Here is a 230,686-nt window from a genome sequence, read left to right as displayed (position 1 = left end):
CCGCATAAATGTCTTGTTCTTTTCATTATTTCGCAAAATCTCTCTTCCAACCCTCGCCAGCGCGGGTCCATTCAGCCCTTAATTTACCCGCCCATTCCGGTTCCATCGAGCGAATGGGCCGCTGCAGCAGAACGAGATTCTCGACGTCCCAGTCCCTCGCCCGCGTATCCGCGGACAGCAGCATGGTTTTCTTGCCTTGCGAATCCTCGAACACTCGAATCAATAGCTGCCGAACATTATGTACTTTGACGAAGCAGAGATCGACGAGGGATGCCGCGTCTTCCCAGATTGCGAGACGGGCGCCGCGCCCTTCCCCCGCCGTCAAATCGACCGTCAGAATGCCGTTCTCCCAAGTCAGCCTGCTCAGCTTCGATTCCAGCCTCAGTCCCGCGAACGCGTCAACCATGCTCTCCTTGGTCATCGTCTGCACCGACATCGGCGCGAAGACGGCCGGCGCCGGACGATGCGCTTCCATCTGCCCTCCGAGCTTGGACAGCTGCGCGAGCAGGAGCACGGCCAGCATGCTGACAGACGCGAGCAGCAAGCCCGCTTTCGCTCTTCCCATCGCTATCCCGCCTTATCTTCTTTGCCCTCTCTATATCAGTGTACAAAGAAAAAAGGCAGGCTATGCCATCGCCTGTCCTCCTTGGGAACTCCGCTTGTCAATTGCCTGTCAGTCGTCGGTCTCGACCGTGCCGTACTTCGTCAGGATCGTCGCCTTGCCTCTCACCTTGATCGCCGAAGTCTTCTCGGTGAACTGGGCGATCATCACCTCTCCGCGGTCCAACTTCTCCGTATGGTGGAAGCGGGTGTCGCTGCCGCGCGTGAGCCCGATCACGTTCACTCCGTTGTCTTTCGCTTTAATGACGATATACTCTCCGTTATAAGGCAAATCTTCCATCTTGTCGTCCACCTCCCTGCTATCTCCACTATGAATGAAGCGGCGCCTGACTGTCAATGGAAAGGGCTGCTCCACTTAGGTTCATCGACCTTAATGGAACAGCCCCTTCTGTCGGGAACGGCCTGCTAAGAGGTCCGTTATGCTTATGTAATGGTCGGAGTAGCGGGATTCGAACCCACGGCCTCATCCACCCCAAGGATGCGCGCTACCAGGCTGCGCTATACCCCGAAACAAAGTTCGAAAGTGATTATAGCATAGGCTGGAAGAACTTCGCAATCCTTGTTTCCTCACATTACAAAGCAAATGTCAGGCTTTATTTAATGCCTTCCTTCAGCGCCTTGCCCGGCTTGAAAGCCGGAATCTTGCCGGCCGGGATCTCGATCTCAACCCCTGTTTGAGGATTGCGGCCTTTGCGCGCGGAGCGCTCTCTCACTTCAAAGTTGCCGAAGCCGACGAGTTGAACCTTGTCCCCGTTCTGCAGAGCTTCGGAAATAACGTCAAAGACGGCATCAACCGCTTGGGTCGCATCCTTCTTGGACAGATCCGTCAATTCGGATACTTTGGCGATCAATTCAGTCTTGTTCATGACATTCACCTCCCTGGGTGGAAACTGGCGTGTTAACTGTTTAACCGTTTCAACAGAAATTATACACAGAGAGGGCTTGCCGTTTCAAGCGGGGCCGGGGATTCCGCCCCTCGCGAACCGGAATCAAGACGTTTTTTTGCGATGGCTGTTCATGAAAGTAACGGCAAGCGCGAGAACGAGCACTCCTCCCTTGACGATATCGTTCACGTAATACTGGGCGTGAAGCATCGTCAAGCCGTTGACAAGAACCCCGATCAGCACGGCGCCGAAGAAGGTTCCGATCACGTTGGGCCGTCCCGCGCCGAGCACGGAATAACCGACGAACACCGAGGCAACAGCCTCCATCAACAGCGGCGAACCGGCATCCACCTGGCCGGAGCCGACGCGCGCCGCGAAGATAATGCCGCCGATCGCCGCCATGACTCCGGAAGCGATGTAGGCGTAGGTGCGAACGCGTTTGACTTTAAGGCCCGACAGACGAGCCGCTTCTTCGTTCCCGCCGGTCATGATCATCTGGCGGCCCCAACGAGTGTTCTTGAAGAACAAATGAGTCGCAATGACGGCGATCAGCATCAGAATGACGGGGAACGGCACGCCGAGCAGCTTGCCTTGCCCGATCCAGAGGAATTTCTCGTAGAAGGCGCCCGGCGCCGTCGATCCGTCCGACATCGGCATGTTGTTATAGACCGCGTAGCCCTTCGTGTAAGTCTTGTGCACGCCGCTGATGATGTACATGACGGCCAGCGTGGCCAGCATGTCGGGAATCCGGATCTTGACGATCAAGAACGAGTTGATCAGACCGACGAGAGCTCCCACGACCAGCGGAACGATGATCACGACGATCAGAGGCATCTCGAACCAGACCATCATCGTAGCCGTCACCACCGTTGACAGCGACACGGTAGAGCCGACGGAGAGATCGAAGCCGTCGACCGTCAGCGAGATCGTCACGCCAAGAGCGACGAACGTCACGATGGAGATGGAACGAAGAATATCGGTCAGGTTGTTGTACGTGAAGAAATACTGGCTGTACAGGGAGAAGAACAAAATAACGGCCCCGATAAAAATGAGAGCTCCATACTTATATGTGAACTGCATCAACTTATTCAAGCTAATTCCTCCTGTCCGGCGCTAGCGTAGTATAACAGATTCTCCTGCGTGGCATCGCCGCGAAGGAATTGTTTGACGATTCGGCCGTCGCACATGACGAGAATGCGGTCGGCAAGGCCGAGAGCTTCGGTGAATTCGCAGGTCAAATACAGAATGCCCTTCCCCTGCTCCGCAAGCTCCCCGATGATGGAGAAAATGTCGCGTTTGGCCCCGATATCGACGCCTTTGGTCGGCTCGTCGAGCACGAATACGTCTGCGTTCGTGTTGAGCCACTTGCCGATGGCGACCTTCTGCTGGTTGCCGCCGCTAAGGAAGCCGGTCAGCTGATTGGAGGAAGACGTCTTGATCCCCAGCTTCCCGATGACGCCCGCGGCATTGTCCTTCTCCCTCGTCCCGGAGAGAAAGCCCCAGCTGCTGAGCTTGCCCAGAATCGGTACGCTCAGGTTATGAAGAACCGACTCCCCGACGAGAATGCCTTCCTTGCGCCGTTCTTCCGGAACGAGAACGATGCCGGAATCGACGGCGCTTGCGGGAGCTTTCAAGTTCGCTCTCCTGCCGGCGATCGTCACCGTTCCGCGATCGGCTTTGTCCGCTCCGAAGAGCAAGCGGGACAGCTCGGTCTTTCCGGCCCCGACAAGGCCGACGACCGCAACGATCTCCCCCCGCCGCACCTCGAGATCGACGCCTCTTACGCGAGAGCCGAGCGCCAGGTCCTTGGCGGACAGCACGACCTCTCCGATCGGAACTTCCCGCTTCGGGTATTCGTCGTCCAGGCTTCTTCCGAGCATCGCCTGAATGATGTCGGAGGTATCGATGGCAGAGGTCGGCTCGGTCAGTATCATCCGGCCGTCGCGCATGACGGTTGCCCGGTCGCAGATCTGGAACACTTCATGCAGCCGGTGCGAGATGAACACGAGGCCGATTCCGGAGCTCTTCAGCTTGTCCATAATCCGGAACAGCTGCTCGGTTTCTTCAATGCTAAGGGGCGCGGTCGGTTCGTCGAAAACAACGACCTTCGCTTCGTTGGCCATCACGCGAGCGATCAGCACCATCTGCTTCTCCGCAAGCGTCAAGTCCGCCGCTTTCTTGCGAACGGGAACGCTAAGCCCAAGATCCGCGATCAGCTTCTCCGCTTCTTCGTAGAGATGGCCCCACTTCACCCATGCCCGATGCTTCGCCGTCGCAAGACGATCCAGGAAGATATTCTCCGCAACCGACAGCTGCGCGACAAGCGAGGTGTCCACTTCCTGATAGACGCAATGGATGCCGGCTTCTTTCGCATCGGCGGGAGATCGCAGCGCCAGCTCCCGGCCTTCGATGCGAACCGATCCTTCGTCGGCTTCGTAAGCTCCGGACAATATCTTCATCAACGTGCTTTTGCCCGCGCCGTTGGCGCCGAGCAGCGCATGAATCTCTCCTGCGCGAACCGTGAATTCCGCATCGTGCAGCGCTTTGACGCCGGAGAACGATTTATTGATTCCCGACATCTCGAGCAATGCCTTCTTTTCCATTCGCAAGATCACGTCCTTTGTTGGCAGATTGCTATAGACAGCAGGAAACGGCGCGGTTATAAGCCCGCGCCGTAACCCAACCGCCGAATCGAATTTCCTGCTTACTTCGCTCCGACAGCCGCTTCAAGTGCTTTCAGGTAATCCGTGTTGCCTTGGTCGCTCTCGCCCCAGCCGGGAACGTATTGAGACAGGTCGGCCGTCGTTACTTTCTTGTCCGTCGGCAGAGCGTCGCGGCTTACGTAGACGGAGTCGATCTGTACGGCAGGCTCGACCGCGTCGCCGTGCAGCGCTTGATACAAGTAACGGACATGAACCGTACCGATCGTCGTCGGGTCAACCGCCGCGGAGGCGATCCATGGGCTCGTCGCGTCTTGGATCATCGTCAGATCCTCGTCGCTCATGTCGATGCCGTATACCTTGATCTCGTCGCGGCCCGCTTGCTTGATCGCGTTGGCAGCGCCCTTCGCGAATTCGTCCCAAGCCGCCCATACCGCCGTGATGCTGCCTTTCTCCGGGTATTGCTTCAGGATGGCTTCCATCTTCGTCTGAGCGTCCAATTGCGGGTTGCTCGCGTCGCCGAAGGAAGTGATCTCCTTGATGTCCGGGTACTTCGCTTGGAAGGCGGCGTAGGATTCTTGGCGGCGTTCCATCGGCGCGAAGCCGGCTACCCATACCTTAACGATATTGCCCTTGCCGCCGGCATCCTTAGCGAGCTGCTCGAGCGTCTGCTCCGCCATTTTCTGGTCGTTCTGCGACAGGTCCGTTACGCCGTCGATGCCGAGCGCGGCGTCGAAAGCGACAACCGGGATGCCGGCTTGCTTCGCTCTGTTGACGCCCGCCGTCAACGCAGCGGCGTTGCCGTGGTCGATCAGGATGCCGTCGAACTTCTGATTAATAGCCGCATCCAGGTTGGAGGACATCTTGCTCAGATCGTTCTCGGAAGCGAACACCGTTACCTTGCCGCCGTACTTCTCGACTTGCTTCTTGACGCCGTCGATGTATTGAGCGGAGAACGTGCCCGTGTTGAATTGCATAACCAAAGCGATCTTCTTGCCCTTCAGGGCTTCCACGGAAGGATCCGCGGATGCGGCCGGCGAAGCCGATTCGGTCGAAGTAGCGGACGCCGACGGCGAAGCGGATTCGCTCGCCGATCCGTTATTGTTGTTCTTGTTGCCGCAAGCGCTCAGTACCAGCACCAATGCCATCGCCAGCGTAAACAAGACTCCCCATTTTCTCTGTCTAATCATTTCTGTTGCCTCCTAATCTTAAATGCTTGCCTATTAAGCTTAAAGTTAATATAAACCTACATAACCAACTATGTCAATTGGATTTATATAATTTAATCGATTTACCGCGCCAAAGTACATTGTAGGATAAAAGTGTCGAAATCACAATTGTTTTGTCGAATTGACTTTTGCGTTTAGCTTCCTCTATCATTTCGGTTGGTTTGCCAGTACACGAAATTCTCGCTTAGTCTTGAATTTATCGCTCCCCGTGCATGCTAGATTTCATCGCCTTTATTGAACTGAACCCTAGAACGAATAGCGATCCCCAGATCAGGTATGGACCAATACTGAATAGCCCAAGGACAGAAAATCCCGTGCTAAGAATGCCAATGAAGACACAGGTTTTCCAAAGTCCTTTCTTCATAAGGCCCCAGGTAATCAGGAAGAACGCCGCGAAGAGGAGACCATGCCTTAGCTCGATCGCGCCATTATGGTACTCGCTAGTTCCCGCTCCGTGCCCATTGGCTTGAAGCCCTCCTTCAATCGCAAGCCAAACCGCGCCGGCCAGTCCAAACAGGTTTCCGATCGTTTCCGCCCGCTTCATTATACCGCCCCCTGAACGTTCGATTTCGCTCTCCTCCAACATTCCCCTGCCTGTTTGTGAACTCAAACATCAAAAAAATAGGAATGCCCCTGAGCAAGCATTCGCTTGCCCAGGAAACATTCCTATCATGACTTAGAGCTCATGACTTAGAGGATGATAGCGATCAAGCCGCCGGAGCCTTCGTTGATGATGCGTCCGAGCGTTTCCTGCAGCTTGTAGCGGGCATTGTCCGGCATCATCGCGATCTTGCCCTGGATGCCCTCCCGCACGATCGAATGGAGCGACCGGCCGAAAATATCGGACTCCCAAATCTTGATCGGATCCTTCTCGAAGTCCTGCATGAGGTAGCGGACGAGCTCCTCGCTCTGCTTCTCCGTTCCGATGATCGGAGCGAACTCGGACTCCACGTCTACACGGATCATATGGATCGACGGAGCCGTCGCCTTGAGCCGGACGCCGAACCGGGAGCCTTGGCGGATCAGCTCCGGTTCGTCGAGCACCATCTCCGTCAGGGATGGCGCCGCGACGCCGTAGCCGGTCGTCTTGACCATCTCGAGAGCTTCCGCGAAGCGATCGTACTCCCGTTTCGCATGAGCGAACTCCTGCATCATCTGCAGCAGATGATCCTTGCCGCGAATCTCCGTCCCGACGACCTCCTGCAGAATCCGGTCGTACAGCTCATCCGGAGCGTACAGGTCGATCTCGGCGACGCCTTGCCCCATATTCATGCCGCTAAGCCCGGCTCTCGCGATGAATTCGTATTCGAGGAAGTTCGAGACCACGCGATCGACGTCTCTCAGGCGGCGAATATCCTTCACCGTATCCCTAACCGAGTTCTCGTAGCTGGAACGCAGCCAGTGGCGTTCGTTCAGCACCATGACCCAGCTCGGGAGATTGACGTTGACTTCGTGAACAGGGAACTCGTAGAGCACCTCGCGCAGCACGCTCATGACTTCTTCTTCGCCCATTGTCGCCACGCTGAGCGCGATGACCGGGATGTCGTATTTCGCGGCGAGATCGTTGCGCAGCGCCAGCGTCTCTTCGGCGCGCGGGCGAGTCGAGTTGACGATCAGCACGAACGGCTTGCCGACTTCCTTCAGCTCCTGAATGACTCTCTCCTCGGCGACGACGTAAGCGCTGCGCGGAATCTCCGCGATCGTGCCGTCCGTCGTCACGACGACCCCGAGCGTCGAATGCTCTTGAATGACTTTGCGGGTGCCGATCTCGGCCGCTTCCTGGAACGGAATCGCGTCCTCGAACCAAGGAGTCGAAATCATTCGGGGACCGTTCTCGTCCTCGTAGCCCTTGGCGCCTTCCACGGCGTAGCCGACGCAGTCGACCAGCCGCACGTTGACTTCCAGGCCTTCCGACACCTTGATCTGCACGGCATTATTGGGCACGAACTTCGGTTCCGTCGTCATGATCGTACGACCTGCCGCGCTCTGCGGCAGCTCATCGATTGCACGAATCCGGTCGGACTCATGAGCAATATTTGGCAGTACAACGGTTTCGACGAACCGCTTGATGAAGGTCGATTTGCCCGTCCGGACGGCGCCGACGACCCCGAGGTAGATATCACCGCCCGTGCGTTCGGCGATATCCTTGAAAATGTCCACTTTTTCCAATGAGATTCCCTCCCCTTCGTAATCGCGAAGCCTGCGTGGTCCGTCAGCGCGACGGAACTCGTACACGAACTTGGACTGCTATCATTCTATGACCGATTGAACGGATTATGACGCAGCCTAATAAATATGTTAGAGATTGTCCCTAACCCTCCGCGCGCCTCCATACCCCAAGAGCATATGAGAGATCTTTCTCCCATATGTCGCATAAAACAAATAACCGCCCATCTCCCTAGGAGATGAGCGGTTCGTTTGCTCAGGATACGACGGCGAGCGGCTGCTCGTCCTTCCAACGATATTCGGGCGCCTTCACCGGCACGTAATAGGATTCGTCTACGAGATAGCTTCGCAGATCCGCGTCTGCCGCCGGAGCCGCGCCGGCCTTGCCGATGGCGGTTGCGATATCGAGCGCATAATCCAGGTAGACCTCTCCTTTCTCGTCGACCATGTAATCCAAGCTTTGTCCCGAGTACATGCTCTTCACCGCGTCGAGCTTGGAGCCCAGCTCATCCGCATCGAGCGCCCAGAAGCCGGGATAACGCTCCTCTCCGGCCGGAATTTCTCCGCCGTGCGAATCCATGTAAGCGTCGACCTTTCGCTGCACGTCGACCGCCTTCTGGTAGACGACAATGTCGAGCAGCTTGACCTCCGGATCCGTCTCTTCGTTCAGCAGCAGGAATTGATCCTTCCCGCCGTTCTCGAAGGCTGCCTTCGGAATGCTGCCCAGATAATCCATCCGCTTCAGCTTGGCGAGATCGATCTTGAACTTCTCGTACCTCGGAACGCTCTCATCCGCGCTGACGATAGGAAGCAGGCCCGTTCCCTGCTGGAATTGATCCACGGCGTCCTGAACCGTCAAGACCGCCTGCCGGGCGGACGAGCTGTTGCCGGGAGTTTGCTCCTCCGGATACATGCAGCCCGATAATGTCAGCGCGGCCGACGCCATTACCGCGATGGCGGCGGATATTCTTTTCGCTTTTGCTCCTGCGATCGTCTTCAACCCCATCTTCCCTCCGCGTTCACCACAAATCTTCTTCCGCTTGCTCCGCGAGCCTGCGCCTTATGGCCGCCTTAAGCGGATCCTCGGGCACCGTCACGACGACGTCTCCGCGAACCTTCGCCTGGCAAGAGAGCCTCGTTCCGTTCTCCAGAAGCGTCCCCAGCTTGCGCTGCTCCTGAACCGTCGGAACGCTTAGCCGCGTCGCGCAGTCTTCATCGACGTGAACCTTGCACATCAAGCATCCCGCAACTCCGCCGCAGCGGGTTCGAACCGCCACGTTCGCTTTGCGCGAAGCTTCCAGCAGCGATATGCCGGGCCTAACCGTTATGGTTCGATTATCGGGAAGGAAAGTCACTTTGCACGAACCTGCCGTTGCCATGGCCGCCTTCCCTCCGTTCTTCTCGCCGATCAGAAATACGTTTTATTTCTTGCTTCCAGCGTGCCTTCTCGCTCGATCACCGCTTGGCAGCCGAGCCGATAACCTTGCTCCAATTCTTCTTCCCCGAGACGATCCCATTCCGCGTCCGTGACCTCCGCGAGCAGATCCGCTCCAACCGCGACGATGCAACGGCATCTGGCGCACGTTCCCCTGGAGCAATTGAACTGCCAATCGACGCCCGCTTCCTTCGCCAGGTTAAGCAGACTTATGCCGGTTCGCGGCTCCACGACTGCGGTGCGGGTTCTTCCGATTAAAGTAATCATAGCTGCTTCCCCCGAAGTATGTATGGCTTATACGATAGCAACAAGCCCGCAGATCATGCCGGATAGCAGGAGAACGAAGGCGATCAACGACAGGGACATCCGAATGAAGCCCCTCGTCTTCGCTCTAGCGAACATTACGAGCACCGCCGCCAGCACCATCAAGCCGATCCCGACAAACGAGACCCACATTTTCATCATCGGATCCATATTGTTGGCTTCTATCCCTTCTACGTCCACCCATTTAAAAAATCCTGAATATTATACCATTTTCGCCAAGCGAATAAAAGAAAACCCCGTCGACGTTTGACGCCAACGAGGTTTAACGAGCAGGCCGGAAGCAGCAGCTCGGACTACTTCTTCAACATCATCTTCATGAGGCCTTCCAAGCTATCCATGTTCATGCCGCTCTTCTTCACGGCCCCGACGATCTCCTTCACCGTATCCTCCGAGACAGGAACTCCTGCCATCGTCGATACCTGCTTGATCAATTGGCGGATTTGCGTCTCGCTCTGCAGCGTGCTGGGCGTTACGCCTCCCGCGATTTTTTTGATCGAGTTCTCGGTGATGTTCTTGCCTGTTTTTTTGTTGACCGCGCCGAGTATATCCTTGGATACTTTCTTGTCCATGTTCGCCCTCCTCCGCAATCCTGCCATGTATCCTATGAAGGGAAGGGGTAAACGGTGTAGGCTGTCAGCCTAGGATCAAGACGTCTCCTATAAGGATAAATTCTCGTACTCGTGCGTGCGGACGCGCCCCATAAGGGCTCCTACCGCTTTGGAAGGTTCTTTGCCTTCGAACAGAACCTTGTAGAGCTGCTGGGTAATCGGCATCTCGACGGAGTGAATCTCGGACAGGCGCTTTGCCGCTTTGGTGGTGCGCACTCCCTCGACGACCATCCCCATCTTCTCGAGCACTTCATCCAGAGCCAGCCCTTGCGCCAGCATGGAACCGGCGCGCCAGTTGCGGCTGTGCTGGCTCGTGCAGGTGGCGATCAAATCGCCGATCCCCGCGAGTCCCGAGAAGGTCATCGGGTTCGCGCCCATCGCCTTGCCCAGCCTTGCGATCTCGGCTAATCCGCGGGTAATGAGAGCGGCCCTGGCGTTATCCCCGAAGCCGAGCCCATCGGACAGCCCCGCTCCGAGCGCGATGATGTTCTTGATCGCGCCGGCGGTCTCCACCCCGATAATATCGGAATTCGTATAGACGCGGAAGTAGGAATCGTTCATGAACAGATCCTGAGCCGCTTCCGCGCACTCCAGACGGCTTGACGAGACGACGACGGTAGTCGGCAGACGATAGATGACTTCCTCCGCGTGGCTGGGACCGGAGAGATCGACGATCTCTTCCTCCGGGCGACCTAGTTCTTCCGACAGGACGATCGACATTCTTTTAAGGGTTTCGGTCTCGAAGCCTTTGGTGGCATGAATCACGAGAGAATCCTGGCGCAGGTGCGGCTTGGCGGCTCGCGCCACATCTCTTATAGCCGATGAAGGCGAAACGAAGACGACGGCTTCCGCCGAAGATACAGCAGCTTCGATGTCGGTAACGGCAGTAATGCCCTCGGGCAATTCGGCATCCTTCAGGAACCTCGAGTTGCGGCGCTCCTCGTTGATCTCCTTCGCTTGGGCTTCATTGCGCGTCCACAGGGTAACGGCATGTCCGTTATCCGCCAGCACTCTGGCCAGTGCCGTCCCCCAGCTCCCCGCGACGAGAACGGTAACGGATTTACGCTCCATGCGGCTCACCTTTCTTGCGGCTGCCGAGCTTATTCTCCGTGCCGTTCAGCAGCTTGACGATATTCTTCCGGTGTCTGGCGATTGCCAGCGCCGCGATGATGACCGCTCCCCAGATAAACGGGGCGCTCCAGCTTCCGATCGCGAGAATAATCGGCACGAGAACGACGAGGATGATCGAACCGAGAGACACGTAGCGGGTAAGCGCGATAATAACGATAGCGATAATGCCGGCAATCAGCACGGGAACGAAGCACAAGGTCGCCATGACGCCGACCGTCGTCGCGATGCCCTTGCCGCCTTTGAAGCGGAAGTAGATCGGCCAATTATGGCCGGCGATGGCGGCCAGACCGCACAGAACGGGTACCCAGTCGGAATCGCCGCCGAGCCACATGCCGAGCAGCACGGCGACAATTCCTTTGGCGATATCGAGCAGGAATACCGCAATCGCGGGCTTCTTGCCCAGCACGCGGAGCGTATTCGTCGCGCCCGCGTTGCCGCTGCCATGGTGCCGGATATCGATCTTCATCAGCCAGCGGGCGATGAGAATGCTGAACGATACCGAACCGAGCAGATAACTGATTACAATCGCTATGATTGAAGCGGTCACTTATGGGTCTCTCCTATTCCTGATCGGATTTGCGCCGAGTAAACAGCCTCAGCGGCGTCCCTTCGAAGTCGAACGCGGCCCTGATCTTGTTCTCAAGGAACCTCTCGTAAGAGAAGTGCATCAATTCCGGATCGTTCACGAAGATCAGCAAGGTCGGCGGCTTGACCGCTACTTGGGTCACGTAGTTGATCCGAAGGCGTCTTCCCTTGTCGGAAGGCGGAGGTGTCACGGCGACGGCATCCGATACGATATCGTTGAGCACGTGAGTCGGAATCCGCATCGCATGCTGCTCCGCGACATGGTTAATGACCGGGAACAGCTTATGCAGGCGCTGCTTCGTCTTCGCCGACAAGAAGACGATCGGAGCATAAGACATGAACAGGAAATGGTCGCGGATCGAATTGGTGAAGTGCTGCATCGTCTTGTCGCCCTTCTCGACCGCATCCCATTTGTTCACGACGAAGATGGACGCCTTGCCGAGCTCGTGCGCGTAACCGGCAATGTGCTTATCCTGTTCGATAATGCCTTCTTCGCCGTTGATCACGATAAGAGCCACGTCAGCCCGTTCGATCGCCTTCATCGAACGCATGACGCTGTATTTCTCCGTCGTCTCGTATACTTTCCCGCGCTTCCGCATGCCCGCCGTGTCGATCAGAACGTACTTCTGCCCGTCCTTCTCGAACGGAGTATCGATGGCGTCCCGCGTCGTTCCGGCGACTTCGCTCACGATCACCCGCTCTTCGCCGAGAATCGCGTTGACGAGAGAAGACTTGCCGACGTTCGGACGGCCGATCAGCGCAACCTTGATAACATCGTCGTCGTACACTTGGTCTTCCTTGACCGGAAGCAGCTTGACCGTCGCGTCGAGCAAATCTCCGATCCCGATCCCGTGAGAGCCCGAGAGAGCGACCGGGTCTCCGAAGCCCAAACTGTAAAATTCGTAAATATCGTCCATTCGTTGAAGGTTATCCACTTTGTTAACCGCAACGACGACCGGTTTGCCGGAACGGAACAGAATCTGCGCCACTTCCTCGTCCGAGTTCGTCACTCCGGTTTTGGCATCTACCATGAATACAATGACATCCGCTTCCTCGATCGCGAGCTCCGCCTGCATGCGGATAAGCCGCAGCATGCCGTCGTCTCCGTCGATCTCGATGCCTCCTGTATCAATGACGCTGAATGCTACGCCATTCCATTCTCCGGTTCCGTAGATGCGGTCCCGAGTTACCCCAGGTTTGTCCTCCACGATGGCTAGCCGGTCGCCGATAATCCGGTTGAAAATCGTGGATTTGCCAACGTTCGGCCTCCCCACGATGGCGATTACGGGTCTTGCCATGCCTTCACTCCTCAATTAACATCGTCATAGTAACATTATAGTAACATCCCTCATCATAACAAAAAAAACCGGGAATGTATAACGGTTCTTCAATGGCGGTCCACAAGGATATACAAGTGGTCCTCCAAGCGGTGCGCGGCGGCGTCTAGAATTTTCTCCATCAGATGGGCCAGCCCCTCCGCTTCCTTCTGATCTTCCGCATGGAAGACCGGCAGCCCGCCTCCCACCTTCTCCGGCTTGCTCGTGACGACGGCGACGATCTTAGCCATTCGGAAGCATTCCTCCCTTGTGGCGGTTAGCCTGCGTCGGCATGCGGACTGCCGCTTCCAGAAGCGGCACGTCGCTTACCGCCTGAAGCGCAACCGCTCTCTCATGCTCCCTCGGCAGGATCAGAACGCCAAGCTTGCCCGTATGCAAATCCAGCTTCGCCATCGGCAGCAGCCCCGGCTCGCCGTCGTCCCGGTAGACGCCCAGCCGCACGGACACATCGTGTAGGATCGCTTGGCGCTGGCCGAGATTCGCGATCGTCACCTTGGCATCGTCGCTTCTCGGCGTAAGAACAAAGCCGATCCCGACATCCCGAATGATCTGCTGGCTCTCCTCCAGACCTACGTTCATCATATAAATATCGCCTACCGACACATTCGGCCCTTCCACTCGTACCGGAGCGAATTCAATCTGCGCGACGTCCTTGATCGTCTTGCCCTTGCGGAACCGGATCACAATTCCCAGACAGATCAGGCCGACGATCAACCCGACGAACCAGCTGGAGAGCGCGACCGCCATGCTGGTCAAGAATGCGGTCAGTATCGATAAGTAGTTGCGGCCTTCGAACACGACGGCCGTTCCCTCTATGTACGTCGTCCCGCGCGGCACGAGCTCCTGCTTGTCGATCGCGCTCAGCGTATTGCGCTCCATGTTCCGCACGTCGCGGAATTGCTGCGCTGCCATACCCAGGAACGTAATCGCCGTGAAGTCCTTCTTGAGGAGCGCCGGAACCGCAACCGAACCTAGCGCCGCCGCAATCGTTCCTAGAGCTAGATGAATCAGCTTGCCGTGCGGATAAGCCGGATACTGGCGATAATCGCTCTGCAGCATAAGAAACCGGGAAGCGACGCCGAAGATCGTACCCATCACCACCCCGGTTAGATCCGAATGATCCAACAGCTTCAACGCGTTCATGAACGCTGCCCCCCTTTTCTCAATCCCAGCTTGCCCCATGCTTTCGCCATTCTCGCCGCGAGAGACGACAGGCATCTAGAGCTGCCGATCGCAAGCCACCAGACCGCCATCCATTCCGAATCCCCCAGTACGATCCATCCTCGCGGCTCAGCTCTCAACCACGCTTCCGCTACTGCGGAAAGAGTAAACCCGAACGTGAGCGCGATCCATTGCTCCACAGGGTTGCGCAGCAGCATGACGGTAAGGGCTCCGATCATAACGGCCAGGATCCAATGCGGGTTGGAGACAAGCAAGGCAGGAATCATCAGCGTCAGTTTATTCGTGAAAAGAGCAACGGAGGCGATGAGCAGCCCGGCTGCAAGCGCCGTCCATCGGCGAATCGTCTGCATTCCCGACAATACCGTTAAAGCGGAAGCGAGAATCAGAGCCGCTCCCAGGTTGATTTCACCTATTCCCGCAAGCGCAACCGTTCTGCTGTAGGCAAAGGGCCATAGCACAAGAAAAAGAGTCAGCCCCCATTCCGGCAAACCTGCCGACAGCTCCTTCCGCCAACCGCTCCACCAGAGAATGACGACAGCCATCCAGATGACGATCGCAATCAAACCGGGCTCCACATCCATCCCCCTTCCTTCCAATTCTGCCTTAGTATTCGCTTATTGCCTCCTATTCCATGCCCTTCCTTCATCTACGGCAACAAAAAAGCCCCCGGAAGCGTAGGCTTCCAGGGGCTCTGTTAAACGATACTTATTTGAACTTGCTCAGCTTGTCGCCGAACTTCTCGCCAAGCGTGAAGCTCATCGACTCAGCCGGCGGCAGGTTCACTTCTTCGCGAGGAGCGCGCGGTCCGCGTGGAGCGCGTTCTGCGCGAGGTTCGCGTTCTTCGCGAGGAGGAGCTTCTTCCGTCTCCTTGATGGAGAGGGAGACGCGCTTCTCGGCCGGGTTGAAGTCCAGAACCTTGGCCTTGACTTCTTGGCCTTCCTTCAGAACTTCGAACGGAGTCGCGATGTGGCGATGCGCGATCTGGGAGATATGGACAAGGCCTTCGACTCCTGGAGCGATCTCAACGAACGCGCCGAAGCTTACGAGACGCTTAACGACGCCCGTAACGATCTCGCCGATCTGGAATTGGCCGGCAGCCGATTCCCAAGGTCCCGGTTGAGCGGCCTTGATGCTAAGGCTGATCTTGCCGATCGAAGGATCGACCTTCAGAACCTTAACCTTGACGTTTTGGCCTTCGGAGACAACGTCAGCCGGATGAGCCACATGCGTCCATGCGATCTCGGATACGTGAACGAGGCCGTCGATGCCGCCGATGTCAACGAATGCTCCGAACGGAGTCAGGCGTTGAACCGTACCTTCGATCACTTGGCCTGGTTGCAGGTTAGCCATGATTTGTTGCTTCTGGGTTTCGTATTCCGCCTCAAGAACTTCCTTCTGAGACAGGATAACCTTGTTGTTCTCGCGGTCGATTTCCTTGACTTTGACACGCAGCGTGCGTCCCTTGTAGCCGGAGAAATCTTCAACGAAGTGACGCTCGACCATGGAAGCAGGGATGAAGCCGCGAACGCCAACGTCAGCGACAAGGCCGCCCTTGACGACGTCTGCAACGGTGACTTCGAATACTTCGCCGTTATCGAACTTCGCTTGAAGATCGTCCCATGCGCGAGTGCTGTCGATTTGGCGCTTGGAGAGTACGAGGCTCTCCTTCGCATCGTTGATGCTGACAACCTTCGCTTCGACTTCTTGGCCGATTTGCACGGCTTCCGAAGCGTTCTCCAGGTTGACGGAAGAAAGCTCGCGAAGCGGAATGACGCCGTCGTATTTATATCCAAGGCTAACGAACGCTTGGTTATCATCGATTTTGACGATCGTACCCTTCACGGTGTCGCCTTTCTTAATGGATACGACATTCTCAAGCGCATCCTGGCTTACCGTTTCGGAAGCCGATTCCTGAACATTGATTTCTTCAGACATGAAAATACCTCCTCAGATCTACCCCAACTTTATTTAAACCCGCATCATAAGCGGCGTTTAAATCGCACAATGACGACTTACGACATACGATCCAAATAATACCTGTAGTATGTTGGAAATCCCGACAAATCATTCATGACGACAGAAGAGTTTGTTCGGATCAGCCTGTCGGCTGTCCCGTGCGGAGCATCTCGCGAATTCGAGACATCAGCACCTCGGTGGCGGCGTCCAGATCCTCCTCGCCCTTCACCAAATACGGCGAGAGGTCGATCGGGGCTCCGTAAACGGTGACCATCTTGCGAAACCAGCGGTACTCTCCGACAAGAGCGACCGGAACGACGGCTGCGCCTGCTCTGGCTGCCATGCTGACGGCGCCACGCTTGCCCATCCCCACGCCCTCGATTCGCTCTCCCTTGCGGGTGCCTTCGGGGAAGATCCCCATGACTTTGCCTTCGCGCAGCAGATTGATCGCGGTTCGAATGGCTTCCTTGCTAACGCCGCCGCGCTTCACCGGGAATGCGCCTAGCCCTCGGATCAAGGACCCGAAACCGGGAATGCGGAACAGCTCTTCCTTTGCCATGTAATGCACCTTGCGCGGGACTGCGAGACCTAGCGTAATGGGATCGAATAAGCTCATATGATTGCTGCAGAGCACCACGGCGCCTTCGGTCGGGATGTTGGATACGCCTCTCGCCTCGAAGCGGAACACCGCTTGGAAGATGACGCGAAGCAAAGACCTAGCAAACCCATATAGCATAATTTACTTCTCCCCCGCCGAAATGGTTCTTGCCGCCGCGCGTCCCCATTCAACAATCTGTTCCGCGACTTGGTCGATGGACCAGCCTGTCGAATCGACGAACCTGGCATCCGGCGCCTGAACGAGCGGGGCAAACTCCCTCTCCTGATCCTTACGGTCGCGCTCGGCGATATCGAGCTCCAGCTGGTCAAGGGTAATTCCCGGGTTGTCCCCCAGCTCTCTGAACCTTCGTTCCGCCCGCTCTCTGGGAGATGCGGTGAGGAACACTTTAAGCTCGGCGTCCGGAAGAACGTGAGTACCGATATCCCTTCCATCCATCACGACGCCTTTGGCGGCAGCCATCTTCCTCTGGAGATCCGCCATTCTCTTGCGCACCGCTTCGATAGCCGCTATTGCGGATACGTTGCGGTTCACATCAAGCGTACGGAGGCGTCCGGTTACGTCCGCTCCGTCCACAAGGACGCGTTGACCGCCTTCTCCGGGAAGAAGCTCGATCTCAAGCTCGTTCGCAAGTCGTCCAATCTCTCGTTCATTGTCCGAAGACAATCCGCGTTCCAAGGCAATCATGGTGACAGCCCGGTACATCGCTCCCGTATCGACATAAATATACTGAAGCGCGTTAGCGACGAGACGGGCTACGGTGCTCTTGCCTGCTCCGGCAGGCCCGTCGATCGCAATATTGATTCGGTGACTCGACTGTACATCCATCTGTATGAAAAGAGCCTCCTAATCAACTACCGTTAAGAAAAAAGCAGGCAGGCGCTGCCTGCTGCGGATGAGAAAATTATACCACAGCCCGCCCCGGGAATGCAAAAACAAGCCGAATCAGCGGGCCGTAAAACTCGAATCATACGGGATTCCTTCCCATTCATCCGTGTTCGTCAGAAGATGTCTAACGGTTGGGATATGCAGCGCGATCTGAGCGACAACGAGCAGAATCGCCAGCAGGGCCGCGGCTTTGACGAGCCAGCGCTCCGCTTGCCGAAGCCGTCTGTCCGTCCAATCCGCGGAGTCGGTACGGTTCTTCACATTTATCAATCCCTACGCATATCAAGTTGACGCTCGAAGCAGTATCGGATGATTTTCTGCTGTTCGGCGTCCTGGATCTCATTGAATTTCATCATGACGATATAATGCTTGGGCTCGGCTTCCGCGACCCTGACGACCTCCCCGACGAACTGGGCGTGCGTCACGTTGTTGGTCCGGTAAGGAACAAGCAGCCAGCAGTTCAGCTTCATTCCCCGGGTGACCGGCCATTTGCGCTCGCACCGGAACGAGACTCCGCCGCCTCCGACATCTTCCGTTAACGCGACGAAACGCACTTTCTCTCCGATCCGAACCGCCAGCTCCAACTGAGTCTCCACGCGAAGAAAGCTGCGACGTTGTTCCTTTGAGATCTCTTCCGGAAGCGGCATTCGGATCTCGACTAGCGTAACGGCATCTTTGACGTGGCCCTTGACCACCGTGGAGAACTGATGCTTGACCCCGTCCGCCGTGTAATAATAAGCGATCAGCTTCTCGCCCGTCTGGGTTCGATAGTAACGCTTGGTTTGTTCGTCCATGGGAATCTCAATAAAGATCGACTCCGCGTTCTGATCCGCGATCCGGGACCGGTAGGTGGGCGCCTGCTCCTGGCCAACTTCGCTGTCTAATTGTAAGAACATGGTCTGATTTACTTTAGGAAGCAACCTGAACCCTCCAACTCGCGCGGCATATTCAGTGCGAAACCGCACTGTTTTTGTCCAATTATACCATGCGAAGAAGAAGTTAGGCATAACCTGTTGAAGAAAAAGCCGCCTCCTGCCGTACCCGGCGCTGGAGGCAGCTATACTGATCTTACGCACTTACTGCAGCAGAGCCTTGGACGTCTCGGGAATCTTCTCGATCGTCTCCTCGATGCCGTTATCGGCATTAATATACATCCGATAGCGGGAGTCGTTGATCTTGCCGAGAAACTCGTGGCAAAGCACCGTTTTCCTCTGTTCGTTCTCGATGAGAGAGAGGCTATAGCCTTGAACCTTGAAATTCGGATTTAGCACTTTCTCGGCCTCTTGCTTGCTGATTTTCGGTTTCTCTACCTTGACCGTCTTGTCCGCGAAGACATGGTCCTTCGCCTGAAGCCCGACCGCTTCGCCGTTGTCCATGGCGATTCGTACGGTTACTTTGTCCGGGTAGATCTTGACGTTATCCTGCTGCTTGACGAACGTAAATACCGACACGTGATCGTATTGATCGTAGGTCACCGGGGTCATGTCTCTGTAGCCGTGCCGAATCAGGAACTGAGATGCTTTGTCCTTCGTGGCGGCCACGTCCAGCTTGCGGTCCTTGACGACTCGCGTATTCATGAACCAGAGCAGCTCCCCGCCCTTGCGGGTGTAATCCATCTGGATCCGATCTCCGTTCTTGCTATTGACCGTGACCGTGTAGACCGGCATCTCCGTCTTCGCTCCGTTCTCGGTAACGTTCACCTCCGAACCGCCGGAGAACGAACGCGTTCCGAGGAAGGCCAGCGCCTTCTGCTTCACTTCGCTCTCGGACACGTTGGCGCCGGACAGCATCCGAACGGATTTTGCGCTCTTCGTCGACATGGAGGACGGACCCCAATCGTTCTCCGGATAGGAGCCGATCTTCTTGTCGACCGCCTTGAAGCCGTCGATAATCGTGTTGCCTCCCGGCTCGTTCTTGCTTGCCATCGCCACTTCCACGTCCATCCAGCGGAGATGGTCGGAGAGTACCGCGTCTTCCACCTTGCCGAGATCCTTGTTGATGTCCGCCGCCTTCGTATAAAGCGACTTCATCGTCTTCACTTCGTCGTCGCTAAGCGGCTGCTTCGTCAGATCCCGAACCGACGTCGCGTAAGCGAAGTCCGAGATCCGGGAGAGAAAATCGCTCGCTTGGTTAAACGGGAGAAGCGCAAGCGGAAGCTGGTTAACCTCGTTCTGGGCCTCGCTGGTCAGTCTCCAGACCTTGACCAGCCCTTTACGCTGGGCGGCTTGGGAGACGGAATTGACCGCAAGCGTCTGACCGAGCTCGTCCTGAAGCCTGGTCATATGGTTCGTCAGGTCGTGGAACGCTCGTTGATATTGATTCTCCGCCTTGATCAGAATCGAATTTTTCTCCTGATGTTCCTGATAGCCCCAGATCAAGGATCCGATCAGGAAGATCGCTGCGATTGGAAAAAGAATTGAGCTTAGACGCGCATACATGAAAAGCCGACCCCTTTCATTCCCATACTGCCGTTCGGCGTTAGTGTGGGAAGAGGAAGCCGACTTTATTCAAGCAATTGCCTATGCCATCTCTTCGATTGCGAAATCTTCCACGTTGCTGCAGATGCACATCTTGAAGCCGGTATCGATACGGCCGCGATCCCTTCGTCCTCTCAGGACAAACTTCTCGCCGCACGAGTTGCAGCGTATCGTGACTTTTACCCTTGTCGCCGTCATGTCCTTCCCTCCAGCCTTTGTCCGCTTCGCGCTCGGCGAGAGGCGGCTCTACTTGGAAGTATAGGCGCGATTGTCAGAATTTAACCTCTTCCTCGCGTTTGACCCAGCGGAACGGGGAACGGGCATTCGCGCGGTTAACGCTGCGAATTCCCCGGAGCCAGAGCAAAACCATGAACGGCACGAAGATCCAAAGCCAATTGGACGGAATCGTCTGCATCAAGTAATCGAAGACGCCGTGCGCGAACAGCGGCGTCAGCAGCGAGAGCGCCAGATGAAGCTTCACCGCTCGTCCAGTCGAGAATTTGGCTCGTCCTAAGGAATAGCCCATGTACACTCCGAACAGCGCATGGCCGGATACCGGAAGCAGCGCTCTGGCGAGCAGCATGCCGAAGGTAACCTGATCGGTGAAAGCGTACATGACGTTCTCGATCGTCGCGAAGCCTAGCGATATCGCGGTCGCGTAGACGATACCGTCGTACGGCTCGTCGAATTCCGTATGGTTGTATATGATGTGGAACAGCACGAACCACTTAAAGAACTCCTCGACACCCGCGGACGTAATGAAGGAGAACGCAACGGGCGAATCCCCCAGCCACAGAAGCAGGCCGTGCTGAATGACCATGACGGGAAGCACGATCAATACGCCGGCCAGGAACAGCTTTATGACGACATGAAGCGGTTCGGCATCGTATCGGTCTTTCCAATAGAAATAGGCAAGCAACGCGATCCCAGGAGCGATAGCCGCTGCGAGCACTGAAAAGAGTAGCACCCTGCGCCTCTCCTCCTTTCTCATTCCCCATTATACATCGGCTCGGCTCTCGCGGCACCCCTTGGAATCAAGTTCCTTCGAACATTAAATGAACAAAAAACGAACATATCGCATTCAGCGAGACCTCTCGCTTGCGATCTGTTCGTTCTCTGTTGACTTTATTCGGCGTCCTTCGCTTGGTCCATTCGATTAGGAGAAGCTCTCCGAGAGCACCTTGACCGCGTTCGACGCGATGATCAGCTTGCCGTACTCTTCGAGAACGGCCGGCGTGACCGAAGTCGCTTCCCCGTACTCCGCAAGCACGGCGATCAACGCATGATAGCTGCTGTTCTCAAGCCCGGCAGGATCGAAGCAGAGAATCCATTGATTCTGGTAGCGGTACATTCTTCCCTCTTCGGTCAGATGGCTGCTGAGCATCTTGGCTGCGCCGATGGCGTCTTCGATATCTCGAAAACGATATATGATGGCTTCGCTCTGTTCGAGCGTAACTTCCATTTCGTACACTTCTTCATCCAGCTCGTCCTCGGAGGACGATTCGGGGTCTTTATCCAGCTTGCCTCTAGTGACAATGACGACCATTCCTTGCGCAGGCATCGCGAACACTTCTACGGCCAGCGGTCCCGAAGCGTCAAATCCAAGCTCGCTGTATGCTTGATCCATCATCTCGCTAAACAGCTCGTGAACCTTCGGAATCTCCCGCCACATGTCTTCCTTCTGTATTCCGCGTTCCGTCAAATCGTCAAAGGTAAGGAAAATCCTAATCTTGTCTTGGCTAAGCCGCTCCATCCTCATGACAGGATCCTCCCTTCTGCACACGATGGGTGATAACAGCGTATGACGTGGCATATAATTTGTGAGTGATTTTTGCTTTTACAGCATTTTATCATTTCTCCATATGAAATGCACTAGGGAAAACCAACGAAATGAAAAAATCGGCACCCGTCTTCCCAAGCGGAAGCTGCAGGTGCCGATTTTCCCCTTCGTTAGGCCCATCCATCAAATTCGGTGCTCGCCGCTCTGCTCGAGAATCTCATTGATGGCATGCTTCACGCTCGGGTCATCCGATGCCAGACGTACGACGTCGGACATCCCGTTCGCCGTATGGTCCGAGGATTGAACGGAGGCGCCGGACGTTCGGTTCTCGCTGCGGCGGCTGCCGGAATGGGCATCCCCGCGGATCGAACCGCCGTGGTCTTTGCCTTGGTCTCTGTTGTGGTCTCTTCCGCCGAACCTCATGTTCACCATTTTGCCGACGGCGTCTTCCTTCATTCCGCTCCACCGGTTTCGCATCTGCTGGCCGACCATGCCGGCCGCAGCGCTAACCATTCGGTTGCGCCGGGCAAACAAGACGAGCGCGGCACCCGCCATCGCGCCCATCAGGAAAGTCGTTGTCTTCATCCCATCGCCTCCTGCCCCTTCGGCTCTGATCAATATCCTTTGTTCCTTCACGGAATAGTTTGGCCTCCTGCCCGCCGATCATCCCCCAACAAATTAAGGAAGACGCCCCAGTGTTCCGAAGAATTGGATATGCTATGATCAAATAGCGTGAGCCTACTTACTAATCGCCTAAGGAGCCAGATGCCATGAACCGCTTTGCCGCAGCAGCCGCCGTTCCCCTTTTCCTATTGTCTCTCTCCGCTTGCGGCTCGTCCGACAACCAAGCCGCTCCGGAGCCGACCGCAACCAGCGCCGCGCTTGAAACGCGCGCTTCGTCGCCCGCCGCCTCCGCGGAGGCTTCGACGCAGCCAATCTCGACTCCCGAGCCTTCCGCATCCGCGGAATTCGTTCACGCGGCGACGGATCCGACCGTTCCCCTGTATCAGATGAACAAGAATTACGACATCGTTCCGATCGACAAGGAGAAGACGGACCGCAAGGTGGTCTTGCTTACCTTCGATGACGGACCGAAGGACGAAGCGACGCTTACTCCCATTCTCGACACGTTGGACAAGCACAACGCGAAGGCCATCTTTTTCGTTAACGGCTACAGGGTCAAGGAGCATCCGGAGCTGTTGAAAGCACTCGTCGAGCGCGGGCAAACGATTGGCAATCATTCCTGGGATCATATCAAGCTGGGCAAGGAATCCGCGGAGACGATCGAGAAGCAGATCGGGGACGTTCAGAATCTGGTCAAGGAGCTGACGGGCTCCGAGCCGGTCTTCTTCCGTCCTCCCCACGCCTCGGGCAACGACGATACCCATCGAATCGCGAAGGAACACGGCCTCCTCTATATGACCTGGTCGGACGGCTCCTTGGATTGGGAGATGACGGGCGACAAAATAAAAGACAAGACGTCGGCCATCATCAAGAACGTAACCGATCAGCTTCATTCGGGCAGCAACATCCTGATGCACGAGCTGCCTTGGACGGGCGAAGCCCTCGACAGCCTGCTTAGTACTCTCGAGAGCAAAGGCTATTCCTTCGTCGACCCGGCCTTGATCGATACTTCGGTCCAACCTTGAATGACAAAGTGAAAAACAGCCATGCCCAAAGCGCGGATGCTTCGCTGCATCCCCGCCGGGCATGGCTGTTCGTTTTGTTAAGAATTGCCGAGATTGGCGCTGTGGTTCTGATTGCCCCACCAGATTAGGCCGGCTACCAGGCAGAAGAAAATAAAGACGAGAACGCGATAGAACCATCGGCTCCAGGCCCCCTTGCTCGTCGGATGAACCGTCGAACGAGGCGGCATGCCGGTCTCCGGAATTCCCGAGGATTCCGCCGCCTTGGCGATGGCCTCCTCCAGTTCCTCAATCGTCTGCGGCTCGCTGGCGGCCGTTTCTTCAGCGAATGCTAGCTGTTTGGCTTCGACGTAACGTTCCCATGCATTCGATCGATCCGATTGACTCATCGCTCTGACTCCTTCCGGTAGCGGATGATCAATCCCATGATGAGGTCAAAGATGAAGTGCGCGACGATAGGCGCCCATATCGTTCCGGTGTGATCCTGGATCCATCCGAGCGAATAGCTGATGCCGAATACCATCCCGGTCGGGATCCAGTGCCGCAGGTACCGGACATGAATCGCGGCGAACAGGATGCTTGTCCAATAGGCTCCGATCGAATGCTGGATCGCGCCGCGGAACAACAGCTCCTCGCAGATACTCACCACCAGGCAGATCAGCGCGATGTGCCATAGGGGACGGTTCCGGAACATCTTTTCGTTGACGCCGCCGTCATCCATCGCCTCCTCGGGAACCCATCTGGAGATCGAGAGGTCCACCAGCACGATTAAAGCGGCCAAACCCGCGCCCCAATAAAGAAAATCCGCAGAAATGTCCAAACGAAACAAATTTATCACGTTTCTGCCCTGAAAAATAACCCATAACAAGCCGATAATGAAAGTAATCAGTTGCGTCAAATACAAATTGATCAGCAGAAGCCGATCATCCAGCTGCCCGATTTCCATCTGGCGCGCCTTGACGTTGCGGATGTTGAATTTTTTCATGTTCCCTCAGTTCGTTCAAGAATTTGTTTGTTGCAATGCCTGTTGATCTCAGCCTAAACCTACTAAACGACAGTTAAGAGGAGTTACCGATGGACAAACGCCTAGCTCGCACCGATATTTTATTCGTATTAGGATTTCTTTTTATGCTCGTCGTAGCGGTCGGAGCATTCTTCTACGGCGTCAAGGTCGGCACCGACCGAGCTGAATCGAGCCAAGCTCAGGATGCGAAGACAGCCTCCGCGGAGAAGGTTGCTTCTCCTAACGCTTACTCCCTTCAAGATCTGGTGTCCTTCTATCATACCGTATTTTTGCCTTATCGGGAATTCATGAACGAATGGCAGAACGCGGAAAACAAGTGGCTGTCGGTCGAATCGACAGACCGCTCGGCTTCGATAAAGGAGCTCGTGAAGCTGGCGTCCGATCAATACGATTCCGCCAAAGTCGCCTATATCCCTCCCGTCTCCCCGCTGCTGCAGGAGGCGCAGGATAACTACCTGAAGAGCTTGAAGCTCTATATGACGAGCTTGTCGTCTTACGCTTCCAGCGCGAACGAAGGCACCGGCTCCATTCTTCTCGGCCAAATCAAGAAAGACGCCTTCTACAAAGAAGCCGTGAAGATGGCGCTTGACGGACAAACCGATTATTACCATTCCATGGCGATGTGGGCCTCGATGGTGGATATGACCGTCCCTTATGATACTCAATACGAGACGCAGATCGAGCTGTCCAAGTGGAAGACGCTTCCTCTCATCTCGAGGAATCTGATCTCCGCGCAGTATTTGCAGGAGCAATCGCTCACCGGCAGCTTCCTGCCGCAGGATCTGACCGCGCGGATCGACGGCTTCCTGGCATCCGGACAGGCGGCAACGATGAAGCTGAAGACGGCGGGCGCCGTCGCCGATCTTCTGACCCGAACCGACGCGGTTCGCGAAGGAGATTTCCTGCAGCAGAAGAGCCGTTTCTACGCCACCCAGCTTCTGCCTCAGCTGCCTTTCTTCTCGCCCGACAAATAAATGGACGTTTCCGACAAAGCAATGTGCTATTTTAGCCATTGCTTTTGTCTGTCTTATTGCTATAAAATGAGTAAGGTTATGGAAGACAAACTGCCTTGTTTTTAGGCACGTTTGCTAAAATCCCCAATTATCAATCGTTCACGGCATCACTCTCGGCGTATCGTTCTCTCGCTTGGATGCGAAGGACGGCCGCCAAGAGTGATTTCTATATTTATTAATGCTTAGGGGGCTTTCAAATGTTTAAAGTGTTGGTATCGGACCCGATCAGCGATCTGGGCATTTCGCTTCTCGTCGAGGCGTCCGACATCTCCATCGACAAGAAGACCGGACTCTCCGAAGACGAGCTCGTTCAAATTATCGGCGAGTACGACGCTCTTCTCGTCCGCAGCCAGACACGCGTGACCGAACGCATCATGACGGCAGCCAAGCAATTGAAAGTCATCGGACGCGCGGGCGTCGGCGTAGACAACATCGACCTCGAAGCCGCAACCAAACGCGGCATTGTCGTCATTAACGCGCCGGACGGCAACACGATCACCACCTGCGAGCATACTTTCGCCATGATGATGGCGCTCGCACGCCATATCCCTCAAGCTTACCTGAAGACCGTCGGCGGCGAGTGGGACCGCAAGTCCTTCGTCGGCGTGGAACTTCGCAACAAGGTTCTGGGCGTTCTCGGCATGGGCCGGATCGGCAGCGAAGTCGCCGCCCGCGCCAAGGCGTTCGGCATGACCGTCCTCGGTTACGACCCGTTCCTCACGGAAGAGCGCGCCGAGAAGCTGGGCGTGAAGCTCGCTTCCGTCGAAGACGTTATCCGCGAAGCCGACTTCATTACCGTGCATACGCCGCTCACGCCTGAGACCCGCCACATGATCGGCAAGGAACAATTCTCCCGCATCAAGAAGGGCGTTCGAATCGTAAACTGCGCGCGCGGCGGCATTATCGACGAGCAAGCGCTGGTTGAAGCGATCGATGCCGGCATCGTAGCCGGAGCAGCCTTCGACGTCTTCGAGGAAGAACCGCCGGCAGCGGACCATCCGTTCCTTAAGCATCCGAAGATCATCGTCACGCCTCACCTTGGCGCTTCCACCGTCGAAGCCCAAGAGAACGTCGCGATCGACGTCTCGGAGCAATTGCTACACATCCTGCGCAACGAGCCGTACAAGAACGCGGTCAACATGCCTCACGTTCCGGCCGACGTGCTGTCCAAGCTGGAGCCTTACTTCTCGCTCGGCGTGAAGCTCGGCAGCTTCGCCGCTCAAGTCGCTGATGGTCCGGTTAAGGAGATCGTCGTCGGTTACTCCGGCGAGCTGGCAGACGTGGACACTCAACCGCTAACCCGCTACGTGGTACAAGGCGTTCTTGCCCATCACCTGGGCTCCGACCAAGTCAACGCTGTCAACGCCATGCACCTGGTCAAGACGCGCGGCGTCAACGTGGTCACCAATAAATCGCATGCCAGCAAGGGCTTCACGAATCTCGTATCCGTCACTCTGCGCACGGGCAAGGAAGAGCGCACCGTTGCCGGCGCCCTGCTGAACGGCTTCGGCGCTCGCATTACGCAGATCGATCAATATCCGGTTGACGTTGCTCCGGAAGGCCATCTGCTCCTGATCTCGCACAACGACAAGCCGGGCATCATCGGCCGCGTCGGCACGCTGCTCGGCAGCAACGACGTGAACATCGCGACGATGCAAGTAGGACGCAAGCTCGTCGGCGGCGCAGCCATCATGGTACTGGGCGTCGACAAGGCGGTTCCGAAGGACGTTATCGGCCAAGTCGCCGACCTGCCGGACCTGGTTAGCGCGAAGGAAATACAGCTCTACTAAGCGGAAACGCCAAAAGGGATGTCCGAAGTCGTCATGACTTCGCGACATCCCTTTTTTCCCTTTCTAAGCACTTTCTGAAGCTCTTAAGGAACAGTCCCTACGCCTTCTTCCTCACCAAAGGTACGATCAGCGTGTGCAGAAGGGCTGCCGTTACCAGCACAAGCGGCATCGCTTGCGAATCGGGATCCTCCGCGAACAGGATGAGGAACAGAATCGACAGCACTCGGCCTACATTCAGGAACAGCTCCTTGATCACGACCGACTCGATGCGGAACTCCCCGCGAAGCGGCAGATCGTCCATTAGTCGATAGTTATAGGAGGTCAGCGTATTTACCGTGAGAGGGTTGAAGAACGAGAAGATCGCCATGAACAGAAGCACGCTCCACCAGCGGATGTCGATCAGCAGCAAGCTCGCCGACAACGTCACGAGAGCCGTGCTTAAGGCCAAGCTGCCTCGCACCGATTCTCTATTATTCATATGAGAGATATAGAGGCCCATGGAGATCGTGAGCAGGGAGAAGAATACGGTGAGCAGGCCGACCCATTGTTCGCTGCCGACTGTCTGATAGAGCAGAATATTGGGCAGAAACAGCATGATTCCTTGGAACGCGCCCAGCAGCAGAAAGCCGAACAGGCCTCTCAGCCAGACGCGCTCTCTCTTCAGCACGGAAAAGGTATATTTTAAATAATAGGTACGGTGGTGCGAGGTTCGGCGGGCGATCTTCGTGCTGGCGATAGCGGCGATGACGAACATCAGGCAGGCGACGGAGAACATGACGACGTACCCCTGCAAGCCCTCGAACCAGCCGATCAGGAATCCCGCAAGCGCCGGTCCGATCAAGCCTGCGGCATTGAACACGACCATATTGATTCCGAGGTATCTTCCCCGCTTGCTCGAATCGACCACATCGTACATGAGAACAAGATAACCGTTCCAATAGAGGCCAAGGGCGAATCCGTTAAATAACGCGAAGAGCAGATAGTAATCAACGACGCTTTCCCTCGCCATGACAACGACGAGGTAGAAAATCGCGATCATGACGATTCCGATCCGGTACGTGACCATCCGATCCTTGCGTTTCGCGATATAACCGCCGACGGCGAACGCGACGGGCGTTACTCCATAGACGACGACATTGAACATGCCGTTGATCCACAGATCCTCCGTCAGCCTCCAGAGATACAAGTTCAAGAACAAGCCCGACATCGATGCCCCGAATTGAAAACATCCGTGGATGAACAGAGAGACAATGGCTTCCCCGTTGAGTCCCAATCCTCTCTGCAGTCTATCGAAGCCGTTCTGTAATCGTTTCCAACGAAACATAGGGGAACCTCCGCCGCTATCGAAAAGGGCGATGATCCTCTCATCGCCGCTTTCGAATTCAGATGATGTTAGGCCTTGCCGTCTACCGGAAGGTCAATGGTGAACGTCGTTCCTTTCCCTGCCTCGCTTGCCGCTTGAATGCGGCCTCCGTGAGCTTCGACCAGGTTGCTGACGATCGCCAGCCCGAGCCCGGTCCCTCCGCTTCCCCCATTCGAATCCCGCTTGCGCGCCTTATCTGCCTTATAGAATCTCTCGAAAATATACGGCAGATCCTCGGCCGGTATTCCTTGGCCTTCGTCGGCGACGATAATTCGCACCTCGTTTCCGCGTTTGCCGCGAACCAGATCGGCTTTCATGCGGATCGACGCATTCGCGGGCGTGTGGCGAATCGCGTTGTCCATCAGGTTCGTCAGCACTTGCTCCAGCCGGTCTCCGTCCGCAGCTTGGAGGATCAGCTTGTCCTTGCTTTCTTCATAGACGAGGTTTAGCCCCTTGTCCTTCGTCAGCGCCGCGAACTTGCGATAGACTCGGCTCATCAGCTGATGGACGTCGAGCGCCTGCGCGTTCAGCTCGATATGCCCGGCTTCCATGCGCGCCAGATCAAGCAAGTCCTTGACCAAGCGGCCCATGCGGAGCGACTCGTCATGAATGACCTGTACCAGCTCCTTGCGCTCCTCCGGCGAAGCGACGATGTCGTCCAGAAGCGCTTCGCTGTAGCCTTGCACCATCGAGAGAGGAGTGCGAATCTCGTGCGAGATGTTCGCCACGAAGTCCGTGCGAAGCTTCTCCACCTTGAACTCCTCGGTTACGTTGCGGAAAACCGCGACGGCGCCGCGGACTCCTTCCGCGGACGCGAGCGGGGTCATGACGACGGAGAACACCTCGTTCTTCACGTGCACCTTGCTGGTCATATCCATCCCCTGCCGGATGACCTCGTGGAAGGTCTCTTGAATGGGCCGGGGGACTTCGCCTTCCCTGTACTCTTCCTCCTCGGTCCACTCGGACGCCGTCCATTCGTTCAAGAGCAGCTTGCCCTGTGGATTCGTCAGAATGACTTTGCCTTCGGCGTTAAACGAGATGACGGCGTCCGTCATGCTGCGAAGCACGCTGCTGAGATGGTCGCGCTCGTGCTGAAGGATATGGATAAGGGAATCGATCTCGGAGGACATCGCGTTGAACGTGTTCGCCAGCTCCCCGATCTCGTCGGAGGATCGAATGGGAACCCGCGTCGTGAAGTCTCCTTTGACGATCAGGTCCGCCGCTTCCTTGATCTCTTTTATCGGTTGGGTGATCTTCTTCAGCAGGAAGAACGCGAAAAAGGTTGTCAGTAAGAAACCGACAGCCCCTGCGTAAATAAATAGATGCTTGACCTTGCTAGAATCCACGAAGTTAAGATCGATGTAATTAAGCAGAAACAATCCGATCACGATAATGACGACAGCCACCAGCGCAATGATCGTCAGCCACAGCTTGCCGACGACGGTTCTCCAGATTGCCATCGGTTACTTCGCGACCTCGAGCTTATAGCCGACGCCCCATACGGTCGTGATCATCGAAGCCGCTTCGACCGACACGCGGTTAAGCTTCTCGCGAAGACGCTTGACGTGCGTGTCGACCGTGCGTAGATCGCCGAAGAAGTCATAGTTCCAGACATCCTTGAGCAGCTCTTCCCGGGAATAGACTTTATCGGGCGAGCTCGCGAGGAAGTGAAGCAGCTCGTATTCCTTCGGCGTCAGGTTGACTTCCTGCCCGTCCGCCGTCACCCGGTGCGCGTCATGCTCGATCACGAGATGCGGAAAAACGATATTGTTGCTCGTAGCGAGTTCCTTTGAGAGGAAAGCGGTAGCCGAAGATCTTCTCAGGATCGCTTTGATCCGGAAGATCACCTCGCGCGGGCTGAACGGCTTGACGACGTAGTCGTCCGCCCCGACCTCGAAGCCTTGGACGCGATTCACTTCTTCTCCCTTGGCCGTCAGCATGATGACGGGAGTCGCTTTGCTCTGTCTTAGCCGCGTGCACACTTCCATCCCGTCGATGCCGGGCAGCATCAAATCGAGCACGATCAGGTCGTAATCCGTCTGCAGCGCCTTGCGCAGCGCGGACTCTCCATCCTCGGCTTCCTCGATGACGTAGCCTTCCTTCTCCAGATACATCCGGAGCAGACGTCGGATTCTCTCTTCATCGTCTACGACCAGAATGCGATTGCCTGCTTCGTTCAAACCAATCGACTCCCTTGCTTGATAGTTTGATCTTATCTTTACACTCCTGCGTAGGAATGCAGCCCTGCAATAACCAAGTTAACTCCAATCAACGTGAACAATACGACGATAAAGCCGATGACGGCAAGCCATGCCGACTTCGTGCCTTGCCAGCCGCGGGATAGGCGAAGGTGAAGATAAGCGCTGTAGAACAGCCAGGTAATAAGCGCCCAGACCTCCTTGGGATCCCAACCCCAGAAGCGGGACCAGGCGATCTGAGCCCAGATCATGGCGAAGATCAGCGCTCCGAGCGTAAACACCGGGAACCCGATCGCAATGGCGCGATAGCTGATCTCGTCGAGATCCTCCGGATCGATTCCGTCGAGATACGGGTGAATGAAGGCGGCCATCGGCTTGCGCAGGATGAGTCTGATAATGCCGTACAGAACGAGGCCGGAGATCACGGACCAGATCACCGTGTTAAGCTTGCGCCCCGCATTGACTCCGTTCATCCAGGACGGCGCCTCGAACAGCGGCTTGTCCATTCCGAGGAAGGAAGTCATGTGCTGCTTCTCGCTGTTATACGGGCTTACGATCGGCGGCAAGTCGTACTTGACCGTCTGAACGACGGAGTGCTCCGTCCCCTTCTGGTCGATCGTGAACTTCTCTTGCTTGAACTCGGCGCTGTAGCCCCCTGCCCGGAATCCGAATACGGATACGAGGAATCCGACGATAACGACGATGAAGAAGAGGACCCATTCCACGCCGCGCTGCTGCTTGACCGCCGACTTCTCCTTGCTGGAGAAGTCGACCACCCGCAAGAGCTGAACGAGCGCCGCCGCGAAGCCGACCGCGAAGAAGGCCTCCCCCGTCGCTGCCGTTGTCACGTGTATTTTAAGCCAGTACGAATTAAGCGCAGGGATCAAAGGCTGCACTTCCGAAGGGAACACCGACGCATACGCGATGATGATAACGACCAGCGGCGTTGCGAAGGCGCCCAGAAGCGCAGTCCGATAGATTAAGTATACTACAATAAAGGCAAACATAATGGCCATGCCGAGGAATGTCATAAATTCATACATATTGCTGGTCGGAATGTGTCCGCCGCCCTTCCAGCGGGTGAAGAAGAAGACAAGATGGCTTGCCCAGCCCAGCACGGCCAGGGAGAATCCGATGCGCGACCATCTCTTCTTGTGTGCCTCTACGTCTCTATTGCTCCATCGGCTTCCTCCGATGGCGATGGCGAACCCGATAAAAGCGAAACAATATAGAAAGAAAGCTGCAATAAAGGCGTTGCTGCTGATCGATAGCCAATTCAACGTGTATTCCTCCTGTTATCAAGAGCCTTAGGATCGACTTCTATTCCGGTCTTCTTTAGCGCCGAAGCGACTTCGGAGCGAATTCCGTACGTATTCTTGTTCGTATGGGCGCCCAAGGAGAGGACTCCATCGTCAATTCGGACCCAGATGCGCCGATGCTGCCAGTAGAAGCCCATCACGAGACCGATCATCGAGATCGCCGCTCCTACCCAGATATACGGCATGGCGCGATCGACCCGAACGTTCAGGAAAGTCGTATATTCCGAGAAGCGGACATTCTCCATCTTGCCTACCTGGAAGGAGAAACGCCCCGTATTGTTGCCGCTCTTCTCGAAGCTTGCGTTGATCAGCTGCTGCAGTTGCTTGTCCTCGGCGGTCGGCAGCGGGAAGTAGATGTACATCTCTCCTGCTTCGGGCAAGCCCGGCCCCGTCACGACGAAGACGAACGCCGGATTGTTCGGATCGCGGGATTTCGTCATTGGGCGATTCTGCTCGTCCATGCCAAAATCGGGGAATACGTTGCTTAACTTCAAAGTATAGGGGCCTGCCGTATAAGTCAATGGCGGATTGTTCATCGGAAGCTCGAACGGCCCGTATTCCTCTCCCGTCCGGGTGTCGATCAGCATCGGCTTGACGGAGATCAGCCTTACCTGCTGCTCGTAGTTGTATTGATAGAGCTTCAGGCCTTTGTAGGACAACGGACTGTTCACATGGATATCGTGCTGTTCCACTTCCGTCAGAACCGGGTCCTTGATCGGATCGTCGCAATCGGCCGTGCAAGTGTAGAGAACGGCTTTGGTCTCGTACAGCTTCGCCCGGTTCGTTCCCTTGAGGTTGTCCGGCAGTTCTTCGTCTTTATAGAACTCTACCGTGAACTTCTCGTTCTTCACGTAATAATTCGTATTCGGAATCTGCTTGGTCTGCCCTTCGTCCATCGATATGTACTGGTCCATGTGCCAAGCCGGCACTCCCCGTCCAAGTACCGCGAGCAAGAAAATAATAAGGCCGATATGATTGATATAAGGGCCCCAGCGGCTGAAACGATTCTTCTCTGCCAGCAGCGCCGTGCCGTCCACTTTAACCTTGTAATGCTTGCGCTTCAGCTGCTTGGCGAATTGCTCGGTCCACTCTTCCGGATTCTGCCCGAGCGCCTCGCTGTAAACGGTTTGCTGCCGGCTGATGAATGTGAGATGCTTGCGGACCTGTTGCTTGGACAGAGCCTTGTAGAGCGGCAGCACGCGGTCCAGGCTGCAGATGACGAGAGACGTTCCGATCATGACCAGAAGGCCGACAAACCACCAGGATTCGTACGTTCTAGACAAGCCTAGGAACTGATAGACCGCTCCCCAAGTTCCATACGTATCGCGATAATACTGGGCAGGGTCGTCCAGATTGATGAAGGTGCTCTCCTGCGGGTAGATCGTTCCGAGCGCGGCGCCGAGCAGCGTGACGATGATCAGCCAGACCGCGATTTTGACCGACGAGAAGAAGTTCCATACCCGGTCGATCAGAGCGGGATTTTCTTTCTGGGAACGGCGCGCGACGCCGTCGTAACGCATCTCCAGCGGGCTGTCGAGCGGCAAGTCTTCTAGGAGCGGCTTGCCGCAATATTCGCAGAGAACGGTGCCTGTCGGATTCTGGTGCCCGCATTCGCATTTGGTGTTCTGAAACAACCTAGACATCCTCCTCGGTTCCTCTTATTTCTCGAATAATCGCTTGATCCGAGCATCGATGTCTTCCTCGGTCATCGGCCCTCCGATTACGATATCTTGAATCTGCCCGTCGGGCGCGATGAAGAAGGTCGTCGGATATTCCTTCAAGCCGTAACGCTTCTCGGTCTTCTTGTTGCGGTCCAGCAGGATCGGGAAGCGCGCCCCGACGCTTGCCGCGAATTGGCGAACCGAGATGCGGTCCTCGCTCAGATTGATGCCGACAAGCTCTAAGCCCTGGTCCTTCCACTTCTCGTATTCATGCTGAAGCGCGGGCATCTCGTTGCGGCAAGGCGGGCAGAACGTGCCCCAGAAATTCAGCACGAGCGGCTTGCCCTTGTAGGAGTCCAGATCATGGACGGTTCCGTCGAGATCGGCAAGCGTAAAGGCCGGAGCCTCTTGTCCAGGCTTCAGTACGGTAGAAGTCGTAAAGAAGGAACGGCCGATGGCATAGCCTCCGATCAGGATGACGATGGCCAGGATGACATATTGAATGGGCTTGCGATATCGCTTCACTTTCTCACCACCGGTATGTATTGGCTTTCGAAGCCCTTAACGGTCATTATCGGCAACACGAAACGCCCCATACAGGGGCGGCCCGCTTTTTGTAACCGATTTATTTCCATTATAACGAAAACACCGGAGCCAAGGATATTTCCTTAACCTCCGGTTATGAACATTGTGTGACGTCACTTCTCCGAAGATGGCATTTCTGCGTCTTCCAAGAGCGCCTGAAGCTCCGCTTTGGATAGCTTCCGGTGCTTGCCGCGTTGAAGGTTGTCCAATTGAAGGCTGCCGAAGGAGATTCTCTTCAGTCGGGTAACGGGGTGATGGATAGCGTCGAACATGCGCCTTACCTGGCGATTGCGTCCCTCGCGGATCGTTATGCGAATGGTCGCGAACTTGTTCTCCGGATCCACGTCGTGGTATTCGACCTCGGCGGGAGCGGTCATCCCGTCCTCCAGCTTGATTCCCTTGGCCAGCTTCTCCAGAGACGCTCCGTGAGGCACCCGCTCCACCGTCGCCAGATACGTCTTCGGGACGTGATGCTTCGGATGGGTCAGCTTGTTGGCCAGTTCCCCGTCATTGGTAAGCAGCAGCAGTCCTTCCGAATCGTAATCCAAGCGACCGACCGGGTAAACCCGCTGTTTGACGTCCTTCAGGTAGTCCGTGACCACGGAACGGCCCTTCGGATCGCTTACGGCCGTAATAACCCCTTTGGGCTTGTTGAATACGATATAAACTTTCTGTTCCTTAAGAATCTTCTTCCCGTTGACCGCGATCTCATCGGCGGACGGGTCGGCTTTGACTCCGAGCTCCGTAACGGTTTCTCCGTTAACGGTAACCTTGCCGCTCGTAATCAGTTCCTCGCACTTGCGCCGGGACGCGATGCCGGCATTGGCGAGAATTTTCTGCAAACGTTCCAAGTAAGTTCACCTCATCACCCATCATACCTTCAAGACAGGCTTAAAACAACAGCCAACATGCTCCCGCCGCCGCGAAAAACCCGACCGCATCCGAGAACAAGCCGACTTTGAGCGCGTAACGGGATTTGCGAATGCCGATGGCCCCGAAATATACCGTCAGCACGTAGAGAGTCGTGTCCGTGCTTCCTTGGATGGTTGCGGCAATTCGAGCAACCATGGAATCGGGGCCGTGCGTCTTGATCAAGTCGGTCGCATAAGCAAGCGATCCGGCTCCGGTAATGGGACGAAGAAACCCCAGCGGAAGAACGTCGCCGGGGATACCGATCTTCGCGAACAAGGGACTAACCGCATGGACGAGGGCATCCATCGCTCCCGACGCCCGGAACATGCTGATGGCCGTCATCATGCCGACCAAATGGGGAATGATGCCGACGGCGGTGCCGAACCCTTCCTTGGCCCCGTCGACGAAGGATTCATAGACCGGCACTTTGCGGAAGGCGGCATAAAGGGGTATGAGGACGATCATCATCGGCACCGCCCAAGCGGATACCTGATGAAGGAAGGCGATCATTCGTTACCCTCCTTTCGATTGGCCGCTAGGCTGCAGAGGGATCGGCGGCAAGCGGTCTCGCTTGCGGTACCAGCGATCGGCAAGGATGGCCGCGCCCGTGGAGACGATTGTGGCCAGAAGAGTCGAAGCGACGATATCGGTCGGATGCGCCGAACCGAAATTCATTCGGACCGCGATCATCGTCGTTGGAATCAGCGTTATGCTGGCCGTGTTCAGCGCCAGCAGGGTACACATGGCCGGCGTGGCGGTATCGGAGGTCGGATTCAGCTTCTGCAGCTCTTGCATGGCTTTAATGCCCATCGGGGTTGCCGCATTCCCGAGACCTAGCAGATTCGCGCTCATGTTCGAGAGAATGTAGCCGAAAGCCGCATGATCCGGCGGCACGTCGGGGAACAGCTTGCGCACGAGCGGAGCGACCAGCCTGGCGAGCTTCTGCACGAGCCCCGCCTGCTCAGCGATCCGCATCAGGCCGAGCCAGAAGACGAGGATGCTGATCAAGCCGATACATACCGTGACTCCGGTCTGGGCTCCGCCGAACGCCGCTTCCGTCACTTCCTGAACGCGTCCGTTCACCGCGGCGAACCCGACGCTGATGACCATCATGCCTAGCCAGATCCAATTGACCATATCGGCCTCACCCTCCTTTGCTAGTCCGAACCGGCTCCGGACGCTTCCGGCTTCAAGGCGACGAGCCCGATCGAACCGATCGGTTGATCGTTCAACCGGAAGTTCAGCTTGCCGCGATCGCCGAACGCGTAATCTATCGTATTCGAGGCGGCCGGAACGATCCGAATCCTCAGCTTCTCCCGTTCGCCTGCCGCAAAGGGATAGCGAAAATCGGACACGGTTACGAACGGGTAGCCGGCGACGACCTCGCCTTTCTTGATAACCGTCTGCAATGGATAGGCAGAGAATCCGTAGTCCAGCATGCGGCGATGGTCCATCCAGTCGTTGCGGTCGTTCAGCGTCACCGCAACAAGCTGCTGCCCGTTGCGCGTAGCCGAGCTGACCAAGCACCTTAACGCTTTTTTCGTGTACCCCGTCTTTACTCCGTCGGCTCCGTCGTATTGAAACAGCATCTTGTTCTTGTTCACCCACTTGTACTCCCACTTGTCATGCGGGTTCGGAGCCGTCTTCACCTTCGTGCTCACGATGGAGCTGAAGGTCTTGTCGTGCAGCGCGTACGCCGTCAGGCGCGCCAAGTCGTTTGCCGAAGAATAATGCCCCTCCTGGTCAAGACCGGACGGATTCGCGAAATGGCTGTGGGCGAGCCCAAGCTCTTCGGCTTTCCGGTTCATCAGATAAACGAAACCGTCCAGCGAGCCTCCGACATGCTCCGCGATAGCCGTCGCGGCATCGTTGCCGGACCGAAGCATAAGCCCGTATAGCAAGTTGCCGAGTTTGATTTTCTCTCCCGCTTTGAGATAAAGGGAAGAACCTTCTTTGCCCGCGGCTCCGGGACTTACCGTTACCACGTCTTCCAGCCTGCCGTTCTCGATCGCGACGATCGCCGTCATAATCTTGGTCAAGCTCGCGATTCGCATCTCGCGGTCCCCGTTCTCCTCCGAAAGCCGCCTGCCGGAGGTCACGTCCACTAAGGATGACGCGACGGCTTGCGTACGGAGCGCGGAGGCCGCCGTCGCCGTTGGTATTGCTGCGCGGCTTACGATCGAAAGGCTCGCTTCCACAGCAGGGGAAGCGATAGCCATGGATCCTATCGCCGTCAGAAGAACGGTTGCGCGAAGCAGCCGGTTGGCCTTGTCCATCATATGCTGTCAAGTTCCTCCTCGAAGTTGTAGGACCGCCCGTGGCGATAGTTCTTTTACCACTTTATGTAGGCATGTCCGGTTTGATTCTTCTTGGCATGGGGACGAATAGCAAAAATTCCGGCCTTGCGGCCGGAATGGCGAATATCGACTGCAATAGCTTAGGCCCGCCGCCGGGGCGCTCCTTACATCACGTTGTCGGATGACGACGAATGGATGGAGAGCCGCTCGTTGCTCGAGTTCTCGCTCTGCCGGCGGAAGATGTTCTGGATCTTGTCGACCCACTGCGGCGCTTCGTCGATAATTCTCTCGAACAGATGAGTCTGATTGTCGAGCGGCACGACCTTCACGCCTTGGGAACCGACGACCAGGAAAGCGATCGGGGTAATCGACACCCCTCCGCCGCTGCCGCCGCCGAACGGGAGCGACACCGAGGCATTGTGGCCCTTGGTCTCCCCGGAATTCGCTCCCGAGGAATCGGAAGCCGACCTCGAGCCGGAAGCTTCGTCCGTCTGGAATTCGCTTCCGCCGGCCGCGAAGCCGAATCCTACTTTCGAGATCGGCATGATCACGCTCCCGTCCGGCGTTTGAACGGGTTCGCCGACGATGGTGTTAACATCCACCATCTCCTTGATGTTCTCCATTGCCGTTTGCATAAGGCCTTGAATCGGATGTTCGGACATTATGGGCATCCTCCTTTCTTCCGTTAGCTTGCCCTGCGCGAGACCACGTTTATTCGCGCCGGGAGAAGCGGGCCCAAGGAGGCATCAGGCGTGTTCGGGCCCTGCTTTCCACGCTCTCCAGGCCCGAAGCGCCGGTCCGATCCGCATGGTCTTTACCCCGAGCTTCATGATGGAGTATGCGAGCTTGGATACGCGAATGCGAAAATCGGCCTCCCACACCAATGCGAATTCCTTCCCGGAGAATACCGATTCCACCCGTCCGTGCGGAGACGTGCGAAGACGGATGAATTGGCTTGCCGCCGCATTCACGCATCCCATCAGCGTCCAGCACAGTCCGGCCAACACGGCCGTATGAGCGGCGTCCCCCGTTCCGAGCCGTACATCAAGCCTCCATCTCGTGCACTCCACTTGCCCTAACGTCTGGAACAGCCATTCTCGGAAGTGCTTGACGGATATCTTCAAGTTGCGGAAGGCTTCCCGGAACCTTCGGATCGTCCGTTTGCCGATAAACCGTTTGTCTTGCCCGCCGCCGGTCGCGCCCGCCATGTTCGTCTTACCTTTCTCCTCGTACAGCAAACCCCAGCTGCGCAGCGTAATGGTAGGAATCGTTCGCCTCGTCTGCAGGACTCCATAGAAGGCGCGGACGACGATAACGAGCTGATCCATCTTCCCGCTGCGGGAATAGCGGATTCGAATCCGGATGGAAGACAGCGCGACGGCAGCCGCCAGGAGAACGATAACGGCCGCGGCTCCCGCCCATAACCAAAAAGCCATACTCCCCCCGCCTTTCGCATAAGGGTAGTATGGCCTTTATCCTTCTTCCTTCATTCGGGATGGCAATGCTTCATTTCGTTTCCATCTCAAGCGCCTTCAGATCGTCCAGGGAAAGCTGGCGGCCTTCTATTCTCTCGAACAGCATGCGCGACTGCTCCTCCAGCTCATCGTCCATCTCGCTCACAAGCGGATCCGGCAATTGGTCGATTCCCGCCAAGCCGAAGTAATCGAGGAACGATTTGGTCGTCCCGTACAGAATCGGCCTTCCCAGGGCTTCCGCGCGACCGACCTCCTCGATGAGATCCTTCGCGACCAGCGTATGTATCGCCCTGTCCGCTTTGACGCCGCGAATCTCCTCGATCTCGACCCGCGTGATCGGCTGACGATAAGCGACGATGGAGAGCGTCTCCAATGCCGCTTGGGAGAGAACGGTACGGGAAGGATTGTAGGCGAGCTTCTCGAAGTAGGCCGCATGCTCCGGCGCCGTCGTCAGGCGGAAGTTGCCGGCCACTTCTGCGATTCGTATGCCGCGTTTCTTGCGCTTCAGATCGGTCTGCAAGTCTTTCAACACGTCGCGCACGACATCGATGTTCATCTCGACGACTTCGGCGATCGTCTTGGCGTTGATCCCTTCGTCTCCCGATACGAACAAGAGTCCCTCAATAATTGATTTCAGGCTCGAATAGTCCATCTCCTGCCTCCTCTCTTCCCGTCCAGGTCAGCACGATCTCGTCGAACAATTGATTCTGGAAGCACGAGATCCAGCGGCGCTTCATCAGCTCGAGGATAGCCAGGAACGTCACGACAACCTCCTGGCGGTCTACCTGATCGCCGATTAGCTGGGAGAACAGAACCTTGTCCTCTCCGCCCTCCGCTCTCCCTCTCAGCATTCCGATGATATCCCGAATCCGATCGGTGATCGAGATCTCGTCTCTCTGGATCGCCGATATTCGCTTCCTCCCCGCTACGCGGCGAAGAGCCTTGCGGAACGCCCGAACGAGATCGTCCACGTGCAGGCCTTCGACCGGGTTCTGCGGGATGTCCGGAACGAACGGCTCCAGATCCGCGGGTTCTCGGGTATACGTCTGGCTTCGCTCGAATTCGTGCTCGCGCAGCTCGTTGGCAATCGCTTTGAACTTCCGGTACTCGATCAGCTTGCGTATGAGCTCCTCGCGAGGATCGATCCCGTCGTCTTCCTCGACCGTCAGCCAAGGCTCGTCGGTAACCGGAGGCTTCGGCAGTAGCTGGCGGCTCTTCATGGCCAGCAGCGTAGCGGCCATTACGAGGAATTCGCTCGTCACGTCGAGCTCCAGCTCCTGCATCGCCTCCAGATAAGCGATGTATTGATCCGTGATCTCGCTGATGGAGATATCCTGGATATCGATCTCCGCTTTATCGATCAAGTGGAGCAGCAGATCGAGCGGCCCCTCGAACGTTTCCAGCTTATAGAGCACCGTCGCAGTCACGCGGATCCTTCACCCTTCCTCTGGCTATGCGGCCGTTTCTTTCTGATTTACCCTTTAAGAGCGCTCGTCAGGTTCGCCATCTCGATAGCCGAGGCAGCCGCTTCCCAGCCCTTGTTGCCGGCCTTGGTGCCTGCGCGCTCGATCGCTTGCTCGATGCTGTCGACGGTCAGAACGCCGAAGATCGTCGGTACGCCCGTCTTCATTCCGGTAGCCGCGACTCCCTTGGCGACCTCGTTGCACACGTAGTCGAAGTGCGGAGTCGATCCGCGGATGACGGCGCCCAGCGTAATGACCGCGTCGTACTTGCCGCTCTCCGCCATCTTCTGCGCGATCAGCGGGATCTCGAAAGCTCCCGGCACCCAAGCGACTTCGACTTCGTGATCTTCCGCTCCGTGGCGCTTGAAAGCGTCCAGGGCGCCGCTCAGAAGGCGCGTCGAGATGAACTCGTTGAATCTTCCGACGACTACCCCGTATTTCAAACCTTGCGAGACCAAATTGCCTTCATAAAAAATAGCCATTGATGTTCATCCTCTCTTGTGAGTTCAAACGCTGCTGCCAGCCGAATGAAACTCCTGCATGATCTTTTTTATTTAGAGTTATTTGATTGGTTTTGCTGCCTTAATAGCTCATTGCGACGCTTATTTATCTTCTCCGGCCAAGCTGAACGCCGAGCCCGGCTTCGCGCGGTTCCTCTCGAATTGGATAGGGACGCGTTCGACCACGTCCAGGCCGTAGCCTTCCAGCCCGCGAATCTTGCGAGGGTTGTTCGTCAGCAGCCTTAGGTGACGGATGCCGAGATCCTTAAGGATCTGCGCGCCGATGCCGTAATCCCTGAGCTCGGGCTTGATATTCTTCTCGGCGGAGTCCAGGCCCTCATCGCGAATCTTATAGGAGCGAAGCTTGTCGATCAAGCCTCTTCCTTCCCCGCCTTGTCTCATATACAATAACACGCCGCTTCCCTCTTCGTCGATCTGTCTGAGGGAAGCTTCGATCTGAGCGCCGCAATTGCAGCGTTGGGAGTGGAACACGTCGCCGGTCAAGCATTCGGAGTGCACGCGAACGAGCACCGGCTTCGAGCTGTCGATCGTTCCTTTGACCAAGGCGACATGCTCCTTGGAATCCACTACGTTCGAATACGCGATCGCTCTGAAAGCTCCGTAGTCGGTCGGAACCTCGACCTCCACTTCCCGTTTGACGAGCTTCTCCTTCTCGTTGCGATAACGGATCAGCTCTTCGATCGTGATCAGCTTAAGGCCATGCTGCCGAGCGAATTCGATCAGATCCGGCAGCCGCGCCATCGTGCCGTCTTCCTTCACGATCTCGCAGATGACCGCGGCCGGAGTGGAATGGCACATTCTCGCCAGGTCCACGGCGGCTTCGGTATGGCCGGAGCGCCGAAGGACGCCTCCGTCCTTCGCGATCAGCGGGAAGATATGCCCCGGACGGCGGAAGTCGGAAGGCTTCGCGGTCGGGTCGATAAGGCCCTTGACCGTATCGGCGCGCTCGAATGCCGAGATGCCCGTCGAGGTGGACACATGGTCGACGGATACCGTGAAGGCCGTGCCGTGATAATCGGTGTTATGATTGACCATCGGCGGCAGGTCAAGCTGTTCCGCTCTCTCCTGCGTAATCGGGACGCACACCAGTCCTCTGCCTTCCGTGATCATGAAGTTGATATTCTCGGCGGTCGCTTTCTCGGCGAGAACGATTAAATCCCCTTCGTTCTCGCGATCCTCGTCGTCCACCACCACGATCGGCTTGCCCGCCATCAGGTCCTGCAGCGCGTCTTCGATCCGGTCGAACTCGAAGTCCGCCGGAAGGGACCGCGTTCCTGCCAATCCTTCGCTCGTGCTCATCGCGTATTCCTCCTCTGCCCTTTTTAGGCTTCCTATCCTGTACTATCTCGATATCGATGCCGTTCGATTCGCTCTTCTCGATCCCGAATCGGACGGGCTTAGAACCCGAGTTCCCTCAGCTTCGCTTCCGTCAAGCCTCCGGCGGATGCCCGGGATCCGGCCTCCTTGCCGTCGAATCGCTGGGAAAGCAGGTGATCCACGTACTTGCCCAGAATATCGCATTCGATGTTGACCGTATCTCCCGTCTTCTTGTATTGCAGCGCCGTTTCCTGAAGCGTGTGCGGAATGATCGACACCTTCAGGGAACCCGCCTCCCGGTCCACGTCCACGACCGTCAAGCTGATTCCGTCCAGCGTGACGGAGCCTTGCGGAACGACATGCCGCAAGGTGCCCGGATCGCCCGGCTTGATGGTAAAAACGACGGCATTGGCGTCTTCGCGGCGTTCGGCGATCGTTCCGGTGCCGTCCGCATGTCCCTGCACGATATGGCCGCCGAATCGTCCGCCCGCCTGCATCGCCCGCTCCAGGTTGACGGGGTTGCCCGGCTTCAGCTCGCAAAGATTGGAATGCCGGAACGTCTGAGGCATGACATCGGCATTGAAGCTGCCTCCGTCGAACGAAACGACCGTCAGGCACACCCCGTTGACCGAGATGCTGTCGCCCAGCTTCACGCCTTCCAGCACCTTGGATGCCGCGACGGTCATGATCATCGCTTCGCCGCGCCTTTGCACTCGCCGAAGCACGCCGATCTCTTCGATAAGTCCCGTAAACATGGCGTCTCCCACCTCTCTACTCCGGTTTCGCCCGGTTGCCAGGGTAGCCGGTTACGCACCAATCGCCGCCGACCTGCTCAACCGTAACGTTGTCCAGTTCCAGCGCGTCCCCCATCGCCTCCGGTCCATGGAAAGCGAAGGCGGAAGGCGCTTCGGAGCCGACCAGCTTCGGCGCGTAGAACAGCATGATCTTGTCGACGAGGCCGGCCTCGAGCAGCGAGCCGTTGAGCGATCCGCCGCCTTCCACGAGGATCGAGCTGATCTCCCTCTCCCCGAGCTGCCGAAGCGCAAGCGCCAGATCGACGCGAGGGCCCGGACCGCAGACGATGACTTCCGCCCCCCGCTCCTCCATCGCCCGAATCCGGTCTTCCGGCGCGCTCTCGGTCGCGAGCAGGATCGTCGGCGCTTCGCCGTTCAGCACTCTCGCGTTAAGCGGCGTGCGGAGAGTCGAATCGACGACGAGGCGGATCGGGTGGATGCCCGGTACCGTCAATCGGGTCGTCAGCTCGGAGTCGTCCGCGAGAATGGTGCCGACTCCGACCATAATCGCTTGGTTGCGATGGCGGAGAGTATGAACCGCTTCGCGGGCTTCGGGTCCCGTAATCCACCGGCTATGGCCGGTGCGCGTCGCGACTCTTCCATCCAGCGTGACCGCCGTCTTGATCGTCACGAACGGAAGCTTCGTCATGATGTACTTGTTGAACGTCTCGTTCAGCTTGCGGGATTGCTCCTCCAGCAGCCCGACGGTCACTTCCACGCCCGCTTCCTGCAGTCGCTTGATCCCTCTGCCGGCGACAAGCGGGTTCGGATCCGTTGCCGCCACGACCACCCGCTTGACTCCTTCTTGAATGAGCCGCTCGCAGCATGGCGGCGTTCTGCCATGATGGCTGCAAGGCTCCAGCGTGACGTAGGCCGTCGCTCCCCTGGCGTATCCTCCCGCCATGTTCAGCGCATGAACCTCCGCATGCCCTTCTCCGCGCTTCAGGTGCGCTCCAATGCCGACAATGCGCCCATCGTTCACGACAACGCAGCCGACGACGGGATTGATGCTCGTCTGGCCCGAAGCGCCGGCAGCCGCTTGAAGCGCAAGCTTCATGTAGTACTCGTCGTTGAGAACTTCCATTCCTCTCACTCCTTGGTGCGCAGCAATGATAACAAATAAACCCCCAGGGATACGTCCCCGGGGGTTGATGGCAGTTACACAGCGTAAAACAGACCAGTCGCATTCGCATCCATCCAGAGGGAATTCGACCCGGCATGGAACCATTCGCGCTTCAAAGAACGTTAGGAACCGTCCCGTTGAATAGGCGAAAGACGACGTCCGGTTCCGTGAGCGGTGTCCGAAGACAACGCCTATAGAAACCTGACACCTGATTCCTTCTCGGCAGGTAAACGGCATTCATTGTGAAAAAAAGGACAAGTAATAACCGAATCCATCCTGCTCCGAATACCCGATCGATTTGCATCTGTCGGACGCGGCTTGGCCGCGCTGCGCTTCCTTCTCCCATCCAGACTTTAACTGTCGGTCCCGGATTCGCACCGGGTCAACCGCTCTGCGGCTCCGGTTATCCGGAAGCAGCATCCGCGGGTCACGGACTGACGACAGATCCTCCGATCTGCCGATCACCGTCGGTGGGGAATTGCACCCCGCCCCGAAGGTAAGACGCTTGATTCAATGACTTTTAAAATCACCGTTAACGATAAGAACGTTCCCTAAAGCTAACGTTGATTGGAATACTACCACTCCAAAAGCAAAAATGCAACCACCTATTTCCCTTTTTCGCTAAGTAAACGATTTCATTCATCGGTTTAGTCGGAATTGTATTTTTTTTCGAAGGAGAACGCCAAAGAAGCCCTCCCCGTTATCCAATAACAGGGAGGGCCGTCCTTGCTAATCTTACTCTTCCCAAACCTTGACTTCGTTCATCTTGCTGCCGCCGCGGAGCTCATCGACATGCTCCATGCCGGAAGTCACCTTGCCGAACACCGTATGCACGCCGTCCAGATGCGGTTGCGGAGCATACGTGATGTAGAACTGGCTGCCGCCCGTGTTCGGGCCTCTGTGAGCCATGGCGAGAACGCCGCGCTCGTGCTTGTTCGGGTTGATCTCGCAGTCGATCTCATAGCCCGGACCGCCGGAGCCTGTTCCGTTCGGGCAGCCGCCTTGAGCGACGAAGCCCGGAATGACGCGGTGGAAAGTCAGGCCGTTATAGAAGCCGCTGTTCGCCAGCTTCTCGAAGTTCGCAACCGTGTTCGGAGCGTCCTTATCGAAAAAATCGATTGCAATGACATTGCCGTTCTCTAGCGTGATCGTGCCTTTCTTCATTCCTGTCACCTCATGAGCATAATGGGATTTACGGCCGACGGAGCCCGATCTTACTTCGCTACCGCTTGCTTGCGCAGGCGCTCCGGAATCAGATCGTTGCCCACGATATTATCATAGGACTCACGAGCAACCACGAGATCGGCCTGTCCGTCTCGCACGAATACGACAGCCGGACGGCGGATGCGGTTGTAGTTGCTGGCCATGGCATAATTGTACGCTCCCGTGCAGAAGACCGCAAGCAAGTCGCCCGATTGCACCTTCGGGAGGTTCAGATCCCAGATCAGCATGTCGCCGCTCTCGCAGCACTTGCCGGCGATAGAGACGACCTCTTCGGCCGCTTCGTTCGCGCGGTTGGCGAGAACCGCTTCGTACTTGGACTCGTACAGGGCCGGACGAGGGTTGTCGGTCATGCCGCCGTCAACGGCCACGTACTTGCGCACGCCCGGAATGTCCTTGCTTGTGCCCACCGTGTACAGCGTCGTTCCCGCATCGCCGACGATGCTGCGGCCCGGCTCGACCCAGATCTCCGGAAGCGGGTAGCTGGCTGCCGTGAATTCGCCGATAATGGCGTCCGTGATCGCCTTGACGTACGTGCTGACCGGCAGCGGGGTGTCTCCCTCGACATAACGAATGCCGAAGCCGCCTCCCAGGTTGATGACGGAGAACGTCGTGTCCAGCTTGTTGCGCACCTCGATGGAGAATGCCGCCACCTTCTCGACCGCCATGCGGAAGCCTTCTACCTCGAAGATCTGGGAGCCGATATGGGAATGAACGCCGAGCAGCTTCAGCTGCGGAAGCTCAAGCGCGGTCTTGACGGCTTGGAAGGCCGTGCCGTTGCCGATATCGAAGCCGAACTTCGAATCCTGCTGGCCGGTCGAGATATAGTCGTGCGTATGCGCTTCGACGCCGGGCGTCACGCGCAGGAGTATGTTGACCTGCTTGCCGTGGTCGGCAGCGATCGCGTTCAGCAGCTGCAGCTCGACGAAGTTGTCCACGACGAAGCAGCCGATGTTGGCCTTGAGCGCCATTTCGATCTCGTCCGGCGTCTTGTTGTTGCCGTGGAAGTGAATGCGTTCTGCCGGGAAGCCGGCTTGGAGCGCGGTATAAAGTTCGCCGTCGGACACGACGTCCAGGCTCATTCCTTCTTCTTCCGCGAGGCGGCACATCGCCATCACGCAGAACGCCTTGGAAGCATAAGCAACCTGGAAGCGCAGTCCCGTCTCGCGGAACGCTTCCACATATTCGCGTGCGCGCTGACGGACAAGCGCTTCGTCCACGATGTAGAGCGGAGTGCCGAATTCTCTTGCGAGGTCGGCAACGTCGCAGCCCCCGATCTCCAGATGTCCCTTATCATTGATACGGCTGGTTCCATGAAGGTACATACAACATTATCCCCTTTAACGAATATTCTCGGATTCGGGCGACTGTTCGCCTAACGCCTTCCGGGTATTTGCACGATTTACCCTAGTATATCCGATCTATCTTAAGCGGGAAATGGAGGAATTGCAAGAACATTTGCATTCGTTCCTTCATGGCCGTCCTATCCGGCCTCTCGGTTACTAAGCTTACGATCCGGCCGGCTGCTTCCGGTTCATCTTCGTCCGGTTCAGGGACGGCCGAACTTTGTTCTTCGGCAGCGGCCTGCGGAGCAGAACCTGCAGCATGCCGCCCGCGTTGAACGGGATAAACGGCCACAGATAAGGAGAGTTGAACGAGCGCGTCATGGCCAGCCAGATCGTAATGATCGCCGTAGCCGCGATAAACCCCGGCGCTTTGAACACGAAGGCGGACAGCAGCAGCGCCAGCCGCACGATCCGATTCGCAAGCCCGAGCTCATAGCTCGGCGTGGCGAACATCCCGATCGCCGCGACCGCCATATACAGGATGACTTCGTTGATGAACAAGCCGGTCTTCACCGCGATATCGCCGATGAGGATAGCCGATACGAGCGACATGGCGGTTACGAGCGGGGACGGCGTATGGACGGAGGCGAGCCGCATGAGATCGACGCCGATCTCGACCATGATGAATTGGAGGATCAGCGGAAGGTCTCCCGTCTTGTCCGCGCCCAGGAACCAGAGCCAGTGCGGACGAAGCCACGCGTTCTCCGCATACAAGAACCAGAGCGGAAGCAGAAAGATCGAGGACAGCACGCCAAAGAAACGCACCCATCTCAGATAGGTTCCGATAAAAGGATTCTGACGGTCTTCTTCCGCGTGCTGGATCAGGTCGAAGAAGGTCGTCGGCAGCAGCATGACGCTTGGCGAGGTATCGACGATCACGGCGACGCTGCCGTTCATCAGATGCGAGGAGACGACGTCCGGCCGCTCCGAATACCGAACGAGCGGGAACGGGTTCCAATCCGTCTTGACGGTCATCTCCTCGAGCTGCTTGTCCGCAAGCGGAATGCCGTCGATATTGACGGCTTGGATCTTGTCTCTTACGGCCTCCACCAGCTTGTTGTCCGCCACGTCCTCGACGTACCCGATCGCCACTTCGGTCTGGGTTCGGGTCCCGACCTTCGCGATCTCGAAGCGAAGATGAGGATCGCGAAGCCGGCGGCGAACGAGCGCCACGTTCATCAGCAGCGTCTCGGTGAAGCCGTCCTTGCTTCCCCGCACGACTTTCTCAAGAACGGGCTCGTCCGGCGTGCGGGAAGGGTACTGCTTCGCGTCGATGATCAGAACGGTCGGCTCCCCGTCGACATAGAGGGCGGCGTTGCCGACCATCACGTCTTCGATCATCTTGGTCATCGACGAGGTGACGGTCACTTGAATGGCGGGGAGATAGAATTCGAAGAAGCTCTTGAGCGCGCTTTGCCCCAAGCGAAGCGATTCGGGATCCAGCTGGCTGAGCCGTTTCAGGATCTCCGTCATGGCGGTGTCTTTGATCATGCAGCTCAGGAAGAAGAACCCCGTGCGTTTGTCCCCGAAGGTCATCTGGCGAACCTGCACGTCGAAGCTCGCTTCCAGCCCGCTCTCCTTCTTGAGAGCCTCGAGCCAATCTTCGATGCGGGGAGGAATCCTGTCTTCCGGCTTCAGATCCTCCGGGTTGCCGACATTGAAGCCTCCCGGCTCCTCTTGGCTGGCGGTTTCGGAAGCTTCGCCGCCGTCCGAACGGTTCCGTTCGGCCAGCGAGCGGCTCTCCCGGTCCGAACGCTCCTTGCCTTCGCGCCTGCGATTCGCCCCGATCGGCCTCGGCACGATCATTCCCGGGGACGTTCTTCCCTCCTCCTCTATTTCCCGCATCTCTCCGGAGCCCGGATTGCGCTCGGATGACGACAGATCCATGCTGCCATGCTCGTTCGTTTCCATCTTCCATCCACTCCTGTTCCTTATCTCGGCTGCAGTATAAGCCAATCGATCAGCGAGCCGGCCATTTTGCCAAGCGCCAACGCGATCAATAACGCGAATAAATAGCGATGCAGACGAAGCTGCTTCGTCAGAATCGGGATGACGTTCAGCACTTCCGTCAAGGCGGCCGACATCATTCCGACGAACACTCCCTGCAGGATCGCGGGAACGAGCAGTACGGCCTTCGGGAGAAGTACGACCCAGCCGAAAAAATCCGCGCAGCACCAGTACACCGTCCCCGCCAGCAGCGCGGACTCGAACACCTCCGAACGCCGATGGGCGCGAGTGAGCTGGACAAGCCGCGGGATGAGGTCCAAGACGATGAGCAGCGCGACAAACGCGCTTCCTACGGCGAAGCCGCCGGCTAGAGCGACGACAGGGACAAACAAGAGCCGGACTCCCTCAATCATGGCCAGTCTCCGTAGAGCGCTCCTGCTTCTTGCGGAACTCTTCCGTTATCACGTAATGGTTGACGTTCTCCTGGTACATGAACATCTCGACTTCAAGGGGATTCGGTTCGTCGCTTCTGCGCTTGCGGAACAGCCGATTGAAGAATAGCATCATGCCCAGGCCGAGGCCGATCGAATAGGGAATTTGGAACAGCCAGGGATGGCGATCCCCGTGGCCCGTCAGCAGCTCGATAACGCGCCTCTGGACGACCGGCATATTGACGTCGGCATGGAAGTTGATGATGGTCATCCCGGAGCCGAAGAACAGAAGCAGCCAGGCGAGCGTCAACGCCGCGCGCCTGGGCTTTACCTCGCCGTCCTTCGCGATCTCGATCAGGACATGCGGCTCCCCGTAGGACTCGATCGTCAAACCCGGGGCTTCCTGCCGAATGAGGCGGACGATATGCAGCATGTCGACGATCAGCCTGTCCCCATCCTCCGGCTTGACCCGGTGCAGCACCACTTCTTTTAAATTCCGTTCGATCTCCGGCTCCGACACGATTCGGGCGATGTCGCCCAATCGAATCTCCGCGGCTTGCTTCACGACAATTCTGCGCCTAAGACGCAGGTAGACGGTCGTCTCCACCGGCTCCTACTCCTCTCGCAGCGTGTATGAATCCCTTGCTCCAATCACGCCTGTTCGCTCCAACCTTGCCAGTAGTATGAAACAAAGCCCGTCTCCATAGTCCAAAAAACAATAAAAACCGCCTGCGCCGGGAAGCCGAAAGGCTTGGCGCAGACGGTCGTTACGCGATGGAGCGGAATTTCCTATGTCGCGAAATCTCTTCTCTTGCATGGTCCCCTGCGTTGCGAAGCTTCCTATTGCGCGATCTGCTCCTTGATGCTCTGCAGGATTTTCTTCTCCAAGCGGCTGACCTGCACCTGCGAGATGCCTAGCCGGCTGGCAACCTCCGACTGCGTCTGATCCCGGAAGTAACGCAGGAAGACGATCAGCCTTTCCCGGTCGCTTAACCCCTGAATCGCTTGGGTCAGAGCCATCTTGTCGAACCACTTCTCCTGGGAATCGTCCGCGATCTGGTCCATCAGCGTGATCGGGTCGCCGTCGTTCTCGAATACCGTCTCGTGTATGGACGTCGGCGGCTTGTTCGCTTCCTGGGCGAAGACGATCTCTTCCGGAGTCACTCCGAGCTCCTCGGCGACCTCTCCGATCGTCGGCTGCCTGCCGAATCGCTTGGACAATTCATCCTTCACTTTGCGCACCCGGTTCGCCATCTCCTTCAAGGAGCGGCTGACCTTGAGCGTTCCGTCGTCCCGGAGGAACCGTTGAATCTCCCCGATGATCATGGGGACGGCATATGTCGAGAACTTCACGTCGTAGCTGAGATCAAATTTGTCTACCGCTTTGAGGAGACCGATGCAGCCGATCTGGAACAGATCCTCCGAGTCGTACCCTCTTCCCGAGAAGCGCTGAACGACAGACCAGACGAGCCGAATATTGCTGGAGACAAGCGTCTCGCGCGCCGTTCCGTCGCCGGATTGGCTGAGCGCGATAAGCCGCTTGACTTCGGAATCATCCAGATACCCTTGCGGCGACGATCGCTTCCATTCGATTTCCATTCCTCCAACCCCTGCCGCGCGGTATTTAGTTGAACAGCGCCTTCTTGGATTCGATTCTTTTCTTCATGCGAAGACGGGTTCCCTTGCCTGGTGCGCTGGCCACGTCCAGCTCATCCATGAAATTCTCGATAATCGTAAAGCCCATGCCGGATCTCTCCAGCTCCGGACGCGAGGTGTACAGCGGCTGTCTGGCGAGGTCGATATCCTCGATGCCCCTGCCTTCGTCCGACACGGTGATGGTGACGGTATCTCCTTCGATCTCCGCCTCCAGCAGCACGACGCCATCCGGCTTGTTCTCGTAGCCGTGAATGATAGAATTCGTCACCGCTTCCGAGACGACCGTCTTGATGTCGTTAAGCAGCTCCAGCGTCGGGTCCAATTGAGAGACGAACGCCGCAACCGAGACGCGGGCGAACGCCTCGTTCTCGGAACGGCTCGCGAATGACAGCTTCATGAAATTTCCTGCGCTCATGATACGACCTCCAATCCGGCGAGAGCCGAACGCTCCGTCTCGTAGAAAGACATGATCTTGAACAAGCCGGACAGCTCGAACAACCGTTTCACGTTCGAATGAACGTCGCATACGACCATTTTGCCGCCGCGGCTCTTGATCAGCTTGTATCTTCCGAGGATGACCCCAAGACCCGAGCTGTCCATGAACTGCAAGTCTTTCAAACTGAGGACGACATGCTCCGCGCGGCCTCGAAGAATCGCATCCTCCATCTTGAAGCGGACGATGTCCGCCGTGTGATGGTCTAGCTCCCCTCGCAACCGGACAACCAAGACATTGCGATGCTGCTCCAACTCTACTTGCAAACTCACGCCGATCCCTCCCCATCATGTAGCAAACGACTGAACCTCCCATGCGCGGCCCAGCAGCCAAGGCGAACCATTAAACCGGCCTTCGGCAAGCTCGCGGCGAATCCCCATCGCCGTTCCGCCGGTTTACTGTCTTACTCCATTCTACAACTCTGAAATCCATTCCTGCCCCCCGACAAAACTAGAAGCTAGCTTCTCCTTCGCGACAAAATACAGCAAAGAGGCGCAAGACCGACCTCTTGACGCCTTCTTCGCTTGATTCTCGTTAGTCGTTCAGGAACAGCTTGCCCGCCGAGCGTTTGAAGAGAGTCCACCAGCCTGCGCGAGCCACGGAAGCCGGCGCTTCGATCGGGAATTCGTTCATAACCTCGTTGCCCCGGTACACGATCAGCTTGCCCACCTGCTTGCCCGCTTCGACCGGAGCCGTTACCTTTTTGTCAAGCACCAGCTCATGGCGAATGTCTCCCTTGGAGTCGCCCTTGCGGACGAGGACGCTGTACGAATGCTTCGCGACGATCGGGAGCTTGGCCACGGAGCCCTTCTGCACCTGAAGCGTGCCGATGGTGTCCCCCTTCTTGTAGATCGGGACGTTCGTGAACTGCGCGAACGCATAATCGAACAGCTTCGACACTTCCGCGTTGCGGGTCTTCGTGTTCGGTTCTCCCATCACGACGGCGATCAGACGCAGATTGTCGCGTTTGGCTGTCGCCGACAGGCAGAACTTCGCTTCCCCCGTGTAGCCGGTCTTCAGCCCGTCCGCGCCGCTGTAGAACCGCACCAGCTTGTTCGTGTTGACGAGCCAGAACGGCTTCGGCTTATCCTTGCGCAGATGGTCCTGATAAAGCCCGGTGTACTTCGTAATCTCCTCATGCTTAAGCAGCTCGCGCGACATGAGGGCGATGTCCCGTGCCGACGACACATGGCCTTGGGCCGGAAGCCCGTTGCAGTTGACGAAGTGCGTGCTGGTCATGCCCAGCTCCTTCGCCTTCTCGTTCATCTGCTTGACGAATTCCTCTTCGCTGCCCGCAAGCTTCTCCGCGAGGGCGACCGAAGCGTCGTTGCCCGAAGCGAGAGCCACTCCTTTGAGCATGTCTTCGACCGTCATCTCTTCCCCGGGCTCCAGAAAGATCTGAGAACCACCCATGGATGCGGCGTGCTCGCTCGTTTGGACTTTGTCCGTAAGCTTGATCTTGCCTTCGTCGAGAGCCTCCATCACCAGCAGCATCGTCATGATCTTCGTAATGCTCGCGGGAGGCAGGGCCAGGGTGCTGTTCTTCTCGAAAATAACGGTCCCGCTGTCCGCATCCATCAGAATGGCGGAACGAGCCGAGCCCGTCAGATCGGTTTGCGGAGCATTCGGCTTGGCCCGGCCGGCAGACGATTCTTCCGCCAGGGCGGAAGGAGCGGCAGCCGATGCCAATAGTGCTGCGGTCAAGGCCAGAGTTGTCAGAGGACGAACCCAGCGGCGGTATCGCGTCGTATGCATGTGAGTTTGGTTTTCCCCTCCAGATGCCGGTGTGGCAGGCTATGGTGTCTTCTTCCAACCAGTGTGCCCCGCGCAAAAGCAAAATATTCCACACTATCATCGACGCCCGAATCTGCATCCTGCCGTCCGGCTGCCGTTGCTGCCCCGATCTATTGCGAAAAATGGAAAAATTCTCAATCTTATTTAACAATTCTCCTAAACTTATTTAACAGGGTTAAGGTATGCTTGTAAAAAAACGGTTACGGAGAGGAACTGCGAATGAAAAACTTGGCGAGGTACGAGGAATCCATGACAGCGATGGATTGGAGGAGCGAATTCGATCTGGAATGGCTTCGCGACTCGATCGAATCGAAGACGGTTGCGGGCAGCGCGGCCGAGAGGATGGCATCGAACGGATACTCGCAGCTGAAGACGCTGCAGGCGGAACTCTCGGAGCTGGTTGCCGAGCTTGAGCGATTCGTTCGCCGGAACAACGCCGCGTCCGCTTCCCTGGCGGCTTGAAGCAGAAGGGCAACGCGCCGTACGGCAGCAAAGGATAGGCCCAATTGGGCATCCGGTACCCAAATGCCGCGACAACTTGCGGATGGTGGGCCCAATTGGGTATCTTTTACCGAAATGCTGAGTGCGGGTGGACGGGGAGTTCTTGCCGTCCTCAAGAAAGCCAAGAGGCTGTCCCGAAGTCCATGACTTCCGGGACAGCCTCTTGGCTTTCTTAGCTCTGAACGCCTTCCTTGCTGACGATCGCGTAGATAAGCGGATTGGCGGCGGGGGCTTCGCCGCCGAGCTCGTAGGCGGCGACGATCTGCTCCGCCGAGGAGCGGGCGGCTTCGTCGTCGCGGCGCGCATGCAGGATGGCAAGGGTATCGCCCTTGCGCACCCGGTCTCCGCGCTTCGCGACCAGCTCGACGCCGACGGCGTAGTCGATCCGGTCTTCCTTCGCCGCGCGGCCAGCGCCGATCCGCATGGCGGCGAGCCCGATCTCTTCGGCGTCGATGCCGTGCACGAAGCCGTCGGACGCCGAGAGCACCGGAATGCGCTCGTCGGCCTGCGGCAGCAGCTCCGGCTGGCGGGCGATCGCCGGGTCGCCGCCCTGCGAGGCGATCATCTGCGCCAGCTTGTCCAGCGCGGCGCCGGACGCGATAGCGGCCTCCAGCTTGCCGCGCGCTTCCTCTTCGTTCGCCGCTCGCCCGCCGAGCACCAGCATGTGGCTTCCGAGCTTCAGGCACAGCTCGCGAAGGTCCGCCGGTCCTTCTCCGCGCAGGATCTCGATCGCTTCGCGCACCTCGAGGGCATTGCCGATGAGGCGGCCAAGCGGCTGATCCATGTCCGTGATGGCCGCGACCGTCGTACGTCCGACCTCCGTGCCGATCGCCACCATCGCCTTCGCGAGGATGATCGCGTCCTCGGCGGTCTTCATGAACGCGCCGCTGCCGAACTTGACGTCGAGCAGAATCGCGTCCGCGCCCGCCGCGATCTTCTTGCTCATGACCGAGCTTGCGATGAGCGGAATCGACTCCACCGTGCCGGTGACGTCGCGCAGCGCGTACAGCTTCTTGTCGGCGGGAGCGATATTGCCGCTCTGCCCGATGACGGAGGCCCCGATCTCGTTCACCTGGGAGAAGAATTCCTCCCGGGCGAGCTCGGTGCGGAAGCCCGGAATCGACTCGAGCTTGTCGATCGTCCCGCCCGTGTGGCCGAGCCCTCTTCCGCTCATCTTGGCGACCGGCACGCCGCAAGCGGCGACCATCGGCGCCAGGATGAGCGTCGTCTTATCGCCGACCCCGCCCGTGCTGTGCTTGTCGACCTTGACGCCGCGGATGGCCGACAGGTCGACGACGTCGCCGGAGTGCGCCATCGCCAGCGTCAGATCCGCCGTCTCCGAGTCGGTCATTCCGTTGAAGCAGACGGCCATGGCCCATGCCGCCGTCTGATAATCGGGAATGGCTCCCGATACGACTCCCTCGATGACGAATCGGATCTCCTCCGCCGTCATCTCTTCTCCCGCTCTCTTCTTGCGGATGATATCCACCATGCGCATCTTCGTCATCTCCTTTATTCTCGAATCGATCTACAGCTTAGGCAGCAAGGCAAGCACGAGAGAAACGAATTGCGACTTGACCCGCTCCGTCGTCTCCATGACTTCTTCGTGCGACAGAGGCTGATCGAGGATGCCTGCCGCCATATTGGTGATGCAGGAGATTCCGATGACTTCGATGCCCGCGTGGCGGGCAACGATGACTTCCGGCACGGTAGACATTCCGACGGCGTCGGCGCCGATGACGCGCAGGTAGCGGATCTCGGCCGGCGTCTCGTAATTCGGCCCGAGCAATCCGGCATATACGCCTTCCTTGACCGGCACGCCGAGCTCGGACGCCGTCTCCTTCGCGACCTGGCGAAGCCTCTTGGAATACGCATCCGACATGTCCGGGAAACGGACGCCGAGCGCGTTGTCGTTCGGACCGACGAGCGGGTTGCGTCCCGTCAGGTTCAGATGGTCGGAGATGATCATGAGATTGCCCGACGAGAAATCCAGGTTGACTCCGCCCGCCGCGTTCGTGACGAGCAGCGTCTTCACGCCGAGCTGCTTCATGACGCGGACCGGCAGCGCCGTTCTCTCCGGCTCGTAGCCTTCGTACATATGGAAGCGCCCGCGCATAAGCGCGACTGTTCTTCCTTGGAGGCGGCCGATGACCAATTCGCCGGCGTGTCCTTCCACCGTGGATACCGGAAAATGAGGGATTTCGCCGTAAGGAATCGTAACGGCATCCTCTACTTCGTCTCCGATTACGCCGAGTCCGGAGCCCAGAATCAGGCCGATCTCCGGCACATGCGGGGTGAGCGACCGGATATAGGCGGCCGCCTCTTCGATAATTTGCTTGGTCTGCTGCGCCATGCGAATCTCTCCTTCGTTTCTCTATTTAAGCTCGGGCAGGAAGCTGCGTCCGCGCCCGGTCGGCTTCACCTGGAAATTGTCCGCGATCGTCGCGGCCAGATCGGAATACGTCTCCCGGATTCCCAACTCTCCTCCGGACAGCGAAGGCGAGTAAGCGAGAATCGGCACGTATTCTCTCGTGTGGTCGGTTCCGTAATGAACCGGATCGTTGCCGTGGTCGGCGGTAATGACGAGCAGATCGTCCGGGCCAAGCTTCTCCAGCAGAGCCGGCACCGCCCGGTCGAATTCCTCCAGCGCTCCGGCGTACCCTTGCGGATCCCGCCGATGCCCGTAAAGCGAATCGAAGTCGACGAGATTCGTGAACAGAAGCCCCTCGAATTGCCGATCGAGCTCCTGCAGCGTAAGCTCGATTCCGTGCGCGTTGCTCTTCGTCGGAAGCGCCCGGGTCACTCCCTCGCCGTCGAAAATATCGTTGATCTTGCCGACCGCGGACACTTCGAAGCCCGCGTTCTTCAGCGAGTCCAGCACCGTCGGCTCCGGCGGTTTGAGCGCGTAATCGTGGCGGTTCGGGGTCCGCTGGAACGCTCCCGGCTTGCCGACGTACGGCCTCGCGATAACGCGCCCGACCGAATATTCGTCCGCGAGCGTCAAGCGCCTGGCGATTCGGCACGCTTCATACAGTTCTTCGAGCGGGATGATCTCTTCATGCGCCGCCAGCTGGAACACGCTGTCCGCGGACGTATAGACGATCCAGGCCCCGCTCTTCATCTGCGCTTCGCCCAGCTCGTCCAGAATCTCCGTTCCGGATGCCGGCTTGTTGCCGAGGACGGCGCGTCCCGTCTCTCGCTCGAACTCTTCGATCAGAGACGAAGGGAACCCCTCCGGGAACGTCCGGAAAGGGGTCTCGATCTTGAGGCCCATGAGCTCCCAATGGCCGGTCATCGTATCCTTGCCGGCCGATACCTCCGCCATCTTGCCATAGAAGGCGCCTGGCGCGGCCTCAGGCTTCCAGTCTCCTAGCGGAGCGATGTTCGCAAGCCCGAGCTTGCGCAGATTCGGCAGCTTCATGGAAGGCACCGATTCAAGGATATGGCCCAAGGTGTGAGCTCCCAGATCCCGATAATTCTCCGCGTCCGGCAGCTCTCCGATGCCTACGCTGTCCAGAACAATAACGGCAATGCGACGAAACTTCATCCGATACTCCTCCTATTTATTCATGCGGGCTCTTGGATGAGCTTGCTCATAGACTTCTTTGAGCCGGCCTTTGACCGCCGGCTGGTAGATCTGCGTCGTTGCGGGCGCTTTATGGCCCATCATCTCCTGAACGGAACGAAGATCCGCCCCTCTTCCCAACAGATGGGCGGCGAAGGAGTGACGCAGGGTGTGCGGCGTGATGTCCTCGTTCAGTCCCGACTCTGCCGCGTATTTCTTGATCAGCTTCCAGCAGCCCTGCCTTGTCATCCGGGTGCCGAGATGATTCAGGAACAGCGCCGGTTCGTTCTTGCCTTCGCGAAGCAGGGCCGGCCTTGCTTCCCGCGTATATTTTACCATCCATTCCACGCAGAAGGAACCGAGCGGAACCATTCTTTCCTTGCCGCCCGGCCCTACGCACCGAAGCAGCCCAAGCTCCGGATAAAGATGATCCTCATCGAGCGCGAGCAGCTCCGACACCCGCAATCCCGTTGCATAGAGCAGCTCCAGCATCGCTTTATCCCGCAGCCCGGACGGCGAATCCAGCTCCGGCGTTTCGAGCAGCCGTTCGACCTCCTCCTCCGTCATCGCCGAATAAGGCTTTCTCTCGGCTCGCGGCGCTTGCAGGGTTAACGCCGGATTGTCCGGCACGATTCGCTTCGTCTGCAGATAATGAAAAAAGGATCGAATGGAAACAAGGCGCCTGGACACCGTCGAATTCGATCTCGCCAGTCCGCGCAGCTTCATCAGGTAAGCGGACAAGTGGCGGTTATGAATATCCTGAACCCGGCCGATCCCGAGCTCCTCCAAGTAGAGAAGCAGATCGGCCAAGTCGCTGCGATAGCCTTCGAGAGAATTGCGCGCCAGCCCTTTCTCTTGCTCGGCTTCCTTCAAGTATGCGTCCATGTGATCTCTCATGGGCTTCCCAAGCTCCTTTGTTGCGTACAGCTCCCGCAGCCTCTAGGCTGTCTGCCGCTTCGGGCTAGCGAGCGTACCCGGTTGTCGATTCATGTCTCGCCTATAATTGAATTCCCCGCCCCGTGGAAAATATCCTGCTCATTCGCTGCTCTCACAGCTAATCTCCCCGTTACTCTCCCAGCCACCAGTAGAGCTTTAGCCGCTCCTTCGCTTCGGAGACGCTCTCGGACGAATCGCCCGCTTGGAACACCTTGGCGGATCGTCCTTCCGGTACCTTGTAGGGATCGACCGGAACCAGCCATCCTTGCATCCAGCCGAATACATGATGGACCATAACCGTCAAGACAAGGAACAGCAAGGTAAATTGCAAGCGTTCCAGCCATTTTCCCGATCCGCTTCGCATGACGCTCTCGCCCTCTCTCGAATGAGTTGAGAGCATTGTATTCGGACAAGGATCGTTTCATGACCGCCGAGCCGGGCGAACCTTCCGGCTCATTCGTCCATACATTGCAGGAGGGATGGCCAAGACCGCCCAATCCGTCTGATCCAGGGAGAGTTGCGCGCATGAGACCGGTAGAACAGATTCTGTCCCTCTCCGTCAGGGCGAAGCCCTCGCCGTCGACCGAACGCCGAATCGTCGCCTTGAAGGGAAGCGGCGATTATCGCAAATGCCTGCAAGAGCTTACGTCCGCGGGAATCAAGCCGGTGAAGAGCTCAAGGGCGCTCCGCCTGATCTGCTGCCATGCGGATAAGCGGCACCGTTGGTCCCGCTTGCGCAAGCACCCGCGGATTGCCTACGTCGAGAAGGATGCGAAGGTATCCGCCCACGCTCGCTTCCCGGCATCCAAGAAGCGTCTGTCTCTGAGGACTCGTCAGGCCTGTCCGGTCAAAGCGCCGTGGAACGTATGCCGGGTCCAGTCTCCCCCTCTCTGGAAGCGAACGCAAGGCTCGGGCGTCAAGGTCGCGATTCTCGACACCGGCATTGCCCCGCACCGCGATCTTCGCATCGCGGGCGGAACGAACGCCATCGTCCCGGGAGGCTCATTCGCCGATGACAACGGGCACGGCACCCATGTGGCCGGGATCGCCGCCGCGACGGGCCGCGGCCGTCTATACGGCAATGCGCCCCGAGCCGGCCTTTATGCCGTCAAGGCGCTCGATCGCAAAGGCGAAGGCTACATCTCGGATATCGTTCAAGGAATCGATTGGTGCATCGCGAACGGAGTGCGGGTCATCAATATGAGCTTCGGCATGGCCGGAGACAGCCTTGCGCTCCGCAACGCTCTGAAGAGAGCGAGGCGCCGGGGAATCGTCCTCGTCGCGTCGGCGGGGAACTCCGGACGCTTCAGCGGCGGCCTCGACGCACCGGCGCGTTATCCGGAGACGATCGCCGTGGCGGCGTCGACGCGCGGCAACCTTCCCGCTTTCTTCTCCAGCCGCGGGAGAGGCATCGCCGTCGCGGCCCCGGGAGTGAACATTCTCTCGACGGCGAAGAGCGGCCATTATGTAAGAATGTCCGGCACGTCCATGTCAGCCCCGCATGTCACCGGCGGCGCGGCGCTTCTTCGCGGCTATGCTCCAAGACTGTCGGCCGCCGGAGTCGCCAGGCGGCTCCGCCGTTACGCTCTGAGAATTCCCGGCGGCGGCAATGCGGTCGGATCCGGCCTCCTTCAGGTCGCCCCCGCAGCCTATAATCGATCCCGGCGAGCGGGAACCGCCAAGAACAAAGGCCGATGCTAAGCCCAATCGCCCGCTGACCTGCTAACCTTTACCCCGAAGTCGGACCGACGCCAAAACCGCCCTAACCCGGCTTCGCCCGAAGCGGGGTCGGGGCGGCTTCAGATGCCCGCGTCAATTCGATTCCTGCGATTGCCCGTGGTCGTGAATCTTCTTCAGAACGTCGGTCATCGTGTTTCGAAGACCGGTCAGCTCCTCGATCCCCATCCCATATTGCCGATAAAGCTGTTCGGGAATCGTACAAGCCCTCTCCTTCAGAGATCTGCCCTGCTCCGTCAGCACGATCCGGACGCTTCGCTCATCCGATTGATCGCGCGTCCTCGTCAAATGGCCGGACGCTTCCAGCTTCTTCAGGAGCGGCGTCAAGGTTCCCGAGTCCAGGTAGAGCCTCTCGCCCAGCTCCTTCACGCTGACATCGTCTTTCTCCCAGAGCGCGAGCATCGTAATGTACTGCGTATAGGTAAGGTTTAACTCCTTCAACAGCGGATGGTAGAGCTTCGTGATCTCGCGGGCGCATGCATACACGGCAAAACAAAATTGATTCTCCAGCTTCATCAAGTCGTCGCTCACGATACTATCCCCTTGACTGGCGATTTATATTGTATAAAATTGAATTGTACCATAGATTATAGAGGAGGGAAAACCGGATGAACGTTTATGATTACCCAGTCCATACGAATCATGGCAAAGAGGAGAACTTGTCCAAGTATAAGGGGCAGGTGCTGCTCATCGTGAACACCGCGACCAAATGCGGCCTCGCCCCGCAGTTTGGCGGCCTGCAGCAGCTCCATGAGAAGTATGCGGAGCGCGGCCTTGCCGTCGTCGGATTCCCGTGCAACCAATTCCTGAATCAGGAGCCGGGCACCGATTCGGAGATCTCCAGTACCTGCCAGCTTAACTTCGGCGTGACCTTCCCGCTCTACGCCAAGATCGACGTCAAGGGCAAGAGCGCTCATCCTCTCTATCGATACTTGACGAAGGAATCTCCCGGTTTGTTCGGCTCGAAGGCCATCAAGTGGAATTTCACCAAATTCCTGATCGACCGCGAGGGCCGGATCGTCAAGCGCTTCGCCCCGACCGTGCCCCCCGAGAAAATCGAGAGCTATATTCAGAAATTGCTATAAAGGCGGTTTCCTCGTCTTCATCCTACATGGTAAAAAGGATGCCATCAACCCGTTGAAGGCTGCTCTGGCATCCTGATTGGAAAGATTTCTTTATGCTCTCGCTGGCGACGCGCTGCCTTCGGTTCCCTTGTCCGCCTCTTCCGCCTTGGAGCGGCAATTCGCGCAGATCCCCGTGAAGTCGAGCCGGTGGTCCAGCACCGTGAAGCCGTATTCGGCTTCCAGTTTCTCTTCTAGAGGAGTCAGCCAATCTTCCATAATCTCCGACATCGTCCCGCATTGCACGCAGATGAGATGATGGTGATGATGCTTGTTGCTCTCGGTTCGAAGATCGTATCTGGCGACCCCGTCGCCGAAGTTCATCTTCTCTACGATATGCATCTCGCTAAGCAGCTCGAGGGTACGATAGACGGTAGCGAGTCCGATCTCCGGCGCGATGTCCTTGACCAGCATGAAGACGTCTTCCGCGCTGAGATGGTCGGCTTCGTTCTCCAGGAGAACGCGTACCGTCGCTTCCCTCTGCGGGGTTAACTTGTAGCCCTGGGATTGCAATTGCTGCTTCACTTTCTCGATTCGGGCTTCCATTGTTCTCCCCCTTAGACCGTTCAACGCATTTTGCTTCCATTATAGGGGGAGGTACTTTAGGAAGTCAAACCCTAGCGGCGAACGAATCGAGGAATCTTGTATTTATTCGCTATTTTCCGACCCTTGAATGGAGAAGGCCAGTCCGGGATCCGGGGCGATTCTCTCGATGACGAGGGGCGAAACGTACGCTTCGTAGAGAGAGGCGGCGGCCAGCATAAGCAGCATCGCTCCGGCAACCGCGGTATGGGCGAGCAGCGGAGGCAGCATGTTACCCTTGCGCCGGAACAGCCTCTCTCTCACGACATAATACGCGAATCTGGAAGCGGAGACGCTGGCGATGATCAGGGCGGGAATGACGATGAGGTTCTGCGGGGCGACCGCGGCAAGCGACAGCAGCGCGCCGTGCCAGCTCAGCTCCCGGACGATCAGGCCGACCGAGAAGCCGAGCAGCACTCCTTTGAGAAAATCGAGAACCATGACGAAGGGCAAGCCGATGACGGAGAGCCCGAGCATCCAGATCAGCAGCAGCCACTTGGCATAGAGGAAAAAACGGTCCCAGAACGCTGCCCCCGCATCGAGAGCGGACGGATCGGAGAACGTCTGCCAATAGACCTTCAGCCTGTCCGCCAAATCCTGCTGCTGGTCCAGCGTCAGCGCGTTGACGAGCACGGCTCCGAAGACGGCCCCGGACAGCAGCAGCACTCCTATGAATATATACATGTTCTGATTGTCTCGGGCAGACAGGTTCCACAGCCGCAAGTTCACGGGCATCGCCCTCCTCGTCCACTTCAGCATCCTTCGGTGCCTATGTGTATGACGGACAGGCGTTGAATATGCTTCGTCCCCTTATGGGCGCCGTTCGATGCGGCCGTAGGTTCCTCCGCTTCCGGCCGTCAATTCCAGCCTGTCCTCTCTGGCTTCCACGATGAGCCGGGCCAGTTTATCCCCCGCCACCTCGGCGATCCGCTCCGGCGGACAACGATGCAGAATGTCCATCTCCGTTCCGACCTCGTCCAGAAGCCGCTGCCTCATGCGAGGTCCAATTCCGGGGAAGAAGGAGAGAGGAACCTGCCGTATATAGGGGGGGCGCTTCTCCATCCCCGTGCCTTCCTCGCGATCGGCGAGCTCTTCGATCCGTCCGGCCACTCCCCGTACCAGCTTGCGGCTGCCGCAGCTCGGACAGGCTTCCGCGACGCCTTGCTTGTCGCTTAACGCCTTCTTGCATGAGGCGCAGAACGTCGTATGATACTTGCCGAGCCTCGGATGAAGCCCCAGGTTGGAGACGATGCTCCGTCCTCCCTCGCCGCGCAGCGCCATGACCCATTCCTCGAAGGTGGGCTCCTTCACCGACAGCTCATTGCATTCCCTGCCGATCATCCCGGTCGAATGGGCGTCCGAATTGGTGACGTAAGGGAATCGGTCCAGCTCCGTCAGCCGGGATGCCATGCGGGTATCCGCGCTTAAGCCCAGCTCGATCGCCGCGACGCCTTCCGGATCGAGGCGGTCGGAGATTCGATCGGCCGAGCAGCCGAGCAGTCCCCGATGCGGAGTGAAGACATGGGCGGGAATCACGATGCCGCCTCTGGCGATCGCTTCGGCTTGAAGCTCCCGCGCGGTCGAACGGATGCGCTGCGAGCTGAGGCGAACGTTCTTCATCCGGGGTTCCATCCAGCTCGTCCAGCCCATCATCGATTCTAGCGTCGGAAAATAAACCAGCAGATGAAACGGTCCTCCTCCCGGCTCCCGGACTTCCACTTCGCAGCCGGGCAGGATGACGGTTCGACGATACCGAATCCCTCCGCCTTGCACCTCCTCCATCTCTCCGGACTCCAGGCAATCCAGAATATCCCGCTGCACGGACGGCGAATGGCAGTCGATCACCCCGACGAGATGGACTCCTTTGCGCTCGGACGCCTCCTCCGCGATCGAGCGGAACGTCAGGGCGTTGCTTGCGCTGATCTTGACGGGCTCCCCCCGTCTCGTTCGGCCGATATGGACGTGCAGGTCCGCGAAGAGAGTTTCTTCCCTTGCCTTGCCGTTCATTTATCGATTCCCTTCCAGCTTCTGCAGGCGCCAATAGGCCACGGCGAGCAGCGTCTTGGCGTCGAAGATCCGCCCCTCCCGGATGTAGGCGTCCGCTTGCTCAAGCGTGATCGCCTCGCAGGTCAGGAATTCCTCGTCGTCCAGATGGACTTCGCCTTTCTCCAACTCGTCCGTGTAATACAAATGAATGATTTCCTCCGCGAAGCCCGGAGAGGTCGAGAACGACTGCAGATGCTTGATCGTCTTCGCCCGGTAGCCCGTCTCCTCCTCCAGCTCCCGGAGCGCCGCTTCCAGCGGATCCTCTCCCGGCTCCAGCTTGCCTGCCGGAATCTCGACCTGCACGCGCTCAAGCGGCTTGCGGAACTGCTCGACGACGAGCATCTTGCCTTCCAGAAGAGCGAGTACCGCTACGGCTCCCGGGTGAAGAACGAGCTCCCGGGTTGCCGTCTCGCCGTTCGGAAGCTGCACGGTATCGACCTGAACCTTGATCATCCTTCCTTCGAAGATCGGCTTGGTCTCCAAGGTTTTCTCGTAGAAGGGGTGGTTCCGCGCATCCATGTGGCTCATATTCTGCATCCTCCAGTCATCAATTCGCCCGCGGGCTCATAGGTTCAAGATATAGGCTTGTCCGGGAGAATGCAAGCTAACGGAAGACGGACAAGCGATCGAGAAGGGGGAAGGCCTTCATGCTGAAGCGTTATTCCGATGACAGAAAGATCCAATGGGTCGGTAAAGCCTGGGAGATTCGCGCCGCTCTGCGCCGCTTGAAACAAGAAAAAGGCGGGAGCACCCGCCTTGAAGCCGTTTTGACTCCGCCGGCTCGCGGAAGAGCTTCCGTATAAACGGTTCCAGGCATCCTCATTCTCCGCCATCCAGCCTCACGGAAGCCGTCTGCGGAGCCGTCGGAGACAGGCTGCCGCCTTTCGGTTCGATCGTGAGCGCGAGAGACTCCCAATCCTCCGGCGAGACGTTGCTGGAGTAAAGATGCGCCAGGTCGTCGTTGAATTCGAGCAGCCCCAGGTTCCTTGCCGCGCCGCCGGCATAAGCCCACGCTTGAACGTCCATCTCGTTCGAAGGAAGCATGCCCTCCAGCAGGAGGAACAGCTCGTGCGTCCTCTTGTTGATCCAGACGGTCTCTCGGGTCGGCGGCGGCAGCGCTTCGCTCGGGAGGACGGAGTCCGCGTCAAGCTTATAGACGACCGTATCCGGACGGCTCAGCACCTGGGAGGCGACCGGAACATGATGCTCCGCATAATCCTGGGGATCTACCGTCTTCCCGGGACCGCCCATTCGTCCGTAGGCAAGCACGGCCATCAAGATCGCGAACGCGGAGAGCGAGACCGCCGCGGCTCCGCGGCGCCGAGAGGCCGAGGACAGCGCCCGCTTCGCGCGATTGGCCGCTCCTCTCAGGCGGACGCGCGCTCTTAGCATTGCCGGCGCGCGGAACGACGTCTCCATCTCCGTCTCTGCCGACGCCAAGGGCGAGAGCATCGCTTCCCACTCCTCGCTGGCCGCCGCGCAAGAAGCGCAAGCCTGCCGATGCCTCAGCATGGCGGCCGCTTCCTCCGGATGAAGCTTCCCGAGGTGGAAGTCGATCCAGCGTTCTTCCGTTATATAGCACTCGCGGTCAAGCACGCTCATCCGCCTCCTCCCCGTTCGCCCAGCCCATTTTCTCCAGCGTTCTCCTCAGATGGCTCAGCCCGTATCGCATTCTAGACTTGATGGTGCCGAGCGGCAGCTGCCATTCCTCCGCGATCTCGCGCTGGCTGCGAGACGAGTAGAAGGATGCGGCCAATGCCTCCCTCTGAAGTCCCGGAAGCTCTTCGAGAGCTCTCCTGACCGCCTCTCCCTGTAGCTTGGCCATCACCGTCTCCTCCGGCTGCGCCAACGTGCCCGGCCGCTCTTCCGGTTCCGCGTCCCGCAGCACCAGCTTCTTGCGCTTGCGAAGACCGTCCAGGCAGCGGCTCTTCGTCTGGACGGCCAGCCACGCTTCCACGGATCCCCTCGCCTCGTCGTAGCGATCGGGATGCGCGATGACGGACAATAGCACGTCGTGGCAAGCATCCTCCGCTTCCATTCGATCCCCCAATAAATGAATCGCGATCGGCATCATCAGCGGCATGGCCCGCTCGTAGAACCGGTCGAACGCCGGCCCCGATCCGTCGGCAACGTCCCGCAGCAGCTCCGCCATGTTCTCGTTCCGGCCGATTGCCATCGTGCGCATGCTCATTCCCCCCGTGCTTTCTCCTCATGAATAGGCCCGCTTCTTCGTCTCTATTTAACCCATTCATAGCAGAATCGGCCCCGTCTGAGAATGTCCCCGCGCTCATTTTTATCTCCTTTTAAGCTTGCTTTAAGCGAATTTTTATCCGCGGATTCGGCCGTCCTATAAATCCGATCGTCTTCCCCGGACGTAGCCCTGATGATTACCAATTCATCGCCTCGGGAGGGGTTCTACGTCATGTTCAAATCGATTCGCAACAAAATCTCGGCACTCGCGCTTGCGCTCTGCGTCGGCGCGCTGGCGATCTCCGCTTCGGCGTTCGCCGCCGGCGGCGTCAAGCTGTACACGCCTTACACGAGCCTGTCTGCGGCTCCCGGCGAGACGCTGTCTTATGACATTAATCTGATCAATGACAGCGACTCGATCCAGACGGCCGACCTCAGCTACGATTCGATCGGCCAGGCCTGGAAGACCGAGCTGACCGCCGGAGGCCACCCGATCAGCCAGATCGCCGTCAAGCCGAACGACTCGCAGAGCGTCAGCCTGAACATTCAGGTGCCGTTCGAGGTCAACAAAGGCGACTATACGTTCCGGTTGAACGCCGGCACGTTCGGAACGCTGAACCTCAAGATCAACGTCTCCGAGCAGGGCACGTACAAGACGGAGCTGACCGCCGAGCAGCCGAACATGCAAGGGCATTCCGACTCCACCTTCACGTACAACCTGACGCTCAGCAACCGAACCGCAAGCAAGCAGCAATACGCGCTTACCGCAGATACGCCGGAGGGCTGGGACGCCCACTTCTCCGTCAGCGGCAACAACGTCACCGCCGTCGACGTCGATCCCAACGGCTCTCAGGCGATTACGCTGACGCTTACTCCAGCCGATAAGGCGACGGCTCAGACGTACGAGATTCCGATCCAAGCTTCCAACAGCAGCACGAACGCGAAAGCGACCATGCAAGCCGTCATCACCGGTACCTACGGATTGACTCTGACGACGAAGGACCAACGCCTCAGCGCGAACGTGACGGCCGGCGGCAAGCGGAACCTGGAGATGGTCGTCCAGAACACGGGGAGCGCGGAGCTGACGAACGTCAGCCTAACCAGCACGGCTCCGACCGACTGGGAGGTTACCTTCGAGCCGAAGACGATCGCTTCGATTAAACCCGGAGAATCCGTTCCGGTAACGGCGACGATCAAGTCGAGCGGCAAGGCGCTCTCCGGCGATTATGTCGTGGGAATGACGGCGCAATCCTCCGAGAAATCCAGCGATGCCGCCATCCGCGTAACGGTCAAGAGCTCGGTGCTCTGGGGCTGGATCGGCGTCGTCATCATCGCGATCGTGCTCGCGGGCATCTACGGCCTCTTCCGTAAGTACGGGAGGCGTTGAGCATGGAAGCGGGAGTCATCGAACTGAAGCAGCTCACCAAGAAATACGGCGAATTCATCGCCGTCGACCGGCTGAACCTGACGATCCGGCAGGGGGAGATCTTCGGCTTGCTCGGACCGAACGGAGCCGGCAAAACCACGACGATCCTCATGATGCTCGGCTTGACCGAGCCGACATCGGGCAGAGCCGTCGTCTGCGGCCTAGACGCCACCCGTCAGCCGATGCAGGTCAAGCGCAGGGTCGGCTATATGCCGGACGATATCGGCTTCTACGACGACCGTTCCGGTCTTGACAATTTGATCTTCACCGCGAGATTGAACGGCGTTTCGCCGCAGGAGGCCCGCGAGCGAGCGCAGCTGCTGCTGGAGAAGGTCGGCCTCGCGGACGCGGCGAGCAAGAAGGCGGGAACCTATTCGCGCGGGATGAGACAGCGGCTCGGCCTCGCCGACGTGCTGATCAAGCAGCCGGAGGTCATCATCCTCGACGAGCCTACCCTCGGCATCGACCCCGAAGGCGTGCGCGAGCTGCTCATGCTCATCCGGGAGCTGAGCCGGACCGAAGGGCTGACCGTCCTGCTGTCGTCTCACCACCTGCATCAGGTCCAGCAGATCTGCGACCGGGTCGGCCTGTTCGTCAACGGGCGGCTGATCGCCTCCGGCGATCTCGACACGCTGTCCCGGGAGCTCGACAGGGGGCCGACTCACCTCGTCGAGCTGGACGTGGCGGACTGGAGCTCCGCCTTGGAAACGTCGCTGCTCTCGATCCAAGGAGTGCGTTCGGTGACGAGAAGCGAATCGGACGCCTTGGCCAATCGGTCCGGGGACAAGGAAGGCTCCGAGTTCGTCACGATCCGGGTGGCGAGCAGCGTCGAGGTCACTCCTCTGCTCGCCTCGGCCGTCGTCGCCTCCGGCGCTTCCCTTCTCGGCTTAAGGCCGACCAAGTACGGTCTCGACGACATCTATCATCGCTACTTCGAAGGAGGCGATTCCCATGAGCGGATTCATTGAACGGCTTCGCCTTCCCGGGCGTTCCGGAGACGCGCCGGCGGCGAAGGAGAACGGGGCCGCCGCCCGGGAACGCGGACGGCAAGCTTCGCCGTTCTGGGTGATGGTCCAGAAGGAGTTCGGCGACCATATCCGCAGCTGGCGGTTCATCATTCTGCTCGCGATCGTAACGCTGGCCTGCATCGGCTCGATCTACGCGGCGGTCACCGCGCTCAAAGACGCGCAGGAGGCGGCGACCGGCAGCGGAACCGAGATGGATTCGTCCTTCCTGTTCCTGAAGATGTTCACGGTATCGGACGGCTCGCTCCCGAACTTCCTGACGTTCCTGTCGTTCCTCGCGCCGCTCATCGGGATCGCGATCGGCTTCGACTCGATCAACTCGGAGCGCAACAAAGGAACGCTCAGCCGCATTCTGTCGCAGCCGGTGTACCGGGACGACTTCCTTAACGCGAAGTTCGTGGCGGGACTTCTGCTCATCGCGGTCGTCGTGTTCTCCCTTGGCTTCCTCGTCATGGGAACGGGGCTGCTCACGATCGGTTATCCGCCTACGCCGGAGGAATTCTGGCGCGTCATCGTCGCTCTCGTCATCACGACGATCTATGTCGGCCTGTGGCTGAACCTGTCCCTCCTGTTCTCGGTTCGGTTCCGCCAAGCGGCGACCTCCGCGCTGAGCGGGATCGCCTTGTGGATTTTCTTCCTGGTCTTCTACGGGATGATCGTGAACCTGATCTCGAACGCGACCGCGCCCGGCGATACCGCCGCCGCTTCGTCGATCATCAGCCAGCAGAACTGGATGATGCTGCTGCAGCGGCTCTCTCCCGCTTATCTGTTCCAGGAAGCCGCCTCCACGCTGCTTCTGCCGGACGTGCGGACGCTGAACCCGTTCGTCACGCAGGACCAGGCGTATCTCGCGATCAACGCTCCGCTCTCGTTCGGGCAGAGCCTGCTGCTCGTGTGGCCGCAGGTCGTCGCGATCGTCGCGGAGACCGCCCTCTCGTTCGCCGCGATGTACGTCGCGTTCATGCGGCAGGAGATTCGGTCGAGGTCGTAAGACGGTGTCAGCGAATTGAATTTCACGTCGGCAAAAGCAAACGCTTCGGTCCTCCAGGAGACACATGCCCTCTTATCTGAATCGCCGCTTCAAAAAAAAGCCAATCATTCAAAAGACGCAAAACGGCGGCACAGGGATAACCCTATGCCGCCGTTTCTCAAAATAGCTGCGGCCGAAGCAATGAACTTGCTATTCGGCCGTTCTTGTTTATTTGTTCAGCGATTCGCGAACGATCGCCAGCACGAGCTCCGCCACCTTGACGAGATCGTCCGCCTTGATGCGTTCCTTCGTCGTGTGAATGTCCTTGTAGCCGACGGCCAGGTTCACGGTCGGCACTCCTTTGCCGTTGAAGACGTTCGCGTCGCTGCCGCCGCCGGTGACGAACGGACGCGGCGTCAGGCCGACGCTTGCGATCGCGGCTTTGGCGATCTGGACGACTTCATCGTCCTCCTGGAAGCCGAAGGATGGATAAGCGATGCGGCTGTGGAACTCCGCTTCGGCGCCGAGCTCGCTTGCGGCCGACTCCAGCGCTTCCTTCATGGCCGCGAGCTGGCGGTCCAGCTTCTCCTGCGAGATGCTTCTCGCTTCCGCGTCGAGCGTCACGAGATCGCAGACGACGTTGGTCGGGCCGCCGCCTTCGATGCGGCCGATGTTCGCCGTCGTCTCCTTGTCGATGCGCCCGAGCGGCATGCGGGCGACGGCGCGGGAAGCGACCTCGATCGCGCTGATGCCGTCCTCCGGATTGACGCCCGCATGGGCGGAACGGCCGCGAACGGTCATCTTGATCTTCGCCTGCGTCGGCGCCGCGATCGCGATGTCGCCGATGACGCCGCTGGAATCGAGCGCGAAGCCGTACTGGCCGCGCAGCTTCGAGGCGTCGATCGCCAATGCGCCGATCAAGCCGGATTCTTCCCCTACGGTTATGACGAATTGAACCGGTCCGTGCTCGATCCCTTGTTCGTCGATCAGCCGAAGCGCCTCCAGCATCGCCGCAATGCCGGCCTTGTCGTCGCTGCCGAGAATCGTCGTGCCGTCGCTTCTTATGTAGCCGTCCTCGTCCAGCCTAGGCTTGATGCCTTTGCCCGGAACTACCGTATCCATGTGCGACGTAAACAGCAGCGTCGGCGCGTTCTCGCGTCCCGGCGTCGCCGGCAGCCAGGCGAACAGGTTCCCCGCTCCATGCCCCGTCCGCTGCGCCGCGTCGTCCTCGGTTACCTCCAATCCCAGCTCCGAGAACTTTTTAAACAACACCTTGCTGATCTCCTGCTCGAATCTCGTCTCGCTGTCGACTTGGACGAGCTCCATGAACTCGGCGATCAATCTCTCTCTTTGAACCATGGCTTTTCCTCCTCCGTTCGGATACGTTACAATAGGGTAGCAATACTCTCTCAACCATTAAGAGAAAGGATCGAATTCATGAATAACAAGCGTTGGTTTAAAGTCGTCGTCTACTTGATGCTGTTCGCCATCATTGCTTCTGCGTTGCTGGGCGTGATCGGATCTCTGCTGTAACGGCCGAATCGTAGCCGAATACGCGGACGAAATGCGGCAGCAATCGCTGCCCGATCCGTTCCACTTCCAGCGTCTGTCCCGTCAGCGATTCCAGCGAAGTGACGCCGTATTCGGAGATTCCGCATGGAATGATGCCCTGGAAGCCTTCCTTCTCGACTTCCTTCTTCACGTTGAAGGCGAACCCATGGCTCGTGACGAATCCCCGGCGGGTTCTCGCCCGATTGAATTTGACTCCGATGGCGGCGATCTTCTCATCCCCGACCCAAACCCCCGTATATTCGGGCTTGCGCCCGCCTTCGATTCCGTATTCGGCCAGAAGCCCGATGATCGCTTCCTCCAAGGTACGAAGATAAGCGTGAAGGTCCAACCCTTCCGCATCCAGGTAAATCATCGGATAGCCGACCAGCTGACCCGGGCCGTGATAGGTGATATCGCCTCCGCGATCGATCTGGAACACCTGGATTCCTCTTCGCTTCAGCTCGTCTTCGCCATACAGCAGATGCTCCGGGTGCTTATCCGTGCCGATCGTATACGTCGGCGGATGCTCCAGCATGATCAGCGTATCGCCTCGATGCCCCTGGTCGATCTCCTTCACTATGCTCTTCTGAAGATCCCAAGCCTCGCTATAATCGATTCGGGATAAATAGTCCGTCGCCAATGGTCCGCGCATATGCCTGCCTCCTCTGTCGCCCCAGCTCCGCCTTGTTCCAGACGCCAGCTGCGACAATTCTATTCTAGCGCATCCTGTTCGCCGTCTCAACGCAACATGCGCCGGAGATGTCCGATTTGCAGCCGATTCGCAGAGCGAACATTGATCAGCTATCGGCTGTCCCGCTTAAGACTGATGGCTTACGGAAATGACAGCCCCTTAAAGCTTATAAAAATGCAGTTTTAAGCTCTAACGGAAATTTGCGACGCTATAATGGTGATTTGCCTCTTGATGAGTGGTTATGATTAACTTAAGGGTTCGCTATTTCCGTTAAAATCCTAAAGGCATGAAAATATGCCTGTAAGGGTCTTAGAATGCCGTTACGATATTTTGCAATGCTTGCAATAACCAATGAAGACTACCGCAAGCCGTAAGCTTTCACATGCTGCTGAATACCCGAGCCTTCCGAATTCCAATTCGCAGACGACAAAGACCGTCCCCGCCGGCTCTTGCCGCGGGACGGTCTCGCTTAACGCGCCTTAATACAGCTTCGTGTCCATGTTGTAGCTCTCCAGATTCTCCTTCACGCGCTGCAGGAAGCGTCCGCAGATGACGCCGTCGAGAATGCGGTGGTCGAGCGACAGACAGATGTTGACCATGGAGCGAACGCCGATCATGTCGTTGATGACGACCGGCTTCTTGACGATCGATTCGAACGTCATGATCGCCGCTTGCGGGTAATTGATGATCGGTTGGGACAGGATGGAGCCGAACGCGCCGGTATTGTTCACCGTGAACGTACCGCCTTGCAGGTCGTTCAGCTTGATCTTGCCTTCGCGCGTTCTTCTCGCCAGATCGTGGATCTCGTGCGCCAGTCCCGCGATGTTCTTCTGGTCCGCGTTGCGGATAACCGGGGTGATGACGGAATCCTCCGTGCCGACGGCCAGCGACAGGTTGATATCGCGCTTCACGATGATCTTGTCCGTCGCCCAGACCGAATTCATGATCGGGTAATCCTTGATCGCGTTGACGGTCGCCTTGCAGAGGAACGGCATATAAGTCAGGTTGATTCCTTCGCGCTTCTGGAACTCGTCCTTAAGCGTGTTGCGCAGCAGAACGAGGTTGGTCACGTCCACCTCGATCATCATCCAGCCGTGCGGAATCTCGCTGACGCTCTGCCGCATCTTGGTCGCGATGCTGTTGCGGACCGGCGTCACGTCGATGAAGTATTCCCCGCGTCCCGGAAGCTCGTGGCCTTCCACCTCGATCGTCGGAATCCGCGGCTCTTCGGTCAGGTGCAGTCCCGTCGAGCGGACCGGCACTCTCGGGTCCATCGGAGCCTTCGCCGGCTCCTTCCGCGAAGCTTCGGGAACGGGAGCCGAGACGGCCGCGGCGAAGCCCGCCGTTCCGTTCTGCGCCGCGTCGAGCACGTCCTTGCGGGTGATGCGGCCGCCGAGCCCGGTGCCCGCGACCCGGCTGAGGTCGATGCTGTGCTCGGCCGCCAGCTTCTGAACGGCCGGGGAGAAACGATGGCGCATCGGCGCGTTCGGATCGAAGGCAGCCGGAAGCAGCGGCGCGGATGCTGGCTTCTGAGCGCCGGCGCCTCCGCTCTCATAAGCTCCCGAAGCGGACTCGGTAGCCGCCGAAGAGCGGACTTGAGGGGCAGCGTCTCCAGCCGCCTCCGTCTCGATCAGGCACACCGGAGTTCCGACATCGACGGTCTCGCCGGGGCCGACCAGAATCTTCGTCAGGACGCCTCTTGCCGTCGAAGGCAGCTCGGCGTTGACTTTATCCGTTATAAGATCGCATAAAGGCTCGTACATATCCACTTCTTCGCCGACTTGCTTCAGCCACCGGTCTATCGTGGCGGAGACAAGAGACTCCGCCAACTGCGGCATGACAATCTCAACAACTTGCTTGGGCATCGAACACAATCTCCTTCCGGAAGGACGGACCGCTTGTCCGATCCTCCTGCTCGCTCTCGGTTCTGCTCTATTCGGCTGGCTCGTTCCCCTGAAGGGTTAGAATCGGGCGAGATCCAGCATAGCGGCTTTTAATTTGTCTTTGTTCAGCAGGAAGTGCTTCTCGCCCGGGGGATTGATCGGCATCGCCGGAACGTCCGGTCCGCACAAGCGGCGGATCGGGGCATCCAGGTCGTACAGCAGCTCCTCGGAGATGATCGCCGCCACTTCCGCTCCCACTCCGCCCGTCTTGTTGTCCTCATGCACGATCAGAACCTTGCCGGTGCGCGACACCGCTTCGAGAATGCCTTCCCGGTCCAGCGGCTGAATCGTTCTCAAGTCGAGAATGTGAGCTTCGACGCCTTCCTCGCGGGAGAGCTCTTCGGCGGCTTGCATCGCGAAGTGAAGCGGCATGCTGTAGCCGATCACGGTGATGTCGTCCCCTTCGCGCATCACCTTGGACTTGCCGATCGGCACCGTATAGTCGCCTTCCGGAACTTCATCGCTGATCAGGCGATAGCACTTCTTGTTCTCGAAGAACAGCACGGGATCCGGATCGCGGATCGCCGCCAGCAGAAGTCCCTTGGCGTCATAGGCCGTGGACGGAGCGACGATCTTCAATCCCGGAGTTCCGAAGAACACCGATTCCGGGCATTGGGAGTGATACAAGCCGCCGAACACGCCGCCGCCGATCGGCGCGCGAATGACGAGCGGGCAGTCCCAATCGTTGTTCGAACGGTAGCGGATCTTCGCCGCTTCGCTGATGATCTGGTTCGTGGCCGGGAACATGAAGTCCGAATACTGCATCTCCGCGATCGGGCGCATGCCCGCCATCGCCGCCCCGATCGCGACGCCCGCGATCGCGGACTCCGCGAGCGGCGTATCCAGCGAACGCATCTCGCCGAACTGCTGTTGCAAGCCTTTGGTCGTGCCGAATACGCCGCCTTTGAGGCCGACGTCCTCGCCGAGCACGAATACGCGGCTGTCCCGCTCCATCTCGTCCTTCATCGCCGTGCGAATCGCTTCGATATATTCCATTACCGGCATGTCATTGTCCCTTCCCTTCGTCCGCGTTCTCCGCATACACGTGGCGGAAGGCGTCTTCTATCGCTTGGAACGGCGCGTTCTCGCCGTACTGGGTCGCTTCGTCGATCTCTCGGCGCATCCTCGCCAGCAGCTCGTTCTCCTGCTCATCCGACCACAAGCCCAGATCGGTCAAGTACTGGCGGAACACCGGAAGCGAGTCGAGCGCTTTGTGCTCATCGACCTCGTCCTTGGTCCGGTAAGCCAGATCGTTGTCGGACGTGGAATGAGGGGTGACGCGATAAGTCATGATCTCGATCAGCGTCGGTCCTTCGCCGGCCAGCGCGCGCTCATGGGCTTCCCGGAACACGCGGTAAACTTCGAGCGGATCGTTGCCGTCGACGCGAATTCCGGGGAACCCGTAGCCGATCGCGCGGTCCGCGATCCGTCCGGCCGACTGCTTCCGGAACGGCACGGAGATCGCATAACCGTTGTTCTGGCAGACGAATATAACGGGCAGCTTCATGACTCCCGCGAAGTTGCAGCCTTCATGGAAGTCGCCTTGATTGCTCGAGCCTTCGCCGAACGAGACGAGCGAGACGGACGATTCCCCGCGCATCTTGGCGGCCAGCGCGAAGCCGACGGCATGGGGAACCTGAGTCGTGACCGGGCTCGAACCGGTCACGATGCGCAGCCGCTTGCTGCCGAAGTGTCCCGGCATCTGGCGTCCGGCGCTATTCGGGTCTTCTTCCTTGGCGAACAGGGAGAGCATGAGCTCCTTAACGGTCATTCCCAGAGACAGAACCAAGCCGTAGTCGCGGTAATAAGGAAGGAACCAGTCTTTCTCTAGGTCCATGGCGAACGTCATCGCGACCTGGGAAGGCTCTTGCGTAATTCCGGAGATATGGAAATTAACCTTGCCCGCTCTCTGCAACAGCTGCGCCCGTTCATCGAACTTGCGGGCCAGCAGCATTTTCTCATACATTTGGACGGCTCTCTCATCCGACAAGCCCAGAGCGGCATGTCGGGATACGTTCTTGACGGAACCTGTTTGAGTCAAGGCGCGTACCTCCTGCTTTGGGGTAGTATTATAACCTGGTCTTAATACTTGAACTTAATGCTTATTATACATCGGTTGCCGGCAAAAAGAAACGTCCAAACCAAGGCGATCCTGATCTGCTCGGTTTGGACGTAACTAAGGCTTCTATGAGAGGAGAAAATCAGCCGTGCGACGCTCCGCCGTCAAGCGCGGCCATAACCTCCTGCAGCGCTTCCGATAACGTCGGATGGGGATGAATCGTCTGGGCGATCTCCCACGGCACCGCGTCGAGCAGCTTGGCGAGGGATGCTTCCGCGATCAGATCGGTTGCGTGCGCCCCGACCAGATGCACGCCGAGAAGATCTCCCGTCTTCTTGTCGGCCACGACCTTGGCGAAGCCTTCGGACTCCCCGTATACCAGAGCCTTGCCGAGAATTCGGAGGGGGATCTTCGCCGTCTTCGTCTCGAATCCCTGTTTGGCCGCCTCAGCCTCCGACCACCCGATCGCCGCCGCTTCCGGCCGCGAATAGATGCAGCGCGGAATGTCGCGATCCGCCGCTCTCGACGTCGCTTGCGCGCGTCCGAGCAGGTGATCGACGGCGACCGCCGCCTCGTGCATGGCCGCATGGGCAAGCTGGACGCCGCCGATGCAATCGCCGATGGCGTAGATGTGCGGCTCTCCGGTCTGGAGGGTCAGCGGGTTAACCTTCACGTACCCGTTCTCCGCCTTCACGTCCGTATTCTCGAAGCCCAGATTCTCCACGTTGCCTTGGCGTCCGACGGAGACGAGCATTCTCTCGGCGCTTAACGGAACTTCTTTGCCGTCCTTCTCGATAACCGCCTGAACCGTTCCGTCTTCCACCTTGCAGGAAGAGCCGATCAGCTTCGCTCCGGTGTGAATCTCGACTCCCCGCTTCTTCAACGACCTGGCCAGCTCGGCCGAGATATCCTTGTCTTCCAGGGGAACGATCCGGTCTGCGGTCTCGACGATAACGACTTTCGATCCGAAGTCGCTCAGCAGGGACGCCCATTCCGCCCCGATGACGCCGCCGCCGACGATCAGGACGGAGCCGGGCAGCGTCGGCCAATCGAGCGCTTCGTCGCTGGTAACGACATGTACTCCATCATACGGCAAATCCGCGAGCTTGCGTGGACGAGAACCCGTTGCCAGAATGACATTGCGCGGCACGATCGTCTCCGACTCTCCGTCTGCCAACTCCACCGCGATCGCTCCGCTTCTCGGGGAGAAGATCGACGGCCCGATGATCCGTCCTTTTCCGCTGACGACCTCGATCCGATGCTGCTTCATCAGGGCCTGCAAGCCCTTGTGCAGCTGCTCGACGATCGCTCCCTTGCGCTTCATGACGCCATCCCATTCGACGGACACCCCGTCCGACGGAACCGTTACGCCGTACGCGGAAGCGTTCTTCACCGTTGCGTAAACCTCCGCGCTGCGCAACAGCGCCTTCGACGGAATACAGCCGCGATGAAGGCAGGTTCCTCCCAGCTTGTCCTTCTCTATAATGACGACGCTGCGTCCTGCCTGAGCGGCGCGGATCGCTGCGGTATATCCTCCAGGTCCGCCGCCAAGCACGGCAACATCAACCTCAATTGGCATGTTCGAATCCCCCGATCGTCTTATCCGTGAGGCCTCAAGCCTCGCACTCTCCTATTCTACCTTCTTTTCGGCCTGGTAACAAAGGCTAACTGCACAATTGTTTGGAAGACCGGCCTTGCGTTAGCTATTTCCGTCTGACTAGGAATTCGTTCGCAATATGGACAAAATTTAAGAAAATCGTTATGATAAAAGGTATGGAAGGAGGGCCGTTACGTGAAGCTCGTCATATCCCGCCTGATCGCCATTCTTATGCTAGTCATTCCTGGGCTTGCGGCAGCATATGGCTTCCTTCTCATGAAAGACGCCCTATTCGACTATTTCGCGCAGATCGGCAACGTCGAACTGCAAACGCCCGATTTCGCATGGCTGAGATTTATTTTCGGATTCATTCTGTTTCTTGTTGGCGTTGGTTTTATCGGAGGATGGATCTTCTTCCGCGACCGCAAGCACAATTATGTCGCTTCCCGGTTCAGACCCAAGCGCCCGCGTCCGCCCGCTTCGAGAGAAAGCGACGGCGGAGCTGCCGACTGACGGCAATCAGGTTCGCACGTTCGGAAAGCCTCTTCCCGGCATTGACGCCGGGGAGGGGCTTTTTAATGTTGCGACCCGCTGCCGCCGCGGCTTCTGCGATAGTCCGACGGACTGCATCGGTATAAGGACTTGAACATTTTGCTAAAATAACTGAAGTTGTCGAAGCCCGCCTCGAGGGCGACCTCGCCGACGCTCAGGGCGGAATCGCCCAACAGAAGCGCAGCTTGCCTCAGCCGATAATGGTTCATGTACTCCACCGGGGTTTTGCGCATGAATTCCTTGAATACCCGGCTGAAATGCCCATCGCTCATCCCGGCGATCTTCGCCAGCTCCCCGACCGGAAGCCGGCGGTTGAAATTCCGCTCGATATGGGCCATCGCTCCCTTCAGCCTCTCGATCGTTCTCGCATCCTGGCCGTCCGCTCGACTCCCGGCCGTCCATTCGCCCGCCGACCAGTATTCGGCTAGGATCAAATAAAGCATCCCTTTGACTTTGATTTCTTTGGCGGGGTCGGAGGACGTCTCCATCTCCGCGATCGCGCGGAGCAGCCGGAGGATACGCCCTCCCCATTCGGCCGACGAGGTCGCGGGGGAAATCAAAGCAAGGCGCCCTCGATTCAATGGCTGCAGGAAGTTCGCCGAGATGCCATCCTTCGGATCGATCAACCAATTCAAATCGAACACGACCGCGCTGTAAGAGCAGCCGGAGCCGTTCAAAGGGAAAGCTCCGTGCAGCTCTCCGCCGCCGATGAACACCGTATCGCCCGCGTGCAGCTCGAATTCGTCGTATCCGACTCGGAAGACGGCCTGTCCGGCTTCGACGAACAGGAATTCGACCTCGTCGTGCCAATGGCTCTCCAGGATAGGCTGGCCCGCTTCCTGCTGCATATGGTAGATGCCGACCGGGAATCCGGGAGTTCCGTGGCTTCGATTCTCGCGCAGATGCCTCAGATCCAACGTCATCACCCTCCAAATCGCAGAATAGTGTTAAATTATCACGATTTATTGCAAGAAAATCAATACGGATATCATTATAATGTTAACAAGAACGTTATACAACGCTTACATGGGAAAGGACGATCAGCCCGGATGAAATTCAGCAACGGCTATTGGATGACCCGCGAAGGGTATGAAGTATTAAGCCCGTACGAGATTCACGACGTGCGCGTCAACGATAACGCAATTACGGTATTCGCCACTCACCGTCACCTGGAGCATCGCGGCAACACGCTTAACGAACCGCTGATGACCATGGAATTCTCTTCCCCGAAGGCCGACATCATCAAGGCCAAATTCTATCACCACAAGGGCCGCAAGCGTCAAAGCCCGGACTCCTTCGAGCTGTACACGGAAGGCCTTGCTCCCGTCTCCATCGACAACAATGACGAGTTCGTCAGCCTGACCAGCGGCGACACGACCGTCAAGATCACCAAGGCGAATCCGGTGACGATCACCTACACGCACAAAGGACGCGTGCTGACCGGCAGCGGTACCCGCCAGACGGCGTTCGTCAAAGCCCAGGACGGCAAGCATCACTTCCGCGAACAGCTGAACCTCGCGGTCGGCGAGACGGTTTACGGCCTTGGCGAGCGATTCTCCGCCTTCGTCAAGAACGGACAGGTCGTCGATATCTGGAACGAGGACGGCGGAACGGCTTCCGAGCAAGCGTACAAGAACATCCCGTTCTACGTCACGAACCGCGGCTACGGCGTCTTCGTCAACCATCCGGAGCTCGTCTCCTTCGAGGTTGCGTCCGAGAAAGTGTCGAAGACCCAATTCAGCGTCGCCGGAGAGCAGCTGGAGTATTACCTGATCGGCGGCGACACCCTGAAGGACGTCCTCGGCGGCTATACGAGCCTTACGGGCAAGCCTGCCCTTCCTCCGGCATGGACGTTCGGCCTCTGGCTGACGACGTCGTTCACGACGAATTACGACGAAGAGACGGTCAACAGCTTCATCGACGGCATGGCCGATCGCGACCTGCCGCTCGCCGTCTTCCACTTCGACTGCTTCTGGATGAAGGAATACCAATGGTGCGACTTCGAATGGGACGAACGCGTCTTCCCGGATCCGAAAGGCATGCTGGAGCGACTCAAGGCCAAGGGTCTGAAAATCTGCGTCTGGATCAATCCGTACATCGCTCAGCGTTCTCCGCTGTTCGACGAAGGCATGGAGCGCGGCTACCTGCTCAAGCGTCCGGACGGCAGCGTCTGGCAGTGGGATCTATGGCAGTACGGCATGGGTATCGTCGACTTCACGAACCCGGACGCATGCAAGTGGTTCGGCGATAAGCTGCGCGCTCTGGTCGACATGGGCGTGGATTCGTTCAAGACGGACTTCGGCGAGAGAATTCCGACCGACGTCGTATATTACGACGGTTCCGATCCGCAGCAGATGCACAATTACTACACCCAGCTCTATAACAAGGTTGTCTTCGAAGTGCTCGAAGAGAAGCTTGGCGCTGGCGAAGCGGCGCTGTTCGCGCGTTCCGCTACGGCAGGCGGCCAGCAGTTCCCGGTTCACTGGGGCGGCGACTGCGAAGCGACATACGAATCGATGGCCGAGAGCCTTCGCGGCGGCTTGTCCCTCGGCCTGTCCGGCTTCGGCTTCTGGAGCCACGACATCGGCGGCTTCGAGCAGAGCGCGACTCCGGACCTCTACAAGCGTTGGGTAGCGTTCGGCCTTCTGTCCAGCCATAGCCGCTTGCATGGCAGCACCTCTTACCGCGTGCCTTGGCTGTTCGACGAAGAAGCGGTCGACGTTCTGCGCCGCTTCACGAAGCTCAAGCTGAGCCTCATGCCGTATCTGTACGGCCAAGCGGTTCAATCGTCCCGCCTCGGCTTGCCGATGATGCGCGCCATGGTGCTTGAGTACCCGAACGATCGCACGGCCGATTATCTTGACCGCCAGTATATGCTCGGAGACAGCCTGCTCGTCGCTCCGATCTTCAACGATCAAGGGCAATCCGCCTATTATCTTCCTCAAGGACAATGGACGCACTTCCTTACCGGGGAGAAGGTTCAAGGCGGAGTATGGCGCGACGAGAACTACGACTACTTCGGGCTTCCTCTGTTCGTCAAGGAGAATTCGATCATTCCTGTCGGCTCCGCGAACGATCGTCCGGACTACGATTATGCGAAAGGCGTCTCGTTCCACGTGTTCGAGCTGGCGGACGGCGAGGCGGCTTCCGTCTCGGTTCCGGATATCCATGGCGAGACCTCGCTGACGGCGAACGCTTCCCGCAGCGGCGGCACGATCTCCTTCGAAGCAAGCGGCTCTACCGGCTGGAGCGTTGTCCTGCGCGGCGCATCGACGGTCTCCGCCGTGGACGGCGGTACGTTCGAGCCTTCCGAACAAGGAGTCGTCATCGTTCCGGAGAAGGGCGCGACCAAGCTTAGCATCCGACTGTAACGATCTTATAGAAAATGACTTCCTCCGGTCGCCGGTAAACCCGGGATCGAGGAAGTCATTTTTTTGTTCGCTTATCGCGAATTTTATCTTTTCATTCTCGCCATCAAATACAAGAAGTAAGGCGCCCCGATGATTGCCACGACAATGCCGGCCGGAATCGCGGTCGGCTGGAGCGCAGCGCGGCCGATGGTGTCGGCCGTGATCAAGAGCAGCGCCCCGGTCAAAGCCGAAGCCGGGATCAGCACCTGGTGCTTCGACCCTACCAGCTGACGAGCGACATGAGGCCCGATCAGGCCGACGAAGCTGATCCCTCCGCCAATCGCGACGCATACGCCGGCGAGCGCGACGGCTGCGCCGACCGTGAGAAGGCGTTCCCGATTCGTCCGCGCCCCCAGTCCCGTAGCGAGCTGATCGCCAAGGTTAAGCACGTTCAGGGTATTGGATTTGAATAGCACATAGGGAATAAGCACGACGAGCCAAGGCAGAACCGATTGGACATCCTTCCAGGTGGAGCCGGTAATCGAGCCGACCAGCCACGTTTGGACGAACTGATACTGTTCGGGACTAATGCGAACCGTAATGGCGAGCATGCACGCCGAGATGCCGGAACTGACGGCGATGCCTACGAGCACCAAGCGCGAGGGCGATAGACCCTCTCCTTTCTTATATGAGAGAACAAGCAGCAGCGCGGCCGTCGCGATTGCCCCCGCGAACGCCATCGCCGGCAGAAGAAAGGCCGGAGCGGCCGACTGGTTCGGGAAGAAGGCCACGAACAGCACGACCATCAAGCCCGCTCCGGAGTTGATGCCGAGAATGCCCGGATCGGAGAGCGGATTCCGGGTAATCCCTTGAAGAAGGCAGCCGGACAACGCTAGTCCCGCTCCGACCAGAACCGAGATAACGATGCGGGGAAGCCGGAAGTCGAACAGGATTAAATTCTGCCGGGCGGTTCCGTAGCCGAATAGACTCTTGACGACATCCTTCGGAGAGAGATGGACGACGCCGGTATTCATGCTGATAAGAAAGACAACGACGACAAGAGCGGCAAGCGTCGCGATTATGGACCACGCTTTGATATCGCGTCTCCTGTTCGAATGCGAGGTTGAAGCCGGCATCAGGCGACCTCCTTCTTCGAACGTCTGATCAGGTAAATGAAGAACGGGACGCCGATGATCGCGATAACGACCGCTACCGAGGTCTCGTAGGGACGATTGATGATTCTGGCGATCGTATCCGATACGACAAGCAGGAGACTTCCGATGATGGCCGAACAAGGAATGATCCAGCGATAATGAACGCCGACGAGAGACCGGGCGATATGGGGGACGACCAGCCCGATGAAGGTGATCGATCCTGCGGCCGCAACCGAAGTGCCGGCCAGCAGAAGGACCAGAGCCATGCCGATGATCTTGAACAGCCCCGTCCGAATGCCGAGTCCGGCCGCCACTTCATCGCCAAGGCTAAGCATGGTGATCGGGGTCGAGATGAGAATCGCTCCTACTAAGCCGACCGCGACGAAAGGCCATATGTACTGCAATTGTTCCCAAGTAGCGCCGGCAACCCCGCCATTGTACCAGGAGGCGATATTTTGCCCGACCTTGTAGCGCAAGGATATCCATTCGCTGAGCGAGCTTAGGAACGCGGTTACCGCCGCTCCGGCAAGCACCAAGCGAACGGGCGATAGTCCGCCGCGCGAAGAAGCGCCGATTCCGAATACGAGAACGGCCCCGACGGCCGCTCCGAGCAAGGAGAACGGAACGATTCGGTAGAACGGCATTCCGGATTGAAAAGCATAAACGGCCGTCAACGCGAACCCGGCCCCCGCATTGATTCCGAGGAGACCCGGATCGGCCAGCGGATTGCGGGTAATCCCCTGCATGATGGCGCCGGAAGCCGCGAACGCGGCTCCTGCCAATCCGCCGAGAATGACCCGGGGAAGCCGAATCTCGCGAATGATCAGGTGCGAGGCATTGTCCGCGTCGAATCGGAACAACCCTTCCCATACCGTTTGGAACTTGATCGTTTGAGCGCCCAATGAGATCGCAACGATAAAGGATAACGCAAGCGCAATCAAGCCGCCTGCTATTAGGAATCCGGCAGCCTTCGGCCGGGTTCGCAGCCGAGGCGCCCCTTGCGCGCGTGCGTTTATAGATTCACCCATGTCTGACGTTACCTTCTTCTCTCTATGATTCTCATTAATTGAGAATGATTATCACAACACACTAAAGTAGGATACCGTATCCTTGCGGATCCTGTCAAACCCTATTTGGGCAAGGTTTATGATTTGCTCGTTATTCCATCCTCATGCGCAGATAGGCCGAGCCAAAGGAAGTCCTTTGCTCGGCCTGCTTGTTAAGACGCGCTGAATTGGGCTTGATGAAGCCTACTGTATACCCCGCCTGTGCCAACGAGCTCATCGTGACGGCCTTGTTCGGTGATGCCGTCTTCCGTCACGACGACGATGCGATCGGCGTTCTTGATCGTCGCCAGCCGATGCGCGATGACGAGCGTCGTTCTGCCTTCGGACAGTTCGGCGAGCGATTGCTGGATCGCCGCTTCCGTCTCGGTATCGAGCGCGGAGGTCGCTTCGTCCAGAATGAGGATCGGCGGATTCTTCAGGAACATCCGGGCGATAGCGAGACGCTGCTTCTGGCCGCCGGACAGCTTCACGCCGCGTTCGCCGATGACCGTGTCCATCCCCTCCGGCTGGGATCGGATGAACTCTTCCAGCCGGGCTCTGCGGGCCGCTTCCCAGATCGAATCTTCGGCGGCGTCCAGCTTGCCGTAAGCGATATTCTCCCGGATCGTCCCCGAGAAAAGGAATACGTCCTGCTGGACGATGCCGATCTGGCGGCGAAGCGACTCCAGCTTGATGCCGCGGATATCCATTCCGTCGATCAGGATGCTGCCCCCGCTGACTTCATAGAAACGGGGCAGCAGGCTGCATAGCGTCGTCTTGCCGGCGCCGGACGGCCCGACGAAGGCGATTGTCTCTCCAGCCGAGATGCTAAGATTGATATCCTCCAGCGCCATCGCATCGGCGTCATAGCCAAAGGAAACGTTACGGTAACGGATGTCTCCTCTCAGGCCGTTCAACTCCGCGGCGTTCTCCGAATCTTGAATATCCGGCGCCGTATCCAGCAACGAGACGTACCTCTTGAATCCGGCGATTCCCTTCGGATAGCTCTCGACGATCGCATTGATCTTCTCGATCGGCCGGAACAGCACGTTGACCAGAAGCAGGTAGGCCACGAATTCCCCGTATTTGAGCTGTCCCTCGATCACGTACCAGGCTCCGAAGATCATCACGAGAAGCGACACGAGCCTCATGAGCAGGTAGCTGATCGACAGGCTTTTCCCCATGATTTTATAGGCTGCCAGCTTCGCGAACCGATAGCGTTGGTTGTTCTCCGCGAACAGCTTCTTCTCGTGCTCTTCGTTGGCGAAGGCTTGAACGACGCGAATGCCGCCGACATTGTCCTCGACTCTTGCGTTGAAGTCCGCCATGTCCGCGAACATGCGATGAATGGCCTTGGTCATCTTGCCGTTGAAGAAGACCGCAAGCAGGATCATGATCGGAACGGCAATAAAGGTGATGACGGCGAGATCCATGTGTATCTCCGCCATCAGGAGGAAAGCTCCGATAAGCGTCATCACGGCGATGAACAGGTCTTCGGGACCGTGGTGAGCCACTTCGCCGATCTCGTTCAGGTCGTTCGTCATCCGCGAGATCAGATGCCCGGTCTTGTTGTTGTCGAAGAACCGGAAGCTCAGCTTCTGAACATGATCGAACAGCTTTCGGCGCATGTCCGTCTCGATGTTGATCCCAAGCATGTGCCCCCAATAGTTCACGACGAACTGCATGAACGTATTGATCAAGTAAACGGCAAGCAGCCCGAGGCAAGCCCAGACGATCAAGGACCAGTCCTTCTCCGGAAGAAGATCGTCGACGACCTTGTTCACCGCGACCGGGAAGCCGAGCTCGAGAAGCGCCACGAATACCGCGCAGGCAAAATCGAGCGCAAATAGACCTTTATAAGGACGATAATAAGCAAAAAACCGCCGTACCAACTGCAACTCCACACCTCCGACGCTTTCGAATAATCGCCAGCAGCAGCTTGTACCGCTTGGTCGTTAAACATGAGAACGGTTATCAATATAGAAACCAACTGTCATTGTAGCTAATTATCGAACAGCCATCAATAACGATTTGCCATTCATCAAGAAAAAACGGAAGCCACCCCTGCCCTTAAAGGGACATGGATGGCTTCCATTCTGATGCCTGGGATAGGCGTATCCCGATGGTTCCGGAATTATTGCGCAGCGGATGCGGAAGCCGAAGGAGCCGCCGATGCCGATGCCGATGCGGAAGGCTCTGGGCTAGGAGATGCCTTCGTAGCGTCCTCTTCCGTCAGGAAGTTCTTGTATCCGTTCGCCTTCTTCGCTTCCGCGATCCAGTCGCTAGCGCCTTCGTTGACCTTATTGTCCAGGTATTGGTTCTTCACTTCCGCCTTCACTTCATCGTAAGCCGGGGTCACCGCTTGCTTGTGGTCCACGACCTTGATGATATGGAAGCCGTTCGGAGATTCGACGACATCGCTGATCTCCCCGACCTTCAGGGCGAATGCGGCCGTCTCGAACTGTTCGTTCATTTTGCCCTTGCCGAAGTAGCCAAGGTCGCCTCCGTTAGCCGCCGAGCCGGTGTCGATCGACTTCTCCTTCGCGAGGGCGGCGAAGTCGGCGCCTTCCTTCAGTTGCTTGAGAACGGCTTCGGCCTCTTCCTTCGTGCTTAGAAGAATGTGGGAGGCTTGCACCTGCTCCGGCGTTCCGAAGCTTTCTTTGTTCTCGTCGTAATATTTCTTCAGGTCATCTTCCGTCGGCTTCAGCTTGTTCTCGAAGATGAGGCGAAGCTTGAGCTGCGGGAGAACCTGCTCTCGGAACTTCTCGACCGTCAGGCCGCTCGACGCGAGCGCGGACTGGAATTGCTCGTCCGAAGTGATGCCGTTCTGTTCCTTCAGCTTCTCGATGTAAGCGTCGATATCTTCTTCGCTCACCTTCTTGCCCGTCTTATCGGCTTCGATATCGATCAGCTTAAACAGCATGACTTGATCAAGCGTCGAACCGATCTGTTCCTTCCCGGATTGCTCCACCATCTCGTCAAGCAGCTCGGCCTTGGAAATTTTCTTGCCGTTGAGCTCCCCGACCGCTTCGCCCGAGGATCCGCCGGAATTGCGCACCAGAACGACAATAAGAGCAATGACCGCGATAACAGCTATAGCAATCCAAGGCCATGGAGCCTTGGCGACCGGCGCAGCCGCAGGCTTCGTCTCCGCTTCCCTCTCGATCACTTCGGATTCGTCGTAGGAAGCTTCGGATTCCTTATCGGAATCGTTCGCTGTTTCGGCAGTCGTCTGTTCTTCTGCCGATTTGTCCGCTTCTAGCTTCTCCTCGGACGGGTTGAACTCTTCTGAATCTTTGCGAATATCGCTCATTCTTGTAAGGCCCTCCTCTAGTATAAAAAGCACTATTGTTCCACTATATCAAACTTTCCTCATAATACCTTAAGTTAAACTTAAAAAATACAAAAAAACGGGGAATCCCCCGTTTTTTTAATGTTTAATTAAGCTTGTCTCTCTCAATCACCGAATTGCTCAAAGGAGCGAGACCGCTGATCCGGCACTCCGCCCGATCTCCTAATCGGACGGGTACCGACCCCGGCGTGCCCGTCATGATAATGTCTCCCGGGAGAAGCTTCATTACCTGGGAGACAAAAGAAACGATAAACCAAGGATTGTAGCGCATCATCGAGACGGCGTTGCGGTGAGCGGTCCATCCGTTATGCACGGTCTCCACCGTCAGGCGCTCCCAATCCGGAAGCTCCTCTATCGTAGCCAGCTCCGAACCGAGGCTGAAGAAAGTGTCGAACGATTTGGCACGGAACATATATTTCGGATTCTGCGCCAGGATGTCGGCGGCCGTCGTATCCAGCGCGGCCGCATAGCCCGCAACGTAACGGCTCGCTTCTTCTTCCCCGATATCCTTGCATTCCCGGCCGATCACGATCGCAAGCTCCGCTTCTACGGTAACCCGTTCCGACTGGGCGGGAAGAACGATCGATTCCCCGTCTCCGATAAGGCTCGTATCCGGCTTGGAGAACAGCACGGGTGCGTCGTCCGCGCTGCCCTTCAGCTCGATTAGCTTCTCCATGTAGTTCATGCCGAGTCCCAAGATCTTGCGCGGCTGCCTCGCTATCGGAACGAGCTTTGCTTCCCCAAGCGGAATCGCGGGCAACTCGGCCAGCTTCGCGGAATCCGCTTCGCGATGCCAGCGATGCAGCTCCTCCCAATGTCCGCCTTCCAGAATCTCCGTCAGCGTCCGGGGCCAGCTCGTTCCGTACGCTTGATTGATGACGCTTATCGGAACGTATCCTCGGGCGGCGACAATCGCTGCCGACTCGCGGCCTTCCAGCTCCAGCATGACGGCCTTCATACGGCCCCCTCCTCGCCTGCGCCCTTCCCGTTCAACCATTCGAGCAGGGCCAGATCCAAACCGCGGCGGGCGATGAACGACAGCCCGATCGGATGGCCGCTTCCCGAGTCGATCGGAACCGTTACTTGGGCGATGCCCGTCAGCCCGGCAATGCAGGTCAGCCGCATGGTGGCCGTTCTCTGCCGCTCCGCTTGCTCTCCGGTCATATTCACCGGAGGAGCTTCCCCCATAACGGTCGGAATCGCGATCAGGTCGCATTCTCCTAGAAGGGAGTCGATCTCGTTCTCCAGCTTGCGCTTCTTCTCCAGCAGGCCGGTCTTGTCATCCGGACGCAGCGTGCTCGCCCATTCGAAGCGTTCCGCAACTCCTGGGCCGAAGCTAGGCTTCTCCGCGCGAATCCATTCTCCGTGCTGCTCCCAGATTTCGGTTCCCTGGATAAAGCGGAACGTATCCGCCCAATCCGGCAGCCCATCGCCCGGAAGAATGATCCGCTCAAGCTCCATTCCTCCGACAAAGGATCGAAGCGCGCTTGACAGCACTTCGCGCTCGTTCTCCTGCGCTTGTTCCCACGCTTCCTCCGGCAGCAAGATCTTGTTGAAGCCCCGGTGAGCTTCGCTGCTCGCGGGAAGCAGAACCTTGCCTACCTCCAGGAGCGTCTTCGGGCTCTTGCTCATCCATCCGACCGTGTCAAAGCTTCTCGCGAGAGGAATGACGCCATCCATCGACACGGAACCGATAGATGGCCGGAAGCCGTATATGCCGCAATAGGAAGCGGGAACGCGAACCGAGCCTCCCGTGTCGGTGCCGAGCGCGAAGTCGACGTGTCCGGCCGCGACAGCCACCGCCGAACCGCTGGAGGAACCCCCGGGAACCCTGCCCCTCGCCTTCGGGTTGATCGGCGTTCCGTAGTGATGGTTTTCCCCCAGGAGGCTGTACATCAATTCATCCGTGATGGTCGTTCCCTGCAGCCTCGCCCCATGGCTAAGCAGAAGGTTAATCGTCCGAGCATGCCGGTCGGCGGGACCATGCGTACGATGCCAATCGGGATTGCCGGCGCTGCTTGCGTAATTCTCAATGGCGAACACATCTTTGACCGCGAAGCTCAATCCATTGAGATTCCCTTCGCTCAATGGCTCCAGAACCAGGTCCGATCGGATATAGGCATTCAGCTCGTCCATGGCCGCCTCTCCCTTCTATCTCTCTATCGTCTATTTTTTTCTCGCGCCTTGCCGCCTATAGCCGGCCTCTTACCAGCCGATCGCGGCCCCGTCGCAGCGGGGATCGGTTCCCCCTGTGCGAATTCCGTTCTCCTCGATACGGATCGCATGGGCATGGCCGACGATGCCGTCGAATTCTCCGACGACCCGTACGGAGTGACCGGCTTCAGCCAATGCTTGCGCCACCCGAGGATCCACCCTCGCTTCGAGCTTCAAGTCCTGCGTCTGCTCTCCCCAGGTCCGGCCCCATACCCAGCGCGGAGCCGACACCGCGGATTGAGGATCCATTCCGTAGTCCACCATTCTCGTCAGCACAGCCGTCTGCGTCTGGGGCTGCCCTTCTCCTCCTTGCGTGCCGTAGAGCAGATGGGGCTTGCCGTCTCTCATGGCCATCGCAGGCATCAGAGTATGGAACGTCCGTTTGCCCGGTTCAAGCCGATTCACATGCAGAGGATCCAGCGAGAAGAAGGATCCTCTATTCTGCAGCAGGATGCCGGTCTCTCCGGCCGTTACCGCCGAGCCGAATTCGAAGTACAGGCTCTGGATGAAGGACACGGCATTGCCGTCCTCATCGACGACTGCCGCATAAGCGGTGTCGCTTCCTACGGGCCGCGTGGAGACCGGAATCGTCCTGCCGCGGTCGATAAGGCTTGCCAATTCCGCCGCATAGGCCTTCGAGAGAAGCTTCTCTAACGGAATCTCGGAGAAGTCGGGGTCCGTCAGGTAACGGTCGCGATCCCGGAAGCTCAGCTTCAGCGACTCGATAAGCAAGTGGTAATAATCAAAGGATCCGTGAGGGATTCCCGCGATGTCGAAGTTCTCTAGAATCTGAAGAGCCATGATTCCGGTAAAGCCTTGCGAGTTCGGAGGCACCTGATACAGATCGAGGCCGCGATAGGAGCCGGATACCGGCTTCACCCATTGCCCGGAATGCGACTCGAAGTCCTCAAGGGTCAGCAGCCCATTCCGCTCCCCCAGATGCTGGACGATCGTTCGGGCGATCTCTCCCCGGTAGAAGGCATCCCTTCCTCCTTGAGCCAGCTTCACCAGCGATTCGCCAAGATTTCTCTGGTAGAAACGGCTGCCGACCTGCGGCACCTCGCCGCCCGGGAGATAAATACGGGAGGTATACGGCTGGTCCCGCAGGACGTCCAGCCGTGCCAACGTATTCTCATGCTGGTCCGGGGAGAGCGGGAATCCGTTCTTCGCGTAGTCGATGGCAGGCTCCAGAACGTCCCCCAAGGTCAGTCGGCCGTACCGCTCAAGAACGGCTGCCCATCCGTCGACCATTCCCGGCACGGTAATCGCGCTCCGGGGTCCGCGCTTCGGAATCTCGGGTGCGTCGAATTGCTCCCTTGTTGCCAGCCGTCCGGCTCGGCCGCTCGCATTATAGGCCGTTACGCCGCCTTCGCCCGCGTGGTGCATAAGCCAGAAGGAGTCTCCTCCCATGCTCGTCATATGAGGGTAGACAACCGCCAAGCAAGCGCTGACCGCGACGGCCGCATCGAAGGCATTGCCGCCTCGCTGAAGAATGCGCGTGCCTGCCGCGGTAGCCAGATGGTGCGGGCTGACTACCATCGTTCTCGTTCCTGTCGCCGGCTTCAACATGCCGATGTCATCTCCCTTCCCTATTAGAATCGCTTGAGCCGCGTTAATGGAATAGCTGGTCGGTATGCGTGAAAAGGTATCCCCAATTTAATCAAGTTTCCATGCAGGGTCAATTCAATTAAGAGCTATTTGACACCATCACAACTGGAAGCGCTTTCATATATCTCTATGAACAAAACCCACGCAATTTCTTTTCCCATGCCTGCGTCTTCCTGTCTCCCATCCATTCTCTTGCTTCATTAGGCAAAAGAAAAACCGCTTGTTTATCAGGCTCGCTCGGGGCCCGTAAACAAGCAGTTTGCGTCTGCCTTCTTCTAGGAAACCTTGTGCTCGATCCGCAGCTTGTCCGCGACCATCGCGATGAATTCGGAGTTCGTCGGCTTCGACTTCGCGATGTTGATCGTGTAACCGAACAGGTGAGAGATCGAATCGATATTACCTCGCGTCCAAGCGACTTCGATCGCATGGCGGATTGCGCGTTCGACGCGGGACGGCGTCGTCTTGAACTTCTCGGCGATCGCCGGATACAGCGTCTTCGTGATAGCGCCAAGAATCTCGATGTTGTTGTACACCATCGTAATCGCTTCGCGAAGGTATTGATAGCCCTTGATATGCGCGGGAACGCCGATCTCGTGAATGATGCTCGTGATGTTCGCGTCCAGGTTCTTCGGTTTGCCGATCGGCACGATATTCGTCTGACGAGTGATCGTCGAAGAAGTCGAACTGATGGCAGGCGTGCTGGTTGCCGCGCCCGCGAGCTGGCGAATGCGATTCGCAAGAACATCCATATCGAACGGCTTGAGTATGTAGTAAGAAGCTCCGAGTTGTACCGCTCTTTGCGTAATATTCTCTTGACCGAATGCTGTCAGCATGATGATCTTGGGCATGGGGGACAGATTCAGCTCCCGCAGCTTCTCCAATACACCAAGGCCGTCCAGATGAGGCATGATGATATCCACGATCATCACATCCGGGACGATCCGATTCTCTTCCAACTGGCGGATGACTTCTTCTCCGTTGTAAGCGACTCCAATGACCGTCATATCATCCTGCTCTTCAATGTACTCAGACAACAAGTTAGTGAATTCTCGGTTGTCATCAGCAAGAAACACTTCTATCCGCTGCAAGGTCTGGTCCTCCCTTTCTGTACAGATAAAATTAGGTCAAGAAACGTCTCTCTCGTTTCCTCTGGTACGAAATTCGACACATCCTCTTCAAATCCTTCTCAAGTTAAATTCTTTTCTTTATTTTTTTGTAAAGATGGACTATAATTATTAATTTTGCCAATTGGCGAGATTTTCCGCATTAATTCGACAAACATCTAAGGCTTAAATCGCCTTAGATGTTTGTTGGACCGGTTGAAGCATAATTCCGGCATCCTGCAGCATCCATTCGATGAAGCAGCCGTAGCCTGACGTTGGATCGTTCACGAACACGTGGGTCACGGCTCCGATCAGCTTGCCGTTCTGGATGATCGGGCTGCCGCTCATTCCCTGGACAATTCCTCCGGTGCGCTCCAACAGCTTCGGATCGGTAATGCGGATAACCATTCCCTTCGTCGCGGGCGACGTTTGTTTGGAGACGTGGACGATCTGAATATTGAACTTCTCCACCTTCTGGCCGTTTACGACCGTCAAGATCTCCGCCGGACCTTCCTTCACTTCCTCCGCGAAAGCGACCGGAATCGGCTTGGAATGCATCGCATGGTCGGGAAGCTGATCCATCTTGCCGAAGATGCCGAACGGCGTATTGCGTTCCACGTTGCCGAGCGTCTTGCCTTCCTTAACGATAGTCGCCCGCTTCTCGCCCGGCTCGCCGCTCTGGCTCTTCGAGATCGACAGCACGTTAGACTGCAGGATCTGCCCGCTTCCCACGACGATCGGCGTCTGCGTATCCATGTCGGTAATCACATGCCCCAGCGCCCCGTAGACGCCTTGATCGGGAGCGTAGAATGTCAGCGTTCCGACCCCGGCCGCGGAATCCCGAATGTACAAGCCCAATCTCCACGCGCGGTCCTCTTGGTCGAACGCTGGCGTCAGGGATGTCGTGAACTGCTGCTTCCCGCGCCGAACATCCAGCTGCAACGGGGTGCCGCTGCGTCCCGATTCCTCGGCCAGCGACGCCACTTTGGTCACGTCATTCAGCGGTTTGCCGTTGATGGCCACGATCAAATCGCCAAGCTTCAGCTTCGCCTCTTCCCCCGGAGATAAACGCCGATTCGGCCCGGTCTGAACGAGATGATGCCCGACCACCATAATGCCGGCCGCCTTCACCTTGACCCCGATCGTTTGCCCGCCGGGAACGACGCGCAGATCGGGAACGACTTGCAGCTTCACCGTCTTGAACGGAATACGGCCGAACAGCTTAAGACGAAGCTCGGCAACCCCGCTATGCTTAGGATCGATCGACAACGGCTTGTTTAGATTGACCGGGAAGGACGCGGCTTCCTTGCCGTTCACGACCGCAACGTCCGAATTCAGCGTCCCCTGTGCATGTACGGGCATGACGTAATCAAGGTGCTTGGCTTGTCCCTGGAATAAACGAAGCTCATTGGGAAAAGCGGCATAATGGCGAATCGGGGCAGAGGTGACGGTCAACCCTAGAATGAAGACGAGAACAATTCCTAAGCTCCGGCGCAAAGAGGGCCAACGGTTCAAGATCTCACGCTCCCTTACAGTCTATCCAGTCCGTGAATTACCGTCCCGGCATCGTAACTATAAGGTAACCGTGCCCCCCTTGTTTTATGTTCCCAAAAAGCTTCCTTGAAACGCGATTTCAGGCGTCATCACGCGTTTTTTTGGCGATTCGCCAGCACCAGCATTTCCTGTGCGTGATGACGGGTTTTTTCCGTTACTTCCACGCCGCCAAGCATTCGGGCGAGCTCTTCCACCCGATCCATCTCCGACAGCTCGCGTACGGAGGTGGAAGTGCGCCCGTCCGCCGTAACCTGCTTGCGGATCTCGTATTGCCGGTCAGCCATGCAGGCCACCTGAGGGAGGTGAGTGATCGCGAACACCTGGCATTGGCCCGACAGGCGAGACATCTTCTCCGCGATGGCTTGCGCCGCCCGGCCGCTGACCCCGGTATCGACTTCGTCGAAGACGAGCACGGGAATCTGGTCGATTCGGGCGAATATGGCTTTAAGGGCCAGCATGACCCGCGACATCTCGCCTCCGGAAGCGATCTTGGAGAGCGCCTTCGGAGGCTCGCCGGGGTTCGGGGAGAGAAGGAATTCCGCCGAGTCCATCCCTTGGGACGTAAGGTCGCCGCCGACGAGCTTGACCTCGAACACCGTTCGCTCCATCTGAAGCTCCTTCAGCTCCGTTTCGATCGCGACGGAGAGAACCTTGGCGGCTTCCTTACGGATAGCGGACAGCTCTTCCGCTTGCCTTAGCAGCTCGGAATGCAGCTTACGCTCTAATCCTTCCAGCTCCTTAAGCCGCTCTTCGCGGTTGTCCAGCTTCTCGGTCTCTGCCTGAATTTTGTTCTTGTAGGCAATAATATCTCCAACCGTCTCCCCGTACTTGCGTTTTAAGCCGTGCAGCAGATCGAGACGGTTCTCGATGCGAGCCAAGCGTTCCGGGTTGAATTCGATGCTGTCGCGATAATCGCGCAGCTGGAAAGCGGCGTCCTCGGCCGTATAATACGCCGATTGAAGCTGCTCCACGATAGGTTGAAGCGTCGTCGGATCGTATTTGACGATATCCTGGAGACGGGTAATGGCGCGGGAGATCACGTCCAGCCCCTTGCCGCCGTACAGCAAATCGTATGCTTCCGAAGCCGATTCGGACAGCCTCTCGGCATAGGCGAGCTTGCCTCGCTCCTCCTGCAGCGTCTCGTCTTCGCCCGGCTTCAGCTTGGCCGCGGCGATCTCCTCCAGCTGGTAACGATACATGTCCAGCATCTGCATCTGCTGTCTGGACGTATCCTCCAGCTCTCGGCGTTCCCGCACGATCTGCTGGTAGCGCTCGTATTGATCCCGGTATCCTTCTTTGACGGCAGCCAGGGAATCGCCCGCGTATTGGTCGAGCCATTCCAGATGCTTCTCGGTCCGCAGCAGCGATTGCGGTTCGTGCTGCCCGTGAAGATTGACGAGATGCTCGCCTACCTCCCGAAGCATCGTCAGGGTGACGCTTTGGCCGTTGATTCTTGCGTTCGACTTGCCGTGAAGCAGCAGCTCCCGGCGTATGAGCAAAGCTTCGTCCCGGCTTGCTTGAATCCCAAGCTCGGCCAGCGCCGCCCAGACCGGATGGTCATAGGACAGATCGAATACCGCTTCGATCTCCGCGCGGTCGCAGCCGTGCCGCACCATGTCCGTGGAGCCGCGGCTTCCGACGATAAGCCCGAGCGCGTCGATAATGATCGACTTGCCTGCTCCCGTCTCCCCCGTCAGCACATGAAACCCATTGTAGAAACGTACCGTTATTCCCTCGATAACGGCCAAATTACGAATAGAAAGCTCCTGCAGCATGCGGTTCTCCCTCCTGACTCGGCACCCGATGTAAGAACGATCGTTAACGAACCATCTGCTGTATCCGATCGACAAGCAGAGGGCCTTGCTCCTTCGAGCGGCAGATCAGCAGCGTCGTATCGTCTCCGCTGATCGTCCCCATGATCTCCGGCCAATCCATCCCGTCCAGCAGGGAAGCGATCGTATTCGCGGTTCCCGGCATGCACTTCACGACGACCAGGTTCTCGGCCGCTTCGGCTTGAACGAAATGATCGGCGAGCGCCCGCTTCAGCTTTAGCGCCGGATTGAAGCGCTGATCGAGAGGCATGGAGTATTTATACCGGCCGTCGTCGAGAGGCACTTTGATCAACTGCATCTCCTTGATATCGCGCGACACGGTCGCTTGAGTCACGTTGACCCCTTCGTTGCGCAGGGCTTCGACAAGCTCCTCCTGCGTCTCAATCTCCTTCATCCCGATCATCTCGCGAATTTTCCTCTGCCTCTGACCCTTCATCCTTGTTCATCCTCCACTTTGAATCGCACCGTATGTAACGCTTGTCCCTTCGGATCGGCGATAATGACGCCTTCGCACTCCGGGAACAGCAATGTGTAAGCAAGCAGCCTCTCCCTCAGCCCGGCCGCCGTCCATTCGATCGGCTTGCGGGCTCGGTCGAGCTTAACCAGATAATAAAGCTCGTCTTTCTGGACCAGATAATCGAAATAAAGGCGCGTCGCCTGCATCGGGCCGCCGTCTATGGATACCGCAAGCGGAATCCGATGCTTCCCGGAGAGAACCTCGTACCCGTTCGACTCCAACAGCGCGACCGAGTCGTCGGGCTCGACCGGCCCTTCCCGCATAAGGCGGCGCAGCCGCAGGCTCGGCGGTTCGTGCAGCCAACGGTTAAACCGGTGCGCTGCCCACCATAACAACAGCGCGACAACAACCAGAAAAATGAACCAATCGCCGATTCGGCTCATCGGACGATCCCCTCTCCCTGACCAGCAGGCCTTACGGCCTTTCCTAACCTAGTTCGAGGAAGCAAATCCAATCTCCTGTCGCGGAAGAACAAAAAAACCGGAGCTGGACGTGGAGAAGCGGTAGCCGTTAGGGCCGGGCCGTTCTTCGGCAGCTCCGGGAATCAATGCCCGAATGAATTGCTTGAGGTTCTAGCTGCCGCCCTTGCGGAAGACAGCCGCCGCCTCTTGTGCGGTACGCTTGGCCAACTGGCTAAGCTCCTCTTCTTTGGGAAGACCCGCTTGTCCGTCGGCTTCGGCCGATCGCCGCCAATAAGCCAGGAATTCGATGTTGCCCTCTCCCCCCGTTATCGGCGAGAAGGTCAACCCTTGAAGCTCGAAGCCCAAGCCTCCCGCGAAGGTCAGAATTTCCCTGATCACCGCTTCGTGGACGGAGGAATCCCGCACGACGCCGGATTTGCCGACCTGCTCCCGACCGGCCTCGAATTGCGGCTTAATGAGAGCGACGGTTCCGCTTCCTTCCTTAAGGAGCGGCGCCAGCGCCGGCAGAATGATCTTAAGGGAAATAAAGGAGACATCGATCGTTGCAAAAGTAGGGGCGGGGCCCTCCAATTGCTCGGCGGTGACGTTGCGGAAGTTCGTTCTTTCCATCACGCGCACTTTGTCGTTCTGTCTCAGAGACCAGTCGAGTTGATTGTAGCCGACATCGATCGCATAGACAAGAGAAGCTCCATTCTGGAGCGCGCAATCGGTAAATCCCCCCGTCGATGCTCCGATATCGAGCATGACGGCGTCCTTAAGATCGATCGAGAAGTGCTTGATCGCCTTCTCCAGCTTCAGGCCGCCGCGGCTTACGTAAGGATGGGGAGCGCCCTTCACCGTAAGGGCCGAATCGCGCGGAATTTTGGTTCCGGCTTTGTCTATCTTCTCGGAGCCGACGAGTACAAGCCCTGCCATGATGGCCGCTTTGGCTTTCTCCCGGCTCTCGAAATAACCTAATTCCACCAGCAGGACGTCCAGACGTTCCTTCGCAATCGCCGTCATGCTAGGTCGCCTTCTGGCGGACGCGCAGAGCCTTGGAACGCAGCTCGGCAGCCACATGCTCGGCCGTAAGGCCCGAATCGACTCTTTGCTCTTTGATGCTGGCATGCTCGATGAACCGGTCCGGGATGCCGACAAGCGATACGGACACGTTCGGGATATGATTCTCCGCGTAGAATTCCAGAATCGCGCTTCCGAGTCCGCCGGCAACCGCCGCTTCTTCCAGGACGACCAGCGGCAGATGCTCCGATGCCAATTCCCTCAGCATCTCCTCGTCGAGAGGCTTGATGAATCGGGCGTTGATCACGCGAACGTTCAAGCCGTCGCGCTTCAGAAGCTCCGCGGCTTCCTCGGCCACTTGAAGCATGGGTCCGACCGCCAGCACGGCGGCGAAGTCTCCGTCGCGGAGCTTCTCCCACTTGCCGATCGGGAGCGGCTGGGGATCTTCGTCCATCTCCACCCCTAATCCGTTCACGCGCGGATAGCGAACCGCGATCGGCCCTTCGTCGTATTCCACCGCCGTCTTCATCATGCGGCGTAGCTCGTTCTCGTCCTTCGGCATCATCAGGACCATGTTCGGGATATGGCGCAGGAAGGCGATGTCGTAGATGCCCTGATGCGTCTCCCCGTCGGCCCCGACGAGTCCGGCGCGGTCGATCGCGAAGATGACGTTGGCGTTATGGCGGCAGATGTCATGAACGACCTGGTCGTATGCGCGCTGCAGGAAAGTGGAATAAACGGCGAATACCGGCTTCATCCCTTCCATCGCCATTGCCGCCGCCATCGTCGCGGCATGCTGCTCCGCGATGCCGACGTCGAACATGCGGTTCGGGAAGCGCTTCTCGAAGCCGAGCAAGCCCGAGCCTCCCGGCATGGCCGGCGTGATGGCGACGATGCGGTCGTCCTTCTCGGCGAGCTCGATCAACGTATTGCCGAACACTTCCGTATACATCGGCGGGCCGACCGGCTTGACGACCTGTCCCGATTCGATCTTGTATGGGGTGATTCCATGCCACTTGTGGGAATCCGCTTCCGCCGGAGAGTAGCCTTTGCCCTTCACCGTCAAAACGTGAAGCAGCACGGGACCGTCCACCTTATCCGCCTGGCGCAGCGCCTCGACCAGCTTCTCGGTGTCGTGACCGTCTACGGGCCCCAGATACTTTAAGCCGAATTCCTCGAAGAGCATGCCCGGAACGACCAGGTATTTGATGCCGTCCTTGAACCGTTCCGCCGTCTTGGCAAGCTTCCCGCCGACAGCCGGAATCTTGCGGAGAAACGCTTCGAATTCTTCCTTCGCCTTGCGGTAGGTCTTATCCGAACGCACCTTGCCGAGGTAGTTATGAAGCGCACCGACGTTCGGCGCGATCGACATCTCGTTATCGTTAAGGATCACGGTGAGCTTGCGCTTCTCATGTCCGATATGGTTAAGAGCTTCCAACGCCATGCCGCCCGTCAAGGCGCCGTCGCCGATAACGGCGATGACCCGGTTGCTCTCGCCTTTGAGGTCTCTGGCGAGCGCCATTCCCGCGGCCGCCGACAGCGAGGTGCTGCTGTGACCGGCTTCCCAGACGTCGTGCTCGCTCTCCGTCCGTTTAACGAAGCCGCACAAGCCGTCCTTCTGGCGCAGCGTATCGAACCGTCCCATCCGCCCTGTCAAGATCTTATGGACATACGCTTGATGGCCGACGTCGAAGATAAACTTATCCTTCGGACTGTCGAACAGGTAGTGCATGGCCAACGTCAGCTCGACGACGCCGAGATTAGGGGCCAGATGGCCTCCCGTTGCCGAAAGCTTCTCAATGAGAAAATGTCTGATTTCTTGAGCCAACTGCGGAAGCTCCGATAACGGAAGCTTCTTCAGATCAGTTGGACTGTCGATATGATCGAGCAGCAAGTAAGTTCCCCGCTTTCCCCCGAATTTGACGAAAGCACACCGTATCCAATATCCCTATGCAAGCAAAAACGCCTTCGGCATCCTCGGACGCCGGAGATGCTTTGCGTAGACGGCAAGGAATCGATCAGCGCGAAGCTTATTAATTCCTTGCCGTTGAATAAGCTCAGCGGCTCAAGCCAATTTCTTGTGTGCATATATCCAGTGCTGTTTTTAAATAATACGCCTATTATACCATAACCCCAAATCAAACCCCAAGCTTAACCAGAAGGTTTGTCTCTCGAATTCGACGAATTGCGAGAAGCGGTTGCATGCGCAAAAGCGCCTTCCCGAGGAAAGAGCTCATCGGAAAAGGCGCTTGTCGCTTCAATCTGGCCACTTATCGGATGCATTCGGTGGAATCAATGGTCTCTCTTCATCATGACGTTCGCGATATCCGTCAAGAGGTCGGAACGAGCGAGGCCCGCCGTGCGGATCGCTTCGACTGCTTCCTCTGTAAGGGAACGGACGCGCTCGCGGCTCGCATCGAGACCGATCAGGTACGGATACGTCACTTTGCCTTGCTTCTCGTCGCTCTTAAGCGGCTTGCCGAGCTTCGTCTCGTCTCCGACGACATCCAGAATGTCGTCCTGGATCTGGAAAGCGAGTCCGATGTTGCGTCCGAACAGCTCCAGTGCCGCCAACTGCCCTGGCGTCGCTTGCGCCGCGTGGCCTCCGGCTCTAAGCGAGCAGGCGATCAGGTCGCTCGTCTTGTGCAGATGGATGTTCTCGAGCTCCTCCATCGAGGTGATTCCTTGCTCTCCCAGCATGTCATCCGTTTGTCCGCCGACCATTCCCGGCAAGCCCGCGTAGCGAGCCAGCTCGGAGACGACCGAGAGAACCCGATCGGCCGGGACGCCCTGCGCCGCGGCCTGCGATGCCACGTAGAAGGCATGCGTCAGCAAGCCGTCGCCCGCTAGGATCGCCATCGCTTCCCCGTATACTTTATGATTGGTAAGCCGGCCTCTGCGATAATCGTCATTATCCATTGCCGGCAGATCGTCGTGAATCAGGGAATAGGTATGGATCATTTCGATCGCCGTTGCGAACGGCACCGCCTTCTGCCGGACGACCTCCTCGCCGGTCACGCTCTCGGCGGCGGCCAGCGCCAGGATCGGCCGAAGCCTCTTGCCCCCGGCATCCAAGGAGTAGCGCACCGCTTCGTTAAGCCGGGCAGGAACTCGCCAATCGGCAGGAACAATCTCCTTAAGCGAGGCTTCGACCAGATCCCTTAAGCCGTTCATGTAAGTATGAATATCGATCGTCTGAGCCAATTCGGTTACTCTCCTTTTATTCCGCTCCCGGTTCCTCGCGCAAGGCCCCGAACGGCTTCCGCTGAAGGCCGTTCTCGTCTTCGACGAGCATCTCGATCCGGCGCTCGACCTGCTCCAGCTTCTGCCCGCAGAGACGGGAGAGCGCGATGCCCTCTTGATAGAGCTCGATGGCCGTTTCGAGCGGCACGTCCGTGCTCTCCAGCTGGGACACGATTCTCTCGAGGCGGTCCATCGCTTCCTCGAACGACAGAGCAAGCTCTCCGTCGACGGCAGCCAGGTTGTCGGAAGCCACCTGCTGCTCGTTAGCTTTAGCCATTCCCGATCTCCTCCTCATGAAGAGCCCATACCTGGCATTCCAATCGCCCGTCCGCCAGACGGACTCTAACGACATCGCCAGGCTGAACCTCGTTTATCGTGCGAATGAGTGATTTTTCTTGTTCGTCGTACACCAGGCTGTAGCCTCTGGCCATGATCTTCAGCGGACTTAGCGCATCCAATTGCCGAAGTCCATGCCCGAATCGGCTGCGCTTCTCGCGCAACGCGGCCCGCATCGCCAGCGAGAGCCCCTTCGCCGCGTTATCCGCCCGCTTCCTGGCGAAGGCTGCCTGCTCTGCCGGGCTGACCGCCGCCAAGCGGCCTTCCAGCCGGGATAGCTGCTGCTTCGCGCGAGCCAGATGCCCTTCCGCCCGATACTTCAATCGGTCTCGGAGGCGATCCAACTGTTCGGCTCTTGCCAGAAGCGCTCTTCTCGGCTGCGTGAAGTACGGCGAACGAGCCGCATGGCGCCAGCGTTCACGAGACTTCGCGACGGTCAGCCGGAGAGACTTCGCCATGCGTACCTCCATCGAACTCAGCTGCTGGCGCAATTCGGCCGCATGCGGCACGGCTAGCTCCGCTGCCGCGGTCGGGGTTGCGGCTCGAAGGTCTGCGGCGAAATCGGCGATCGTGAAGTCCGTCTCGTGCCCGACGGCCGAGATGATCGGAATGGCCGATTGTCGTATGGCACGTGCGACTTCCTCTTCATTGAATGCCCAGAGCTCTTCAAGAGAGCCGCCTCCGCGGCCGACGATCAATACGTCGGCTTCCCCAAGGCGGTTCATGGCCGCGATGGCCTTGACGATCGAAGGAGCTGCCGTCGTCCCCTGCACGGATACCGGATAGAGCAGAACGGGTACGGAGGGATGCCTGCGCTGGAGCGTAATCAGGATATCCCGAACCGCCGCTCCCGTCGGGGAAGTGATCACTCCGATCGCGCGAGGATAACGGGGAAGCGGCCTCTTGAGCTGCTCCGAGAACAGCCCTTCTGTCTCTAGCTTCCGTTTAAGCTGCTCGAACGCGAGATACAGGCTCCCGATCCCGTCCGGCTGCATTGCCGTCACGTAGAATTGATACTGTCCATCGCGTTCATAGACAGAAACGCCTCCTCGCGCAAGCACCTTCATTCCGTCTTTCGGAACGAAGGGAAGCTTCTGGTTGTGCGAGGAGAACATGATGCTCTTTAACCTCCCGCTCTCATCCTTGAGCGTGAAGTACATATGTCCGCTGGAATGCCGGGTGAAATTCGAGATTTCCCCGCGCAGCCATACGTCTTGAAGCTGGCGGTCTCCCTCCAGCTTCATCTTGATGTAGCGATTGACGTCGCGGATGCTCAGCACGCGCGATGGTTCCATCTGTTCGCCTCCGCTCCGCAAATAACCGTTCTATTGGATGCCGTTCGTTCTTTTGGCGGCTTTGAGCGTATTGGCCATCAGCATCGTGATCGTCATCGGACCGACGCCCCGCGGAACGGGAGTGATCCAGCCCGCCACTTCGGCCACGTCATCATAATCGACGTCGCCGCACAGCTTGCCGTCCGGAAGACGGTTGATGCCGACATCGATGACGACGGCGCCCGGCTTTACCCAATCGCGTTTGACCATCTTCGGAACTCCGACGGCTGCAACGACGATGTCCGCTTCTCTAGCAACTTCCGGAAGATTAGGCGTCCGAGAATGGCAGATGGTTACCGTCGCATTCTCTCGGAGCAGCAGAAGCGATACCGGCTTGCCGACGATATTGCTTCGGCCGATCACGACGGCGTGCTTGCCCGCGGGCGAATTGCCCGTGCGTTTGAGCAGCTCGATGCAGCCCGCCGGGGTGCACGGCAGCAAAGAATCGTCCCCGATCATCAGATTGCCGACGTTGATGGGATGGAAGCCGTCGACGTCCTTCACCACCGAGATGGCGTCGATGACCGGCTTCTCTTCCAGATGCTTGGGCAGCGGGAGCTGAACCAGAATGCCATGAATGGAAGCTTGTCCGTTCAACTTGTCGATCAGCTGCAGAAGCTCGTCTTGGGTCGTTTCGGCGGACAGGCGATGAACCTCCGAATAGAACCCCAGATCCTCGCAGGCTTTGGCTTTGTTGCGAACGTATACCTGGGAGGCCGGGTCTTCCCCGACGAGAACGACGGCCAATCCCGGTCGAATTCCCTTCTCCAGCAGCGAAGCGACATCCGCTTTGATCTCTTCGCGTATCGTGTCCGATATCAGCTTGCCGTCGATTACTTGCGCGCTCATGCCTGATCCCCTTCCTCCGCTTGGCTTGAGGCCGAAGTGGCCTGCGATTCCTTGCCCGCCTGCTTCTCGCGAATCATGCGGCCCAGAACGCCATTGACGAACTTGCCGGACTCTTCGGTTCCGAAGTGCTTAGCCAGCTCGATCGCTTCATTGACGACGACCTTGGCCGGCACCTCCGTCCGGTATTCCAACTCATAAGCGGCGAGCCGCAGGATCTGGCGGTCGACGCGGGACAGACGATCGACTTGCCAGCCCGTCAGGTAGGCGGCGAGCTTGCCGTCCAATTCCTCGCGCTTATCGGATACGCCCTGCACGAGTTCGCGCGTGAAAGCGTCGACGGCGATAACGCCCTCGACATCCGCTTCGATCTCGTTATCCTGGCGGACCTCATCCATTACGGTATCGACAGCCGTTCCGGCTTCTACTCCGTTCATTTCCATCTGGTACAGACATTGCACCGTTACTTCTCTAGCCAATCTACGCTTCATGAATCCTCCGATCGAGTTCCGAGAACTTTGCATCCATCCATTATTTCCTATCCCCGTTTGGGGCTAGATCCATACCCAAGCCAATGCCCAATCGATGCCGTTGCGGCGCAGAAGAAGCATGGTCATACCCGAGACGCCCGTGAAGCTCGCGGTCGAAAGCCTTTAACGGCTTACCCGCCCATACATGCGTCGATCCCTAATCGACGATCGCTCGACGTTTAGGGATGCCTCTGAATGGCCGTGCCGCATGCAGCTGCCGGCGGGCTGCGTTCGAATTATCTTGTCCAGGGCCAACGGTCGTTCATCCATTCGGTCAATCGTCCCCAAGGCAGCAGCGGGCCGCGCTTGAGATCCTTGTTCTTGCCGATCGCATAACCTACGCCCATAAGGAGCGCGAAGAACAGCATATCCCAAAATCCGCTGATCAGATAAATGATTCCGAGCAGAAATCCTGCCGCTATTCCGACTGAGCGTCCGCCGTAGGTCTCCCACCATTCCTTCCACATGGGTGGCGTCCCCTCCCTTTATTCCACGCGGCTCTTGTACGTGGTCGGTGCCTGCGTCACATTCGCTATGTAGACGGATACCTCCGCGACAGGAATCCCCGTCGTCTCCTGGACGAGCTCGGAAACCGTCTTCTGCATCTCCTCCGACAGCGCCGGAATCGGCGTGTCTCCGTCGACGAACGCCCGAATCATGATTTGCAAGCCGGAGTCGGCCGCTCGGACGCGGGCTTTCAGGTCCTTGACCCCGCGCGTGCGGGAAGCCGCCTTAAGAGCCAAATTCTCGACCGTGTCGACCGAGATGCGGATATCGCCATGCTCCGTGCGCTGATTGATGGAAGGAGCATGTCCCCCGGAACGCTTGAAGGACAAGATAAAGAATCTAAGGCTAAAGAGAAGAACCAGGATGGCCGCCACGATAACCGTCACTTGAATAGCGCCGTTCTCGCCGACGATATCATCCACGACGTCTTTAAGCCAGCCGGCGTCGAAGCCTCCGGCAGCCATGATGATCGCGAATACGGATGCGATTCCGATCGCCAGGCTGTACACGAATAAGAGCAGCCTATCCACTACTTTGATCAACTTGAGTCTCCTCCAGTCCTGACCTGCCTTGAGCTCCTGTCTCTAGCATAGGCGTTAAGCCTATTAACCCCGAATGATGGAGAAAAAGCGCCTAACAGCCGACCCTCGCGAGGAATCGGCCGTCACGCGCCGGCATTCGCAAGCCGAATGGTACGTCCGCCTTGGCCATGCCTTTAAGCGGATGCGTTATCGGACACGCGCATGCGTCTCATCTTCTTCTATCTTCTCGGCGGCTTTGAACTGAACGTCATGGATATGTACGTTCACTTCGACGACGTTTAGGCCGGTCATGACTTCGATCGAGCGCTTCACGCTGCGTTGAATCTCCGAAGCGACCTCTGGGATTCGTCTGCCGTATTCCACGACGATGTTAACGTCGACAGCGGCTTCGCGCTGGCCGACCTCTACCTTTACGCCTTTGGACAGATTCTTGCGTCCGAGCAGCTCGGCGATCCCGGAGGAGATGCCCCCGCTCATTCCCGCTACTCCATCAACCTCGACGGTCGCCAAGCCCGCAATAACCTCAATGACTTCCGGAGCGATCTGAATGGTTCCCATCTCGGTCCTTTCGTAATCCGGCACCAATGTTTCCATTCTTCAATCCACCTCCTTGATTCCATCATGCCGCTCCAATGCGGCATCGTGATTCTAATTCATACTATAGCATTGCCGAAGATTTATGACAAACTCCTTCGGACTTGCTTATTCTTCTTCTGCGATAGGAGCATGAATATCGTACTCTTCCAGGAACTTGATATCGAACGTCCCTTTATGGAAAATCGGATGCTCCAGCAGCTTCAGGTGGAACGGGATCGTCGTCTTGACTCCTTCGATCACGAATTCGCTCAGGGCGCGTCGTCCGCGGGCGATCGCTTCCTCGCGGGTTGGCGCCCACACGATCAGCTTCGCCACCATGGAATCGTAGTGCGGCGAGATCATGTACTGCGGATAAGCGCCGCTGTCCACGCGCACTCCCGGCCCGCCCGGAGGCAGATAGAAGCCGATCCTGCCCGGAGAAGGCATGAAGTTGCGGTCCGGATCCTCCGCGTTGATGCGGAACTCGATCGCGGCGCCTTGGAACTTCACCTGCTCCTGCGTGAAGGACAACGGGTTGCCTTCGGCGACGGAGATCATCTCTTTGATCAGATCGACGTTCGTGATCATCTCGGTGACCGGATGCTCGACCTGGATCCGAGTGTTCATCTCCATGAAGTAGAATTGACCGTCCGGTCCGAGCAGGAATTCGATCGTTCCCGCGCCGGAATAATCGACCGCCTTGGCCGCGCGCACCGCCGCTTGGCCCATGCGCTCGCGAAGCGCCGGGGTCATGACCGGGCAAGGCGCTTCTTCGACCAGCTTCTGGCGGCGGCGCTGCACCGAGCAGTCGCGCTCGCCGAGGTGGCAGACGTTGCCGTGCTTGTCGGCGATGATCTGGATCTCGACGTGCTTCATGCCCGTCAGATACTTCTCAAGATAGACGCCGGCGTTGCCGAACGCCTTCTCCGCTTCCTGCTGCGCCGTCGAGATCTCGCGAACGAGCATCTCCTCGTCGTCGGCTAGCCGGATCCCCCGGCCGCCGCCGCCCGCCGTCGCCTTGATGATGACGGGATAACCGATCTCGCGGGCGATGCGGACCGCCTCGTCGATGTCTTCGATCAAGCCGTCCGAGCCCGGAATGACCGGAACGTCGGCTTCCTTCATCGTCTGCTTGGCGACGGACTTGTCGCCCATGCGGGAGATCGCGTCCGCGGACGGTCCGATGAAGGTGATGTTGCAGCTCTCGCAGATGTCCGCGAAGTCGGCGTTCTCGGACAAGAAGCCGTATCCGGGGTGAATGGCGTCGCACTCCGTCAGAGTGGCAACGCTCATGATATTCGTCAGATTGAGATAGCTGTCTTTGGAGGCGGTTGGACCGATGCAGTACGATTCATCGGCCATGCGGACATGCAAGGATTCGCGGTCGGCTTCGGAATAAACCGCAACCGTCGTAATTCCCAGTTCGCGGCAGGCGCGAATGATGCGAACCGCGATCTCCCCGCGATTAGCCACCAAGATTTTTTGAATTTTCAAGACCAGAAATCCTCCTTTGTTGGAACCGGCGCGTTCAAAGGCCTTCTACGAATGGCTATTATTCCGGTTTAACGAGGAACAACGGCTGGCCGAATTCAACCAATTGGCCGTTCTCGGCTAGAATCTCGACGATCTCGCCTTTGACTTCCGCTTCGAGAGGATTCATCAGCTTCATGGCTTCCAGAATGCAGACGACGGTCTTCTCGTTCACGCGGTCGCCCGTGTTGACGAACGCAGGCGCATCCGGCGAAGGAGAACGGTAGAACGTGCCTACCATCGGGGATACGATCGAATGCAAGCCGGCGCGGCTGTTCGATTCGCTCTTCGCTTCCGTCTCGGCGGCCGGAGCGGCCGGCGCGGCTGGAACCGCTTGAGCAGGCGCTTGCACATATGTATGCGCGACTGGCGATGTTTGGACGTTTAGGACTTCCGTCTTGCCCGGCTTGCGAATCGCAAGGCGCGCTCCTTCGTTCTCGATCTCGAGTTCGTGAACGGAAGTTTGATCCACTAATTTAATCAATTCTTTAATCTCGCTTAACTTAAACATTGTTCGGACACTCCTTGGTTTCGGGGGTTCCCCGTCTTCGGCATCTATTAACGTTCCGATAACGGAACTATTATATCATAATCGAATGAAATGGAAAGAGCCCGGCCAATAGCCGAGCTCATCGAGGTTCCATCTTAGGGATTAGGAATGTATTGCACCGTCAGCTGGCTCGGCGTCACGCCAAGCTCCTTGGCCGCCAGATCGAGGATCGAGACGGCTTGCGCTTTGTCCAGCTTGTCGGCTTGGACGACGACCTTGTAATTGCTGTTCTCTTCTTCGACGACCGCATTCTCGTAGCTGGCGGTCAACTTGTCTTCCAGGCTCGAAATCTTCTCTTCGATCGCGTCCAGGCGAGTCAATTGCTCGGCTGCGGACGAAGCTTCTTCAGCGGTGCTGTTCGACGTATCCGCGAGAATCGCGTTAAGGCGCTCTTCTTCCTTGGAGTAGGCTTCCATTCTCTTAAGCTGAAGGTCGTCGAAGTATTCGCGGCCCGTAAGGGAGGAAGACATGCTGTTCATCACTTCCTCGTCGGACTTCCCGGACTTCCCGCTGCCGTCGGCCGGATTAGCGGTCGCGGACGTATCCTTCCCGTCCGTTCCGACGATCGTGTCTTCCTCGTCCGTCGCTGCCTGGTTGGTCGCGGCCGGATCCTTCGCAGCCGGGTCCGTCGTCCCTTTGCCGTTCGTTCCTTTATCCGTCGCGCCGGAACCGGAAGCGGCGTCGATCTGGGTGATCTGCACGCCGGTCTGGTTATCCGTGCCCAGCCCGTCCGTCTGCGCCTCTTGATGGACCGGCTGCCCGGCCGGGTTCGGATCTTCGGTAAACAAGTAGTACGCCGACAGAATCACCATCAAGCTCAGCATGGACACCAGCCAGATCGTTTGTCTTCTGTTATTCATCCTTCATAGCCTCCCATTTCGTTATCGGTCGTTCTCTATTGCTTGCGGGGGACGACCGAGATCCGGTGGATCGGAACGTCCAGCCCTCTGGCTACGGCTTCGGCGACGATTCGGTGGACGGTCGCATTCTCCGCGCCCTTCGCGACGATCAGCACGCCTCTTATTTTCGGATTCACTTTCTTGACCACGATTGGCGCTTGACCGCCGGATACCTCATACAGGACGACCTGTCCCTTCTTGTTGATCTGCGTGATATGACGCGTAGCCCCGTTCTTGTCTTCCTCGTTGGTGATCTGCTGCTGATACTCCTCGTTAAGCTGCACGATCGTCTCCTCGGTCGAATCGATGGTGATGAGAACGTCGACCGTGCCCACTCCGACGATATTCTCAAGCATTCCTTTGATGCGGTTCTCCAGCGACTGCTCGATATCGAGAAAAGGATCCTTGGCGTTATCCTCGCTGTTCAGGAACGTCTCCTGCTGCATGGGTTGGCCTTCTCCGTCGTTCGGCGGCGACAGTCCGGGGTCCTTCGCCGGATCGATCGTCTTCACGTTGAGGAAGGAGGCGACGAGCAGCAAGGCTGCGCCCAGCAGGCCGATAAGGACGAGCCAGCGGAATGCCTTGATTCGCTTCGGCCCGCCCGGGCCTCCCCCGATGAACGATTCCAACTGCTGCAGCCACTTCGCCATTCCTCTCGCCTCCCTGCTTCAGGATTTGGTCGCGGCACCGTCGACCATGATGCTTATCCGATCCGTCCCCATGCCGTACCTGGCGGACACGAGCGCGGCTACCTGCTCTTTGAACCGCTTGGCCTCCTCGGTCTCCTCGGTCTCCGCCTCCGCTTGAACCGGCCGGTCTTCGTCCGTCCCTTCGCCCCTGCCGATCTCTCCCAGATCGATGATAACGGGGGCAACCTCCCGGATCGGATTCGCCGCGCCGGCCGAGCCGTCTTGTTCGGAGCCGGCGGCGGACGGCTCGGCCAGAACGATGGCGACGGACTCCACCTGCAGCCCGCCTTTCCCGTCGGGCGTCGCCTTCACCCGAACGTCCCTAACGTCCGCTTTCCCTTCCGTCTCGACCGTCTGGCGAATCTGCGCCGCCAATTGGGCGGAGGCGAGACTGGCCGCCTGCTCCTCCCGCGACATCCGCAGCTTCGAAGCGTTCTCCTCGATCTGGGCAAGCTCCAGGTCGGAGGCGCCCGGGCGCAAATCGATCGATTCGATGCTGTCCGCGAGCTTCGTGCCGAAGTCGGACTTGACCCAAGACAGCATGGGACCTATCAGCGTTAGAAGGATGAACAGGCCTGCGATCAATCGGACATATCGCTGCATCGTCTTGTTCGGGAGCAGCAGATCGACCAGCGAGGCCAGCAGCACGACGGCGATTACCTGCTTCAACCATTCGGATAAGGCGGTCATCATCCCGTTCGCTTCCTCCCTTCGCTAACGCATCATGATGGAAGCGTTGCCTGCGGTCAGTATGATCGTGACGGCCAGGAAGAACATGAGGCTTACCGCGGCCAGGGCGGCGAACACGAAGACGAGGGTCTTCCCGATGATCTGCAGGCTCTGCACGATCGGCGTATCTCCAAGAGGCTGAAGCACGGCGGCGGACAGGTTGTAGATGAGCGCGAGCGTAAGGATCTTGATGGCCGGGAAGGCGCATAGGAAGAGCAGGATGACGACGCCCGCCAATCCGACGGCGTTCTTGACGAGCATGCTCGCCGAGAGCACCGTGTCCGCGGCGTCCGAGAACATCTTGCCGACGACCGGCACGAAGTTGGAGGTCACGAACTTCGTCGTCTTGATCGCGATCCCGTCGGCGACGGCTCCCGTCGCCCCTTGTATGGACAGTACTCCCAGGAACAAGGTGAGCAGCACCCCGAGGAACCCGACGCCGGCCGTTCGAAGCAAATTCGCCAGCTGCGTGACTTTGTACCGATCGCTGATCGTGCTGACCAGATGCAGGACCGCCGAGAAGAAGAGCAGCGGGAACACGAACAGGTGAATCAAGGTGCCGACCGTATGGATCATGAACACGATGAGCGGGTGAAGCACCGCGACCGTCGTGTAGCTGCCCGTGCTTGCCAGAAGCGTAAGCAGCAGAGGCACGGTGGCCAGCATGAATTGAACCATGTTGCCGATCGCGTCCGCGGCGTATTGCGTCGCCGTCCGGAAGCTGTTCACCGCGATGATGAGAAGCACCAGATAAGCGATCGCATAAGCGACCTTGCTGACCGCGTTGCGTTCGAACGCGTTCTGCATCGTCTCCAGGATCATCGTGAAGACGGCCAACATGACGATCGTCACGATCAGCTTGCCGCTGTAGAGAAGCTCGTGAAGGAAGAACTTAACCAGGCCCATCAGGATCTGCTCGGTACTGAAGCCTTTGCCGTCCGGGAACATCAGATCCTTCAAATCCGGCACTTTCCCGTCCGGGAAATAGCCGCCGTAGTCGTTGCTCAGCTGCTTCCAATATTGCTCGATCTGGCTGAAGTCCACCTCTCCCGCCTGCTGCTTGGCCAGCTCCGATGCCAGTCCGCCCGCCTCTCCCGCTTGTCCCGCGTCCGCGTCTTGCTGCGAAGAGGGAGCCGCTGCCGGCGAACCCGCGGCGCTCGCAGGAGCGGACGGAGCCAGCCAGACCAGAATCAGCACGGATAGGAAAAATACCAGGGACAGAAAGCCCGGCCGGCGGTTCGCGGCGAGGATAGGCGGCACGAGACTTCTCTCCCTTCGGGGCGTTGCGTTTAGGCGGGCAGCAGATTGAGCACCGTTTCGATAATGACGCTGATGATCGGCACCGCCATGACGAGAATGAGCATCTTGCCCGCGAATTCAACCCTGGAAGCCACGCTCTCCATTCCCGCGTCGCGAATGATCTGGGCTCCGAACTCCGCGATGTAGGCGATTCCGATGATCTTGAGCATCGTCTTCAGGTAGACGGACGGAATGCCGGAGCGGTCCGCAAGCTGCTCCAATACGGTTACGACGCTGCTGATCTTGCCGATCATCGCCAGGAAGATCCCGATCCCGACGAAAGCGGACAGAAGCAGGGCGAACATCGGCTTCTGTTCCCGTATGACGAGAATAAGGATGGTCGCGAGCAGCCCGATGCCAACGATCTGCAGAATCTCCACTGCGTTCACCCGCCCTGTTCGTCGCTACTGGAACAGGAAGATCGACTTGATCTCCTGGAACAATTCATTGAGCAGCCGCACGACCATGAACAGCACCACGACGAAGCCGATGACGGTGACCCAATGCGCCATATCTTCCTTGCCCATCTGTTTGAGGACGGTATGAATCATGGCGATGATGATGCCGATTCCGGCGATTTGGAATATCGTGCTGACGTCAATACCCATTGAATCGGCCCCCTACTTACATCATCAGGATGACGACCAGGGCCGCTCCCAGAACTCCCAGGCTTCGGCTCAGCCTCTCGTACTTCGCTTGATCTTCCCTCGCCGCCGCTTCCTCGTCTTGAAGCTGAAGCACAGCCAGCCGAACGTGCTTGAGCTGGTCGTCTCTCCCGCTTCCGCCAAGCGAAGAACCGAGGCGCAGAATCGCTTCCTTCTCGCCCGCTTTCATGGCCGTCGCCGGCCATCCCTCGTTCATGATCCGTTCCCAAGCGTCCTTCACGGTCTCGCCGGAGACGGATCTCAGCTCCTTCGAGATACGCTCGAACAGCACGGCCAGAACCGGCGGCAGCACCCGAGCCACTCGAGACAAAGCTTCCGGCAGAGGGGTCTGTCCGTAGCCGATCTCCGTCTCCAGCCGCTGCAGGGCATGCAGCAGATGGCGGATCTGCTTGGGACGCTCGGCGAACCTGGCGGCTTGAAGGAAGCCGATCATCGTGCCGGCGAAGAGCACCAAGGCGGCGCCGATTAGCTTGATCATAAGCCATGCCCTCCCTCCCCGTCGGCCGGGGATCGAATGAGCGGCAGAGGGCGGGCTTTGAGAGCCAGCTCCAGCGCTTCCCCGGGAGGACCGGCCGGCTCGTTCCGATCGCTCGCGAACGCGTTCGCGGGAGGCTTGGCCTCCGATGCCGGAGCGTCCCGGGGCGCGATGCTCCAAGCTCCTCTCCGGCGCCGGAGCCCTTCTTCCTCCGCCTCCCTCGCTCCGAAGACCCGATGGCGGACCTCATTCCCCGAACGGGAGAGGAGGATATAGGCCCCGAACATCCCCTCTCGGGCCAAGGACGACAGAACCGGGCGCTCGAAGACATCCGCTAGATCGGACGCGTGCGCGGTGGCCAGCACCCTAACACCGGCATGCAGCGCCTCCCGGAGCGCGTCCGCGTCCTCCGGCCGGCCGATCTCGTCCACCACGACGACCTCCGGGGACATCGAGCGAACGAGCATCATCATCCCCTCCGCCTTCGGACACGCGTCCAGCACGTCTGTTCGAGGGCCGAGATCGAAGGTGGGAACTCCGCTCTCGCAAGCGGCGATCTCCGACCTCTCGTCGACGATGCCGACCTTCCTCCCCCTCCAGCTTCGCGCCGAGGGATGATTCCATTCCCCCGAGCTGATCGCTCGGGCCAGATCCCGAAGCAGAGTCGTCTTGCCTTGCTGGGGGGCGGATACCAGAAGCGTGTGCCGGATCGAGCGGGCGAGCGGATCGAGCAGAGCCGGAAGCACCGGAGCGGCGCAGCCGATCCTTGCCCTGGCAATGCGGACATTGAAGGCGGCCACGTCCCGCAGGTGGCGCACCCGGCCGCCGTCGAGCACCGTTCGCCCGGCCAGTCCGACGCGATGACCGCCGGCCACCGTCACATAGCCTCGCTTCAATTCTTCCTCTACGGCATACAGAGAGTAGTCGGTCACTCTCTCCAGGAAAGCCCGGCAATCTTCTCGTCCGGGCCGGTAGCCTGCCTTATCGTCGTCGGTTATCGCGCCTTCCGGCGTCACGAATGCGAAGCGTCCGCCGTATGCGATCTCGAGAGGCCTCGCCTCTCGGACTCGCACTTCTTCGAGCGACTCGATCGCGCTGTCCGGCAGCCTGCCAAGGATCGTTCGCAGCGATGATGGAAAAAGCTCCATCCATGCGGGAGACATAGGGAGACCTCCTTTCCCGAATCGAAGTCTATTACTGATTCATGTGTATGCTTGGACGACTCGTTTATTCCTGCTTGGCCCATTCGTCCCCGGATCCGTCACTTCTTCAGAATGCCGATAAGCAGGCAGGCTACGCCGACCGTCACCCAGATAAAGCGCATAGGAGAAAGCTTGTCCGCCATGCCGACGAGCCCGATTGTCGTTGTGGTCAGCAAGACAAGCGGCCCTACCATCGCCAGCATGGAATTCACGGCAAGCGCCTTATGCACTTCGTTCATCTTCAGCATGACGATCGCGGCCGTCAGCTCGATGCTCCCCGAGAAAATGCGAAGCAATGCCATGCTAAACACAGTCTTGTCCACCCGGTCCCCCCCTTTCTACCAACTGAAGCCGTATCCTACTCTATGCCGCCGCCCGCTCCAACTTGCTAGTTTTCCAACGGGAACCCTAATTCTCCCGCTCCGCCGCACGGGCACCTGCCTAACTCTCGCTGCATATATTGATCGAGCATGAACGAACCGCACTCAACCTTCACATGAGGAGAGCTGTCTATGGATATTACGACCGGCCGCGTCTGGCCGTGCGCGTTGGAGGATCCGACCGAGAAGAGAAACGGCAAGCCTCGGCAAACGGGCCTCACGATGGTCATCGACAAAGGCCTGGGGCCTTCGGCGTTTAACGACCTGCTCCTGACCGCCGGAGATTATATCGATCTTCTGAAGTTCGGCTTCGGAACTTCCCCGCTCTATAAGACCGGCGTTCTGCGAGATAAGATCGCCTTGGCCAAACAGCACAACGTGGCGACTTTCCCCGGCGGCACGCTGCTCGAAGCCGCGTTTCGGCTGGAGGTGATCGGAGAGTTCTTCGACATGGTGCAGGAGCTCGGCTTTGACGGAGTCGAGGTGTCGGACGGCACGATCGAGCTGACCCGCCGCCAGAGGGACGGCTTGATCACGGAAGCGACTCAGCGGGGGCTGCGGGTATTTACGGAATACGGCAAAAAACAAGCGGGCTCGAGGATCGTCCTGGACGATTTGAAGCGGACGTTCGAGCTGGACCGGGGAAGAGGCGCGGAGCTGATCACCGTCGAAGCCCGGGAATCGGGGGTCGGCGTCGGCTTGTTCGATGACAGCGGCAAATGCCGCGAGGAGGAGCTGCTCCGGCTTCGCCGGGCGCTCCCGGATATGAGCTGCCTGCTCTGGGAGGCTCCGAGAAAAGAACAGCAGGTCGCGCTGCTCGGCATTCTGGGCACGGACGCCAATCTGGGCAACATCTCGCCGAACGACGTCTTGTCGCTCGAGACGCTGCGAAGAGGACTGCGTTCGGATACTTTCGCGCACCATCGGCTGATCTCGGATTATATGATCTGAGACTCGGGACAGGAAAAGGGTCCTCTCGCTCGTCGTTCTAAGCGAAAGGACCCTTCCATAAGCATAAATGAGCGGCAAGCCCGTCCCGCCGAGTTCCCCCGGAAGGCGTGAGTGGTTCATGAACGGCGAAATCGTATTAGTCGGTTTAATCGTGATCGGCCTCGTGGGCCGTTCTCCCATTATCACGACCGCTGCCTGCCTTCTGCTGGTCGTCAAGCTGATTCACCTTCAGAGATACCTTCCCGCCATCGAACGGAGAGGGCTGGAGATCGGCCTGCTGTTTCTGACGCTCGCGGTGCTGGTTCCGTTCGCCGCCGGCAAGGTTCAGCTCAAGGACGTCGCGCATGCCTTCACAAGCTGGACAGGCTGGGTCGCCCTCATCGGAGGAGCCGCCGCCACTTATATGAACGGCAAAGGCCTCGAGCTGCTCAAGGTAGACCCGCAGCTGATCGTCGGCCTGGTCATCGGCTCGATCATCGGAATCGTGTTCCTGCGCGGCATTCCGGTCGGCCCTCTGATGGCGGCGGGAATCACGGCGTTCATCCTGAAGGTGCTTCAGATGTTCGCCGACAAGTAGGCATGCCTTAGTTATGCCATCGTAATCGCTATCTTGCCCTGCTTCGCCTGCCAATCGACCTTCGCCCCAAGAGATTCGCTGATAAACCGGAGCGGGAGGTAGGTGCTGCCTTCGGCGCTGAACAGCCCGTTCTGCAGTTGGACAGGCGATCCGTTCAATGTCATCGTTCCGGTCTTGAAGTTGAGCTGCACCTTCACGGAATCCGCTGGGTCGGCTGCGGCGCGTTCCACCGTCGCGATCTTGCTCTCGTTATCCCAGGATACTTTCGCTCCAAGCTTCTCGAAGACGGATCGCAGCGGGATAAAGGCCTGCCCGGAGCGAACGATGACTCCGTTGGACAGCGCGACGGATTCCCCGTTCAGGACGACTTCAATGGGGGCAGGCAGCTGAACGGGCGAGTCGTAGTCGTCTCCCCCTTCAACCCTCAGGAAGTTAATATCGCCCCAGCCCCATAAAGTGCCATCCGTCTTCTGCAGCATCATGTATCCCCGGCCGTCTCTCACCTCGCTAATGCCGCCGGCAATCGGTTTGAATTCCGCATTAGACGGCATCGTTTCCCGTTCGATCGAGGCTTGGTAGACCTTCCCCTCCTTCGTGAACGCGACGATGGCGCGTCCCACGATAGAAGCGGACTGCACGTTCTTCACGTTGGCCAGCAGAACCGGCACGGCTTGCCGGTGATAGGTCGTGCCGTCCGAGGCCCCGGTGACGGTCATGCCCCAGAACCACAAGCGATTCTCGTTGTCGATTGCGAGATTCGTTCTCCCATTCGACCAGATAGCCCGAACGGCCGGCAATCCGGCAACGGCTTGCGCCGGAATATGCGGCCAATCTCCGCTCTGGTAGCTTTCCGGCCAATCATATACCGTTCCGTCCTGCTGCAGCACGATGCCTTGCTGAAGGTCTACCGCGCCCCCCAGCTCCGTTGATTGCCAGAGATAATCGAATTTAGCATCGGAGCGCCAGACGGACCCGTCTCTCTTCAGGAAAGAGAAGATTCCGCCATCGTCTTCCATCTTCACCACATCCGCGATTCCGTCGACCAAGGCGTAAGCGGCCGAGTCCGGCCCCGCCGACTCCTCGGCCATCTTGTAAACGCGGCCCTCTACGTCGAGAACGAGCACTTTCCCGCTGCTTGCAAGCACGTCGACCGGATGCATGATCCCCTTGATCTCTTGGATCTCGTAACCGGTAGGCGAGCCTGGCTTCCCCTCCCAGTGCCACAAGGAGCCATCCTTCTTCTCGACATAGCCATCGGAGAAGGCTTGGGTTACGTTCGTTAGCCCGTGCAGTTGGGTCGGCACCGACTTGCCGTTCTCTCCCCAGATCCAATAGGTTCCGTCGGACTTGATCAGCGAACCGAGCGTATACGAGGCAATCAGGCCATCTTGCGCTCCCTCGGCCGAAGCCGCAGGCGCAAGAGAGCCAAACAGAAGAGCGGATAGGACTGCGTAAACAAGCGGTTTTCTCAAAAAGGTTCCCTCCCGAAAGTTAGTCCATAGTCAGCTCTACTCCATCTCGATGTATATCCGTCCCTCTTGCTTTACCCATTCCACGTTGGCTCCAAGCGACTCGCTGACTACTCTCAGAGGAAGGTAAGTGATGCCGCCTTCGCTGAGCATCGGGCGCGGGAATGCCAGCTTCTCTTCGTTTAACGTGACCGAATCGTTCTTGAAGTTGAACCTCATGCGAACGGCAGGTTTATCCCCGCTGGCCGCGCGCTCGATGGAAGCGATCTTGCCTTGCTCGTCCCAGGTAACGGCCGCTCCAAGCCGCTCGAAGATCGATCGCATCGGAACGTACGACTGGCCGTACCGGGTCAAGACCCCGTTCGTCAAGGGAATGGATTCTCCGTTCAGGACAAGCTCGACCGGGAACTGAACGGGGAGCGGAATGAGGCGATCATAGGCGTCTCCGAAGCCCAGCTCGTTATGGACGTTGCTTCCCCAGCCCCACAGCGTTCCGTCCATTCGATGCAGGATCAAGTGCTTAGCGCCCGGTACGGCGCCGTCGAAGCTCGACGCCCAGCGCTTAAACGGCATGCCCGCCCAGATCGTTCCAAGGCCGGCTTGCTCGAAGTGCCCTTCTTGCGTGAGATAGACGATGGAACGATTGACGATGTAAGCCTCCTTCACGTTCAGAGCCATCTTCAAGAGGACGGGGGAGGCAACGGACGGAGCCTCGAAGGAATATCCCTTAGCTCCCCAGTACCATAATCGATTCTCTTTGTCGACCGCCACGCTCGATAGTCCGTCGGAATGGTACCAACGAATATTCGCCACTCCTCGCACTATAGCGGAAGAAACGCCGCTCCAGCTTTCGGCCGCTCGCTTGCCTCCCGACAGATATCCGTTCGGCCACTCCCGCACGGTGCCGTCCTTCAGAAGAACGCCGTTTTGCAGCACTTTCGCGGCTCCTTGGATCTCCTTGGCCTGCACGAAAGACGCCAAGCCGGAATCGGAACGCCATACGCTTCCGTCATCCTTAAGAAAGACGAAGAGGATCTTGCGATTCTGCAAATCTTCATATTTCGTCATCTCTCGAACCTTGTCGATTCCGCTCAACTGCCGTTCGGTTCCTTCCTGCGTGCTCGAATTCCATCGATCCAATCGATAAACCCTGCCGTCCCGATCCAGAACGAGCGTCGATGCACCGGCCGAATCGATCGAAATCGCCGCGACAGGGTCGAGAATCTCGGGGATCTTCTGTACGTCATACTCCGCAGAGCCGCCCGTCTTCTTCCGCCAATGCCACAAAGTGCCGTCCGTACGGCGAACCAGATGTTCGCCTAGAGACTCCTCCGCTTCCGTTAAGCCATGGACCTGGGTCGGCACGGTAGGCATTCCCTCTCCTCCCCATACCCAGTAGGTGCCGTCGGGTTTGACGAGAGACGAAACGTCATAGGACACGGACATTTGGGCTTGTTCCACGTTCGCAGTTTCGGCTGCGTCCGCTCCGATCGCGGAGAACGGGAGCGATCCCGCCAGCAGCGAGCCGGTCATCAAAACGTACAACAGTCTTCTTCTCATCGCGAATGCTCCCATTTTTTAGTCGTTATGTACTTGTTTAGTAGACGCGTGGTATGGGGGAATAGTTTCGCGTTAGAGTCGGACTCTTTTTCCTATTAAGGATAGTTGATCGATGGTATGAGGTAGAGCAACCAGCTCCTGAGAGGCTCGGAGGACGGAGTTCCTTCGATAATCGAAAAAAACAAGCCTGGCCGAATAGCCAAGCTTGTCGAGTTCGGGTTGATATAGCGTGAACGAAGCTCCGATTAACGGCGATCCTGCGGCCCGCCGACGAATGCGGCGTCCGCCGTGTCGAGGCCGTAAGCGGTGTGCAGGGCGCGCACGACGTCGTGAAGAGGCTCCGCGGCGATGACGCAGGAGCACTTGATCTCCGACGTGCTCACCATCTTGATGCTGACGCCTTGCTTCGAGATGACTTCGAACATCTTGGCGGCGACTCCCGGATTGGACACCATGCCCGCTCCGACGATAGACACCTTCACAAGGCCTTCTTCGTAAGTAGCCTCGTCGTAAGGAACGACATTGCGAATGTTCTCGATGACGCCGAGCGCCTTCGCGCGATCCGACAGGGATACCGTGAAGGAGAAGTCCGCCTTCCCGTCTTGAACGCCGCTCTGTACGATAATGTCGACATCGATGCCATCCGCTGCAAGCGCTCCGAATACGTTCGCCAGAACGCCCGGAACATCCTGTACTCCTAGAATGCTGATGCGCGCGACGTTCTTGTCGAACGCGATTCCGCTAACGACGACTCCTTGTTCCATTGCTGCTTCCTCCCTCACGAGCGTGCCTTCATTCTGGGTGAAACTAGACCGAACCACAAGATGAACCTTATTATGCTTAGCGTATTCAACGGCACGCGGGTGAAGGACGGCCGCTCCGAGATGAGCCAACTCCAGCATCTCGTCATACGAGATGACATCCAGCTTGCGCGCGTTCTTCACGACGCGAGGGTCGGTCGAATAGATCCCGTCGACGTCCGTATAGATCTCGCATACGTCCGCTTGGACAGCGGCGGCAAGCGCGACTGCGGTCGTGTCCGATCCGCCGCGGCCGAGCGTCGTGATCTCGCCGTCCTCCGTCATGCCTTGGAAGCCGGCGACAATGACGATGTTGCCTTCGTCGATCGCCTTGAACAGGCGGGTCGGAGCGATGTTGCTGATCCGAGCCTTGCCATGAACCGCTTCCGTCGTAATGCCGGCCTGCCAGCCCGTGAACGACTTGGCGTCATGCCCGAGCTTATGGATCGTCATTGCCAGAAGCGCGACGGAGATCTGCTCGCCGGTCGTCAGAAGCATATCCATCTCCCTGGCAGGAGGGTTATCGTTGAGCTCCTGGGATTTATCAATCAAATCATCCGTCGTGTCGCCCATTGCGGAGACGACTGCCACGACGCGGTGGCCTTGCAGCTTTTTGTCGATAATTCGCTGTGCCACGCGCTGCATGCGTTCCGTCGTTCCAACGGAACTGCCGCCGAATTTCATTACGATTAAGGACAACGCAATTTCACTCCTTGATCATCCATCTGCATACAGCAGTATATTATAGCACAACATTTTAGGCCCAGAAATACAAAAAATCCTTGCCCGCGCATGTCTATGCGCACGGGCAAGGATAATTCGCTGCGGATTACGCGCGGGAGACGTACTTGCCTTCGCGGGTATCGATCGTCAGAACGTCGCCTTCGTTGATGAAGAGCGGAACTTGAACGTTCAGGCCGGTCTCCAGCTTGGCGTTCTTGGTTGCGCCGGTAGCGGTGTTGCCCTTGATGCCCGGCTCGGTCTCGACGACCTTCAAGTCGACGCTGTTCGGAATGTTGATCCCGATGATCTCGCCTTGGTAGCTCGAGATGTTAACGTTCATGTTCTCGAGGAGGAAGTTGATCTCCCATTCGAGCTGCTTCTTGTCCAGCGTAAACTGGTCGTACGTCTCGTTATCCATGAAGGTGTACTCGCTGCCGGAGTTGTACAGGTATTGCACCTGACGGTTCTCGACATGAGCGCGCACAACGTTCTCGCCGGCGCGGAACGTCTTCTCGATGGCATTGCCGTTGCGCAGGTTCTTCAGCTTCGTGCGGACGAAAGCTGCGCCCTTGCCTGGCTTAACGTGCTGGAAGTCGACAACGGAGCAAAGGTCTCCGTCCACTTCAATGGTAAGGCCTGTCTTCAAATCGTTAACGGAAATCACTGTAAAAATTCCCTCCTGTGGAAACGTGGCTCTCCAAGGCCGAAGCTTAATCGAGAACGATCAGCTCTTTCGGAGAACGAGTAAGTATTTTAATCCCGTCATTCGTCACAACGACGTCGTCTTCGATCCGTACGCCCCCGAAGCCGGGGAGATAGATGCCGGGTTCGACCGTAACGATCATGCCGGGGGTTAAAATCGAATTCGAATTTCTGGCCAGGCGAGGCCATTCGTGAACCTCCATGCCGACCCCATGTCCGGTGCTGTGACCGAAATAGTCACCATAACCATACCTTGTAATGATATCTCTCGTCAAGGCATCCCCGTCGTGACCCGTCATTCCGGGACGCAGATGCTCCAGCGCGTTCAACTGGGCTTCCAGCACGATTCCATAAATCTCGCGGTGGCGATCGGACGCCGGTCCGACGACGACCGTACGGGTAATGTCGGAGCAATAGCCTTTGTAGTATGCGCCGAAATCCAACGTCACGAATTCTCCGCTTCCGATCAATTTATCGCTGGCGACTCCATGAGGAAGCGAGGACCGTTCGCCGGAGGCGACAATCGTATCGAAGGAGGGACCCGCCGCTCCTTGCTTTCTCATGAAGGTCTCCAGTTCCAGAGCGACGGAAGCCTCCGTTACGCCAGGCTTGATGAAGCCCAGGATATGATCGAAGGCCCGGTCGGCCACATCCGCCGCTTCCTGAATTATGGCGATCTCCTGCTCGTCCTTGATCTCGCGAAGCTTCTCGACGATCCCCTGCGACACGACAAGCTCGATCGGATTCAGCTTCTCTTGAACGGAAAGGTAAGTCGCGTAAGTCATGTCCTGTTCTTCGATATGAAGGCGGCTGACGCCCCATTTGTTCAGAAGAGCGGCCACATCTCCATAGATGCCGGGGCCGTGTTCGAGCACTTCGAATCCTTTCGCCTGCTGGGGCGCTTGCTCGCGATAGCGGAAGTCGGTTAGCAGCACGGCGCGCTCTCTCGTAATCAGGACAACCCCGGAGCTGCCGGTAAAGCCCGACAGATAACGCCGATTATACGCATTCGTGATCAGGATGGCTTCTCCGCCAAGCTCCTGTAGCGCTGCTCTTAATTTGCTGACTCTCTCGTTAGCCACTCGTCTTCATCCCCTTCTAATCAGTTCGTCTCCACGCCGAGGTGTTTGCACAGCGCAAGCAGCCCCATCTCGTAGCCGTATGCTCCGAAGCCCGAGATCTGGCCTACGCAGACCGGCGCCGTCATGGACACATGTCGGAACGACTCCCGCTTATGTATGTTGGACAAATGCACCTCGACGACGGGAAGCCCTACCGAGGCGATTCCGTCGCGGAGGGCGATGCTCGTGTGAGTATACGCTCCGGGATTGATAAGGATTCCATCCGTATGGCCGTAAGCGGCATGAATCCGATCAAGCAGGCCGCCCTCGTGATTGGATTGGTAAAATTCCAGCTCCACTCCGAGGCGTTCCGCCGCCTGGAGCAGGTTGTTCTCAATCTGCTTAAGGGATTCCGAGCCGTAAATCCCCGGCTCCCGAATGCCGAGCATGTTCAGATTCGGTCCATTCAACACCAATATTCGAGTCATGGTTCGCGCTCCCCAATCGTTCCGGTTCTGCTGCCGGGGCTTCCCTTGGGCTATGCCGCCGCAGCGTTAGACTAACTCGGAAATATTGTATCATAGCGCGAAGCTTGCCGACCAGACCGACGCACGGCCGGCCGCTCAAGACGAAGGCTGCGCTTTCCTTCCGCCGCTGTCCGCCTTGCCTGCCGGCTCTCTCGAAGCTTCGTCGTGGAATTCGAATGCGATGCTGTAACCGATAAACAGCCCCCAGACCAAATACAGGCCCAGCTCGGACACGATGCTGTTCCAGCCGATCACCCTCACCGATTCCGTCATCCCGGTCGGAGGGCCGATGACGAGAAACAAAAGACACCACCATGCCCCGCCGAAGACGACGCCGGGCCATGGGCCGCGAAGCGCCCCTAGAAGAAGCCAGTACAGGACGGCAGCGGCGATTGACATCGCAATGAAAAGAACGAATCCCGCGCAATGCCAGTACGCGGTGTTCAGCTTGGCCCTGGGCATCCAAGAGTCGGCGAGGAACGCTTGCGGAACCTCCGTTAGATTGAGCGCCACGACGAGCCATCGCACCAGCCCCCAGATCACTCCGGCGAAGAAGCCGATCTGCAGGGCATAGCGGAACGCGGACACCGTCCCTCTCCCCTCGGGCTCCCGACTCCTGTCCCCGCGATTCCGGCGTTCTCCGTTTTCCATGGGCATCTTATCTCCTCCTGCGCCTCAAGATTCGAGAATAGTAAGGATAGTATGGACTTCGGCCTGCTTGCGTAATCCTTGCCCTTCCCGCCTGGAATACCGAGCAGCCGTTCCCTGTGGCATTGTGAGTTGGATTCCTGTAAAATAAACGTATATTGGGAGCGTTGCTTCCTTAGTTCTAGACAGAGAAGGTGATCACTTGGCTCAGCAACCAAACGCAGCATATGGAGGACAGGCCGTAATCGAAGGCGTCATGTTCCAAGGGCGGCACGTCAACGTCACGGCAGTAAGACGAAAGAACCAAGAAATCGCTTATTACGAGGTACCTAGAGGCTCGACCCCGAATATCGTGAAGGGGCTGAAGAAGATCCCGTTCATTCGCGGAATCGTCGGCATCATCGAATCTTCCGCCAAAGGCTCGCAGCATCTCAACTTCTCCGCGGAAGCATACGCGGAGGACGAGTCGACTCCCGAAGAGGCAGCCAAAGCCAAAGAGAAGGAAAAATGGAGCTTGTCCATGATTCTCGGCGTCGCGGTGGTCGGGGTGCTGTCCTTCGTCTTCGGCAAAATCATTTTCGCGGCCGTTCCGGCTTTCCTGGAGAGCGAAATTTTCGGCAGCATGTTCGATAATAAAGTGCTTCACAACATTCTGGAAGGCGTTATCAAGATCGCGCTCTTGCTCTTCTATCTCTGGTTCATCTCCAAGACGCCGATCATCAAGCGGCTGTTCCAATACCACGGAGCCGAGCATAAGGTCATCAGCGCCTATGAGGCCGGAGACGAGCTGACCGTCGAGAACGTGCAGCGCGCGACTCGCCTGCACTATCGCTGCGGAAGCAGCTTCATCATCTTCACCGTCATCGTCGGCGTCATCATCTATTCGTTCCCGATCTTCCACTGGGATACCGTCTGGGAACGTATCTGGATCCGGATCGCCCTTCTGCCTGCCGTCATCGGCATCGCTTACGAGGTGCTCAAGGCAACGAATGCCGTGCGGGACATTCCGGTCCTTCGATGGCTGGGCTACCCGGGATTGTGGCTGCAGCTTCTGACGACCAAAGAGCCGAACAACGAGCAGGTTGCCGTCTCGATCGCTTCCTTTAACCGGATGATGGAGCTCGATCGCGAATACAGCCAGAGAACGCCTGCGGCCGCTACGGTCTCGGCCTGATTTTACAAAGTTCCAAGCGCGGTTTGCCGCCAACTACCTTGCAGACTTGAGGGGGAGTACGACATGAACAGACGTTTCGGCCCGCTAGGGATCGTCCTGATCGCCTTGATCGCGATCGGCATCTTCAACAGAATCATTCATGGCGCATCCTCGCTGATCATCCCCGTCGTGCTGGTAGCCATCGTGTACTTGCTGTATAAGTTCCCTCCGACATCCTGGAGGAGAAGAGGCTCGGCCTCTTCCGATAGAGCGAAGTACAGGCAAGCGGCGGTCAAGAGCCAGCGGAGGACTCTTGCCAAAGAACGGGAAGACAAGAACGCCAAACGCCGCAATGCTGCCTTCCGGGTCATCGAGGGCAACAAGAACCGCGACGAAGAACCTCCGCGTTACCATTGACCGCCATAACGACAAGACCCCGAGAGCCAACCGGCTTATCGGGGTCTTTCTTTGCAAAGAGATTGATACGTTACTCTTTACGGTTCGATTGAATCGTGACGGAAGGGCCGTCCGATCCGTTCATCAGCCGGCCCGTCTTGCGGTCCCAATTCCGAAAAAACTTCTCTCCCGCCTCCATCCCCGATTGGTATAAGCTCTCGCTCTTCTCGTTCGTCAGATTGAAGTCGGTCGTCCGCACGCCGAGCGTCGGAATCTTGATCGTGCGAACCCGGTTGTTCTGTTCGATATAGCGTTCGTCGTGAGCGCTGAGCATCGTCTCGAACATCGCCTGGAACATCGTGATCGGGCCGACGATCCGATGCGCCTTCATGTCGTTGCGGCCGACCATCTGGAAGCCGATCACGGGGACGGGCTCCTCCTGCCCCTCCTGGTCACTGTCGAAAATCCATAACGGAAAGTTGCTCAGCACTCCCCCGTCCACGATATAGGAGGAGCGAATCGCCTCCGCCAGCTTACGGTGCCTGCGGCCCCTGCTGGTCGGGAACGGCATGGGAATCAGCACCGGATCGAAGAAATACGGAATGCTGACGCTCATCCGGACCGCCTTGGCGACTTCCAAGCTGAGAGGATCGATCCCGTAGTCGACGATATCGTCGGGCAGCACGAGAAGTCTTCCGTTCGTTATATCCGATGCGGTTATTCTAAGCTTGCCTAGCGGAAGATCCGCGAAGGTTCGCACTCCCTTGGCCGCCAGCAGGTTCCGTACCCAAGTCTCCAGCGCTTCTCCCGAATACAAGCCTTTCTTCAAGAACAGACGAATCGCCGGGCCGATGAACTTTAGGTTAAAGAGAGGCGCTCTTCTCATAAAACGGGCAAACGGAGTCGATTCGATGATGAATTTCATCTCGGATGCGGTGTAGCCGGTCGCGAGCAAGGCCGCCACGATGCTGCCCGAGGAGGTGCCGGCAACCTTGTTGAACTGCACGTCGTTCCTCTCCGCCGCTCGAACGGCGCCAACCAAGGAGATCCCCTTCACGCCTCCGCCTTCAAACACGCCGTTCACCTTCATCGGACTCCCCCGTTCCGGGATTCGGAGAATCTTCCGATGCCAGCTTATGCGCCTCCCCTTCCTTGCAGTACATAAGGAAAAGGCCGTTCCCCAGGTTCGTTAGAACCCGACGGGACGGCCTTCGGTCGTTTAATCCTTGTCCAATTCAGCTCGTACGCTCTGAAGCTCTTCCAGCCTCGCAGGGTCCTTACGGAAGTATTCGACGAGCGTCTCGATGCACGTGATCGAATCCCAGCTAAGATGATGCTCGATTCCTTCGACATCCCGATAGATGTTCTCTTCCTGGACGCCGATCGTCGTCAAGAAAGTCTCCAGCAGATGATGCCGGTCGACGAGTCTCTTGCCCACCTTCTTGCCCTTAGGCGTCAATACGAGTCCGCGATACTTCTCATAGATGAGGTAATTGTCCTTGTCCAACTTCTGTATCATCTTGGTTACGGAAGAAGGATGCACCTCCAGCCCTTCGGCGATATCCGAAACGCGAGCATAGCCCTTCTCATCGATCAGGCGATAGATCCGTTCCAGATAATCTTCCATACTTGGGGTCGGCAATGCGGCTCCCCCTTTCCCGACAGTCACTAGCTCTTAGTATCATACACCAGCGGAAAGAGCAGGAGCAAGTGTTCCATCGCAAAACCGGAAGCGTCATCATACCAGAATCGGACAGGCATTCGCCAAGGATTGGCGGATGTTGACACCGTTCGAGCCTGCATTCCATGCCCGCCTATGCGCACACTAATAGCCAACCGAAAGGAGATAGCGACGATGACCCTAATGACCCCCGACCGTCCTCGCCAAGCGAGGGAGACGCCCCTGTTCGTTCCGGAGCTCGTCTATTTCGAGCCGGCTTCGCTCGATTACCCCAAGGGGCAGCGTATCCTGGAATGGGTGAAGGAGCGGAACATTCCTTACCGGACGACGACCTCCCATAATCGAATTACCGGACTGCCCGGAGACACCGAGCTGGAGCAGTATAAAGTAGCGAAGCGCACGCTTGTCGTCGGCCTGCGCAAGACGCTGACCTTCGATACGTCCAAGCCGTCCGCGGAATACGCGCTGCCTCTCTCGACCGGCTGCATGGGGCATTGCCATTATTGCTATCTGCAGACGACTCTCGGCGCCAAGCCTTATGTCCGGGTGTACGTCAATATCGAAGGCTTCGAGGCCGCCTGCACATCCGACCCCGTCGGATTGGAGCACTTGACGGGATCGCTTGCGGACACCATCACCTTCATGGCGAACGAGCCGCTCGGACGCCTTCGCTTCGTGACCAAATACCATCACGTCGAACCGCTCCTCTCGCTTAAGCACAATGGGAATACCCGCATCCGCTTCAGCGTGAATGCCGATTACGTGATCAAGAACTTCGAACCCGCCACCTCCCGCTTCGCGGAACGGATCGAAGCCGCCGGCAAGATCGCCAAGGCCGGCTATCCGCTGGGCTTCATCATCGCTCCGATCATCTGGTATGACGGCTGGCAGGAAGGATACGGAGAGCTGCTGCGCAAGCTGGGGGCCGCATTGCCCGAGGAGGCCTCCGCCGATCTGACCTTCGAGCTGATCCAGCATCGCTTCACGAAGACGGCGAAAAGCACGATCGAGAAGCGTTACCCCAAGACGAGGCTGGAGATGGATGAGGCGAAGCGCAAAAAGAAATGGGGACGCTGGGTCCAACACAAATACGTCTACCCGGACGAGCAGGCAGACGCATTGCGCGAATATATCACAGAGCAGATCTTCGCTCATTTCCCGAAAGCGAAGATCGAATACTTCACCTGAAGGCGGCGGCTTCGCCGCCTTTGGCCTTCTTAGAACTTAAGCCAGTCCGGAGTGATTCCGTTCAGCCAGATCGTAATCGATGTCATGCGATCCGTGAACAGCAGAATGCCCATCACGATCATCAGGACGCCGCCGATCTTCATCAGCAGGTTGGAATATTTCAGAATCCAGCGAGTCGATCCGATGAAGAAGGCCAGCACGAAGAACGGAACGCCGAAGCCGAGCGAATAAGCGGCCGTCATGCTCGCCCAGGTACCGGGCTGGCTGGCGGCGAGCGCAAGGATCGAAGACAGGATGGGCCCCACGCAAGGAGACCAGCCCGCGGAGAAGCCGACTCCGAAGATGAACGACCCCACGTAGCCCGCAGGCCTCCAACTCATGTTCATTTTCCGCTCCTTCATCAGAAGCTGCGGCTGGAACACGCCCAAGAGGAACAAGCCCATCAAGATGATCAGCAGCGCCGAGATCTGGCGAATCGGGTCCTGATACTCCCGGAACGTCGAGGCGAACGCATTCGCCGTATAGCTGAGCGTGAAGAAGACGAAGGAGAATCCAAGGATAAAGAAGAACGTATGCGCCATGGTCTTCGTCCGTACGCTGCGGCTGGTATCGGACTTCAGCTGGGTGACGGAAATTCCGGTTATGTAGGACAAATAAGACGGATATAAGGGCAAACAGCACGGGGAGATGAAGGAAGCCAGTCCCCCCGCGAAAGCTATGCCGATATTGACTTCATTCAACGTTAGCCACGCTCCTGCTTTATACTCTTATTTTGCGAGACATCGCCAGTGATGCTAGCAGAATGGCAATCAGAAGCAAAACGATCGTGCCCCCCGGAGCCAGGTTCCAGACGCCTGCCATCCACAAGCCGAACACGACGGCCGCCTCGCCGATGACGACGACGAGAACGATGGATTGGCGGAAGCTCTTCGAGAGGACCAGGCTGCAGGCCGCCGGAATGGTCAGCAGCGCGGAGACGAGCAAGGCTCCGACGATCTTGATCGAGGCGCTGATCACTAGAGCGGTCAGAATGCTGACCAGGATATTGAAGTAACGGACCGGCAATCCGCTGACCGACGCGGCATCCTCGTCAAACGTAAGAAGGAACAGCTCCTTCTTCAGCGCAAGCACGATTCCAAGGACGATAACGGTAACGATGGCGATGATCAGAATATCCGTATTGTCCAGCGTGTAGATGCTGCCGAACAAATAGGAGTTCACATCTAGGTTATACCCTTTTCCCACGGTGAACAAGAGGGAAGCGAGAGCGATTCCTCCCGACATGATGATGGCGATGGATAATTCCGCGAAAGAACGGTATCTACGCCGCAGCGCCTCGATTCCGAAAGAGGCGATAATCGCGAAGACTAGTCCGACCGCTACCGGATAGACGTTAATGAGGAAACCCAGCGCTACGCCTGCGATGCTGACATGAGACAACGTGTCTCCGATCATCGCTAGCCTTCTTAAGACAAGGAACAGCCCTAGCAGCGGGGAGGTAATGGCGATCAGGGCGCCGCCGATAAGCGCGCGTTGAAAAAACTCGGCCGTTAACAGTTCCAAAGCCCTCTACCCTTCTTTCCGCAAGGAATGCAGGAGATCCGTCTCGACGCAATCCTCTAGATCATGCGAGTGCCTGACATGGAAAGACAGCTTGCCGCTCGTGCTCTTCGGGGTCTCCCCCAGGTAGGAGCGTACCATCTCCATGTCGTGCGATACCATCAGGAAGGTGATGTTGTGCCGGTTGTGCATATGCAGCAGCAGGTTAAAGAAGTTGTTCTGGGTCTCGGTATCGATTCCCGACATCGGCTCGTCCAGAATGAGCAGCTTCGGATTGTTGATCAGAGCCCGCGCCAGAAACACCCTCTGCTGCTGCCCGCCCGACAGCTCCCCGATCCTTTTCTCCGCCAGATCGCGGATCTTCATCGTATTGAGCGCATCCTCGGCGCGAATATGGTCTTCCTTCGTCATCCGCTTGAACAGCTTGCGCCGTCCGTAAAGCCCGGAGAGAACCACTTCTCTGACCGTAGCGGGAAACAGCGGATTGAAGTGATTGCGCTGCGGCACATAGCCGATCAGCTGCCAATCCTTGAACCGGGACATCGGGGTGCCGAACAAACGGATCTCTCCGGACACCGGCTTGATCAAGCCGACGATCATGCGGAGCAGCGTTGTTTTGCCGGCGCCGTTCGAACCGATGAGTCCGATAAAATCGCGTTCGCGGGCAACGAAGTCGACTCCGCTAAGCACCTGCTGCGACCCGTAGGAATAGCTGACGTTGTCTAGCGTGACGATCTCCTGATGGCAGGAAGGGACATTCGATAGATGGTCATTCCTCATAGCTTCAACTCCTTCCAGTCTTTCATTGTAATGCCTTGACCAGGTTTTGCAAATTTTTCTCCATCAGCGAGATATAATTCTCGCCTGCCTTCTTCTGTTTCGGGGTCAAGCCTTCGATCGGATTCAGCACGTCGATTTCCACTTTCGCTTCGCTCGAGATCGTCTTCGCCAGTTGGCTCGATACGAGCTCCTCGAAGAATATCGTTCGAATCTTGTTCTCTTTGACGAACTTGGCGACATTCAGCAGATCCTGCGAGCGCGGCTCCGCTTCCGGGGACAAGCCCATGATCGCCACTTGGTTCAAGCCGTAATCCCGCGCCAGATAGCCGAACGCCTGATGGGTGACGACGATATTCCGATTCGGCACCGCGCCAAGCTCCCGCGTGAACTTCTCGTCGAGCGCGGCCAGGCGGTTCTTCAGGTCCTCGTACCGCGACTCGTATGCGGCTTCATGCGCCGGATCCGAATCGATCAACGCCTTGCGAATATTATCCGCCATCACGAGAGAAGATTTCGGGCTGACCCACGTATGCGGATCGACGTTCGAAGCGTGATCGTGTCCTTCTTCGTTGGAATGCCCATGTTCTTCTTCCTCCGGGTTGCCGGAGATCAGAGAGATGCCCGCGCTCGCTTCTACGATCTTCAGGCTGCCGTTGGACTTCGTTCCATGAAGGAAATCCTCGGCCCACCCTTCCAGCCCCGCTCCGTTATAGATGAACAATTGGGCCTTGGAAGCGACCTGCAGGTCCTTGCTCTTCGGAGTCCAATCGTGCGGCTCCACCCCAGTGGGAATCAGATTGACCACATTGGCGTCTTCTCCGCCTATCTCGGTCGCTAGATAATAGAGAGGGTAAAAGGTCGTTACGACGTTCACTTTGCCTTCTACGAAGGTCGTCTTCTGCTCCCCGCAGCCGGCGAGCATGGCGATTGCCAACAGCAGCGCGATCGGCAAACCTGCCCTTCTTAACCGCATTTCCTGTCCCAACTTTCTCTTAATCGTATTAATTACGCTTTAAGGAGTATACTCCGAGTGATTTGCCGCTGTCAACCGATTTACCCTTTGGAAAATAGGCGAGGCGATTGGCGGGATAGAGCGATTGGGATGTATCAGCGAGATAATTGAAGCGGTAGCTGCTGCGTACTGGCGCTTGACTAGTCTCGTTGAGCCGTTGGTGCTTGAAGTTAGCTTAGAAGAGATAGAGAAGAGATCCCTTGCTATGCAGCTAGTATTCATTTTCGCCTTAACTCCTCTAAACAAAACTAGGTTGCGCAGGCGTCAGCCGAAGCGTTGCGCTTGGTACTTAAATCAAAAAAACCGCCCCGCAGGATCAAACGACCTGCGGGGCGGCCTTCTATACGTTCCTCTTTACTTCACGATCGCGCCGTTCGGCATGCCTTCCGGCACGGTTGCCAGCGTAAGCTGGTCGCCGTGGGAAGCGGCGAGGATCATGCCGTGCGACCATTCTCCGCGCAGCTTGACGGGCTTCAGGTTCGCCACGCAGATGACTTTGCGGCCGACGAGCTCTTCCGGCTTGTAGAACTTCGCGATGCCGGATACGACTTGTCTCGTCTCGAAGCCTAGATCCAGCTGCAGCTTCAGAAGCTTATCCGCCTTCGGAATCGGTTCGCAGGCAACGACCTGGCCGACGCGCAGCTCGACCTTGGAGAAATCCTCGATCCCGATCTCTTCCTTCCGATCGACCGCCTCCGCTTCCGGCTTCGCTTCCGCCGCGGCAGGCTTCTCTTCCGCGGCTGCGGGCGCCGCCGCCTTGTTTCCGCCCATCATGTCGACGATCCAGGCGATCTCTTCGGCCATCTCGAGTCTCGGGAAGATCGGATCTCCCTTGGCGACCTTCGTTCCTTCCGGAATGCCGCGGAATGCGCGGATGCTCTCCCACTCGGTCGAGCTGCCGGAGGCCAGGCCAAGCTGCTCCCAGATCTTGCGCGGCGTATGGGTCAGGAACGGCTGGAGCATGATGGACACGATGCGCAGCGCGTCGGCAAGGTGACCCATGACCGAAGCAAGCTGCCCCTTGTTCGCCTCGTCCTTCGCCAGCGCCCATGGCTTCGTCTCGTCGATGTACTTGTTCGTGCGGCTGACGAGCTGCCAGATCGCCGTTAGCGCAACCGAGAATTCCATCGTCTCGAGCGCGGCTTCAACCTTCTCGATGACGGAAGCCGCAACGCTCTCCAGATCCGCGTCGAACTCCGTCGGTACGTCGCCATATGCAGGGATAACGCCGTCGAAGTACTTCTCGATCATCGCCACTGTGCGGTTCAGCAGGTTGCCGAGGTCGTTGGCGAGATCGTAGTTGATTCTCTCGACGAAGTTATCCGGCGTGAACGTGCCGTCCGCGCCGAACGGAACCTCGCGAAGCAGATAGTAGCGAAGCGCGTCCAGACCGTAACGGTCGATCAGCTTGACCGGGTCGACGACGTTGCCCTTCGACTTGGACATCTTGCCGTCCTTCATAAGCAGCCAGCCGTGCGCGAACACCTTCTTCGGCAGCGGAAGATCGAGCGCCATCAGCATGATCGGCCAGTAAATCGTATGGAAGCGAACGATTTCTTTGCCGACGAGATGCACGTCGGCCGGCCAGAACTTCTCGTACAGCGTCGGATCTTCGGAATCGTAGCCGAGCGCCGTGATGTAGTTGGACAGCGCGTCGATCCATACGTAGATAACGTGCTTCGAATCGCCCGGCACCGGAACGCCCCAATCGAACGTCGTACGGGAGACGGCCAGATCCTCAAGCCCCGGCTTGATGAAGTTGTTGATCATCTCGTTGCGGCGGGATTCGGGGAGAATAAAGTCCGGATTCTCCTCATAGTAGGCGAGCAGGCGATCCGCGTATTTGCTCATGCGGAAGAAGTAGCTCTCCTCCTTGACCAATTCGACGGGATGGCCGCTGTCCGGGCTTTTGCCGCCGATGATCTCGCCCTTCTCGTTCTTGATCGGATCGGCAAGCTGGGTCTCGGTATAATAGGTCTCGTCCGGAATGCTGTACCAGCCTTCGTACTCGCCCTTATAGATATCGCCGGTTGCGAGCAGCTTGTCGAAGATCTTCTGAACAACCTTCTTATGGCGTTCCTCCGTCGTGCGGATGAAGTCGTCGTTCGAGATCTCCAGCTTGCGCCACAGGTCTTGGATGCCGACGACGATATCGTCTACGAATTGCTGCGGAGTCTTGCCCGCCTCTTCCGCCTTGCGCTGAATCTTCTGCCCATGCTCGTCGGTGCCGGTCAGATAACGCACCTCATAGCCTCTGAGTCTCTTGTAACGGGCCATCGCGTCTCCCGCGACCGTCGTGTAAGCATGCCCGATGTGCAGCTTATCGCTCGGGTAGTAGATCGGTGTTGTCAGATAGAAGGTTTTGTTGTCTGCCATCAATATAGCCGCCTTTCTCCTTGGATTACAAGCTCGGAATAACGCAAAAAAGCTCCCGTCCGTATGGGACGAGAGCGTCGCTCACGTGGTACCACCCAAATTCCCTTCTTCCCGACATCGGAAGAAGGCTCCTTGTGACCGACAACCGGTCGGCCGTTCCGTTATCGCCGGAAGCGCGTTGTCCCTTACCCGGCAAGCCTTTCGCCGCAGCTCGAGAGCAAATCCTCCAAGACCATCTTCCGAGGTCGCCTATGCCGGTTCGCAGCGTCCACCGGCTCTCTGGGACAGGCTTACCTTCGTACTTATCTCTTCATCGGATTCAATATTCGACTATTGCAACCATCTTACGGAAGTTCGACACCGCTGTCAAGCCCGGCCCTTCGGCTTCTTGCGTTCGGGAACGGGATCGAAACCGCCCGGGTGAAAAGGATGGCATTTGCAGATGCGAACGACGGCCAGGCCGCTCCCCTTCAGGACTCCATGGACTTCGATCGCTTCCAGCGCATACGCGGAGCAGGTGGGAGCGAATCGGCAAGTCGGAGGCTTCAGCGGAGAAATAAACGTTCGATAGAAACGGATCGGCGCTTGGGCGACTTTCCGCAGCATTTCTCTTCATCTCCCCGATTTCTTCTCGTCTCTATTCTGAACCCTTGATGCGCTTGAGTCAAATTGAACGAATAAGGAAGCGGGGTTTGGCGAAAACTCCCAAGAGCATCCCAAGCATCCGCCGGAGAAGGAGACCCAAATGTCCAGAACGCATCGTAAGAAAACCGTCAAAGACTATCTGATCAGCCTCTTGTTCATCACGATCGGCGCCGTCGTCATGGCCGCCGCTCTCGAGCTGTTCCTCGTTCCCAACGAGATCATCGACGGCGGCATTACCGGTATCTCCATCATCCTGTCGAAGCTGACCTCTTGGCCTCTTGGCATTTTCCTCTTCTTCATCAACCTGCCGTTCCTTCTTCTCGGCTTCAAGCAGATCGGCAAGTCGTTCACTTTCTATACCCTGTACGGGATTACCATCATGTCCGTCATGACCCAATTGCTCCATCACGTTAACCCGGTCACGAGCGAGAAGCTTCTCGCCGTCGGCTTCGGGGGCGTCATCCTGGGGGCAGGCATCGGACTCGTGCTCCGCTTCGGAGGGTCGCTCGACGGCACCGAGATCGTTGCGATCATTCTATCCAAGAAGCTTCGAATGTCGGTCGGGCAGATCGTCATGATCATCAACCTGTTCATCTTCACCGCCGCCGGATTCGTCTATGGCTGGGACTCCGCGATGTACTCCATCTTTACCTACTACCTGGCCGCCAAGGTGATGGATATAGTCGTCGAAGGGATCGACGAATCCAAGTCCGTCACCATAATCTCCATGGAGCACGCGGATATCTCCGAAGCGATCAGCCAGCGCCTTGGGCGAAGCACGACGTTGATCCACGCTCAGGGAGGCTACAGCAAAGAGGAAACGCAGATGATCTACTGCATCGTCACCCGGCTGGAGGTCGCCAAGCTGCGCGATATCGTTCAGGAGATCGACTCCAAGGCGCTGATCGCCATCCAAGCGGTGTCCGAGGTCATGGGCGGGGATCTGCAGAAAAAAAACATTCACTAAAAATCAAGAAGCGGCTTGCCGGTCCGACAGTCGGATCGAGCAAGCCGCTTCTTAATTAGGTTTATTTCATGGGGATAAACAGAATGTTCATCGGAAGGTTGGAGCCTAGAGCCGTCATGAAGTATAGTTCAACAAATTCTTCATAGGGTCCCGTGCGGTAAAGCACGCATACATCGTCTTTATTCTGGAGCAAGCTCGTGTTGGATACCATGACCGGGATGTCGTTGACCTTGAATACCCCGGAATAAACGCCGCCGCGGGCATTCGCCGCGATCAACGTATTCGCCTTCACTCGCACCGTCATCTTGTAGACGACTCCGAAGTTGCCCCAATTGTTCTCATAGACGCCGTTCAGCATATCGCGTCCGTCCAGCGACGGATCGTTCACATGATCGCCGAACAGAACCCGTTGCGGCTCGGAGCCGAGCACTTGGTCGATATTGATCGTGCGGTCCGCTCCATCGAACGTTCCGCGAATGTGCTTGGCGTCGCGCGGGAGGTTGCCGAACGTCTTCAGCGTCTCAAGCGGCGCCTTGTCCGTCGAGCTGACCGCGAACAGCGTGAACTCGACATCCGCGCTGGAATTCAAATCCGCGTATGCGGAGAATACGTCGTAATGCTTCAGCGGTTGGGCGCCGAGCTCCGGCATGATCAGCTTCGTCTCGCCCGGCTGGAGCGTCGTCAGCGAAGTCGTGCCGGCCTTGGACGATTCAAGGAATCGTTCCGACGCCAGCTTGCCCGTCCAGAGCCCGAAGTAATTCGGGCCGGCTTGGCCGGACGCGCCGCGGCTGACGTTCGCTACCTGGGAGCTCTTGTTCGTTGCCGCCAGATAAATCTTGAGCGGATCGTTGCCGACATTCAGGTGATAGATGAACAAGCGGAAGTCGCCCGATACCGTATCGCGATACAGGAGGCCCGGCTTAGTCAGGTTCTCCGGGCTGTTCGATGCGAGCAGCTTGCGGTTGGAAGAACTGAACGTGTAAGGCACAAGCTTGTAATTCAGCACGCCTTGACCGTCCGTCTTGTAAATCTCGCCCGGCTGGGTGAACTTCTGGTTGTATTGCTCTTCCGTATAGAGGACCTCGTCGGAGATCGTAATCGTCGCCGAATATTCGGAGGTCAACCCGTGCTTGTCGGTGACAAGGAGGGTAATCAACTGAGGACCGGACACGAAGTAGACGGGCTTCTTGTTGCCGCTCCAGTCGGTCTTGGCGATCGCGTTCTCGTCATCGGTAGACAGATCGGTGTAAGCGATCGGCTCCCCGATCTTGTAGACCGACTTGTCTGTCGTAAACTTCGCGACAGGAGCCTGGTTCGGCGGCAGAACGTTGATCGTTACGGAGTAGGGAGCGCTCCATTCGCCGTTCGTGTCTCGGACCGTGCGCGTAATCGTGTATGTACCCGGTTCGTTGAACATCGATTCGTTGCCGGTCCATTGCTCTTCGGTGATGAAGTCCGGGTTCTGGGACTTGCTCGTGTACGTGACATTCGTCTGAGTCGCGTAGATCTCGGCTTGATCCACGGCGAAGTCGGCCGTCGGCTTCTTGAAGGAGTTCCAGGCAAGCAGGATCTGTCCCTTCGTCGACGTCAGCGCGGATCCCGTTGCGTTCGCCCATGCGCGGACCGGAACCATCAGGCTTCCCTTCAGGACGTAGGCGGTACCGGAGAACGAAGTCTTGACGCCGTTCAACGTGTAAGCCGACGTATTCAGCTTCCAGCGCATCTCCAGGTTGTTCGCGGTGACGATCGATTCCTTCGTCGCGCTGTTATAGCTGATCTTGTACCCATATCGAGCGACTAGCGTGCTCAGCGGCGCATAAGCGATCCCTTTGACCGTTACGGTCGGCTGCGCGGACGTGTAGTCGACGCTGTTCAGCGTTACTTTAGCCTTATCCAAGTAGAGAACGAGCTTGTTATCGCCCGCCTTCGCTTCCGCGATTGTTGTTGCGAATGGGATAGAACCGAATACCAGGGATAAGAGCAGCAGTGCGGAAAACCATTTTCTCATTACCTAATCTCCTTTGCTTCGACAAGAATACGATGGTTGGATGAATATAGGGCGGATGGGATTTACGTTCGTAAGCGGGGTTTCTGGCATGACAGGCAAATCCATCTACCTTATAAACGAAGTTATAAGGATGAAAGTTGCGTTCATATTTACATTTTCCAATTAAAGATTCCATAAATAAAACAGCCGCCAGGGTTCAAGAACCCTGACGGTTGCACAGGCCCGGTATGAATGGACAGCCCTTTAATCGAACCAATTAAGCACGACGAACAGCATCAGCCCGAAGGACAGGACCGAGCCGCCGAGGTACAAGATTCCTTGCCGGCTTCTCTTCTCGAACAGCCTTAGAACGCCGAGGCTAAGCAGAGAACCTACCAGCAGAATAAAAATGACCCCGACGATGAACAATCCCGCCGAAACATCCGATACGTCTGTAATTTCACCCACGAGTCGAATCCTCCCTCTGAACGCCCGAAGCCCAATTGTTAGCAGGACAGGCATCCTCTTCTGGTATTATAACGGATTCGCTCTCGAATAAACAATCGGCTTCTTCGCAAGCTTTCGGCCTTGGCTTGAAGCTCAGCTTCCGCCGAGAATTGGTTAAGCGCTGATTTTGCCCCGTGGGTCATTGGTACAGGTATAAACGCACAGGAAAACATTCGCCCCCCGCATATGCTGATCGTGTGATACAACATCACAAACACATGCTCGGGAGGGTTGCACGATGGGTTATCCGGTTGCAGGCGTTGGTTGCGGTCCAGTCTATGGCGGCATGGGCGCTGCCGCGTTCGTTCTTGTCCTCTTCATCCTGCTGGTCATTATCCTTCGCGCCGGCTGGTACTGATTAATGGTCCGGCTCCCGCAATGACGCCTTGCCGACTTTCGGCAAGGCGGTTTTCCCTTTGATTAGGAATGGCCGGAATTGCCCGGCGTAATCTGGCCCAGCTTCAGCGACAGCTGCAGCTGCAAGCGGTCCTCCGGGTCGTCCAGGGAGACGCCGAGAATGCTCTGGATTTTGTCCAAACGATAAACGACCGTGTTGTAATGGGCGAACAGCTTCTCCGAAGTCAGCTTGATATTCCCGTTGCAGCGGAAGAACATCTCCAGCGTCTCGACAAGCCTTCCTCCGCCCTTGCGGTCCGCCTGCTGCAGCGGGAGCGAGAACCGCTGAAGGAACTGCTCCCTCTCCTCGCTCGACGGAATCAGATACAGCAAGGAATAGACGCCAAGCCGGTCATAGGTCACGACCTCATCTTGAAGGCCGCATACTTCCGCCACCTGACGCGCGCGCTTCGCTTGGGACAAGCTGGCGGGAAGCTGCTCCGGCTTGGGCGCTAGACGCCCCGCATAGAGCCTCAGCTCCGGATCGCCCAGCAGAGGCCGAAGCTCCGCAAGAAGCCGTTGAAGCAGCCCGTAAGGAGAAGGCTCGGCTTGCGGGTCGACTCTCACGAGTTCGGGAACCGGAACAAGGAGCGCCAGATCCCCTCCGACCGGAGCAGCCAGGATGCTATCGACGGCGCGCAATCTCTCCGAACGAAGCCGGCGCGCGAGCTCCCTCAGCTTCTCCGCCGAAGGCTCGCGATCGGTCATCCCGACGATAGCGGCGCACAGCGGCACCTGCTCGGGAATGACGCAGCCGCACACCTCGGCGCGCAGCTTCCAATCGCTCTCGGAGACGATCTTCCCCTGAAGCCAATCCTGCAGGAATTGATCGAGGTATTTTCCCTCTACCTCCCGAACCGCTTCAACGTTGGCCAGCTCCAGTCCCGCCAAGGAAGACAAGCGTTCGATGCTCAGCGCATCGATCGGAACGATATCGCGATTCCGTTCGACCAGTACGAGACAAGCCTGTTTCATTCGTCTAGCCGGGATCGGATTCACGTAAGCGCGATACGCGTTCTGGAGAAGCACGAATCCGTTGCTCATCCCTCTTCCGACTTGACGGAACGTAAGCGACTGCACGAGCGGCCACACTTCGACCGGATCCGCATTGCGAAGCCCTTCGGAGAGCCAAGGCTTCTCCTGTTCCCGAACGACGGCGACCGGATTGCCCAGCATCGTCTCCATGGCGTCCAGAAAAGCATATAGGCCGCTCCCTTCGAGAAGCAGTTTCGTCATGCTGTGAATGCGGTTCTGCAGATCCGCCAGCTGTGCCGCTTCTTGTGCCAGAACGCTCTCCATGACCGTCCTCACGATGTCGGAGAAGCTCGTATCGGATGGAAGCTCGATAAGGGGGAATCGCAGCCGGTTCGCTTCCTCGACCGCTTCCTCGGGCCATTCGTTCCATCTATTCGTCCGGATCCCGAGCGCGACGACTCCTCTTCTCGCCAGCTCCGGAATTAATTGTTTGAATCTGTCTGGCTCTTCGAGGAACGGATTTCCCGTCGTCACAAGCAGCTCCCCGGGACGAACCCAGGGTTCGACTTCCGGAACCTCCATGACGTTCACTCTCGTGATCGCGCCCTGGAGACCCTTCTCTCCGGCCAGCAGCCGCGCATGCGAGAATATCGGCAGCCGCAACAGCTCCATTACCGTAAATGCCTTATTCTCCGGACGGTTCTCCGAATTCGGTTCCTTGCGTGGGATTGCAGCCATATCGATTCCTCCTAATCTTGCGTGGCTAGATTGCTCGAACTTGATTTCTTGGCCTCCGCGTTCTTTATTGCAGGTACGCATCGTCATTTACGGGTTAATCCGGTTAGGCCAATCGTCCCTTTACCCTCTCTCCTTTGCAGTCGCTATTGGGCTATGACGATCCGTCAATACGCCCCGCTTCATCTACGTAAGGTATGATAACGAATTTCTTTTGTAATAATCACTCTGTCGTCTACAATGTAATATTTTATAACATATTTATGCAAATGTCTTTAGTGGTTTCCTCTAATAGGATGAAAATATCGTTGTTTACCGTTTGCAATCACCGAATTTATGCATATTTTATGTTATGTATAATGACATTTGTAAGCAAACAATCTAAAAAAGCCGCCCTTGGATCATTGGTTAATGATCCGAGAGCGGCTTTCCGCTAGATTTGCCATGAATGGGATTAAGCCTGCGAGATTACGCCCTTCTTCAGAATCAGGTTCGCATACAACGCGCCTTCGCCCGTCGCCACGATCGCATAAGCTCGCTTGGCTCGTTCGTAGAATGCGAACCGTTCCACTTCCTCGAAGGGATCGGGAAGACTCGCGCATTCCTGTACGATTCGGCCGTACTCCCTCCAGATCGGCGTCTCCGTGCGGTCGCCCGGCATCACTTGCATGAGAGCCGCAGGCTTGTCGACATAGGGATCGAGCGGCATCAGCTGCAGAATCGCTTGAAGCAGCTCCGGGATTCGATGCCCGTCCGCGCGAACGAGATTCCGAGCATGGCTCGCCGTGGGAAAATTCGCGTCCGCCAGAACGATCTCATCCCCGTGTCCCATCTCCATCAAGATTTTGAGCAGCTCCGGGGAGATCACGCTCGATATTCCTTTTAACAACGCTCTCTTCCTCCTTATCCCTCTTGCCCATAACCTGCGAATCTCTCATAGGCAGCCTGCCAGCCCAAAGCGTCCCGGGCTTCGAAGGTTTCGATCGGGAACGATTCGGCGACCAACCTGCGAGCTTCTTGCAGGTCGCGGCATTCGCCGGTCGCGATGAATTGGACCAGCAGATTGCCGATCGCGCTCGCTTCGACGGGGCCTGCCCAGACCGGCTTGCCGATCGCCTGGGCGGTAAAGCGGCAGAGCAGCTTGTTCTGGATTCCGCCGCCCACCATGTGCAAGCCCGAATAATCCGCGCCCGTCAGGCGCTCCATCTGCTCCAGCGCCTGCCGATAACGAAGCGCCAGGCTCTCCAGAATGCACCGAGCGAACTCTCCGGGATTCCGGGGCACGGCCTGCCCGGTCTCCTCGCAGAAAGCGCGGATTCTCCCCGTCATGTCTCCCTGACCGAAGAATCGCGCGTCGTCCGGCTGGATCAAGGAACGAAACGGCTCGGCTTGCTCCGCTTGTTCCGTCAGTTCGGGGTAGCCGATCCCCTCGCCCCGTTCCTCCCATTCCCGCTTGCATTCCTGCAGAATCCATAAACCCATGATGTTCTTAAGCAGTTGGTAAGCGCCGCCGACGCCGCCTTCGTTCGAGAACTCCAGCCGCATCGCTTCCGTCGACAGCAGAGGCTCGGACAGCTCCGTCCCCAGCAGCGACCAAGTCCCGCATACCAGGTAGGCAAAGGGGCCGTTCAGCGCCGGAATGGCGGCGACCGCGGATTCCGTGTCGTGCGATCCGACCGCAACGGCGCGCATGTCCGGAACCTGCAGCTCCGCGACAACCTCCTTCGAGAGCGACCCGATCACCGTCCCGGGGTGAACAGGCTCCAGGAACACTTTCGAAGGCAAGCCGAGCCGATCCAGCAGCGGCTTGTTCCACTCCATCTTCTCGGGATTGTACAACGCCGTGGTCGTCGCCATCGTATATTCGCATGCCCGTATGCCGGTTAGCATATAGACGAGCAAATCAGGCGTCAGCAGCAGCGCGTCGGCGATGCCGAGCTTGGGAGAAGCGGATTTGGCCAATGCGTACAGCTGATAGATCGTGTTGAACGGCATGAACTGCACGCCGCTCTCGAGATACAAGCGCTCTTCTCCGACGAGTGCGTTGACTTCCTGGGGAAGCCCTTCCGTCTGAGGATCCCGATAATGATACGGAAGCCCGATCAGCTCCCCGTTCGCATCCAACAGCCCGAAGTCCACCCCCCAAGAATCGATGCCGAACGTCGTCGGCTCGAAGCCTTGCCGATAAGCGCCGCGAATCCCCTTCTTAAGCTCGCGCAGAAGCTGCAGAATGTTCCAATGCAGATGCGTTCCGACCTGAACCGGCTCATTGGAGAACCGATGCGTCTCCACCGTCTCCAGCCTTTTCGAACCGTCCTCTTCCGCATGAAGCCTCCCAATGAAAGCCCTGCCGCCGCTAGCGCCGAGATCGAAGGCCAGCGCCGTTCTAGCGGTTTTCATCGCACCGACCTCCTTTAACGCATCGTTTGCTTCATTTCATTTTCTGAAGCAGTTGAATCCGATAAGCTTCGCTCTCCAGCGAAGCGATCTCCTCGGTCTCTTCCGCCGTCAGCACCTTCGGAGCCTTGATCGCCCGAGAGATCAGGTAAATCTTCGCGCTCTCCTCGACGACTTCCGTTCGATAGTACGCCTCGCGAAGATTGCGCCCCGTCGTAACCAGGCCGTGATTGCCGAGCAGGATGGAAGAAGAATACGCCTTCTGGACAACCGCATCCGCCAGCCGATCCGTCGTCGGAAGCACATAATCCACATAGACCGTGCGGCCGACCAGAGCGGCTTGGTCCGGGAACATGATCGGGAGCTCCTTCTCGACCAAGGTAAAAGCAATGCAATAAGGCGGATGGGTATGCACCATGGCTCCGATATTCGGATTGTGACGATAGGCATACAGATGCATGAGCACCTCCGACGACGGCCGCAGTCCGATATCGGTTACCTCCCCCGACTCGATATCGACTTCCACCCATTGGCCGGGTTCGATCTCGTCCAGCGCGAATCCGCTTGGCGACAAATACATCTTGCCTTCATGCCGGGCGCTGATATTGCCGCCAGGTCCGACGACCAGCTTATTGGCGACTGTCTTGCGGGCGTACTTGCACAGCTCTTCGCGAATGGCTTGGCTGCTCATCTTGCGGTTCCCCTCTTCCTATCGACCGCCGCGATTCCTCGCAGCGGCCGGAATTAATTTATTTATACAACGGTCCGAAATTCCCGCAAGCGCGATAATCCGCGCCTTCCGAATCAGCCGTTCCGAACAATCCCCACGCGCGAGGACGGAACAGCTTGCTCTTCTCCACGTTATGCATGCTGACAGGGATCCGGAGCATCGACGCGAGCGTGATCAAGTCGGCGCCGATATGGCCGAAGCTGATCGAACCGTGATTCGCCCCCCAGTTGTCCATTACGTCGTAAACGCTCGTGAACGCTCCTTCTCCCGTCAGAATCGGCGCGAACCAAGTCGTCGGCCAAGTCGGATCCGTACGCTTGTCGAGCGTATCGTGCACTTCGGCCGGAAGTTCGACGGAGTAGCCTTCCGCAATCTGCAGCACCGGCCCGATCCCCTTCACCAGATTGAGACGGGACATCGTCATCGGCATGCCGCCGCGCGTCAGGAAGTCCGAAGAGAAACCGCCTCCGCGGAAATATTCGACGGACGCCGGACGCCAGGAGGTGGCATCCAGGCATCTCTGGGCTTCCTCCGCCGTAATCTCCCAGAACGGCTTCATTGCCGGATTCCCGTCTCTGGTCTGTTCGCCGGTACCGTCCAATGTAGCCGCACCCGAATTGATCAGGTGCAGCAAGCCTCCCGCAGCGGCACCGCTAAGCTTGTGACCGGTGACGCGCTCGACGGCGTCCGGGCTCCAATAGGTGCGGACATCCGCGAAGATCTGCGCCGTATTGGTCAACAGGTAGCCGAACAGCATCACGACGCCGTTCAAGCTGTCGTTCTCCGTCGCCACGATATAAGGAGCGCGAATGCCGTTCCAGTCGTACGAGGAATTAAGAATCGCTTCCATGAAGTCTCCGTTAGGGAAGTGATCCGTCCATTGACGCTGCCCTTGGAAGCCGGAGACGATCGCGTTGCGGCCTTGGGCTTCCTCTTCGTAGCCAAGCTCCTTCAGCCTCGGATTCCCCGCCATCAGATCGCGGGCGATCAGCGCCATCTTGACGACCGTCTCCCACTCGCCATCCTTCCGCTCCCGGGTGGACTGAAGGGACGCCGGGTTGTTGTCCGGACCTTCCTTGCAGTTCGCCTTTACCCAAGAGAGCGCTTTCTCGAATTCGACCGGATCGTAGATCCCCTCGTCCATTCGCCTTACGAATTCGCTCATATCGATATATTCCGTTCTCATCCCGAGATAGTCCTGGAAGAAGGAATCGCTTACAATCGAGCCCGCAATTCCCATGGAGACGGAGCCCATCGACAGATAGGACTTTCCCTTCATCATCGCGACCGCAAGTCCGGCGCGGGCGAATGCGAGCAGCTTGCCCTTAACGTCTTCCGGGAGATCCGTCGTTCCCGCATCCTGCACGTCTTCTCCGTAGATCCCGAATGCCGGCAGCCCCTTCTGGGCATGCGCGGACAACACCGCCGCCAAGTAAACGGCCCCCGGCCGTTCCGTTCCGTTAAAGCCCCAGATCGCATTCGGAATGGACGGGTTCATGTCCATGGTCTCGGTCCCGTAGCACCAGCACGGCGTTACTGTTATCGATACACCTACATTTTCTTTCGCGAACTTGGCCGCCGCAGCCGCCGATTCCGCCACGCCGCCGATCGTGCTGTCGGCAATGACGCACTCGACAGGGGTGCCGTCCGGGTAACGAAGATGGTCCGCAATCAGCTTGGCTACGCCGATCGCCATGTTCATCGTTTGTTCTTCGAGAGATTCGCGCACGCCTCTGCGCCGTCCGTCAATCGTCGGCCTAATGCCGATCTTAGGGAATTCTCCTTGCCAACGGAAGCTTTGCTCTGCCATCCCCATGCACCTCCAAATGATATAAAATGTTATCGATAACACTAAACTAGCAGGCAAATGGCTTGCTGTCAATCGGGAAGTTAGGTAAGATAAAAATGAATATGGACGACAAAGGGGCTCTGCATATGGTTACGATCTATGATATCGCCGCTAAAGCAGGCGTATCCGCGATGACCGTGTCCAGGGTTATCAATAACACTGGCAAGATCAGCGACAAAACAAGAGCGAAGGTCCAGAAGGTCATGGAGGAGCTGAATTACGTTCCGAATCACATGGCCCGGAGCCTCGTTCTCCAGCAGAGCAAGCTGCTGTTCCTGCTGATTACGGATATTACGAACCCTTTCTATACCACTCTCGCCAGAGGAGCGGAAGATTCCGCCAAGAAACAAGGCTACCGTCTGTTGTTCGGCAATTCCGACGAGAACGCCCAGAAGGAGAAAGACTACGTCGACACGATTCTCGCCACGAGAGCCGACGGCGTCCTCGTCGCGCCTGCCGGCGATTCCTCGCTGCCTCATCTCGAGAGCCTTCGGCGGCATAACGTTCCGTTCGTGCTGCTCGACCGCGAAGTGCCTGGGATGGGAAGCGATGTCGTGTTGGGGGATACGAAGGAAGGGGCGCGCAAGCTGGTCGATCACCTGACCTCGCGCGGCCATCGGCGAATCGCGCTGATCAACGGCTTGCCCTCGATCTCGAGCGCGCGACTTCGTTTGGAAGGGTTCCGGGAAGCCCTTAAGCTGAACGACCTGGAGTACGACGAGCAATATGTCCTGGAGACCGCGTTCGAACCGAAGAGCGATCTCTCGGATATTGAAAGCTGGCTGGATTCGATGAATCCGCCGCCGACAGCCATCGTGGCGGGCAACAACGTGCTCGCCGTCGAAGTGATTCGCACGCTGATGAATCGCGGCATACGGGTACCGGAGGAACTCTCCGTCGTCGGCTTCGACGATCTCGGCCCTTATTCCGAGATCGATCCTTTCCTTACCGTAATTGCGCAGCAGGCCTACCAATTCGGCTATCTCGGCATGCAGATGCTCATCGAGCGAATCGAGGAGAGGGATCAGGCACCCCAGCCATGGCGCCGCATCGTGCTACCGGCCGAGTTGATCGCGAGAAGGTCCGTCTCGCTACGGGAATAGCGTTAATGGAAGGTCGGCTTCAGAGGTAGAAGACGCAAAGGCAGCCGGCTGCTCTCTTTCGCCGACGTACCGGCAAGGGCTCGCTTGCGATTCCCCGGTCGACGCTCGACTGCTGTCGGCTTACGGCTATTGGCATTAATGGCAGTTCGGCATTCGGCTAACGGAAATTTCAGCCCCTTATTCGCCAAAAAAGCGTGGCTTTGAATTCTAACGGAATTTTGCGACGCTTATATTGAATTTCAGGTTAGATTAGAGCGGGATTGTTCGTGTAAGAGTCAAATATTTCCGTTAAAATCCAAAAGCCATCAATTTGCGTCTGTAAGAGTCTCAAAGTTCCGTTACGGTACGGTTGTGAGTTACGGTACGGTTGCGATGTTACGATTCGGTTGAGGATTACGGTACGTTTGTTATGTGGCGATTCGTTTGAGGGTTATAGCACGGTTGCGACGTGGCGATTTTGTTGCGGGTTGCTTGCGGTACGGTTGCGACGTTACGATTCGGTGGTGGGTTTAGGTACCGTTGCCAGTTACGATTCCATATCCAAGCTATGAGATGTTGTGTTGTGACATTATGATTCGATTAAACGTTACGCTTCGAATGGACTGCGTCCGGCAACGGCCGGAAGACAAAAAAAGAGCCGAGCGAACCTTCGTCCGCCGACTCTACGCTTCTTCATTCCCATCAACCGCCAACTTTTCCGCTGTCCGATTAACCCGCCGCAGGATGCCCGCAGTTCGGGCAGAACCGCAGTTCTCCCTTCAGCTCTTCCCCGCAATTGCCGCAGTAGGCCACCGTCGTCTTGGCCGCCGGAACCGGATCCTCCACGATCGCTTCCACGATCTCCGAATCCTCCGGGATCTCGCTCACCGGAACGGCCGCGACCGGCTTCGGTTCCGGAATGTCGAACTTATGCCCGCAAGTCGGGCAGAACTTCGTATCGAACGAGACCGTATTGCCGCAGACGCATTCCTTCTCGTTGCGCAGCTCGCGGATGCGATCCTCCAGCGCTTCGATGTCCTGGCGAATTCCGCTAATGGCTTCGCACTCCGGAATGGCTTGGCTCTCCGCCTTCCTGAGGTCTTTCTCCAAATATGCTTGATAGACGGCCTCGCCTATGCGCGCGAACCGCTTGTCGATTTCTTTGCGTTTGCCGGAGATTTGGGAATGCAGCTTCGTGATCTCGACCGTCTGCTGCGCCTTCTCCGTAGCGGTCGATACGCCTTTGCTTACCGTCTCCGTAAATTTCTTCAGAAAACTCATGTCCATCCGCCTCCAATTCGACTCTATTATCCCATACGCATCCGGCGCCGTCACGGTTCCGTAAGTCTTAATTTATTCATCTTTTGAACCATTCGGCGGGCTCCTCCCGCCGGCCAATCCCTCCGGAAGCGACATACCTCAAGCTTATGATCGACAGGTATACGATAAGAATAAGCAGGCCGAACAAAATTGTAAAGATAAAGCCGCGGTAATCCAAGCCCGCCCGAACGCCTTCGATCAAGCGGAAAGGGCTGAACAAGACATCCCAGCTGTTCAGGCGAATGACCCTTCCGAGGTAAACGCCGAAGCCTCCCAGGAAAGAAACGACCAGAATGAACAGCCAGCCAGCCGCTCTGCCGAAGTAGCTTCTTACTAGATCATGGAAGTGATTCATCGATAAGTAACCGAGCATGAGCCCGCACCAGGAGAACAAGAAGTATAGGATCAGATCGAACCAAAGAATCAAGGATTCCGGGCTTGTCTCCCAGGTAAAGCTATGTTCGATAAAAAGATGAATGAGATCCGTGGTCAAATAGGGAGCGTTCGGATAAAGCAGCAGCCAGCCGATGCCCAAGACGAACAACGCCGGCTTCTTGACGCTTTCGCTTAGCCCATGATTGGACGCCACCAGCAGCGCCAGCATGGATGTCATCAACGGAAGCCAGGCCAGGAATAGGTTCCAGAGCAGAAAACCGTAGCGGAACTCGTCCACTTCGAGCCCTCGAACGATTAATAGCAGCACGCACAGGATGGACGTCCCGCACAATACGAAGAAAACGGGAACGAATGGATTCGAGGCTGCGTCAGCGGTATTTCGATTCGTGCTCATCCTTTTAAACCTCCTCTTGCTTCCGATCGCCTTTGAGCCGATCTCAATTTGATTAATCGGCCCCTTGGCGACGAACTCGATTTGACTTGAATTGACCTCTTGGCGGTTTCCCTTATCTCCTATTAAGTTCTTCGCGAATCTCCGTCTCCCTTCTCGATCCCGATGCTAGAATGAGGGAGAGGAATTCAATCGACGGCTTCGCCGCAGGAGGTCAACCCCCTTATGTCCAGATTCCGTTTATCCGTCTTCACCGTCTCCGCTCCCGAACTGACCCCGGAGGAAACGTGCGAAGCCGCCAGACTCGCCGGCATCGAAGGCATCGAATGGAGATGCAAGGAAACTCCCGCTTCCGCTCTCGACGAACCCCCATCCTTCTGGGGCAATAATCGTTCGACCCTGGCTCCCTCCGCCGCTCCGGAAGAGGTTGAGCGCTTCCGGTTATCGGCCGCTAACAACGGGCTCCAGTCCATCGCGCTTGTTCCCTATCTAACGTGCGGCGATCTCGAAGGTACGGAAGCCTTGTTCCGCATGGCAAGCAGGCTCGGAGCTTCCATGATGCGCGTCGGAGTTCCGGCTTATCGGGCGGATATCGGCTATGCCAGGCAATTCGCGGAAGCCGTCGCTTATCTGGACAAAGTCGAAGGCCTGGCTCGGAGCCATGGAATCAAAGCTCTGATCGAGATCCATCACGGCACCATCATTCCCAGCGCTTCCGCCGCTTATCGCCTCGCCAGCCGTTACTCGCCGGAGCTAGTCGGCGTGCTGCTGGATCCGGGCAACATGATTCACGAAGGAATGGAGAACTTCCGCATGGGCATGGAGATCCTCGGCCCCTACCTCGCCCACGTGCACGTGAAGAATGCCGGGTGGGCCCCCCGCGAGGTTCGGGCGGACGGAAGCCATCACCCGAATGCCGCGAAGTCTCGCGGGAATGCCGGGCCGGATCCCGATCCGTTCGCTCCGGCGGAATGGACGTGCGGCTGGCGTTCGATCGCGAGCGGAGCCGTGCCTTGGAAGCAGATCCTAAGCGACCTCAGAGCGGTCGGCTACCGCGGCTGGCTCGGCGTCGAGGACTTCAGCGGATCTTACTCCGCGGGCGAGATGATGAGCACCTTCGCCAAGCAAATGAGAGCCTGGGAAGCGGAATTGGACGGTTGACCCGATAGAAATAAGACGAAGAACCGGCCGTGCGAGATGCACCGGCCGGTTCTTCGTCTGCCTTTTGCTCAGGATAACGCGCCGTTCCGCTCCCAGTCGTGGGTACCCGCGGTCGCGGCGAGCCGCTCGCGCTTGCGTACGTACTTGCTGACCGTGCTGATGTAGGTGGCATGCGACCAGGTGAGCGGCGCGACGGACAACGGAGTGCCGTCGATCGGATGGAGCTGTTCCGGCAGATTGCCGCCCTGAAGGGTGCCGCGCGACACCTTCTCCAGCGTCTTCTTCGGCTCTTCCAGATCCTCCAGCTTCTTCGCCGTCTCGATCTGGAAGTTCGCCACCCAGAGCGTGCAGATGATCCACGGGTTGCCGGGAACCCGCTCCACGTCGTCGCTCTGCTGGAAGTAGTAGTCGTCGGTGTATCTCGCGATGCCGCCGATCTCCGTCTGGATCGCGAGCCCGGATGCGATCGCGTTCATCGTCTTGACGACCCTCTCGTCGTCCGCGGGCAGCACGCCGAATTCGAACAGGCCGAACAGGCTGCTCTCGAGCGTCATGTCCTTGACCCAGACGCCGTCGCGCTGCACGAGGCCGCGGGCGAAGCGGCCTTTCTCCTCGTCCCAGAGATGATTGATCATCCCCATCTTCATCCGCTCCGCCACGTTCCGGTAGCGGTCGCTGCGCTCGTAATCCCCAAACAGATCCGCGAAGTAAGCCGCCGCCATCAGCCCGCCGTAGACCGAAGCGGTCGTATACGTCCAGATGCCGTACCGTTCCTCCCATAGGTCGTAGCTAGGCATCGGAAGCCCGAGCGAGGGCTCGATGAAGTCGCACAGGAAGGAAGCCGCTTTGCGCACCAGCGTCGGGTACAGGGTCTGGGACAATTCGATCTCGCCTTGACGTTCATAGTCCTTCCATAACGCGAACAAGACGAGCGCCGTCTCGTCTTCCTGGATCGGCAGCCGCGGACTTCCTTGAACCACGTAGGGATGCCAGCTCGATCCGACCGTCCCGTCCGGATTGTACTTGTGATACAGATAGCCTTCCGGCGACAAGGCGCGATTGCAGAAGTCGAAGAACGGCGCGATCGTGCCATGATAGCCCGCCATGCTCATCGCGTCGGCGATAAGCGCCCCGTCTCTAGGCCACATGTAGCTGTAATGGTCGCGGTTATATTGCAGGATGTCGGTATCGTTCGCCGCCAGAATGGCCCCTCTCTCGTCGATTTGAGTCCGGACGATCAGAAGACTGTGCTTGAACAGGCGGACGACCGCGGGAGGAAGATCCCCGAAGTCGTTGCCGACCTTGGACAGCCAGTTGTTCCAGTAGATGACGATGCGGCTGAGCAGCTTCTCCGGATGGCTCTCTTGCACGTACTGATCGAGCCGCTTCACTTCCTCCAGATCGGAGCCGACCGACATCCAGTAGTAGAACGTGCTCTCGCTTCCGCCGGGAACGTCCGCGCGGAAGCTGATCGTGCTGTCGACCGAGCCCTGCGCGATGGCATTGCCCATGAGCTCCCCGTCCTCCGCGTCCCGCCATGTGCCTTCCGCGGATTGGAATCGCTTGATTCCGGTGGAGAATTGGAAGATCCCGCCCCCTTGGGAGCGGCCGTTGAACATGAAGTAGGAGGAACGCTTGTAATGGAAGAGCGTGCGATTGCCCGGATAATAAGCCGCCGTATCGCCCACTTCGTTGCCGTCGATCATCAGGTCATGGTGGAAAAATACCCGAACTTCCTTGGCCTCCGAACGCAGGTTGCGGACAACCACCCTCTTGATGTAGATGCTCTCCCGTTGGTGAATGCCGTCGTTGATGTGCAGCTCGAGCCCGAGACCCTCGTGCCTTGCCGTCACGTTCGTCACCAGCGAATTGTCGATATAGCCCAGCTCGATCTTCCAGCCCGCATCGTCCAGCCAGACGAATTTGCCGTTGCACCAGACCCCGAGCCGGCACGCCTGCCCGCCGATATGGTTGAGTTGCCCGACATAGGGATAGTACAAGTCTCGCATGTAGCCATTGCGGTCCAGATTGATCAACATTTTCCCATTCCCGATTACCAGATGGCGCGCCATAGCGTTAGTCCCCTTCCTTAGTTGGCAAGTTCGCGATAGAGCTGCATATATTCCTTAGCCGAAGCATCCCAGCCGTAATCCTTCTTGGCGCCGTTCGCCACGATCTTCTCCCACTCGGGGGGCTGGCGATAGAACGAGAGCGCGCGCTTGACGGTGAAGATCAGGTCATGCGCCGTGGCCGGACCGAAGCTGAAGCCGTTCCCCGTGCCGGCGAATTCATTATATGCCTCGATCGTGTCCCGAAGCCCTCCGGTCTCGCGGACGATAGGAACGGTGCGGTAACGCAGGGAGATTAATTGGCTAAGGCCGCAGGGTTCGAACCGCGAGGGCATGAGAAACATATCCGCGCCTGCGTAGATTCTTCGGGCGAAGCCTTCGTTGAATCCGAACCATACGTACAGGCGGCCCGGATACCATTCGATCGCTTGGCGGAACAGCTGCTCGTACTTCGAATCCCCGGATCCGAGAATGACCAGCTGCAGATCCTCTTCCATCAGAGCCGGAAGCGATTCCGCGATCAGATCGAAGCCCTTCTGGTCGACCATCCGCGAGACGATTCCGATCACCGGCCGGCCGGCGTTGGCCTCGAAGCCGATCTCCCTCTGAAGCGCGAGCTTGTTCGAACGCTTCTTCGCGAGAGAATGCCGGTAATGCGTCTTGACGTTGGGGTCCGTCATCGGATCGTAGCTGTCCGTATCGATTCCGTTCACGATGCCCCGCAAATCCCACGATCTCATGCGCAGAACCCCGTCCAGCTTCTCCCCGTACTCCCATGTCTGAATCTCTTGCGCGTAAGCGGGGCTTACGGTCGTCAGCTTGTCCGCGTACCTCAAGCCCGCTTTTAAGCAGTTGCCGTCGCCATAGAACTCGATCCCGTCTTCCGTGAACAGATCGTCTCCCGCGGAGAGAACGTCCTTCAGCTTCCCTCGAGAGAAGACCCCTTGGTATTGCAGGTTGTGAATCGTGAAGACGGTGCGGATGTGCCGCAGCGCCGGATAATGCGAGTAACGGGTGCGCAGCAGCATGGGGATAAGGCCGGTCTGCCAATCATGGCAATGAATGATGTCGGGAAGCTTGTCCTTCGCCGACCTCGCAAGAACCTCCATCACGGCGAAGTTGAAGAAAGCGTAACGCTCGATCTCCTCTTCCCCGTATCCGTACAAGTAATGCCGGTGGAAAAAGTATTCGTTGTCGATCAACAGGAAGCGAACGCCGTCCTCGATCGCCTCGAACAGGCCGCAATACTGCAATCTCCAGCCCAGCGTAATGTTGAAGTGCTCCAGGAAGACCGCCCGTTCGACGATCTCCCTGGGAATCGCACCGTACTTCGGCAGCAACACCGTCACTTCCGCCCCCAGCTTGCTTAACGCCTTGGGGAGCGCTCCGACGACATCCGCCAAGCCTCCCGATTTGACGAGAGGCACCGCTTCGGACGCCGCGAACCAGACTTTCATGGAATTCCCCCTATGTGGTCAAATGACGTTGCGTTTCAAGGCAAGAAACGGCATCTCCGAAGTCCCTTTCAGCTGCTGCAGAGGGCGGATCTCCACTTCCTTATCCAGAATGCAATTCTCCAGCGCTCCGTTCTCGCCGATCACGCCGTTCTGCATGACGATGCTGTTGCGGACGACCGCCCCCTTGCGCACCTTCACCCCGCGGAAAAGAATGCTGTTCTCCACCGTGCCTTCGATCTCGCAGCCATTCGCGATAAGCGAGTCCACGACGTTCGAGCCCGTGCGGTAACGGGTCGGCGGCTCATCCTTGACTTTCGTGTAGATAGGACCCGGCCGGAAAAACAGCTCGTTCCACACGTCCGGATTCAGCAGTTCCATATTGTGCCGGTAGTAAGCCGGAATCGTATTCACGACGCCAAGATAGCCGTCGTGAAGATAGGCGCTGACATTCAGCTCTCCCAAGCGGGGGAGAATCGCATGGCGGACAAGATGATCCTTCCCTTGCGCCAGGGATGTCTCCACCAGCTCGATCAGCAGCTCCTTGCGCATGACGTACATCTCCATCGAGACGAGATCGCTCGAGAGCCGCCCGAAATGGTCCTGCATCTCCACGATTCGTCCGCTCGCGTCCGTTTTGACTTTGCGCGTCAGTCCCGTCTGGGCATGGGGCCATTTTTTGCAGACGACCGTGATGTCCGCGTTGCGCTCGCGATGCTGCTCGAGGATCGCCGCGAAGTCCACGTTGCACGCCATATGGCTGCGGACGATCACGACGTATTCCAGAGAGCTGCGGTAGAAGTAATCCCGATTGCGGTAGAACTGGTATAGGTCGCCTTTGCCGAAGTCGGTCATATCCTCCATCGAGGGCGGGAGAACGAACAGCCCGCTCTGCTTGCGATGAAGGTCCCAATTGCCTCCGGAGCCCAAGTGATCCATGAGGGAACGGAACTTCGTATGCGCGAAGACGGCCACGCGAGGCACTCCCGAATTGACCATGGAGGAGAGAGCGAAGTCGATCAGACGGTAGCGGCCCGCGAACGGCACCGTCGCCAGGCAGCGGCTCGCCGTCAGGGATCCCATCTCCTCGGTCTCGTGAATCAGGTTGATGATGCCCATCATCGGGAGCTTCATATCGGATTCGCCTCCTCTAGCGGTTTCTCGGCTCTCACAACGGCTCCGCTTCCGACGACGGCGATCTCCTCGGAATCCAGGCTGCCGACCTGGCAGCCTTCGCTGACGACGGCCCCTTCGCCGACGATCGCGCGAATAACCTTCGCTCCCCGGCCTACGATCGCGTTCGGCATGATGACCGAATCCTCGACCGTGCTTCCTTCCGCTATTTTGACGCCGTGGAACAGGACGGATCGGTTCACCGTGCCCTCCACGACGCTGCCTTCATTGATGAGCGAGCTCCGGACGGATGCTTCCGGAGACAGATACTGCGCGGGCCGGTTCGGGTTCACCGAATAGATGCGCCAGTCCCGGTCGTACAGATCGAGCGAGGGTTCGTCCTCGAGCAGATCCATGTTGGCTTCCCACAGGCTCTCGATCGTTCCGACATCCTTCCAATACCCTTCGAAACGATAGGAGTACAGCCTGGATTGATCGGCCAGCAGCTTCGGAATGATGTCCTTGCCGAAGTCATGGGACGAATGCGAATTCGCTTCATCCTCCAACAGAGATTCGCGGAGCACTTTCCAAGAGAATATATAAACGCCCATCGACGCGAGATTGCTCTTCGGCTGCTTCGGCTTCTCGGCGAATTCGACGACTCTCTCGTCTTCGTCGACGCTAAGGATGCCGAACCGGCTCGCTTCCGCCCAGGGAACGGTAATGACCGCGATCGTCGCATCCGCCCTGTTCTTCTTGTGATGCTCAAGCATAAGGCCGTAATCCATCTTGTAGATATGGTCGCCGGAGATGATCAGAACGTATTCCGGTTCGTATCTCTCTATGAAACCGATATTCTGATAGATCGCGTTAGCGGTCCCTTTATACCAAACTCCGCCCTTCTGGCGAACGTAAGGCGGCAGAACGTGCATGCCTCCCTCGCGTCGATCCAACCCCCACGGACTTCCGATTCCGAGATATCGATTCAGGACGAGCGGTTGGTACTGGGTCAACACCCCTACCGTCTCGATGCCCGAATTGACGCAATTGCTCAAGGTAAAATCGATAATGCGGTACTTCCCTCCGAAGTGTACGGCCGGCTTCGCCAAATCCTTCGTAAGCACGCCTAGACGGCGTCCTTCTCCTCCTGCTAGAAGCATGGCAATGCATTCATTGCGGCTCATAGGCACAACTCCTCTCTGTTCGATGGCTTCTTGCCTGCCCACGGGCAGTTACTCGACTGCGATTCGATCTGGCTCGAGCAGTAGGAAAGAGAGCGCCGGCAACGGAATCTCGATGCTGAACGGCAGTCCGTGCGATGCCTTGCGAGTTGCCCTGATCCTTCTTGGCATTCGATATCCCGATCCTCCGTAATCCGCGACATCGCTGTTCAGGATGACCCGATACAACGTTCCGGTCGGCACCCCGATCCGGAAAGCCGGAAACGAGCGTCGCGAGAAATTGCAAACGACGATCAAATGGCGCTTGGAGTCGAAGCCTCTCCTGACGAAGGCAAGCACGCTCTGTCCGGCGTTGTCCGCGTCGATCCACTGGAAGCCCTCGTGGCTGTGGTCTCTCTCCCACAAGGCTTTCTCTTCCCGATAGAGCGCGTTAAGGTCCCGCGAGAATCGGTGCATGCCCGCATGCAGGGGGTACTTCAGCAGAAGCCAGTCAAGGCCCTCCGCGTCCTTCCATTCGTCGAATTGTCCGAACTCTCCGCCCATAAAGAGCAGCTTCTTGCCAGGGTGCGTCATCCAGTATCCGTAGAAAAGTCTGAGGTTGGCGAATTTCTCGTCGTAGGTTCCAGGCATCTTGTTAAGGAGGGAGCGCTTGCCGTGGACCACTTCGTCATGCGAGAGAGGAAGTACGTAGTTCTCTGAGAAGGCGTATAGCAGCGAGAAGGTAATCAGATGATGTCGGGCGGGCCGATCGTTCGGATCCGTCTCCATGTAGCGGAGCATGTCGTTCATCCAGCCCATGTTCCATTTGTAGTTGAATCCCAAGCCTCCCAGGTAGGTCGGCGCGGTGACTCCCGGCCAAGCGGACGAATCCTCGGCGATCATCAGCGTCTCCGGATGATAGCGGAATACCGTCTCGTTCAGCTTGCGGAGAAAATCGAGGGCTTCGAGGTACTCCGTGCCCCCGTGGCGATTCAGCGTGTGCATCTCAGGAGGTTTGTCGAAGTTCAGGTCGATCATGCTGGCCACCGCGTCCACCCTCAGGCCGTCGATGTGGAAGACGTCCAGCCAGAAGATGGCGTTCGAGATCAGGAAGCTCTGCACCTCGGCTTTGCCGAAGTCGAAGGCCAATGTCCCCCAGAGCGGCTTCTCGGCGATTCGGGAGTCCGAGTGCTCGTAGAGCGCTCCCCCGTCGAACCTCCGGAGTCCATGATCGTCCTTGCAGAAATGTCCGGGCACCCAATCCAGGATGACTCCAATCCCCCGCTGATGGCACCGGTCGACCAGCTCTTGAAGACCGTCCGGCGGGCCGTACCGGCTTGTCGCCGAATAGTAGCCCGTCGCTTGATATCCCCAAGAGGCGTCTAGCGGGTGTTCATTCAGAGGCAGAATCTCGATGTGGGTATAGCCCATCTTCACGACGTAATCGAGCAGCTCATCCGCTAGCTGCCGATAGGTGCGGAACACTTCTCGTTCTTCCATCCTCCAAGCGCCGAGGTGAACCTCATACGTCAGGATCGGCCGCTCGTACGGAGGGTTCTTTCTCTTGTGCTCCATCCAAGCTTGATCCTTCCAGTCGTGTCGGGTCAGGTCCGCGACGATGGAAGCCGTGTTCGGGCGAAGCTCGGACCGGAACGCGAAGGGGTCGGATTTCAGCAGGCGATGGCCGCCGGAATCGATGATTTCGTACTTGTACGAGGTTCCTTCGCCGATTCCGGACACGAATCCCGCCCACACGCCGGTCGAACCGACTCGATGCAGGCGATGCCCCTGCCCGTTCCAGCCGTTGAAGTCTCCCACGGCGCGTACCTCTCTGGCTTTGGGCGCCCAGACGACGAAGCGGACTCCGGTGTCGCCGTCGTATTCATGTTTATGAGCGCCGAAGGTTCGGTAGGCGTGGAACAAGTGACCATTGTTAAACAAATACAGCAATTCCGGAGCCAGAAGCGGGGCACTTACGGCCATTCTTGGAGGCACCTCCTTCAAGGGGACTTGCCAAACGGCAGCAGCAGTTGACATTGCGCTAACATTTTGTCATTTTTCCTTACAAATTACACGGATATTACATTCATTATAGAGGAATAAGCCGTTATTTTCATCTGTATTTTCATAAATTTTTTCCAGTTTCCGTTCTTTCGGCAAAAAAAGAGCTCCTTCTCGGAGCTCCTAACACGATATGGCATATTTCCTCTTATTTCGCGCGTTTTTCGACTTGAGATTCCACTTTGAAAAAGGCAATCCGCCTCATCAATTCCTTCGACTCCGACAGCAAGGCTTCCGACGATGCGGCGATCTCCTGCATGGCGGCCGTCTGTTCCTGGGTCGCCGAATTCACGTCGTGAGCCCCCGCCCGGATCGAGTCGGCAACCCGCGAGACTTCGCCCGCTTCGCGCAGCGTTCCGACCGACTGCTCCGCTTGCTCCGACATCTTGCCGGCAATGCTATCGATCAAGCCGCTGACGAGCAGAGCGTCCTGCGCGATCCGGTTAAGAGATGCCGCCGAGGCCTCTCCGTCCTTCGCTTCCTGCTCGGCTACGATAAATTGTTGGTTCATATGCCGGACGACGCTCGTCACTTCGCCTTGGATCTGCGAGATCAGGTCCCGAATGTGGCGCGCCGCGCTGCCGCTCTGTCCGGCAAGCTTCTTCACCGCTTCGGCGACAACGCCGAAGCCTCGGCCTTCCTCCCCGGCGCGAGCCGCTTCGATCGCCGCGTTAAGCGCAAGCAGATGGGTCTGTTCCGCGAATTCGCTAACCACGGAAGAGATCGTTCCGATCTGCGCCGCATAGTCGTTCAGGCGTCCGGCCGCTCCAAGCGCGTCCTGATTCATCTCCGATAGATGGTTCATCCGCACGACCATCGTTTGGAAGACCGCTTCGCTTTCTTGGATCGATTCCACCATTCGGCTCGTCCTGGTCCGCGCGTTAATCGCTTGCTCGTCCAACTCGCGGGAAGCTTGCGACAGCCCGCGCACGGAATGCTGCATGGCTTCCGCCGAAGCGAATTGGCGGACGCTTCCATCCGATATTTTCTCCGCCCGATGCGAGATCTGTTCGATCTGCGCCGCCGCTTCTCCGATGGCGCTCTGAAGCTCCGCTACGTGAACGTTCGTCATCTGGGAGTGCTCGCGTATGCCATGGATAATCTCCGCCAGCTTTGTCTGCATCTGTTCGAAAGACAGGCTAAGCCGAGTCAGCTCGTCGTTCGTCTTGCGAATCATGACCTTCTCCCCCAGCTTTCCTTCTGCCGCAAGCTCCGTGGCGGCCGTCAGCGACAGGAGCGGCTTTAACAGCCACTTGGCGAAAAGATAGCCGAAGAGGGACGTCCAAAGGATCCCGAGAGCCAAGGTGACCATGACGAACGAATGTTGGGAGATCTCGTTGAATCGTTGCTGCAATACCAATAAACAGAATGCGCTTGTCCCGTACGTAATGATGGAAACGATAGTAATGCCAAGCACGAGCTTCTTGACGATGCCGAATCTGATAGCCATGCCGCAGCCTCCAAGCCTCGATAGTATGATGGTATGGCGATTTTGCCGTTGCCGATGCCGGAGATTGCCGGGAAGGCCGCTCCAGCTATTCCCATCATAACGATCTGCCGAGGGCGGCGGTGTGATCTGGATCACAGGTCACGGATTGGTCAAATGCGGGATCGGAGGATGGAAGCTCTCGTGGGTCAGATCCGAATTCACCCCGATCGCGGCGCGGCTTCCATCCGCGGCTGCGATGATCAGCTGGGCGGGAGCGATCACGGCGGCATCTCCCGCGGCGAATACCCCTTCGACGCTCGTCCGCCGGGCTCCGTCCGTCTCGATCCCGCCCGATTCGGTCAGCTTGCAGCCGAGCTCCAGATGCAAGGAACCCGCTTGCTCCCACTCCGTGATGACGATTCCTCCCGTGCGGATGGATTCCCTGCCGTCTTCGAAGCGGATCGCCCGCAGCCGCCCTTGCGAGCCGATAAGCTTGGCGATTCGGCTCTCCGCATAAGCGATGCGATTAAGTTCGAGGAACCGCCTTAGATCATCGCCCAAGGATTGCCCGTTCGTGCAGACGAGCAAGTCCCGGCTCCACTGGCACAGCGTTTGCGCCATATGGGCGGCTTTGTACGGATCGTCCGAGAGGATGGCCAGAGGGCGATCCCTCATCTCGTACCCGTCGCAATACGGACAGCTGAACAGACTCGTACCATAGAAGGAAGCGGCATCGGGGACGGCCGGAAGCGACTCTCGCAACCCCGTCGCGAGAACGACCTTGCGGGAGATGCATTCGAAGCCCGAGCTTGTTGCGAGCAAGAAGCGATCGCTCTCTCGGCGGATTGACGAGACGAGATCCTGCCGGAGCGTCAAGGAGGGGTAATGGCGCAGCTCCGCATGGGCTATGGCGCGAAACTCCGACGGAGTTATTCCGTCCCGCGTCAAGTAACCGTGCGAATGCTTCGTCACCCGGTTGCGAGGCCTGCCTCCGTCGAACAGAATCGTCTGTCTCCGCGCTCGTCCCAGCACGAGAGCCGCGCTAAGTCCCGCCGGACCGCCGCCGATGATCGCGCATTCGATCTCGGCCATGTCGCTGAAGCTCATAAGCTATGCGCCCCTCCTAAGATAGGAATAGGACTCGATCGTCCTTTTTCCCAGTATGGGCTTGCGGCGGCCTGCGCAGACGAGGAAGGATGAGTTTAGGAACCCTGCCCTGCGACACGCCAAAAAAAAAAAGAGAAGCCGCGGTTAAGCGGCTTCTCCCGTGATTCGGATCCGGCACGATGGATGGAGACTTAGCGTTCGTTCTTTTTGCCGTTATCGGCTTAGTCTTTCTTGTTTTTCTTGCCGGTATCCTTCATCACCACTTCGTAATCGTAAGGAACGCTGCCGTTGGTTCCTTCCGGCGCGGCGTAGGTCGTCATCATGACGATGCGCTCGTAATTCGAGCTGTGGAGCAGATCGGCGAGCTCGATGCGATCCGCTTCGGACATGTTGATGAGGCTTGGAAGCTTGATGACTTTGACTTTATTCTCGTTGCCTTTGCCCTTCTGCTTGTCGTAATTCTTCATGAAGCCGACGAACTGAACCTGATAGTCTACGTATTGACCGCTAATCTGCTCCAGGCTCTTGAAGCCGGAGGTGTCGGTCATCGGATCGATCAGGCTTCCGTTAAGACGCAGGTTAGACAAATACCAGCCCGACTCGTTGTAGCCCCAGTCCGTCAAATAGCGGAACCCGAGCAGCACCTTCTTGCCGGCATAGGCGGACAGATCGAACGTCTCCGTGGTCCATCCGTCGGAGCTTCCCGTGAACCCCGGAAGATTCGCGGCGATCTTCGGATGGCCGTTAGCGTCCAGATCGCTTCTCGTATCCTCGTTGGCCAGGGAAGTCCACGTCTGCCCGTTATCTTCGGATACCTGCACGACGCCATAGTCCCACTGCTCTTCGATGTTGTAGCTGGTGTCGAAGCTGATCTCGGGCGCCGTCAGGCCGGTCAGATCCAGCTCCTTGATCAGGAAGTTGTCCGCCAGGTTGCCTTCGTTGCCCCAGAGAACCGTTCCGCGCTCCGGATCCTTCGCCGTCGTCCACTTGGTCCGCAGGAAATCAAGCCCTTGGAAGTACAGATGGTCGATCTTCTTGTCCGGAGTAATGATCTTGAAGTCCGTCCCCCATGCGGGAGTCGAGTTGTCGGCCAGGATCGAGGAAGCATAGTCGGGAGCGATGTCGATCGAGTTGAATTTATAAGTAGAGGAATCGCCTTTGTATCCTCCGTCCAGAACGATTGCCGTCATGTAATCGGCATACAGCTGCGCGAACGTCTTCTGAATGCCGGCTTGCGCCAACGTGTCCTCCACTCCGGCGATGCCCGTCGCGGGATTGTGGAACAACGATTGGATGAACGATTCCCCGTAGTGGTCGTACAGGTACAGCTCGAACAGATAAGCATTGCCGTAATCGGCGAGAATCTGCAGGTCCGATTGGTCGCCCCATAGGGTGAGCGAGTTCCTCAGATGCGACAGGAAGTAGTTCACGTGGTCGATGGAATGGCCATATCCGACCATATACTGAGCGAAGTCGGACAAGCCTTCGTTGATGAAGTTCTCTTCGGCCGGATCTGAATCCCGATGAAGCAGATGCTGGAACTCGTGAGCGAACACCCCTTCATAGAGATAGGGCTTCTTCGAGCTTGGCCCTGTCCGGTTCAGCCAATCGTAAGCGTCGATGGTCATGACGTTGCGGTCGGCGAAATCGCTGATCGTCGGGGAGAAGTAGCCCGCGATATAGCTTGGATAGGACGAGTCGTAGAAGCTTGCATCCTTGATGTTGTCGATCAGGATGACGACGCGCCCGCTGTCGTCCTTATACAGGCCATTGTAGCCCTCTTCCCCTTTGCGTTCGGCAGGAGGCGCGAAATACTCGATTTCCTTCGGGTAAATGCGGGTCTCGAATTCGTTGAGCAAGTACTTTACCTGCTCATCCGTAATCTGAACGGAGCTGTTCCGAGGATCCCCGCTCGGGAAGCTGAGGTTGTTCGCCACCCACACTTCCCCGTTCTGGCCCACGGCTCGAAGAGTAAAGTTGGTCAGCGCGTACTGGCCGGTAACATCGTTATTCGTCAGCCACGGCTTGACGGTGCCGACGTCCGCTTGGGACAAGCTCGCCGCGCTCCGCAGGGAACGCGCGGAAGCCGAAGCCTTGAGGCCGGACAGGTCAAGGCGCCCTTCCTCGATTACGCTGTCCAGCGAATCGGCCCTTAGCTTCGCTCCGACGTCCAGAACGTCAGGACTGACGACCTTGCTGGCCGGAGCCGCATTCGCCGCGGCCGGCGCCAGCAAGCCGGCGATCATGCCGAACGACAAAATCAAACTAGAAAGCTTGCGTTTACCCATTAGTGCTCCTCCTTTTGATAGAAAAGATGACCCTTAAAGGGCTATGTTAACTATCATAACAAGGAGTATCCGATTCGAAAGTGTCCTGACTACCAGTCATAAAATTGAATCGGAGACTTGAGCCGCACAACATTGGACCTATGGTTTGTCGCTTTCGGTCGCATGACGGAATTCCGCAGCGTCTCGAAGCTTGACCCGGAGGCCGGAAGGCTGTCCCGGTCGTCATCTAGGACGTCGCGGATTCAATCGACACGATTCGTCATTTAGCAATTCTTTAGCTAGCAATAAAAAACCCGCGAGAGGCCGTTTCGAATCGTCGAAACGGGCCTGTACGCGGGCTTGCGTTGTTGATTACCGATGCGCCCAAGCGACTTGGCCGAAGCGCAGCTCGTTCTTGAGCTGACGGATGTTCGTGTCCTTGTCGATGACGACGGCTTCGATATTGAACAGCTCGGCGAAGTCGAGCATTTGCTCGGTCTTGATCGTCAGGGAATAAACGGTGTGGTGGGCTCCTCCGGCGAGAATCCACGCTTCGGCTCCCTCATGAAGCGAAGGCTCCGGCTTCCAGAGCACGCGGGCAACCGGAAGCTTCGGCATGTCCTTCTCCACCTTGACGCCTTGGACTTCGTTCACGATGAGACGGAAGCGATTGCCGAGGTCGATGACCGACACGTTGATCGCGGAACCCGCCTTGCCATTGAACACCAGACGCGCAGGATCGGCCTTTCCGCCGATGCCGAGCGGATGAACCTCGATGCGCGGCTTCGTCTCCGCGATCGTCGGGCAGATCTCCAGCATGTGGGCCCCGAGCACCAGCTCATTGCCCGGCTCGAAGTGGTAGGTGTAATCTTCCATGAAGGAAGTTTGCACGCCGCCGGCCACGATCTTAAGCAGGCGAGTCAGGGCGGCCGTCTTCCAGTCGCCTTCGCCCGCGAAGCCGTAGCCTTGTTCCATGAGGCGCTGGCAAGCCAGGCCCGGCAGCTGTTCCAAGCCGTGCAGGTCTTCGAACGTCGTCGTGAACGCCGTGAAGCCGCCTTCGTCCAGGAAGCGCTTGATCGCGATCTCCAGGCGGGCTTGGTAGGCGATCGCGCTGCGGACCGGTCCTGCCGTACGTCCCGCTTCAACGATCTCGTATTGCTCGGCATACTCGCCCAAGAGCTTCTCGACTTCCGCTTCGGTTACGGCGTTCACGTACTGCACGAGGTCGCCGACGCCGTACGTGTTCACGGACCAGCCGAACTTGATCTCCGCTTCTACCTTGTCGCCTTCGGTTACGGCAACCTGGCGCATGTTGTCGCCGAAGCGGCACACCTTCAGCGTGCGGCTCTCGTTATAAGCGACCGCCGTGCGCTCCCACTCGGCGATGCGCGCGCGTACCGATGCGTCTTCCCAGTGGCCGACGACGATCTTGCGGGAGATGCCGAGACGGGCGCCGATAAAGCCGTACTCGCGGTCGCCGTGGGCGGCTTGGTTCGTATTCATGAAGTCCATGTCGATCGAATCCCATGGAATGTCGCGATTGTATTGCGTATGCAGGTGAAGCAGCGGCTTGCGAAGCTCGGTCAAGCCCGTGATCCACATCTTGGCCGGGGAGAACGTGTGCATCCAGGTAATGACCCCTGCGCAGTTCTCGTCGGCGTTCGCCGCGTTCAGGATGGCCCGGATCTCGGCCGGAGTCGTCACGACAGGCTTGAAGACGATCGGATAAGAGATGGCGGAATCGCCGGACAAGCTGCTTGCGATCTCGCTTGAATGCGCATTCACTTCATCTAGCGTCTCGGGACCGTACAGATGCTGGCTTCCGGTAATGAACCAGAACTCATATGGTTTCAATTGAATCATCGGGTTGCCTCCTGAGAATAGATTAACTTGTACGTACATAATTGCACTCTCAGTTTACTCCCTAATGCTTGAATGATCAAGGTTTTCTCTTATGTTTTTGTTGAATCCCTTCAAATTCTTGCAACATCGGATTCAACTTGTACTTACAACATACCCAAGCCTGAAGTCTTCCTCCCAGAAGCAGGAACGCCTTCCCCTTCGCCATATCGGCGGAGAGGAAGGCGTTCTTCTTCCGAAGAGCTTTAGAACGAGGGGAGATTATCCAGGTTGTTCTCCTTGATGCCGTCGGCGTTGGAGCGAAGATGTTCGTCCCCGTCCCGGCCTCGGAACACATTCACGTTGGCGATCTGTCCTTGCTTGGCCATCGCCTGGGCTTCCTTGTAACCGACGACAGTGCCGGACGAGAGTTGAAGCTCGACGATATCCCCATCCCCGTTCTTGCGTACGGCGACGACCTGTTCCAGATTCGAGTCCATGGCTGCACCTCCTGTCTGAGGCTAGTATCCCTCGGGCAGGAAAAATCATGCAGCGCTTATCTTTTAAGCGGCGATAGCGTGAATGCAAGCTCGTAGCCGCGATCGGCAGGCAGCGTATATTCGGCGTGCACGGGAGCTCCCCAGCTGTCGTCTCCGCCGACCCCCATCTGCCTCGCGTTCACCCGGATAACGGTATGCTCGGTCTCCGGAAGGAGATGATGGTGGGTAACGCTCTCCAGCTCGAACGGGGTGTAAGGCAGCGCGCTCCACTCGAAAGCAGACTTGCCCGCGAACGACAGTCCAAGCCCGGATGCATTCTTCACTTCGGCGAAACGGACATCCGTCTTGTTGCCATGCTCCTGCGGCCTTAAGTATGGAACGACTTGATCCGCAACCGATCCCGCAAACAAGCCGAGCCTTGCCCCGGAGTGCCGATCCCAGTAATTCTCGACGGGCCCGCGGCCATACCAGCGAATCCGGTCGAACGAGGAATTCAGCGCCAGCCGCACCCCGACCTCCGGAATCTCCGGCAAGCCGGCTCCGGGATTCAGGCTCTCTTCGATCCGAACGGCGCCGTCTTCGCCGACCTCATAGCTCATGATGCACAAGGATGGATATGGAGCGGTCGGAAGCTCGAACTGGGCCGTTGCCGAGAGTTTATCATGCTCCTTCTTCCAATCGAAGGAGACGAGCTTGCGGCCAAGGCTCGCTTCCCGCCAAGTCCCGCACCTCTCCGGATGCTTGTTGCCCTTGTCGTTATCGGTGCAAGCTCGCCAGAAATTCGGAACGATCGGCTCCCGAAGCAGTTCGGTTCCATCTATCCGATAAGAATCCAACAGTCCGGCGGAACGATCGAACCGGACCGCGAAGCGTTCTCCAACCGCGGACAAGAAACCGCCCTCCTCCAGAATGGCAAGCGGGGAACCGACTGGCGACGCCGAATCAAGCCCTTCAAGCCCCGCTTCCGAATCCTCATCCGCCCCAACGGGAAGAACGAACTGGCCGAAGGCGATCTCATGCCCTTGCTCCGCCCATGAAGCCGTCTCCTTCAGGCGCGCGCTGATCGTCAGAACGTATTCCTTCGATGCCTCTGCCTGATTCGGATAGGCCTCGCTTAATCCAAACGGGACGACGGAGCCCGGAGCTCCGCTTAGCTTGAACATCCCCTCACGGACAACTACGCCGTTCGCGGACAGTTCCCAGAAGTAATCGAATTCGTCCAGGTTCGTGAACAGGAACTTGTTCGCCGCCGCGAACCGCCCTTGCTCCGCGTCGACGGCGGAGAATCGGACATTCTGGTAGCACGCCTTGGCTTCGAGCAGCTTCGGAGAGATCGTACGATCCGCAAAAATCAACCCGTTGCCGCAGAAGTTCCCGTCATGAGGAGATTCCCCGAAGTCGCCCCCGTAGGCCAAGTGCGAGCGGCCGTCCTCATCCTGCACGCGAATCGCTTGGTCGACCCAGTCCCAGATGAAGCCTCCCTGCAAGATCGGATACTTGTCGAACAGCTCCGTATACAGATGCAAGCCGCCGCAGGAATTGCCCATCGCATGGCTGTATTCGCACAGAATAAACGGCTTAGCTCCATCCTCAGCAGCAAGCGCATAGGCTTCGACGTCCGCCGGCTTCGTGTACATCTGGCTCTCGATGTCGGAGGCGGCCTCCGACTTGCGGCAATGGAACACGCCCTCGTAATGGACGACCCGGGAAGGATCGCGCTCCCGCAAATAATCGTGCATATGAAGGAAGTTGTCCCCGCCCCAGGCTTCATTGCCGAGGGACCAGATGATGACGGAAGGATGATTCTTGTCCCGCTCCAGCATCGACGCGCAGCGATCCAGCACGTTCGCCTTCCACTCCGGCTTGCTGCCCGGAACGGTGTTGCCTTCCTCCTGCTCGTTCTGGCCGTATTGCCAGCTTCCGTGCGTCTCGAGATTCGTCTCGTCGATGACGTACAAGCCGTATTCGTCGCACAGCTCATACCATTTCGGATGGTTCGGGTAATGCGACGTGCGCACGGCGTTGATGTTATGCCGCTTCATCAGCAGGACGTCGCGCAGCATGTCTTCGAAGCCCAGAGCCCTTCCCGAATCGCACGAGAATTCATGGCGATTGACTCCCTTGAATACGACTCGTTCGCCGTTGATCTTCATCAGGCCGTCTTCGATGGCGAAGCGGCGGAAGCCGATTCGGCAGCTCACCCATTGGGTTATCCCGCCGCCCGGCTCCTGGAGCCCGAGCACGAGCGTATACAGATTCGGATGCTCCGCGCTCCACTTCAGGGGCTCCTTCACCTCTACCGCTCCGTCAAGCCGGCAAGCACCTTTTTCCCCGAATCGTCCTTGCAGTCCGAACGGAGCTTCGAAGACAGGCTGACCGTCCCGGTACAGCTGTGCGTACACGACGGCTTCCGACCGGGACCCGCACTCGTCTTCCACCTGTACCTCGATCCGCAATCGCCCGTTCCGAAGATCGCCGTCCAGCTCCGGATGCGCGAAGAAGTCCACGATTCGCGTCGGCTTCGAGGAATACAGATAGACCTCTCGGAAAAGCCCGCTAAGCCGCCAGAAGTCCTGATCCTCCAGCCAGCTAGCGTCGCACCAGCGATACACCTCGACCGCCAGTGTGTTCGTTCCTTCTATCAAGTAAGGCGTCAAATCGAACTCCGCCGGAGTAAAGGTATCTTCGCTGTAGCCGACCAGATCGCCGTTAAGCCAGAGGTAGAACGCGGACTCTACCCCTTGGAAGCTGATATGGACAGGCTGCCCCTCCCAATCGCTCGGCACCTCGAACGTCCGGATATACGAGCCGACCGGGTTGATCTTCGTCGGAGCGAATGGCGGCACGAGCTCTTCCTGGTGGATCCACGGGTAATTCACGTTCGAGTATTGCGGATAATCGTACCCCTGCAGCTGCCAATGCGACGGCACCGGAATGTCGTCCCAACCGGAATAATCGAAGTCTTTCTCGTAGAAGTTACGGATTCTGGCGTCCGGATTGCTAGCCCACGAGAACTTCCACGTACCGTTCAGCGACAGATAGTAAGAGGACTGCTCCCTCTCGCCTCGCAGCGCTTCCTCCAAGGTGTCGTAGCTGATCAGGGTCGCATGGGCGGGAAGCCGATTCAGTTGGAAAATGTCCGGGTTGTTGTTCCATTCCGGGTACCCGTTCGCGGGCGGCGTGTAGCTGAATTTCGATCGGACCATGGCAGGTTTTTCCCCGCTTCGTTTGAGATTTTGGTTGCCTACGCTTGATTAGCACGAATCTCGTAGCTCTGTCCGGCTTCGGTCCGCCAGGAGACAGCACCGTTCTTCCCGATCTCGCTGGACGCCAGTACAAGCCCGTTCCGAGTAACTGTAATCGGCTGATCGCCGCCCGTACGGACAACGATCCCGCCGCCGAGCAAAGATTGGATTCGCTCGTTCTGCAGCTTGCCGTTCCGCCATTCGAGGTCCACCTCGAAGCCTCCGCGGGCTCGAAGGCCCGAGACGGAGCCGTGCCGCCAAGAGGAAGGCAGAGCCGGTAGCAGCTCCAGATAGCCTTGGTGGGATTGCAGCAGCATCTCCGCGATTCCCGCGGTCGCCGCGAAATTCCCGTCGATCTGGAACGGAGGATGGGCGTCGAACAGGTTCGGGTATACGCCTCCTCCTTCGTGCTTTTCGCTGTTGGATCGAACGAGCGTCAGCAGGTTGGAGATCAGCTGCAAAGCTCGATCTCCTTCGCGGAACCGGGACCAGAGGTTGATCTTCCAGCCGAGGCTCCAGCCGGTACCGGCGTCTCCGCGTCTCTCCAGCGAGCGGCGCGCAGCCTGAAACAGCTCCGGCGCGGTCTCCGCCGTGATCTGCCTGCCGGGATGGACCCCGAACAGATGGGATACGTGGCGATGATGAACGTCCTCGTCCTCGAAGTCCTTGTACCATTCCTGGAGCTGGCCGTACTTGCCTACCTGGAGCGGATGAAGCTTCTTCAGGGCCGACGCCAGCTCTTCCCGGAAGCCTTCGTCGATGCCGAGCTTCTCGGCCGCTTCCGTGCAATTCGTGAACAGGTCCCAGATTAGGCTAAGATCCATCGAGGAGGCGACGCTGACGCTTCTTCTCGGACCGTCCGGATCCTCCGGATTGACGAACCGATGCTCGGGCGAGGTCGACGGAGCGGTCACGAGCGTGCCGTCGCCGTTGTCGTACAGCCAATCCAGGCAGAACAGCGCCGCTTGCTTCATGATCGGGTAGCCATAATCGCGAAGCCATTCCTCGTCCGGATGGAACGCGTAATGCTCCCATAGATGCTGGGACAGCCAAGCGCCCGCCATCGGCCAGAACGCCCACGACGGATCGCCGTGGCCGAACGCTCCGACCGGAGCGGCCTGCGCCCAGATATCGGTATTGTGATGCGCCGTCCAGCCGCGAGCCCCGTAGTTCACCTCGGCGGCGCGGGTGCCGTTGACCGCCAGGCGATCGATAAACTCGAGCAGCGGAGAATGGCACTCCGCAAGATTGCACGTCTCCGCCGGCCAATAATTCATCTCCGCGTTGATGTTCAGCGTCCAGTTGCTGCTCCACGGCGGGGAAGTCTCTTCGTTCCAGATCCCTTGCAGATTCGCCGGCTGCGTGCCCGGCCTGGAGCTGGCGATCATCAGATAGCGGCCGTATTGGAACAGCAGCTCGACCAGCCCCGGATCCTTCGCTCCGTACTGCTCGATTCGCTCGTCCGTAGGCATGTCCTCGGGCGCGAGCGAAGCGCCGAGGTTCAGCTTCACCCGGTCGAACAGGCGGGAATAATCGGCCTGATGATCGGCTTTCAAGCGCTCGTATGAGGCGGCAAGCGCGTCCCTCAGCTTCGCTTCCGCCAGAGCGAGCTCATCGATGTCCGGCAGTCCCGGCTGCTTGTCGAACCCGCCGAAGCTCGTCGCGGCCGTGAGGATGAGCGTCGCGTTCGTCGCTCCGCTTACGTAGAGACCGCCCGCGTCGACGTCCGCCTCGCCTCCGTCCAGACGCACGCCGAGCATGGAGGCGAAGCGCATTCCTTCGCTCTCTCCGGGGGCGTCATAGAGGAGCGGCGCGTTATCGTTCGGGTAATAGTTCGGGTCGGCATGCTTAGGCGCCTTCCCGCGAAGGACAAGGAAGCCGTCCTTCGCGGAAGTGCGCGAGCGAAGCGGGCTGTCCAGCTTCGCCTTGAAGCTGAGCCCGCCCGGCCGGCTGCAGCTCAGCTTGACGACGATCGCCTGCGCGGGATGGGAGACCAGGATCTCGCGCTTATACGTCGCGGAACCGATGTCGTATTCGACCTTGACCAAGCCTTCGTTCAGGTCAAGCTCGCGCACGTAGCGAGTGCGGGGAATATCGCCGTGCTCGAAGCCCAGCGTAAGATGGCCAAGCGTCAAGTAACTCTGGACATAAGGGCCGAGCATCTCGCGGCACAGCTCCTCCGCTTCCGCGTATCTCTCTTCGGCCAGCAGCCTGCGGACGTCGGGCAGCACTTCCTTCGCCCGCGGGTTGACGCCTTCCTTAGGGCCTCCCGACCAGAGAGTATCCTCGTTGAGCTGAAGCCTCTCCGTCTCGACTCCCCCGAATACCATCGCGCCCAAACGGCCGTTGCCGACAGGAAGCGCCTCGGTCCACGCCTTCGCCGGCTTACGATAATGAAGTCTCATCGGCTTATCGGACCGCTCCCTCTCTCTCGATGATCAGGACGCCTCGTCCCGGAACGACTACCTTGCCCGAGGCTGCTTGGCCGGTCAGCAGGTCGATGCCGCCGGCTCCCGCTTCCAGCTCCACGGCGGAGTCATCCGCATTGTGGTTGAGCAGGAACAGGAACGATTTGTCGCCCTTCACGCGCTCGGCGGCCTCTACGCCGGCCGGAACGTTCGCCAGCGGCTTGATGCCTTTGGCTTCGCACAGGTTCTTCATGAAGTCGAGCATGAAGCGCTCGTCCGGACTGGTCGCCACGTACCAGGCTTGGCCCTTGCCGAACGAATTCACGGTTAGAACCGGCATGCCCTTGTAGAAGTCGGAGCCGTAGGTCGCGAGCACCTCCGCGCCTTCCGAGTGGATGAGATCGCACAGCAGGCCGCAATCATAGGTGCCGTTAAGCGAACCATGCTCTCCCTTCATCACGACCTGATTAGTGACGCCCGGGAACAGAGCGTCGATCTCCTCCGCCCAGATGCCGAGCACCTTGCGCAGCTCGCCCGGGTAACCGCCGACCGTCACCAGATCGTTCTCGTTCACGATGCCGCTGAAGAACGTCGTGACGAACGTGCCGCCCGCTTCGACGAAGCTCTCCACCTTCTTCGCGTAGCCTTGCTTAACCATATACAAGACCGGGGCAATGACGATGTCGTAGCCGGAGAGGTCGGTCTCGACGCCGATCATGTCCGCCTGGATGCCGAGCTTGAACAGCGCGTCGTAGTATTTGTGAACTTCGTCCTGGTACTTCAGCGCGACCGTCGGACCGCTCGTCAGGTCCGTCGCCCAGCGGTTCTCCCAATCGTAGACGAGCGCGACGCGGGCGTTCGGACGGGAATCGAGCAGGCGGTCTCCGAGCAGCTGCAGCTCGCGGCCAAGCTCCGCGCTCTCGCGGAATACCCGCGTATGCTCATGGCCGACGTGCTCGATGACCGCGCCATGGTACTTCTCGCAAGCGCCGATCGAACGGCGAAGCTGGAAGAACATGACCGTATCGGCTCCGCGGGCGACGGCCTGATAGCTCCATAAGCGCATGACCCCCGGGCGCTTCAAGGAGTTGTATGCCTGCCAGTTCTGCTGGCTCGGCGTCTGCTCCATCAGCATGAACGGCTGCCCTTGCTTCAGGCCGCGCATAAGGTCGTGCGTCATCGCCGTCAGGCTGACCGGCGTATCGAGCGACGGGTAGTTGTCCCAGGAGACGACGTCCATGTGCTTCGCCCATTCGAAGTAATCGAGCTCCGGATAGAAGCCCATCAGGTTTGTCGTCACCAGCACGTCCGGCGTGTGCTTCTTGACCGCGTCGTATTCAAGACGGTAGCAGTCCAGGAGGCTCTGCGACTGGAAGCGGCGATAGTCGATCGAGATGCCCTGGAAGTTCGTGCGGTTGCCGTCCCACTCTTCGCTCAGCGCGTTAGGAGGAACGATCTCGTCCCAATCGTAGAACGTGTGGCCCCAGAAACGGGTATTCCACGCCTTGTTCAGGCTGTCGATCGTGCCGTAGCGCTTCTGCAGCCAGACGCGGAACGCTTCGGCGCAGTTGTCGCAGTAGCAGTAGCCGCCGTATTCGTTCGAGATGTGCCAGACGAGCAGCGCGGGATGATCCTTGTAGCGCTCCGCCAGCTTATCGGCGATCCGCTCGGAGTACTTGCGGAACACCGGGCTGTTCGGGCAAGAATTGTGCCGTCCGCCGAACTTGCGCTTGCGGCCGTTGTAATCGACGCGGGTGACCTCCGGGTATTTCTTCGCCATCCACGCCGGATGAGCGCCGGTGCTGGTCGCCAGGCAGACGCCGACGCCGTTCTTGTGCAGACGATCGATCGTCTCGTCCAGCCATTCGAAATTATATTCGTCCTCGCTAGGCTGGCTAAGCGCCCAGGAGAATACGTTTATCGTAGCGACGTCGATGCCCGCGAGCTTGAACAGGCGATCGTCTTCCGCCCATGTATCCGCTTCCCATTGTTCCGGGTTGTAATCCCCGCCGTACCAGATCTTCGGCAATTTGTTGTTGATCAATGTGGACACTCCTTCGATTCTTTAAGATAGATATAAGGATATCTCTATATTAATTCATGTCTGAGTGCGGTAAAATATAATCATCTTGCAAGCGGGCATAAGAATATGACAGCGAGGTTAGCGACAATGAGACGGTTCGTGCTCACGAACGGACAAGAGAGTTCTCTCCCTTTGTTCGTCGAGACGGTAGGAACGGCAAGAGAAGAGAACAAGATGGTCCGAAGCGACGGCTACCCCTATTATCACTGGCTTCAGACGGTAAACGGCGAAGGTTTATTCAGCGTCGGCGGGCGAATGTACGCTCTTCCCGTGAACAGCGGCATTCTCGTGAAGCCGGGGGTCGCCCATGCCTATGAATCCCGCGGAGGCTTATGGGATACCGCTTACCTCACGTTCGGAGGGCCGGTCGCCCAAGAGCTGCTTCAGTCGCTTGAGCTGATGGAGCCCGCGCCCATGCACTGGGAAGAGGACTCGCCGATCCGCGTCCTGCTGGAAGGCATTCTCGACCGCCTCGAGGAGAACAACGATCTGTTCGGCCTCACCGCTTCTGCGGAAGCCTACCGCTTCCTCATCACCTTGCGCCAGTACGGCTCCTTCGACAGCCGCTCCGCCATGGTGCGCAGCTCCGAGAAGCTCCGTCCTCTGCTGGATTGGATGGAGCAGGGCTATGCCAACGCCGACATCGGTCTCGCGGAGATGACGGAGGTGCTGAACATGCCCGCCAGCTCGCTTAACGTCCTGTTCCGCAGCACGTTCGGCGTTTCCCCTTACGTGTATCTGATTCAGCTCCGCTTGCGCAAAGCGAAGGAGCTCTTGATCGGCCAGCCTGCCAGTACCGTGAAGGAGATCGCCGAGCGCGTCGGCTTCCGCGATTCCAGCCACTTCATCGCCACCTTCCGGCGCAAAACCGGGCTGCCGCCTGAGCAATATCGAAGGCTGTACGGATAAGAGAATGAGGAACTTCTGGAGGGATCGGGAGAAAATGAAGATTAACGATCTGCAAGGCGCAGCGGACATGACCCCGATCGTCGGGATGCTCTACTCCGCCGTGAGGGAGAATAACCTTCGGTTGAGAGCCATCACCGATGGCATGTCGCAGGAAGAAGTCGATTACAGGGGGCCCGATCAAGCTTCGAATAGTACGGCGCAATTAATCCGGCATCTGTCACGTGTCGATCTGAACTGGGTTTATCGAATCAAGGGACAGCCGCTTCCGCAATCGTTAGCAGGGCAATACGGCCCCATGATCGAACCGGACGGCAAGCTTCCGATGGTCATCGGTCAGTCCTTGCATTCGCTGATCTCCGACTATGAGGCCGTGCTTCATCTGCTTCGAGAGACATGCGTCGATCTTACCGACGAAGACCTCGACACCGTCGTCGCTTACGGTCATGAGAACGAGAAGCGGGCGACCGTTCGCTGGGGATTATGGCACATCGCCGATCACAGCCGTTATCATCAAGCCCATATCAATCTGCTTCGGAAGCGGTTCCGCGACAAAAAGGCCAATCCGGGGAATGCCCTATAGGGATACCCGACCCGGACTGACCTTCTATTCTTTCTTCTTATCTTACCGCGTCGTCTCGCGTCCGCCGGACAGCAGCCGCTCGACTTCGGCGAGCTTCGGCAGCCCTTCCCAGTCGCCCTTGTACTGGGTGGCAAGCGCCCCCATCAGGTTGGCGCGGCCCAAGGCGTGCTCGAGGCGTTCGGCGTCTTCCCCGTTCGGATCGTACGTCAGCCAAGACGACAGGAAGCCCGCGGCGAACGCATCGCCTGCGCCGACCGTATCCACCACATGCTTGACGGTATGCGGCTTAGCCCGGTAAGCGGCGAGCGGCGTGAAGCCGATCGAGCCCGCTTCCCCGAGTTTAAGGACGACAGCCTTCGCTCCCATGGAGAGGAAGTGAGCGCCGTAGCTTTCCTCCGTCATCTCGCCGACGAGAAACTCCGCTTCCTCCAAGCCCGGCATAAACACATCGCACAGCGGGATCAGGGACAACAGCGTCTCTCTGGCCTTCTCCTCGCTCCAAAGCTTGCGGCGGAGGTTCGGGTCGAAGGAGATCGTCAGCCCTTGCTTGCGGGCTTCGATCATCGCCGCCCGCACCGCGTCGGCCGTGCCTTCACCGAGAGCGGGCGTAATTCCCGTCACGTGAAGGTGGCTTGCGCCTTCGAACCAGCCGGCGTCGACGTTCTCCGCCGTCAGCTTGCTGACCGCCGAGCCCTTCCGGTAATAGTAGACGTTCGGATCGCCATAGCCCTTGAATTCCTTGAAGTAGACCGCGGTCGGATAAGCGGAGTCCCGCTCCGCCAGACTGACGTCTACTCCTTCGCCCGCAAGCGTCGATAGAATCAAGTCTCCGAACGGATCCGTGCCGAGCCGGCTGATCCAGCGAACCTTCAGCCCAAGCCGGGAAAGGCCGATCGCCACGTTGGACTCCGCCCCCGCGATCGAACGGGTAAAGAGCGGCGCATAGGCGAGAGGACCCTCATTCATCGGCTGAAGGAGAACCATGCTCTCCCCTATCGTGACTACGTCTATCCCTCGTCCGTTGCCCTTTGTCATTTTGTCCCCTTAACCTCCGCCACGAACGCTTGCGCCAGCTTGGTCAGCTCGTCGAACTTGCCTTCCTTGACCAGCTGCTTGTCCACGAGGTTGCCGCCGAGTCCGACGGCAATCGCGCCCGCATCGAGCACGGTGCGGATATTGTTCAGGTTGACTCCGCCTGTCGCTACCATCGGGATATGATTGAGAGGACCGCGAATCTCCTTCAGGTAGTTCACTCCCAACGAGCCGAGCGGAAACACCTTAACGGCGGATGCCCCCGCCTTGTATGCGCGTACGATCTCGGTCGGCGTCATCGTGCCCGGCCATACTTCCACGCCCTGCTCCACGCCGTAATAGACGACTTCCTCATCCAGGTTAGGAGAGATGAGATATTCCGCTCCCGCGGCTACCGCTTCCTTGGCCTGGCCGATATCGAGCACCGTGCCCGCGCCGATTCTCATGCGTCCCTCGTACTTCTCTTTGAAACGGGAGATCATGCCGAGCGCGCCGTCCGTATTGAGCGTAACTTCCAGGAAAACAATTCCGCCTTGATACAGCGCTTCAGCCGTTGCATCTCCGGATTCGGCGGAGATCCCGCGAATGATCGCGACGATTTTCTCTTCGGACAGAGCTTGCATTAAGTTCTTAGACATGGGATAAGGTGCTCCTTCCGGCCAAGCCTTGCTATCGCTCGACCCTCGCTATTTTTTTACGATATTCCTCTCGCTGCCAAAGCCTTTCGAACATCAGTGTACCACTACCGCCAAACGGATGAAAAGAAAATAAACCGATCTCAACCATCAATTTCCCGCTAATATGCTAGGATTTCGAACCCTCATTCTCTTATTTTATTCCGTAGAGACAGAAGACTAAATAGCTCGATTTGACGAAAAAGTACTGTATTTTAATATATTCGTCCTGTTCTACTAACATGGCTCGGAGAAGATCTCGCCGCACATTCCCGCCATACGGGCGCTGAAGCCCATTTGTTACACCGCCTACCAAAGGTCGTCTCCAAAGATTTGTTGAATCTATATGATTTTTCGAGCTTATTATCCTCACAACCGGCATTTCCGGCGATTGTATTCGAAATATCATGCCAATTGTTGCTCCATTGAATTCAAACCTTATTTTATATATGAAAAATCGTATACATCATACGAATATCGGAACCTCTAAATATTTATATTCGAAAAATCGAATAAAATCGGGCATTTGTCACAGGCTGTCTCTTCGCCGCCGGCCGAAGGGGAGCTTGGAGATCGGGTGGCTTCTGCTGCCCGCTATTTGCTCAACAAAGCGTCAATCGACGGTAAACGAACAAGGGCGACGCCGAGATCGCCTCCCGTACGCCGCCGCTGCTCGTGCTGTTCTAAAAGTGAGCTGAAACTATCTAATTAACAATCTCGCCTTCCTGCTTGACTATTGCGAGGCCGAATCGCTTGCGGCAGGTGCTTGACCGTCTTGGGCTTGGCCTTGCTCTCCACCTTGACCGCCTCGTCCCATGCCTCCGCCGAAGCCGCCGATCTTGATCGTTGCCGCTTCTTGCGTTCCTTCGGTCAGCCAGATCGTCAGCACATCGTCCGCCTTCAGGTCGGAGAGCGCGACGTCCGTCGTCGTCATCTCGTTGTTCTCGAACGAAGTCTTCTGAATGACGGTCGCGTCGGTCACCGTGATATCGACGGTCTCGTCGGTGAACATGTTGGCCATCCCGCCGCCTGGACGACCGCCGCCATTGCCTTTGTTGGCGCCATCGGGTGCTCCGCTCGGCATTTGTCCGTCCGCGGGAGGTTGTCCTCCGTTCGAGGAATCCGGCGCTCCGCTCGGCGGTTGAACGCCATCTCCGTTTTGCCCGCTTTGACCGCCTTGTCCTCCCTGTCCGCTTCTCATGCCGCCGCGCATCTGGCCGGGGTCGAAGCTCGACTTGTACACCGTAATCGTGTTGCCGTTGATGCTTTTGATCTTGCCCAGCATGTCCGCCGTATTCCCGTTAGCATCGACCATGCCTCCGCCAAAGCCGCCGCGATTGCCGCCTTGTCCCTGTCCGCCTTGAGCGCTGCCGTTGTCCGTCTGAGTCTGCGCGCCGCCCGCCGAAGCATGATCCGATTTCGATCCGCAGCCGGACAGCAAGGCGATCGCGAGCGCTCCCGTAAGCGCGAGATTCCACTTCTTGATCGACATAGATGAATCTTCCTCCTATTTTCTTGGCTAATACGGAAGGTATCATGCTTGTGTGAACGGACGATGAATGGCACCTTAGCGGAGGCTAAAAGTTTCTCAATAGAAAAAAAGGCTGCTTCACGTTCCGTTTGAACGGCGAAGAGGGCCGGCAGAAACAAGAAAACCCGCCTGCGCCGATCGCGCAGATGGGTAGACTCGTGCCAGCGGATAAGGGATGAACGGGCTTGGGTTGATGGCTTCGAACGATGAAGGGCTGCCGGCCTCTCTCTTTTAGAGAGAGAATCGGCCCAAGCGAAACGGCGATAGATCCCAGGAGGTGCTTCCGTTCAAAGCCAAGTCCGCCAACACTTCGCCTGCCGCGCTTGCGAATTTAAATCCGTGACCGGAGAATCCCCCAGCCACGATTACGTTCTTGTAATGCGGATGTCTGTCGATGATAAAGTGCTCATCCGGCGACATCTCGTATTTGCACGCCGCGCCGCGAAGCAGCTTGCCCGCCGCTCCGGGCAAATAGGTCTCCAGCGCCCGCCGCAAGTCTTCTTCATCTTCCGGGTAAGCTCCGAACGGAGCCATCGGCTTGCCCGGCTCCCATGGAACGCCGCCGTCATGGCGGCCGATCTTGACGCCGGCGCCGTCGATGCTCGGAAACCCATAGAAGCTGCCGTTCTTGGTGCCGATCGTAAAGCCGGGAAACACATCGCTATTAAACGACGATTCGGACGTCTCGAACCACCCGACGACTTTGCGCAACGGGCGAATCGGCAGGTTGACGAAAGGCCGCAGAGAATTGAACCAGGCGCCCGCGCTCAAGACGACTCGCTCGGCATAATAGCTTCCATCCTTCGTTTGTACGGTCACGCTGCTGTCTTTCTCCACCTTAAGGCCCGTGACGAAGGTGTTCGCCGCAAGCTTCGCGCCGGATCGCAACGCCTCCTGCTTGTAGGCGGCAACGCATCTCTCGCTGTATAAATATCCGGCATTCGGTTCGTACATTCCATGGAAGCTGTCCGGAACGCGCACGCCCGGCCAACGCTTGCGGATCTGTTCCCCTGTCAACCATTCCACCGCAACTCCTTGCCTCTGCGCATCGAATTGACGTTCGCGAAAGTTGTAAGCGTCGATATCCGCCATGTTGAGAACGCCAGCTCTATCCAGAAGTCTCAGCCCCGTGGCTTCCTCCAATTGTCGCCACTTCTCATCCGCTCTAAGGACCAGGCTGACATAAGCGGGACCGCCGCTATAGGCATGGCGAATCAGCCTCGGCTCGCCATGATGGCTCCCTTCTCCATGCGGCGGGTCGAATGCGTCGATCAGCAGCGTCTCCGCGCCTCTTCGGGCCAATTCGTAACCCGCGCTCATCCCCATCGAACCGGCGCCAACCACGATGACATCGTATTTTTTCGTTAATGGACTCATCTCGTATTCCCGCTCCTTTACTTCATCCCGCTTAAAGCAATCCCTTGAATAATTCGTTTCTGGAAAATCAAGAAGACAACGATCAGCGGAAGGACGGAGACCGTGGCGGCCGTCATGATCAGGATCCATCCGCTATTGTCCTTCAGCTCGCTGGAGAAATAAACCATGCCGACTGGAAGCGTGTATTTGTTCTCAGTCTGCAGCACGATGAAGGGCCAGATGAACTGATTCCAGCTTGAGATGAAGCTTAGGATAGCGAGTGTCGCCAAGGCTGGCTTCATGAGAGGAACGGCGATGGAAGAGAACACTCTCCACTCGTTTAACCCATCGATGCGCGCCGCGTCCAGAAGCTCCGAAGGGAGCGACTCCATGAACTGCCGCATGAGGAATATCCCGAACGCGGAGATCAGACCCGGCAGCAGCAGGCCGGCGTACGTATCCGACAGCCCTAGCTTCGAGGCCAGCAAGTACCAGGGAATGATAAGCATCTCGGTGGGGACCATCAGCGTGCTTATAATAACGACGAAGATGACCGTTCTCCCGGGAAAAACGAATTTAGCAAGCACATAGCCCACGATCGTATCGAATACCAACACCGACACCGTCGTGGAGACAGCCACGACCGCCGTGTTTGCAATCCATCGCCCGAATGGAGCCTTGACGAACAAATCTCCGTAATTGCTCCAGGTCGCGGGCGATGGAATCAGGCTCAGATCGAACAGATCCTTGGGCTCCTTGAACGAGGAGGCCGCCATCCACAGGAATGGGAACAGAGTCACGGCGACCCCCGCGAACAATAGCAGATAAAGAAGAAACGACCTGGACCCGTTAACCAAGGATTTCCCGCTCATCCAGCCAGAGAGATTTCGGGATTGGCCCGGGTTCGGGTTCGAATTCGGGTTCGGGTTCGGGTTCATACGGTTCCTCCTGTCAGTAGTCGATTTTGCGATTAAGAATTTTGAGCTGGAGCAGCGTGAACGCCAGAATGAGAACGAACAGGACGACGGTGGCTGCCGAAGCGCTTCCCATGTCGAAGCTCTTGAACGCTAGCTTGTAGATATGATAGACGAGCGTTCGAGTCGAGTTAAGCGGGCCTCCGTCCTGGGTCATGCTGACGATATGCGCGAAGGACTGAAGATACGAGATGCCGGCGATGACGGCCGAGAACAGAATGATGGGATTGAGAAGAGGCACCGTGATGTGTCGGAATCGTCGCCAGGCATTCGCTCCGTCAATATGGGCGGCTTCGTGGTACATCTTCGGAATCCCCTCCAGCCCCGTCAAGAAAATCAGCATCTGGAAACCGACGCTCTGCCAGATCATCGAAAGGGCAACGACAAACGGGGCTTGATCGGGAGACTGCAGAAATGGCTGCGCGGGTAAGCCTAAGCTGAGAAGCTGGCCGTTGATCCATCCGTTAGGCATGAGCAGCCAGCGGAACACCCAGCTCACCGCGACGATGCTCGTGATATACGGGATAAAGTAGACCGTTCGGAAGAAGCCTCGCAGCCGCTTCACGTTCTGCAGCATCAGGGCGACGGCGAGACCGGCGGCCAGTTGGCCGGGAATGCCCACTGCGACGTATAGGAACGTATTCGTCAGCGACTTGCGGAACGCCTCGTCCTTGAACAGGCCGGAGAAGTTGGCCCAACCGACGAAGGGCTTCTCCGGAGAGAGCACATCCCATTCTCGGAAGCTTATATTGAAGGAGTACAGAATCGGAACGAGCCGGGTAAGAAGAAAATACAGCAGCGGTATGCCTAGCATCAGATAGATAAAAAGATATCGTTGCGAACGGTAGTTCAAGCGAAACGACAGCGGCTTGCGCCCTGCTTCCGCCCGGCGCCGGGTCTCGTTCGAGATCATTCGGTCACCCCTCCTTATTCATAGGCAAGCGGGCGCCGGATCACGCCCGGCGCCCCCTCTACCCCGTTACTTCTTATCTGCTTTAGCCCAGTAGTCGTCGTACAGCTTCTGAGTCTTGGCCACGAGGTCCTTAAACGCCGTCTCGACAGGTACCTTGTTGAGAAGGACCTCATTCGTCGCGTCGACGAACAGCGTCCGCTCGCCGGTCTCGTCGATGAAGAAGTGAGCCTTGCTGTTGTCGAGCTGACGGATGAATGGCCCGAGCTTCTCATCGTTCAGGTATTTATCTTGAGTCGCGACCTCTTTCTGAGCAGGAAGCTCGCCGACCTTATCCACCCACTGCTCCTGAACTTCTTTGCTTGTCAGGAATTGCAGGAACTTGATCGAGGCGTCCAGCTTAGCCCCGGTTACGCCTGCCGGAATCGCGTTCGCCCAGAACGAGGACGGCGCCGATTTGCTCTTATAGGACGGCAGCTGAGCGACGCCGTAATTCAAGTCGGGAGCGTCCGCCTTCAAGGATCCGAGACGGAACGAACCGTCGATGTTGATAGCCGCGTGCCCCGTTTTAAAGGCGGTGACGTCGTCCGTGAAGACGCCCGTAGTCCCGACCTTATGTTTGACCGCGAAGTCGATCAGGTATTGGAACGCCTCCAGGCCTGCCGGCGTGTCCGCCCACAGAATCTTGCGGCGGTCATCGCTGAGGTCTTGGCCGCCTGCCTGAGGCAGCAGCCCGTCGCGGTACCAGTGGTGAAGCTGCGCTCCCGGCTCCCATGCTAGGCCCTCGACGACGAATTGATCGTTAGAATCCTTCTCCGTCAGCTTCAGGCTATCCTCGACCAGTTCCTCCCACGTCGTTGGAGGCTCTGCGATTTTCGCCTTCGCGAACAGATCCTTATTGTAGAACAAAGCAAGCGTGCGCACGGCGGTCGGAATCGCCCAATAGGTACCGTCGATCTTGGCCGCATCCACAAGCGGATAATACTTGCTCTCGATCTCGTTCGCCGGGAAGGCGGATTCGGGAAGCGGCTGCAGGAAACCGGAGGAGACATACTTCGGCAGCCAGCCATAATACAGATTGATGACGTCAGGCCCCTTGCCGGCCGGAACGAGCGTCGCGACCTTCTCGTTATATTGATCGTACGGGAAGTTCGTCTGCTTAACCTTGATGTTCGGGTTCTGCGCCTCGAATTGCTCGATCAGTTCGTCGATGAGCGCGACCTTGGACGGGTACTCGTACTGCCAGTATTCGATTGTCACTTTCTCCTGAGAGTCGCCGCCGGCCGCGGCGGAAGCGGACGGCGAGGCTGAGGCACCGCTTGGGGGAGCGGACGACGGTGCGGCCGCGGAATTGTTCGTGTTGTTCCCTCCGCAGGCGGTTAGCAGCAAAGATGCGGCTGCGAGCAGAGACAATGGCTTGGCAATTTTAATGATCGGGTTCATGTACGAGTCAGCTCCTTGGATTCGATTAGCGGGCTGGATGGCTCCAGCCGAAGCAGCTTTCTTGCATTGTTGCCGAAGATCGATTCGATCTCATGATCGGAGAAGCGAAGGTCGCGGACGACGCGGATTTGATCCTGTAAGTAGCGATAGTTATAACCTCTAGGAAAGCTGATCGAATCGGTGCCGAAGATAATTCGCTCCGGTCCGATCAGCTCGTATGTCTTCCTAAACAACGTTTCGAGCGTCAACTCGTATGGCATCCAGCGGATCCATTGATTAGAGCCTGAGGTGTCGACGTAGACGTTCGGACAGCTCCAGCACAGATGGAGCAGCTCCTGGAAGTAGCCGCAGCCGAAATGCGGAATGATGATCGGGATATCGGGATATCGGCGCGCTACGTTGAAGATCGCCAGCGGGCTGATGTTCGGATGCGAGACGATTCCCCCCGCGTGTCCCAGCAGGCCGAAGTGGATGAGGAGAGGCAAGCCTCGTTCGGAGAGCAGTTCCCACACCGGCGTGAGCGATTCGTCGTCGAACGAGACAGGCGTGAACGGACCGAACAGCTTGTAGCCTCGAAGACCGAGATCTTCAACGGCGCGCTTCAGTTCTGCCGCGGCGTCGGGCCGTTCGATCGGATGGGAAGCGAATCCGGTAAATCGATCCGGATAAGCCTCAATCTGCTTCGCAAGTTCGTCGTTCGTCCAGCCTGTCAGGAAGTTAAGTCCCCCGATCCCATACCGGTCGAGTTCGTCCTTCCACCGTTCGACGAGCGGCCTTCCTGCTTGTTCGGGATCGGGCTCCTCTGTCCTTAGATCCCAGGTCAGGCGCATTCGTTCCGAGCGTTCGCCGCCGTATTGGGTAATTCGGTCGTGCTTCTCGAATGATTTCGGATAGTTGTATGGCAAATGTCCGTGAATGTCGAACACCTTGAAGCCAGCTCTAAACACCGTTCCTTCCTCCTTTAAATCGTTAATCCGCGGCTTCCCCTGCGGGATGATCCGAGCGGCGAAGCCGCTCGATTAGAATTCGATCCAGCATCTTGAGCCTGGAATCCAACGAATCTCTCGTTCGTTCGGCCCATTCTTCCGCTAGCTTGCGGGAGGAAGCTTGCACGGCGAGCGCCCTTCTCAGCTCTTCCGGGCTAGGCCCTCCGGGGACGGAACGAATCCGGACGAAGTGTTCCGGATCAAGAGCCAGCCTCAGCTCTTCGGCAGTCAGCGACAACTCCCTGCCGATTATGCTCTTCGCGGCTTCATCAAGTCCTTCTACCGTCAGCTCCCTCACCGAGCGTCCTGAGGCAACCGCCGCACGAACGAATTCAGCTACGATAGAATGCGCCGTGCGGAACCCGAGTCCTTCTTTGCGCACCAGCGTATCGGCTAGCTCGGTGACGGTCGCGAAGCTCGCCTCAGCCCTTCGCCGCAAGACGTCCTTGTCGACCTCGAGCGTTTCGATGATTCGGGTTAGAAGCCTATACGTCGATTCAAGCGTGCGCAGACTTCGCCAGACGTAGGGCTGAAGATCGTCCTCCGTATCGACGATATCCCCGAACGGCGTGTTGTGAACCATCGTCAGCGCCGTGTTGGCGTCACCGACGCAGCTCGACAGCAGCGAGCGCACGTGCTCCACCGACACCGGATTTCGCTTCTGCGGCATAATCGAGCTGATCTGCACATAAGGAGCGGCTACCGTGACGGCGGCGAATTCCTGCGTGCCCCAGAGCAGCAGCTCCTGGACGAAGCGGCCGAGATTGACGGCGGCGAGCGAGGCGGACGAGGCAATCTCAAGAATGTAATCCGCCCCGCTGACCGCGTCATACGCATTCGCTATCGTCTCGTCGAATCCAAGAAGCGCAGCCGTTCGCTCCCGGCTGATCGCGAAGCCTGTCGTGGTAAGCGCGGCAGCGCCCAAGCTGCTGCGGTTGCAGTTGGCGAAGGCAGCCCGCAGACGCCGAACGTCCCGGGATAGCGAATCCGATACCGCTGCCATATAATGTCCGACGGTCGTCGGCTGAGCCTGCTGCGTATGCGTGTAGCCGATCATCAGCGTCTCGGCATGATCTTCCGCGAAGTCAATCAGTCGCGCCTGCAGTTCTAGCGCAGAATCGATGAGAGCCAACACTTTGTCCCGCAGGACGAAGCGGTAGATGGCGATCCCCATGTCGTTGCGGCTGCGCGCAAGATGCAGATGGCCTGTCGCCTCACCTCCTAGCAGGGCTAGTTCATGCTCCACCTCGAAGAATAGATCCTCAAACTCCCCCGTATATTGGCCGTTCTCCAGTTTCTTCAGATCGAGACCTTGAAGCGCCTTCGCAACGATCGCAGCATCTTGGGCGCTTACGAGCCGCTGTTCTTCGAGCATGATAAGGTGCGCCTTGCTAATAGCGATCATTGGACCAAGCAACTCTTTCCGAGCCTGTTCGTACGCCGGTTCGAGTACGACCTCCGCGTAAGTTCTGCCGGGGAAGACGTCTCCCTCCTCCCGCCGTCGATTTCGCGCATTCCCCATCGTTCTTCGCTCCAATCCTGCATCATCTTGCTGACCCCAATAGATAAGCGCGAAACAAAAAGAGACCATTCTCCGGTAAAGGATTTGGTCTCCAGTTATCTGGTAGATGCCAGCGTTATTCCGATAATTCCTACATGTTAGGTTTCTTTTATCACATCCTAGCACCGGTTCTCTCCCGGCGTCAATCTTTCCCATTATCGAAAATTGCTATTGCAAGATTTACAAGTTCTATATGCAATTAAATGCTGACGATCTTCATCATCAATCTAAGATTAAAAGCTGGATCGGTGACAGAGATGGAATCGGGGTTGGGGAAGCCTAGGCGGCAAACGACCACGGACATGTAAAAAACGGCGCCGGGATCGCTCCCGACGCCGCTCTGCTTCTATTCGTTAAATCGCGCTTGGCACGCTCGGATGAACGCCGCCCGCGAACTGGCTGTTGTACAGATCGGAGTAGAAGCCGCCTTGCGCCAGCAGCTCTTCATGCGTACCCTGCTCGATGACCGCGCCTTTGTCCATGACCAGGATCAGGTCGGCATCGCGGATCGTCGACAGCCGGTGGGCGATAACGAAGCTCGTGCGGCCTTCCATCAACCGGTTCATCGCCTGCTGGATGTGGATCTCGGTGCGCGTATCGACGCTGCTCGTCGCCTCGTCCAGGATCAGGATGGCCGGGTCGGCCAGAATCGCCCGGGCGATCGTCAGCAGCTGCTTCTGCCCTTGGGAGATGTTCGACGCCTCTTCGTTAAGCACCGTCTCGTACCCGTCCGGCAGCGTCCGGATGAAGTGGTCGGCGTATGCGGCGCGGGCCGCTTGCACGACTTCCTCTTCCGTCGCTCCTTCGCGCCCGTACGCGATGTTGTCCTTGATCGTGCCGTTGAACAGCCAAGTGTCCTGAAGCACCATGCCGAACAAGCTGCGCAGATCGCCTCTCTTCAGTTCGGTGATGTCCTTGCCGTCGATCGCGATCGAACCGCCGTTCACTTCGTAGAACCTCATGAGCAGATTGACGAGCGTCGTCTTGCCGGCGCCGGTCGGACCGACGATCGCAACCGTCTGCCCGCTCCGGACGTCGATGTTCAGATTCTCGATCAGCGGCTCGTCATTCTTGTAGCTGAAGCGAACGCCAGACAAGCGGACATCCCCGTGAACGTCGGAAGACTTGAGCCGGCCTTGCTTCTCCGGCACTTCCTCCGTCTCGTCCAGAAGCTCGAACACCCGCTCCGCGGAAGCGATCGTCGACTGGATGATGTTCGCGATGTTCGCCGTCTGGGTGATCGGCATCGTGAATTGTCTCGCGTACTGAATGAAGGCTTGAATGTCGCCGACGGAGATCGATTGGCGCGTGACGAGAATCCCGCCGACTACGCTGATCGCGACGTAGCCGATATTGCCGATGAAGCTCATGAGCGGCATGATGATGCCCGAGACGAACTGGGCTCTCCAGCCGGCATGATACAGTCTCTCGTTGATCGCTTCGAACTTCGCCTTCGAATTCTCTTCTTGCCCGAACGCCTTCACGATCGCGTGTCCGGTATACATCTCTTCGACGTGACCGTTCAATTGACCAAGCTCGGCTTGCTGATTCTTGAAGTAGCCCTGGGACTTGGACGCGATGGATTTGATCACCAGGAAGCTGAGCGGCAGCGTCAGGACGAGAATCAACGTGAGCAGCGGGCTGATCGTCAGCATCATAACGATGATCCCGATCAGCATGACGACCGACGTGATCATCTGGGTCAAGCTCTGCTGCAGCGTGTTCGCGATGTTGTCGACGTCGTTCACGACACGGCTCAGGATCTCCCCGTGCGTCTTCGTATCGAAGTACTTCAGCGGCAGCCTGGAGAGCTTCGCGTTCACTTCGTTCCTCAAGTGATAGACGGTTCGTTGGGCGACGCCGGCCATCAGGAATTGCTGAAGGTAGCTGAACGCCGAGCTGATCACGTATAATCCCGCCAGCAGAACGACGATCTGCCAGATTCCGGCGAAGTCGATGCTCTTGTGATGGAAGATTCCATCGAAGAGCTTATCGGTGGCTTGGCCTAGGATTTTCGGGCTGAGAATCGAGAAAACCGTGCTCAAAATCGCTGTGAAAAGAACGGCCAGAAGCTTAAGACGGTACGGACGGAGATAGCCCAGCAAGCGGCGGAACGAGCCCTTGAAGTTCTTCGCCTTCTGTCCGGGCATCATCATTCCGTGCGGACCGCCGCCGAACCCAGGTCCTCCTGGCCCTCTACCTGGACCCCCCGGACCTCTGCCGCGCCCGCCGCCCGGAGGCTGCCTGTCATGGTTGCTCATGCGATCTCCTCCTCGGACAGCTGCGAAGCGACGATCTCCCGATAAACCTCGCAAGTATTCAGTAACTCCTTATGCTTGCCGATGCCGACGATTCGGCCTTCGTCCAGAACGACAATCCGGTCCGCGTCCATGATGGTGCTGACCCGCTGGGCGACGATGACCACGGCGGCCTCCGTCGTCTCTCCCCGAAGCGCGGCGCGCAGCTTGGCGTCGGTCTTGTAGTCCAGCGCCGAGAAGCTGTCGTCGAACAGGTAGATATCCGGCTTGCGTACGAGCGCCCGCGCGATCGAGATCCGCTGCTTCTGGCCGCCGGACACGTTGAGGCCGCCTTGGGCGATCGGCGATCCGAAGCCTTCCTGCATCTCGTCGATGAAGCTCGTCGCTTGCGCGATCTGGGCCGCATGGCGGACCTCCTCGTCGGTGGCGTCCTCCCGGCCGAAGCGGATATTGTCGGCGATCGTTCCCGTGAACAGTACCGCCTTCTGGGGAACCAGTCCGATCTTGGCGCGGAGCTGCTCCTGCGTATAAGCCCTCACGTCGATCCCGTCGATCCGCACGCTTCCCGAATCCACGTCGTAGAACCGGGGAATCAAGTTGATGATCGACGACTTGCCGGAGCCCGTGCCCCCGATGATCGCGGTCACTTCTCCCGGAAGCGCCTTGAACGAGAGGCCGCTGAGCGCCGGCTGCTCGGCTCCCGGGTAGCTGAACGTCACGTCGTCGAACTCGATGACGCCGCGCTCGCCTTGGGCACTGCCAGTGTCCCCCGAAGCCTCTCCCGACGGCTCTTCCCTATCGCGAATCGCCGCTTCCTGAAGCAGCACGGCGTTGATGCGCACCGCGGAAGCGGAAGCTCGCGGCACCATTACGAACATCATGGACAGCATGAGCATCGAGAACATGATCTGCATGCCGTATTGGAGGAAGGCCATCAGATCGCCGACCTGCATATGGCCGTGGCTGACGCGGATCCCGCCGAACCAGATGATAGCAAGAGACGCGAAGTTCATGATGAGCATCATCATCGGCATGAGGAACGCCATGATCTGATTCACCTTGATCGACGTCCCGGTCAGTTCCTCGTTCGCCGCCTCGAACCTTTTCTTCTCGTGCTCCAGCCGGTTGAACGAGCGAATGACCCGAATCCCGGTCAAGCCTTCGCGCAGCACCAGGTTCAACTTGTCCAGCCGGGCTTGGATCGTCCGGAAGAGCGGAAGCCCTTGGCGCGCGATCAAGAAGATCGTCAACGCCAGGACCGGGATCGCGACCGCCAGCACGAGCGTCAGCTTGGCATCCTTGGAGAAGGCCATGATCAAGCCGCCGATGCACATCATCGGAGCCATGATCATCAGGCGCATCATCATGATCAGAACCTGCTGCACCTGGGTGATGTCATTGGTCGTTCTCGTAATGAGCGAAGCCGTGCTGAGCTTGTCGAACTCCTGAAGCGAGAAGTTCTCCACATGGCCGAACACCTTGCCGCGCAGAATCCTGCCGTAGCCGGCCGAGATTCGCGACGAATAGTAGCTTGCCAGGATCGAGAAGGCCGTGCCTCCCAGCGTCACGATCAGCATGAATCCGCCGATTTTCCAAATGTAGCCGTGATCGCCCGTAACGACGCCCTTGTTCACGATGTCGGCCATCAAGGTCGGCAGGTACAGTTCCGATAAGGACTGCAGCAGAACCAGCACCATGACCAGAGCGACGCCCCAGCGGTAAGGCTTTAAGAAACGAAACAGCTTTAGCAACCCGATCACTCTCCATCTTGTCGATCCTCTAGTTCTCAAAAAACTAAAATAACCCGTAAATATGAACTCAATATGAACTGGCCATGCTTACTTCTCCTTGATTGTACTGCAATCCTGCGCAAAAGAAAAAAGCCGAACCCTGCCCTATTCAGCAAAGTTCGGCCTATCTTCTCCCGCTTTACAGATGCTCCAGCACCTTATCGATCAAGCCGTATTCGAGCGCCTCTTCCGCCGTCATGTAGTTATCGCGGTCCATGTCTTTCTCAAGCTTCTCGAGCGGCTGGCCGGTCCGTTCGGAGTAGATCTTGTTGAGCTTGTCGCGCGTCCTGAGAATATGCTTGGCTCGGATGGCGATGTCGCTGGCTTGCCCTTGGGCGCCGCCTAGCGGCTGATGGATCATGACCTCGCTGTTCGGCAGCGCGTACCGCTTGCCCTTCGCCCCCGCCATCAGGAGGAAGGAAGCCGCCGAAGCCGCCAGCCCGACGCAGATCGTGGACACCTCCGGCTTGATGAACTGCATCGTGTCGTAGATCGCGAAGGCGGACGATACCGAGCCTCCCGGCGATTGAATATAGAGGCTGATGTCCTTCTCCGGATCGTCCGCTGCCAGGAAGAGCAGCTGGGCGATGACGGCGTTGGCGACGGTGTCGTCGATGGCGGTCCCCAGGAAAATAATGCGGTCTTTGAGCAGGCGGGAGTAGATGTCGTAGGATCTCTCCCCGCGATTCGATTGTTCGACTACGTAAGGCACGAAACTCATGGTTCAGCCCCTCCACTTCATGTTCGGATGAATTACGCCGCGCAGCGAAGCGCCGCGGTCGGCCCGTTGCCAAGCTTGCTCCTTACCGGCGCGGCTTGCCCGAAGCCGGATGTGTAGACGCGAAGGAGCGGCGCTTCGGCGCCATCTTGCTCGCCAAGCGGAATCACGGTGAACGTCGATTCTCCTTGACGGGAGAAAGGGTTCGTTCGAGTCTTCGACTCCCAGATCACGATGTTCTCCTTGGCAGGCGACTCCGCCGCTTTGCTTGGAGCCTTCTTGTCTTGTTCGTCTTTGTTCTCTATCGCGAGCTCGTTCATCTCTTGCCGCCTCCTTGCTCCAATTGGGGATACACGGCGAGAATGGCCTTGAATCCGCCTTCCGCCGAGCCTTGCGCTTGGTACTTCCGCACGACGGTTCGGACCGCGTCCGCATAATCGGCGAGGAATCTCTCCCTCGTCCGCTCGTCCGGCAGATGAAGATCCGTCTCCAGCACCGCGCTGGGAACTTCTCCTTCCTCGTCGGACACCTCCATCAGCCGGAGCGCGTCCGTGCGGATTCGCTCGGATACGTTCACCAGCTGCCGGAGGGCACCTTGGTCCTTCATCCGCTGCGTCAGATCCTCCGACCATCCGAAGGAATCCGGAATGACGTAGGAACGGGCGACCGCCCGGTAGAGCACTTCGATCAGGTTCTTCACCTGACGGGAGCCGCAGCGCCGAATGAGTCCCACCTTCTCCAAGCTCTTCAGATGGTAATTCAGCTTCTGCGCCTTCTCGTTCATCTGCCTGCCCAGCTCGGAAGCGGAAGCCGGCTCGGCAAGCAGTTGAAGAATCTCCGCGCGCATCGGATTGAGCAGCGCAAGCGCCTGCTCCGGATTCTCCAGCCGATAAACGTCTGCGATCGGGTCTAATGGATTCATCTTGCTCATCACCATAAAAATTAATTTTTACGTAAACTCATTTTATTGCGATGTAGATCGAAAGTCAAGGGGCATCGCGAACGTCTCCCGCCCATTTGTTCTTCCTGCGATCCTGACGTAAAATAGAAGCGTTGATCTATCCTGTCTACAGAAGGAGGAACCTACGCGTTGTTATATGTCGATAATGGCAATGGGCACGACCCCTCTCTCAATCTGGCGCTGGAAGAATATATTTTACGAAAGCTTCCTGCCGAGAACGATTACCTTCTTTTCTACATTAACGAGCCTTCCATCATCATCGGCAAGAATCAGAATACGGCCGAGGAAGTCAACTCCGAATATTTGCAGGAGAACGGAATCCATGTCGTTCGCCGGCTGAGCGGCGGCGGCGCGGTCTATCACGATCTCGGCAACCTGAACTTCAGCTTCATTACCCGGGACGACGGCCAGTCGTTCCATAATTTCCGGAAGTTCACCGAGCCGGTCGTCAAAGCTCTCAACAGGCTCGGCGTCGATGCGGAGCTGAGCGGGCGCAACGACCTGCAGGTCGGCGAGCGCAAGATCTCCGGCAATGCGCAGTTCTCCACTCGCGGCCGCATGTTCAGCCACGGCACGCTGCTCTTCGATTCCCGCATGGAGAATGTCGCCGCCGCGCTCAAGGTCAATCCGATCAAGTTCGAATCGAAGGCGACGAAGTCCGTACGAAGCCGCGTCGCGAACATCTCCGAATTCCTGAAGGAACCGATGACGATCGACGCGTTCAAGCAGTTCGTGCTCGAATCGATCTTCGAAGGCCAGCCGATTCAGCGTTATGAGCTGACGGAAGCGGATTGGGACGCGGTCCGCCAGCTCGCGGACGAGCGATATCGCAGCTGGAACTGGAATTACGGCCAATCCCCTGCTTTCAACGTCCAGAACGTGAAGAAGCTGGCTGCCGGCCTATTCGACGTCCGGCTGGAAGTCGTCAAAGGCGAGATCCGCGGAGCCGCCGTCTTCGGGGACTTCTTCGGGCGCGGAGAAGTGTCGGAAGTGACGGACAAGCTGATCGGAGTCCGCTACGACCGGGAATCCATCGAACGGGCGCTCGAAGGCGTCGATCTTCCTTTCTACTTCGGTCCCGTCGAGAAGGATGAATGGTTCTCTCTGCTTATCTAACCAAATTGATTTACATATGAGGAGGAGATTCGAATGAGTCTGACCATCGGAAGCACGACAACGCTGAATAACGGCGTGCAAATGCCTTGGCTGGGCCTTGGTGTCTGGAAAGTAACGGCGGAGGGCGAAGCGCGCCGCGCGATTCATGCCGCCATCGAAGCCGGCTATCGCAGCATCGATACCGCCAAGATCTACAAGAACGAAGCCGACGTCGGCGAAGCGATCCGGACCGCCGGCATCTCCCGCGACGAGCTGTTCGTCACGACGAAGATCTGGAACGAAGATCAAGGCTACGAGAGGGCGCTGGCCGCGTTCGAAGAGAGCCGCAAGCGTCTGGGACTGGACGTCATCGACCTGCTCCTCATCCACTGGCCGGGCGTCGATAAGTTCGTCGACACCTGGAGAGCGCTCGAGAAGCTGCACAAGGACGGCTACGTCCGGGCGATCGGAGTCAGCAACTTCAAGATTCACCACTTGGAGAAGCTGGCCCAATCGAGCGACATCGTGCCTGCGGTTAACCAGGTGGAATACCATCCGCTGCTGACGCAGAAGGAGCTTCTCGACTACGCGAAGAAGAAGGGCATCCAGTTGGAAGCGTGGAGCCCGCTCATGCAGGGCAACCTCGATCAGCCCGCGCTGCAGGACATCGCCCGGAAGTACGGCAAGACCGTCGCTCAGGTCATCCTGCGCTGGGACATCCAGAGCGGCGTCGTCACCATCCCGAAGTCCGTCACGCCTTCCCGCATCGCCGAGAACGGCAACCTGTTCGACTTCGAGCTGTCGGCCGAGGATATGGCGAAGATCGACGGCTTGAACGAAGACCGGCGCTTCGGCTCGGACCCGGATAAGGTTCTGTTCTAACCGGCAACAAGAAAAGGGGATGTCCCTCCGTCGCGACGACGGTGAGGACATCCCCTTTCTTGGTCTTACCCTTTCTCTGTCTTACCCGAGGGCCGACTTCATGAATCCGCGGAATCTCGTTACCGCAATCAGCACGCAGCCGACGGCGAAAGCCGCGAGCACCGCCAGCGACGGGAGGATGCCGGCGATGTGGTCGCCGCGCACCATAATGTCCTGGAACGCCGTCTGCGCCCAATACTGCGGGGTAAAATGGCTGACCGTCTGCATCGTCTTGGACATGTATTCCACCGGGAACCACAGGCCGCCGATGACCGCGCCGCCCATCGAGATAAGCTGCACGAACGCCATGCCTTGGTTCTCGCTGCGCACGACCATGGCCAGCGCCAGCCCGATCCCCGTTCCGCATAGAGCAAGCATGACCACCAGCGCGATGACGGCTTCCGGATCGCCAAGCTGCACATCGTAGGCGTAGTGGCCGAACGTCAGCAGCACCGCGCACTGTACGATCGATACGCCTACGTAAGCAAGCCACATGCCCAGAAGGTAAGTAATCGGGCTCATTCGGGTCGTGCGGAGACGGGCGGTCATGCCGGACGTCTTGTCGTTGACGAACCTTCGGATCATCGAGATCATGACATAGAAGACGAACATGACGGTGTACCCCGGAACGACTTGGGTAACCGTGTTGCCCCCCGTCGCATTCTGCGGCTTATCTTCGATCCGCAGCGGAGACTCCATCGCTTGCGCGCGCGCCTTGTCGCTTGCGCCCGCCGCCTTCAACGCGGCATCGATCCGCTGTTCGCGATAATCCCCGGCGACGTTCTCGAGCGAAGACCGCAGGCCGGCCGCCGAATCCGAAGCGCCGTCGCTGTACAGCTCGATCGACGCCTTGCCGTCCCCGGAAGAAGCCAGGGCACCGTCGAACCCTTGCGGAATCACGAGCAGGGCGCTCAGCTTGCCGTCGCGAATGCGGGACAGTTGATCATCCAGCGTTCCGGCGTCCTTCTCCTCCAGCTTGTAGCCGCCCTTCTCGCTTAAGGAGGCAAGGAACGATGCGGAAGCGGCCGTATGATCCCTGTCGATATAGGTAATCGTCTGCTGCGAGTTGCCAAGCTGGCCGATGACCGAGCCGAACAGCACGATAAACAGGACGGGCATGAGCAGCAGCCAGAAGAACGTCCCTTTCTCTTTGAGCAGCAGCTTCCATTCTTTCACCGCGATACTTAGCACCATGGCTATTTTTCCCCTTCCCTATCGATCCTCAATTGTCTCTTAAAGTCGTTCCGGTAAGAGTCAAGAAAACATCCTCCAGCGAAGGCCGAACGATCTCCAGCTGCTTGACTCTAAGCGAATTCGTCTTGCAAGCTTCCGCCCATGCGGCAAGCGCGTCCAGCGGGGACTCCGTCTCGAGCAGCCAGCCTTTGTCCTTCGCCGCGGCTTTCCCGTACAGGTCGATCGACGGAGGCCTCTGCTCTCCCTGAAGCTCTAGATAGACCGCCCGCGTGCCGTGCTTCTCGAGCACCTCTCCGAGGGAGCCTCCCGTGATCACGAGGCCGTTGTCTACGATCGCGAGATGATCGCACAAGCTCTCGACTTCTTCCATGTAGTGCGTGCTGTATAGAATCGTGACGCCGTTCTTCTGCAAATCTCGGATCATCTCGAAGATATGATTGCGGGATTGAGGATCGATGCCCACCGTCGGTTCATCCATAATCAGCAGCTTAGGGCGATGCAGCAGCGCGGCCGCGATGTTCACTCGCCGCTTCATCCCGCCGGAGAACGTCTCCACCGCGTCCTTCGCCCGATCGGCGAGCCCCACCTGCTCCAGCACCTCGCCGATTCGGCGCTTTAACTCTTTGCCCTTAACACCGTACATCTCTCCGAAGAAAATCAGGTTATCGTTAGCGGACAGCTTCTCGTACAGCGTGATGGATTGGGGAACGTAGCCGACCTTCACCTTCGTTTCCTCCGCGCTCGACCGTTGATCCTTGCCGAAGATCCGGACCGTGCCGCGGTCTGCCTCCAGCAGGCCGGACAAGATTTTCATCGTCGTCGACTTGCCCGCCCCGTTCGGCCCGAGAAGGCCGAAGCAGCTCCCCTCTTGCACGCCAAAGGTTATGTTCTTCAAAGCCGCTTTGCTTCCGTAGGACTTGGACAGTCCGCCAACCTCGATGGCATAGCTCATGTTCGAACTCCTTCCGTCCGTTACAGGACTAAATGTTTCTTGCAAATGCCGACGGCGCCTGCGAAAATCAGACCGGCGAAGATCCATGCAACCGGGAGGGAAAGCCATACCCAAGCCGCCGAATGGCCGTCGAATAAATTCAACGAACCGTCCGTTTGGCTGCCGACCGCCCCGTTGACCCAATTAAACAGGTTCCCGAGCAGCCCGAATGCGATCCAGACCAACGGCTTTAACATCTTAAGCTTGGACTTGCCCATCGCCGCCATCATAAGACCCAAGGCCAGCATGAAAGGCGAAGAGATCAAGAGGAGCAGGAAGTATTCGCTCTCTTGGGTCACGAAGCGCCGTAAGAGGTCGATGCTCAACCCGTGCAGCAAGACGTCATAGGCCTCGAATACCGCTAACGCGACGAAGAAAAGAACGGCAATCGCAAGGGATTGCGCGAGCGAGGCCGCGAATTTGGCGAGAAGCAGCTTGGAACGGGAGTAAGGCAGCGTGAGCCACCATCCCAGCGTTCCGTCCGACCATTCCCGCTTCAACGCCCGGAATGCGATCATGCAGAAGAAGAACGGAAAAGCGAAGCAAGCGAACAGCAGATAATCCGACTTGAATTGATCCGTCCCGCCCCATATCGTCAGCGCGACCAGCGCCAGAATGGTCAAGCCGGCCAGATACATCCAATACCAGCTTCTTAACGTCCATCTTCGGGTGACAAGCCGCAGCTCGTGCCTAAGCAAAAAAGAGAATTGGCCGATATCCATCTATCCCTACTCCTCCTATGCGTAAATCCCTATGCGTAAATCCGACGGTAGATGTCTTGCATGGAGCCGCGCTCCGAACGGAGCTCCTCGACTTCGCCTGCCAAGGCTACCCTTCCTTCATGGACGAATACGGCATGATCGAACAGGCTTTCGGTCTCCGCAATCTCGTGCGTGCAGATGAGCACGGTCTGCCGTCTGACCGAGAAGGAATCGATCAACGCGGCGACGATCTTCTCCCTCGACAGCAAGTCGATTCCGGAGAACGGCTCGTCGAGGACAAGAAGGGGCACATCCCGCGCCAGGCACAAGGCGAGCATCAATCGGGCCTCCTGCCCCTTGGACATCCCTTCCGTCTCCATATCCGCCTCCAATCCTAGCGAGCCGACGATCTCCCGCGCCTCATCCTTCCGGAAGCTCGGAAGCAGACGGGATCCCCATTCGATCGCCGTCTCGACGGTATGTCCCTGGTACCAACGGGCGCGGTCCGGCAAATAGGAGATCAAGCGGTTCGTCTCCCAAGAAGGCTTGCGGCCGAGGACCGTCAACGTTCCCTCGTCCGGAACGACCAGCCCCGTCAGCATTCTCATAAAGGTCGACTTCCCCGCCCCGTTCGGGCCGAGAATAGCCGTGATCGCGTTCTCCGGCACTTCGATATCGAATCGGTCAAGCGCCCGCCGCTTGCCGTACTTCTTGCAGATTCCCGCTCCGCTGATCGCGTTCATCGGACTTCCCCTCCCTTCGCTCTAAGGATGCTCGCGATATCCGACGCGGTAAATCCGAGGCTGCTCATTCGTCCGAGAAATTCGTCGACCGCTTCCTCGGCCAGCCGATGGCGGATATGGCTTACTTTCTCCGCATCGGTCGTGATGAACGTTCCTTGTCCCCGCCTCGTCTCCGTAAGCTGGTCCCGCTCCAGCTCTTGATAAGCCCTCATGACCGTGTTCGGATTTATCTTCAAGGCTTGAGCCATCTCCCGTACGGAAGGTATCCTCTCTCCCAACGCAATCTCACCTTTCGCGATTGAGCTTCTCACTTGCTCCAATACTTGCTCGTAAAGCGGTTGGCTTAAATCGAGAGCAAACCGCATCCCGCCGATTTGGGCCTCATTCAAGCGGGCACCCCCTTCGCACGTTTCGTCTGACTTAAGTGTATTATATCACCTAATACACTAAGTACAATAGGCGGCTTGCAAAAATCAAAAAGGTCACCCGATCGTTCGGATGACCTTCTCCTATAGGCTGTTGGTTCTAATGAATAGCGAGCGATCACGCTTCGCCCTGGAGCTGCTGCAACGACAGTCCCGCGCGCTCCATCGTCGACCGCATGAGCGCGGGAACCGGAGCGCGGAACTCCCGCCCGTCCGGAAGCTTCACTCTCCAAGCATGGAGCAGCTGGTGATTGACCCCCGCGAACGGCTTGCCTCCGTATTTGACATCGCCCAGCAGCGAATGCCCGATGCTCTGAAGGTGAGTACGGATCTGATGCGTTCGGCCGCTCACCAGCTCGACTTCGATAAGCGTGTAGCCTTTGCCTTGCTGCAAAGCCCGATAATGGGTCGTCGCCGATTTCTCTTGCTCGGGATTCGCGCCAATCGCCTTGCTGCCCTTCGACCCGGCAACAAGCGTCCGGTTGCTCTTCTCGTCGCGAATCAAGCTGCCGGTCAGAGTCCCTTCTCCTTCAAGGCGTCCTTCCACAATCGTTACGTAGTACTTCTCCATCTCATGCTTCTGAATCCACTGGTTCAGCTGATGAAGCATTCCCGCCGTCTTGCCGACGAGCACGATTCCGCTGGTGTTGCGGTCCAGCCGGTTGGCCGTCGCCGGCATGAACAGCTGGCTGTCGAGCTCTCCCTTCCGGTACAGATACGCATGAACGCGATTGACGAGCGTATCCTTCTGATCCGAGCTGTCCGGATGCGTGAGCATGCCAGCCGGCTTCAACACGACCAGCAGCTGGTCGTCCTCGTAAATCACGTCAATGTTCGCATTAACCCCGATATACTTCGTTTTTTTCTGCCCCTTGGAGGCTTCTTCGTACTGGGATTCTTCGACGTACAGAGTAAGCTCGTCTCCCGCGGCGAGCTCGTAGTTCTGGTTCTTGCGCTTGCCGTTCACTTTCGCCTTGCCTTGGTCGATCATCTTATAAATTTGACCCAGCGGAATGTTCGGCATCAGGTTGCGCAGGTAACGATGCAGCCTCTTGCCGCTCTCCGAAGCGGTAATCTTGCGAGTAATCATGATTGCTGCCTCTCTCCATCGATTTCGGTTGACCTGACAACAGATTATCAACATCCGCCGCAATGTTCAAGTCGACGGCTAACGCCTCATAAGAGCGCGCATGATATTGACACCCGAAACTATCCGACCTATAATTAATTGCTATAGCAACTATATTGAAAACTACATGAAAGCGAGGGCTGCAGCCATGAAGCTTGACGACTCCATCGGCTTCCTTATCAACCGCACCGGTCGCAGAGTAACGCAACTTCTAAGCAATCGCTTGGCTTCCTCCGAAGTAACGACCGAGCAATGGTCCGTTCTTGCCCGCCTGTGCGAAGAAGAAGGCATCAGCCAGAAAGACCTGGCCGTTCGAGTGAGCAAGGATCAAACGAATGTCACCCGCATCCTGGATCAATTGGAACGGAAAGGCTTGGTCGTCCGCCAGGTCAATCCGGAGGATCGGCGTTCTTATCTCCCGAGAGTTACCGAGATGGGCAGAAGCGTCTATGAAGCCGTCGCTCCTCTGGAAGAGGAAGCCGTCTCTCTCGTCACCGAAGATTTATCCCCGTCCGAGTTATCCGCGCTCAAAGAGCTTCTCAACCGCATTGCCGCCAACGCAAGCAAGCATCTTGGAGACAAACTAGACTAACACAAAGAAGGCGAATGAATTTGGAACCACAGCAACGATTATGGACGCGCAATTTCTTGTTTATTTGTTTTAGCAGCTTTTTCTTCTTTATCACGTTCTATTCGATGACCGCTACTCTGCCCACCTTCGTTACGGACCATCTGGGCGGCAACCAGCAGCAAGCGGGTCTGGTGCTGACGACCTTCGTCATTGCGGCGGTTATCATGAGGCCGTTCGCCGGGCGCTGGATGGATGGACCCATGCGGTTAACCATTATGCTGGTCGCGACGGCCGTCTTTATGGTCTGCAGCTTCTTCTACCCGATGATATCCGGCTTCGGCGTGCTGCTGCTTCTTCGTTTCATTCACGGCTTCAGCTTCGGAGCCGCCACGACGGCGAACGGGACGATCGTTACGGAATTCATTCCGGACAACCGCAAAGGCGAAGGTTTGGGCTATTATACGCTGTTCATGAACCTGGCCATGGTGCTCGGGCCGTTCATCGGACTGCTTATTATCCAGAACGTAAACTTCAACACGCTGTTCTACTTATTGTCGGCTTTCTGCGTGATCGGCATGCTGCTCTCGATACGTCTTGTTCGCAGCCAGGCCAAATCCGTTCCCGCCGCAGCGGCCGATAGGCCGGCGCCATCCAAATCCGGAGCGGCGAAGGAGCGGTTTAATTGGAGGAACTACATCGAGCCAAGCTCGATCCCCATCTCCCTGGTGGCGATGTTCCTCGCGATCGCTTATGCCAGCATTCTATCGTTCGTTCCGAGCTACGCCGATGAGATCGGACTGAAGTCGTATTCGAGCTACTACTTTATCGTCTACGCCGTCATGATCGTCGCCGCTCGTCCGTTCACGGGCAAGCTGTTCGACCGCTTGCCCCGCAACTACTTGGTGTACCCGACGATCGCGCTTTACGTTATCGGACTGGCCGTGCTGGCCACCGCCCATTCCGGTTTCCTGTTCCTGCTGTCCGGCGCCGTCATCGGGCTCGGTTTCGGGAGCCTGTCGCCATGCCTGCAGACAATCGCCGTTCAAAGCGCGCCGAAATCCAAAGTAGGGCTCGCCACCGCCACGTACTTTATTTTCTTCGACGGCGGCATCGGCATCGGGTCCGCCCTGCTGGGCGGCATCGCTACGGCGACGAACAATCGAATCATGTATCTGTGCGGGATCGTGTCGGTCCTGATCGGTGCTCTGGTGTATTATTTGCTCCTGCATCGCAGACCTTCCCGACCTTCCCGCCAAGTCCAAGCCCAATCGGCTCAAAGCGCTTAAACCACAGTGCAAAGCGCAAAGCGAATTGCACAAAGACATAGTGAATAGAGCTAAGAGCAAAGCTAAGCACCATAAATCCGCTATGCAAGACATCATTCATAAAGCGCGATACTGAGTAATCGCAAACCAAAAAAGCCAATCGTTCCCCGCCCCGCAAGGCGGATGGAACGATTGGCTTTGCTCGTTGCTGCAATATTTCAAGCTATCGTTTGGACGGGTCGTAGGCTTCCCCGGCGGCAGCCGGCCCCTTCACGCCCTTGCCCACGGCTCCGGCGAGCACGAGCAGCGTCAAGACGTATGGAAGCATGTACAGGAATTCCATCGGGATATCCTTGGACCAGTCGTACAGCTTAACGAAGTTCCGCAGCGCCTGCGCCATCCCGAAGAAGAACGTCGCGCCGAGCACTCCCCATGGGTTCCAGCGTCCGAAGATCATCGCGGCGAGCGCGATAAAGCCTTGGCCGGATACGGTGGTGTGGGAGAAGTTCGCCGTCGTCGTCAGCGTAATGGTCGCTCCGCCGATCCCGGCAAGAACGCCGCTGAGGATAACGCCGATATAGCGGTACTTGATGACGTTAATGCCGACCGTATCCGCAGCCCCCGGATGCTCGCCCACGGAACGAAGGCGAAGGCCGAACGGCGTCTTATACAACACGTAGGCGCTGATCGGAACGAGCAGGTAAGCCATGTATGTCGTCGGATACGTATTGAACAATGCCTTGCCGAAGAACGGAATATCCGAGAGAACCGGAATCGCCCACTTGTCCAGGACGTTATTCAACGTATCCGTATCGCCGGCTCCGTTGAAAATGACTTTGACCAAATAGAGCGTAACCGCGACGGCAAGGATATTGATGACGACTCCGACGATGGCTTGATTCGCCTTCAAGGTAACCGTCGTATAGGCAAGCAGCAAAGCGAACACGACGCTGCAGGCGATGCCGGCCAGGATACCCAGCCATGGAGCCGAACTCGTCAGCCCCGACTGCTCGGCGTAATACGCCCCGATCGCCGCGCCGAACGCGCCGCCGGTCATCATGCCTTCCAGGCCGATATTGAACACCCCGGAGCGTTCGCTGAACAGACCGCCCATGGCTCCGAAGATAAGAGCTGTCGTAAAGACGAAGGTCGAGTTGGTGAGATTCGCGATGTCATTAAGCCAATCCATCTTACGCAGCCTCCTTCCGCTTCGCGTCTCGGCGAGCCGTAAACGGCTTATAGAGCATCTGGATCAAGCCCTGCGAAGCCACGAAGAAAATCACGCAGCCGATCACGATGCGGACGATCTCGGTCGGAACGCCGGCCGTGAAGTTCATGCCCGCGGAGCCGTAGGTCAGTACGCCGAACAGAATCGAGCTGAGCAGAATGCCGACCGGATGGTTGCCGCCGAGCAGCGCGACCGCGATGCCGTCGAAGCCGTAGCCGGAGGATGCCGCGCTGATGACCTGATAGTGGAAGACGCCCAGCACTTCGAACACTCCGCCAAGACCGGCGATCATTCCGGAGATCATCATCGACTTCAGCATGTTCTTCGAGACGTTGATGCCGGAGAAACGGGCGGCTTCCGGATTGAAGCCTACCGCGCGGAGCTCGTAGCCTTGCTTCGTTCGCCACAGGATGATGTAGAAGAGGCTAGTGCAGATCAAGCCGAACACGATGCCCCAGTCCATGCGGGCGTTGTCCATCGCCTTCGACAGCCAGTCGATCGACATCGACGCGCTGCTTTGGATCTCCTCCGAGCGCTGAGATCCTTGCTTAAGGACAAGCGTGCGAATTAAGTAGTTGGATAAATAAAGGGCGATCCAATTCAACATGATGCAGGAGATAACTTCGTTGACGCCGCGGCTCGACTTCAAATAACCGGCCAGCGCGCCCCAGAGGCCGCCCACGATCATACCGCCGAGTACGGCGATCGGAGCGTGGAGAATCCAAGGCAGGAAGTCGATCTTAATGCCCAGGATCGTCGCTCCGGTCATCCCCATGATGAATTGGCCGTCCGCGCCGATGTTGAACAATCCCGCACGGAACGCGAAGCCGACCGATAATCCGGTGAACAATAGCGGGGTTATCGTCCGAATCGTCTCGCCGATATCGTACTTCGAGCCGAACACTTTCTTGAACAACGCGGAGTAGGCATCCCACGCGTTGAATCCGCCGATCCACATGACGATCGCGCCGCAGATCAACCCCAGGATGATGGCGATGATCGGCACCCATATGCTGGATGCGACGAAGATCCGGCTCCATTTTCTAACGCTTTGATTCTCGCTCATGCTGCACCCCCGTCTTTAGAGCCCAAGATGTTGCCCGCCATCATGAGGCCGAGCTTCTCGTCGTCGACTTCGTCGCGTTCCAGCTCGCCCATGATGCGTCCTTCGTTGATTACCGCAATTCGGTCCGACATCTTGTAGAGCTCGTCCAGTTCGTAAGAGATGAGAAGAATCGCCTTGCCTTCGTTCTTCGCCTGCATGAGACGCTCATGCACGAATTGGATCGCGCCGATATCCAGGCCGCGAGTCGGCTGCACCGCGATGAGCAGCTGCGGATCTCGCGTCAGCTCGCGGGCGATGATCGCCTTCTGCTGGTTGCCCCCGGACAAAGAGCGCATCGAGACGTGAATGCCGGCGCTGCGAACGTCGAATTCGCTCGTGAGCTTCGCCGCGTGCCGCTCGATCTCCTTCTCGTTAAGGAAGCCGTTCTTGCCGAAACGCGAATCCTTGTAGGTAGTCAGAACCATGTTCTCGCTCACCTTGAAGTCCAGCACGAGCCCGTGCTTCTGCCGGTCTTCCGGAATCTGGGCGATTCCCGCGACCATCCGCTCGCGTACGCCCGCTTGGGTAAGATCCACGTTGCCCAGCGTCACGCCGCCCGCATGGATCTGGCGAATACCGGTAATAGCCTCGACCAGCTCCCGCTGCCCGTTGCCGTCAACCCCGGCCAAACCGTAGATCTCGCCGGCGCGAATGTTAAAAGTGATATCCTCGAGAATATTTTTGCTCTTGTCGCTGCCGTGCACCGTCAAATTATTGATCTTGACGAGAACTTCTCCCGGCTCGCAGCGTTCCTGTTCCAGCTCGAACGAAACCCGGCGGCCGACCATCTTCTCGGCCAACTCGCTCTCGTTCGTCTCCGCGGTGACCAGCGTATCGATCACTTTGCCCCGGCGGATAACGGTGACCCGGTCGGACACTTCCATGATCTCCTTGAGCTTATGGGTAATCAGGATGATCGACTTGCCTTCCGCCGCCAGATTGCGCAGAATCTGCATCAGCTCCTGAATCTCCTGAACGGTCAGAACCGCTGTCGGTTCGTCGAAGATCAGAATCTCCGCGCCGCGATACAGCGTCTTCAGGATCTCGACCCGTTGCTGCATGCCGACGGTAATCTCCTGCACTTGCACCGTAGGATCTACCTTAAGGCCGTATTGCTCGGACAGCTCGCGCACCCTGTCGTTCGCTTTGCGGTAGTTGATGGACATTCCTCTGCGAGGCTCGATGCCCAGGACGATGTTCTCGGCAACCGTAAAGTTCTGCACGAGCTTAAAGTGCTGATGGACCATCCCGATGCCGAGCTTGATCGCCTTGCCCGGCCCGTCGATCGTCTCTTTGGCCCCGTTGATATGTATTTCGCCTTCATCCGGCTGGTACAAGCCGAACAAGATGCTCATGAGCGTCGACTTGCCCGCTCCGTTCTCCCCAAGGAGCGCGTGAATCTCCCCTTTGCGCAATTGAAGGCTGATGCCGTCATTCGCCACAATGCCCGGGAAGCGCTTCGTAATCCCTTTCAATTCGACAACCGGTACCGCTTGGCCCACGGCGTGTCAACTCCTCTCCAATATGAAGGCAAATCATCGATGGAATTCGATCATTCAGGAATGGATAAACCGCCTGCAGCTATTTATCCGCTCCTGAATGATTAAATGGAACAAGGACAAGGCGAACTGCTGCCTTGTCCTTGCGGCTGATCGGCTGCGAATTATTCTGTAGGAACAGTGATTTCACCGCTGATGATTTTTTGTTTGTACTCTTCGACCTTGTCCAGAACGTCCTTCGGAACGTTCGGGTTCTCAACCGGCAGGCCTACGCCGCCTTCCTTAAGGCCGAGTTCGACCGTGCCGCCCTTGAAGTTGCCGGACAGCGTGTCGAGAGTTACCTTCGTTACGGCTTCGTCAACCTTCTTCATCATGGAAGTCAGGGTGATTTCGTTGCCGAACTCAAGGGATTGGTCCTTGTCGACGCCGATAACCCATACCTTGTTGCCGGACTTCAAGCGATCCTTGGCTTCGGTGAAGACGCCGTTGCCGCTGCCGCCCGCAGCGTGGAAGATGATGTCGGCGCCGCCGTCATACAGCGTTGCCGCTGCCAGCTTGCCAAGGTCAGGCTTGCTGAAATCGCCTACGTAGTTGCTCGTAACGGTCGCATTCGGGTTAACCGCCGCGACGCCAGCCTTGAAGCCGACTTCGAACTTCTTGATGACCGGAAGCTCCATGCCGCCGACGAAGCCGATCTTGTTCGTCTTCGTCGTCAGGCCCGCAACGATACCGACGAGGTAGGAACCTTCGTTCTCCTTGAACAGAACGGATTCCACGTTCGGCGCGTCCACGGAGGAGTCGATCAGGGCAAGCTTAGCGTCCGGATTCTGCTCGGCGATCGTCTTCATCGCGTCCGCGAACAGGAACCCGATGCCCCAAGTCAGCGTATAACCGTTCTTTACGAAGGAGTTCAGGTTCGGCTGGTAGTCGGAATCCTTCTTGGATTCCAGGTACTTCGCTTCTGCGCCCGTGTCGTTAGCGACCTTCTGCAGTGCTTCCCATGCTTGTTGGTTGAAGGACTTGTCGTTGACGCCGCCGGTATCCGTCGCCATGCCGATCTTCATGCCCTTGGCGTCGATCGTCGTGCCGGTGCCGGAATCGCTTGGCGAAGCGCTCGGGCTGGCGGATTCGCTGGCCGGCGCGCTTGCGGACGGGCTAGCCGCCCCATTGTTGTTGTTGTTCTTGCTGCCGCAACCGGACAGCACCATGGTCAGGGACGTCACAACCGCTAGAAGCATACCTGCAGACTTCAGACTTTTCTTTTTCATTCTACAATCCTCTCCCCACTTCATGTCATGTATTTAGTGCGCCGAGCGAAACTCGTCGAAGGAGGTTCGCTCGTTCGCGTAATACCTAGGTCATTAGGCTTGTTTCATCAATTCCGTAATATAATCGAAGAAAGCGTCGCGGTCAACGTCATAAATCAGATTAACCGGGCGGCCTTCCGGCGATTCCTGCGTACGGCCCTGGCGGACGCCGTCGGTGTACACCACGCTGTTGACCGTCTTGACCTTGACCAGGTCCGGCTTGCCTATGTATGCGGCGGTCAGAACGTCCCACAGATAATAGGTGGAGTTCGTCTCGAAGAAAATGAGCGGCGGGACCAGCGCATAACATTGTCCCACGAAATCGATCGCATCATACTTGCGCTGCTTGGCCCAAGCGTTGCGGACATCGAGGGTGAGCGGAACCTGATTCGTGCTCTCGAGCGCAACCATGTCGATGCGCAGCGAGCTCTTCCATACGCGCGCCACCGCTTCCGGATCCCAGAAGGCGTTCCATTCCGCGGTTCCGTCATGCTCCGGCTCCATCACATTGCCCTGCGGAAGGAAGGTTCCCCCCATCCAGACGACGCGGTCGATCTTCTCTTCGATATCCGGAGCCTCGTCAAGCGCCCGAGCCAGATCCGTAAGCGGTCCGGTCAGCAGCATCGTCGTCTTGCCCGCCGTCGCGCGAACCTTCTCGATAAGGTGATGATGGGCAGGAAGCTCGGATACCGGAGCGTCCATCTTGCCGGATTCGTTCAGAATCGGGAAAGCATCTACATAGAAGCTGTGCAATCTCCATTCCTTCGGGAACGGGTTCTTGCCTCTCGAGTCGGACTTGGCGACCTCTACGGCCGTCTTGCCGAAACGATCGATAATCTTGCGGCTCGCATCGAACGAAGGCTCAAGATAACCGTCTGCCGCGATAACCGATACGCCCGTCAATTGGACGTCCTGCATCTGAAGTAGGAGCAGCAATGCGACAAAATCGTCGCCGCCGCCGTCATGGTTGAAATAAACGTTCACGCGGACCTCCACTAATACCTGACATTTGTATTGCAGATTTTGCCATTTCGGTTACATAATTTCAAATCGGAATTTCACATTTGTTAAATAACATTGAGTCTATTATCTATTCATTGTGAAAAAAAATCAATTGAATTTTTAGTTATGTTAGAAAATGTGACGCGAATGTGAACGCCTATGCGATTTGCGCTTTCTTCATGCTTTCGCTCATGCTACAATCCAATAAAAGCTCACGCCGAATCCCTATATCCCCTAAAGGAGGACGAACGCTTGGATTGGACCGCTTCGATCGCCGAGCAGCGCATTCGGGAAGCCATCGAGAACGGAAGCTTCTCCGACCTGCCGGGCAAGGGCAAGCCGCTGCCGAAGGATGAACTGGAAGGCGTCCCGGATGAGCTGAGAATCGGCTACCGCATCCTGAAGAACGCCGGCGCCCTTCCTCCCGAGCTCGAGCTTCGCAAAGAGATGGTCTCCTTGGAGCAATTGATCCGCGCCTGCGACGACGAGGGCGAGAAAGCGAAATATCGCGCCCGCTTGACGCCGATCAAGCTGCAATACCAGAATCTCATGAAGGACCGCGGTTGGTCGGGCCTCGATGCCTTCGATCTATATCGTGGACAATTGGAAGATAAATTAACCAAATGAAGGTTGATCGATGCCAATTGGCGTCGGCGATCATAAAGGAGGGCATCACGGATGCATCCATTCAAGGATTTGCCCAAGGTCGACTTGCACTTGCACCTGGACGGCGGAATACTCCCGCAGACCTTATTGGAGCTGGCGGGCTCGACAGGAGTATCCTTGCCTGCTTCCAGCAGGGAAAGCCTCCTTCCGTACATGCAGGTCGAACCCGACTGCAAGAGTCTGATCGAATATCTGGAGAAGTTCAACTTTGTCCTTCCGTTCCTGCAGGATCGGGAATCGCTCAGGAGAGCCGCCCGGGAGATCGTCCAGAACGCCGCTGCCGACAACTGCTTCTACATCGAGGTGCGCTTCGCCCCTCTGCTTCACGGGCGCAACGGCTTAGCCGCGGCGGAAGCGATCGAGAGCGTGATCGAAGGACTGCGGGAAGGCGAAAGGCTCAGCGGAATCAAAGCGAGGGTCATCGCCATCTGCATGAGGCATCAATCCGTTCAAGAGAACCTGGAGGTCATCCGGGCCGCCGCTTCATACTTGGGAAAAGGATTGGTCGCCGTCGATCTGGCGGGAGACGAAGCGAATTTCCCTCCCGAACGTTTCCGCGAAGTGTTCGCGCTGGCGAAGCAATTCGGCCTGCCGGTGACGATCCACGCCGGGGAAGCCGGCGGCGCCGCCAACGTCAAGGAGGCGATCGACGGACTCGGCGCCGTTCGGATCGGTCACGGCGTCCGGCTGCGGGAAGATCCCGAGCTGCTGGAAGTCGTGCGCGAGCGCCGAATCCCGTTGGAGCTTTGTCCGACAAGCAATATCCAGACCAAAGCGGTATCCGGCTGGGAGGACTATCCGATCCGGGACTACCTCGAACGCGGGCTGTTGCTTACGGTCAACACCGATAACCCGACCGTATCCGGCACCTCGATGACCCAGGAGTGCGAAGCCCTGGCGAGCCGCTTCCGCTTTACGCTCGAGGAGCTGGCAGGCTTGATGCGGAACGGGATCGACTCCGCTTTCCTTCCCGAGCCGGAGAAAGCCGAGCTGAGAGCGGAATTCGACCGCAGGCTGTCCGCGCTTGGGATTACTATCTAAACATGCAAACCAGCGGCGCAGGGGACTTCCCTGCGCCGCTGGTTTACGTTTTTGGGGATTGCCTTGCGCTCTAACGGAACGTAGAGACGTTATTCTGCCTCAAAACCTTGATTTAAAATTCTAACGGAAGCGAGAGACGTTATTTTCGGTAAAACGGACCAAAACGGGACGTTCTCTCTTGAATAAGGTCGCTGAGTTCCGTTAGATATTCGAAAGCCTATATATCGGGCAGATAAGGGCTGTGAGTTCCGTTAGAGCGGCGCATGGCAGCTTATTGCCTCGTATAGCAGCGCAAAGCATATGGCTTACCAGCCCATGCGCTCGCGAAGGCTAGCAATATGTGCCGTGTGATGCCGTCCATGCCAAGAATACATGCCGGTTGCCCGATCCAACGGGACCGTCTCCCCGCTTCCCGGATGGAAGAACGTGCGTGCGTACTCGGCTCCCGTCATGGAGCGAAGCAGCGTTACCCACCGGGTATGCATAGCCTCTAACCAGACGAGCGACACCTCGACCGGGAGCTTGCTGTCGGCAAGCTTCGCCCAATCCCCCTCTTCGTAAGGCTTGATTGTCGGATTCTCCTCGGTCAAAGCCAGCTTAAAGCGAGTAAAGCTGTTCGAATGCGAGTCGGCGACATGATGCACGACCTGGCGAAGCGTCCAGCCTCCTTCGCGATAAGGCGTATCCAGCTGCTCTTCCGTTAATCCGGCCACCGCCGCTCTCAGTTCCGCCGGAAGACGTTCGATGTCACCGATCCAGCGCTCTCTCTGCTCCGTCGAAATCGCGCCTTCCTGCTGGAACTTGCCGATAGGATACTTTAATGATTCCACGCATCATCGCCCCTGTTCTTAGGAAGCTTCGTCGGGAGGAGTCAGCACGATCTTCCCGTCCGCCAGCTCCACCTTTACTTTGTTGCTGTTCGCGATTCCGATCGACTCGAGATAGCCGGAAGGAACCTGCAGTCTGCCTGCTTTATCCAGTATAGCATATTCGACGTGGGAGTCTTCTTCTTGCTTTATGCCTTGCTCGATCTCCGCCAGCTCTTCCGCGTAAGACTTGCGGCGGAGCATCTCCGAGGAGATCTTGCCGTCGCGGATGGCCACTACCCGATCCACTTTCTTCGCCAGCAGCGGATCGTGCGTGACGATGACAATGGTGATGCCGAGCGTTCGATTCAGCTCGCGGAATAGGTCCAATATCTGATCCGCCATCTTCGAATCGACGGAGCCCGTCGGCTCATCCGCCAGAAGCAGCTTCGGCTGGTTGGCTAACGCGATCGCGATGGCCACCCGCTGCTGCTCGCCGCCGGACAGCTGATGCAGCTTGTTGTTCGCCCGGTGCAGCAATCCGACCGCTTCCAGAAGCTCCAGCGCGCGCATTCGCTTGCGCCGGCCGGATAACAGGATAGGGAGCTCCACGTTCTCGAGCGCGGTCAGATAAGGAATCAAGTTGCGCGCGTTATTCTGCCAGACGAACCCGACGCTGCGGCGCTTGTAGCGCACCAGCTCCCTCTCGGTCATCTTCAGCATGTCCTTGCCGTCTACGGTAAGCACGCCGGCCGTCGGCCGGTCCAAACCTCCGAGCATGTTGAGCAGGGTGGACTTGCCGCTCCCGCTGTTCCCGATGATCGCCATCAGCTCGCCGCTCTCCACCTGAAGATCCAGCCCCTGAAGCGCGAATACCTCGAGATCGTTCGCCTTGTAGATTTTCACCAGTCCGTCGCAATGAATCATCGGTCAGTCCTCCCCCAGCTTGAGCGCCTGATGAATTCTTGTCCGGGAAACCATCATTCCTAAGATGACAAGCCCGGCAAGCAGCATGACGGCAACGACCGTATACAATCGGGCGAAGTCCATCGCATCGAAGATGACCTTGAACGGGGGTACCATCGTGCTCGGGTCGAACGCGATCTGGAAGTTGGGCACGTACAGCAGGCTCGCCAGATTGCCGACCAGAATGCCGATCGCCACCGCAAGGCCGGAGGTGAGGAGCTGCTCGACGATGAGCATGCCGACCATCTGCCTGACGGACAGCCCGATCGCCCTCATGATTCCGTTCTGAAGCGTCCTCCCTCTTAGCGATAGAATCCAGTAGAGCAGGAATCCCGTAAAGCTGACCGCGATCGAGATCAGGAAGCCCAGCGTCAGAATTCCGTTGATCGCCATAAGGAATGGGTCGTTCTTCGCGCGGTTCCAATCCAGCCTCGTATTCTTCACGGAGGTGACGGGGAGCTTCCTCTCCTCTATCGCTTCGTAAAGCTTCTCCGAAGATGCGCCTGGCTTCAGCTTCAGCCACACTTCGTAGGGCTCCAGAGCAAGCTGGAACTGGATCCTCGGAAGGTGGCCCACGATCAGCATCGGGGCGTTCGCCTTCGTCTGCTCGTCGCTGGCATCCACGGAGCCGACCGGAGGATTCGGATTGAACGTTGGAAAATAATCGAGGATCCCGTAGACGACAAAGGAAGCCGTGCCGGTATCCGTCCAGCCGATCCAGATCGTGTCCCCCACCTTGACATTCTTCTGCTCGGCCAGCGACTTGGAGATTAGAACCGCTTTCGAGTCCATTGCGATCAGGTTCAAATAATCGTTAAGAGGATAGCTTAACAGACTGTCCCGGAACCAGGTCGTCATTCCGAATTCGTCCGTGTCGATTCCCATCAAGGTGACGCTAGCCGATTCATCGCCCATGGAGAAGTACGCGTCCTTCTTCGTGAACACCTTGGCGGAATGCTCGACTCCGGGTAGAGTCGCGTAAGGGTCGAAGGCCGGTTCTAGATAGTTGATCTTCTTATTGCCGAAAGCCGGAGCCGAAGCGGCGGCAGATGGCGCTCCTCCCATTGGATTGGAACTACCCCCGGGCGCCGGAGCGTCGTTCGGCCAGAACGAGGTCAGGACGATATCCGCGCCGTTGGCGTACCGAATCCGGTCCTCGGTATTGCTGTTGATGGTTCTTGCGGCGCTGGCACTGAAGACGCCCGTCGCGATCGTCAGAATGAGGAATACCATAAGGAATTGATATTGGGAGCTGGACCGGCTCACTTGAATAAGCGTCGCGTACATCGAAGGCTTCCACCAACGCCGTCCCAGCCAATAGATCAAGCGGAGCATATACGGATACAGACGCAGCAGGATCAGGCCCGATCCCACGATGAAGAGCGCCGGCACGACGAATTGCAGCGGATCCAGATTCAGGTCCGTCGAATTCAGACCTAGACTTCTAAGGTTATCCAATCGCTCTCGGAAGCCGTAAAGGCCATATATGGCGATCGCTACGGCGATGACGTCCAGGAACAGCTTATGCCAGAGCGGCGTCTTCGACTGGCGGGCCAGCTGCTGCTTGTGGCCGACGATGCTGACGCGGGTCGCGAGCAGGACGGGGATCAGCAGCAGGAGGAACGAAGCCGCCGCCGCGATCGCTCCATACAGATAGGCGGACCGCGTGATTCCGGCAAGCAGCGAAGCCCGCGACACGAAGGACAGGAAGCCGTTCGAGGCGCCGAGCAGCTTGGTAAAGAGAAGGGCGATCGGCGGACCGACCGCGAGCGCGGCCGCGCTTAGCAGTATTCCTTCCGTTGCGAAAGAAGCGACGATCTGCCACCGAGCCGCTCCCCGGCTGCGCAGCACCGCGATCTCGTTCTTCTGTCGGCTCGCGATCAGGTTCGCCACCATGAACATATAGAAGCCCAGCATGATGAGCACGGGAACGAACAAGGACCACATGAGAGTTCGAAGCTTCGCGGCGCGCTGGTGATAGCTCTCGATCGTCTTCAGTGCCGGTGCCTTGAAATCGGTCTGGAAGGCTCCGACGCGCTGCTTGACTTGCTTCTCCATATCCTTGCTTGCCTGCACGAAGCTGTCGACTTGCCCAAGCTCCATTCTCGAATAGTCCAGCACCGTATACCAGACGCTGTTAGCGACGTTAACCTTATTGCCGATTACAAAATCGCGCGTGAACAGCCCTTCGTCCACCATTAAAGAATTGCTGAGATTCGACATGCCGGGCACGTAGAAGTATACGTCGTCGTCGCGAAGCTTCTCGAAGACGCCTACCGGCTTGAACCGAAGCGTGCCGGCCGCCGCCTTATCGTTGACGCTAACGAACTCGGAGTCCAGCACGGTCTTCAGATTGTTCAGACCTTCTTCCGTGACAAGCACCTCGTACACGCCGTCCACCGGCTCCGGCGACGGCATTCTTCCGTCCAATAGTTTGATATGATTCTTCAAGCCGGACATGGACGAGAAACGGACGGAGCGAACTTTCGTCCGATCCGAATCGCCGGCGTCTTGCGGCAAGGAATCGAAGGTGCTCGTGTTCCGATGAACGACCTTCTCCATGACGGGCAGGGTAGAAGCGGCCGCTCCTTGGCCCGCCATATAAGCATCCAGGCTCTCCAAGATCTGCCGGCGCTTCTCGGGCTCTTCGGAAGAGAAGGTAGCCTTGGCGTATAAGGAAGCCGGGTAGATGTTGGTATCGCGCTGCATCGTCTCCAGTTCCTTGACCAGCATGCGCGAGAGAATCGCTTCGGAGTAGATCGGCATCGTGCTGACGAGCGCCACGCTGATGGCCATCCCCAAGAATAGGCTGAGGACGAGCCACTTGTTTTTGACCATTTTACGCAGAATCATGACGAACAAGGCCACAAACTTAGCCCCCCGATTATAGGATGTCGGAGCTTTACTGCAGGACGACCACGTCGCCTTCCTTCAGGCCGTTCACGATCTCGACTTCGGTTGCGGAGGACAATCCGGCTTCGACATCTACCTCACGCAGCTTCGACCCGTCTACAAGCGTCCGCACGAACGTCCTTCCGAGCGAATTGCGCAGGCCGCTTCTCGGAATCTTGACGATGCCTTCCTTCTTCTTCGTCGTGATCGTCACGTTGGCCATCATTCCGATCCTCACGCCTGCGGGAAGCTTATCTACGCCGATATAGAGCGTCCTCGCGTACTTCTCCGCCAAATCCTTGTTAAGCGTCTGCGGAGCGGATTCCGGCGTCTGCACCACCTTGCCCGCGAGCTTCGCCTTTTGACCGTCGCTGTTCACGTTGACCTCCGCCGGGAAGCCGACGCTTACCCCATTGAGATTATCGCTGGAATCCAACCCGAGCGTCAGCCGAAGCTTCGTCGGATCCGCTACGATGACGAGCGTCTGGTACGTATCCACGTAGTCTCCCGGCTTGAGATCTTCGACGAAGGTAACGACCCCGTCGATAGCGGACACCAGCTGCTTGTTGTCGTATTTCTCCTTAAGCCGGTCGTACTTCAGCTGTTCGATCTGTGTCTGAAGCGCCGCCATCCGGACGACTTCAGGCTCGCTGTCCTGATTGGCCCTCGTCTGCTTAAGGTTGTACTTGGCTTTCTCCAGGGCGAGTTCCTGCTCCTTCATCTGAAGGTCCAGATCGTCCATCACCAGCTGGACGAGAACGTCCCCCTTCTTCACTTCGTCTCCCGAGCTGACGAGGATGTCTTTGATTCGTCCGCCCGTCCCGGTGAACTGCGCGACCTCCGTGTGCACCGATTCGAAGTAGGCGGTTCCGTTGATCGTTACCGCGATATCGCCTTTCTCCGCGTTGACCGTTTGATAGCTCTCCTTCGCCGGCTTCACCAACGGCGGCGCAAGGGCTTCCTCCTCCTTGGGCAGCAAGGAGCAGCCGGAAAGCGCCAAGGCCAGGGCCAGCGTAATTGCCGTCAAAGCGATCCTTAGCTCTCTTCTATCTCGAAGCGACAATTCGTCCATCCTCCAATTCGTAGACTTGATCGACGATCTCCATGATGGCGGGATCGTGCGTGGTAAGCACGATCGAGATCCCGTGGATCGACACCAGATCCCGGAACAGCTTGATGATATGCAGGCCGGTCTTGCTGTCCAGCTCCGCGGTAGGCTCGTCCGCCAGCAGCAGCTTCGGCTTATGGGCGATCGCCCGCGCGATGGCCGTTCGCTGCTGTTCGCCGCCCGAAAGCTCGAACGGCCGATGGTGCATTCGCGACTTCAGGCCGACTTGCTCCAACGCCCCGATCGCGGCTTCCTTCCTCTCTTTGGCCGGATAATCGCTGATGCGAAGGACGAATTCCACGTTCTCGTAGGCCGACATTAGAGGGAATAACGCAAACGATTGGAAAATAAGGCCCATCTTCGTTCGGCGCACTTGATCCCTCTCCCGGTCGGTCATGCTCGTCAGATCGGCGCCGTCGAACAAGAGCTTGCCTTCCGTCGGCCGATCCAGCGCTCCGAGCAGGTTGATCAGCGTCGTCTTGCCGGAACCGGAACGCCCTTTGAGCGCAATCAGCTTGCCCGCCGCGATGTCGAGATCGACGCCGCTCAGCACCCTGACCGCTCCGGTGCCCCGGCCGAAAGTACGCGCCAATCCTTGCGTGCGAATGATATTCGCTTCGTGGAGCTCCATTCCGTGCGAATCCTCCTTAGGCGCTGTATTGTAAACGCATTCTAAACACGACTTTAGTAAAGGCATGATCAGCTCCGCTCCTCTTGCTTCCTATGCCCAAAATAACCTTACCTTCAACTCGTAATTGTTGTCAATTTGATCCTGTTATCCTAAATTGTTCTTAAATATCATCGCTGTTTCCATTGTTAAAATTCCGTTAAATTTTTCTTACAAAAGGGGATTACCGGCGGCGGATATTGTGATATACTGTAAGCGCTACCAAGCAACCTTTCTAAAGGGGGATTTGGAAAGATGGACGTAGCCTCGAATCTTTACGACACTTTCGAGCCGCACAAGGATTCGCTTTTCTTCAGAGTCGGAACGCACGGCCTGATCAGCTTCCACGGACGCAACTACAACATAAAGAAGAGAATGTCCACGGAACAGAAAGTCGGACTTCTGCGGGATGAATCGTTCTTCCGGGTATCGTCGGATTGTTACGTCAATGTCGACAAGATCTCGGATATCTCCGAGGATTACCTCATCTTCGGAGACAGTTCGGCCGGTTCCAAGAAGCTGCCGGTATCGAAGCGCAAGCAGCAGATGATCAAGCACCTGCTGACCGAGCGTTCGGGCAAGCCGAATTAACGAATGAACGCTTAAGACAGAAGGCGGATCGGGAGAGTCAGCTCCTGATCCGCCTTCTTGTTATGCTATAGTGGGGATATGACCAGACAGGATAGAAGGGGAGATCAAACATGCGATACCGGAATCTTGGACGAAGCGGACTCAAAGTATCGGAGCTCGGACTCGGAACGAACTCGTTCGGCAAGCGAGCCGACCGGAACGAATCCGTCCGGATCGTTCGCGAGGCCGTCGAACGGGGAATCAACTTTATCGATACGGCCAATATCTATGCAGGCACGGCCTCCGAGACGATCATCGGGGAAGCGCTGGAAGGGATCCGGCACGAGGTCGTGCTGGCCACCAAAGCGGGGCTTGTCTTCGGCTCCGGTCCGAACGATCGGGGATCGTCCCGCTATCATCTGCAGCGGCAGCTGGAAGACAGTTTAAAGAGGCTGAAGACCGACCACGTCGATCTCTATCAGATCCATACGTTCGATCCGCACACGCCTCTGGAGGAGACTCTAAGAGCTCTGGACGATATGGTCCGAGCCGGCAAGGTTCGCTACATAGGAGCTTCCAATTATGCCGCGTGGGAGCTGATGAAGGCGCTCGGAATCAGCGATCGGCTGGGGCTGAACCGGTTCGTCTCCACTCAGGTCAGCTATTCGCTGGCGGACCGAACGCCCGAGCAGGAGCTGGTGCCGATGTCGCTCGATCAAGGAATCGGAATCATCCCCTACTTCCCGCTCGCTGGCGGCATTCTGACCGGCAAGTACAATTCGGACCGCGCTCCGGCCGGCTCCCGAGCGGTCTCCGATCCGAGCTTCAACCGCTTCTTCAGCGAAGATCGGCTTGCTCTCGGACGCAGGGTAGAAGAGAGCGCCGCGCAAGCCGGAATCGCCCCCGGCGTTCTCTCCATTCGTTGGCTGATCGAGCAGCCGGCCGTCGCCACGGTCATCGTCGGAGCCACTTCGGCCGAGCAGCTGAAGGAGAATGCTCGTAGCGCCGAGATTTCTCTGGATCCGGCCGTGCTCGAGCAGTTGAATGAAGCCACCCGTGCATACCGGCACGGCGAGCCATTCGCCAGCTATCGCTTATAGAATCGGAGACAGCAGTCGGGTGACCGACTCGCGAAGCTTGTGCATGCGAGGCCGCTTCAAGTACGCTTCGTACGTCCAGAGCTTGGAGCGCTCGATATCGTTCAGGAAGTTCTGCTGCAGCTCGCGGACAATCTCCTGGTCGTAGAGGAACGCATTGATCTCGAAGTTCAGTTTGAAGCTGCGGATATCGAAGTTGGCGGTGCCGACCGAAGCGACCTTGCCGTCGATGATGAGCGTCTTCGCATGCAGGAAGCCGTTCTCGTACATGTAGCACTCCACTCCGAGCGGAAGCAGATCGCCCACATAGGAATGAGTCGCCCAGTAGACCATCTGGTGATCCGGAATGGCGGGAATGATCATCTTGACGTTGACTCCGGACAAAGCCGCGGTCTGAATCGCATTCAGCAAGCTCTCGTCGGGCACGAAATAGGGCGTCTGAATCCACACGCTCTCCCGGGCCCGATGAATCATCTTGATATACGCGTTCCGAATGTGCTCATATCTCTGATCGGGACCGCTGGCAACGATCTGCACGCCGACCCGTCCCTTGTCTTCGTCGCGGACGACCGGAAGGAAGAACTCGGTCTCGATCATCTGCCGTTTGGAGGCCGTATTCCAGTCCCGGATAAAATTCCTCTGCATCAGCCGAACCGACGTCCCCGTCATCCTTAGATGCGTATCCCGCCAATAGCCGAATTTTCGTACCCGCCCCAGATACTCGTCTCCGACGTTGATGCCGCCGATGTAGCCGATCTGTCCGTCGATGATCGCAAGCTTGCGATGGTTGCGGTAGTTCACCCGGAAGTTCAAGTAAGGCACCTTCGACGGGAAGAATGCCGCCACCTGTCCTCCCGCTTCCAGTAACGGCTGGAAGAAGCGGCCGGACAGCCGGTGGCTGCCGATCGGATCGTAAAGGAATCGAACCTCAAGCCCCTGCTCCGCCTTCGACTTCAGCAGCTCCAGCAGGCTTCGGCCGATCTCGTCGTCGTTGACGATGTAATACATCAGATGGATGTGCGTCTTCGCGCTCCGAATGTCCTCGAACAGGGCATCGAACTTCTCCGTTCCGTCCTTGAACACCCTCACCGAATTGTCCTGGGTATACAGCGCCTTCGCGCTCGCCAGATTCATGAAGATCAGATCCTCGTACCGGGCCATGGAAGGATCGTTGTACTCGATGTTATGACTGCGGAATTCCTGCATCTGGTGGTTCGTCAGCTCCCGATGCAGCTCGCGGGCCCACTTCTTATCCTTATAGATCTTCAATCGGCTCAGGTTCTGCCCGAAGATCAGGTAAATAATAAAGCCGCCTACAGGGAAAAACAGGAAGACCATCAGCCACGCCCAAGTCACTCCGACATTGCGGCGTTCGATGAAGATAACGCTTATCGCGAGAACCAGGTTGATGAGCGTAATAATCGTATAAATATTCTGCGTAATGGACGACAATGACATGCCGGGGAAACCTCGTCTCTCGTAAGGATGGCGGCGAATAGACACCAACCCCAATCCTAGCATAAGGACGGCGTTTAAGCGATCCTTATGAGGAAAGGGGCGGTAGAGGGCTCTTCCGATCCAATGGCTTGCAATGACTTAGGAAGTTACGGCAGCTCGGTAAGCTTGGACTCGATGGAGATCCGATCCTTCGCCGGCGGCACTTCCTGCGGATAGCCGACTCCGAAAATCCCGATGACGACCTCGGCTTCCGGAACCCCCAGAATCTCTCTCATGCGCGGCGCCGCCGCCATGGAGGACCAGAACGTGCCGGCTCCTTCGCTGTGGGCGGCAAGCATGAAGCTCTGCGCGAAGCAAGCGGTCGCGTAGGCGTTCTCCTCCTGCTCGATCGGCATGGCCGAACCTTGGGAGGTTAGCAGAAGGACGAGCGGAGCTCCGCCGAAGTCGGTCTTGTGGTTCAGCTTGGCTCGCGTCTCGGGGCCGACGAACGTGATTCTCCACGGTTCGGTCATCCGGTGATTCGGAGAGAACGTCGCCGCCTCCAGCCAGGAGATGACCTTGCTCTTATCGATTGGGTCCGCCTTGAATTGCTTGATGTTGCGGCGCGTCTTGATGGCTTCGATCGTATTCATCGTCATGCATTTCTCCCTCATCTATCTATTCGGCCTTGCTCGTAACGTTCTATCGTATGTAGCCTTTGATTCAGGTTGCATTGTATACGCGCCCCCTATCTTTGTCAAGACTTCTTATCCAAGAACTGTCATTGACGGAGGCTTGCTCATCGAATGAAAAAAGCAATCGGAATTCGCGAAGTTCCGCCGCTTGGACAAAGCTTTATGCTCAGCCTGCAGCATCTGTTCGCGATGTTCGGTTCCACGGTGCTCGTTCCCAACTATCTGGGAGTCGACCCTTCGGTTTGCCTTCTGATGAACGGAATCGGAACGCTTCTGTATATTCTGATCTGCCGAGGAGGCATCCCCGCGTATCTCGGCTCCAGCTTCGCCTTTATCGCGCCGGCCGGTGCGGTTATAGGCGCCCATTCCGCTACCGGCGACGGATACGCCGCGGCTCTCGGGGGCTTCATCGCGGCCGGCGTTATTTTTACCGTTATCGCCCTGATCATCCAGGCTGCCGGTACCCGTTGGATCTATGTCGTCTTCCCCCCGGCGGCGATGGGCGCGATTGTGTCCATTATAGGGCTTGAACTCATCCCTACCGCCGCCGGCATGGCCGGATGGACCTCCGGTGGAGCGGCCGATTGGAAGCCCGACGCGGAGACGATTGTTCTGTCGATCGTGACGCTGCTGGTCACCATTCTCGGCTCCGTTCTCCTGCGCGGCTTCCTCGGCATCATTCCCATTCTGATCGGAATTATCTCCGGCTACGCGCTGGCCGCTATCATGGGCATCGCCAAGTTTGATGTCGTTTCGGACAGCCCTTGGTTCTCCTCCCCCGACTTCACCTTCCCGATTCTGGATTGGACCGCCATTCTGACCATCGTCCCTGCGGCGCTTGTGGTCATCGTCGAGCATATCGGGCATCTGATCGTCACCGGCAACATCGTCGGCAAAGACCTGTCCAAGGATCCCGGCCTTCATCGATCTATGCTCGGCAATGGGCTTTCCACCCTGATCTCGGGATTCGTGGGTTCGACGCCCAATACGACTTATGGGGAGAATATCGGCGTGCTCGCCATTACGCGAGTGTACTCCACCTTCGTTATCGGAGGTGCTGCCGTGATTGCCATCCTGCTCTCGTTCCTCGGCAAGTTCTCGGCCTTGATTGCGAATATTCCCGTACCGGTCATGGGGGGAGTGTCCTTGCTGTTGTTCGGAGTCATTGCCGCTTCGGGATTCCGGATGCTCGTGGAATCTCGGGTGGATTACAGCAGGCCGATGAATCTCTATCTGACGACCATCGTGCTTGCGGCAGGCCTTAGCGGAACGAGGATTACCGCGGGGGATTTCTCGTTATCCGGCATGGCGCTGGCCACCGTGGTCGCCATCGTCATGAGCCTTCTCTTCAAGTTGTTCGAAGTGCTGCGCTGGTCGAACGAAATGGAACCGGAACGGAACAAAGGCTGATCGGAGGGCCGCCGAGCGACCTTCCAACCAGCCTTGATAGGTTTATGACGGGTTAGGCTTTGCCCTCCGTTTGATACCAGTTTGCCGCTGCCAGGACCTCCGAGCTTGTCAACTGATGGCCGTAATGTTCCCAATGGACCTTGACGCTTGCCCCCGCTTCCGCCAGAAGGCCGCTCAGTTCTTCCGTCTCTTGCGGCGCGCAGATCGGATCGTTCGTCCCGGCTCCGATGAAGATCGCCGTTCCGGCTAGATCGGGCAGCTTCAACCCTCGCATCGGCACCATCGGATGATGAAGGATCGCCTTGTCGAACGCATCCTTATAGTGGAACAACAAGCTTCCCGCGATGTTAGCTCCGTTCGAATAGCCGATCGCCACGAACTTGCTGCGGTCCAGCTTATATTCTTCGGCAGCCGCCGTCAGGAAATCGTAAGTCTCCTTCGTGCGGAAGACCAGATCCTCTTCATCGAATACCCCTTCCGCCAAGCGGCGGAAGAACCTTGGCATGCCGTTCTCCAGAACGTTGCCGCGCACCGACAGGATAGCCGCGGACGGATCGATCCTCCCGGCCAGAGGAAGGAGATCCCTCTCCGTTCCTCCGGTTCCGTGGAAGAGCACTAGCGTTGGGGAATCGGGAGTCGCTCCCGGTTGGAAAATATGCTTCATGCTCATTGGAGATCCTCCTTCAGGACGCGAACCTCGATCGGAATCAGGTTGTCTTCGATCAATTGGCGATGCTTCTCGTACCAAGCCGGAAGCTGGAGCTTCTCGCCCAGATGCTCGAACGGCTCGTCGTTATCGAATCCGGGAGTATCGGTCGCGATTTCGAACAGGATGCCGCCTTGCTCGCGGAAGTACAGCGCGTTGAAGTATTGGCGATCGACGATCGGAGTCGGGTGGAAGCCGCTCCCTTCGACATGAACTCTCCAGTTCTTGTGGTCTTCGTCGTTCTTCGCTCTCCAGGCGATATGGTGCACCGTTCCGGCGCCGCCGGCGCCCCAGCCCATCGAGACGGCGTTCACGTCGATCACGTTGCCGATGTCTCCCGAAGACCGGAAGCGAACCAGGCCGTTCTCTTCGCCGACCTTCTCAAGGCCGAGCACGCTCTCCAGCGTGTGCATGGTCTTCTCGGAATTCACGCTGTAGAGCTGAGCTCCCGCGAAGCCCTTGATGGCCTTCTCGGCCGGCACGCCGCCGAACGACCACTCGCTCGCCTTGCCTTCCGCGCGTTCAACGATTTCAAGCTGCAAGCCGTCGCGGTCCTTGAATTGCAGGAACGTCTCGCCGAAGCGTTCGTTCTTGGTCGTCTCTACGCCGAACTTGGCGAGGCGTTCTTCCCAGAAGGAGAACGTGCCGACCGGAATCGCGAACGAGGTGTAGCCGACTTGCCCGCCGCCGACATGGCCGACGCGGGATCCCGGCGAAGGGAAGAACGTCATCGCGGTGCCCGGGCTGCCCATCTCATTGCCGAAGTACAGGTGGTACACTTCCGGCGCGTCGAAGTTGATCGTCTTCTTAACCATTCTCAGGCCAAGGATGCCGGAGTAGAAATCGACGTTTTCCTGCGGGTCTCTTACGAAAGAAGTAATGTGGTGGATACCTGCGGTTTGCTTGTTCATTTTGGAACGCCTCCGTTAATTTATTTTGGTTTTTTTGGTTTGTTTAGGAATTTTATCTTAAATTTAAGATTTTAGGGCTGAAAAGCGCGACGCTATCCCATCTGCGCCTTCAGGCCGAGCTTCTTAAGCAGGTCGATGGCCTGTTTCTTCTCTTCCAGCGAGATGCCGCTCATCAACTGGTCGATGGCTTCCGCGTGACTCGGGAACACTTGCTCGAACAACCGCGTCCCTTCTTCCGTGATCTCCGCGTAGGTGACTCGACGATCCTCCGGGCTTGGCACTCTTCGCAGCAGCCCTCTGTTCTCCAGCTTGTCGATGTTGTACGTGATGCTTCCGCTGGTCACCAGTATTTTATCCCCGATCTGCTGGAGTGGGAATCGGCCTTTGTGGAACAATAGCTCCATCACCGTGAATTCCGTCGCCGACAGACCGTGTTTCTTCATATCCTTCACCGCGCTGTCCATAATCGATTTGTACGCTTTGGACAGGACCACGAACAACTTCAATGACGCTTCCTGTTCATTCATCCTTCGTCACCTCGCTTTCGTCGTTGTCTTAAATTTAATTATCTTGGATCTGAGATAAATATACACCCGATTCCGGAAAAGCGCAAGGGGGTATTTAAAAGTATTTTTGCCCTCTGGTTTTCTTATTGTTCGCCAGCCTCCGGAGGGATATCAGATGTAATCTATCTCAGGAGGTCGCACCTTGTACCATACTCTCGCGCCTGCCCCGCCATTACCGCCGATTTGTTGCACACCGTACCATCTTTTCGCCTATAGCCAACGCATTCAGTTTGATGCATCATCAAGTTTCCGTTAGAGTAAATCCGCAAAGCGGAAACCGCAAACAGCAAAGAGCATTCCGTCTCGCGGAATGCTCCGGCTTTCCCAAAGGCGTTACCCCTTCACCGACCCGCCCAGCAGCCCGCGGACGAAATAGCGCTGCAGGCTGAAGAACACGGCCAACGGCATAAGCATCGAGACGAAGGCCGCCGCCGTCAGCAGATGCCAGTCGTTCCCCCTCGAGCCGACCAGATTCGCGATCCGCATCGAGAGCACCTGCACGTCCGGCTGGCTTCCGATGAAGACAAGCGAGACGAGGTAATCGTTCCACACCCACAGGAATTGGAAAATACTGATCGACGCAATCGAAGGAACGGCGAGCGGAAGGATGAGCTTGGTGAAGATCGTGAAGTTCGACGCTCCGTCCATGAACGCCGATTCGAACAGATCCTTCGGCAACTGGCTGATGTAGGAGTACATGAAGTAAGTCGCCAGCGGCAGACCGAAGCCGGCATGCGCGATCCAGACGCCGAGGAACGTGCCGTTCAGCCCGAGCGAGGTGTAATCCTTCAGGATCGGGATAAGCGCCACCTGCAGCGGCACGACCAGCAGCATGATGACGATGACGAACAGCGTCTTGCGCAGCGGGAACCGCATCCACGCGAAAGCATAGGCGGCGAACGTCGCAATCAGGATCGGAATGATCGTCGACGGGATCGCCACCGTCATCGTGTTCAGGAACGCCCGGTTCAGGTTGCTTCCTCTCTCCTTCGAGACGGTCCCGTCCGGCTTCGGGATCTCGTATTCCTTGCCGGTCAGCACGCTGGCGTAGTTATCCAAGGTATAATTCGTATCCATCCGCCATCCCAGTTCGCGAACGTCGATCGTGCGCGCCCGGCGATTCTCCCAGATCAGCTCGGAGCCGTCCGGGGCCTTCACCCCCGAGCGCAGCTGGTCATCCGTATACGCCTTCCCGTTCACTTCGATCGGCTGCCGGAGATCGGTGTCCTTCGGCAGCTGGATCCGGTCCTTCGCCGCGTATTCCTGGTGCGGGAAGATCGTCCACCAGCCCGTCTTCAGAATCTCGGTCGCCGGCCGGAAGGACGATACGAACAAGCCTAGCGTCGGGATAAGCCACAGCAAGCAGATGATCCCCAGCACAAGATTGACGACCGTCTTGGAACCTCTGCGGCCGCGTCTCCGTCCCTCTCTTCTCCCGCTTCTTGGCATCAGGCGAACCCTCCCTGCTTGCGCAATTGCCGCAGGTTAAACCAGATGACCGGTATGACCGCGATCAGCAGCACGATCGCCAGAGTCGAGCCGTAGCCGAAGTTCCGGTACATGAAGAATTGCCGGTAGAACTGGGTCGCCACTACCTCGGTGTCATACTGGCCGCCGGTCATGACCATGACGACGTCGAAAATCTTAAGCGTGAACACGATGATCGTCGTCGTTACGGACAGGATCGTCGCGGAGATGAACGGAACGATAATCTTGAAGAAAATCCGAATCTCGCCTGCACCGTCCACCCGCGCCGCCTCCAGCAGATCCTCGGGAACCGCCTTGAGCGCCGCCGAGAAGATGACCATGGCGAAGCCGGTCTGCATCCAGATCAGAATTAGGATGAGAAACAGGTTGTTCCACGGTTGCGTCATGCTGGTCCAAGCCTGCGGCTCTCCGCCGAACTTGACGACGATGGCATTGAGCAAACCGACCTGCTCATCTCCCGGCTGATAATAATAGATGAACTTCCAGATGACCCCGGCGGCAACGAAGGAGATGGCCATCGGCATGAACACGATCGCCTTCGCCAGCCTCTCGAAGCTGCTCCGGTCGGCGAGCACCGCGATCAAGAGGCCTAGCACGATGCAGGCCGTCGCTCCGAACAGCACCCAGAGCAGGTTATTCCGCAAGGCGGTCAACAGCAGGCGGTTCGTGAACACCGCCGCATAGTTGGAGAACCAGACGAACTTGGACGAGGTCGCATCCTGCAAGCTCATGATGAAAGTCCGAATCGTCGGGATCAGCAGCAGCCAGGTCAACAGCCCGAACGCGGGACCAACGAACAGATAAGGCTGAATTCGGCGTTTCCAGACGTCGCTGTACCGTTCGATTACCCAATTCAAGGAAGCATACAGAACGTAGACGCCGACGACTCCCCACAGGATCGCGACGATCGCATACAGGACCGGGTTCAGAACCGCGTCTCGCAGGAACAGGAAGATGCCGGCATGCCCTGCCGCGTTCAACGCCGGAATGAGCAGGGACAGGAGGACGGTGCCCCATCGGCTGTCAAGCGCCGCCCTCCCCGTCTTGGCCGGAGCCGTCTTAAGTTCCGGCATTATTTAGGCCAGCCCGCCTGGATTTCCTGCATGGCGCCGTCGAGATCGACCGTGCCGCTGACGTAGTCGGTCATTCCCTTCCAGAACGTGCCCGCGCCGACCGCACCCGGCATGAGGTCGGAGCCGTCGAACCGCAGCGTCGTCGCCGATTGGGCCAGCTCCGCCATCCGGCGTTCGACGTCGCTCGTGTACCATTCCGGCTTCGCGTCGTTCATCGGCGCGATAACGCCGCCGGATTGAATCCACGTCTTGATCGATTCCCCCGTCGTGAAGAATTCCATGACCGCGCGAACCTCCGGCCGGTCGTTGAACATGGCGTACAGGTCTCCCGCGACGAGTACCGGATTGCCGTAGGCCGGATCGATCGGCGGCAGATAGAACCAATCGTAATCCTCGCCGGCCTTCGCCGTCGTCGGGAAGAAGCTCGTGATGAAGCTTGCTTGACGATGCAGCCATGCCTTCGGCGGGTTGTCGAACATCACCTTCGGAGCGTCGCCGAACGCCGTCGTCACGATCGATTTCCGGCCGCCGTAGACGTAATCGTCTTTGAGCCAGATCTCGGACATCTTCTTCACCGCGTTCTTGACGATCTCGTCGGTGAACGGGAGCTCCCCGCGAACCCACTTGTCATAGTTCTCCGGCGATGTCGTCCGAAGCATAATGTCCTCGACCCAGTCGGTCGCCGGCCAGCCCGTGGCCGCGCCGCTCTCGATGCCGATCGCCCAAGCGGGATCTCCGTCCTTGGCGATCTGTTCCGTCAAAGCCATCAGTTCATCCCACGTCTTCGGAATCTTGTAGCCGGCTTCGTCGAACGCCTTCTTCGGATACCACACCAGGCTCTTGACGCTGCTGCGGTTCCAGATGCCGGCCATGACATCGCCGCTCGGTCCGGCCATCGTCGCCATATCCAGCCAGCTCTTGTTGTAGTTCGCTTGCAGCTTGCTCTTATCCATGAAAGTGTTAACGTCGATCACCTTGCCGGACTTCGCGAAGTTCGCGAGCAGCCCCGGCTGCGGGAAGTCGGCGATGTCCGGCGCGTTGCCGCCGTCGACCCGGATAGAGATCGTCGCTTCGAACTCCTTCGAGCCTTCGTATTGAATGTCGATGCCCGTTTTCTCCTCGAATTCCTTGATCGCGTCCTCGAACTTCTTCTGGTCCACGTCGACGAACGGACCGAACATCGTTACCTTCGTTCCCTTGAACTTCCCGGCATACGCATCGTCCAGCGCGCTTCCTCCGGCGATCGGCTCCGCGCTCGGGCTCGCGCTTTCCGGCGTCGGGGTCGCGGATTCGGACGGGGACGGCGATGCGGATTCCGCGCTCGGCGACGGCGAACTCGAAGCTTGGTTGTCATTATTGTTGGAGCCGCAAGCGGACAGCAGCAGCACGAAACAAAGAAGGAGTGCGGTTCCCATGGTTAACCCTTTGTTCTTCAACAATCGACTCAGCCCCTCATTGATCAAAGTGGGATTGCGATGCCTTCGAATCGGTTGCGTTACCCCTTGGTTGTCGATCAACACCCTCGTTTGTGGCGATCCAAGATGCCTGCGCCCGCCTCACCCCCTCAAATAACGAATCCTTTATCAACAACTTGCTGAAAAGCTTTTCAAAATCCGCCGAAAGAAACCTTCATTCGATAGAACGGGTGGAGGAGCGCACAATCAGTTCATGAGGCAAGTATTCGCGCAAGACGGGATCCTCGAGGCCTTCAATGCGGGCGTGAAGCTTCTCGACGGAGCGGTATCCGATCTCGTACATCGGCTGAGCGATCGTCGTCAGCTTGGGGATGGTGAATCGGGACATGCGGATGTTATCGAAGCCGATGACCGACACCTGCTCAGGGACTTGGATTCCTCGTTCGTTCAGGTAACAGAGAAGCCCGATCGCCAACTCGTCGGAAGCCGTGAAGACGGCCGTAAGACTTGGATTCTGGAGGAAAAGCGCATGAGCCGCATCCAGCGAATCGTCGGACCAGAGACGCAGCAGGCGAATGTTCTCTTGGAGGATGGGCAGCCCCGCCTGCCGGTGAGCGCGGATATAGCCTTGATAACGCGTCAAGCCCGCGATGCTGTCGCTCAGATCGAAGCCGATCCAGCCGATGCTTCGGTGGCCGGATTGAATCAGGTAAGCGACCGCGTCGTAAGCCGCCTGTTCGTCATTGATACGCACGGATGGAAGCTCGTACTCGATGCTGTGGGTCGAGACCAAGACGACCGGCATCCTTAATCTTTTCAACTCTTTGTGGTAGTCGGAGGAGATCGGTTCGCTGGTCAGTAGGATTCCGTCCACCTGACGCTCTTCGAAGTTGTTCAGGTAGGAGTAGAGCCGCTGGCGATCGTGGTCGGTGTTGCAGATGATGAGGTTGTAGCCGAATCTTTTGGAGGCGTCCTCCATTCCGCGTATGATGTCCGCATAATAGGAGTTGCGAATATCCGGAATGACGACGCCGATCGTATTCGTCTTCTTGTAGATCAGGCCCCGGGCGAGCGCGTTCGGCTTATACTTCAGCTCGTTGATCGCGTCCAGCACCCGTTCCTGCTTGCTGGGGATGACCGTATCCGGAGCGTTCATCACTCGGGATACCGTGCTGATCGAGACGTTGGCAAGTCGGGCCACATCGCGAATGGTCGGCTTTGTCACGGGGATTCCTCTTTTCGTGAAAAGCTTTTCAGTCTTTCTGTGGCTAATGGTAACGCTTCCAATAATGGAGTGTCAACGGGAGGTTTTGTCATTTTATGTAAGCCGTTTATCGACACATTTAATAATAAAAGCTATCCCCAAGTCCTAATGACTTGCGGGATAGCCCTTGTTAAGGTAAAGCTTACAGCCCCATGATGTGCAGGCCGGAATCGACGTGGATGACCTCGCCCGTGATGCCGCGGGACAGATCGCTCACGAGGAACATCGTCGTGTCGCCGACATCCTTCTGGTCCACCAGTCGGCGCAGCGGCGAGCGTTCCTGATAGATGGTCGCCATCTCGTTGAAGCCGGACACGCCCTTCGCCGACAACGTCCGGATCGCGCCGGCCGAGATCGCGTTGACGCGGATGCCGTCTTTGCCGAGGTCTTCCGCCAGGTAGCGCACGCAGGCTTCCAGCGCGGCTTTGGCAACGCCCATGACGTTGTAGTTGCGAACGACGCGTTCCGCGCCAAGATAGGACTGGGTAACGATCGCTCCGCCTTCGGTCATGAGCTTTCTCGCTTCTCGCGCGACAGCGACCAGCGAATAGGCGCTGGAGTCTTGAGCCAGCATGTAGCCTTCGCGGGAGACGCCGAGGAATTCCCCGGAGAGCCCTTCCTTGCCGGCGAACGCCAAGGAATGGACCACCCCGTGGATCGTTCCGGCCGTCTCGCCGATCGTCTTATAAGCGGCAATAATGCTCTCGTCCTCGGAGACGTCGCATGGTACGACCAGGAGAGGCTGGATCCCGCTCTCTTCCAGCAGCTTCGTCAGCTTCTCGAGGGATCTTTCCTTACGATAAGTGAAGATCAGCTCCGCGCCGTGCTCGTGCAGCGACTTCGCGATTCCCCAGCCGATGCTTCTCTCGTTCGCGACTCCCATAACAACGATTTTTTTGCCTGCAAGCAAGTTAGACATGTTTCTAATTTCCTCCAGCTTTCCGAATTGCGCTTGATGCGCCGAACGCAAGGAGAGCACCCCCGGATAGAGGTGCTCGACTTCTCTCCTTGCTCAACTAGCCATTATTATACTACGAGACGTGCCCGCTTACCACCTTCCGACGAAGTCAGACCGCCCGCGCGGTTCAGATATCCCGGATTTCGACGCACGCCACGTAGCTTAACGGCGAGAAACGATCCCGGACTTGCTCGGCCGTGCACGAGGAAGAAAGGAAGATCGTGAACCCTTGCTTCCGAATGATCCGCTCGCTGGTGTCCGCGTCCGTCAAATCGGGAAAATAGCGAAGCGATTCCTCGTCCGAATGGATGTTCAGCAGCATGTCCATGCAAAGCGCCGAGATCAGCGCGTCCGCTTCATGGAAACGAACGACGACTCTGTATAGGCTTCTTAAAGCGAAAGGAAGAATGTCCCCGTCATGAACCGGGCCTTCTCCCTTTCTCTTCGTGGATTTATTCTTAGTAGTTGGATTGTTCGATCGAATAGGCGAACCCGCGCTGCCGCAATCCTCGATAGAGGAACAATACCCTTCCTGCTCTTTAGGAAGCGCGCCGCCGAATTGTCGTGATGCCGGAACAGGATGATTGCTGTTCTCATTCCGCATGGATTGGCTCCTCCGAATTCGTAGCTCTTGTCTGTTTAAGGAATAGTAGTCACATAAGCCCAGGGACGAGGGATTGACGCCCTAGCGCAGTCTTCTCTACGTCTGCTCCAATGTCATACGAAATGCTTAGGTATATCTTACCTGTATATAAAATTATACTCGTACTTTCGCCATTATTCAACAAATTAATCGGTATTCCGATCCTATTCGGCACCCTCCTTAGAGGGGGTTCTGCGTTGACTTGGAAGATTCCTAGGGGGATAATGAACTTCAAATCTACCGGACAAGGAATGTTGCCGCTTATGGATTGCCGAACCGGATGCGCCGCATGCTGTATCGCGATCTCCATCTCTTCTCCCATTCCGGGCATGCCGGAAGGCAAGCCCGCGGGCGTCCGCTGCGTCCAGTTGACCGACGACAATCGCTGCCGGCTGTTCGGACGTCCGGAACGGCCCGCCGTCTGCGGAAGCCTCGCTCCATCTATCGAGATGTGCGGCTCCGCGAACGAGGAAGCCTTTCGTATCCTGACCTGGCTGGAGCAAGAGACGAACCCCCGATGAACCGGCGCTGGGACGCTTCGGGCATCGCCAGCCTTATGAACGGGCGATCTTCGCCTGAAGCCAATCCCACACCTTCTCCATCGTCAGCTCCAGGTTCGATCGTCCCGCTTCGTTCACGTAAGCTTCGCTCTCGCGGAAGTAATCCGCATGCCCGCCCAGGATTCCGATCGAATCGGAGTGTCCCGGGCCGTTCCGATCCCTTCGCCACCGCAACCACGATTGCTGACCCGCCGCTCGCCAACCGCCGAACGTGCCCAGGCGCGTGATCGGATCCAGCTTCATCTTGCCTCTGATCTTGCCGACTCCGTACAGATAAAGCGTCTCGCCGGCCAGGTCCGTCGGAATGCGGGATTTCGGCGATCCGATCTGAATGACGTAGATCGGGCTTTCGCCTTCTTCCCTGAGCGCGAATGCCGTATGCACGGCTGCCGTCCCGCCTCCGCTGTGCCCGATCAGAACGAGCGGCTCATGGGGCTGCTTAACGAAGGAACCCTCTCGGCGTTCTTCGTTGATCTCCCTCATCGCCCGCGCTCCGCCGATCGACTTGTGCATGCGGGAGAAGCCGAGGCGCATGTCGTGGTAAATCTCCCGAACCTGGACCAGAACGTTGCGGCTCCAATCCCCGTAAGGGTACAGCAATCGGGAATGCACCGTATGCCCCTCTTCCGCAAGCTTCTGATGCATGGCTGCGCGGAACCGTTCCATAAAGTTTGGCGAGGTCTTCACCCCTGCGAAAAGATAAAGCTTCAACTCCCATTCACTCCCCCTTGCTCTCTGCGAAACGCTCCGCCTTCAGAATCCGGTCCATGTCCGTCGGATGATCGTCTCGGAATAAGCGCACGAGCAGCGGCGGATTCACATCGCTCAAGGAAGCGACCGCCATCTGCTGATACATCTTGACCGCGCCTTCCGAGCTTCCGATCAGCTCGTAGCCGTAATCGTCCGCGGAAGCCTCCGCATTCCTTGAGATCGCGTTGCTGACGGGCAGCGACACGAAGCTGAGCACGGACATGAGCAAGAGAATGAGCGGGAGGGCATTCATATCCGCGATTCCCTTGATGCCGAATCCCGCGCCCCGCGTCCGCACGATCCAGGAATAGAGCATGCCTCCGATCCAGAGGACAAAGAAGGAGGAGACGACCGAGCCGACGACGCTCCATTCGAGGTGATGCATGACGTAGTGTCCCATCTCGTGGCCCATGATGAGCAGAATCGCTCTCTCGTCGAGATTTTGCAGCGTCGTATCCCACAGCACGATCCTCAAGGAGGAACCGACTCCGTTCACGTAAGCGTTCATGGTATTCGTTTTGTCCGACATATGGACTTCGTATACCCGATCGGCCGGGATGTCGGCCTTGTCGGCCAGCGCCAAGATTTTCTGTTCCAATTGCGGATCGCTCAGCCTCGTAAACTTATTGTAGAGAGGATCGATGACAACCGGCTGAATGAACATCATGAAAACGGTGAACGGAATGGAGAGAAGCCAAAGCTTCAGCCACCACCTTCCCCCGCGCGACAGGATCCAGAATGCCGCCGCGCTGACCGCCAGCATGGTCACATAGCCGACCGAGAAATCCACGGCTTTATCCCGAAGCCAGCTCAGCACCGGCTGCGTCGTGATTCCGTAGTGGCTGGACATCGTAAAGCTGAAGACCCGAAGCGGAAAATAAAGCACGAAAGCGATAGCGTCGACAGCCAGCACGTAGAGCGGGAATCGGACATAGATCGGCCACCCGGTCCGTTCCAGCCCGTTCTTCATGGTTCGGCCAAGTCCGGTCAGGAGAATAATGCCGTAGATCAGCCACTCCCACGGACCGCTCAGGAAAAAAATCCAATTGCGAACGGCATTGATCGATTGGCTGTCGCTCAGCTCCGCCGGAGTGAAGAAGACCGCCGGATCGGCCGGCGTTCCTTGGTAGGCGGCAGGCACGTTATTAAGCGACGTGTACCGAACGTAGATCGCCATCCCAACGGCATAGACGACAAATAGCAACGCATAGAACCCCAGCTTGGATCGACCTGTGCGCATCCCGCGATCTCCTCGTTCCCGGATGATGTTGCATGCTTTTTCGAAAAAGCCTTCTTCTGGGCAATAGCCTCATCTTCTCCCGTTATTTGCGGCCGTAATCCGCCTTGATCTCGCCCCACTCTTCGGTCTCCCACTTCAGCACCTTATTGGAGTAGGTATTGGTTCTCAGCCATTGCAGCGCCCGATCCACGAGCGTCCAGATCTCCGCCGTCGATTCGTTGCGGGCGAGAGTCGTCGCGACTTCTTTCTGTTTCACCCACTTCAGGGCGGTGCGGGAATCGCTGTAGACGGTCTTCGAGCTGCCCTTCTGCTTCAGGTAGGCCAATGCATGAACGATCGCAAGGAACTCGCCGAGATTGTTCGTGCCATTCGGGATCGGTCCTTGAGAGAAGATCACGTCTCCCGTCTGGGTGTCTACCCCCTTGTATTCCACTGGACCCGGGTTCCCGCGCGTGCCTACGTCCACGGAGATGCTGTCGTAATCGATCTCCGACGCGGAAGCCGGCTTCTTCGGCTTGCCGCTCTTCGCCGCGTAGCCAACCGAAGCCGAGGAAGCCGAGGAGGCTTTGCCCTTGCCCCAATGCTTCTTCCAACCCTCGCGATAGGCTTGCTCCGCTTCCGCCTGGGTCGAATAGGACTTGTATTTCGCGTCCGTATAACCGTTCACTTGGGCCTGGCAAGCCGGCCATGTCCCATAAATACCCGGTTGATGCCCATCCCATACGACATAATATTTATTGGCCATTCCGTAATCTCTCCTTCTTATGTAAAGCGCGTTCCGACTTCCCTATTCTACCATGTTCCGTCTTCCGTTGCTCTCTGTCTATAGGCACAGTCTATAGAATGATACAATCTTAATCTTAGACCGAGGAAGAGCCGTCGTTTATGATTATGAAAATAAAAGAAAGCGAACGTTAATCCGCTTTAAGAAGGGTTGCCCATGCTGCATTCGATCGTTTCGACGCTGCTTCAAGTCATCGTTCCGTTGTCCATCCCCGTCATCGTGGGAGCGCTGCTGCGCCGATTCAAGAACCTGGACACGAAGCCGCTGTCCGTCCTCTACCTCTACTTCTTAAGTCCCGCCATCCTGCTCGAGACGCTCACGACCGCGACGATCACGACCGACGATGCGGTCCAGACCGTCGTCTTCTGCCTGATCAATCTCGTGCTGCTCTGGCTTCTGGCCGCCGCGCTCGGGAAGCTGCTCCGCCTATCGGCGTCCGAGAAAGCGGGACTCACGCTGATCTCCACGTTGACCAACTGCGTCAATTACGGGTTGCCGCTTGTCCTGCTCGCATTCGGTCAGCTCGGCCTCGACAAAGCGTCGCTCTATGTCGTCGTCCAGATCATCCTGACGAATACGATCGGGGTTTTCTTCGCCGCCCGATCGCAATTCTCGATCGGCGATGCGGTTCGCTCCGTGTTCAAGCTGCCTTCGATCTATGCCGCGATATTCGCCTTCCTGCTGCGCGCGTTCGACTGGACGCTGCCGGACGGCTTGCAGAGCGGAATCGCGCTCGCCAGCGGAGCTTATTCCCCCGTCGTGCTCGCCATTCTCGGCGCGCAGATGATCAGCGTCGGCTCGGAAGCCAAGGGGAAGTCGAGCCTGGAATCGCGCACGTTCTGGGTCGGAATGGCCGTCCGGACGGCCGCGGCCCCGCTCATCGCCGCTTTGGTCCTATGGATGCTCGGGATCGGCGGAACGACTGCCGACGTCTTCTTCATCCTCGCGTCCATGCCGGTCGCCGTGAACGCCGTCGTGCTGGCCGAACGATTCGACGCGGCGCCGAAGCTGCTATCCCGGTGCATTCTATGGACGACGCTGTCTTCGTTCGTCTGGCTGCCGATTCTGATCAGCGTCGTGAGCTAAGGGGGTTCTATCGCTATTGCTTAACGGGATCGGGATTCGTCTCGCGGAGACGATCTCGAACGCGCACGCATGTTGGGTGGCGGAGTTAGTCTCATTGGAGACTAACTCGAGCATATACGCACGCTGGGGGGCGGAGTTAGTCTCATTGGAGACTAACTCGTGCGCGAACGCACGCTGGGGGGAGGAGATAGTCTCATTGGAGACTAACTCGTGCGCGAACGCACGTTGGGAGACGGAGTTAGTCCCATTGGAGACTAACTCGAGCATGTACGCACGCTGGGGGGGCGGAGTTAGTCTCATTGGAGACTAACTCGTGCGCGAACGCACGTTGGGAGACGGAGTTAGTCC

The 230,686-nt window shown here is 57.7% G+C and carries 226 protein-coding genes, 1 tRNA gene and 1 riboswitch; of the genes, 35 read left to right on the top strand and 192 right to left on the bottom strand.

Annotated features, from left to right (window positions below; translation table 11 throughout):
• Window positions 1-25: 25 nt before the first annotated feature.
• From ELR57_RS06465 to ELR57_RS06325, 30 genes are all read right to left on the bottom strand, one after another.
• Window positions 26-565: a hypothetical protein gene (locus ELR57_RS06465; RefSeq protein ID WP_126958201.1), complete on the bottom strand. Its 540-nt coding sequence runs from the start codon at window positions 563-565 to the stop codon at window positions 26-28.
• A 108-nt stretch (window positions 566-673) separates the two neighbouring features.
• Window positions 674-901, bottom strand: coding sequence for a trp RNA-binding attenuation protein MtrB (gene mtrB, locus ELR57_RS06460; protein WP_126958200.1), 228 nt, complete (start codon window positions 899-901; stop codon window positions 674-676).
• Between the two features lie 151 nt (window positions 902-1,052).
• Window positions 1,053-1,129 (bottom strand) — tRNA-Pro (locus ELR57_RS06455).
• 85 nt (window positions 1,130-1,214) lie between these two features.
• On the bottom strand, window positions 1,215-1,487 hold the full coding sequence (locus tag ELR57_RS06450) for an HU family DNA-binding protein (RefSeq protein ID WP_126958199.1): 273 nt from the start codon (window positions 1,485-1,487) through the stop codon (window positions 1,215-1,217).
• Between the two features lie 123 nt (window positions 1,488-1,610).
• Window positions 1,611-2,585: an ABC transporter permease gene (locus ELR57_RS06445; RefSeq protein ID WP_126958312.1), complete on the bottom strand. Its 975-nt coding sequence runs from the start codon at window positions 2,583-2,585 to the stop codon at window positions 1,611-1,613.
• Between the two features lie 8 nt (window positions 2,586-2,593).
• A complete protein-coding gene (locus tag ELR57_RS06440; RefSeq protein ID WP_238162419.1) occupies window positions 2,594-4,108 on the bottom strand; it encodes a sugar ABC transporter ATP-binding protein in 1,515 nt (504 codons plus the stop codon).
• Window positions 4,109-4,209: 101 nt separating this feature from the next.
• Window positions 4,210-5,355 (bottom strand): sugar ABC transporter substrate-binding protein, encoded by a 1,146-nt coding sequence (locus ELR57_RS06435; RefSeq protein ID WP_126958198.1) that lies wholly within the window; start codon window positions 5,353-5,355, stop codon window positions 4,210-4,212.
• Between the two features lie 235 nt (window positions 5,356-5,590).
• A complete protein-coding gene (locus ELR57_RS06430; protein ID WP_126958197.1) occupies window positions 5,591-5,938 on the bottom strand; it encodes a hypothetical protein in 348 nt (115 codons plus the stop codon).
• Window positions 5,939-6,084: 146 nt separating this feature from the next.
• On the bottom strand, window positions 6,085-7,563 hold the full coding sequence (gene spoIVA / locus ELR57_RS06425) for a stage IV sporulation protein A (protein WP_126958196.1): 1,479 nt from the start codon (window positions 7,561-7,563) through the stop codon (window positions 6,085-6,087).
• Between the two features lie 253 nt (window positions 7,564-7,816).
• Window positions 7,817-8,560, bottom strand: coding sequence for a hypothetical protein (locus ELR57_RS06420; protein ID WP_126958195.1), 744 nt, complete (start codon window positions 8,558-8,560; stop codon window positions 7,817-7,819).
• A gap of 19 nt (window positions 8,561-8,579) precedes the next feature.
• Complete coding sequence (locus ELR57_RS06415; protein ID WP_126958194.1) at window positions 8,580-8,939, bottom strand: 2Fe-2S iron-sulfur cluster-binding protein; 360 nt, start codon at window positions 8,937-8,939, stop codon at window positions 8,580-8,582.
• 29 nt (window positions 8,940-8,968) lie between these two features.
• Window positions 8,969-9,262 (bottom strand): 2Fe-2S iron-sulfur cluster-binding protein, encoded by a 294-nt coding sequence (locus ELR57_RS06410; RefSeq protein WP_126958193.1) that lies wholly within the window; start codon window positions 9,260-9,262, stop codon window positions 8,969-8,971.
• Window positions 9,263-9,289: 27 nt separating this feature from the next.
• The gene (locus ELR57_RS06405) at window positions 9,290-9,469 is read right to left on the bottom strand and encodes a DUF2768 family protein (protein WP_126958192.1); all 180 of its coding nucleotides are present in this window, start codon (window positions 9,467-9,469) and stop codon (window positions 9,290-9,292) included.
• Window positions 9,470-9,612: 143 nt separating this feature from the next.
• Window positions 9,613-9,888: a stage VI sporulation protein F gene (locus tag ELR57_RS06400; RefSeq protein ID WP_126958191.1), complete on the bottom strand. Its 276-nt coding sequence runs from the start codon at window positions 9,886-9,888 to the stop codon at window positions 9,613-9,615.
• An 87-nt stretch (window positions 9,889-9,975) separates the two neighbouring features.
• The gene (locus ELR57_RS06395) at window positions 9,976-10,998 is read right to left on the bottom strand and encodes an NAD(P)H-dependent glycerol-3-phosphate dehydrogenase (protein WP_126958190.1); all 1,023 of its coding nucleotides are present in this window, start codon (window positions 10,996-10,998) and stop codon (window positions 9,976-9,978) included.
• Complete coding sequence (gene plsY / locus ELR57_RS06390) at window positions 10,988-11,605, bottom strand: glycerol-3-phosphate 1-O-acyltransferase PlsY (protein WP_126958189.1); 618 nt, start codon at window positions 11,603-11,605, stop codon at window positions 10,988-10,990. The genes ELR57_RS06395 and plsY overlap by 11 nt, the downstream gene beginning before the upstream one ends.
• Window positions 11,606-11,618: 13 nt before the next feature.
• Window positions 11,619-12,941, bottom strand: coding sequence for a ribosome biogenesis GTPase Der (der, locus tag ELR57_RS06385; protein WP_126958188.1), 1,323 nt, complete (start codon window positions 12,939-12,941; stop codon window positions 11,619-11,621).
• An 89-nt stretch (window positions 12,942-13,030) separates the two neighbouring features.
• Window positions 13,031-13,210, bottom strand: coding sequence for a capping complex subunit for YIEGIA (locus ELR57_RS06380; protein WP_126958187.1), 180 nt, complete (start codon window positions 13,208-13,210; stop codon window positions 13,031-13,033).
• Window positions 13,203-14,123 (bottom strand): YIEGIA family protein, encoded by a 921-nt coding sequence (locus ELR57_RS06375; protein ID WP_126958186.1) that lies wholly within the window; start codon window positions 14,121-14,123, stop codon window positions 13,203-13,205. Before ELR57_RS06375 ends, ELR57_RS06380 begins: the two co-directional genes overlap by 8 nt.
• On the bottom strand, window positions 14,120-14,743 hold the full coding sequence (locus ELR57_RS06370; protein ID WP_126958185.1) for a hypothetical protein: 624 nt from the start codon (window positions 14,741-14,743) through the stop codon (window positions 14,120-14,122). The genes ELR57_RS06375 and ELR57_RS06370 overlap by 4 nt, the downstream gene beginning before the upstream one ends.
• A 124-nt stretch (window positions 14,744-14,867) precedes the next feature.
• Window positions 14,868-16,097 carry a 30S ribosomal protein S1 gene (gene rpsA, locus ELR57_RS06365; RefSeq protein WP_126958184.1) on the bottom strand — a complete coding sequence of 410 codons (1,230 nt, stop codon included), beginning with the start codon at window positions 16,095-16,097 and terminating at the stop codon, window positions 14,868-14,870.
• A gap of 160 nt (window positions 16,098-16,257) precedes the next feature.
• A complete protein-coding gene (locus ELR57_RS06360) occupies window positions 16,258-16,854 on the bottom strand; it encodes a lysophospholipid acyltransferase family protein (protein ID WP_126958183.1) in 597 nt (198 codons plus the stop codon).
• Between the two features lie 3 nt (window positions 16,855-16,857).
• A complete protein-coding gene (gene cmk / locus ELR57_RS06355; protein ID WP_126958182.1) occupies window positions 16,858-17,562 on the bottom strand; it encodes a (d)CMP kinase in 705 nt (234 codons plus the stop codon).
• Between the two features lie 117 nt (window positions 17,563-17,679).
• Window positions 17,680-17,883, bottom strand: a complete 204-nt coding sequence (locus ELR57_RS06350; protein ID WP_126958181.1) for a hypothetical protein — start codon at window positions 17,881-17,883, stop codon at window positions 17,680-17,682.
• Between the two features lie 5 nt (window positions 17,884-17,888).
• Window positions 17,889-18,542: a flagellar brake protein gene (locus ELR57_RS06345; RefSeq protein WP_126958180.1), complete on the bottom strand. Its 654-nt coding sequence runs from the start codon at window positions 18,540-18,542 to the stop codon at window positions 17,889-17,891.
• Between the two features lie 156 nt (window positions 18,543-18,698).
• Window positions 18,699-20,060 carry a germination protein YpeB gene (gene ypeB / locus ELR57_RS06340; RefSeq protein WP_126958179.1) on the bottom strand — a complete coding sequence of 454 codons (1,362 nt, stop codon included), beginning with the start codon at window positions 20,058-20,060 and terminating at the stop codon, window positions 18,699-18,701.
• Window positions 20,061-20,141: 81 nt separating this feature from the next.
• Window positions 20,142-20,297, bottom strand: a complete 156-nt coding sequence (locus ELR57_RS28050; RefSeq protein WP_192896524.1) for a hypothetical protein — start codon at window positions 20,295-20,297, stop codon at window positions 20,142-20,144.
• 73 nt (window positions 20,298-20,370) lie between these two features.
• On the bottom strand, window positions 20,371-21,066 hold the full coding sequence (gene prsW / locus ELR57_RS06335; RefSeq protein ID WP_126958178.1) for a glutamic-type intramembrane protease PrsW: 696 nt from the start codon (window positions 21,064-21,066) through the stop codon (window positions 20,371-20,373).
• Window positions 21,067-21,255: 189 nt separating this feature from the next.
• Window positions 21,256-21,858 carry a genetic competence negative regulator gene (locus ELR57_RS06330; protein ID WP_126958177.1) on the bottom strand — a complete coding sequence of 201 codons (603 nt, stop codon included), beginning with the start codon at window positions 21,856-21,858 and terminating at the stop codon, window positions 21,256-21,258.
• 204 nt (window positions 21,859-22,062) lie between these two features.
• On the bottom strand, window positions 22,063-22,464 hold the full coding sequence (locus ELR57_RS06325) for a hypothetical protein (RefSeq protein ID WP_126958176.1): 402 nt from the start codon (window positions 22,462-22,464) through the stop codon (window positions 22,063-22,065).
• 185 nt (window positions 22,465-22,649) lie between these two features.
• On the opposite strand from ELR57_RS06325, the gene ELR57_RS06320 reads away from it, so the two are divergent.
• Window positions 22,650-23,528 carry a polysaccharide deacetylase family protein gene (locus ELR57_RS06320; RefSeq protein ID WP_126958175.1) on the top strand — a complete coding sequence of 293 codons (879 nt, stop codon included), beginning with the start codon at window positions 22,650-22,652 and terminating at the stop codon, window positions 23,526-23,528.
• 77 nt (window positions 23,529-23,605) lie between these two features.
• Here ELR57_RS06320 and ELR57_RS06315 read toward each other — a convergent pair whose 3' ends face one another.
• Both ELR57_RS06315 and ELR57_RS06310 read right to left on the bottom strand, forming a co-directional pair.
• Complete coding sequence (locus tag ELR57_RS06315; RefSeq protein ID WP_126958174.1) at window positions 23,606-23,914, bottom strand: hypothetical protein; 309 nt, start codon at window positions 23,912-23,914, stop codon at window positions 23,606-23,608.
• On the bottom strand, window positions 23,911-24,510 hold the full coding sequence (locus ELR57_RS06310; protein WP_126958173.1) for a CPBP family intramembrane glutamic endopeptidase: 600 nt from the start codon (window positions 24,508-24,510) through the stop codon (window positions 23,911-23,913). Before ELR57_RS06310 ends, ELR57_RS06315 begins: the two co-directional genes overlap by 4 nt.
• A gap of 89 nt (window positions 24,511-24,599) precedes the next feature.
• On the opposite strand from ELR57_RS06310, the gene ELR57_RS06305 reads away from it, so the two are divergent.
• Both ELR57_RS06305 and serA read left to right on the top strand, forming a co-directional pair.
• Complete coding sequence (locus tag ELR57_RS06305) at window positions 24,600-25,523, top strand: hypothetical protein (protein WP_126958172.1); 924 nt, start codon at window positions 24,600-24,602, stop codon at window positions 25,521-25,523.
• 236 nt (window positions 25,524-25,759) lie between these two features.
• The gene (gene serA / locus ELR57_RS06300) at window positions 25,760-27,352 is read left to right on the top strand and encodes a phosphoglycerate dehydrogenase (RefSeq protein WP_126958171.1); all 1,593 of its coding nucleotides are present in this window, start codon (window positions 25,760-25,762) and stop codon (window positions 27,350-27,352) included.
• 97 nt (window positions 27,353-27,449) lie between these two features.
• Here serA and ELR57_RS06295 read toward each other — a convergent pair whose 3' ends face one another.
• The 27 genes from ELR57_RS06295 to ELR57_RS06165 form a co-directional block, all read right to left on the bottom strand.
• Window positions 27,450-28,676 (bottom strand): MFS transporter, encoded by a 1,227-nt coding sequence (locus tag ELR57_RS06295; protein ID WP_126958170.1) that lies wholly within the window; start codon window positions 28,674-28,676, stop codon window positions 27,450-27,452.
• Between the two features lie 68 nt (window positions 28,677-28,744).
• Complete coding sequence (locus tag ELR57_RS06290; protein ID WP_126958169.1) at window positions 28,745-30,175, bottom strand: HAMP domain-containing sensor histidine kinase; 1,431 nt, start codon at window positions 30,173-30,175, stop codon at window positions 28,745-28,747.
• A gap of 3 nt (window positions 30,176-30,178) precedes the next feature.
• Window positions 30,179-30,895 (bottom strand): response regulator transcription factor, encoded by a 717-nt coding sequence (locus ELR57_RS06285; RefSeq protein WP_126958168.1) that lies wholly within the window; start codon window positions 30,893-30,895, stop codon window positions 30,179-30,181.
• Window positions 30,896-30,933: 38 nt separating this feature from the next.
• Window positions 30,934-32,193, bottom strand: coding sequence for a cytochrome c biogenesis protein CcsA (gene ccsA / locus ELR57_RS06280; RefSeq protein ID WP_126958167.1), 1,260 nt, complete (start codon window positions 32,191-32,193; stop codon window positions 30,934-30,936).
• Window positions 32,190-33,866: a cytochrome c biogenesis protein ResB gene (gene resB / locus ELR57_RS06275; RefSeq protein WP_126958166.1), complete on the bottom strand. Its 1,677-nt coding sequence runs from the start codon at window positions 33,864-33,866 to the stop codon at window positions 32,190-32,192. The genes ccsA and resB overlap by 4 nt, the downstream gene beginning before the upstream one ends.
• Window positions 33,867-33,890: 24 nt before the next feature.
• Complete coding sequence (locus ELR57_RS06270; protein WP_126958165.1) at window positions 33,891-34,418, bottom strand: redoxin domain-containing protein; 528 nt, start codon at window positions 34,416-34,418, stop codon at window positions 33,891-33,893.
• Between the two features lie 173 nt (window positions 34,419-34,591).
• The gene (locus ELR57_RS06265) at window positions 34,592-35,329 is read right to left on the bottom strand and encodes a pseudouridine synthase (protein WP_126958164.1); all 738 of its coding nucleotides are present in this window, start codon (window positions 35,327-35,329) and stop codon (window positions 34,592-34,594) included.
• 40 nt (window positions 35,330-35,369) lie between these two features.
• The gene (locus tag ELR57_RS06260) at window positions 35,370-35,900 is read right to left on the bottom strand and encodes a spore maturation protein (RefSeq protein ID WP_126958163.1); all 531 of its coding nucleotides are present in this window, start codon (window positions 35,898-35,900) and stop codon (window positions 35,370-35,372) included.
• 3 nt (window positions 35,901-35,903) lie between these two features.
• On the bottom strand, window positions 35,904-36,527 hold the full coding sequence (locus ELR57_RS06255; protein ID WP_126958162.1) for a nucleoside recognition domain-containing protein: 624 nt from the start codon (window positions 36,525-36,527) through the stop codon (window positions 35,904-35,906).
• Between the two features lie 20 nt (window positions 36,528-36,547).
• Window positions 36,548-37,669 carry a D-alanyl-D-alanine carboxypeptidase family protein gene (locus tag ELR57_RS06250; protein WP_126958161.1) on the bottom strand — a complete coding sequence of 374 codons (1,122 nt, stop codon included), beginning with the start codon at window positions 37,667-37,669 and terminating at the stop codon, window positions 36,548-36,550.
• A 182-nt stretch (window positions 37,670-37,851) separates the two neighbouring features.
• Entirely contained in the window at window positions 37,852-38,349 is a 498-nt protein-coding gene (gene ytfJ / locus ELR57_RS06245; RefSeq protein WP_126958160.1) for a GerW family sporulation protein, read from the bottom strand.
• A gap of 84 nt (window positions 38,350-38,433) precedes the next feature.
• Entirely contained in the window at window positions 38,434-39,123 is a 690-nt protein-coding gene (locus tag ELR57_RS06240; protein ID WP_126958159.1) for a DUF2953 domain-containing protein, read from the bottom strand.
• Between the two features lie 70 nt (window positions 39,124-39,193).
• Complete coding sequence (gene scpB, locus ELR57_RS06235; RefSeq protein WP_126958158.1) at window positions 39,194-39,814, bottom strand: SMC-Scp complex subunit ScpB; 621 nt, start codon at window positions 39,812-39,814, stop codon at window positions 39,194-39,196.
• Window positions 39,783-40,589 (bottom strand): segregation and condensation protein A, encoded by an 807-nt coding sequence (locus ELR57_RS06230; protein WP_126958157.1) that lies wholly within the window; start codon window positions 40,587-40,589, stop codon window positions 39,783-39,785. The genes scpB and ELR57_RS06230 overlap by 32 nt, the downstream gene beginning before the upstream one ends.
• A gap of 47 nt (window positions 40,590-40,636) precedes the next feature.
• Complete coding sequence (gene ribH / locus ELR57_RS06225) at window positions 40,637-41,107, bottom strand: 6,7-dimethyl-8-ribityllumazine synthase (protein ID WP_126958156.1); 471 nt, start codon at window positions 41,105-41,107, stop codon at window positions 40,637-40,639.
• A gap of 120 nt (window positions 41,108-41,227) precedes the next feature.
• Window positions 41,228-42,445 carry a bifunctional 3,4-dihydroxy-2-butanone-4-phosphate synthase/GTP cyclohydrolase II gene (locus ELR57_RS06220; protein WP_126958155.1) on the bottom strand — a complete coding sequence of 406 codons (1,218 nt, stop codon included), beginning with the start codon at window positions 42,443-42,445 and terminating at the stop codon, window positions 41,228-41,230.
• A gap of 98 nt (window positions 42,446-42,543) precedes the next feature.
• On the bottom strand, window positions 42,544-43,218 hold the full coding sequence (gene ribE, locus ELR57_RS06215) for a riboflavin synthase (RefSeq protein WP_126958154.1): 675 nt from the start codon (window positions 43,216-43,218) through the stop codon (window positions 42,544-42,546).
• Window positions 43,219-43,234: 16 nt separating this feature from the next.
• Window positions 43,235-44,341 carry a bifunctional diaminohydroxyphosphoribosylaminopyrimidine deaminase/5-amino-6-(5-phosphoribosylamino)uracil reductase RibD gene (ribD, locus tag ELR57_RS06210; RefSeq protein WP_126958153.1) on the bottom strand — a complete coding sequence of 369 codons (1,107 nt, stop codon included), beginning with the start codon at window positions 44,339-44,341 and terminating at the stop codon, window positions 43,235-43,237.
• Window positions 44,342-44,710: 369 nt separating this feature from the next.
• A riboswitch (FMN riboswitch) is annotated at window positions 44,711-44,882 on the bottom strand.
• A gap of 233 nt (window positions 44,883-45,115) precedes the next feature.
• On the bottom strand, window positions 45,116-45,544 hold the full coding sequence (locus ELR57_RS06205; protein WP_126958152.1) for a peptidylprolyl isomerase: 429 nt from the start codon (window positions 45,542-45,544) through the stop codon (window positions 45,116-45,118).
• Between the two features lie 50 nt (window positions 45,545-45,594).
• On the bottom strand, window positions 45,595-46,926 hold the full coding sequence (lysA, locus tag ELR57_RS06200) for a diaminopimelate decarboxylase (protein WP_126958151.1): 1,332 nt from the start codon (window positions 46,924-46,926) through the stop codon (window positions 45,595-45,597).
• A 183-nt stretch (window positions 46,927-47,109) separates the two neighbouring features.
• A complete protein-coding gene (locus ELR57_RS06195) occupies window positions 47,110-48,858 on the bottom strand; it encodes a spore germination protein (RefSeq protein WP_126958150.1) in 1,749 nt (582 codons plus the stop codon).
• A 20-nt stretch (window positions 48,859-48,878) separates the two neighbouring features.
• On the bottom strand, window positions 48,879-49,307 hold the full coding sequence (locus tag ELR57_RS06190) for a stage V sporulation protein AB (RefSeq protein ID WP_126958149.1): 429 nt from the start codon (window positions 49,305-49,307) through the stop codon (window positions 48,879-48,881).
• A complete protein-coding gene (locus ELR57_RS06185; RefSeq protein ID WP_126958148.1) occupies window positions 49,300-49,932 on the bottom strand; it encodes a stage V sporulation protein AA in 633 nt (210 codons plus the stop codon). Before ELR57_RS06185 ends, ELR57_RS06190 begins: the two co-directional genes overlap by 8 nt.
• Window positions 49,933-50,165: 233 nt before the next feature.
• Window positions 50,166-50,924, bottom strand: a complete 759-nt coding sequence (gene sigF / locus ELR57_RS06180) for an RNA polymerase sporulation sigma factor SigF (RefSeq protein WP_126958147.1) — start codon at window positions 50,922-50,924, stop codon at window positions 50,166-50,168.
• A 25-nt stretch (window positions 50,925-50,949) separates the two neighbouring features.
• Window positions 50,950-51,396, bottom strand: a complete 447-nt coding sequence (gene spoIIAB / locus ELR57_RS06175; protein WP_126958146.1) for an anti-sigma F factor — start codon at window positions 51,394-51,396, stop codon at window positions 50,950-50,952.
• Window positions 51,393-51,746: an anti-sigma F factor antagonist gene (spoIIAA, locus tag ELR57_RS06170; protein WP_126958145.1), complete on the bottom strand. Its 354-nt coding sequence runs from the start codon at window positions 51,744-51,746 to the stop codon at window positions 51,393-51,395. The genes spoIIAB and spoIIAA overlap by 4 nt, the downstream gene beginning before the upstream one ends.
• Window positions 51,747-52,008: 262 nt before the next feature.
• Window positions 52,009-53,229 (bottom strand): D-alanyl-D-alanine carboxypeptidase family protein, encoded by a 1,221-nt coding sequence (locus tag ELR57_RS06165; protein WP_126958144.1) that lies wholly within the window; start codon window positions 53,227-53,229, stop codon window positions 52,009-52,011.
• A gap of 258 nt (window positions 53,230-53,487) precedes the next feature.
• Here ELR57_RS06165 and ELR57_RS06160 point away from each other — a divergent pair, with 258 nt between their 5' ends.
• Window positions 53,488-53,730, top strand: a complete 243-nt coding sequence (locus ELR57_RS06160; RefSeq protein WP_126958143.1) for a hypothetical protein — start codon at window positions 53,488-53,490, stop codon at window positions 53,728-53,730.
• A 211-nt stretch (window positions 53,731-53,941) separates the two neighbouring features.
• On the opposite strand, the gene ELR57_RS06155 is transcribed toward ELR57_RS06160, so the two are convergent.
• The 5 genes from ELR57_RS06155 to ELR57_RS06135 form a co-directional block, all read right to left on the bottom strand.
• The gene (locus tag ELR57_RS06155; protein WP_126958142.1) at window positions 53,942-55,267 is read right to left on the bottom strand and encodes a pyrimidine-nucleoside phosphorylase; all 1,326 of its coding nucleotides are present in this window, start codon (window positions 55,265-55,267) and stop codon (window positions 53,942-53,944) included.
• Window positions 55,268-55,297: 30 nt separating this feature from the next.
• Window positions 55,298-56,122 (bottom strand): purine-nucleoside phosphorylase, encoded by an 825-nt coding sequence (locus tag ELR57_RS06150; protein ID WP_126958141.1) that lies wholly within the window; start codon window positions 56,120-56,122, stop codon window positions 55,298-55,300.
• Between the two features lie 21 nt (window positions 56,123-56,143).
• Window positions 56,144-57,316 carry a phosphopentomutase gene (locus ELR57_RS06145; RefSeq protein WP_126958140.1) on the bottom strand — a complete coding sequence of 391 codons (1,173 nt, stop codon included), beginning with the start codon at window positions 57,314-57,316 and terminating at the stop codon, window positions 56,144-56,146.
• A gap of 12 nt (window positions 57,317-57,328) precedes the next feature.
• Complete coding sequence (locus ELR57_RS06140; RefSeq protein WP_126958139.1) at window positions 57,329-58,231, bottom strand: site-specific tyrosine recombinase; 903 nt, start codon at window positions 58,229-58,231, stop codon at window positions 57,329-57,331.
• Window positions 58,232-58,400: 169 nt separating this feature from the next.
• Complete coding sequence (locus ELR57_RS06135) at window positions 58,401-58,634, bottom strand: DUF4227 family protein (RefSeq protein WP_126958138.1); 234 nt, start codon at window positions 58,632-58,634, stop codon at window positions 58,401-58,403.
• Window positions 58,635-58,795: 161 nt separating this feature from the next.
• Here ELR57_RS06135 and ELR57_RS06130 point away from each other — a divergent pair, with 161 nt between their 5' ends.
• Window positions 58,796-59,971 (top strand): S8 family peptidase, encoded by a 1,176-nt coding sequence (locus ELR57_RS06130; protein WP_158629946.1) that lies wholly within the window; start codon window positions 58,796-58,798, stop codon window positions 59,969-59,971.
• 111 nt (window positions 59,972-60,082) lie between these two features.
• Here ELR57_RS06130 and ELR57_RS06125 read toward each other — a convergent pair whose 3' ends face one another.
• Complete coding sequence (locus ELR57_RS06125; RefSeq protein ID WP_126958310.1) at window positions 60,083-60,523, bottom strand: MarR family winged helix-turn-helix transcriptional regulator; 441 nt, start codon at window positions 60,521-60,523, stop codon at window positions 60,083-60,085.
• 92 nt (window positions 60,524-60,615) lie between these two features.
• On the opposite strand from ELR57_RS06125, the gene ELR57_RS06120 reads away from it, so the two are divergent.
• Complete coding sequence (locus tag ELR57_RS06120; RefSeq protein WP_126958136.1) at window positions 60,616-61,092, top strand: glutathione peroxidase; 477 nt, start codon at window positions 60,616-60,618, stop codon at window positions 61,090-61,092.
• Window positions 61,093-61,182: 90 nt separating this feature from the next.
• Here ELR57_RS06120 and fur read toward each other — a convergent pair whose 3' ends face one another.
• The 4 genes from fur to ELR57_RS06100 all read right to left on the bottom strand — a co-directional run bounded on the left by fur (window position 61,183) and on the right by ELR57_RS06100 (window position 64,275).
• Entirely contained in the window at window positions 61,183-61,674 is a 492-nt protein-coding gene (gene fur / locus ELR57_RS06115; protein ID WP_126958135.1) for a ferric iron uptake transcriptional regulator, read from the bottom strand.
• A 102-nt stretch (window positions 61,675-61,776) separates the two neighbouring features.
• The gene (gene spoIIM / locus ELR57_RS06110) at window positions 61,777-62,439 is read right to left on the bottom strand and encodes a stage II sporulation protein M (RefSeq protein ID WP_126958134.1); all 663 of its coding nucleotides are present in this window, start codon (window positions 62,437-62,439) and stop codon (window positions 61,777-61,779) included.
• An 81-nt stretch (window positions 62,440-62,520) separates the two neighbouring features.
• Window positions 62,521-63,717, bottom strand: coding sequence for an endonuclease Q family protein (locus ELR57_RS06105; protein ID WP_126958133.1), 1,197 nt, complete (start codon window positions 63,715-63,717; stop codon window positions 62,521-62,523).
• Window positions 63,718-64,275: an NUDIX domain-containing protein gene (locus ELR57_RS06100; RefSeq protein WP_370452224.1), complete on the bottom strand. Its 558-nt coding sequence runs from the start codon at window positions 64,273-64,275 to the stop codon at window positions 63,718-63,720.
• Between the two features lie 128 nt (window positions 64,276-64,403).
• On the opposite strand from ELR57_RS06100, the gene mciZ reads away from it, so the two are divergent.
• Window positions 64,404-64,559, top strand: a complete 156-nt coding sequence (gene mciZ, locus ELR57_RS06095) for a Z-ring formation inhibitor MciZ (RefSeq protein ID WP_126958131.1) — start codon at window positions 64,404-64,406, stop codon at window positions 64,557-64,559.
• A 16-nt stretch (window positions 64,560-64,575) separates the two neighbouring features.
• On the opposite strand, the gene ELR57_RS06090 is transcribed toward mciZ, so the two are convergent.
• Complete coding sequence (locus ELR57_RS06090; protein ID WP_126958130.1) at window positions 64,576-65,358, bottom strand: anti-sigma factor; 783 nt, start codon at window positions 65,356-65,358, stop codon at window positions 64,576-64,578.
• Complete coding sequence (locus ELR57_RS06085; protein ID WP_126958129.1) at window positions 65,345-65,941, bottom strand: RNA polymerase sigma factor; 597 nt, start codon at window positions 65,939-65,941, stop codon at window positions 65,345-65,347. The genes ELR57_RS06090 and ELR57_RS06085 overlap by 14 nt, the downstream gene beginning before the upstream one ends.
• A gap of 237 nt (window positions 65,942-66,178) precedes the next feature.
• Here ELR57_RS06085 and ELR57_RS06080 point away from each other — a divergent pair, with 237 nt between their 5' ends.
• From ELR57_RS06080 to ELR57_RS06070, 3 genes are read left to right on the top strand one after another with little or no spacing between them, the layout of a single operon-like run.
• Window positions 66,179-67,333 carry a COG1470 family protein gene (locus tag ELR57_RS06080; protein ID WP_126958128.1) on the top strand — a complete coding sequence of 385 codons (1,155 nt, stop codon included), beginning with the start codon at window positions 66,179-66,181 and terminating at the stop codon, window positions 67,331-67,333.
• Window positions 67,334-67,335: 2 nt separating this feature from the next.
• A complete protein-coding gene (locus ELR57_RS06075) occupies window positions 67,336-68,340 on the top strand; it encodes an ABC transporter ATP-binding protein (protein ID WP_126958127.1) in 1,005 nt (334 codons plus the stop codon).
• Complete coding sequence (locus ELR57_RS06070) at window positions 68,324-69,388, top strand: ABC transporter permease (protein WP_126958126.1); 1,065 nt, start codon at window positions 68,324-68,326, stop codon at window positions 69,386-69,388. Before ELR57_RS06075 ends, ELR57_RS06070 begins: the two co-directional genes overlap by 17 nt.
• A gap of 207 nt (window positions 69,389-69,595) precedes the next feature.
• On the opposite strand, the gene ELR57_RS06065 is transcribed toward ELR57_RS06070, so the two are convergent.
• Window positions 69,596-70,726: a M20/M25/M40 family metallo-hydrolase gene (locus ELR57_RS06065; RefSeq protein WP_126958125.1), complete on the bottom strand. Its 1,131-nt coding sequence runs from the start codon at window positions 70,724-70,726 to the stop codon at window positions 69,596-69,598.
• Window positions 70,727-70,804: 78 nt separating this feature from the next.
• Here ELR57_RS06065 and prli42 point away from each other — a divergent pair, with 78 nt between their 5' ends.
• A complete protein-coding gene (prli42, locus tag ELR57_RS28580) occupies window positions 70,805-70,900 on the top strand; it encodes a stressosome-associated protein Prli42 (protein ID WP_158629945.1) in 96 nt (31 codons plus the stop codon).
• On the opposite strand, the gene lipB is transcribed toward prli42, so the two are convergent.
• The 5 genes from lipB to lpdA form a co-directional block, all read right to left on the bottom strand.
• On the bottom strand, window positions 70,857-71,570 hold the full coding sequence (gene lipB, locus ELR57_RS06060) for a lipoyl(octanoyl) transferase LipB (RefSeq protein WP_126958124.1): 714 nt from the start codon (window positions 71,568-71,570) through the stop codon (window positions 70,857-70,859). The two genes, prli42 and lipB, sit on opposite strands and share 44 nt — an antisense overlap.
• 518 nt (window positions 71,571-72,088) lie before the next feature.
• A complete protein-coding gene (locus ELR57_RS06055) occupies window positions 72,089-73,474 on the bottom strand; it encodes a dihydrolipoamide acetyltransferase family protein (protein WP_126958123.1) in 1,386 nt (461 codons plus the stop codon).
• Between the two features lie 96 nt (window positions 73,475-73,570).
• Window positions 73,571-74,557 carry an alpha-ketoacid dehydrogenase subunit beta gene (locus ELR57_RS06050; RefSeq protein ID WP_126958122.1) on the bottom strand — a complete coding sequence of 329 codons (987 nt, stop codon included), beginning with the start codon at window positions 74,555-74,557 and terminating at the stop codon, window positions 73,571-73,573.
• Window position 74,558: 1 nt separating this feature from the next.
• Window positions 74,559-75,593 carry a thiamine pyrophosphate-dependent dehydrogenase E1 component subunit alpha gene (locus ELR57_RS06045; protein WP_305038231.1) on the bottom strand — a complete coding sequence of 345 codons (1,035 nt, stop codon included), beginning with the start codon at window positions 75,591-75,593 and terminating at the stop codon, window positions 74,559-74,561.
• A 160-nt stretch (window positions 75,594-75,753) separates the two neighbouring features.
• Entirely contained in the window at window positions 75,754-77,190 is a 1,437-nt protein-coding gene (lpdA, locus tag ELR57_RS06040) for a dihydrolipoyl dehydrogenase (protein ID WP_126958121.1), read from the bottom strand.
• Window positions 77,191-77,403: 213 nt separating this feature from the next.
• Between lpdA and ELR57_RS06035 the strand changes: the two genes are divergently transcribed.
• Window positions 77,404-77,721 carry a DUF2627 domain-containing protein gene (locus tag ELR57_RS06035; protein ID WP_126958120.1) on the top strand — a complete coding sequence of 106 codons (318 nt, stop codon included), beginning with the start codon at window positions 77,404-77,406 and terminating at the stop codon, window positions 77,719-77,721.
• A gap of 62 nt (window positions 77,722-77,783) precedes the next feature.
• Here the strand turns inward: ELR57_RS06035 and ELR57_RS06030 are convergent, their stop codons facing one another.
• The gene (locus ELR57_RS06030; RefSeq protein WP_158629944.1) at window positions 77,784-78,677 is read right to left on the bottom strand and encodes a helix-turn-helix transcriptional regulator; all 894 of its coding nucleotides are present in this window, start codon (window positions 78,675-78,677) and stop codon (window positions 77,784-77,786) included.
• 132 nt (window positions 78,678-78,809) lie between these two features.
• On the opposite strand from ELR57_RS06030, the gene yicI reads away from it, so the two are divergent.
• A complete protein-coding gene (gene yicI, locus ELR57_RS06025; RefSeq protein WP_126958118.1) occupies window positions 78,810-81,131 on the top strand; it encodes an alpha-xylosidase in 2,322 nt (773 codons plus the stop codon).
• An 83-nt stretch (window positions 81,132-81,214) separates the two neighbouring features.
• Here yicI and ELR57_RS06020 read toward each other — a convergent pair whose 3' ends face one another.
• From ELR57_RS06020 to ELR57_RS05860, 33 genes are all read right to left on the bottom strand, one after another.
• On the bottom strand, window positions 81,215-82,246 hold the full coding sequence (locus tag ELR57_RS06020) for a FecCD family ABC transporter permease (protein ID WP_126958117.1): 1,032 nt from the start codon (window positions 82,244-82,246) through the stop codon (window positions 81,215-81,217).
• On the bottom strand, window positions 82,246-83,292 hold the full coding sequence (locus tag ELR57_RS06015; protein WP_126958116.1) for a FecCD family ABC transporter permease: 1,047 nt from the start codon (window positions 83,290-83,292) through the stop codon (window positions 82,246-82,248). The genes ELR57_RS06020 and ELR57_RS06015 overlap by 1 nt, the downstream gene beginning before the upstream one ends.
• Before the next feature lie 191 nt (window positions 83,293-83,483).
• Window positions 83,484-85,202: an ABC transporter ATP-binding protein gene (locus tag ELR57_RS06010; protein WP_126958308.1), complete on the bottom strand. Its 1,719-nt coding sequence runs from the start codon at window positions 85,200-85,202 to the stop codon at window positions 83,484-83,486.
• 242 nt (window positions 85,203-85,444) lie between these two features.
• Window positions 85,445-86,623, bottom strand: a complete 1,179-nt coding sequence (locus ELR57_RS06005) for a peptidylprolyl isomerase (RefSeq protein WP_126958115.1) — start codon at window positions 86,621-86,623, stop codon at window positions 85,445-85,447.
• A gap of 124 nt (window positions 86,624-86,747) precedes the next feature.
• Window positions 86,748-87,620, bottom strand: a complete 873-nt coding sequence (locus ELR57_RS06000; protein ID WP_126958114.1) for a fumarylacetoacetate hydrolase family protein — start codon at window positions 87,618-87,620, stop codon at window positions 86,748-86,750.
• A complete protein-coding gene (locus tag ELR57_RS05995; protein ID WP_126958113.1) occupies window positions 87,617-88,798 on the bottom strand; it encodes an amidase in 1,182 nt (393 codons plus the stop codon). Before ELR57_RS05995 ends, ELR57_RS06000 begins: the two co-directional genes overlap by 4 nt.
• A 69-nt stretch (window positions 88,799-88,867) precedes the next feature.
• Window positions 88,868-90,445: a gamma-glutamyltransferase gene (gene ggt, locus ELR57_RS05990; RefSeq protein WP_126958112.1), complete on the bottom strand. Its 1,578-nt coding sequence runs from the start codon at window positions 90,443-90,445 to the stop codon at window positions 88,868-88,870.
• Between the two features lie 314 nt (window positions 90,446-90,759).
• Complete coding sequence (spo0A, locus tag ELR57_RS05985) at window positions 90,760-91,572, bottom strand: sporulation transcription factor Spo0A (RefSeq protein WP_126958111.1); 813 nt, start codon at window positions 91,570-91,572, stop codon at window positions 90,760-90,762.
• Window positions 91,573-91,773: 201 nt separating this feature from the next.
• Window positions 91,774-93,102, bottom strand: coding sequence for a SpoIVB peptidase (spoIVB, locus tag ELR57_RS05980; protein ID WP_126958110.1), 1,329 nt, complete (start codon window positions 93,100-93,102; stop codon window positions 91,774-91,776).
• 128 nt (window positions 93,103-93,230) lie between these two features.
• Window positions 93,231-94,916: a DNA repair protein RecN gene (gene recN, locus ELR57_RS05975; RefSeq protein ID WP_126958109.1), complete on the bottom strand. Its 1,686-nt coding sequence runs from the start codon at window positions 94,914-94,916 to the stop codon at window positions 93,231-93,233.
• Window positions 94,917-94,959: 43 nt separating this feature from the next.
• Window positions 94,960-95,409, bottom strand: coding sequence for a transcriptional regulator AhrC/ArgR (gene ahrC, locus ELR57_RS05970; RefSeq protein ID WP_126958108.1), 450 nt, complete (start codon window positions 95,407-95,409; stop codon window positions 94,960-94,962).
• Entirely contained in the window at window positions 95,406-95,873 is a 468-nt protein-coding gene (locus ELR57_RS05965) for a hypothetical protein (protein ID WP_126958107.1), read from the bottom strand. Before ELR57_RS05965 ends, ahrC begins: the two co-directional genes overlap by 4 nt.
• Window positions 95,874-96,062: 189 nt before the next feature.
• Complete coding sequence (locus tag ELR57_RS05960) at window positions 96,063-96,914, bottom strand: TlyA family RNA methyltransferase (protein WP_126958106.1); 852 nt, start codon at window positions 96,912-96,914, stop codon at window positions 96,063-96,065.
• A 1-nt stretch (window position 96,915) separates the two neighbouring features.
• Window positions 96,916-98,805, bottom strand: coding sequence for a 1-deoxy-D-xylulose-5-phosphate synthase (gene dxs, locus ELR57_RS05955; RefSeq protein WP_126958105.1), 1,890 nt, complete (start codon window positions 98,803-98,805; stop codon window positions 96,916-96,918).
• Window positions 98,806-99,203: 398 nt separating this feature from the next.
• Window positions 99,204-100,085: a polyprenyl synthetase family protein gene (locus tag ELR57_RS05950; protein WP_126958307.1), complete on the bottom strand. Its 882-nt coding sequence runs from the start codon at window positions 100,083-100,085 to the stop codon at window positions 99,204-99,206.
• A gap of 46 nt (window positions 100,086-100,131) precedes the next feature.
• Complete coding sequence (xseB, locus tag ELR57_RS05945; protein ID WP_126958104.1) at window positions 100,132-100,431, bottom strand: exodeoxyribonuclease VII small subunit; 300 nt, start codon at window positions 100,429-100,431, stop codon at window positions 100,132-100,134.
• Window positions 100,424-101,785: an exodeoxyribonuclease VII large subunit gene (gene xseA / locus ELR57_RS05940; RefSeq protein WP_126958103.1), complete on the bottom strand. Its 1,362-nt coding sequence runs from the start codon at window positions 101,783-101,785 to the stop codon at window positions 100,424-100,426. Before xseA ends, xseB begins: the two co-directional genes overlap by 8 nt.
• Before the next feature lie 30 nt (window positions 101,786-101,815).
• On the bottom strand, window positions 101,816-102,673 hold the full coding sequence (folD, locus tag ELR57_RS05935) for a bifunctional methylenetetrahydrofolate dehydrogenase/methenyltetrahydrofolate cyclohydrolase FolD (protein WP_126958102.1): 858 nt from the start codon (window positions 102,671-102,673) through the stop codon (window positions 101,816-101,818).
• A complete protein-coding gene (nusB, locus tag ELR57_RS05930) occupies window positions 102,670-103,161 on the bottom strand; it encodes a transcription antitermination factor NusB (RefSeq protein ID WP_126958101.1) in 492 nt (163 codons plus the stop codon). The genes folD and nusB overlap by 4 nt, the downstream gene beginning before the upstream one ends.
• A 275-nt stretch (window positions 103,162-103,436) precedes the next feature.
• A complete protein-coding gene (locus ELR57_RS05925; RefSeq protein WP_126958100.1) occupies window positions 103,437-103,667 on the bottom strand; it encodes a DUF2273 domain-containing protein in 231 nt (76 codons plus the stop codon).
• An 18-nt stretch (window positions 103,668-103,685) separates the two neighbouring features.
• On the bottom strand, window positions 103,686-104,249 hold the full coding sequence (gene amaP / locus ELR57_RS05920; protein WP_126958099.1) for an alkaline shock response membrane anchor protein AmaP: 564 nt from the start codon (window positions 104,247-104,249) through the stop codon (window positions 103,686-103,688).
• A gap of 186 nt (window positions 104,250-104,435) precedes the next feature.
• A complete protein-coding gene (locus ELR57_RS05915; protein ID WP_126958098.1) occupies window positions 104,436-104,843 on the bottom strand; it encodes an Asp23/Gls24 family envelope stress response protein in 408 nt (135 codons plus the stop codon).
• Between the two features lie 108 nt (window positions 104,844-104,951).
• Window positions 104,952-106,319, bottom strand: a complete 1,368-nt coding sequence (gene accC / locus ELR57_RS05910) for an acetyl-CoA carboxylase biotin carboxylase subunit (RefSeq protein WP_126958097.1) — start codon at window positions 106,317-106,319, stop codon at window positions 104,952-104,954.
• A gap of 58 nt (window positions 106,320-106,377) precedes the next feature.
• Complete coding sequence (accB, locus tag ELR57_RS05905; RefSeq protein WP_126958096.1) at window positions 106,378-106,866, bottom strand: acetyl-CoA carboxylase biotin carboxyl carrier protein; 489 nt, start codon at window positions 106,864-106,866, stop codon at window positions 106,378-106,380.
• A gap of 134 nt (window positions 106,867-107,000) precedes the next feature.
• Complete coding sequence (locus ELR57_RS05900; RefSeq protein ID WP_126958095.1) at window positions 107,001-107,765, bottom strand: SpoIIIAH-like family protein; 765 nt, start codon at window positions 107,763-107,765, stop codon at window positions 107,001-107,003.
• Window positions 107,766-107,800: 35 nt separating this feature from the next.
• Window positions 107,801-108,454: a stage III sporulation protein AG gene (gene spoIIIAG / locus ELR57_RS05895; RefSeq protein ID WP_126958094.1), complete on the bottom strand. Its 654-nt coding sequence runs from the start codon at window positions 108,452-108,454 to the stop codon at window positions 107,801-107,803.
• Between the two features lie 18 nt (window positions 108,455-108,472).
• On the bottom strand, window positions 108,473-109,186 hold the full coding sequence (gene spoIIIAF / locus ELR57_RS05890; protein ID WP_126958093.1) for a stage III sporulation protein AF: 714 nt from the start codon (window positions 109,184-109,186) through the stop codon (window positions 108,473-108,475).
• A 21-nt stretch (window positions 109,187-109,207) separates the two neighbouring features.
• On the bottom strand, window positions 109,208-110,482 hold the full coding sequence (spoIIIAE, locus tag ELR57_RS05885) for a stage III sporulation protein AE (protein ID WP_238162418.1): 1,275 nt from the start codon (window positions 110,480-110,482) through the stop codon (window positions 109,208-109,210).
• A gap of 29 nt (window positions 110,483-110,511) precedes the next feature.
• Window positions 110,512-110,901 carry a stage III sporulation protein AD gene (spoIIIAD, locus tag ELR57_RS05880; protein ID WP_126958092.1) on the bottom strand — a complete coding sequence of 130 codons (390 nt, stop codon included), beginning with the start codon at window positions 110,899-110,901 and terminating at the stop codon, window positions 110,512-110,514.
• Between the two features lie 24 nt (window positions 110,902-110,925).
• Window positions 110,926-111,129, bottom strand: a complete 204-nt coding sequence (spoIIIAC, locus tag ELR57_RS05875; protein WP_126958091.1) for a stage III sporulation protein AC — start codon at window positions 111,127-111,129, stop codon at window positions 110,926-110,928.
• Between the two features lie 16 nt (window positions 111,130-111,145).
• The gene (gene spoIIIAB / locus ELR57_RS05870) at window positions 111,146-111,664 is read right to left on the bottom strand and encodes a stage III sporulation protein SpoIIIAB (RefSeq protein ID WP_126958090.1); all 519 of its coding nucleotides are present in this window, start codon (window positions 111,662-111,664) and stop codon (window positions 111,146-111,148) included.
• Window positions 111,661-112,824 carry a stage III sporulation protein AA gene (gene spoIIIAA, locus ELR57_RS05865; protein ID WP_126958089.1) on the bottom strand — a complete coding sequence of 388 codons (1,164 nt, stop codon included), beginning with the start codon at window positions 112,822-112,824 and terminating at the stop codon, window positions 111,661-111,663. Before spoIIIAA ends, spoIIIAB begins: the two co-directional genes overlap by 4 nt.
• 98 nt (window positions 112,825-112,922) lie before the next feature.
• Window positions 112,923-113,186: a YqhV family protein gene (locus ELR57_RS05860; RefSeq protein WP_483296220.1), complete on the bottom strand. Its 264-nt coding sequence runs from the start codon at window positions 113,184-113,186 to the stop codon at window positions 112,923-112,925.
• Window positions 113,187-113,375: 189 nt separating this feature from the next.
• On the opposite strand from ELR57_RS05860, the gene comA reads away from it, so the two are divergent.
• Together comA and ELR57_RS05850 are read left to right on the top strand one after the other, a co-directional pair.
• Window positions 113,376-114,194, top strand: coding sequence for a phosphosulfolactate synthase (gene comA / locus ELR57_RS05855; RefSeq protein WP_126958088.1), 819 nt, complete (start codon window positions 113,376-113,378; stop codon window positions 114,192-114,194).
• Between the two features lie 118 nt (window positions 114,195-114,312).
• The gene (locus ELR57_RS05850) at window positions 114,313-114,771 is read left to right on the top strand and encodes a DUF441 domain-containing protein (RefSeq protein ID WP_126958087.1); all 459 of its coding nucleotides are present in this window, start codon (window positions 114,313-114,315) and stop codon (window positions 114,769-114,771) included.
• A gap of 11 nt (window positions 114,772-114,782) precedes the next feature.
• Here the strand turns inward: ELR57_RS05850 and ELR57_RS05845 are convergent, their stop codons facing one another.
• From ELR57_RS05845 to ELR57_RS05815, 7 genes are all read right to left on the bottom strand, one after another.
• Window positions 114,783-116,243 carry a stalk domain-containing protein gene (locus ELR57_RS05845; RefSeq protein WP_126958086.1) on the bottom strand — a complete coding sequence of 487 codons (1,461 nt, stop codon included), beginning with the start codon at window positions 116,241-116,243 and terminating at the stop codon, window positions 114,783-114,785.
• A 36-nt stretch (window positions 116,244-116,279) separates the two neighbouring features.
• On the bottom strand, window positions 116,280-117,800 hold the full coding sequence (locus tag ELR57_RS05840; RefSeq protein ID WP_158629943.1) for a stalk domain-containing protein: 1,521 nt from the start codon (window positions 117,798-117,800) through the stop codon (window positions 116,280-116,282).
• Between the two features lie 245 nt (window positions 117,801-118,045).
• On the bottom strand, window positions 118,046-119,299 hold the full coding sequence (locus ELR57_RS05835; RefSeq protein ID WP_126958084.1) for an aspartate kinase: 1,254 nt from the start codon (window positions 119,297-119,299) through the stop codon (window positions 118,046-118,048).
• A 130-nt stretch (window positions 119,300-119,429) separates the two neighbouring features.
• On the bottom strand, window positions 119,430-119,987 hold the full coding sequence (gene efp, locus ELR57_RS05830) for an elongation factor P (protein WP_126958083.1): 558 nt from the start codon (window positions 119,985-119,987) through the stop codon (window positions 119,430-119,432).
• A gap of 46 nt (window positions 119,988-120,033) precedes the next feature.
• Window positions 120,034-121,107: a M24 family metallopeptidase gene (locus ELR57_RS05825; protein ID WP_126958082.1), complete on the bottom strand. Its 1,074-nt coding sequence runs from the start codon at window positions 121,105-121,107 to the stop codon at window positions 120,034-120,036.
• A gap of 20 nt (window positions 121,108-121,127) precedes the next feature.
• Window positions 121,128-121,574: a type II 3-dehydroquinate dehydratase gene (aroQ, locus tag ELR57_RS05820; protein WP_126958081.1), complete on the bottom strand. Its 447-nt coding sequence runs from the start codon at window positions 121,572-121,574 to the stop codon at window positions 121,128-121,130.
• A 135-nt stretch (window positions 121,575-121,709) separates the two neighbouring features.
• Entirely contained in the window at window positions 121,710-122,270 is a 561-nt protein-coding gene (locus ELR57_RS05815; RefSeq protein WP_126958080.1) for a YqhR family membrane protein, read from the bottom strand.
• A 193-nt stretch (window positions 122,271-122,463) separates the two neighbouring features.
• On the opposite strand from ELR57_RS05815, the gene ELR57_RS05810 reads away from it, so the two are divergent.
• Entirely contained in the window at window positions 122,464-123,435 is a 972-nt protein-coding gene (locus ELR57_RS05810; protein ID WP_238162417.1) for a DUF1385 domain-containing protein, read from the top strand.
• A 63-nt stretch (window positions 123,436-123,498) separates the two neighbouring features.
• Window positions 123,499-123,831: a hypothetical protein gene (locus tag ELR57_RS05805; protein ID WP_126958079.1), complete on the top strand. Its 333-nt coding sequence runs from the start codon at window positions 123,499-123,501 to the stop codon at window positions 123,829-123,831.
• A 70-nt stretch (window positions 123,832-123,901) separates the two neighbouring features.
• Here ELR57_RS05805 and ELR57_RS05800 read toward each other — a convergent pair whose 3' ends face one another.
• Both ELR57_RS05800 and mntR read right to left on the bottom strand, forming a co-directional pair.
• A complete protein-coding gene (locus tag ELR57_RS05800; protein WP_126958078.1) occupies window positions 123,902-124,900 on the bottom strand; it encodes a patatin-like phospholipase family protein in 999 nt (332 codons plus the stop codon).
• A 129-nt stretch (window positions 124,901-125,029) separates the two neighbouring features.
• A complete protein-coding gene (gene mntR, locus ELR57_RS05795) occupies window positions 125,030-125,452 on the bottom strand; it encodes a transcriptional regulator MntR (RefSeq protein ID WP_126958077.1) in 423 nt (140 codons plus the stop codon).
• 213 nt (window positions 125,453-125,665) lie between these two features.
• Between mntR and ELR57_RS05790 the strand changes: the two genes are divergently transcribed.
• A complete protein-coding gene (locus tag ELR57_RS05790) occupies window positions 125,666-126,679 on the top strand; it encodes a spore photoproduct lyase family protein (protein ID WP_370452217.1) in 1,014 nt (337 codons plus the stop codon).
• Between the two features lie 29 nt (window positions 126,680-126,708).
• Here ELR57_RS05790 and ELR57_RS05785 read toward each other — a convergent pair whose 3' ends face one another.
• The 6 genes from ELR57_RS05785 to yidD form a co-directional block, all read right to left on the bottom strand.
• Window positions 126,709-127,419, bottom strand: a complete 711-nt coding sequence (locus tag ELR57_RS05785) for a cytochrome c biogenesis CcdA family protein (RefSeq protein ID WP_126958076.1) — start codon at window positions 127,417-127,419, stop codon at window positions 126,709-126,711.
• A gap of 19 nt (window positions 127,420-127,438) precedes the next feature.
• Complete coding sequence (locus ELR57_RS05780) at window positions 127,439-128,242, bottom strand: metal ABC transporter permease (RefSeq protein WP_126958075.1); 804 nt, start codon at window positions 128,240-128,242, stop codon at window positions 127,439-127,441.
• Between the two features lie 6 nt (window positions 128,243-128,248).
• The gene (locus ELR57_RS05775) at window positions 128,249-129,019 is read right to left on the bottom strand and encodes a metal ABC transporter ATP-binding protein (RefSeq protein ID WP_126958074.1); all 771 of its coding nucleotides are present in this window, start codon (window positions 129,017-129,019) and stop codon (window positions 128,249-128,251) included.
• Between the two features lie 22 nt (window positions 129,020-129,041).
• On the bottom strand, window positions 129,042-129,992 hold the full coding sequence (locus ELR57_RS05770) for a metal ABC transporter solute-binding protein, Zn/Mn family (protein ID WP_126958073.1): 951 nt from the start codon (window positions 129,990-129,992) through the stop codon (window positions 129,042-129,044).
• A 393-nt stretch (window positions 129,993-130,385) separates the two neighbouring features.
• On the bottom strand, window positions 130,386-132,407 hold the full coding sequence (metG, locus tag ELR57_RS05765; RefSeq protein WP_126958072.1) for a methionine--tRNA ligase: 2,022 nt from the start codon (window positions 132,405-132,407) through the stop codon (window positions 130,386-130,388).
• A 366-nt stretch (window positions 132,408-132,773) separates the two neighbouring features.
• The gene (gene yidD, locus ELR57_RS05760; protein WP_126958071.1) at window positions 132,774-133,013 is read right to left on the bottom strand and encodes a membrane protein insertion efficiency factor YidD; all 240 of its coding nucleotides are present in this window, start codon (window positions 133,011-133,013) and stop codon (window positions 132,774-132,776) included.
• Between the two features lie 139 nt (window positions 133,014-133,152).
• Between yidD and ELR57_RS05755 the strand changes: the two genes are divergently transcribed.
• Entirely contained in the window at window positions 133,153-134,019 is an 867-nt protein-coding gene (locus tag ELR57_RS05755; protein ID WP_126958070.1) for a YitT family protein, read from the top strand.
• Between the two features lie 61 nt (window positions 134,020-134,080).
• Here ELR57_RS05755 and ELR57_RS05750 read toward each other — a convergent pair whose 3' ends face one another.
• Window positions 134,081-136,027, bottom strand: a complete 1,947-nt coding sequence (locus tag ELR57_RS05750; RefSeq protein ID WP_126958069.1) for a stalk domain-containing protein — start codon at window positions 136,025-136,027, stop codon at window positions 134,081-134,083.
• Between the two features lie 243 nt (window positions 136,028-136,270).
• Window positions 136,271-136,474: a hypothetical protein gene (locus tag ELR57_RS05745; protein WP_126958068.1), complete on the bottom strand. Its 204-nt coding sequence runs from the start codon at window positions 136,472-136,474 to the stop codon at window positions 136,271-136,273.
• 277 nt (window positions 136,475-136,751) lie between these two features.
• Between ELR57_RS05745 and ELR57_RS05740 the strand changes: the two genes are divergently transcribed.
• Entirely contained in the window at window positions 136,752-136,871 is a 120-nt protein-coding gene (locus ELR57_RS05740) for a sporulation protein YjcZ (protein ID WP_126958067.1), read from the top strand.
• A 62-nt stretch (window positions 136,872-136,933) separates the two neighbouring features.
• On the opposite strand, the gene ELR57_RS05735 is transcribed toward ELR57_RS05740, so the two are convergent.
• The 5 genes from ELR57_RS05735 to ELR57_RS05715 all read right to left on the bottom strand — a co-directional run bounded on the left by ELR57_RS05735 (window position 136,934) and on the right by ELR57_RS05715 (window position 143,556).
• Window positions 136,934-138,622 carry a PucR family transcriptional regulator gene (locus ELR57_RS05735; RefSeq protein WP_158629942.1) on the bottom strand — a complete coding sequence of 563 codons (1,689 nt, stop codon included), beginning with the start codon at window positions 138,620-138,622 and terminating at the stop codon, window positions 136,934-136,936.
• A gap of 451 nt (window positions 138,623-139,073) precedes the next feature.
• Window positions 139,074-139,508 carry an L-fucose mutarotase gene (fucU, locus tag ELR57_RS05730; RefSeq protein WP_126958065.1) on the bottom strand — a complete coding sequence of 145 codons (435 nt, stop codon included), beginning with the start codon at window positions 139,506-139,508 and terminating at the stop codon, window positions 139,074-139,076.
• A gap of 14 nt (window positions 139,509-139,522) precedes the next feature.
• Window positions 139,523-141,019 carry a rhamnulokinase gene (locus tag ELR57_RS05725; RefSeq protein ID WP_126958064.1) on the bottom strand — a complete coding sequence of 499 codons (1,497 nt, stop codon included), beginning with the start codon at window positions 141,017-141,019 and terminating at the stop codon, window positions 139,523-139,525.
• 31 nt (window positions 141,020-141,050) lie between these two features.
• A complete protein-coding gene (locus ELR57_RS05720; RefSeq protein WP_126958063.1) occupies window positions 141,051-141,707 on the bottom strand; it encodes a class II aldolase/adducin family protein in 657 nt (218 codons plus the stop codon).
• 58 nt (window positions 141,708-141,765) lie between these two features.
• Window positions 141,766-143,556 carry an L-fucose isomerase gene (locus ELR57_RS05715; RefSeq protein ID WP_126958062.1) on the bottom strand — a complete coding sequence of 597 codons (1,791 nt, stop codon included), beginning with the start codon at window positions 143,554-143,556 and terminating at the stop codon, window positions 141,766-141,768.
• A 125-nt stretch (window positions 143,557-143,681) separates the two neighbouring features.
• On the opposite strand from ELR57_RS05715, the gene ELR57_RS05710 reads away from it, so the two are divergent.
• The gene (locus ELR57_RS05710) at window positions 143,682-144,698 is read left to right on the top strand and encodes a LacI family DNA-binding transcriptional regulator (protein ID WP_126958061.1); all 1,017 of its coding nucleotides are present in this window, start codon (window positions 143,682-143,684) and stop codon (window positions 144,696-144,698) included.
• 708 nt (window positions 144,699-145,406) lie between these two features.
• On the opposite strand, the gene ELR57_RS05705 is transcribed toward ELR57_RS05710, so the two are convergent.
• Together ELR57_RS05705 and ELR57_RS05700 are read right to left on the bottom strand one after the other, a co-directional pair.
• Complete coding sequence (locus ELR57_RS05705; protein WP_158629941.1) at window positions 145,407-145,958, bottom strand: double zinc ribbon domain-containing protein; 552 nt, start codon at window positions 145,956-145,958, stop codon at window positions 145,407-145,409.
• Between the two features lie 76 nt (window positions 145,959-146,034).
• Window positions 146,035-146,787, bottom strand: a complete 753-nt coding sequence (locus ELR57_RS05700) for a DUF1361 domain-containing protein (RefSeq protein WP_126958059.1) — start codon at window positions 146,785-146,787, stop codon at window positions 146,035-146,037.
• 222 nt (window positions 146,788-147,009) lie between these two features.
• Here ELR57_RS05700 and ELR57_RS05695 point away from each other — a divergent pair, with 222 nt between their 5' ends.
• On the top strand, window positions 147,010-147,945 hold the full coding sequence (locus ELR57_RS05695) for a sugar phosphate isomerase/epimerase family protein (RefSeq protein WP_126958058.1): 936 nt from the start codon (window positions 147,010-147,012) through the stop codon (window positions 147,943-147,945).
• A gap of 68 nt (window positions 147,946-148,013) precedes the next feature.
• On the opposite strand, the gene ELR57_RS05690 is transcribed toward ELR57_RS05695, so the two are convergent.
• From ELR57_RS05690 to ELR57_RS05630, 13 genes are all read right to left on the bottom strand, one after another.
• A complete protein-coding gene (locus tag ELR57_RS05690) occupies window positions 148,014-150,017 on the bottom strand; it encodes a glycoside hydrolase family 15 protein (protein WP_126958057.1) in 2,004 nt (667 codons plus the stop codon).
• 17 nt (window positions 150,018-150,034) lie between these two features.
• Entirely contained in the window at window positions 150,035-151,471 is a 1,437-nt protein-coding gene (gene glgA / locus ELR57_RS05685) for a glycogen synthase GlgA (RefSeq protein ID WP_126958056.1), read from the bottom strand.
• An 18-nt stretch (window positions 151,472-151,489) separates the two neighbouring features.
• Window positions 151,490-152,602, bottom strand: coding sequence for a glucose-1-phosphate adenylyltransferase subunit GlgD (glgD, locus tag ELR57_RS05680; RefSeq protein ID WP_192896523.1), 1,113 nt, complete (start codon window positions 152,600-152,602; stop codon window positions 151,490-151,492).
• Window positions 152,599-153,765 (bottom strand): glucose-1-phosphate adenylyltransferase, encoded by a 1,167-nt coding sequence (locus ELR57_RS05675; RefSeq protein ID WP_126958055.1) that lies wholly within the window; start codon window positions 153,763-153,765, stop codon window positions 152,599-152,601. Before ELR57_RS05675 ends, glgD begins: the two co-directional genes overlap by 4 nt.
• Before the next feature lie 48 nt (window positions 153,766-153,813).
• A complete protein-coding gene (gene glgB, locus ELR57_RS05670; protein ID WP_126958054.1) occupies window positions 153,814-155,724 on the bottom strand; it encodes a 1,4-alpha-glucan branching protein GlgB in 1,911 nt (636 codons plus the stop codon).
• Window positions 155,725-155,950: 226 nt separating this feature from the next.
• Complete coding sequence (locus tag ELR57_RS05665) at window positions 155,951-157,252, bottom strand: methyl-accepting chemotaxis protein (protein WP_126958053.1); 1,302 nt, start codon at window positions 157,250-157,252, stop codon at window positions 155,951-155,953.
• Between the two features lie 138 nt (window positions 157,253-157,390).
• Window positions 157,391-158,338 carry an NAD(P)/FAD-dependent oxidoreductase gene (locus tag ELR57_RS05660; RefSeq protein ID WP_238162416.1) on the bottom strand — a complete coding sequence of 316 codons (948 nt, stop codon included), beginning with the start codon at window positions 158,336-158,338 and terminating at the stop codon, window positions 157,391-157,393.
• A 221-nt stretch (window positions 158,339-158,559) separates the two neighbouring features.
• Window positions 158,560-160,626, bottom strand: a complete 2,067-nt coding sequence (locus ELR57_RS05655) for an immune inhibitor A domain-containing protein (RefSeq protein WP_126958052.1) — start codon at window positions 160,624-160,626, stop codon at window positions 158,560-158,562.
• Window positions 160,627-160,977: 351 nt separating this feature from the next.
• Window positions 160,978-162,468 (bottom strand): L-arabinose isomerase, encoded by a 1,491-nt coding sequence (araA, locus tag ELR57_RS05650; RefSeq protein WP_126958051.1) that lies wholly within the window; start codon window positions 162,466-162,468, stop codon window positions 160,978-160,980.
• Between the two features lie 242 nt (window positions 162,469-162,710).
• Window positions 162,711-162,944, bottom strand: coding sequence for a DUF3892 domain-containing protein (locus ELR57_RS05645; RefSeq protein WP_126958050.1), 234 nt, complete (start codon window positions 162,942-162,944; stop codon window positions 162,711-162,713).
• Between the two features lie 56 nt (window positions 162,945-163,000).
• Complete coding sequence (gene lacZ, locus ELR57_RS05640; protein ID WP_126958049.1) at window positions 163,001-166,150, bottom strand: beta-galactosidase, LacZ type; 3,150 nt, start codon at window positions 166,148-166,150, stop codon at window positions 163,001-163,003.
• 38 nt (window positions 166,151-166,188) lie between these two features.
• Complete coding sequence (locus ELR57_RS05635) at window positions 166,189-168,594, bottom strand: glycoside hydrolase family 95 protein (protein WP_126958048.1); 2,406 nt, start codon at window positions 168,592-168,594, stop codon at window positions 166,189-166,191.
• A 4-nt stretch (window positions 168,595-168,598) separates the two neighbouring features.
• On the bottom strand, window positions 168,599-170,641 hold the full coding sequence (locus tag ELR57_RS05630; protein ID WP_126958047.1) for a beta-galactosidase: 2,043 nt from the start codon (window positions 170,639-170,641) through the stop codon (window positions 168,599-168,601).
• 126 nt (window positions 170,642-170,767) lie between these two features.
• Between ELR57_RS05630 and ELR57_RS05625 the strand changes: the two genes are divergently transcribed.
• Window positions 170,768-171,589, top strand: coding sequence for an AraC family transcriptional regulator (locus ELR57_RS05625; RefSeq protein WP_126958046.1), 822 nt, complete (start codon window positions 170,768-170,770; stop codon window positions 171,587-171,589).
• A 34-nt stretch (window positions 171,590-171,623) separates the two neighbouring features.
• Window positions 171,624-172,169 carry a mycothiol transferase gene (locus ELR57_RS05620; RefSeq protein WP_126958045.1) on the top strand — a complete coding sequence of 182 codons (546 nt, stop codon included), beginning with the start codon at window positions 171,624-171,626 and terminating at the stop codon, window positions 172,167-172,169.
• Between the two features lie 42 nt (window positions 172,170-172,211).
• Here ELR57_RS05620 and ELR57_RS05615 read toward each other — a convergent pair whose 3' ends face one another.
• The 14 genes from ELR57_RS05615 to ELR57_RS05550 all read right to left on the bottom strand — a co-directional run bounded on the left by ELR57_RS05615 (window position 172,212) and on the right by ELR57_RS05550 (window position 188,324).
• A complete protein-coding gene (locus ELR57_RS05615) occupies window positions 172,212-173,204 on the bottom strand; it encodes a sugar kinase (RefSeq protein ID WP_126958044.1) in 993 nt (330 codons plus the stop codon).
• On the bottom strand, window positions 173,201-173,839 hold the full coding sequence (locus tag ELR57_RS05610; RefSeq protein WP_126958043.1) for a bifunctional 4-hydroxy-2-oxoglutarate aldolase/2-dehydro-3-deoxy-phosphogluconate aldolase: 639 nt from the start codon (window positions 173,837-173,839) through the stop codon (window positions 173,201-173,203). Before ELR57_RS05610 ends, ELR57_RS05615 begins: the two co-directional genes overlap by 4 nt.
• 769 nt (window positions 173,840-174,608) lie before the next feature.
• Complete coding sequence (locus ELR57_RS05605; RefSeq protein WP_126958042.1) at window positions 174,609-175,367, bottom strand: hypothetical protein; 759 nt, start codon at window positions 175,365-175,367, stop codon at window positions 174,609-174,611.
• A 270-nt stretch (window positions 175,368-175,637) separates the two neighbouring features.
• Window positions 175,638-176,783: an N-methyl-L-tryptophan oxidase gene (gene solA / locus ELR57_RS05600; protein ID WP_126958041.1), complete on the bottom strand. Its 1,146-nt coding sequence runs from the start codon at window positions 176,781-176,783 to the stop codon at window positions 175,638-175,640.
• 17 nt (window positions 176,784-176,800) lie between these two features.
• Window positions 176,801-177,700 (bottom strand): carbohydrate ABC transporter permease, encoded by a 900-nt coding sequence (locus ELR57_RS05595; protein ID WP_238162415.1) that lies wholly within the window; start codon window positions 177,698-177,700, stop codon window positions 176,801-176,803.
• Window positions 177,701-177,713: 13 nt separating this feature from the next.
• On the bottom strand, window positions 177,714-178,649 hold the full coding sequence (locus ELR57_RS05590; protein ID WP_126958040.1) for a carbohydrate ABC transporter permease: 936 nt from the start codon (window positions 178,647-178,649) through the stop codon (window positions 177,714-177,716).
• Window positions 178,650-178,715: 66 nt separating this feature from the next.
• Window positions 178,716-180,089 (bottom strand): sugar ABC transporter substrate-binding protein, encoded by a 1,374-nt coding sequence (locus ELR57_RS05585; RefSeq protein WP_126958039.1) that lies wholly within the window; start codon window positions 180,087-180,089, stop codon window positions 178,716-178,718.
• On the bottom strand, window positions 180,086-181,036 hold the full coding sequence (locus tag ELR57_RS05580) for an amidohydrolase family protein (protein WP_126958038.1): 951 nt from the start codon (window positions 181,034-181,036) through the stop codon (window positions 180,086-180,088). The genes ELR57_RS05585 and ELR57_RS05580 overlap by 4 nt, the downstream gene beginning before the upstream one ends.
• A gap of 22 nt (window positions 181,037-181,058) precedes the next feature.
• Window positions 181,059-182,597, bottom strand: a complete 1,539-nt coding sequence (argH, locus tag ELR57_RS05575; RefSeq protein ID WP_126958037.1) for an argininosuccinate lyase — start codon at window positions 182,595-182,597, stop codon at window positions 181,059-181,061.
• Window positions 182,598-182,989: 392 nt separating this feature from the next.
• Entirely contained in the window at window positions 182,990-184,897 is a 1,908-nt protein-coding gene (locus ELR57_RS05570) for an ABC transporter ATP-binding protein (protein WP_126958036.1), read from the bottom strand.
• Entirely contained in the window at window positions 184,894-186,645 is a 1,752-nt protein-coding gene (locus ELR57_RS05565; RefSeq protein WP_126958035.1) for an ABC transporter ATP-binding protein, read from the bottom strand. The genes ELR57_RS05570 and ELR57_RS05565 overlap by 4 nt, the downstream gene beginning before the upstream one ends.
• Before the next feature lie 178 nt (window positions 186,646-186,823).
• Complete coding sequence (clpP, locus tag ELR57_RS05560) at window positions 186,824-187,405, bottom strand: ATP-dependent Clp endopeptidase proteolytic subunit ClpP (protein ID WP_126958034.1); 582 nt, start codon at window positions 187,403-187,405, stop codon at window positions 186,824-186,826.
• 32 nt (window positions 187,406-187,437) lie between these two features.
• Window positions 187,438-187,722: a hypothetical protein gene (locus tag ELR57_RS05555; RefSeq protein ID WP_126958033.1), complete on the bottom strand. Its 285-nt coding sequence runs from the start codon at window positions 187,720-187,722 to the stop codon at window positions 187,438-187,440.
• On the bottom strand, window positions 187,719-188,324 hold the full coding sequence (locus ELR57_RS05550; protein WP_126958032.1) for an ArsR/SmtB family transcription factor: 606 nt from the start codon (window positions 188,322-188,324) through the stop codon (window positions 187,719-187,721). Before ELR57_RS05550 ends, ELR57_RS05555 begins: the two co-directional genes overlap by 4 nt.
• A gap of 168 nt (window positions 188,325-188,492) precedes the next feature.
• On the opposite strand from ELR57_RS05550, the gene lplA reads away from it, so the two are divergent.
• A complete protein-coding gene (gene lplA / locus ELR57_RS05545; RefSeq protein WP_126958031.1) occupies window positions 188,493-189,479 on the top strand; it encodes a lipoate--protein ligase in 987 nt (328 codons plus the stop codon).
• A 33-nt stretch (window positions 189,480-189,512) separates the two neighbouring features.
• On the top strand, window positions 189,513-190,340 hold the full coding sequence (locus ELR57_RS05540; RefSeq protein ID WP_126958030.1) for an aldo/keto reductase: 828 nt from the start codon (window positions 189,513-189,515) through the stop codon (window positions 190,338-190,340).
• An 81-nt stretch (window positions 190,341-190,421) separates the two neighbouring features.
• Here the strand turns inward: ELR57_RS05540 and ELR57_RS05535 are convergent, their stop codons facing one another.
• From ELR57_RS05535 to ELR57_RS05510, 6 genes are all read right to left on the bottom strand, one after another.
• Window positions 190,422-191,573 (bottom strand): ABC transporter permease, encoded by a 1,152-nt coding sequence (locus ELR57_RS05535; RefSeq protein WP_126958029.1) that lies wholly within the window; start codon window positions 191,571-191,573, stop codon window positions 190,422-190,424.
• Between the two features lie 28 nt (window positions 191,574-191,601).
• Window positions 191,602-192,525 (bottom strand): ABC transporter ATP-binding protein, encoded by a 924-nt coding sequence (locus ELR57_RS05530; protein ID WP_126958028.1) that lies wholly within the window; start codon window positions 192,523-192,525, stop codon window positions 191,602-191,604.
• 20 nt (window positions 192,526-192,545) lie between these two features.
• Window positions 192,546-193,286 carry an ABC transporter permease subunit gene (locus ELR57_RS05525; protein WP_126958027.1) on the bottom strand — a complete coding sequence of 247 codons (741 nt, stop codon included), beginning with the start codon at window positions 193,284-193,286 and terminating at the stop codon, window positions 192,546-192,548.
• Between the two features lie 29 nt (window positions 193,287-193,315).
• Window positions 193,316-194,008, bottom strand: a complete 693-nt coding sequence (locus tag ELR57_RS05520) for an ABC transporter ATP-binding protein (protein WP_126958026.1) — start codon at window positions 194,006-194,008, stop codon at window positions 193,316-193,318.
• Complete coding sequence (locus tag ELR57_RS05515; RefSeq protein WP_126958025.1) at window positions 194,005-194,397, bottom strand: GntR family transcriptional regulator; 393 nt, start codon at window positions 194,395-194,397, stop codon at window positions 194,005-194,007. The genes ELR57_RS05520 and ELR57_RS05515 overlap by 4 nt, the downstream gene beginning before the upstream one ends.
• A gap of 154 nt (window positions 194,398-194,551) precedes the next feature.
• Window positions 194,552-195,523 (bottom strand): RluA family pseudouridine synthase, encoded by a 972-nt coding sequence (locus ELR57_RS05510; RefSeq protein WP_158629940.1) that lies wholly within the window; start codon window positions 195,521-195,523, stop codon window positions 194,552-194,554.
• Window positions 195,524-195,710: 187 nt separating this feature from the next.
• Here ELR57_RS05510 and ELR57_RS05505 point away from each other — a divergent pair, with 187 nt between their 5' ends.
• Together ELR57_RS05505 and ELR57_RS05500 are read left to right on the top strand one after the other, a co-directional pair.
• The gene (locus tag ELR57_RS05505) at window positions 195,711-196,154 is read left to right on the top strand and encodes a MarR family winged helix-turn-helix transcriptional regulator (RefSeq protein WP_158629939.1); all 444 of its coding nucleotides are present in this window, start codon (window positions 195,711-195,713) and stop codon (window positions 196,152-196,154) included.
• Between the two features lie 20 nt (window positions 196,155-196,174).
• On the top strand, window positions 196,175-197,419 hold the full coding sequence (locus tag ELR57_RS05500; protein WP_238162414.1) for an MFS transporter: 1,245 nt from the start codon (window positions 196,175-196,177) through the stop codon (window positions 197,417-197,419).
• 202 nt (window positions 197,420-197,621) lie between these two features.
• Here ELR57_RS05500 and ELR57_RS05495 read toward each other — a convergent pair whose 3' ends face one another.
• From ELR57_RS05495 to ELR57_RS05475, 5 genes are all read right to left on the bottom strand, one after another.
• Window positions 197,622-198,587 (bottom strand): ABC transporter permease, encoded by a 966-nt coding sequence (locus ELR57_RS05495; RefSeq protein WP_126958021.1) that lies wholly within the window; start codon window positions 198,585-198,587, stop codon window positions 197,622-197,624.
• 1 nt (window position 198,588) lies between these two features.
• Window positions 198,589-199,692, bottom strand: coding sequence for an ABC transporter permease (locus tag ELR57_RS05490; RefSeq protein WP_126958020.1), 1,104 nt, complete (start codon window positions 199,690-199,692; stop codon window positions 198,589-198,591).
• Window positions 199,689-201,233 (bottom strand): ABC transporter ATP-binding protein, encoded by a 1,545-nt coding sequence (locus ELR57_RS05485; RefSeq protein WP_126958019.1) that lies wholly within the window; start codon window positions 201,231-201,233, stop codon window positions 199,689-199,691. Before ELR57_RS05485 ends, ELR57_RS05490 begins: the two co-directional genes overlap by 4 nt.
• A gap of 161 nt (window positions 201,234-201,394) precedes the next feature.
• Window positions 201,395-202,498, bottom strand: coding sequence for a BMP family lipoprotein (locus ELR57_RS05480; RefSeq protein WP_126958018.1), 1,104 nt, complete (start codon window positions 202,496-202,498; stop codon window positions 201,395-201,397).
• Between the two features lie 93 nt (window positions 202,499-202,591).
• Window positions 202,592-203,521 (bottom strand): nucleoside hydrolase, encoded by a 930-nt coding sequence (locus ELR57_RS05475; protein WP_238162413.1) that lies wholly within the window; start codon window positions 203,519-203,521, stop codon window positions 202,592-202,594.
• Window positions 203,522-203,791: 270 nt separating this feature from the next.
• Between ELR57_RS05475 and ELR57_RS05470 the strand changes: the two genes are divergently transcribed.
• The gene (locus ELR57_RS05470; protein WP_126958016.1) at window positions 203,792-204,166 is read left to right on the top strand and encodes a DnaJ family domain-containing protein; all 375 of its coding nucleotides are present in this window, start codon (window positions 203,792-203,794) and stop codon (window positions 204,164-204,166) included.
• A 51-nt stretch (window positions 204,167-204,217) separates the two neighbouring features.
• Window positions 204,218-205,246: an adenosine deaminase gene (gene add, locus ELR57_RS05465; RefSeq protein ID WP_126958015.1), complete on the top strand. Its 1,029-nt coding sequence runs from the start codon at window positions 204,218-204,220 to the stop codon at window positions 205,244-205,246.
• Window positions 205,247-205,551: 305 nt separating this feature from the next.
• Here add and ELR57_RS05460 read toward each other — a convergent pair whose 3' ends face one another.
• Genes ELR57_RS05460 through ELR57_RS05440 form a run of 5 tightly spaced genes read right to left on the bottom strand, consistent with a single transcriptional unit; the run spans window position 205,552 to window position 211,649 of the window.
• A complete protein-coding gene (locus tag ELR57_RS05460; protein WP_126958014.1) occupies window positions 205,552-206,076 on the bottom strand; it encodes a YfiT family bacillithiol transferase in 525 nt (174 codons plus the stop codon).
• Window positions 206,077-206,094: 18 nt separating this feature from the next.
• Window positions 206,095-206,979 (bottom strand): ABC transporter ATP-binding protein, encoded by an 885-nt coding sequence (locus ELR57_RS05455; RefSeq protein ID WP_126958013.1) that lies wholly within the window; start codon window positions 206,977-206,979, stop codon window positions 206,095-206,097.
• Window positions 206,980-206,982: 3 nt separating this feature from the next.
• A complete protein-coding gene (locus ELR57_RS05450; protein ID WP_126958012.1) occupies window positions 206,983-209,886 on the bottom strand; it encodes an ABC transporter permease in 2,904 nt (967 codons plus the stop codon).
• 34 nt (window positions 209,887-209,920) lie between these two features.
• Complete coding sequence (locus tag ELR57_RS05445; protein ID WP_158629938.1) at window positions 209,921-210,973, bottom strand: efflux RND transporter periplasmic adaptor subunit; 1,053 nt, start codon at window positions 210,971-210,973, stop codon at window positions 209,921-209,923.
• Window positions 210,957-211,649, bottom strand: a complete 693-nt coding sequence (locus ELR57_RS05440) for an ABC transporter ATP-binding protein (RefSeq protein WP_126958010.1) — start codon at window positions 211,647-211,649, stop codon at window positions 210,957-210,959. The genes ELR57_RS05445 and ELR57_RS05440 overlap by 17 nt, the downstream gene beginning before the upstream one ends.
• A 291-nt stretch (window positions 211,650-211,940) precedes the next feature.
• On the opposite strand from ELR57_RS05440, the gene ELR57_RS05435 reads away from it, so the two are divergent.
• A complete protein-coding gene (locus ELR57_RS05435; RefSeq protein WP_126958009.1) occupies window positions 211,941-212,276 on the top strand; it encodes a LytTR family transcriptional regulator DNA-binding domain-containing protein in 336 nt (111 codons plus the stop codon).
• Window positions 212,277-212,386: 110 nt separating this feature from the next.
• Window positions 212,387-213,355, top strand: a complete 969-nt coding sequence (locus tag ELR57_RS05430) for an aldo/keto reductase (protein ID WP_126958008.1) — start codon at window positions 212,387-212,389, stop codon at window positions 213,353-213,355.
• Here the strand turns inward: ELR57_RS05430 and cls are convergent.
• A complete protein-coding gene (cls, locus tag ELR57_RS05425; protein ID WP_126958007.1) occupies window positions 213,350-214,810 on the bottom strand; it encodes a cardiolipin synthase in 1,461 nt (486 codons plus the stop codon). The two genes, ELR57_RS05430 and cls, sit on opposite strands and share 6 nt — an antisense overlap.
• A 146-nt stretch (window positions 214,811-214,956) precedes the next feature.
• Window positions 214,957-215,442 carry a nitroreductase family protein gene (locus ELR57_RS05420; RefSeq protein ID WP_126958006.1) on the bottom strand — a complete coding sequence of 162 codons (486 nt, stop codon included), beginning with the start codon at window positions 215,440-215,442 and terminating at the stop codon, window positions 214,957-214,959.
• Between the two features lie 153 nt (window positions 215,443-215,595).
• Between ELR57_RS05420 and uraA the strand changes: the two genes are divergently transcribed.
• Complete coding sequence (gene uraA, locus ELR57_RS05415; RefSeq protein ID WP_126958005.1) at window positions 215,596-216,894, top strand: uracil permease; 1,299 nt, start codon at window positions 215,596-215,598, stop codon at window positions 216,892-216,894.
• 52 nt (window positions 216,895-216,946) lie between these two features.
• Here uraA and ELR57_RS05410 read toward each other — a convergent pair whose 3' ends face one another.
• From ELR57_RS05410 to ELR57_RS05370, 9 genes are all read right to left on the bottom strand, one after another.
• On the bottom strand, window positions 216,947-217,558 hold the full coding sequence (locus tag ELR57_RS05410; RefSeq protein WP_192896531.1) for an alpha/beta hydrolase: 612 nt from the start codon (window positions 217,556-217,558) through the stop codon (window positions 216,947-216,949).
• A 2-nt stretch (window positions 217,559-217,560) separates the two neighbouring features.
• The gene (locus tag ELR57_RS05405; protein ID WP_126958003.1) at window positions 217,561-218,511 is read right to left on the bottom strand and encodes a ring-cleaving dioxygenase; all 951 of its coding nucleotides are present in this window, start codon (window positions 218,509-218,511) and stop codon (window positions 217,561-217,563) included.
• Window positions 218,512-218,603: 92 nt separating this feature from the next.
• Window positions 218,604-219,038, bottom strand: coding sequence for a MarR family winged helix-turn-helix transcriptional regulator (locus ELR57_RS05400; protein ID WP_126958002.1), 435 nt, complete (start codon window positions 219,036-219,038; stop codon window positions 218,604-218,606).
• Between the two features lie 372 nt (window positions 219,039-219,410).
• Window positions 219,411-220,526 carry a carbohydrate ABC transporter permease gene (locus ELR57_RS05395; RefSeq protein ID WP_126958001.1) on the bottom strand — a complete coding sequence of 372 codons (1,116 nt, stop codon included), beginning with the start codon at window positions 220,524-220,526 and terminating at the stop codon, window positions 219,411-219,413.
• Entirely contained in the window at window positions 220,526-221,638 is a 1,113-nt protein-coding gene (locus ELR57_RS05390; protein ID WP_126958000.1) for a carbohydrate ABC transporter permease, read from the bottom strand. The genes ELR57_RS05395 and ELR57_RS05390 overlap by 1 nt, the downstream gene beginning before the upstream one ends.
• Window positions 221,638-223,086 (bottom strand): ABC transporter substrate-binding protein, encoded by a 1,449-nt coding sequence (locus tag ELR57_RS05385; RefSeq protein WP_370452223.1) that lies wholly within the window; start codon window positions 223,084-223,086, stop codon window positions 221,638-221,640. The genes ELR57_RS05390 and ELR57_RS05385 overlap by 1 nt, the downstream gene beginning before the upstream one ends.
• A 181-nt stretch (window positions 223,087-223,267) precedes the next feature.
• The gene (locus ELR57_RS05380) at window positions 223,268-224,278 is read right to left on the bottom strand and encodes a LacI family DNA-binding transcriptional regulator (RefSeq protein WP_126957999.1); all 1,011 of its coding nucleotides are present in this window, start codon (window positions 224,276-224,278) and stop codon (window positions 223,268-223,270) included.
• A gap of 181 nt (window positions 224,279-224,459) precedes the next feature.
• On the bottom strand, window positions 224,460-225,236 hold the full coding sequence (gene fabI / locus ELR57_RS05375) for an enoyl-ACP reductase FabI (RefSeq protein WP_126957998.1): 777 nt from the start codon (window positions 225,234-225,236) through the stop codon (window positions 224,460-224,462).
• 166 nt (window positions 225,237-225,402) lie between these two features.
• Window positions 225,403-225,879, bottom strand: coding sequence for a hypothetical protein (locus ELR57_RS05370; protein WP_126957997.1), 477 nt, complete (start codon window positions 225,877-225,879; stop codon window positions 225,403-225,405).
• Window positions 225,880-226,181: 302 nt separating this feature from the next.
• Between ELR57_RS05370 and ELR57_RS05365 the strand changes: the two genes are divergently transcribed.
• On the top strand, window positions 226,182-226,439 hold the full coding sequence (locus tag ELR57_RS05365) for a YkgJ family cysteine cluster protein (protein WP_126958298.1): 258 nt from the start codon (window positions 226,182-226,184) through the stop codon (window positions 226,437-226,439).
• A 33-nt stretch (window positions 226,440-226,472) separates the two neighbouring features.
• Here ELR57_RS05365 and ELR57_RS05360 read toward each other — a convergent pair whose 3' ends face one another.
• From ELR57_RS05360 to rnhA, 3 genes are all read right to left on the bottom strand, one after another.
• A complete protein-coding gene (locus tag ELR57_RS05360; protein ID WP_126957996.1) occupies window positions 226,473-227,189 on the bottom strand; it encodes a hypothetical protein in 717 nt (238 codons plus the stop codon).
• 7 nt (window positions 227,190-227,196) lie between these two features.
• A complete protein-coding gene (locus ELR57_RS05355) occupies window positions 227,197-228,468 on the bottom strand; it encodes a M48 family metallopeptidase (RefSeq protein WP_126957995.1) in 1,272 nt (423 codons plus the stop codon).
• A gap of 82 nt (window positions 228,469-228,550) precedes the next feature.
• Entirely contained in the window at window positions 228,551-229,213 is a 663-nt protein-coding gene (rnhA, locus tag ELR57_RS05350) for a ribonuclease H (RefSeq protein ID WP_126957994.1), read from the bottom strand.
• A gap of 195 nt (window positions 229,214-229,408) precedes the next feature.
• On the opposite strand from rnhA, the gene ELR57_RS05345 reads away from it, so the two are divergent.
• Window positions 229,409-230,338 (top strand): AEC family transporter, encoded by a 930-nt coding sequence (locus ELR57_RS05345; protein WP_126957993.1) that lies wholly within the window; start codon window positions 229,409-229,411, stop codon window positions 230,336-230,338.
• Window positions 230,339-230,686: the final 348 nt, after the last annotated feature.

This window comes from Cohnella sp. AR92 (assembly GCF_003990975.1).
Taxonomy (GTDB): Bacteria; Bacillota; Bacilli; order Paenibacillales; family Paenibacillaceae; genus Cohnella.
Note: the sequence above shows the minus strand (reverse complement) of the source record. Positions and strands in the feature narration are given on the sequence as shown.

Bases quoted from the DNA above. Each gene is read 5' to 3' on its own strand.
- ELR57_RS06465 (WP_126958201.1), bottom strand. From the start codon at position 565: ATGGGAAGAGCGAAAGCGGGCTTGCTGCTCGCGTCTGTCAGCATGCTG.
- mtrB (WP_126958200.1), bottom strand. From the start codon at position 901: ATGGAAGATTTGCCTTATAACGGAGAGTATATCGTCATTAAAGCGAAA.
- ELR57_RS06450 (WP_126958199.1), bottom strand. From the start codon at position 1,487: ATGAACAAGACTGAATTGATCGCCAAAGTATCCGAATTGACGGATCTG.
- ELR57_RS06445 (WP_126958312.1), bottom strand. From the start codon at position 2,585: ATGCAGTTCACATATAAGTATGGAGCTCTCATTTTTATCGGGGCCGTT.
- ELR57_RS06440 (WP_238162419.1), bottom strand. From the start codon at position 4,108: ATGGAAAAGAAGGCATTGCTCGAGATGTCGGGAATCAATAAATCGTTC.
- ELR57_RS06435 (WP_126958198.1), bottom strand. From the start codon at position 5,355: ATGATTAGACAGAGAAAATGGGGAGTCTTGTTTACGCTGGCGATGGCA.
- ELR57_RS06430 (WP_126958197.1), bottom strand. From the start codon at position 5,938: ATGAAGCGGGCGGAAACGATCGGAAACCTGTTTGGACTGGCCGGCGCG.
- ELR57_RS06415 (WP_126958194.1), bottom strand. From the start codon at position 8,939: ATGGCAACGGCAGGTTCGTGCAAAGTGACTTTCCTTCCCGATAATCGA.
- ELR57_RS06410 (WP_126958193.1), bottom strand. From the start codon at position 9,262: ATGATTACTTTAATCGGAAGAACCCGCACCGCAGTCGTGGAGCCGCGA.
- ELR57_RS06405 (WP_126958192.1), bottom strand. From the start codon at position 9,469: ATGGATCCGATGATGAAAATGTGGGTCTCGTTTGTCGGGATCGGCTTG.
- ELR57_RS06400 (WP_126958191.1), bottom strand. From the start codon at position 9,888: ATGGACAAGAAAGTATCCAAGGATATACTCGGCGCGGTCAACAAAAAA.
- ELR57_RS06395 (WP_126958190.1), bottom strand. From the start codon at position 10,998: ATGGAGCGTAAATCCGTTACCGTTCTCGTCGCGGGGAGCTGGGGGACG.
- der (WP_126958188.1), bottom strand. From the start codon at position 12,941: ATGGCAAGACCCGTAATCGCCATCGTGGGGAGGCCGAACGTTGGCAAA.
- ELR57_RS06380 (WP_126958187.1), bottom strand. From the start codon at position 13,210: ATGGCTAAGATCGTCGCCGTCGTCACGAGCAAGCCGGAGAAGGTGGGA.
- ELR57_RS06375 (WP_126958186.1), bottom strand. From the start codon at position 14,123: ATGAACGCGTTGAAGCTGTTGGATCATTCGGATCTAACCGGGGTGGTG.
- ELR57_RS06370 (WP_126958185.1), bottom strand. From the start codon at position 14,743: ATGGATGTGGAGCCCGGTTTGATTGCGATCGTCATCTGGATGGCTGTC.
- rpsA (WP_126958184.1), bottom strand. From the start codon at position 16,097: ATGTCTGAAGAAATCAATGTTCAGGAATCGGCTTCCGAAACGGTAAGC.
- ELR57_RS06360 (WP_126958183.1), bottom strand. From the start codon at position 16,854: ATGCTATATGGGTTTGCTAGGTCTTTGCTTCGCGTCATCTTCCAAGCG.
- cmk (WP_126958182.1), bottom strand. From the start codon at position 17,562: ATGGATGTACAGTCGAGTCACCGAATCAATATTGCGATCGACGGGCCT.
- ypeB (WP_126958179.1), bottom strand. From the start codon at position 20,060: ATGTATGCGCGTCTAAGCTCAATTCTTTTTCCAATCGCAGCGATCTTC.
- ELR57_RS28050 (WP_192896524.1), bottom strand. From the start codon at position 20,297: ATGACGGCGACAAGGGTAAAAGTCACGATACGCTGCAACTCGTGCGGC.
- ELR57_RS06330 (WP_126958177.1), bottom strand. From the start codon at position 21,858: ATGAGGATGGAGCGGCTTAGCCAAGACAAGATTAGGATTTTCCTTACC.
- ELR57_RS06325 (WP_126958176.1), bottom strand. From the start codon at position 22,464: ATGAAGACAACGACTTTCCTGATGGGCGCGATGGCGGGTGCCGCGCTC.
- ELR57_RS06320 (WP_126958175.1), top strand. From the start codon at position 22,650: ATGAACCGCTTTGCCGCAGCAGCCGCCGTTCCCCTTTTCCTATTGTCT.
- ELR57_RS06315 (WP_126958174.1), bottom strand. From the start codon at position 23,914: ATGAGTCAATCGGATCGATCGAATGCATGGGAACGTTACGTCGAAGCC.
- ELR57_RS06310 (WP_126958173.1), bottom strand. From the start codon at position 24,510: ATGAAAAAATTCAACATCCGCAACGTCAAGGCGCGCCAGATGGAAATC.
- ELR57_RS06305 (WP_126958172.1), top strand. From the start codon at position 24,600: ATGGACAAACGCCTAGCTCGCACCGATATTTTATTCGTATTAGGATTT.
- serA (WP_126958171.1), top strand. From the start codon at position 25,760: ATGTTTAAAGTGTTGGTATCGGACCCGATCAGCGATCTGGGCATTTCG.
- ELR57_RS06295 (WP_126958170.1), bottom strand. From the start codon at position 28,676: ATGTTTCGTTGGAAACGATTACAGAACGGCTTCGATAGACTGCAGAGA.
- ELR57_RS06290 (WP_126958169.1), bottom strand. From the start codon at position 30,175: ATGGCAATCTGGAGAACCGTCGTCGGCAAGCTGTGGCTGACGATCATT.
- ELR57_RS06260 (WP_126958163.1), bottom strand. From the start codon at position 35,900: ATGATCGCCTTCCTTCATCAGGTATCCGCTTGGGCGGTGCCGATGATG.
- ELR57_RS06255 (WP_126958162.1), bottom strand. From the start codon at position 36,527: ATGGTCAATTGGATCTGGCTAGGCATGATGGTCATCAGCGTCGGGTTC.
- ELR57_RS06250 (WP_126958161.1), bottom strand. From the start codon at position 37,669: ATGATGGACAAGGCCAACCGGCTGCTTCGCGCAACCGTTCTTCTGACG.
- ytfJ (WP_126958160.1), bottom strand. From the start codon at position 38,349: ATGTCCGAACATCCGATTCAAGGCCTTATGCAAACGGCAATGGAGAAC.
- ELR57_RS06240 (WP_126958159.1), bottom strand. From the start codon at position 39,123: ATGGCTTTTTGGTTATGGGCGGGAGCCGCGGCCGTTATCGTTCTCCTG.
- scpB (WP_126958158.1), bottom strand. From the start codon at position 39,814: ATGGACTATTCGAGCCTGAAATCAATTATTGAGGGACTCTTGTTCGTA.
- ribH (WP_126958156.1), bottom strand. From the start codon at position 41,107: ATGGCTATTTTTTATGAAGGCAATTTGGTCTCGCAAGGTTTGAAATAC.
- ELR57_RS06220 (WP_126958155.1), bottom strand. From the start codon at position 42,445: ATGAGCACGAGCGAAGGATTGGCAGGAACGCGGTCCCTTCCGGCGGAC.
- ribE (WP_126958154.1), bottom strand. From the start codon at position 43,218: ATGTTTACGGGACTTATCGAAGAGATCGGCGTGCTTCGGCGAGTGCAA.
- ribD (WP_126958153.1), bottom strand. From the start codon at position 44,341: ATGGAAGTTCTCAACGACGAGTACTACATGAAGCTTGCGCTTCAAGCG.
- ELR57_RS06205 (WP_126958152.1), bottom strand. From the start codon at position 45,544: ATGAAGAAAGGCACGATCACGCTAGAGAACGGCAATGTCATTGCAATC.
- lysA (WP_126958151.1), bottom strand. From the start codon at position 46,926: ATGTACCTTCATGGAACCAGCCGTATCAATGATAAGGGACATCTGGAG.
- ELR57_RS06195 (WP_126958150.1), bottom strand. From the start codon at position 48,858: ATGGAAACGAACGAGCATGGCAGCATGGATCTGTCGTCATCCGAGCGC.
- ELR57_RS06190 (WP_126958149.1), bottom strand. From the start codon at position 49,307: ATGATTGAGGGAGTCCGGCTCTTGTTTGTCCCTGTCGTCGCTCTAGCC.
- sigF (WP_126958147.1), bottom strand. From the start codon at position 50,924: ATGGAAATCGAATGGAAGCGATCGTCGCCGCAAGGGTATCTGGATGAT.
- spoIIAB (WP_126958146.1), bottom strand. From the start codon at position 51,396: ATGAGCGCAGGAAATTTCATGAAGCTGTCATTCGCGAGCCGTTCCGAG.
- ELR57_RS06165 (WP_126958144.1), bottom strand. From the start codon at position 53,229: ATGCATACGACGCGATACCGCCGCTGGGTTCGTCCTCTGACAACTCTG.
- ELR57_RS06160 (WP_126958143.1), top strand. From the start codon at position 53,488: ATGAAAAACTTGGCGAGGTACGAGGAATCCATGACAGCGATGGATTGG.
- ELR57_RS06155 (WP_126958142.1), bottom strand. From the start codon at position 55,267: ATGCGCATGGTGGATATCATCCGCAAGAAGAGAGCGGGAGAAGAGATG.
- ELR57_RS06150 (WP_126958141.1), bottom strand. From the start codon at position 56,122: ATGGCGCAGCAGACCAAGCAAATTATCGAAGAGGCGGCCGCCTATATC.
- ELR57_RS06145 (WP_126958140.1), bottom strand. From the start codon at position 57,316: ATGAAGTTTCGTCGCATTGCCGTTATTGTTCTGGACAGCGTAGGCATC.
- ELR57_RS06140 (WP_126958139.1), bottom strand. From the start codon at position 58,231: ATGAGAGATCACATGGACGCATACTTGAAGGAAGCCGAGCAAGAGAAA.
- ELR57_RS06135 (WP_126958138.1), bottom strand. From the start codon at position 58,634: ATGCGAAGCGGATCGGGAAAATGGCTGGAACGCTTGCAATTTACCTTG.
- ELR57_RS06130 (WP_158629946.1), top strand. From the start codon at position 58,796: ATGAGACCGGTAGAACAGATTCTGTCCCTCTCCGTCAGGGCGAAGCCC.
- ELR57_RS06125 (WP_126958310.1), bottom strand. From the start codon at position 60,523: ATGAAGCTGGAGAATCAATTTTGTTTTGCCGTGTATGCATGCGCCCGC.
- ELR57_RS06120 (WP_126958136.1), top strand. From the start codon at position 60,616: ATGAACGTTTATGATTACCCAGTCCATACGAATCATGGCAAAGAGGAG.
- fur (WP_126958135.1), bottom strand. From the start codon at position 61,674: ATGGAAGCCCGAATCGAGAAAGTGAAGCAGCAATTGCAATCCCAGGGC.
- ELR57_RS06105 (WP_126958133.1), bottom strand. From the start codon at position 63,717: ATGAACGGCAAGGCAAGGGAAGAAACTCTCTTCGCGGACCTGCACGTC.
- ELR57_RS06100 (WP_370452224.1), bottom strand. From the start codon at position 64,275: ATGGATGCGCGGAACCACCCCTTCTACGAGAAAACCTTGGAGACCAAG.
- mciZ (WP_126958131.1), top strand. From the start codon at position 64,404: ATGCTGAAGCGTTATTCCGATGACAGAAAGATCCAATGGGTCGGTAAA.
- ELR57_RS06090 (WP_126958130.1), bottom strand. From the start codon at position 65,358: ATGAGCGTGCTTGACCGCGAGTGCTATATAACGGAAGAACGCTGGATC.
- ELR57_RS06085 (WP_126958129.1), bottom strand. From the start codon at position 65,941: ATGCGCACGATGGCAATCGGCCGGAACGAGAACATGGCGGAGCTGCTG.
- ELR57_RS06080 (WP_126958128.1), top strand. From the start codon at position 66,179: ATGTTCAAATCGATTCGCAACAAAATCTCGGCACTCGCGCTTGCGCTC.
- ELR57_RS06075 (WP_126958127.1), top strand. From the start codon at position 67,336: ATGGAAGCGGGAGTCATCGAACTGAAGCAGCTCACCAAGAAATACGGC.
- ELR57_RS06070 (WP_126958126.1), top strand. From the start codon at position 68,324: ATGAGCGGATTCATTGAACGGCTTCGCCTTCCCGGGCGTTCCGGAGAC.
- ELR57_RS06065 (WP_126958125.1), bottom strand. From the start codon at position 70,726: ATGGTTCAAAGAGAGAGATTGATCGCCGAGTTCATGGAGCTCGTCCAA.
- prli42 (WP_158629945.1), top strand. From the start codon at position 70,805: ATGAATAACAAGCGTTGGTTTAAAGTCGTCGTCTACTTGATGCTGTTC.
- lipB (WP_126958124.1), bottom strand. From the start codon at position 71,570: ATGCGCGGACCATTGGCGACGGACTATTTATCCCGAATCGATTATAGC.
- ELR57_RS06055 (WP_126958123.1), bottom strand. From the start codon at position 73,474: ATGCCCAAGCAAGTTGTTGAGATTGTCATGCCGCAGTTGGCGGAGTCT.
- ELR57_RS06050 (WP_126958122.1), bottom strand. From the start codon at position 74,557: ATGCCGGTAATGGAATATATCGAAGCGATTCGCACGGCGATGAAGGAC.
- lpdA (WP_126958121.1), bottom strand. From the start codon at position 77,190: ATGCCAATTGAGGTTGATGTTGCCGTGCTTGGCGGCGGACCTGGAGGA.
- yicI (WP_126958118.1), top strand. From the start codon at position 78,810: ATGAAATTCAGCAACGGCTATTGGATGACCCGCGAAGGGTATGAAGTA.
- ELR57_RS06020 (WP_126958117.1), bottom strand. From the start codon at position 82,246: ATGCCGGCTTCAACCTCGCATTCGAACAGGAGACGCGATATCAAAGCG.
- ELR57_RS06015 (WP_126958116.1), bottom strand. From the start codon at position 83,292: ATGGGTGAATCTATAAACGCACGCGCGCAAGGGGCGCCTCGGCTGCGA.
- ELR57_RS06005 (WP_126958115.1), bottom strand. From the start codon at position 86,623: ATGAGCGATATTCGCAAAGATTCAGAAGAGTTCAACCCGTCCGAGGAG.
- ELR57_RS06000 (WP_126958114.1), bottom strand. From the start codon at position 87,620: ATGAAGGCCGTCATGCTGGAGCTGGAAGGCCGCGAGTCGGCAGCGATT.
- ELR57_RS05995 (WP_126958113.1), bottom strand. From the start codon at position 88,798: ATGGACGAGCTGAATGCCTATATCCGATCGGACCTGGTTCTGGAGCCA.
- ggt (WP_126958112.1), bottom strand. From the start codon at position 90,445: ATGTTGAAGCCGGCGACAGGAACGAGAACGATGGTAGTCAGCCCGCAC.
- recN (WP_126958109.1), bottom strand. From the start codon at position 94,916: ATGCTGCAGGAGCTTTCTATTCGTAATTTGGCCGTTATCGAGGGAATA.
- ahrC (WP_126958108.1), bottom strand. From the start codon at position 95,409: ATGAAGGGTCAGAGGCAGAGGAAAATTCGCGAGATGATCGGGATGAAG.
- ELR57_RS05965 (WP_126958107.1), bottom strand. From the start codon at position 95,873: ATGAGCCGAATCGGCGATTGGTTCATTTTTCTGGTTGTTGTCGCGCTG.
- ELR57_RS05960 (WP_126958106.1), bottom strand. From the start codon at position 96,914: ATGACGGCGATTGCGAAGGAACGTCTGGACGTCCTGCTGGTGGAATTA.
- ELR57_RS05950 (WP_126958307.1), bottom strand. From the start codon at position 100,085: ATGAACGGCTTAAGGGATCTGGTCGAAGCCTCGCTTAAGGAGATTGTT.
- xseB (WP_126958104.1), bottom strand. From the start codon at position 100,431: ATGGCTAAAGCTAACGAGCAGCAGGTGGCTTCCGACAACCTGGCTGCC.
- xseA (WP_126958103.1), bottom strand. From the start codon at position 101,785: ATGGAACCATCGCGCGTGCTGAGCATCCGCGACGTCAATCGCTACATC.
- folD (WP_126958102.1), bottom strand. From the start codon at position 102,673: ATGAGCGCGCAAGTAATCGACGGCAAGCTGATATCGGACACGATACGC.
- nusB (WP_126958101.1), bottom strand. From the start codon at position 103,161: ATGAAGCGTAGATTGGCTAGAGAAGTAACGGTGCAATGTCTGTACCAG.
- ELR57_RS05925 (WP_126958100.1), bottom strand. From the start codon at position 103,667: ATGTGGAAGGAATGGTGGGAGACCTACGGCGGACGCTCAGTCGGAATA.
- ELR57_RS05915 (WP_126958098.1), bottom strand. From the start codon at position 104,843: ATGGAAACATTGGTGCCGGATTACGAAAGGACCGAGATGGGAACCATT.
- accB (WP_126958096.1), bottom strand. From the start codon at position 106,866: ATGTTTAAGTTAAGCGAGATTAAAGAATTGATTAAATTAGTGGATCAA.
- ELR57_RS05900 (WP_126958095.1), bottom strand. From the start codon at position 107,765: ATGAATAACAGAAGACAAACGATCTGGCTGGTGTCCATGCTGAGCTTG.
- spoIIIAG (WP_126958094.1), bottom strand. From the start codon at position 108,454: ATGGCGAAGTGGCTGCAGCAGTTGGAATCGTTCATCGGGGGAGGCCCG.
- spoIIIAF (WP_126958093.1), bottom strand. From the start codon at position 109,186: ATGATGACCGCCTTATCCGAATGGTTGAAGCAGGTAATCGCCGTCGTG.
- spoIIIAC (WP_126958091.1), bottom strand. From the start codon at position 111,129: ATGGGTATTGACGTCAGCACGATATTCCAAATCGCCGGAATCGGCATC.
- spoIIIAB (WP_126958090.1), bottom strand. From the start codon at position 111,664: ATGATCAAGCTAATCGGCGCCGCCTTGGTGCTCTTCGCCGGCACGATG.
- spoIIIAA (WP_126958089.1), bottom strand. From the start codon at position 112,824: ATGTCTCCCGCATGGATGGAGCTTTTTCCATCATCGCTGCGAACGATC.
- comA (WP_126958088.1), top strand. From the start codon at position 113,376: ATGGATATTACGACCGGCCGCGTCTGGCCGTGCGCGTTGGAGGATCCG.
- ELR57_RS05850 (WP_126958087.1), top strand. From the start codon at position 114,313: ATGAACGGCGAAATCGTATTAGTCGGTTTAATCGTGATCGGCCTCGTG.
- ELR57_RS05840 (WP_158629943.1), bottom strand. From the start codon at position 117,800: ATGAGAAGAAGACTGTTGTACGTTTTGATGACCGGCTCGCTGCTGGCG.
- aroQ (WP_126958081.1), bottom strand. From the start codon at position 121,574: ATGACTCGAATATTGGTGTTGAATGGACCGAATCTGAACATGCTCGGC.
- ELR57_RS05815 (WP_126958080.1), bottom strand. From the start codon at position 122,270: ATGCCCATGGAAAACGGAGAACGCCGGAATCGCGGGGACAGGAGTCGG.
- ELR57_RS05805 (WP_126958079.1), top strand. From the start codon at position 123,499: ATGAACAGACGTTTCGGCCCGCTAGGGATCGTCCTGATCGCCTTGATC.
- ELR57_RS05800 (WP_126958078.1), bottom strand. From the start codon at position 124,900: ATGAAGGTGAACGGCGTGTTTGAAGGCGGAGGCGTGAAGGGGATCTCC.
- ELR57_RS05790 (WP_370452217.1), top strand. From the start codon at position 125,666: ATGACCCTAATGACCCCCGACCGTCCTCGCCAAGCGAGGGAGACGCCC.
- ELR57_RS05775 (WP_126958074.1), bottom strand. From the start codon at position 129,019: ATGAGGAATGACCATCTATCGAATGTCCCTTCCTGCCATCAGGAGATC.
- ELR57_RS05770 (WP_126958073.1), bottom strand. From the start codon at position 129,992: ATGCGGTTAAGAAGGGCAGGTTTGCCGATCGCGCTGCTGTTGGCAATC.
- metG (WP_126958072.1), bottom strand. From the start codon at position 132,407: ATGGCAGACAACAAAACCTTCTATCTGACAACACCGATCTACTACCCG.
- yidD (WP_126958071.1), bottom strand. From the start codon at position 133,013: ATGCTGCGGAAAGTCGCCCAAGCGCCGATCCGTTTCTATCGAACGTTT.
- ELR57_RS05755 (WP_126958070.1), top strand. From the start codon at position 133,153: ATGTCCAGAACGCATCGTAAGAAAACCGTCAAAGACTATCTGATCAGC.
- ELR57_RS05750 (WP_126958069.1), bottom strand. From the start codon at position 136,027: ATGAGAAAATGGTTTTCCGCACTGCTGCTCTTATCCCTGGTATTCGGT.
- ELR57_RS05740 (WP_126958067.1), top strand. From the start codon at position 136,752: ATGGGTTATCCGGTTGCAGGCGTTGGTTGCGGTCCAGTCTATGGCGGC.
- ELR57_RS05735 (WP_158629942.1), bottom strand. From the start codon at position 138,622: ATGGCTGCAATCCCACGCAAGGAACCGAATTCGGAGAACCGTCCGGAG.
- ELR57_RS05725 (WP_126958064.1), bottom strand. From the start codon at position 141,019: ATGAAAACCGCTAGAACGGCGCTGGCCTTCGATCTCGGCGCTAGCGGC.
- ELR57_RS05720 (WP_126958063.1), bottom strand. From the start codon at position 141,707: ATGAGCAGCCAAGCCATTCGCGAAGAGCTGTGCAAGTACGCCCGCAAG.
- ELR57_RS05715 (WP_126958062.1), bottom strand. From the start codon at position 143,556: ATGGCAGAGCAAAGCTTCCGTTGGCAAGGAGAATTCCCTAAGATCGGC.
- ELR57_RS05710 (WP_126958061.1), top strand. From the start codon at position 143,682: ATGGTTACGATCTATGATATCGCCGCTAAAGCAGGCGTATCCGCGATG.
- ELR57_RS05705 (WP_158629941.1), bottom strand. From the start codon at position 145,958: ATGAGTTTTCTGAAGAAATTTACGGAGACGGTAAGCAAAGGCGTATCG.
- ELR57_RS05700 (WP_126958059.1), bottom strand. From the start codon at position 146,787: ATGAGCACGAATCGAAATACCGCTGACGCAGCCTCGAATCCATTCGTT.
- ELR57_RS05695 (WP_126958058.1), top strand. From the start codon at position 147,010: ATGTCCAGATTCCGTTTATCCGTCTTCACCGTCTCCGCTCCCGAACTG.
- ELR57_RS05690 (WP_126958057.1), bottom strand. From the start codon at position 150,017: ATGGCGCGCCATCTGGTAATCGGGAATGGGAAAATGTTGATCAATCTG.
- glgA (WP_126958056.1), bottom strand. From the start codon at position 151,471: ATGAAAGTCTGGTTCGCGGCGTCCGAAGCGGTGCCTCTCGTCAAATCG.
- glgD (WP_192896523.1), bottom strand. From the start codon at position 152,602: ATGAAGCTCCCGATGATGGGCATCATCAACCTGATTCACGAGACCGAG.
- ELR57_RS05675 (WP_126958055.1), bottom strand. From the start codon at position 153,765: ATGAGCCGCAATGAATGCATTGCCATGCTTCTAGCAGGAGGAGAAGGA.
- glgB (WP_126958054.1), bottom strand. From the start codon at position 155,724: ATGGCCGTAAGTGCCCCGCTTCTGGCTCCGGAATTGCTGTATTTGTTT.
- ELR57_RS05665 (WP_126958053.1), bottom strand. From the start codon at position 157,252: ATGGCTATCAGATTCGGCATCGTCAAGAAGCTCGTGCTTGGCATTACT.
- ELR57_RS05660 (WP_238162416.1), bottom strand. From the start codon at position 158,338: ATGAGCTTCAGCGACATGGCCGAGATCGAATGCGCGATCATCGGCGGC.
- ELR57_RS05655 (WP_126958052.1), bottom strand. From the start codon at position 160,626: ATGGGTAAACGCAAGCTTTCTAGTTTGATTTTGTCGTTCGGCATGATC.
- araA (WP_126958051.1), bottom strand. From the start codon at position 162,468: ATGATTCAATTGAAACCATATGAGTTCTGGTTCATTACCGGAAGCCAG.
- ELR57_RS05645 (WP_126958050.1), bottom strand. From the start codon at position 162,944: ATGGACTCGAATCTGGAACAGGTCGTCGCCGTACGCAAGAACGGGGAT.
- lacZ (WP_126958049.1), bottom strand. From the start codon at position 166,150: ATGGTCCGATCGAAATTCAGCTACACGCCGCCCGCGAACGGGTACCCG.
- ELR57_RS05635 (WP_126958048.1), bottom strand. From the start codon at position 168,594: ATGAGACTTCATTATCGTAAGCCGGCGAAGGCGTGGACCGAGGCGCTT.
- ELR57_RS05625 (WP_126958046.1), top strand. From the start codon at position 170,768: ATGAGACGGTTCGTGCTCACGAACGGACAAGAGAGTTCTCTCCCTTTG.
- ELR57_RS05620 (WP_126958045.1), top strand. From the start codon at position 171,624: ATGAAGATTAACGATCTGCAAGGCGCAGCGGACATGACCCCGATCGTC.
- ELR57_RS05615 (WP_126958044.1), bottom strand. From the start codon at position 173,204: ATGACAAAGGGCAACGGACGAGGGATAGACGTAGTCACGATAGGGGAG.
- ELR57_RS05610 (WP_126958043.1), bottom strand. From the start codon at position 173,839: ATGTCTAAGAACTTAATGCAAGCTCTGTCCGAAGAGAAAATCGTCGCG.
- ELR57_RS05605 (WP_126958042.1), bottom strand. From the start codon at position 175,367: ATGTCGATCAAGAAGTGGAATCTCGCGCTTACGGGAGCGCTCGCGATC.
- solA (WP_126958041.1), bottom strand. From the start codon at position 176,783: ATGAGTCCATTAACGAAAAAATACGATGTCATCGTGGTTGGCGCCGGT.
- ELR57_RS05595 (WP_238162415.1), bottom strand. From the start codon at position 177,700: ATGAACCCGAACCCGAACCCGAATTCGAACCCGAACCCGGGCCAATCC.
- ELR57_RS05590 (WP_126958040.1), bottom strand. From the start codon at position 178,649: ATGATCTCGAACGAGACCCGGCGCCGGGCGGAAGCAGGGCGCAAGCCG.
- ELR57_RS05585 (WP_126958039.1), bottom strand. From the start codon at position 180,089: ATGAACCCGATCATTAAAATTGCCAAGCCATTGTCTCTGCTCGCAGCC.
- argH (WP_126958037.1), bottom strand. From the start codon at position 182,597: ATGGGGAATGCGCGAAATCGACGGCGGGAGGAGGGAGACGTCTTCCCC.
- ELR57_RS05570 (WP_126958036.1), bottom strand. From the start codon at position 184,897: ATGAGCAACCATGACAGGCAGCCTCCGGGCGGCGGGCGCGGCAGAGGT.
- clpP (WP_126958034.1), bottom strand. From the start codon at position 187,405: ATGAGTTTCGTGCCTTACGTAGTCGAACAATCGAATCGCGGGGAGAGA.
- ELR57_RS05555 (WP_126958033.1), bottom strand. From the start codon at position 187,722: ATGAACGAGCTCGCGATAGAGAACAAAGACGAACAAGACAAGAAGGCT.
- ELR57_RS05550 (WP_126958032.1), bottom strand. From the start codon at position 188,324: ATGAATCCATTAGACCCGATCGCAGACGTTTATCGGCTGGAGAATCCG.
- ELR57_RS05540 (WP_126958030.1), top strand. From the start codon at position 189,513: ATGAGTCTGACCATCGGAAGCACGACAACGCTGAATAACGGCGTGCAA.
- ELR57_RS05535 (WP_126958029.1), bottom strand. From the start codon at position 191,573: ATGGTGCTAAGTATCGCGGTGAAAGAATGGAAGCTGCTGCTCAAAGAG.
- ELR57_RS05530 (WP_126958028.1), bottom strand. From the start codon at position 192,525: ATGAGCTATGCCATCGAGGTTGGCGGACTGTCCAAGTCCTACGGAAGC.
- ELR57_RS05525 (WP_126958027.1), bottom strand. From the start codon at position 193,286: ATGGATATCGGCCAATTCTCTTTTTTGCTTAGGCACGAGCTGCGGCTT.
- ELR57_RS05520 (WP_126958026.1), bottom strand. From the start codon at position 194,008: ATGAACGCGATCAGCGGAGCGGGAATCTGCAAGAAGTACGGCAAGCGG.
- ELR57_RS05510 (WP_158629940.1), bottom strand. From the start codon at position 195,523: ATGATTACTCGCAAGATTACCGCTTCGGAGAGCGGCAAGAGGCTGCAT.
- ELR57_RS05505 (WP_158629939.1), top strand. From the start codon at position 195,711: ATGAAGCTTGACGACTCCATCGGCTTCCTTATCAACCGCACCGGTCGC.
- ELR57_RS05495 (WP_126958021.1), bottom strand. From the start codon at position 198,587: ATGGATTGGCTTAATGACATCGCGAATCTCACCAACTCGACCTTCGTC.
- ELR57_RS05490 (WP_126958020.1), bottom strand. From the start codon at position 199,692: ATGAGCGAGAATCAAAGCGTTAGAAAATGGAGCCGGATCTTCGTCGCA.
- ELR57_RS05480 (WP_126958018.1), bottom strand. From the start codon at position 202,498: ATGAAAAAGAAAAGTCTGAAGTCTGCAGGTATGCTTCTAGCGGTTGTG.
- add (WP_126958015.1), top strand. From the start codon at position 204,218: ATGCATCCATTCAAGGATTTGCCCAAGGTCGACTTGCACTTGCACCTG.
- ELR57_RS05455 (WP_126958013.1), bottom strand. From the start codon at position 206,979: ATGATTCATTGCGACGGACTGGTGAAAATCTACAAGGCGAACGATCTC.
- ELR57_RS05440 (WP_126958010.1), bottom strand. From the start codon at position 211,649: ATGGAGCTCCACGAAGCGAATATCATTCGCACGCAAGGATTGGCGCGT.
- ELR57_RS05435 (WP_126958009.1), top strand. From the start codon at position 211,941: ATGGACGTAGCCTCGAATCTTTACGACACTTTCGAGCCGCACAAGGAT.
- ELR57_RS05430 (WP_126958008.1), top strand. From the start codon at position 212,387: ATGCGATACCGGAATCTTGGACGAAGCGGACTCAAAGTATCGGAGCTC.
- cls (WP_126958007.1), bottom strand. From the start codon at position 214,810: ATGTCATTGTCGTCCATTACGCAGAATATTTATACGATTATTACGCTC.
- ELR57_RS05420 (WP_126958006.1), bottom strand. From the start codon at position 215,442: ATGAATACGATCGAAGCCATCAAGACGCGCCGCAACATCAAGCAATTC.
- uraA (WP_126958005.1), top strand. From the start codon at position 215,596: ATGAAAAAAGCAATCGGAATTCGCGAAGTTCCGCCGCTTGGACAAAGC.
- ELR57_RS05410 (WP_192896531.1), bottom strand. From the start codon at position 217,558: ATGAAGCATATTTTCCAACCGGGAGCGACTCCCGATTCCCCAACGCTA.
- ELR57_RS05405 (WP_126958003.1), bottom strand. From the start codon at position 218,511: ATGAACAAGCAAACCGCAGGTATCCACCACATTACTTCTTTCGTAAGA.
- ELR57_RS05400 (WP_126958002.1), bottom strand. From the start codon at position 219,038: ATGAATGAACAGGAAGCGTCATTGAAGTTGTTCGTGGTCCTGTCCAAA.
- ELR57_RS05395 (WP_126958001.1), bottom strand. From the start codon at position 220,526: ATGCCAAGAAGCGGGAGAAGAGAGGGACGGAGACGCGGCCGCAGAGGT.
- ELR57_RS05390 (WP_126958000.1), bottom strand. From the start codon at position 221,638: ATGCCGGAACTTAAGACGGCTCCGGCCAAGACGGGGAGGGCGGCGCTT.
- fabI (WP_126957998.1), bottom strand. From the start codon at position 225,236: ATGTCTAACTTGCTTGCAGGCAAAAAAATCGTTGTTATGGGAGTCGCG.
- ELR57_RS05370 (WP_126957997.1), bottom strand. From the start codon at position 225,879: ATGCGGAATGAGAACAGCAATCATCCTGTTCCGGCATCACGACAATTC.
- ELR57_RS05365 (WP_126958298.1), top strand. From the start codon at position 226,182: ATGGATTGCCGAACCGGATGCGCCGCATGCTGTATCGCGATCTCCATC.
- ELR57_RS05355 (WP_126957995.1), bottom strand. From the start codon at position 228,468: ATGCGCACAGGTCGATCCAAGCTGGGGTTCTATGCGTTGCTATTTGTC.
- rnhA (WP_126957994.1), bottom strand. From the start codon at position 229,213: ATGGCCAATAAATATTATGTCGTATGGGATGGGCATCAACCGGGTATT.
- ELR57_RS05345 (WP_126957993.1), top strand. From the start codon at position 229,409: ATGCTGCATTCGATCGTTTCGACGCTGCTTCAAGTCATCGTTCCGTTG.